Raw genomic sequence first — 230,686 nt, forward strand, 5'->3', positions numbered from 1 at the left:
AGTTCAAGTCGGCGGTCCGGGCGCTGCACGAGGCCGGCATCGAGGTCATCCTCGACGTCGTCTACAACCACACCGCCGAGGGCAACCACCTGGGGCCGACGCTGTCCTTCAGGGGCCTCGACAACACCTCGTACTACCGTCTGACGGACGACCCCCGCTACTACATGGACACCACGGGGACCGGCAACTCCCTGCTCATGCGCTCCCCGCACGTGCTCCAGCTCATCATGGACTCGTTGCGCTACTGGGTCACCGAGATGCACGTCGACGGGTTCCGCTTCGACCTCGCGGCCACGCTGGCGAGGCAGTTCCACGAGGTGGACCGGCTGTCGTCGTTCTTCGACCTGGTGCAGCAGGACCCGGTGGTCTCCCAGGTGAAGTTGATCGCCGAGCCCTGGGACGTCGGCGAGGGCGGCTACCAGGTGGGCAACTTCCCGCCCCTGTGGACCGAGTGGAACGGCAAGTACCGCGACACCGTACGGGACATGTGGCGGGGCGAGCCGCGCACGCTGGCGGAGTTCGCGTCCCGGCTCACCGGCTCGTCCGACCTCTACCAGGACGACGGCCGCCGTCCGCTGGCCTCGATCAACTTCGTGACCTGCCACGACGGTTTCACCCTGAACGACCTCGTCTCGTACAACAACAAGCACAACCACGCCAACGGCGAGGACAACCGCGACGGCGAGAGCCACAACCGCTCCTGGAACTGCGGGGTGGAGGGCGAGACGGACGACGAGGCCGTGCTGGCCCTGCGCGGACGCCAGAAACGCAACTTCATCGCCACGCTGATGCTCTCCCAGGGTGTCCCGATGCTCAGCCACGGCGACGAGTTCGCGCGCACCCAGGGCGGCAACAACAACGGCTACTGCCTGGACAGCGAGGTGTCCTGGGTGCCGTGGCCGGAGCAGGAGGGCGAACTGCTGGAGTTCACCCGCGCGATGGTGTGGCTGCGGCGCGACCACCCGGTCTTCAGGCGCCGCAGGTTCTTCCACGGGCGCCCCGTCCAGGGCACCCACGACGAACTGTCCGACATCGCATGGTTCACCCCGGAGGGCGGGGAGATGACCCAGCGCGACTGGGGCTCCGCGCAGACGCGTGCCCTGTCCGTCTTCCTCAACGGCAACGCGATCTCCGAACCGGGCCCGCGCGGGGAGCGCATCGCCGACGACTCCTTCCTGCTGATGTTCAACGCCTCGGCGCAGTCCCTGGAGTTCGTGGTGCCCGTCAACCACGGGCGCCAGTGGCAGGTGATCGTCGACACGGCACTTCCGGAGGGAGTCGCCCCGGGAACGGGCGCGAAGGTCGAGGCCGGGGACCGGCTGACCCTGGTCGACCGGAGCATGACGGTGCTCCAGCGGCCGGCCTAGCCGGGCGGTCGCGGCTCTTCGGGGCACGCGCGCGTGGCGGGCTTTTCCGGTCGTACGTCGTCGGCCGCGTCCCCGGTCCGGGGGCGCGGCCGACGGCGCAGGACCGAACGGCGTTCGACGAACGGGCACGCTCGCGCGTGCCCGTTCGCGTGTCCCGATGACACGAAACGCGCCGGGGCGGGTACGTAGGTTCCCATGACACCTGAGCGTCCAGAGCCGGTGCTCCCCGAGCCCGCGCCGACCGTCGTACCGACCGCCACCTACCGGTTGCAGCTCCAGCCGGAGTTCCCCTTCGGGGCCGCCGAGGCCGCGGTGCCGTACCTGGCCTCGCTCGGCGTCTCCCATCTGCACCTCTCCCCCGTCCTTGAGGCGGTCCCCGGCTCGACGCACGGCTACGACGTGGTGGACCACGCGCGCGTGCGGGAGGAACTCGGCGGGGAGGAGGGACTCCGCGCCCTGGCCCGCACCGCGCGGGAACACGGCCTCGGCCTGGTCATGGACATCGTGCCGAACCACATGGCGATGTCCCCGCGGCACAACCGCCCGCTGTGGGAGGTGCTGCGAGAAGGCCCCGAGTCGCCCTACGCGCGCTGGTTCGACATCGACTGGGACGCCAAGGGCGGACAACTGCTGCTGCCGGTGCTGGGAGGCCGGCTCGGCACCCAGACCGGTGACCTGAAGGTCGACGGCGACGTACTGCGCTACCACGACCACGTGTTCCCGCTGCGCGAGGGCACCGAGAACCTGCCGCTGGCGCGGCTGCTGGACGCCCAGTGGTACCGCCCGGTGTGGTGGCGGCTGGCCCGTACCGAGCTCAACTACCGGCGGTTCTTCAGCATCTCGGAGCTCATCGGGGTGCGCGTCGAGGATCCGGAGGTGTTCGCCGCGACCCACGCGAAGATCCTGGAGCTGCTCGACGACGGCGTGGTGGAGGGGCTGCGCATCGACCACCCGGACGGGCTGGCGGATCCGGACGCGTATCTGCGCCGGCTGCACGAGGCGACCGGCGGGCGCTGGACGGTGGTCGAGAAGATCCTCGCCGACGGCGAGCCGCTGCCCGCCGCCTGGCCCGTGGCGGGCACCACCGGCTACGACGGGCTGCGGCACGTCGACGGCCTCTTCTCGGACCCCGCGGGGGCGGGCGAACTCCTGGGCGCGTACCGGCGTTTCGCGGCCCCGCAGAGCGACCGCGGCGGCCACTGGGAGGCGACGGTGCGCCGGGCGGCGTACAAGGTGGTCACACACGAACTGGCCACCGAGGTCGAACGCCTCACGCGCGAGGCGAGCCGGCTGTGCGACGCCTCCCCTGACCCCGCGCTGCGCGACCACGCCCCCTGGGCGCTGCGCACCGCGCTGCGGGAACTCCTCGTACGCCTTGAGGTGTACCGGCCCTACCCCTCCTCGGACGCCGCCCTGGTGGTCACCGAGGAGGCCGCCGCCGAGGCCCGCGCGGCCTTCACGGTGCCCGAGGAAGCGCACGCCGTGGACGTCGTACGGGACCTGGTGCTGGGGCGGGCCGGTGACGGGCCGGGGCACGCGGAGTTCCGGGCCCGGTTCGCGCAGACCTCGTCCGCGCTGCGGGCCAAGTCCATGGAGGACACCGCGTTCTACCGCTATGTGCCCCAGCTCTCGGCGAACGAGGTGGGCGGGAACCCCGGGAGCCCGGCCGTGTCCCCGGAGGACTTCCACGCCTACTGCGCGCGCGTGCAGCGCGACTGGCCCACCACCGGGACCGCGCTCTCCACGCACGACACCAAGCGCAGCGCGGACGTGCGGGCCGCGCTCTCCGTGCTCACCGAGTGCCCCGGGCAGTGGGCAGGCGTGCTGGCCGAGGTGACCCGCGACGGTACGGGCGTGCCGGACCCGCAGGTGGCGTGGGCGGCGTGGCAGACGGTGTTCGGGCTCGGTCCCGCCGACCCGGAGCGGGTCCAGGGGGCCCTGTTGAAGCACATCCGGGAGGCCGGACTGCACACCGCCTGGACCGAGCAGGACCCCGCCTACGAGGAGGCGGTGGCGGCGTTCGTCACGGAGGGGCCCTGTGGGGCTCCCGGGCGGCGCGTGGCGGACTTCCGGGCCTCCCTGGCCCCGCATGTGCGGGCGAACGTCCTGGGGGCCGCTCTGGTCCATCTGACGATGCCGGGGGTGCCCGACGTGTACCAGGGCACCGAGGGCGAGTACCTGGCGCTGGTGGACCCGGACAACCGGCGGCCGTTCGTACCTCAGGAGCAGGCTTCGGACAAGGCGGCGCTGACCGAGGGGGCACTGCGGCTGCGTGCGCGGCGCCCCGCCGTCTTCGGGGACTCGGCGACGTACGCGCCGCTGGAGGCACGGGGCCCCGGCGCCGCGCACTGTGTGGCGTTCGAACGCTCCGGGGAGGTGGTCACCGCCGTCACCCGGCTGTCGCTGCGGCTCGCCGAGGCGGGCGGCTGGCGCGACACGGTTCTGGTGCTCCCGGAGGGGCGGTGGGCCGATGTGCTCACCCCTGGGCGGGAGTTCACAGGGCACGCGCGCGTGGCGGAGCTTTTCGAGCGGGTGCCGGTGGTGCTGCTCGAACGGGTCAGCGAGGACGCACCGGGAGAGTCCGCGGAGAGCGGCTGACCAGCCCCTCCGGGACGGGCCGGAAGCCCGGGACCCACCGGAGGTCCGGCAGCACGGTGAGCAGGGCGCGCAGACCGTGTTCGGCGGTGAGCCGGGCGAGCAGGACGCCGGCGCAGAAGTGCCGCCCGGAACCGTGGGCGAGCTGCCCCGGATCGGTGCGGAAGACGTCGTAGCGGTCCGGGTCGGCGAAGCGGGTGGCGTCGCGGCCCGCGGAGCCCAGCAGGCACGCCACGGTGGCGCCCACGGGTATCGCGCCGACGGGCTCGACGGCCCGCCGCAGCACGATGTGCAGCGGCGGGTCCCGGCGCAGCGACTCCGCCCACGCACCGGCCGCGAGCGCCGGCCGGGCGCGGACGATCCGCAACTGGCCCGGATGGTCCAGGAGGTTGGCGAGGAACGACGCCAGTCCCCGTGCGGTCGCCTCGCCGCCCGCCCCGAGGAGTGACCCCGCCAGACCGGCGACGGCCTCGTCCGACAGCGGGCGTCCGTCGACGTGGGCCGTGCACAGCGCGGACAGCAGATCGTCGCCCGGACGGGCGCGGCGGCGGGCGATGTACGGGCACAGGAAGCTGTCGAGTTCGGGGTGGTGGCCGCCGAGGTGGTCGAGGCCGGTGCGGCACCACTCGTGCACGCGCGCGGTGTCCTCGGACGGCAGCCCCAGCGCGGTGACGACCGCCGCCGTGGGCAGCCACTGGCAGAACTCGGCGACGAGGTCGGCCTCCCGGCGGGCTGCGAGACGCCGCGCGAGGACGTACGCCGTACGGGCGACACCGGCGGTCAGGGCGGCCAGCGCGGCCCCTCCCAACGCCGGGGAGACGACGGCCCGGTGCGCGCTGTGCGTGCCGCCCTCCAGATGAGTCAGGGTGCGCCCCGGCGGCAGCGCCACGAGCCGCGGATCCGCCAGCGCGGCCCGCACATCGGCATACCTGCTGACCAGCCACGCCCCGAACCGCTCGTCATACACCAGGGGGTGCCGCTCGCGCAGGACACGGTAGAGCGGGTACGGGTCACGCTCGGTGGCGGGGTCCAGGAGGCTGGGGGGCGGGGGGTTGGGAGTCGGGGGTGGGGGCGTGTTCGGGGGTGCGCCGAGGGTCTCTGTCCCGGGCGGGGTGACGGGTTTTGGGGGTACGGGGGTGGCTGGCGGGGGCCTTGTCGTCCGCGGGCCCGTCCCGGTCACCGGGCCGGGCCCGGTCACCGGGCCGGTCCCGGACGCTGGGCCGGTCCCGGACGCTGGGTTGAGCCCGGACGCTGGGTTGAGCCCGGCCGCTGGGCCGGTCCCGGCCGCTGGCCTCGTCCCGGTCGCTGGCCTCGTCCCGGTCGCTGGGCTGACCCCGGCCGCTGGCCCCGTCCCGTTCGCCGGCCTCGTCCCGATCGCTGGGCTGACCCCGGCCACTGGCCCCGTCCCGTTCGCCGGCCCCGTCCCGATCGCCGGGCTGACCCCGGCCGCCGGCCTTGACCCGGCCGCTGGGGCTGACCCCGGCCGCTGGCCCCGTCCCGTTCGCCGGCCCCGTCCCGATCGCCGGGCTGACCCCGGCCGCCGGCCTTGACCCGGCCGCTGGGGCTGTCCCGTTCGCCGGCCCCGTCCCGATCGCCGGCCCCGTCCCGGCCGCCGGGCTGACCCTGGCCGCTGGCCCCGTCCCCGCCGCCGGGCCGGTCCACGGCGGCGGGCTTGTCCACGGCGGCGGGCTCGACAAGGTGCACGCGCTTGCCGCCCAAGGGCTCGGCGGCGTTGCGGGGGCCGGGCGCCACGAGGTCCGGGCGGCGGGTCCTGCACCGGAAGCGGACCCGGCGGCGGAGGGAGGTCCGAGCGTCGACGGCGGTTCGAGCGCGGGCCCTGTCGCGGGGGCCGTTCCAGGCGCGGAGGTCAGCCCACTCGCGGAAACCGAGCCGGACTCGGAAGCCGAGCCACACGCAGGCCCCAGCCCACCCACAGCCGCCGCCCCAGCCACGGAAGCCGATCCACACGCAGGCCCCGGCCCACCCGCAGCCGCCGCCCCGGCCACGGAAGCCGATCCACACGCAGGCCCTGGCCCACCCGCAGCCGCCGCCCCAGCCACGGAAGCCGATCCGGACCCCTCCGACGGTCCCGGCCCCGCCCCGGCCAAGCCTGCCGCCCCAGCCGGGATGGGTATCGGGGCGTCGTCGCCGGGCAGGCCGTGGAGACACAGCACCGTCGGCCTCCCGACTCGGATGTGCGCGCCGATCCGCGCGCGACTGGTCTCAGCGGACCACCGCGGCGCCCGTACCGCAGGCCGCGCTCACCCGTACGGGTGAAGCCGGTCCCGCCGGTGGGGACCGGACGTTCGAGGCGGCAGCGGCGGGACGACGACGACCGTCGACGGGCGCAACCTGCATCAGGACCCTGTACGCCATCTGTCGGTGCACGTTCCCTGCCAGCGGTGAATACCCATTGGCGCCCCCGGGAGCCGCCCCTTGGTCTCCTTGACAGTTCATCCGGTAAGTGGAGTACTGCGAAGGGCGACGCAGGGCGGACAAGTCGGGGGTGAGTCTCCTGCCGGAGTTGCGCTACCCCACTGTGACCGAAACCGCCTCGTCCGCCCGGGCGTTGGCAGCTCACCGGCCCGGCCTGTGCCGGCTCAGACAGGTCGGCGTCTCGCGCGGGGGCAGACCCCTCCAGCTGCTGTCCATCGGCCACGCACCACGCGCGGTCCTCGTGGTGGCGGGCGCCCACGCGAACGAACCGACCGGCGGCTCGACCGTCCTCGCGGTGGCCGAACGGGTCCTCCACGAGCGGGAGTTGCGTGCCGACACCTCCTGGCACTTCCTCCTCTGCGCGGACCCGGACGGGGCGAGCCTCCACGTGACGCCCGCCCCGCGCACCCTGCTCGACTACCACCTCGGCTTCTTCCGCCCGGCGGGGCCCGAGCAGCCCGAGTGGGCCCCGTCCGTACTGCCGCCCGACCGGCTGCCCCCCGAGACCCACGTCCTCACCCGGGTGATCGACGAGCTGCGGCCCTATCTCCAGGTCAGCCTGCACGGGACCGATGTGGGCGGCAGCTGGGTGCAGTTGACCAGGGACGTCCCCGGCCTCGCCGAGCCGTTCGCGAAGTCCGCGGCGGAGCTCCACATCCCGGTGGAGACGGCCGCCTCGGACGCCGCGGGCTGGCCCGCCTCCGGGCCCGGGGTGCACGTGATGCCGGCGCCCGGCCTGAGAGCGGCGTACCCGAGCATGCCGGACGACGCGCGGCACAGCACCTGGTACCACGCCCACAGGTACGGCGGCCTCACCGCGGTCGTCGAGGTGCCGATGTGGGCCAGCGACCTGGTGGACGACCCGACACCGCACCCGGCGCCCGGGGCGGCGATGCGGCGGCTGGCGCGCAGGCTGCTGCGGGACACGCTCCAGGTCGAGGCGGTGCTCACCGAGGCGCTGCCCCGGCTCCAGGGCCCCGACGGACCGCTCCTACGGGCCTCCAGGTGGGCGCTGGAACTGGTGCCCGGCCTGGCCGACGACTGGGTCAGGACACCGCCGCCGAACACCACGATGGCGTACGTCGGAAGTGTCGACGCCTTCGGCCGCCGGCTTCCGCTGCGGGCCGCCGCGATGCTGCTGCGGGTCCTCGGGGAGGCCGGCGACCGCGACGCACCGCGTCTGGAACGGCTCGTCGCCGCCTGGAGCGACGCCTTCGCCGACCGCTTCCGCGCCCGCTGGGTCCCCCTGGACCACCAGGTCGAGCACCAGACCCGTACGGTGATCGCCGCGGCCCGTCACGCGCGCGACGCGTCGGCCTGAACCGATCCGGACGGCGAGAGTCAGTCCGCGAGGGCGAACACCGATCCCGTCTCGACGCCCATCAGGCAGGTGTTCGAGAAGGTGTGGGTGTACTCGGTGGGCCGGCCGTTCCACTCGCCGTGCGCGGAGGCGGTGACCGGCGCGTAGATCATGGGGCAGAGGACGTCGGCCCTGACCGGGATCCTGGTGATGTCGCCCTCGGCGGCGCGGAGTTCGGCGCAGGCCCGCGCGGCGTGCGTGTGCCCCTGCGGCGGATCGCAGAGCAGCAGGGTGCCGCGGGTGTCGCTGGATCGGGCGTCGCCGGTGGTGACCGTGACGTACAGCCAGTTGCCCGGCACGACGTGCCGCGGCGTCACCTGAGCCTGTGCCGGGGTCGCGGCCACCGCGAGAAGGGCCACCGTCGTGAGCAGGGCGCTCCGTACCGTTCGAGAGGTCTTCGTCATTCCCTGTGCATCGGCACGGCGGTCTGCGAGCCGCACCCCGTCTCACCCGAAAGAGGACCCACGCGCGCGTGCCGCCCGGCGAGTTCGAACACGGCGAGCACCACACGTGCCTGGTACTCGACCTGACGTGCGACGGGGATCCAGCGCGCCCCGCAGCCGTCGCGGTAGTCGGCGCACCACTCGTCGATCAGCAGGTCGAGCTCCGGCAGGACTCCCCGCGGGTCGGCTCCGGAGCCGGTGACCAGTTGGTGGAGCAGTCCGGCGGTGCGCAGGGCGACCCGGCGTCCGGCGAGGCGCAGGGCGGTGAGGCGGGCGGTGTCGAGCGACGGCAGGGGGCGCGCTCCGCCGTCGTACAGGTCGGGGTCCCACGAGTCGGCGAGGCCGGGGCCGACCAGTAAATAGTCGTCCACGGGGGCCAGCAGGCGCGCCACGTCCGGGGAGCCGCCGAGAACGGGCCGCACGCGCGCGAGGATCCCCTCCAGGAGGCGGGTGTCGCGGCGCAGGGTGTGGCTGACGGCGCGCAGCACCGCGTCGGCGTCGGCGGGCGGCGTGGCGTCCTCCACGGCGGCGACCCCCCACATGGGGGCCTCGACGACCGCGGTCACCGTGCCGTACGGGTGCGGGTGGAACCAGGTGGACTCGACCGCGGCCTCGGTTATGGCGGCAGCGAGGTCTCCCCGGCGCGGCGGCGGGATGCGGTAGACGGCGGGGCCGAGTGCCGGCCAGTACAGGGTGTCGTACGGGCCGAGTTCGCGCGGGATGCCCAGGCGGGTCGCGGAGTGTGCGACGCGCTGGGCGATTCCGGGCAGTTCGTGGGTGAGTTCCACGAAGGCGCCGCCCACGTCGACGCCGTGCAGGGAGCACTGGAGGAAGGGCCGCAGTTCGTCCTGGAGGTCCAGGAGCGCGCGGGTCTCGGGCAGGGTGGCGCCGTCCGCGCCGTCGGGCAGCCATTCGGGCTGCTCCAGGAAGCCGGGCCGGAAGAAGTGCCTGAAGTAGTTGCCGAGGGTGTACGGGCCCGACAGCCAGGCCTCGTTGCGGCGGGAGCCGTCGGGGTCCAGGCAGAGCAGCAGGTTCCAGGTGGCGTCCGCGCCCTCGCACAGCCGGGGGTCGGCGAGCGCCCGTTCGGCCAGCCGCAGGGCGGTGGCGCCGCCCACCGGTTCGTTGGCGTGCGGTCCCGCGACGACGAGGGCCTGCCGGCTGCCGTGCCCGACGGACAGGAGCCACAGGGGCGTGCCCGCCCTGGACGTGCCCACGCGGCGCAGCCGGGCGTCACGGGGACGGCGGGCGACGAGCGCGGCAGCACGGGCTCCCAGCTCGTCCACGGTCGGGTAGCGAGGGAGCGGCGGCAGGGCACACCTCCACCTACGTGGTGCCGTCGGTTCACCAGATGTGCATGGTGTCCGCACAGTCAGTCACGCCCATGGGGGTACGTCAACACTGTGGAAGGTAAGGAGAGTCGAGGAGAACGGTGTGCGAAACCCAGGCCAGAGGTCGGTCCGACGGCGGCACGGCGGTGCTGCGCCGCGTGAGTGCGAGAGCGGCCCGGGGCGAGCCCTCTCAGCCCGCCGAGAGCCTGAACGTCATCCGTCCGAAACCGATCTCGTCGCCCTCGCGCACGACGGCGGCGCCGATGACGCGCCGTCCGTTGACGGTCGTGCCGTTGGTCGAGCCGAGGTCGCGCAGTACCCAGAAGCCGCCCTGCCGGCTCAGTTCGGCGTGCACCCGGGACACCGTCTCGTGGCTGAGCCGCAGACCGCTGCCGGGGTCGCGGCCGATCCGCAGCGGGTACGGGCCCGTCGGGTGGGGCAGCAGCAGCTTCGGGAGCCGCTCGGCCCGCCATGCCCTGCGCAGCCGCGCGCTGAAGCCGGACACCGCCTCGACACCGCCGAACAGCGCCTTCGCCCAGCGGTTCTCGGTGGGCAGGTCGGCGGTGAGCACGGCCAGCTCGTCGGACCTGCGGGCGTTGAGCGCCAACTCCATACGGCGGATGAACGTGTCGTGCGAGAGGCGCCCCAGGGCGACGCCGTCACGGAGCACCTTCAGCGCCCGGTCGCGCTCCGCGTCGGACAACCGCGCGGGGTACGTGGGGAACTCGAATGACGACGTCACGCTGGTGATTGTCGGGCAGCACGGGCGAGGTGTCCAGAAAACGCGGAAACGGTGACTGCGTCCGGCCATACCGTTTCGGATGGCGAACACGCGGCGAAAGGGTGGATTGGAAAGCGAACCGATCTCGCGTCAAGCACCATGGACGGGCTACGTCACGGTGAGCAGACAACGGTTGAGCAGACAACCGTTGAGCAGAACACGGTTGAGCAGAACACGGTTGAGCGGACAAGGGGGAACCGTCTGTGCGGTTCGAGGTGTGGGCACCGCAGGCCGCCCGGATGACACTCCACTGCGAGGGTGCCACGCGCGCGTTGGAGCGCGATCCGGAGCGGGTGGGCTGGTGGACGGGTGACGCGGAGGCCCGGGACGGGACGCGGTACGGCTTCGCGGTGGACGACGGCCCCGTGCTGCCGGATCCCCGTTCCCGCCGCCAGCCGGACGGTCCCGACGGGCTGAGCGCGGTGGTGGATCCCGAGCTGTACGACTGGCGGGTCCCGTGGGCGGGCCGGCCGCTGCCGGGAGCGGTCCTGTACGAGCTGCACGTGGGGACGTACACCCGCGAGGGCACCCTCGACGCCGCCGCGGAGCGACTTGGTCATCTGCGGGAACTGGGCATCACCCACATCGAGTTGATGCCGCTGTGCCCGTTCCCCGGGCGGCACGGCTGGGGTTACGAGGGTGTGTCGCTGTGGGCCGTGCACGAGCCCTACGGCGGTCCCGAGGCGCTGAAGCGCTTTGTCGACCGGGCGCACGAGTTCGGGCTCGGTGTCGTCCTCGACGTGGTGCACAACCACCTCGGACCGTCCGGCAACTACCTGCCCGCGTTCGGGCCGTACTTCACGGACACCCACCAGACGCCCTGGGGCTCGGCGGTGAACCTGGACGCGCCGGGCTCGGACGAGGTGCGGGGGTATCTCGTCGGCAGCGCGCTGGCGTGGCTGCGCGACTACCGTCTCGACGGGCTGCGGCTGGACGCGGTGCACGCCCTGCGGGACACCCGCGCGCTGCACTTCCTGGAGGAACTGTCGACGGCGGTGGACGGCCTGGCCGCCGATCTGGGCAGGCCGCTCTTCCTGGTCGCCGAATCGGATCTGAACGACCCCCGGCTCTTCGCCTCCCGCGAGCAGGGCGGTCTCGGACTGCACGCCCAGTGGAACGACGACTTCCACCACACCCTGCACACCGCCCTGACGGGTGAGTCGCAGGGCTACTACGCGGACTTCGCGCGCGCCCCGCTCCCGGCTCTCGCCAAGACCCTGACGTCCGGCTTCTTCCACGACGGCACGTATTCGAGCTTCCGGGGGCGCGCCCACGGCCGCCCGCTCGACCGTACGCGCGTCTCGGCGCACCGGCTGTTCGGCTACACCCAGACCCACGACCAGATCGGCAACCGCGCCCAGGGCGACCGGCTGGCGGCCTCCCTCTCCCCCGGGCTGCTGGCCTGCGCCGCCGCGCTGATGCTCACGGGGCCCTTCACCCCGATGCTCTTCATGGGCGAGGAGTGGGCGGCGTCCACGCCCTGGCAGTTCTTCACCGACCACACCGATCCCGAGCTCGCCGAGGCCGTACGGCGGGGCAGGCGCCGGGAGTTCGCGGCGCACGGCTGGGCCGAGGAGGACGTACCGGACCCGCAGGACCCGGCCACCCGGGACCGTTCCTGTCTGGACTGGTCGGAGCCCGAAGTGGCCCTCCACGCGCGCGTGCTGGCCTGGTACCGCGACCTGATCGCCCTGCGCCGCGACCAGGCCGACCTCTCGGACCCCGATCTCGCCGCGGTGAAGGTCGCCTACGACGAGGAGGGCCGCTGGCTGGCCCTGCGGCGCGGTGACGTCCGGGTGGCCGTGAACCTCGCGAAGGAGACGGCGGCGATCCCGCTCGGCGTCCGCAACGCGCGCGTGCTGGCCGCCTGGGAACCGGTCGACGCGCCGGGCGAGGACGGGGTGCTGAACGTGCCGGGCGAGTCGTGCGTGGTGCTGCGGCAGGGGTGAGCCCGCGGCGGTTCAGTCGCCGTCGGTCAGCTCGGTGACCCGTTCCAGCAGGATCGCCTCCCAGGCGCGGCGCAAGCGGGTCCGCAGCAGGGCGACGGGGGTGTCGCCGCGGCCCCGGAGGCGGTCGGCGAGGCGGATCACGGTGTCGCAGCGGGAGAGCCACAGGCCGCGCAGGCAGGGGCGGGCGCCGTAGCCCGCGAGGGTCGCGGCGCGTACGGCCGCGGGCGCGCCGACGGCGGCGGCGAGTCCGGCGATGTCCTCGGTGGGGTCGCCGACCGTCGCGGCGGTCCAGTCCAGGACGCCGCGCACCCGGCCGTCGGCGCTGACGACCAGGTGCTCGCCGCTGAGGCCGTGGTGCACGAGCACGGCGGTCCCGGGCTGGACGCCGAGCTGGGCGGCGGCTGCCGCGGTGAGCTGGGCGAGCCGGGCGGGGTCGAACTCGTCGGCGGCGGCGAGCCGCGCGGCGGCCTGTTCGGCGGACGTCCGCAGCGCCTCCAGGGAGCGCGGCGCGACGCGTGGCACGCCGAGCGCCTCGGCCTGGCGTACGGGCACCTCGCGCAGCCCGGTGAGCAGCGCCGCGAGGTCGGCCTCGCCGAGCGCGGAGACGTCCTGCTCCTCACCGGTGACGCCGGCCAGTCTGGTGTCGAGGGTGTAGCACAGTCCCGCGGACCAGTCGCCGTGCGCGACGCTCGCCGGGACCGCGATCCCGATGTGCGGGCGGACCAGGTCGCGCAGCCGCAGTTCGCGGCGCCGTCGTGCGGAGGCCTCGCGGTCCGGGGCCAGCCGCAGCACATGGCGGCCGCCGACCCACCAGGTGGCGGGTTCGCCGCTCTCGGCGACGGGCCGGACGTCGGGTCCCGTGCCCGCCGCGCGGTCGTCGGCGAGCAGGGTACGGACCAGTCGGCGGACGGCGTCCGCGGTCGGTGTCGGTGCCTGGTTCATGGTCGCGCCACTGTCGTTCGGGGACGTGGGTGCCGGGCGGGAGGCAACTCCCGGCCGGGGAGGAAGCCGCCGGTCAGTCGACGATCACCAGCTCCCGGGAGGTGGTGTTGAGACGGCGTCCGCCGTCCTGGGTCACCGTCACGATGTCCTCGATGCGCACACCGAAACGGCCGGGCAGATAGACGCCGGGCTCCACGGAGAAGCACATTCCGGGTACGAGGGGCAGTTCCTCGCCCTCGATCATGTACGGCGGTTCGTGCGTGGTGACGCCGATGCCGTGTCCGGTGCGGTGGATGAAGTACTCGCCGTATCCGGCCTCGGTGATGACCGCGCGGGCCGCCCGGTCGACGTCCTGGCAGGCGGCGCCGGGCCGCACCGCGTGGAAACCGGCCTCCTGCGCCGCGCGCACGACGTCGTGCACCTCGCGCTCCTCGGCGTCCGGTTCGCCGACGTGCACGGTGCGGGAGGTGTCGGAGCCGTAGCCGTGCTTGAGGCCGCCGAAGTCGAGGACGACCATGTCGCCGTGCTCGATGACACGGTCGCCGGCCTCGTGGTGCGGGTTGGCTCCGTTCGGGCCCGAGGCGACGATGGTGAAGTCGACCTGGGAGTGCCCGAACTGCCGCAGCAGCGCGGCGACATCGGCCGCCACGTCCGTCTCCCTGCGGCCCGCGAAGGGAACCTTCCTGACCTCCTCGTACGTCGCGTCCGCGGCGGCGCCCGCCGCCGCGAGCCGGTCCAGTTCCGCCGGGTCCTTGACGGCCCGCAGCATCGGCAGGGCCTCGGTGAGGGCGATCTGGCCGACGGCCGGCAGCCGCCTCTGGAGGGCGAGCAGGTGCAGTGCCCAGGTGTTGTCGCTGACGCCGAGGCGGCCGGAGGCGGGAAGAAGGGCGGCGGTCGCCTCGTACGGGTCCTTGCCGTCGGTCCAGTCGCGCAGGGCCAGGGTGGGGGCCGCCGCTGCCGCGTCCGGGGCCTCCAGGGCGGGCACGACCAGGACGGGATCCTGACCGGCTCTGAGCACCAGCACGGTGAGCCGTTCGGTCTCCACGGGGCGGTAGCCGGTGAGCCACACCAGGTCGGGCCCCGGCGCGACCAGGACGCCGTCGAGCCCCGCGTCCGCGGCGGCCTCGGCCGCGCGCCGCATACGCGTCTCGTAGTCGTCCGTGGTGAAGGGCGCGGGCGTGCCGGTCATCCATGCCTCCGTCTGACCCGGATTCCCCAGGGGGCTACCGGCAGCATCCTGCCCCTCCGGCGGGACGGGCGCGAGCCGGTCGATGCCACCGTGTGGGCTTTGTCATGGTCGGCCACTGTCTGTCCATCAACTCTACGCCCGGCCCTCGCCCGCTCTCAGGTCACGAATCCCGGGGTCGCCGAGAGCTGCTGCCGGGTGCCGTCCGCGTGCCGCACGGTGAGGGTGGCCGCGGTGCCGGGCCTGGCGGCGGCGACCGCCCGTGCCAGGTCGGCGGCCCCGTCGACGCGGGTCTCCCCGTAGGCGAGCAGGATGTCGCCGCGGACCAGGCCCGCCGTGTGTCCCGGCCCGGGGACGTGGACACCGACGACGAGCGCGCCCTCGCCCTCGTCTCCGGGTACGTCGACGGCCTCGACGCCGAGCGTCGCGCGCACGGACTCCGTCTCCGGCCGCTGCTCCTCCCGGGACTCCCCCGCCTCCGACCCCTTCGCCTCCGACTCCCCCGCCTCCGACCCCTTCGCCTCGGGCTCCTTCGCCGGAATCGAGCTTCCGGTGCCCGGCGCGGACCTGGATCCGCTCGGCGGCGCGGCGTCGGCGGCCTGCTTCTGGAGGTCGGCCAGCTTGCTCATCCCGATCACGGTGGCGCCCACCGTGCCGAGGCCGACGCCCGACAGCACCAGGACGGCCCCGACGAACAGTCCGAAGAGGAGGGTCACCAGCCTTCGGCCGCGTCGCCGCGCGGCGTGCGGACGCCGGGTGCCGGCGGCCGGCCGGCCGCCGCCCGGCTCCTGACCGGGCATCGGCTTGGGACGCAACGCGGTCTGTTCCATGGATCGCCTCCGGCGGATGCTCTGTGGATCTCCCCCGGCTGTTGCTCTACCCGGCTCCCGGCCACGGGACGATTCACGAACGAGTGAGACTGCCACGGGCGTTCGAGAGCGAGCCGCCGCCGGGAGCCGGCCACACCGGCACACCCGCGCCGGCTCAGACCGACGCGGACACCTGGGCCCCCGACCAGTTGAACGGCAGCGCGGACGCCTGGTCCGGTACGAAGCCGTGGGCGCGGCGTGCCAGGTCCGCGGCGCCGTACCGGCGGCAGTCCTGGTGCCATTTCAGGATGCTGGCCATCCAGTTCTCCAGCTCCACGACATAGCCCCGCATGATGCCGCGCACCTCTTCCGAGAGCTTGAAGTCCTCGTACAGGATGGGCAGTTCATGGGCGGCGACATGCTGGAACTGCTGCATGCGCTGGGTCATCAGGTCGTGGATGATACTGAGCGCGGTCGGGTAGTCGCAGCCGAAGAAGTTCTGCACGACGAGGATGCCGTTGTGCACCTCACCCTCGTACTCGATCTCCTTCTGGTACGAGAAGACGTCGTTCAGGAGCATGGCGTAGTCCATCGCGGCGTTCTCCAGCGACCGGATGGGGCCGCTGCGGTAGACCTCCGGCGGCACCGTCCGGCCGTGGCCGATGCGGCACAGGCTCATGGTGAGCTGGGAGCCGAAGGTGGCGCGGCGCATCTCCAGGTAGTCGACGGGGTCGGGGATGCGGTGCTGGATCTGATTGGACAGCTCCCACAGCCAGCTCTCCGTCATCACGTCGACCGCGGACCGGAACTGGCGCCGCTCGTCGGTGTTCATGTCCGCGGCGGTGCGCTGCCAGAGGTCCATGAGGCCGCGCTCCATGCCGTTGGCCGGGACGGGGACCGGCTCGCCGTCGACGGGCATGCAGGCCGACAGCCGCTCGGTGACCAGTTTGGCGGTGACCAGGTCGCGGCGGTTGCCGAAGACCAGCGGGTAGTAGTCGTCGCCGTAGGTCCCCCAGGCCAGCCACTGGGAGCTGACGTCCAGGGCTTCCGGCGTCGCGTCCGCGTGGATGCCCGCGGCGCACAGCGGCAGGTCGTAGGCGAGGAGTTTGTCCTCGTCCCAGACGCCCTCCTGGAGCATGCCCATGGCTTCCATCCAGCCGGTGAGCCGGTCCCGGGCCCCCGCCAGATGCGGGCTCAGCGTCACCGCGAACGGCATCTGGAAGTCCGGGAGTTGCGAGGGCCCGACCTTCTGGAACGGGACGTGGGTGTACGAGCGCAGCCGCTCCGCGCCGGCCGCCGAGAGCAGCGCGCCGACGTCGACGGCGGACGTCCCGAGCCCGGCGGCGCCGAAGCGCTCACCCTGCTGGACGGCGCCCTTGTTCATGTAGCGGCTGGACCGCAGGTGCCATTCGTGGCCGCCGGACTGCCAGTCCTGAAGTCCCCGCGTGTACGCGGCGATCGCCGCGACCTCGTCCGGGGCGAGCCCCTTCTCCAGGGCCAGCGCGGGCACTTCGGTGAACGCCGTGTGCTCGAACTGGTGCAGCCGGGAGGTGAGTACGTCGTTGACGGTGTCGGCGGCCTCCTGGGTCGTGCAGTCGAAGAAGGTCTCCAGGACGAGGACGCCGTTGCTGAGCTCGCCCTCGTCCCCGACCTCGCGCTCGTACGAGAAGAGGTCGTTGCGCAGGTGCACCCCGTCGGAGAACGTCTCCATCAGCACCCGCAGCGGCCTCGACTCGGCGACGGCCGCGGGGACTTCACGCGTCGCGTACTCAACGAGCCCGGCCGACCAGGGGGCGCCGCCCACCTTGCGGCGCATCTCGATGTACTCGACGGGGTTGGCGACCCGGCCCTCGTTGATGTTGGAAAGCTCCCACAGCGACTCGTTCAGCAGGTGCTCGGTGGAGACCGCGAACCGCCTGCGCCACTCCAGGGACATCGAGGGCACCGTGCGCGCCCAGAGGTCGGCGAGCCCCGCCTCGACGGGGTTCTCCGGCTCCGGTACGGGAGTCGAGAGGTCGAGCGGCATGAAGAGCGGCAGCCGGTCGAGGTATGCCTTGCCGCCGTCGCGGTCCTGGCTGCGTTTGAAGATCTCCAGGAAGTGGTCGTCGAAGAAGAACACCCACACGTACCAGTCGGTGATGAGCGAGAGTGCCGGGCCGTCGCAGTCGGGGTGCGTGTACGCGCAGAGCAGCCCGTAGTCGTGCGCGTCGAGATCGGACTGTTCCCAGATGCCGGAGCCCTCCAGCATGCCCATGCCGCGGGCCCACTCGACCGTGTGGGCGCGCGCCTCGTCGAGGTGCGGGTTCAACCGCGCCTGGTACGGCATGTAGAAGTGCGGAAGTTCGAACGGCTGCGTCATGGCCGGGCACTACCCACGGCCCTCCGGGGGCATCCACCGGCCCGGACATGATCACACCATCGCGTGAATCCCCGGGAGAACGTACGGCACACCGGCGAACGTCGTGCCGTCGGGTGGGCGCGCCGGTTCGGACCACCGGCTCGCGTGGCAGGACGTGCGGGTCGGCTGGTCTCGGGCGGGGCGGGGCTCCCGGGGGCGCTGAGGCACCGGGAGGGCCGCCGCTTTTCACCGTCTGGCCTGGATCAGCGCGTGGGTGCCGCTGGTGCGCCAGCGGTGTTCCTCGGCGGCGTCGAGCGCGGCCTCGGTGCGGGCATCGAGACCCACGGTCACGTCGGACTTGAGGGTGCGCAGGGCCGCGACGGGGCCGGGGAAGTACGCGGTGGTGGCCGCGAACGGTGTCGTGGCGGGCCGGTGCCTGTCGCCGATGAGCCGGCGGTAGTTCAGGTCACCTTTCAAGATAGTCACGTCCGCCCCGGCGAACTCCTCGCGCAGGTCCCGCGGCATGTCGGCGTACGGCAGGGGTGCGCAGGAGAAGGGGTGGGCCCGGAGCGTGAGACGGCCCTCGGTCATGGCCGACCAGAGGCGGTGGCCCGCCTCGTGTGCGGCGCCCTTCGCGGCGACGAGGTGGCGCAGCGCGTCGACCACGTCCGCGGTCGTGGCGTCGGAGACGTAGTACGGGTACGGCTTTACATGCAGGACGGCCCGCCCGGCGCGCCCGTGCCGCAGGAGGTGGTCGATGAGGAGCAGGTCGGGGATGAGTTCGCGGCCCGCGTTGTCCGCGACCACACAGACGGTGCCTCCGGCGAACAGGGACCACAGCAACTCGCTTTCGTCGGAGACGAGTTGTGAGACCCCGGACGACTCACCGCCGGTGCCGGCCAGCCGGAATCCGAGGTCCGCGCGGTTGCCCCACAACGAGCCGTGCAGCAGCGCCTGTTCCTGCTCCTCGACCGGCCGGTGCGCGAGTTCGTCGAGGGCGGCGAGCTCCTCCGCCGCCTCCGGGGTGTCGAGCTCGGCGAGCTTGAACGGACGGAAGGGGTCGACGCCCTTCCACGGCCCGTCGGCGAAGTACCCGACGGCTTCGAGGAGTTGGCGGTAGAAGTAGCTCTCCGACCACAGGAAGGGCACCTCGAACCAGGACCGGCCGAAGTACTCCCGTCCCCACACCTCCCACCGCTCACGGTCCGCCGCCCCCGCCCCGAGCGGTTCGATGACGCCCTCGGCGCAGTTCTCCAGCAGGGCGTCGAGCGCGCGGCGCCGCTCGGGCCCGTACGGGAAGGCGTCCCGCACCTTCCGGATGAGCGCCGGATGCCGCTCGGCCAGCACGCTCCACGGGAACGAACCCGGCACGTCGCTGAGGATCACGGGGGCTGTCGCGGTCGCGCGACCTGAATCGGCGTCAGGCATGGCGGTGCTGTCCTCCGGTGCGGGGCAGGGCCTCGGCGGGCACGGTGGCCTCCCTGGCCTTGTCATCGGGGGCGAGCCGGTCCGCGTACCCCGCCGTGGTCCACATCAGCTTCTTGAACTGCTCGGGGGTCAGCGTCCCCTGCCACTCGGAACCGTCCGGGCACCAGACCGAGTCGCATGCGGAGCAGTGGTACGCCGCCCGCCGCATCCGCTCGGGGCGCGGTTCACCGACGTTCACGACGTCCCTCTCGCGCGCCTCGCCACGGATCACGACGATGGTGACGACGAACAGGATGACCGCCCACAGCACTCCGCCGACCGTGTAGAGCGGGTTGTCCTGCTGCGTACCGGTGTACGCGAGACCGACGCCCAGGCCGGCGATCACCGTGCCCTCGACGAAGTGCAGGAAGGAGTCGAAGGCGTCCGTCGATCCGGGCGACGCGGCCAGCCGGTCGGGCAGGCTGCCCCGCTCCGGTTCTCCCCCGCTCCGCCAGTCGTCCTTCTCGTCGGTCCTCTCCTCGGCGCAGGCCCGCTGGACCGTCCGCACCGATGATCCGCCGCACCCCGGACAGACCACGTCAACCGCCTCCTGGGCCGCCTCGTTCGCCATGCCGCCACACTATCCGGCGTGCGCGAAGGCCCTGCGGCAGCCGGGAACAGGGGCGCCGCGGGTCGCCGTACGAGAGAAGCCGGGACGCGGAACGACGGTCGATTCCCCGCGTCGTCGTGAACACGGGGCGCCTGGTTCCCGTACTTCACCGTGCGGGTGCGGCCGCTCAGGTGATGCGGTGCGGCCGCACCGGCTTTTCCCCACCCGCCCGCTGTCCCGCCGAGCCCGAACCGCGACCGCCCCCGACGCTTCCGACCCCGCTCGGCCCCGCGTTCCCGCTCGCCCAACCGCCCGTGACACCCGCATAACCCACTCACCCGTCTCACCCGTCTCACCCACCTCACCCGCATCACCCGCATCACCCGCATCACCCGCGTTCCCGACCCGCCGAGGAGATCCACCGGATGACCGCACACCGCACCGCCGCCGCGGCCGCCGTCGCCGTGGGGCTGCCCCTGGTGCTCACCGCGCTGGCCGCCGGGCCCGCCCAGGCACACGGCGCGCCGACCGATCCGGTCAGCAGGGTCGCGGCGTGTTCGCCCATGGGCGGCGGCAACACGGACACGGCGGCCTGCGCGGCCGCGATCGCCGCGAACGGCGGGCCCTTCACGGCCTGGGACAACCTCCGCGTCGCCGGTGTCAACGGCCGCGACCGCGAGGTGATCCCCGACGGGCAGCTCTGCAGCGGGGGCCTCGCCGAGTACAGGGGCCTCGACCTCGCCCGCGCCGACTGGCCCTCGACCCGCCTGACGCCCGGCGGGTCCTTCACCCTCAAGTACAGCTCGACGATCCCGCACACCGGGACCTTCAAGCTGTTCCTGACCAAGCCGGGCTACGACCCGAAGCGGCCCCTGAAGTGGTCCGACCTGCCGACTCAACCCTTCGCCACCGCCACCGACCCGGCTCTCGTGGACGGCGCCTACCGCGTCGACGCCACGCTGCCGTCCGACCGGAGCGGGCGTCATCTGCTCTACACGATCTGGCAGAACTCCAGTACGTCGGACACCTACTACTCCTGCTCGGACGTGGTCTTCCCGACGAGGAGCACGGCGGGGTCCGGGGACGGGGCCGCCGCACCGGCGACCTCCTCGCCCGCCGCCGTGCGGACACCTTCACCCACCCCGCCGAAGACCCGGGAACCTCGGAAGTCGACCACTCCGGCCGAGCGGACGCCCGCCCGCGCGACCCCTTCCACCGCCATGAAGACCGCCGCGGACAACCTCACCCCCGTCGCCGACAGCGACACCGGCGGCATCACGACGCTCCCCCTCGTCGCGGGCGGCGCGGCGGCGTTCCTCCTCACCGCGGGCGTCGCCCTCACCCTCTGGCGCCGCCGCTGATCCGGTGGGCCCACCGCAGCGTCAACTCCCCCGCGGGTTCAGGTGGGTTGAGGAGTCAGCCGGTGCAGGCCCCTGCGGTCGTAGTAGCGGGTCATCGCGAAGCCGAAGAGCAGCGCCAAGGCGGAGCCGATCAGGATCATGAGCCAGGCGCGGGTGAGGCCCGCGTCGGCGCGCGCGTCGAAGAAGAGGATGGCGCGGACGCCGTCGCTGAGCTGGCGCATGGGCTCGAAGACGGACAGGAAGCGGTAGAAGCCGGGTACGGCCTGGAGCGGGACGTTGGCTCCGGAGGACGGCAGGCCCAGGACGATGAACACGAACATGGCCACGAGCTGGCCGATCCCGCCGAACGCGGCGTTGATGGCCTGGACGCCCAGCCCGACGGCGAGACTCGCGCAGTAGGAGTAGATCCACAGCAGGGGCAGGTGGGAGGCGTCCATCCCGAGGATCGCCACGGTGGCCACCATGATCAGGGTGGTGGTGAGGACGGTGAGCCCGGCGGTCATCGCCATCTTCAACAGCAGTGTCTGGGTACGGCTGATGGGCACGGTCGGGCGGCGGGTGTGCCAGGGGCCGATCTCGGTGTCCGGGTAGCCGAGGCCGCTGTCGACGCCCGTACCGATGATGTTGGCGCCCATGAAGCCGGCCAGCACGAGCAGCAGGGTGTAGTAGAACGCGGCCAGGCCGAGGCCGGTGTTCTGGCCGATGGGGTGGCCGACCTTGGTGGTGACGGCGACCGGATCGGCCAGCAGCAGCCGCTCCGTCGAGCCGGCCCGCGCGGTGGCCGGAGCCGCCGCCAGCTCCTTCCCGATGTTCAACGAGGCCTGCTGGGCGGCCTGTTGGGTGATGCGGATCGCCAGCGATGATCCGAAGCTGCCCATGCCGGGGTTGGTCAGCACGGTGATCGTCGGGCGAGCCCTGGCGTCCTCGGTGGTGAGCGCGGCGACCGAGTCGGTGAAGCCGGCGGGAACGACCAGGGCTCCGTAGATCTTCCCGGAAGCCAGTTCGTCCCGGGCCCGCGCGTCGGTGAGCCGGTGCCAGTCGACCGTTCTGGAGGTGCCGTCGATGACGGACCTGGTGATCAGCGTCCCCAGGTTCTCCCGTTGACCGGGCAACGGCTCGTCCCGGTCCGCGTTGACGATGCCGATGGGTAGGTCGTGCAGGGCGCGGTTGGGATTGACGATGCCGCCCATGTAGAGCAGGGACAGCAACAGCGCGAGCAGCCCGGTCAGCACGGTGGGTACCAGCCACAGCTTGGGCAGGCGCAGCAGCCTGCTCGCCCGCGCCGGGGCAGGGGTCTCACGGAGCGGCTGTCCGCTGTCGTCGGCCATGGTTCTCCCTGGTACTGGGCGGCACGGGTGCGTCCCGCCAGGATGTGGGCCGACCCGACGACGCCTGCCCAGCGACTCGCCGCCGACGGCTGACACCACGCTTGCGCGCGACCGCACGGCGGATCCCGGGGCCGCCGTCGCCTCCTGGAGCGGTGGCGGCCCCTCCCTCGGTCCGGCGCCGCGCAGCCGTACGGAGTTGTCGCCGGGCTCCGGCCTCGCGCCGGGGGCGGCAGCCGGAGCCATACCTGAAGGCGGCAGGCGAGCGCCGGACCCGGCCTCGGGACGGTGGGCGGTGGGCGGTGACTGGTGACCGGTCGCTGGTGGCGGATCGCCGACGGACGGTAGCCGGGGAGCATGGTCGACGGGCGGCGAACAGTGGCCGACGAGGGTAACCGGAGTGACCAGTGACCGACGAGGGTAATGGGACCTAGGCGGCCGGTATGCGGTCGCCGGTGGTACGTGACGCGTGGCCGCGATCGACAGGTTGCGGCGGCCAAGTCGCCAAGGCTCCGACGTCGCGTCGGTTTCCGGTCACCCTGTGGTCACGCGGGCGGGGAACGCTCCCCGCGTCCCCTCTTGCCTCGCCTTGTATCCGTCCGACCCGTGACCCCGCGGGACGCGACGCGGAAGGACGACGTGCGCCGTGTCCCAGATCCGGATCGACGAGCTGTCAGGGCCGCTCACCCTGACGCTTGCACCCTCCCCCTGCCCAGTCCCCTCCCCCGCGACCCCTTCCCCCTCCCTCTCCCCTTCCCCTTCCGCCCCGCCCTCCCCCGTCACCTCTCCTTCCGCCTCTCCCTCTCCCTCCCCCGCGCGCCATCTCCGTCTCGCGCTCAGCCTCGTGCCGCTGCTGCTGATCGGCGCGTGGGCCGCGGTTGACTGGCGTGCGATGCACGACGGGACGGCGCGGCTGGCCTCCGCCGACCCGTGGTGGCTGCTGGCCGGGCTGGCGTTCACCTGCCTGTGCTGGGTGAGCGCCTCCGTCACGCGGCAGGGAGCCATCCCCGAACGGCTTCCGCCGGGCCCGCTGCTCGCCTCGCAGTTCGCCGCCGGCGCCGCGAACCACGTACTGCCTGCCGGGATCGGCGCGCACGCCGTCACCCTGCGCTTCCTCCAGGGCCGCGGCATATCCCTCGCCAGGGCCACCGCCTCGCTCGCCCTGTACTCGCTGGTGAGGCCCATCGCGAAGCTCGTGCTGATCCTCGTGTTCCTGCTCGCGTTCCCCGGCACCCTCCAGATCGGTCAAGTCGTCCCGGACCGGCAGACGTTGCTGCTCGTCGGCGCGGGCCTGCTCGGCGCCCTCGCCGCGACCGCCCTGCTGGTGACGTTCGTACGCCGGTTGCGGCGCCCCCTGCTGGACTTCGTGCGCACCGCCCTCACGGACGCGCGGATCCTGCACACCAGGCCCAGCCGGGTGATCGCCCTGTGGGGTGGTGCGGCCGCCTTCCCGCTGTTCCAGGCGGGCGTACTCGCCTCGGTCGGGGCCTCGCTCGGAATGCCGCTGCCCTGGCCGCACGTGGTCTTCGCCTACCTCGCGGCCAGCGCCGTGGGCGGAGCCGTGCCCGCTCCGGGCGGTATCGGGCCGGTGGACGCGGCGCTGGTGATCGCCCTGGTGGTGTTCGGCGCGCCGATGACGCTCGCCACCGCGAGCGTCATCGGGTTTCGCGTCCTGACGGTCTGGCTGCCGCTGCTGCCGGGCGCGATCGTGCTCTCCGCCCTCGTCCGACGCAAGGTGCTGTGAACGAACCCCGCGTGAATGCCCCGTCCGGTGCGGTGCGGCGCGAGGAACTGCGAAAAACGAGCCGCTGTGAAAAACGAGTCGCTGTGAAACGCCCGACGCGGCGCCGCCCTACGAGGGCACCGACGGTACCGAGGGCCCTCCCGGCCGCTCTCCCGCCCTCCCTGACGCCCTCACCACCAGTACCGACGGCCTTGACGGACGGTGGTGCGGAGCCCGGTGACACCACCGGCCCCCGCACCACCGTCCGTTACTCATTGCGCAACATCACCTTGCGTACCGCGAGGGGTGAGGTTCGGCCACCCGCCGGTACCGTCAGCCGCCGTCGCACGGCTTCCCCATCGCGTTACCGGACTGCAGGCGTCCGGGCTGCCGCGAATCGGGCCGCTTCCCGCCCGCCAGGAAAGGCGCCACATCCATGCCTCTGTCCCCCCGGCCACGAAGAGCACTGGCCGCGTCGGCCGTCGGCACCGCGCTGGTGCTGAGCGGCTGCGCACACAGCCGCAGCCCCGTATCAACTCCGGCCCCATCACCATCGGGTTCGTGAACGCGCCGACACGGCGTTCCACGCCTGTCTGCGCACGGCGATCGAGGAGGAGGCAACCGCCCAGCGCGTCGTGCTCCACACCGCCAACTCCCGGCAGGATCCGGCCACGGAGCTGTCCAACATCGAGGACATGATCGCCAAGGACGTCGACGCGGTCATCGTGCAGACCGTCAACGTCAACGCGCTCAAGGACGACATCGCCAAGGCCAGGAGCGCGAAGATACCCATCTTCCTGACGTCCTTCGTCCCCGACGACACGTAGGACCTCCTCGGGGCGGTCGTCGTCGACCTCAGGAAGGTCGGGTCACTGGACGCCGACTGGGTCGCCAGGGACGCCGCCGGACAGCAGGTCGAGGTCGGTGTCATCGCCGGGGCGCCAGGCGCCGCCTCCGATCTGCTCACCTCCGGCTTCACGGAGCAACTGCCCGCCAACGCCAAGGTGGTGGCGAACGAGCCGGGCATGTTCAATCCCGTCAAGGCACAGGCCGTCGCCGCGGACATGATCGAGGCCCATCCGAACCTGCGGTACGCGTTCGTCGCCAACGAGGAGATGGCCTTCGGCGCCCGCAAGGCGTTCGACGCGGCCGGCGCCGAGGACGTGAGGATCGCGACGGTCAACGGCACGGACGAGGGCCTGGCCGCGCTCAAGGACGGCCGCTTCTCCGCGACGGTCACCAACTCGGCCATGAAGATCGGTGAGTTGGCGCTGGAGAACACCGTCGACCTGCTCCACGAGTACAAGCAGGTCGAGAAGATCACGGACCTGCCCATCCGTCTCATCACCAAGGACAACACGGACCTGGCCCCGATGTACTGCGCGCCGGAGAACGACTGAGAGGCCCCGCACCATCAGAGACGGAGGTACGTGCCACCAGAGACAGAGGTACGTGCGACCCGGCCCCGCCGGTTCACCGACGACGCGGCGGCCTCGACCCCGGATCGTAGGCACGCGGCCGGTTGTCGTCCGGCGCCCCGAAGAAGGACCCGGACTGCGCGGACGCCGACCCGGCAGCAGCCGCACCCCCACCCCGGGCGGAGGCTCCCCGTCCACCCCGGGCGGCAGCCCCGTCTCCCCCCTGGTCGGCGCCCCCGCGCCGACCCTGGACAGGACGGCTCCAGTCCCCGTCGCCGAGAACCAGCAGCGGGTCGAACATCACCACCACCCCCGCCAGCAGCAGGAAGGTGACCGGTCCGATCAGCATGGGAAGCAGCAGCGAGTAGGCGGAGCCGCCCGACCACGACGCGCCGCCCGACCCGTTGTGCAGGTGCACGCTGACGGCCGCCATGCCCGTGTAGTGCATGCCGGTCACGGCGACGCCCATGACGAGGCTGGCCCCCAGGCTCGCCTTGAACCCGCGGATACTGACCGCGGCCCAGAGCGCGGCCGTCGCGGCGACGACGGCGATCGCCACCGACAGCCCGACCGTGACCGCGTCGTAGTGCAGACTGCCGTTCACCTGGATGGCCGCCATGCCCACGTAGTGCATGACCGCGACCCCGAGCCCGGTGAAGGTGCCCGCGACGAACAGGGCCGTCGGGCTCGACCCGAAATGGCCGACCGCGAAGACCCCGATGCCGACCACGGCTATCGCCACCGCGAGGCTGAGGATCGTCAGGCCGATGTCGTAGTGGATACGCGATTCCTGGACCTGGAAGCCGATCATGGCGATGAAGTGCATCGTCCAGATGCCGCACCCGATGGACGCGGCCCCGAGCGCGAGCCAGCCTGGCTGCCAGGCCCCCTCGGTGCGCAGTGACCGCGTGATGCACCGCAGCCCGAGCGCGGCCCCCAGACAGGCCATGACGTACGCGGCCACCGGTGTGACCATGCCGTAACTGAATCCGTCGACTGTCCCCTGCATACGCCAACATCCCCCCGGACAACGGCCGTTGTGGAGATCCTGTGTACTTGCCATGAGAGTGCGGGGCAAGACGTGCCGACTGGATTCGCTATTAACTTCTTGTCACGGCAGCCCCACGCGGAGCATGCACAGCAGGCCGCGCCGGTCACGGACTGCGTGAGCACAGTCCGGCCGGCGCGGCCGTGAGCGGTGTGGATCAGCCGGGCGTCGGGCGCCCGGCTGTCGGGCCTCAGCCCTCGTCGGGCGTCAGACGCAGCGAGATGGAGTTGATGCAGTACCGCTGATCGGTCGGCGTCGCATACCCCTCGCCATCGAACACGTGTCCGAGATGTGACCCGCATCGCGCACACCGCACCTCGGTCCGCACCATCCCGTGCGACCGGTCCGCGATCAGCTCGACCGCGTCGGTGTCCTTCGGGTCGAAGAAGGACGGCCAGCCGCAGTGCGACTCGAACTTCTCCTTGGAGGTGAAGAGTTCGGCGCCGCAGGCACGGCAGGAGTAGACCCCCGTCGTCTTGGTGTCGGTGTACTCACCGGTGAAGGCGGGCTCGGTGCCCGCCTTGCGCAGCACGGTGTACTCGGACGGGGTCAGCTCCGCGCGCCACTGCTCGTCCGGCTTCTCGATGTCGTACGACATGATGCTCAACCCCTCGCACAAACGGTTACGGCTGCTTCGTCAGGCGCGCCAGGATCTCGGGACCGAGATCCGTCACATCGCCCGCGCCCATGGTGAGAACGAGATCACCGGGCTTCGCCATTCCCGAGACCACCGACGGCACGTCCGCCCTGTCGTGCACCGGCGTCACGTCCGCGCCCGCGGCCCGCGCCGCCTCGATGATCAGCTCGCTCGTGACGCCCGGGATCGGGTCCTCGCGGGCCGGGTAGATGTCCAGGACGAGCGAGGCGTCCGCCAGTGCCAGGGCCTGGCCCATCTCCTTGCCCAGCTCCTGGGTCCGGGAGAAGAGGTGCGGCTGGAACACCACCAGGATGCGCCCGGAGGAGCCGGCGCGCATCGCCTCCAGGTCCGCCGTCATCTCGGTCGGGTGGTGGGCGTAGGAGTCGACGACCTGGACGCCGGCCTCCTCGCCCTTCAGCTGGAGGCGGCGCTTCACGCCGGTGTAGGAGGCGAGCGCGGGGGCCAGCTCGGCGGCCGGGACGCCGAGCGCGACGCCCGCGGCCAGCGCGGCGACCGCGTTGTGCGCGTAGTGGCGGCCGGGGACCGAGACGGCGAAGGTCAGCTCGGCGCCGTCCAGCAGGACCGTCACCTCGCTCTTCAGCCCGTGGGGGACGACGGAGAGCACCCGGACGTCCGCGTCCGCGGATTCGCCGTACGTCACCACCGCGACACCGCTCGCCCGCACCCGCCGGGTGAGCTCGCGCGCGCCCTCGTTGTCCGCCGAGATCACCAGCGTGCCGCCCTCGGTGACGCGGCCCACGAAAGTCTCGAAGGACTCGTAGATCTCTTCGAGCGACGCGTAGTTGGCGTGGTGGTCCAGCTCCGCGTTGAGGATGATCGCGACCTCGGGCGCGTACTTGTGGAAGCTGCGGTCCGACTCGTCGGCCTCGGCGACGAAGATGTCGCCCTCGCCGTGCAGGGCGTTCGAGCCGGGGGCGTCGAGGTCGCCGCCGATCGCGTACGACGGCCGCAGACCGAGCGTGGAGAGCGAGACGGCCAGCATCGAGGTCGTCGTCGTCTTGCCGTGGGTGCCCGCGACGGCGATCGGGCGCAGCCCGTCCATCAGGCGGGCGAGGGCGTCCGAGCGGTGGACCACCGGGATGCCGAGCTCCGCGGCGCGGGCCAGCTCGGGGTTGTCCGTGCGGATCGCGGAGGAGACGACGACGCAGCTGGCGTCGGCGGCGAGGTGGTCGGCCGCGTGCCCGATGTGCACCGTCGCACCCAGCGCGCGCAGGGCCTCGGCGGTCGCGGAGTCCTTCGCGTCACTGCCCGCGACGGTGGCCCCGCGCTGGGCGAGGATCTTCGCGATCCCCGACATTCCGGCGCCGCCGATGCCGATGAAGTGCGGTCGGTCCATGGCGGTAGGAAGGCCGGGTGCCATGCGTGTGTCTCCCCAAGATGCGGTACGAGGCTGAGCGCGCCCACGAGCGGAGCGCGTCCCCAGCCTATTCCGTACGGCGTCCGGCACCTCGCAAGGGGCGCCCACGGGGACGCCGGAAAGGGGTGCGGGGAACCGCGCGGCCGACCACGGCGCACCCGCGCCCGCACCCCGAAACGCACCCCGTCCCCACGGCCCGGCGCCCCCGGCCGGGCTCAGCGGCAGCGGACCGTCACGCCTTGCTGTGCGAGAACAGCTTCAGCACCGGTACGCCCACCTTGTGGCGAGCGCGGGAGGCCCAGTCGCGGTGGAAGAACTCCTCCACGTAGTGCGGGTCCGTCAGCACGATGACCTCGTCGGCGTCGATCTCCGCGACCAGCGCCTTCAGGGCGTCCAGCGGGTGGTCCTCGATGAGCCGTCCCTCGGCCTGGCTGCCGGTCGCGCGCAGCGCCACCAGCGACACGTCCAGGGCACGCCGGCCCTGTCCGACGGCCTCCTCGCCCTCGGGGGTCTCGTCCTCGTGGGCCGCCTCGTCCAGCTCGCCGAGCGCGACGTCGTCGATGGCCCTCAGCAGCCGGTCCGCCTGGTCGCCACGGGGCTGGAGCAGCACGTGGAAGGCGACCGTCTCCTCACCGTGCAAGGTGGTGACGAACTCCACGTCGGCGGTCGTCAGGGCCTTCTCGATCATCAATACGCTTGTGAACACGACAGGCGCCCTTCTCCTTCGTGGGCCGTTCCCAGGCCCCTGCGGAAACCATCCTGCCCCGTAACCGCACGGGGTCTGCGAGATTTAGTGTGCCCAGCCGAAGAAAAACGGAACGGAGTATTCCGCCGACCTGTCAGGACCGGTGGTATCGGCCGTACAGAAACCCGTCTTCCTCCAGCAAGGACGTCAGTTCGAACCTTTTCGGAACAGTGATCGTAGGCCCTCCGGCGATCCGCTGTGCGTCCCCCACCGAGAGCATCGGGGAGAGGGCCAGGCAGAGCTCGTCGAGCACCTCGGCCGCGACCAGCTGGCCCAGCAGGCGCGGGCCGCCCTCGGTCAGCAGCCGGGTCATACCGAGGTCGCCGAGCGCGCGTACCGCACGGGCCGGATCGACCCCCGTCCCCTCCCCCGCGATCAGGACCCGCACGCCCGCCTTCTCGGCGGCCGCGACCCGGTCGGGAGGGGCCCCGGCACCCGTGAGGACCAGCGTGGGCACCAGCGGCGAGACGAAAAGCGGAAGCGAGAAGTCCAGCTCCAGGCTCGCGGTCACGATCGCGATGGCGGGCGCCGGCCCCTGTCCGGCCGCGTCCCTCCGCTCCGCGAAGGCCTCACGCGCGCGTGCCGGGCGGTAACCCTCCTGGCGTACCGTTTCCGCACCCACCAGGACGACGTCCGCGAGCGCGCGGAGCACCCCGAAGATCCGCATGTCGGTGTCGCTGGAGATGGGCCGGGAGCGTCCGTCGTGCTGGGCGGCGCCGTCCAGCGTCGACACCATGTTGGCGCGCAGCCAGGGCTCGCGTACGTCGGGGTAGGCGTAGGCCTCCGCCAGCTCCGCCAGCTCCCACTCCCGGTCCGTCACCCCCGCGTCCGGCCCTCCGCCGGGGGCCTGGGCTGCTGTTTCGTAGGTCACAGGGAACAGGCGTCGCATGACGTGCAGTGTGGCACGGCCCGTAGAGTGGGGGACCGTGTCGACCTCCACCAGCTCCGCCGGGTTCGGTCCGATAGCCGGAGCTACCCCGCTGTCCCTGTGCGCCCGTGAGCCGCGCGTACCCGCGGACCGGCTCGTCGCCGAGATGGTGCCGCCGCCGCGCTTCGACTCGGTCCGCTTCGCGACGTACGTCCCGGACCCGAACCAGCCGAGCCAGCCCGAGGCCGTCCGCGTCCTCAGCGCCTTCGCGGCCGGTCTGGGCGCACCGCACGCCGCGAAGGCGGGCAGGCGCGGTCTGTTCGGCTTCGGGAAGGCCGCCAGGCAGGCCGCTCCCGCCGGGCCCCGCGGCGTCTACCTGGACGGCGGATACGGCGTCGGCAAGACCCATCTGCTGGCCTCCCTCTGGCACGCCACCCCGGCGGAGCCGGAGCTCAAGGCCTTCGGCACCTTCGTGGAGCTGACGAACCTGGTCGGCGCGCTGGGCTTCCAGCAGACGGTCCGGACGCTGAGCGGCCATCGGCTGCTGTGCATCGACGAGTTCGAGCTCGACGACCCCGGCGACACGGTCCTGGTGTCCACTCTGCTCGGAAAGCTGGTCGACGCGGGCGTGGCGCTCGCCGCCACCTCGAACACACTGCCGGGCAAGCTCGGTGAGGGCCGGTTCGCCGCCGCCGACTTCCTGCGCGAGATCCAGGGTCTGTCCGCGCACTTCCGCCCGCTGCGCATCGACGGCGAGGACTACCGCCACCGCGGTCTCCCCGAGGCCCCTTCGCCGTTCTCCGACGAACAGGTCACCAAGGCCGCGTACGCCACCGAGGGCGCGTCCCTCGACGACTTCCCGCACCTGCTCGACCACCTCGCGCGCGTCCACCCGAGCCGGTACGGCGCGCTGACCGACGACCTCAGGGCCGTCTGCCTCACCGACGTCAAGCCGATCCCGGACCAGTCGACGGCGCTGCGGCTGGTGGTGCTCGCGGACCGGCTCTACGACCGCGAGGTTCCGGTTCTCGCCTCCGGGCTGCCCTTCGACCGGTTGTTCAGCGAGGAGATGCTGAACGGCGGTTACCGCAAGAAGTACTTCCGAGCCATCTCCCGGCTCACCGCTCTCGCACGGGACGCCAAGGGGCTCGTAAAGGAGTAGAGGGGCTCGCGCTTGGGACTGGATCACGCCACGCGCCCCTCGCTTTTCAGCTCACTTCGGGGTGAAACACGAAGTTAACTCTGCAAACAACCGGTCGCGTTACCGTAGAACTTGACGCTGACTGTTGACGTGCGTGAGCAGCCGGGAGGGGGCCCATGCCACGAGGTAAGACGGCCCGGACCCTGTTCGTGGCGTTCGCCGCCATCCTGATGAGTCTTCAGTTCTTTGCTCCCACACAGGCGTTCGCATCCGTGCAGAAGAGTGAGGCCGTCGTCGCCTGCGGCGAGTCCGAGCAACCGCAGAAGCAGAAGGCGGCACCATCGCTCCGCTCCCGTGACCGGAGCCGTGACGACGACCTCGTACCCGACGCGCCCGCCCGCGCCCTGCTGGCGAGTGATCCGGCGGCGGTTCATCCCCCAGCACCGCCCGGCGACGCCTCCGTCCACCCTTCCAGATCCTCGACCGGCCGTTGCGCGGCCGTACTTCAGGTCTTCCGCTGCTGAGCCGAGTCCCTTCCCCCCACGCTTCGTTCTTGTAGGCCGACGCGCCCCAGAGGCGCGCCAGGAGGAACTGACACATGCAGCCCCTCATCGATCACGCCCGCGCGCACGGACAGCGCCCGGAGCGGTTCGCCCAGCTGGCCCAAGGCCAGTCCCCCCAGGTCCTGTTCATCACCTGCTCCGACTCCCGTGTCGTCCCCGCGCTGATCACCGGCGCCCGCCCCGGTGAGCTCTTCGAGCTGCGCACCGCGGGCAACATCGTCCCGCCCCACACCTCCGGACGCCCGACCGCCGAGGCCGCCACCGTCGAGTACGCGGTGGACGTGCTCGGTGTCACCGAGATCGTGGTCTGCGGCCACTCGCACTGCGGGGCCGTCGGCGCGCTGGTGCGCGGCGACGACCTGACCGCCGTACCCGCCGTGCGCGACTGGCTCGCGCAGGCCGAACCCCCGTCCGACGCACCGGACAACGACCCGGCGGTGGCCGAGCCGGTGCGCAACCACGTCCGCGCGCAACTGCTCAGGCTCCGCGCCTATCCATGCGTGGAACGAGCCCTGGCGGCGGGCCGACTGCGCCTGCACGGCTGGTACTACGAGGTCCACACCGGCGCCGTACAGGCGCACCGGACGGACACCGGCACCTTCGAGGCGCTGTGAGCCGCGCGATGAGCTTCCCGCATCTGCGGCAGGACTTCGCCGCGTCCGTCGTCGTGTTCCTCGTCGCCCTGCCGTTGTGCGTGGGCGTCGCCGTCGCCTCCGGAGTCCCGGCCGAACTCGGCCTGGTCACCGGCATCGTGGGCGGTCTCGTCACCGGGATGATGCGTGGCAGCAGCCTCCAGGTGTCGGGCCCGGCCGCCGGTATGACCGTGCTGGTCCTCGAGGCAGTGCGGGAGTACGGCCTCGCCGTCCTCGGAGTCGTCGTGCTCGCCACGGGTGTCCTCCAACTCCTCATGGGCGCACTGAAGTTGGGGCGCTATTTCCGGGCCATCTCGGTGGCCGTCGTCGAAGGCATGCTGGCCGGCATCGGTCTCGTGCTGATCGCGGGCCAGCTCTACTCGATGGCGGGCCTGAAGGCGCCGGCCTCCGGTGTCGGCAAGCTCGCGGGGCTGCCGGGCGCGCTCGTCGACGTCGTGCGCAGCCCCGAGGCGCTGGCGTCGGTCGCGGTCGGCGCCGGGACCGTACTGGTCCTCGTGCTGTGGAAGCTGCTGCCCCGGCCGGTGCGTACGGTCCCCGGGGCGCTCGCCGCGGTCGCGCTGGCCACTCTCGTCTCCTGGGCGTTCGCCCTGCCGGTGGCGAAGGTCGAGGTGCGGGGGCTGCTGGGCTCGATACACCTGCCGACCGCCGACGCGCTGGGCGGACTCGGCAGCGTCGGGGTGCTCGGCACCGTCCTCGCGTTCACCCTGATCGCGTCCGCCGAGTCACTGTTCAGCGCGGCGGCCGTGGACCGGCTGCACGACGGTCCGCGGACCAAGTACGACAAGGAGCTGATGGCGCAGGGCGCGGGCAACACCGTCTGCGGGCTGCTCGGCGCGCTGCCGATGACCGCGGTGATCGTCCGGAGTGCAGCGAACGTCCAGGCGGGCGCGCGGACGAAGGCGTCCCGGGTGCTGCACGGCGGCTGGCTGCTGCTCTTCGCGGCGCTGCTGCCGGCCGCGCTCGGCGTCATTCCGCTGCCCGCGCTGGCGGGCGTCCTGGTGCACGCGGGCTGGCGCCTGATCCCGCTGCGCGAGATCGTCTCGCTCTGGCGTGAGCACCGCGGCGAGGCGCTGATCCTGATCGTCACCGCGTTGTCGATCGTCGCGGTCAGCATGTTCGAGGGGGTCCTGATCGGGCTCGCGCTGGCCGTGGCCAAGACGGCGTGGGAGGCCTCGCACGTGCGCCTCGACGTGGTGGACAAGGGCGCCGGACCCGTCCAGGCACATCTGTCGGGCAACGCGACCTTCCTGCGGCTCCCGAAGATCCTCGACAGCCTGGAGGCGCTGCCGCAGGACCGGCCCGTCGAGCTGGACCTCTCCGGCCTGCACCATCTGGACCACGCCTGCCGGACCGCCCTGGAGAACTGGTCGGCCCGGCACAGCTCGGCCGGGACCGACCCCGTGAAGGTCACTTCGAGGTCCTGACCCCAGGGCGGAATCCCGCTCGGCAAGGGCCGGGCCCGCTTCACCGCGGGCCCGGCCCTCCGACGTACATCCCCCGCCGCACATCCTCCGACGTAGAGTAGACATACAAGTCATACCGGGCGACTCGAAGGGGGTCGTCATGCTCCAGGAACTACTGGTCGCCGGTGTCGCGGTCGGCTCCGCCGGCCTGGTGTACGCCGGGGTGGCGGCCCGGGTCGTCAAGCAGTACGAGCGGGGTGTGGTGCTGCGGCTCGGGCGGCTCCGGGGAGAGGTGCGTCCCCCGGGGTTCACGATGGTCGTCCCGGGCGTGGACAAGCTGCGCAAGGTCAACATGCAGATCGTGACGATGCCGGTGCCCGCGCAGGACGGCATCACCCGGGACAACGTGACGGTCCGGGTGGACGCGGTCATCTACTTCAAGGTGATCGACGCGGCCGACGCCGTCATCCAGGTCGAGGACTACCGCTTCGCGGTCTCGCAGATGGCGCAGACCTCGCTCCGCTCGATCATCGGCAAGAGCGACCTCGACGACCTGCTGTCCAACCGCGAAAAGCTCAACCAGGGGCTGGAGTTGATGATCGACAGCCCGGCGATGGGCTGGGGTGTGCAGATCGACCGGGTCGAGATCAAGGACGTGTCCCTGCCCGAGACGATGAAGCGGTCGATGGCCCGGCAGGCGGAGGCCGACCGCGAACGCCGGGCGCGGATCATCAACGCGGACGCGGAACTCCAGGCGTCCAGGAAGCTGGCCGAGGCCGCCGGGGTGATGTCCGAACAGCCCGCCGCGCTCCAACTCCGCCTGCTCCAGACCGTGGTGGCGGTCGCCGCCGAGAAGAACTCCACCCTCGTCCTGCCCTTCCCGGTGGAACTGCTGCGATTCCTGGAACGGGCGCAGGTCCAACAGGTGCCCACGCAACCGGAGTCGGCGCCCCGACAGCCGCACAAGCCGGAGCAGGAGCCGCGGCCGGGAACCGCGGCGGAACCCCAGCCCGAGGAGTGACGGAAGCTACGCGCGTGGTTCCGGTGGCGCCGACCCCGTGGTACACCGGGCAACTCACAGTCCTGTCCGCCAACAGGAAGGTTGCCCCATGTCCGCGACACGACGTCAGATGCTCGCCCGAACAGGCGTGCTGGGCGCTTCGATCGCCTTCGCCGGAAATCTCACCGAGCTCTTCGCGGGGAGCGCCGCCGCGCAGAGCCTCGGCCACACCGGTTACGGCCCCCTGGTCACCGACCCGGAGGGACTGCTCGACCTGCCGAAGGGATTCCGCTACCGGGTTCTGTCCCGCGAGGGTGACCCGCTTCGTTCCGGCGAGGGGGCGGTACCCAGCAACCACGACGGCATGTCCGCCTTCACCGGCAGGCACGGCCGCGTCCACCTGGTCCGCAACCACGAGAACCGTGTCGCATCGAGGATCCCGGTCCCGACGATCGCTGGCCTGACGTACGACCCGGTGGGCGAGGGCGGCTGTACGTCCCTCACCCTCGACAGCCGCGACCACGTACTGTCCGAACGCGTCGCTATCGCCGGAACCGCGGTCAACTGCGCGGGCGGGCCCACCCCTTGGGGCACCTGGCTGACCTGCGAGGAGACCGAGGACAAGGCGGGCACCAACGGCTACACCAAGGACCACGGCTTCATCTTCGAGGTCGACCCGGTCGACCCGCACCGCACCGGGGCCGTCCCCCTCACCGCGATGGGCCGCTTCCAGCACGAGGCCGTCGCCGTCGACCCGGAGCGAGGGATCGTCTACGAGACGGAGGACGCGTTCCTCCGGCCCTTCGGTCTCTTCTACCGCTTCCTGCCCAACAGGCCCAAGGGCGGGGTCGGTTCGCTGCGCGCGGGCGGAAGGCTCCAGGCGATGCGCGTCCCCGGCGTACCGGACCTCTCCTCCGTCCAGGAGATCGGGGCGGCCTTCGACGGCGTCCAGTGGGTGGACGTGCCGGATCCGCTCGCGGCCCAGACCCCCATCCGCCTCCAGGACTTCGGACCGAAGGGCGTCACCCACGCGCAGAAGCTGGAGGGCTGCTACTGGGGCGGCACCTCCGTCTACTTCGTCTCCTCCTTCGCGCACAGCGCGGAGGGCTCGGCCGGCGACCACTACGGCCAGATCTGGCGCTACGACCCCGCTCGGCGGCGTCTCACCCTCGTCATCGTCTTCGGCCCCGGCACCGACGTCCAGCTCCCCGGCGAGTCCCCCGACAACATCTGCCTCGCACCCAGCGGCGGCCTGATGGTCTGCGAGGACGGCAGCGGCGCGCAGCACGTGTACGGCGTGACCCGGCGCGGCGAGGTGTACGCGATGGCGCGCGGCGCGCAGAACATCGGCACGCCACAGGCCCCCGAGTGGGGTGAGTTCGCGGGCGTCACCTTCTCCCCGGACGGTGGGACGATGTACGTGAACTGCTACACACCGGGGACGACGTTCGCGGTGACGGGCCCCTGGCGCGGCTAGCTCGCCCCGCACAGCACCGATCCGATCGGCGTCATGAGGGCGGCCGGCATCGAGTAGCGGCTCCTGGTCCCCAGCCGCACCATCGAGGGACACGGCCGGAAGGGGTGCACGGTGGCCAAGAAGGACGCCAAGAAGGACGGCACGAAGGACGCCGAGAAGAACGGCAAGAGGCACGGCAAGAAGCACGGCGGGCGGCGAGGCAGGGACAAGCCGCCCGCCCCGCTCCGCGAGCTCCTGCGTGTCCCCGGCGGCGCCGGGGTCGACCTGTCCTCCTACCCGGCCGACGCCACGCCCGCGGCCCCGCCCGACAAGGCCGCAGCTCTCGCCCACACCGCCCTGATGGGCGTACGCCTCGCCGAACTGCAGGAACGCCTGTGGGCGGCGGGCACGGCGGGCGACCGGCGGCGCGTCCTCCTGGTCCTCCAGGGCATGGACACCAGCGGCAAGGGCGGGACGGTCAAGCACGTCATCGGTCAGTTCAACCCCTCCGGCTGCCGTATCCGGGCGTTCAAGACGCCCACACCGGAGGAACGGAAGCACTCCTTCCTGTGGCGGATCAGGCGGGCGCTCCCCGAGGCCGGCGAGATCGGCATCTTCGACCGCTCGCACTACGAGGACGTCCTGATCGCACGCGTCCGCGCACTGGCCCCGCACCGGGAGATCACCGACCGCTACGGCGAGATCAACCGCTTCGAGAAGTCGCTCGCGGACGACGGCGTCACCGTCGTGAAGGTCTTCCTGCACATCTCCTACGAGCAGCAGGCCCGCCGCCTGCTCGAACGGCTGGACAACCCCGACAAGCACTGGAAGTTCAACACCGGTGACATCGAGGAACGCGCGCTGTGGCCGGAGTACCAGAAGGCGTACGAGATCGCCCTCGACCGCTGCTCCACCCCGGAGGCGCCCTGGTACCTGGTCCCCGCCGACCGCAAGTGGTACCGGAACTGGGCCGTGAGCAAGCTCCTCCTGGAGCACCTCGAAGCCCTCGACCCGCAGTACCCGAAGGCGGACTTCGACGTGGAGGAGAGCCGGAAGCTGCTGCTCGCACAGACCGCTGAGGGCGGCTGACCGGCATCGGCAGGAGGCGCACGGCTCTGCGCGGGTGACTTCGGGGGCACACCCGCGCGGCACGGACAGATAAAGGTCAAATAGTCATATTTGCGTCGATATCTTTATCCGGTGATCATCTCAGCAGCACGATTCGCCGCGGTCTGCGCCCTGGGCGCGGTCCTCGCCGCCTGCGGAGCCCCTGCCACTCCGCCCGCCGCTAAGCCGGAACGCCCGGCACCCGCGGGCGCCACGCCCTCGAAGCCCCCGACGCTCGCCCCGGGACCAGCGGGCCTGACCCCGGTCTTCAGGAACGGCCCGCGGACGCGCGACAAGACCGTCGCGCTGACCTTCGACGCGGACATGACCGCCGACCAGGGGGCCAGGGCGGCGGCCGGGGAGCGCTTCGACAACCCGGGGCTCATCGCCGCCCTGCGGAGTTCCAAGGTCCCGGCCACCGTGTTCATGACCGGACGCTGGGCCGAGGAGTACCCGCGGGAGGCACGCTCCATCGGGCGGGACCCGCTGTTCGAGGTGGCCAACCACTCGTACAGCCACTACGCCTTCACCGACGACTGCTACGGCCTGCCGACCGTCCCCGCGGACGGGATGCGGGCGGACGTGGAGCGGGCGTACGCCGCCTTCAAGAAGGCGGGCGTGCCGCGCGCGATGCCCTACTTCCGCTTTCCGGGCGGGTGTTACGACCAGCGGGCCCTGCGGACGCTGAGCGCGGCCGGCGTCACCGCGGTGCAGTGGGACGTGGTCAGCGGGGACGCCTTCGCCACGGACGCGGAGGCCGTGGCCCGGCAGGTGCTGGACGGCGTGCGGCCCGGTTCCGTCGTCGTCATGCACTGCACGCGGAGCGCGGCTCCGGCGACCGAGCGCGCGCTGCGGACGATCGTGCCCGAGCTGCGCGAGCGCGGTTTCCGCTTCGTCAAGGTGTCCGAGCTCGTCGGGACGGCGACCCGCCACCGGTAGGAGGCCGGGCACGCGTCCTACGCTGGAACCATGAGCGACGACTACTGCGGCACCCGCGCGGACCCGGCCCCCGTCGAGGAGGGGCCGCCGTTCGCCGAGTGCGTGCTGTGCCAGAAGCCGACGGAGTACCCGGAGTCGCACAAGGGGATCACCCTGTGCCCCGTCTGCGCGTGGCAGGAGGCGCAGCGCACCGCCTGTTCGGGCTGACCAACGCACCCCCCCTCGGGCTGACGGGACCCGGTGTCGCCGTCCGCCCCGGACCTCGATGTCGTCCGCCGGGCCCCTCCGGGGACGTACGGGCGGCCCCGGAGGAACGGATCTTCGGCCTGGCAGACTGGAGGGCGTGAGCAGCGACCCGACCGCAGTCGATCCGGCCCCCGAGGGCGACAGCCCCTTCCGTTCCGAGCGCACCGTGCGCGACGAGGCACCGCAGTTCGTGCTGCCCCTCGTCGTACGGATCGAGAAGGCCGCTCCCCCGGCCCGTACCGACGCGCTGGAGACCGCGGCCCGCGCGGTGCTGACGATCCTCAGCGACGAGCGGTCGCTCGGGGAGGGCGAGAGCGCGGGCGAGTGGGCGCAGGCGATGCGGGACTGGCAGGACGCCCGGATCCGCAAGGTCGTACGGCGGGCTCGTGGCGCCGAGTGGCGGCGTGCCGAGGCGCTGCCGGGGATCACCGTGACCGGGAAGTCCGCCGAGGTGCGGGTCTTCCCGCCGGTGCCGCTGGACGGCTGGCCGAAGGAACTGGCCAGGCTCCAGGTGTCAGGCACCGACCTGGAAGACCCCGAGCCCCCGGTGGACGCCGATCCGACGGCGCCCGTGCTGTGGCTCAACCCCGACCTCGGCATGTCGGCGGGCAAGACGATGGCGCAGACCGGCCACGGCGCCCAACTCGCCTGGTGGGAACTGTCGGAGGCGGAGCGCACGGCCTGGCGCGAGGCGGGCTTCCCCCTCGCCGTCCGCACCGCCGAACCCTCGCACTGGCGTGAACTCGCCGTCTCCGCGATCCCGTTGGTCCGCGACGCGGGCTTCACGGAGATCGCACCCGGGCTGACGGTCGCGGTCGAGGGAGTGGACCGCGTCAGGTCGCTCGCGCGCTGACCGCGCCCGCGGGCGGGCCGTCAGGTGGTGATGGTGGCGAGCGGGTCGAAACCGTAGGTACGGGCGTAGCCGTTCTCGGATCCGACGAGGAGGTCGACGACCTCGAAGTAGCGGTCCCAGAACGGGGTTTCGCGCAGTGCGTCGATGAGCAGCTGGTAGGCGGCGTGGTCGTCGGCTTCCCAGACCCAGACGTCGGTGACGCGGGTGGAGTAGAACTCCGTGTCGTAGAAGCGTGACCTGACGCCGGTGGTTCTGGCCCTGATCGCGGGGACCACCTGGGTGGCGAAGGCGTCCATCCGTTCGTGCGGGGTCATGGCGAGCCACTCGGGCAGGGTCTTGATGAGCATGAACGCGGTGACGGGCGGGGCGGTTTCCTCAACGGGCATGACGGGGCTCCATAGTGGCTGGACTGTGGTCCGTGGTCCTGTGGTCCTGTGGTCCTGTGGTCCTCTGGTGGGACGGTGTGGTCCTCAGGAGAGGACGGCGGGCTTGAGGGTCTGGGCGCACCACTGTTCGAAGGTGGTGGGGGAGGCGGTTTCCGGCGTGCGGGTGACGCCCGCGTCGAGGCCCTCGTCCTTGGCCCGCTTCATGTCGACGACGCCCTGGGCGAACTCCTCGTTGAGGCCGTAGCCGACGAGAGCGGTACGGAGCTCGTCCAGCGGCTGCCGTTCGTAGCGGACGGGCCGGCCGAGCTGCTCGGTCATGACGCGGGCCAGGTCGGCGGGCGACAGATCCCGCGGCCCGAGGACGGGGACGCTGTCGGCGCCGGTCCACGAGCGGTCCAGGAGCAGACGGGCGGCGACGGCCGCGATGTCGGCGACGGCGACGAGGGGACTCCTGCGGTCGGCGTCGACGACGTCGGTGAAGACGCCCTTCTCACGGATCGAGTCGGCCTCCTCCAGGAGGTTCTCGAAGAAGGACGGGTTGGCCAGGGCCCGGTAGGCGACGCCGGTCGCGGCGATCAGGTCGTCCATGGCGAGGGAGGCCGTGACGAGGCCCGCGCGGTCGGCGACCGGAGTGCCGCGGCCGAGCGCGGAGACGCCGACGACGTGCCCGACGCCGTGCGCGGTGAACGCCTTGGCAGCGGGGCCGGTGAAGCCGCTGTAGGCGTCCCGCGGGGTCAGGGCGGCGTCCGGCGGGACGAGCCAGAACACGGCGTCCGCGCCCTCGAAGGCGCGGTCGAGAACGTCGGCGTCGCCGTGCGAGCCGGTGACGACCTCGACGCGTTCGCGTACCGCGTCGGGAAGCCGGCCGGGATCGCGCACGATCACGCGCAGTTCCTCGTCGTGGGCGGGGGCGGAGTCGAGGAGCAGGGCCAGCAGATGGCGGCCGATGTTCCCGGTGGGAACGGTGATGACGATCATGGAAACCTCGTGGCTCGTGCGGATCGGTACGTCCCACATCCTGCGGAGGACCGAGGTGTTGCCACAATGGGAACCTGAGCACGGAATACTTGCCCGAAATGGAATAACGCCTGTGAGCAGCAGACCAGAGCCCGCACTCGACGCCAATCTCGCCGTCGCCCTGAACGCCCTGCTGGCCGAGCAGAGCGTCACCCGCGCCGCCGCCCGGCTGCGCACGTCCCCCGCCGCCATGAGCCGCACCCTCGGCCGCCTCCGGCGCGTCCTCCAGGACCCCCTCCTGGTCCGGGCAGGACAGACCATGGTCCCCACCCCGCGCGCCGAGGCACTGCGCGAGGAGGCCGCGGCGGTGGTACGCGGTCTCGGCGCCCTGCTCAGTCCCGGGGCCGGGGTCGACCCCTCCGACCTGCGCAGGACCTTCACCCTCCAGGCTGCCGACCTGGTCGGCGCGGCGCTGGCCCCGGGACTGCTACGGCTGGCCCGGCAGGAGGCGCCCGGGGTCTCGCTGCGGTTCCGGGCCGAGGAACTGGAGGCCGGACCGGCCCTGCGCGAGGGCCGGATCGACCTGGAGGTCGGATCCATCGACCACGTCGACCCCGAGACCCGCGTCGAGGAACTGGTCACCCTGCGGATGGCGGCGGCCGTCAGGTCCGGCCACCCCCTGGCCGAAGGCCCCCTGACGCCGGAGGGGCTCGCCGCCGCCGACCACGTCGTGGTGAGCCGCCGCGGACGGTTCACCGGCCCCCTGGACACCGCCCTGGCCGAGCGGAACCTGCACCGGCGGGTCGCCGTCGTCCTTCCCAGTCATCTGGCCGCGATGACCCTCGCCGCCCACAGCGACGCGGTCTGCCTCATCCCGACCGCGCCCCCCGGCGCCGCCCGCTCCCCGCTGGCCGACTCCGCCGCCGTCCTCGGTCTGCGGCTCCTCGACATTCCGCTGCCCCTGCCGCCCCTGCGCATCGGCATGGCGTGGCACCCCCGCCACATGGCCGACGGAGGCCACCGCTGGCTCCGCGACGCCGTCCGCCGCGTTCTTCGCCCCGGTGCCGCCGAGCCCACGCTCTAGGCGCGCGGCAGGTACACGATGGGGCGGGACCCGCAGAGGTGGCGGCCCGCGGCTCCGGGAGGGCTGGACCGAAGAGGAAGTCGCAAAGAGGTTTGAGCGGAGCTGAACAACGCATCCGTCCCGCACGTACCTCCTGACGCTGGCCAAGTACAGACACTCAACGACCTGTTGGGTTCCCGGGAGGCTCATCATGCGGCGCATCAACGGTACTGCTCTCGTCCTGGCGGCACTTGTCGCCACCGTAGGCGCGCTGGCGTTCCCGGTGTGGTCCTACGCGGACCGTTCGGGGACCGGCCAGGCGAACCTGGCCGCGGGCACGGTGAACACCCGCTGGGGTCCGCTGACCGCCCAGGACCGCGACCTGATCGTGCGCGTACGCCTCGCCGGCCTGTGGGAACTGCCCGCGGGCCAGCAGGCGTTGGAGCGGGCACCCTCCGAGGCGATCAAGGAGGTGGCCGACCACCTCATCGTCGGACACACCGACCTCGACAAGCGCGTCCGGATCATCGCGGCCCAGCTCGGCGTCGAACTGCCCAACCAGCCGAACGAATTGCAGACCGGCTGGCTCAAGGAGATGACCGCGGCGAGCGGCGCGGACTACGAGTACAAGTTCGTGAACCTGCTGCGGGCCGCGCACGGAAGCATCTTCCCCGCCATCGGCACCGTCCGGAACACCACCCGCAACACCCTGGTACGCCAGCTCGCCTCGGACGCCAACCAGACCGTGCTCGACCACATCACGGTGCTGGAGAAGACCGGCAAGGTCGACTTCGACGCCATCGCGAACACGGCGGCGAACGGTTCCACCGCCAGCCCGACCGGTCCGCCGCCCCCGCTGCCCGGCCAGGTGGCGCCCTCGGCGCCGGCCGCCGAAGCGACCGGCGACGTCTCGACCACGTCCAAGCCCTCGCCCGGCGCGCCGGGCACCGTCACCACCGCCCGGCCGGACCCGGTGGACTCGGACGGCGTGCTCGGATAACCGGCCGCCGAGCCCGCCCGCACCCCGGATCCGAACCTCAAATGTTGCTCTGAACGTGCGGAGTACGAGGTTCGGAGCCGGCCGCGGGGGCCATACCTCCGTCACACCGGAGCAGCGGGCCGTCGAAGGGGACGCACAGCCGGCCCCGGTGTGGCCGTGCGGGTGAGGTGGAGGAGGGGACGATGCAGCGACTGGGGACGGGTATCGGATGGCGGCCGGAGATCGCGGACGCCGTGGAGCGCATGCCGGGCATCGACTGGGTCGAGGCCGTGGCCGAGAACCTCTGCACGGGCCATCTCCCCGAGTCACTGCTGCGGCTGCGCGAACGCGGCGTCACCGTGGTCCCGCACGGCGTCTCCCTCGGCCTCGGCGGCGCGGACCGTCCCGACGAGGCCCGCCTGAAGGCCCTGGCCGAGCGAGCCGAGGTACTGGCCGCACCGCTCGTCACCGAGCACATCGCCTTCGTCCGCGCGGGCGGGCCCCTGACGGCCTCCGCGCTCCTGGAGGCCGGGCACCTGCTGCCTGTCCCCCGCACCCGGGACGCACTCGACGTCCTGTGCGCGAACGTCCGTATCGCCCAGGACGCGCTGCCCGTCCCGCTCGCGGTGGAGAACATCGCCGCGCTGCTCTCCTGGCCCGGCGAGGAGATGACGGAGGGCCAGTTCCTCTACGACCTGGCCGACCGCACGGGCGTACGCCTGCTCATCGATGTCGCCAACCTCCACACGAACCATGTCAACCGCGGCGAGGATCCCGTGAAGGCCCTCGACGAACTCCCCGTCGAGGCCATCGCGTACGTCCACGTCGCCGGCGGCTTCGAACGGGACGGCGTCTGGCACGACAGCCACGCCCACCCCGTCCCGCGACCGGTCCTCGACATCCTGGCCGAGCTCGCCTCCCGGGTGACCCCGCCGGGAGTCCTTCTGGAGCGGGACGAGAACTTCCCCGAACCGAGCGAGCTGGAGCGGGAGTTGGGGGCGATCCGCGCGACGCTGGACAAGGCCGGGGCCCGGCCGGGCGCGCGGACGGGCGCGCCGGCTTCCGGCGCCGCCCTGCCGCCGTCCCCCGGCGAAGCCGAAACGGCAACCGGCACGGCGACCGGCACAGGGACCGGCACAACGACCGACACCGAGACCGGCGCAGCAACCGGCACACGGACCGGCGCAGGAACCGACACCGAGACCGAGACCGGCGCGGCGACGGAGCCGGCGACCAGGACCGGAGCCGGCGCGGACACCGGCCCCGCGCGCCAGCGCCTCGCCCTCTCGCAGACCGCGCTGCTCTCCGCCCTCGTCGCGGGGACCCCCGTGCCCGAGGGGTTCGACCGGGTACGGCTCGGGGTGCAGGCGCGGGCGCTGGCCGCCAAGCGGGCGGACGTCGTGGCGAAGGTGGCCGAGGAGCTGCCGGAGATCCTCGGGCGGGGCTACCGGCCCGCGTTCCTCGCGTACGCGCAGCGGCATCCGATGGCCGGCGGTTACCGGCGCGACGCGCTGGACTTCGCCGAGCACCTGCTCCTCGCGGGCCGCCCCGGGGACGCGGAGACCCGGCGGCGGCTGCGCGACTGGTGGCTGGAGCGCTCGGGCCCGGCCCCGCTGTCGGCGCACCCCGCGGCCCGCTTCGCCCGCGCCACCCGCCGGGTACTGCTGCGCCGCTGAGTGCGCACGGCGGCGCTCCGGACCGCCGTGGAGTGTGCGCGGGTTAACACGGCCTGCTGTGAAGGTGATGTGCGCGCCCCGTTTCCACGTCTTTGCGGCGGTCTGACGTACGCCCGAACCACCACATCCACCGCGTTCCACCCACCCCTCAACCCTGCTTTCGCGTACGGCAGTTGGCACCGCACCCGCAGTAGCATGCCAATTCGCACGCGGAACGCACTCAGGTGCGGTGCCGCAACAGGAGGCACCATGCGATCCATCAACCGCACCGGATTGGTCAGTGGGACAGGGCTCATCGTCACGGCCCTCACGGCCACCCTGGCGGCGCTGGCCTTCCCGATCTGGTCGTACGCGGACCGCTCGGGAACCGGCGTCGCGGCCCTGAACACGCAGACCGTGTCGACACAGTTCGGTCCGCTGTCGGCGCTGGACCGGGAGTTCGTCACCAAGGTCCGGCTGGCCGGGCTGTGGGAGCTGCCCGCGGGCCAGCAGGCCCAGGAGCGCGGCACCACCGAGGCCGTAAGGACCGCCGGCGAACACCTCATCGCGGGCCACGCCTTCCTGGACGCCCGGGTCCGCAACGTCGCCGCGCGGCTCGGCCTCGAACTGCCCAACCAGCCCAGCGACCAGCAGCGCCAGTGGCTCACCACGCTCTCCGCCGCGCACGGCGTGGACTACGACCGCGAGTTCGCGAACATCCTGCGCGCCGCGCACGGCAAGGTCTTCTCGCTCGTCGCCCAGGTCCGCGCGAACACCCGCAACTCCCTGGTCCGTGACCTCGCCGACGACGCGAACACCACCGTGCTCGACCACATCAAGGTCCTCGAAGCCACCGGATACGTCGACTTCGACGCCCTCGCCCAGGACGCGGCGAGCGCCGCCCCGCCGCCGGTGACCTACTCCCCCGCGCCGCCCGGCCCCACCCCGTCCCCGAACTCACCTGTTCCGGTGCTCCCGTCACCGGGCTACACCCTTCCCCCCGCCGCCTCACGCGACAACTCGTCCTCGATCCCGTAGGGGCCGTCGCGGCGAGCGGAGCATCACATACCGGCAACGCTCCGTCCATCATGTGAATAAGTCATGGCGCTCACCCGGTCCATCGCATAGAAAAACGCCATGTTCTGGGTACTTCTCCTGCTGCCGGCCTGGGCCGTGGCCGGCACCGCGTGCGTACGGCTGTGCCTGGCGGCCGTCCGTGCGGCGGCCGTCGACGCGACAGCGGCCCGCGATCACAGCCTCACGCTCTACGAGGCGGCGTTCCTGTCCGGCGGCCCCGCCCGGGTCGCCGAGCTGACCCTGGTGTCGATGGCCCGCCAGCGCCGCCTGCTGCTCGCGCACACGGGCTGGGCGACCGTCGTGGACCCGCGCGGTCACGACGAGATGGAACGCTCGGTCATCGGGGCGATCGGCCCGGAGGGGCAGTCCCGGATAGCGCCCGTGCGGGCGAGCGCGGCCACCGCGGAGTCCGTGCACCGCCTCGCCGACCGGCTCGTCGCCGCGGGCCTCGCGGTGCCCGACGGCGAACGCACCATCGCGGGCGCGGTCCGCCAGGTCCAGGCCGCCGCGGCGACCGTTCTCGTCCTGGGCGCGGTGGCCCTGCTGCTGCCCTCGCGGGCTCCCGACGCCGGGTACGAGGTGCCGGTCGCCGTCTGGTTCGCGCTGCCGCTCATCCTCACCCTGAGCTGCCTGGCGATCACCCGGATGGAGGTGCACCCGTACTCGCGCTGGGCGTCCCCGGCCGGCCAGCGGCTGCTCGGCACCCTGGCCAGGCATCCCGACGGCACGGGCGACGACCGTACGTACCTCACCTCCGTCGCCGTACGCGGTGTCCGCGCCGTCGGCGAGCCGGACCTGCGCGCGGCCTTCACCCACCGCGACCGCAGCGCGGGCCGAAGGGGCTGACGGGCGCGCCGGGGGGCGCATCGGGGTCATTGGAGCCGACACTGCGGCCCGGTGCTTTACTTCGCCGACGGCCGAACGAAACATCCCCTTTGTCGCTGCCGTACGCCGAAGGGATTACGCGATGAGAGCTGCCGTCCTCTACGGAACAGCGGGATCGTTGCTCCTGTCCGCCCTCGTCACCGTCCCCGCGGGCGGCGATCCCCGGTGGCCCGGGGAGCCGTTCGGGCCCGGCGCCGACACGCGCGGCACCGCCGTCGCCGCCCAGCGCGCCGCGGCCGCCGGGGTCCGCTTCGGCACCTGCGCCAAGGTGGAGGACCTCCCGGAGAACGTCCGGTGCGGCACGGTCACGGTGCCCCTCGACTACGCGCGCCCCGACGGCAGGCAGATCAAGCTGACCGTCAGCCGCGTGAAGGCCACCGGCAAGGACGGGAAGAACTCCAAGCGCAAGGTCCCGCGCCAGGGCGCCCTGGTCTACAACCCCGGCGGCCCGGGTGCGTCCAGCATGTACTTCCCGCTGGTCGGCTCCCTGCCCGAGTGGAAGCGGCTGTCGGCCGCGTACGACCTCGTCGGCTACGCCCCGCGCGGAGTGGGCCGCTCGGCCCCGATCTCCTGCGAGGACCCGAAGCAACGGGGAAAGGGGCCCACGCAGTCATCGACCCACCCCTCGGAGTCGTACAAGAAGGAGCGCATCGCGGAGGCGAAGGCCTACGCGCGCGGCTGCCTCAAGCGTTCCGGCACAGCCGTCCAGCACTACACCTCGCTCAACAACGCGCGCGACCTCGACGTGCTGCGCGCCGCGCTCGGCGAGCGGCGGCTGACCTTCATCGGCGCCTCGTACGGCACGTACTTCGGCGCCCTGTACGCGACGCTCTTCCCCTCCCACGTACGCCGGATGGTCTTCGACTCCGCGGTGAACCCGGACCCCGAGCAGATCTGGTACCGGAACAACCTCGACCAGTCCGCCGCGTTCGAGATCCGCTGGGCGGACTTCCGCGCCTGGGTCGCCCGGCACGACGACGTGTACGGGCTCGGCGCCACGCCAGACGAGGTGCTGCACAGCTACGAGACAGCGCGGGCGCGGCTCGCCGCCTCGCCCGCCGGCGGCAAGGTGGGGCCGGGGCAGTTGCAGGGCGCGTTCCTCCAGGCCGGGTACTACGACGACTACTGGCCGCACCGCGCCCAGGCCCTGTCGGCGTATCTGAAGGGCGACCCGAAGCTGCTGATCGAGCAGGCGGGCCCCTACCCGGAGGCGGCGGCCGAGCAGGAGAACGGCAACGCGGTCTACACCGCGGTCGAGTGCAACGACGCGCCGTGGCCCACCGACTGGCGCACCTGGGACCGCGACAACACGCGCCTGGCCCGCAAGGCGCCGTTCGAGACCTGGGACAACGTGTGGATGAACCTGCCCTGCGCGTACTGGCCCGTGCCCCGGCAGCAGCCGCTGGACGTACGGACGTTGCCCGGTGAGCTGCCGCCGACCCTGATCCTGGCGGCCGAACGGGACGCGGCGACGCCGTACGAGGGTGCCAAGGCGCTGCACCGGCGGCTGTTCGGCTCGGTCCTGGTGACCGAGAAGGACGCCGGGACGCACGGCATCGGCGGCGGCCCCAACAAGTGCGTCAACGGCCACCTGGACGCCTATCTCCTGGAGGGCAGGCTCCCGGTGCGGCACGCGGAGTGCGCGCCGCACGCGGAACCGAAGCCGGTGAGACCGGGCAGCCGTTCGAAGGATCTGGAGAAGGACGTGAAGAAGGCCTCCTGAGTCCGCCCGGCGCTCCGGGCCGGCTCAGGCGAGGCCGGCGACCAGCTCGGTGAGGTCCTTGCGGCGGCCCGTGTAGAACGGGACCTCCTCGCGGACGTGCATCCGGGCCTCGGAGGCGCGCAGCAGACGCATGAGGTCGACGATGCGGTACAGCTCGTCGGCCTCGAAGGCGAGGATCCACTCGTAGTCGCCGAGGGAGAACGAGGCGACGGTGTTGGCGCGCACGTCGGGGTAGCCGCGGGCCATCTTGCCGTGGTCGGCGAGCATGCGGCGGCGGTCCTCGTCGGGCAGCAGGTACCAGTCGTAGGAGCGCACGAACGGGTAGACGCTGATGTAGTCGCGCGGCGTCTCGTCGGCGAGGAACGCGGGGATGTGCGAGCGGTTGAACTCGGCGGGGCGGTGCAGCGCCATGTTCGACCAGACCGGCTCCAGGGCGCGGCCCAGCTTCGTGCGGCGGAAGAGGTTGTACGCCTCCTGGAGCTGGTCGGCGGTCTCGGCGTGCCACCAGATCATGAGGTCGGCGTCGGCGCGCAGCCCCGACACGTCGTACGTTCCGCGGATGGTGACATCCTTCGCGGCGAGCTGGTCGAAGAGCTCCTGGACCTCGTCGGCGTAGCCCGCACGGTCCTCGGGGAGCACGTCCTTCAGTTTGAAGACGGACCACAGGGTGTAGCGGATGACCTCGTTGAGGTCCTTGGCCTTCTTGCCTGCGTTCGGAATCTTGGCGGGGGCGTCGTCACTCATGGGCCTATTCTCCCGCGCCGCCGTGCAGGCTCCGCACCGGGTTCGTGATCAGCGCGTCCAGTCCGGCGCGGTCGCCGCCGAGCTGGTCCACCGCCGCGTACGCGCTCGCGACGCAGGCCGGGACTCCGACGCCGTCGTAGGCCGCTCCGCAGACCGCGAGCCCCGGGAGCGCGCCCACGTGTTCGCGGACGCGGGCCACGCGCGCGTGGTGCCCGACGGGGTACTGGGGCAGGCCCTCGTGCCAGCGCGTCACGCGGGTCGCGACGGGGACGGCGGCCAGGCCGGTGGCCTCGCGCAGGTCGTGCCGGGACACCTCCACCAGGTCGGCGTCCTCCTTGCCGAGCACCTCGGTCTCGCCGTGGCGGCCCACCGAGGTGCGCAGGACGAGCAGGCCGGGGTTCTCCTCGGCGATCCAGCCCCATTTCCGCGAGGCGAAGGTGGCGGCCTTGATGGTGTGCCCGTCGACCGGCGGCACGAGGAAACCGCTCCCTTCGGGGAGGGTGATCCCGGCGCTCCGGTAGGCGAGGGTGACCAGGGCCATGGACGCGTACTCCACGGTGGCCAGTTCGGCCGCGGCGGCGGGCGCCTCGGCGCGCAGCAGGGCGGCGGCGGCCGGGGCGGGCACGGCGAGGACCACGGCGTCGGCGTGCCGGACCCGGCCCGGGGTGACGACCCGCCAGCGCCCGGCCGGGGAGCCCGCGCCTGCCGCGCCGATGGCCCGGCGCAGCTCCGTGACCGCTGCCCCGGTGACGATCTCGGCGCCCCGCGCGCGGACCGACTCCGCCACCGCGAGGGGCAGCCGGCCGACGCCGCCCTCGATGCCCATGAAGACCGGGCCGGTCTGCCGCTGTCCGGCGGCCTTGGCCTGGATCTCGCGGACGGCCTCCGTCAGCGAGTCGTGGGTGCGGGCGGCCTCGAAGAGCTGGGGGACGGCGGAGCGCAGCGAGATGCGGTAGGCGTCGCCCGCGTACACCCCGCCGAGCAGGGGCTCGACCAGGCGGTCGACCACTTCGCGGCCGAGGCGGGCCGCCACGAACTCGCCCACCGCCACGTCGTCGCCGACCTCCGTCCGGGGCAGCTCGGCGTCCCGCTCGATACGGCGCAGACCCTCGTCGGACAGGACGCCGGTGAGCGCGGACGCGGTGCCGGGGACGCCCATGACGTGCCCCTTGGGCATGGGGCGCAGGGCCCCCCGGGTCCACAGCGAGGCCGTGGCGGTGGCGGGTGGCCGGAGCCGGTCCGCGAGCCCGACCTCGCGGGCCAGCCCGACGGCCTCGGGGCGACGCGCGAGCAGCGACTCGGCGCCCAGGTCCACGCGCGCGCCGGCGATCTCACCGGTCAGCAGCTTGCCGCCGAGGCGGTCCGACGCCTCGACGACGGTCACCCGCTCGCCCCGGTCCAGCAGCCGGTGGGCGGCGGCCAGACCCGCGATCCCGCCTCCGATGACCACGACGTGCCGGCCGCCCGTAGGAGTGTCCTGTTCGCGCATGCCACCACTTTCGCAGACGCCACTGACACCCCCGCGGCTCCCCCGGTGTCCTCCACGAGTCCTGACCGTGACCGCATCGGGACCGGATCCGTCCAACGTCGGGGCCCTGCCGGGCGTCGAAGGAGCGTCAGCCGTCGCGACACCCTCGGGGGGATGCCCACATGCGCACACGAAGCTCCGTACGACCCGTCCAGGCCCTGGCCGGGACCCTGCTCGCCGCCACCCTCGCACTGGCGGGCTGCAGCGGCGGTGCGAACGACACCGCCTCCAGTTCGGACGCGGGTGCCAAAGCGGCGGCTCCGGAGGCCGCTCAGGACGCGGCGGGTGCCGGGGACGCCGCGGGTGCCAGGGACAGCGGAAGGAACGGAAGCGAGTCCGCGCCGAAGGCCCCGGACCTCTCCGCGAACCGGATCATCCGCACCGCCTCGCTGACCGTGCAGGTCAAGAACGTGCCCGACGCCCTCGACGAGGCCCGCACGAGCACCGCGAACGCGGGCGGCTTCGTCGGCGACGAGACCACCACCCGGGACGAGGAGGGCCACGAGCGCACCCGGGTGATCCTGCGCGTGCCGACCGAGCGGTACGACGAAGTGCTCGCCGACATGGAGGGCGCCGGCAAACTCCTCGAACGCACGGCCAAGGCACAGGACGTCACGGAACAGGTCGTCGACGTCGAGAGCCGGGTCAAGACGCAGCGCGCCAGTGTGGCGCGGATCCGTGAGCTGATGGACCAGGCCACCGAGCTCGCCGATGTGGTCACCCTGGAGAGCGAGCTGAGCACCCGCCAGGCCGATCTGGAGTCCCTGCTCGCGCAGCAGGCGTCCCTGAAGGACCGCACCAGCCTGGCGACCATCACCCTGACCCTGTCGCAGACCCCGGTGAAGGAGGCGGCGGAGAAGGACGACGACCCGGGCTTCGCGGACGCGCTCGGGGGCGGCTGGGACGCCTTCGTCACGATGCTGCGCTGGATCGCCGTGGCGTTCGGCGCGGTCCTCCCGTTCGCGGCGGGCGCGGCACTGCTCCTGGCGCTGTGGGCGCTGGGGGTACGTCTCCTGCGCACCCGGATGCCGCACAGGCCGGCGCCGGCCGCGGCTTCCCCGGCCGGCACCCTCCCGGTCGCGCCGCCCGCCCGGGAGCGCGAGGAGGGACGCGAGCAGGACTGAAGTGCGCCGCCCCCGTAGCGTGTTCGCATGAGCATGCACGGGACGAGCGGTACCCCCGGTGGGGCGAAGGAACGACTGATCGTGATCGGCGGTGACGCGGCGGGCATGTCCGCCGCGTCACAGGCGCGCCGGCTGCGAGGGCCGGACGAGCTGGAGATCGTGGCGTTCGAACGGGGGCACTTCACCTCGTACTCGGCGTGCGGCATCCCGTACTGGGTGGGCGGTGAGGTCGCCGAGCGGGACGAGCTGATCGCGCGGACCCCCGAGGAGCACCGGGAGCGCGACATCGACCTGCGGATGCGCACGGAGGTCACGGAGATCGACGTCGCGGGCGCCCGGGTCCGCTCCCGGGACCTCGATTCCGGGACCGAGGGGTGGACCTCGTACGACAAACTCGTGCTCGGGACCGGCGCGCGCCCGATCCGGCCCGACCTGCCGGGCGTCGACGCGCCGGGCGTGCACGGCGTGCAGACCCTGGACGACGGGCAGGCCCTGCTGGACACGCTGGCCGCGACGGAGGGCCGTCGCGCGGTGGTCGTCGGCGCGGGCTACATCGGCGTGGAGATGGCCGAGGCGCTCATCAACCGCGGGTACGAGGTGACGGTCGTCAACCGCGGCAAGGAGCCGATGTCGACGCTCGACCCCGACATGGGCCGCCTGGTGCACACGGCCATGGAGGGCCTGGGCATCACGATGGTGAACGGCGCCGAGGTGTCCAAACTCCTCACCGGGGAGGACGGACGGGTACGCGCGGTCGTCACGCAGGACGCGGAGTACCCGGCGGACGTGGTCGTCCTCGGCATCGGCGTACGCCCCGAGACGACGCTCGCGAGGGCGGCCGGGCTGCCCGTGGGCGAGCACGGCGGGCTGCTCACCGACCTCGCGATGCGGGTGCGCGGGCACGAGAACATCTGGGCCGGCGGCGACTGCGTCGAGGTGCTCGACCTGGTGTCGGGCAGCCTGCGGCACATTGCCCTCGGCACCCACGCGAACAAGCACGGGCAGGTCATCGGCGCCAACGTGGGCGGCGGTTACGGTACCTTCCCCGGCGTCGTCGGCACCGCGGTGAGCAAGGTCTGCGACCTGGAGATCGCCCGCACCGGACTGCGCGAGAAGGACGCGCGCCGGGCGGGCCTCCAGTTCGAGTCCGTCACCATCGAGTCGACGAACCGGGCGGGCTACTACCCCGGTGCGGACCCCATGACCGTGAAGATGATCGCCGAGCGCCGCAGCGGACGGCTGCTCGGCGTGCAGATCGTCGGCCGGGAGGGCGCCGCGAAACGCGTCGACATCGCCGCCGTGGCCCTGACCGCGGGTATGACGGTGGAGCAGATGACCGCCCTGGACCTGGGTTACGCGCCGCCGTTCTCTCCGGTGTGGGACCCCGTCCTGGTGGCGGCGCGCAAGGCGGTCATGGCGGTACGCGCGCGTGGCGCGTGATCCGCGGCCCTGACTCCCGGGACGTGATCCGGCGGCTCCGGCCCGGAAGGCAGGTGCTACGCCGTCTCGTGGCCGGCGGCCGTCGACCCGTTGATGCGGTCTATGGCCTGCCGGGCCTGCTCGGCGGGCGGCCGGGCGGGGAACGAGGAGACGGAGGCCGAGGAGGTGACGGCGGCGGGCTGCGCGGCCGGGGGCTTCGCGTGCGCGGCGGGGCGACTGGAGCGCAGCCGGTGGCTGACGGCCTCGTCGAGTGTCACCGGCCGCTGCATCCGCGCCGCCAGCCGTCCCGCCTCCTGGCCGAGCGCGGCGACGTCTTCCCAGGGCAGGTGCAGTACCAGGGCGATCTCCGCCTCGCCGTCGGGCAGGGCATGGATCGGAGGATTGACTCGGTCGTTCATCGCCTGTGTCCTCACGTCTTCCTCGCGCCACGTCTTCTTCGCGGCTCGGGCGGTTGAGGAGACATACGCACGAGGGTGCGGAGACGTTCAGCGACACAGGAGACACATGAGGGGCGCACGGGGAGCGTGGCCAGGGCGTGCGGTGCGTGCGAGGGGTGTGCGGAGTGGGACGAGCGCCCGGCGCGAGCCGACGGCACCGGAGCGGGGGCAGGCGGGCCCACGCTCCTGGCGCCGCAGGCCGGCACCCGGATTCCACCGCCCCATCGCGGGCAGTACTTCCTTGTGGTCATCCCCGTCCATGACGTGAATCCGGTACGGCACACGCCCTATGTGACGTACGCGCTGATCGCCGTCAACGTGCTCGTCTTCCTCGCGACGCCCGGCGTCGCCGACTCCGTGGCGGGCGGGAGCGAACTGTCGCGGCTCTGCCACCTCCAGGCGTTCCTGGACCACTACGCGGCGGTGCCGCAGGAGTTGGTCCACCACCGCATGCCGGGCCTCGTGCCCACCGGCGAGGTCGGAGTGGGCCCGCGGGGAACGGGCTGCGTGGTGGCCGCGCCGGACTACGACAAGTCGCCGGCCCTGTCGGTGCTGACTGCGATGTTCCTGCACGGCAGTTGGCTGCACCTGCTGGGCAACATGCTCTTCCTGCTGATCTTCGGGAACAACATCGAGGACCGGCTGGGACACGTGCGGTTCACGCTGTTCTACGTGATCTGCGGCTACGCGGCCTCCTACGGCTTCGCGTACCTGAACAGCGACTCGGGCGACCCGCTGATCGGTGCCTCCGGAGCGATCGCCGGGGTGCTGGGCGCGTATCTGGTGCTCTATCCGAAGGCCAGGGTGTGGGTCCTCGTCCCGTTCCTGGTCTTCCTGCCGCTGCGCCTGCCCGCCTGGATGGTGCTGGGCTTCTGGTTCGCCCTCCAGGCGGTGTACTCCTCCGGCGAGGGTGTCGCCGACGCCGGGACGGTGGCGTACGCGGCCCATGTGGTCGGCTTCCTGGCCGGGATGCTGCTGGCCTGGCCGCTGCGCGCGGGCACCCCGCCGCCGCCGGAACCGCGCCGCCTGCTGTGGGGCAGGCAGGCGCGGCACACCTAGGAAGTGTCAGCGCGCGGTGTGCGTGTGTACGTAGTCCACGAGCCGGGTCAGCGCGTCCGGGTCGGTGGTCGGCGGGACGCCGTGGCCGAGGTTGAAGACGTGGCCCTCCAGGCCGGCGGCCGCGTCGAGCACCTCGCGGGTCTTGGTCTCCACGGCCTCGGTCGTGGAGAACAGGACGGCCGGGTCGAGGTTGCCCTGAAGGGCCTTGCCGGGGCCGACGCGGCCGGCGGCGACGTCGAGCGGCACACGCCAGTCGACACCGACCACGTCCGCGCCGGCCTCGCCCATGAGCCCGAGCAGCTCACCGGTGCCGACCCCGAAGTGGATGCGCGGCACGCCGTACGACGCCACCGACTCGAAGACCTTCGTGGACGCCGGCATCACCGAGCGCCGGTAGTCGGCCGGTGCCAGCGCGCCGACCCAGGAGTCGAAGAGCTGGACGGCACTGGCGCCCGCCTCGATCTGCACCCTCAGGAAGGCGGAGGTGATCTCGGCGAGACGGTCGAGCAGGTCGGCCCAGAGCTGCGGGTCGCCGTACATGAGCGCCTTGGTGTGCTCGTGGTTCTTGGACGGACCGCCCTCCACGAGGTAGCTCGCGAGGGTGAACGGCGCGCCCGCGAAGCCGATGAGGGGGGTCGGGCCGAGCTCGGCGGTGAGCAGACCGATCGCCTCGGTGACGTACCAGACGTCCTCGGGGGTCAGATCGCGCAGCTGTGCCAGGTCGGCGCGGGTGCGGATCGGCTTCGCGACGACCGGGCCGACGCCCGGCTTGATGTCGAGGTCGATCCCGATGGCCTTCAGCGGTACGACGATGTCGCTGAAGTAGATCGCCGCGTCCACGTCGTGCCGGCGGACCGGCTGCATCGTGATCTCGGCGACCAGCTCGGGCCGCATGCAGGAGTCGAGCATCGCGATGCCCTCGCGCACCTTGAGGTACTCCGGCAGCGAGCGGCCGGCCTGCCGCATGAACCACACCGGAGTGTGCGGCACGGGCTCACGCCTGCACGCCTTGAGGAAGGCGGACTCGTAGGTGGCTGGCGGCTGCTGCCCGTCGGGGCGGTCGTTGGCACTCACGACGGAAAGTCTCCCACGGCTCACCGGCCCCCAGGTCCCGGGCAGCCGGTGTCAGGGCGCCGCGGGCCCCGCGCGGCGGCGCTCGCGCGGGCGCGTGCAATCGGCACGATCCGGACAGTGGTCCCACGCACGGGTGTCTCTCCCTGCGCGAAGGCTCTGTTCCCCTTAACCTTCCCCGCATGGCTGCGGCTCAGGGACGACTGTCGGACGGCGCTGGCGGAACGGATGACGCGAAGGAGGGGAACCGAGATGCGATGGCGACGGCTCCGCCGCCCTTCCGGGCCGCCGTCGACGCGCTGAAGGGCGCGCGGCTGCGGCCGGAGATCGAGATCGACCCCACGCCCGCGCCCAAGCGCCTGGCCCCGTACGCGTACGCGCTGGAGGCGGCGGTCGTCGCGAACGACGAGGACCTGGCCGACGGCCGTCTCGTGCTGCTGCACGACCCGGCGGGCCACGACGCCTGGCAGGGCACCTTCCGGCTGGTGACCCTGGTCCGCACCGAGCTGGAACCGGAGATGGCGGCCGACCCGCTGCTTCCCGAGGTCTGCTGGTCGTGGCTGACCGGCGCGCTCCAGGCCCGCGGTCTGTCGTACGGCGAACCGAGCGGCACCGTGACGCGCGCCGGTTCGCACTACTTCGGCGGTCTCGCGGAGCGCCCCTCCGCCTCGCAGATCGAGATCCGGGCCTCCTGGACGCCGCGGGAGGGCATGGGCGGTGTGCCGGACTCGGCCACGCATCTCGCCGCCTGGTGCGATCTGCTGTGCCAGATCGCCGGGTTGCCGCCGGTGACGCCGGGCGAGGCCTCGGTGGTCAGCCTGCCGCAGCGCCGGGGGCCGCAGCAGTCCCGCTGAGTCCACGGTTCAGGGCACCGGTCCCGTCCCGGTCGGAGCCGTGGTCCCGTACCGGTCAGAGCCGTCCCGGTCAGAGCACAGTTCACGATGCTTCTTTGTCGATACGCCAACTTTCGGCCGCGTATTGACGCGGAATGACGCCGAGCGACTCGGTTCGATCTTCGGATGATCGATCGCGTGTCCGAATTGCACGGATTGTTACTCACCAAATCGTGATCATTCTCTAAAGGCGGACGGGTTTGATGCCGAAGACGTCTGTGACCTTGAAAGCACGGTTCGTCCCGGCTTCATCCCCAGAGCCGGTACCGTCCCGCACCCCAGGAGGCCTGGTGTCCGTTCTCCTCGAGCAGCCCGCAAGCCTGGTCGCCTACCGCCCGAACAAGCCGACTGCCATGGTGGTCGTGGCCGACCCCCGGGTCCGCTCGACCGTCACCCGCCACCTGTGGGCGCTCGGAGTGCGCGACGTCATCGAGGCGTCGTCCGTCGCGGAGGCACGTCCCAGAATCGGCAATCCACGCGACATCTGCGTCGCCGATGTCCATCTTCCCGACGGCAGCGGGCTCACCCTGCTGTCCGAGACCCGCGCCGCGGGCTGGCCCAACGGCCTCGCCCTCTCCGCCGCCGACGACATCGGCGCCGTACGCAACGCCCTCGCGGGTGGCGTCAAGGGCTACGTCGTCACCGGCACCCGCAACAACATCGGGCTCCCCACCCGGCCCGGCGTCGCGCCGATCGGTTCGGCCGCCGCCCGTATGCACCGCCGCCCCCCGGGTTCCCCGAGCCACCCGGGCGGCTACCGCGAGCTCTCCGGACGAGAGGTCGAGGTGCTCCGGCTGGTCGCGGAGGGCCAGTCGAACAAGGCCATCGGCGTCTCGATGGGCTTGTCCGCACTGACCGTCAAGAGCCACCTCGCCCGTATCGCCCGCAAGCTCGGCACGGGCGACCGCGCCGGGATGGTGGCGGTGGCCCTGCGCACGGGAATCATCCACTGACCCGCACCGCCCACCCCTGAACCCTCCGCTCGCCCGGCGGGTTCACGACCCCGGCGCCCGTCGACTGAACGTCAGTCGACGGGCGCTTTCCACAACTCGCGCAGCGGGATGCGGCGGAACTCGATCTCCTCGTACGCCGTTTCGGCTCCCGTCTCGTACAGGACCCCCAGCGTCCGGGCGTCGGGCTGCACCAGGTCCGAATAGGCGGCCTTGCTCTCGGAGAGGGTCAGCACCTTGCGGAAGGCCCGGCCTCCGTCCGCGCTCCCCCAGATCGCCATCGCCGCGCGGTCGGTGGGCACCGAGGGCGCCGAGAACACCAACTCCCCCTGATCACCCGTGAGTTGCAGCAGCGCGCCCTGCACCAGAGGTACGTCGTCGAGCGAGTGCTGTGCGTCGTAGTCCTGGTCGAGGGTGGCACCGCCGTCGCTGGAGTACGCGTCGAGACGGTTGCCGACGGCGGTGCCCTTCTGGTTCCGGGAGCTGAAGTACAGCCGCCCGTCGGGCAGTTGGGCGGCGGTGGACTCGTTCGCGTTGTGCACGCCCTCGTAGGAGTCGTCCACGAAACCGAGCTGCCAGGAGCGGCCTCCGTCGTCGCTGTAGATCGCGTGGGCGCCGAAGTACCTCGGTTCCTGTCCGGTGTCCGTGGAGCCTTCGGGCGGGGCCGCCGAGTGGTTGGCGGGCACGACCAGCCGGCCCGCGTGCTCACCGCGGGCCAGCGCGACGGCGTGGCCCGGCCCCGTCGCGTACCAGCGCCAGCCGGGCCGCTTCACCGTCGAGGTGATCTCGCTCGGCGCCGAGAAGGACAGCCCGTCGTCCCGGCTCCGCTGCACGAACACCCGCCTTCCCTGTTCCTCGGTGGCCTCGCCGCGCAGGATCTGCGCCTCGGTGACCGCGCCGCTGTTGTACGAGGTGACCAGCACGACGTGTCCCGTCCTGGGATCGACGACCGGCGCCGGGTTGCCCCGGGTGTCCCCCTTGCCTGCCGTGACGACCCGCAGCGGTCCCCAGGTGCAGCCGCCGTCTCGCGACCTCCTGAGCACGATGTCGATGTCGCCGCTGTCCGCCCTGCCGCCCAGCCGCCCTTCGGCGAAGGCCAGCAGGGTGCCCTCCCGGGTCCGGACGACGGCGGGTATGCGGTAGGTGGCATAACCACCGGTGCCCGATACGTAGGGGACCGACGAGGCGCAGCCGTGCTTCGCATCCGCACCGACGGCGTCGGCGTCGTCCGCCCAGGGCCGGGCGGCGACCACCAGAGCGGCGACGACGACCGCGGCGGTCCCGAGAGCGGCGACACGGCGGTTCAGGAACATATGGTTCACGGTCTTTCCCCGGGATGCGGAAGGGTCGGCGGTGGCCGACCTGGGACGATCCACGTGAACCTAGAGGTGCCCCCGGGGCACGGCAACTCCCTTGAGGCAAAAGCCGGGTGAAAGGACGACAGCGACCGCCGGGGTCCCGACCGGCGCTCTTCCGACGCTCGTCGGCCTCCGTTCAGGCAGGTGATGGGGTCCGTTCGGACGGCGCGAGGACGTGATCACGGCACCCACGGCGTGCGGTGCGGGAGACACCTGGCGGCCACGAGATCCACTTGAGCGGCGTTTTCGCAGGTGAACCGACCAATGACTGGAAGATGCAGGTCAGCCGCTCGAACATCCCGATACCCTTGACAGGTGACCGACGCCCAAGAGACCGCAGAAGACAGCTCACTGCGAACCACCGGAGGCGGCCCTCCGGACGACGTCGAATCGGCGCCGATCCCTTTGCTTGAGCCACGAGACGGAATTCCGCCCGTCGTCGTCGACGACGCCTCGCTCGCCGAGGTGATCGCCGCGTTCGCCGCCGGATCGGGCCCCGTCGCCGTCGACGCCGAACGCGCGTCCGGATACCGCTACGGCCAGCGCGCCTACCTGGTGCAACTGCGCCGCGAGGGCGCGGGCACCGCCCTGATCGACCCCGTGGCCTGTCCCGACCTCTCCGGGTTCGGTGCGGCGATCTCCGACGCGGAGTGGGTGCTGCACGCCGCCACGCAGGATCTGCCGTGTCTCCGCGAGATAGGCATGATCCCCTCCCGCCTCTTCGACACCGAGCTGGCCGGCCGGCTCGCCGGGTTCCCCCGGGTGGGCCTCGGCGCCATGGTCGAGGGCGTGCTCGGCTTCGTACTGGAGAAGGGGCACTCGGCGGTCGACTGGTCGACCCGCCCGCTGCCCGAGCCGTGGCTGCGGTACGCGGCGCTGGACGTGGAACTCCTGGTCGACCTGCGTGACGCGCTGGAGAAGGAGCTGGAGCGGCAGGGCAAGCTGGAGTGGGCCCGGCAGGAGTTCGACGCGATCGCGCAGGCCGATCCGGCGCCGCCGCGCAAGGACCCCTGGCGGCGTACGTCCGGGATGCACAAGGTGCGCCGGCGCAGGCAGATGGCGGTCGTACGGGAGCTGTGGGAGTCCCGCGACCGGATCGCGCAGCGCCGGGACATCTCGCCCGGCAAGGTGCTCGGGGACGCGGCGATCGTCGAGGCGGCGCTCGCCCTGCCCGTCAACGTGCACGCGCTGTCCGCGCTGAACGGCTTCGGACACCGCATGGGACGCCGCCAGCTGGAGCAGTGGCAGGCGGGCGTCGACCGCGCCAGGGCGCTGCCGGACGCCGAGCTGCCGCAGCCCGGACAGCCGGTGACCGGTCCCCCGCCGCCGCGCGCCTGGGCCGACAAGGACCCGGCCGCCGCGGCCCGGCTCTCCGCCGCGCGTGCCGCCGTCTCGGCGCTCGCCGAGGAGCTGAACATGCCCCAGGAGAACCTGATCACCCCGGACACCGTGCGGCGGGTGTGCTGGGAGCCGCCGACCGTGCCGGACACCGAGTCCGTGGCGGCGGCGCTCGCCGGCTACGGGGCGCGGCCCTGGCAGGTCGAACAGGTCACCCCGGTGCTCGTCTCGGCGCTCACCCCGGCCAAGGCCTGACGGCAGGGGCCGCCCCGGGCATGCCGGGGGCGAGTTCACGCCAAGATCACCGGACGCGGCGACGGGGAGGGACACACGGTCCGTGTGTCCCTCCCGGTTTCCGGGCACCGGTCCGGGTGTGACCTTCGCCGCTCCCGCCCGCGGGACTGGGCAGCATGGTTACCCGCAAGTAGCATGAAGGTGAGCGCGCGCTCAGGCGTGTGTGTCGCGCAGCAGTGCCATCCCGCATCTGGAGGAGAGCCATCGTGCCTCGTACCGTCAGGGACGTCGTCTTCGTCGACGGCGTCCGCACCCCGTTCGGCAAGGCGGGCCCGAAGGGCATCTACCACGAGACCCGTGCCGACGATCTCGTCGTGAAGGCCATCCGGGAGCTGCTGCGCCGCAATCCCGGTCTCGACCCCAAGAAGATCGACGAGGTCGCCATCGCGGCGACCACGCAGATCGGTGACCAGGGTCTGACCCTCGGCCGCACGGCCGGCATCCTCGCCGGTCTCCCCCAGTCGGTTCCCGGCTACTCCATCGACCGCATGTGCGCGGGCGCGCTGACCGCCGTCACCACGACGGCCGGTTCGATCGCGTTCGGCGCGTACGACGCCGTCATCGCCGGTGGTGTCGAGCACATGGGCCGCCACCCGATGGGCGAGGGCGTGGACCCGAACCCGCGGTTCGTCAGCGAGAAGCTGGTCGACGAGTCCGCCCTGTTCATGGGCATGACCGCGGAGAACCTGCACGACCGCTACCCGCACATCACCAAGCTGCGCGCCGACGAGTACGCCGTGCGCTCGCAGGAGAAGGCCGCCAAGGCGTACGCGAACGGCAAGATCCAGCAGGACCTGGTGCCGATCTCGGTGCGCAACACCAACGCGGAGGTCGGTGAGACGGGCTGGGGCCTGGTCACCGCCGACGAGCCGATGCGCCCGGGGACCACGCTGGAGAACCTGGCCGGTCTGAAGACGCCGTTCCGCGTGCACGGCCGCGTCACCGCCGGAAACGCCGCCGGTCTGAACGACGGCGCCACCGCGTCGATCATCGCGTCCGAGGAGTTCGCGCGCGAGCACGACCTGCCGGTGCGGATGCGCCTGGTCTCCTACGCCTTCGCGGGCGTCGAGCCCGAGGTGATGGGCTACGGCCCGATCCCGGCGACCGAGAAGGCCCTCGCCAAGGCCGGTCTGTCGATCGAGGACATCAACCTCTTCGAGATCAACGAGGCCTTCGCCATCCAGGTCCTCGCCTTCCTCGACCACTACGGCATCGCCGACGACGACGCGCGCGTCAACCAGTACGGCGGCGCCATCGCCTACGGCCACCCCCTCGCCTCTTCCGGCGTCCGTCTGATGACGCAGCTGGCCCGCCAGTTCGAGGAGCAGCCCGAGGTCCGTTACGGCCTCACCACCATGTGCGTCGGCTTCGGCATGGGCGCCACGGTGATCTGGGAGAACCCGCACCACAAGGACGCCGGAGGCGACAAGTGACCACCGCTGAACTCCTGAAGGGCGCGGCCGAGCTGTTCCCCGACGAGGTCGTGACGTCGGCGAACGTACGCCACCTCGACCTGCCCCTCGGCGCCGGGCGCTTCGCGCTCATCACGCTCGACAACGGCTTCGACCACACCCGGCCGACCACCTTCGGCCCGGCCTCGCTGGCGAAGCTCGACGCCGCCATCGACCAGGTGGAGGCGGAGGCCGCGGCCGGCGAGATCGTCGGTGTCGGTGTCACCGGCAAGCCGTTCATCTTCGCCGTCGGCGCGGACCTCAAGGGCGTCGAGCTCCTGAAGAACCACGAGGACGCGCTCGCCATCGGCAAGGGCGGCCACGAGGTCTTCAAGCGGCTCGCGGCCCTGGCTGTCCCGACCTTCGCGTACTACAACGGCGCCGCGATGGGCGGTGGCGTCGAGGTCGGTCTGCACTGCGCGTACCGGACCGTCTCCGCGTCCCTGCCCGCCTTCTCGCTGCCCGAGGTCTTCCTCGGTCTGGTCCCCGGCTGGGGCGGCTGCACGATCCTGCCGAACCTGATCGGCGCCGACAAGGCCGTCTCGGTGATCATCGAGAACTCGCTCAACCAGAACAAGCAGCTCAAGGGCGGCCAGGTCTACGACCTCGGGATCGCCGACGCGCTCTTCGAGGGCGCGGACTTCCTGGAGCAGTCGCTGGTGTGGACGGCCGCCGTCCTCAGGGGCGAGATCGTCGTCGAGCGCCCGGAGATCGACCGCGGCGAGGCCTGGGACCAGGCCGTCGACCGCGGCCGGTTCATCGCCGACAGCAAGGTGCACGGAGCCGCTCCGGCCGCCTACCGCGCGCTGGACATCATCGCCGGGGCCAAGGACGGCGACCTCCAGAAGGGGTACGACGCCGAGGACCTGGCGCTCGCCGACCTGATCATGGGCGGCGAGGTGCGTTCCGGCATCTACGCGTTCAACCTGATCCAGAAGCGCGGCAAGCGTCCGGCGGGCGCGCCGGACAAGTCCCTCGCGCGTCCGGTCACCAAGGTGGGCGTCGTCGGCGCGGGCCTGATGGCCTCGCAGCTCGCCCTGCTCTTCCTGCGCCGCCTGGAGGTGCCGGTCGTGCTGACCGACATCGACCAGGAGCGCGTCGACAAGGGGGTGGGCTACGTCCACGCCGAGATCGACAAGCTGCTGCTCAAGGGCCGCGTCAACCAGGACAAGGCCAACCGGCTCAAGGCCCTGGTCTCCGGTGTGCTCGACAAGGCCAAGGGCTTCTTCGACGCGGACTTCATCATCGAGGCCGTCTTCGAGGAGATCGGCGTCAAGCAGCAGGTGTTCGCGGAGGTCGAGGCGGTCGCCCCGGCGCACGCGATCCTCGCCACCAACACCTCCTCGCTGTCGGTGACGGAGATGGCGTCGAAGCTGAAGAACCCCGAGCGGGTCGTCGGCTTCCACTTCTTCAACCCCGTCGCGGTCCTCCCGCTCCTTGAGATCGTCCGCGGCGAGCAGACCGACGATGCCGCCCTGGCCACGGCCTTCGGTGTCGCCAAGCAGCTGAAGAAGACGGCGGTTCTGGTGAAGGACGCCCCGGCGTTCGTCGTCAACCGCATCCTCACCCGCTTCATGGGCGAGATCCAGAACGTCATCGACGAGGGCACGCCGGTCGAGGTCGCCGAGAAGGCGGTCGAGCCGCTGGGCCTGCCGATGTCGCCGCTGGTGCTCCTTGAGCTGGTCGGCCCGGCGATCGGTCTGCACGTCTCGGAGACCCTCAACCGGGCCTTCCCCGACCGCTTCACGGTCTCCCCGAACCTCGCGGCCGTCGTCAAGGCGGGCAAGCGCGGCTTCTACGTGTACGACAGCGGGAAGCCGGAGCTGGACCCCGAGGTCGCCGCGCTCCTGAAGCAGGGCGACGTCGTCCTCACCGAGGAGCAGACCCGTGACCGCGTCCTGGACGCCGTCGCCCAGGAGATCGGGCTCATGCTCGACGAGGGTGTCGTCGCCGAGGCGCAGGACATCGACCTCTGCCTGATCACCGGTGCGGGCTGGCCCTTCCACCTGGGCGGGATCACTCCCTACCTGGACCGTGAGGGCGTCTCCGAGCGGGTGAACGGGAAGCGGTTCCTGGCGCCCGGAGTGGCCTCCGTGCCCGCGTAACCTCTCCGCACGCGTCTGAGGGCCTCCGCTGCGGCGGGGGCCCTCTTCGTGCTTCAGTCGACCCAGGACACCTGGAGGTAACGCCGTGCCGACACTCGTGATCATCGACGCCGCCAACGTCATCGGCTCCGTCCCCGACGGCTGGTGGCGCGACCGCCGGGGGGCCGCGGAGCGGCTGCGGGACCGGCTCGCGGCGGACGGGGTCCCCGGGCAGGAAGGTCCCGTGGAGATCGTCCTCGTGGTCGAGGGGGCCGCCCGGGGTGTGGAGTCCGTGCCGGGTGTACAGGTGGAGTCGGCGTCCGGCAGCGGGGACGACCGGATCGCCGAGCTCGCCGCCGACGCTTCCGGCGCCGGGCAGCCGTGTCTCGTCGTGACGGCCGACCGGGAACTGCGGCGCAGGGTAGGTGCGTTCGGGGCGGAGGTGGCGGGGCCTCGGACGGTACGAGGGGACGCGTGAGGGTGGTTCTCGCCCCCTCCGCCCCTTCCCGTCCCGTTCCCGGGGGCTGCGCCCCTGGACCCCCCTTTCGCGCTTCGCGCTCGTCCTCAAACGCCGGACGGGCTGGAATTCTCAGCCTTGTTGTCTCTCGTACAGCACCGCCCCGTCCACCGTTCCCTTCTCCTCGTAGTCCGCTGCCAGCAGCCGCCGCAGGGACGGCACTCGCCGGGGGGCGTACGGCTTGTCGCGGGAGTCGTCGACCACCAGGGCCGGCGGGTGGGCCGCCATCTCCGCGCGGAAGGCCGACCAGGCTCCCGCCACGGCGTACTTCTCGCCGACCTGGGGGCCGTTGCGGCCGCCGCTGTAGTTGGTGAGCATGCCCGCGGTGAGGAAGCGGCTGGCGGGGGTGCGGTCGGACAGCCAGTAGACCTCGGGGTGTATGCCCCACACCAGCACCCGGTCACCGGGGGCCGTGCGCTGCGCCACGGCGGCTGCCAGGCGCTGGGCGTGGGTGAGGTCGGGGCGCGGGGCGAACAGGCCCCAGCCGAGGAACAGGGTGCAGCAGCAGGCGGAGGTGAGTACGGCTCTCGCCAGTCGTTCGCCGGGCAGGATCTGGAGGGCGGCCGTCGCCAACAGGGCGATGGGCGGGATGAGTTGAAGGTAGTAGTGGCCGAAGAAGTGGAAGCCCAGGAGTACCGCGGCGGCCGAGGAGGCCAGCCAGAGCCAGAGCTCCACCGCACCCGTACGGGCGACGCGCAGGACCCGTACCACCGGAGGGATCAGGCCCGCGCAGGCCACCGTCAGGATCGCGCAGTTGGCCAACCCCCTTCCGAGAACGTGGAGTTCGGATCCGGTGAAGGAGGCGTACGCGCCTGATCCGGTGACCGTCCAGAACAGGAACCCGGCCGGGTCGGTGAACAGCGCCGCGCAGAGGACGGGCAGGGCCGCTCCGACTGCCAGCCGTACCAGGTCCGTTCGCGGCGCGCCGTGCCGGTACAGCAGCCAGAGCACCGGCACCAGTACCGCGCCGCCCGTCTGCTTCGCCAGGAAGGCGCACGCGACGGCCGCCCCGGCCGCGCCCCAACGGCGCCGGTCCGCGCACCACATGGCCGCGGCCGTGCACGGCAGTACGAACACCTCGAAGGTGGCGGCCTGCGCGTCCTCGGGGTTGAGGCCGATGGAGACCAGCAGGTACAGCACGCCCGCCGTCCGGCCCGCCCGGTCGTCCCAGCGGCGCCGGGCCAGCGACGCGAGCAGGACGGCGGTCGACAGCTGGGCCACGACCGCGAGGACCCGGACCGAGGTCAGCGAGCCGGAGCCGGAGACGGCGAAGGCCGCCTCGTAGAGCCAGGGCACGAGCGGTGGCTTGCGGTCCACGACCGTCTCGTAGAGCTCTCCGCCGTTCGCGAGTATCCGGGCCTGTACGGCGAGATAGCCCTCGTCGGGGTTCCACAGCGGGTGCAGGAAGGAGGGGGCCCGGGTGACGCAGGCGAGCAGCGTCAGCACCGGCAGGAGCCGTCTCCAGTAGGCGCGGTCCGATCCTCGTGACCCGGCTGTGGAGCGTGGTGATTCCTGGAGCCCGGCGAGCATACGGTGCACGCTATCCGGCCCCGCGGTCTCCGCCGAAACGGGACATACGGGGCCGGATGACCAACGGGACGGCGGCGAGGACTACTTGGTGTCGCCGCTCTGGGGCTTCGGCACGGCTCCCGCCGCCGCCTCCTGCGACAGGCCGAGACGGCTGTGCGAGCGCCCGTAGAGGAAGTAGATGACGGCGCCGATCACCATCCAGATGCCGAACCGCAGCCAGGTCTCGGCGGGCAGGTTCAGCATCAGCCACAGCGAGGCGAGGACGGAGACGATGGGGAGGAAGGGCACCAGCGGGGTGTGGAAGGTGCGGGGCAGGTCGGGGCGGGTGCGGCGCAGGACGACCACGCCGATCGCGACGACCACGAAGGCGAACAGCGTGCCGATGTTCACCAGCTCGGCGAGTTCACTCAGGCTGGTGAATCCCGCGAGGATCGCGATGATCACACCGAGCAGGATGGTCGGCCGGTGGGGGGTCTTGAAGCGCGGGTGGACGCGGGAGAAGAAGCGGGGCAGCAGTCCGTCGCGGCTCATCGCGAAGAAGACCCGGGTCTGGCCGAGGAGCAGGATCATGCAGACCGTGGTCAGGCCGACGGCGGCGCCGAAGCTGATGAAGCCCGCGTACCAGGGATGTCCGGTGGCCTTGAAGGCGTCGGCGAGCGGGGCGTCCACCGACAGCTTGGTGTAGTGCTGCATGCCGGTCACGACGATCGACACGGCGACGTAGAGGGTGGTGCAGATGATCAGGGAGCCCAGGATGCCGCGGGGCATGTCGCGCTGCGGGTTCTTGGTCTCCTCGGCGGCCGTGGCCACCACGTCGAAGCCGATGAAGGCGAAGAAGACGACGGAGGCGGCGGTGAAGATGCCCATCACGCCGAAGTTGGAGGGCGCCCAGCCGAACATCAGCTGGATCAGGGGGGATTGGAGACCCGCGCCCGCTTCCACGGGCTGCGCCTTCGGGATGAACGGGTCGTAGTTCTCGCCCTTGATGAAGAAGGCGCCCGCGATGATCACGACGAGGACGACGGTCACCTTGATGGCGACGACGAGCGAGGTGATGCGCGCGGAGAGCTTCATGCCGAGCACGAGGATGCCGGTGAGCACCAGCACGAGTCCCGCGGCCAGGATGTCGAAGCCGAAGCCGTCGGCCCCTTCCCGCCCGCTGAGCGCCTCCGGCAGATGCCAGCCCGCGTTGTCGAGCAGCGAGGCCACGTACCCGGACCAGCCGACGGCGACCACCGCCGTGCCCAGCGCGAACTCCAGTACGAGGTCCCAGCCGATGATCCAGGCGGGCAGCTCGCCGAGCGAGGCGTAGGAGAAGGTGTAGGCCGAGCCGGCCACCGGAACCGTCGACGCGAACTCGGCGTAACAGATCGCGGCGAGCGCGCAGACGACCCCGGCCACCACGAAGGCGAGGGCGACGGCGGGCCCGGCGTTGTTCTTGGCGACCGTGCCGGTCAGCACGAAGATGCCGGTGCCGATGATGACTCCGACGCCGAAGACGGTGAGATCCAGAGCGGACAGCGACTTCTTGAGTGCGTGCTCCGGCTCCTCAGTGTCCAAGATCGACTGTTCGACCTTCTTCGTTCTGAAGAGGGTGCTGCTCACGGGTTTACCTCCACGCTTGACGTCCTCGACATGATCGAGGGGGCGTGTGCTGCGCATGCCCCGGCGCGGACAGGTTCACGCGAATGGGCCGGTTCCGCCACCCCTTCAGAGTGATGGAACCGGCCCGGTGGACCTGGGGGTGCGTCAGTCGCGCGCGGTCTCCACCGCGTCCACGGCCTCGGCCGTGGTGCGTTCGAACCGGCCGTCGAGGCGGGAGACCAGGCCGGTGACCTGGCGGGCGATGTCCGGCGCGGTCAGGCCGATCTCCGCCATGACCTCCTTGCGGGAGGCGTGGTCGAGGAAGCGCGGCGGGATGCCGAAGTCGCGCAGCGGTACGTCCACGCCCGCGTCCCGCAGTGCCTGCGCGATCGTGGAACCGACGCCACCGACACGGGAGTTGTCCTCGACGGTGACGACCACGCGGTGCCGCTCGGCGAGCGGGGCCATGGCCTCGTCGACGGGCTTGACCCAGCGCGGGTCGACGACGGTGGTGGAGATGCCCTGCTTGTCGAGGAGGCCGGCGATCTCCAGGCACATCGGCGCGAGGGCGCCGACCGAGACGAGCAGCACGTCGGGGGTGTCGGTGCCCGGCTCGCGCAGCACGTCCATGCCGCCGACCCGGCCCACGGCGGGTACGGCGGGGCCGACCGCGCCCTTGGAGAAGCGGACCACCGTCGGCGCGTCGGTGACCTCGACGGCCTCGCGCAGCTGGGCGCGGACCTGGTCGGCGTCGCGCGGGGCGGCCAGCCGCAGGCTCGGCACGACCTGGAGGATCGACATGTCCCACATGCCGTTGTGCGAGGCGCCGTCGGTGCCGGTGACGCCCGCGCGGTCGAGGACGAAGGTGACGCCGCACTTGTGCAGGGCCACGTCCATCAGGACCTGGTCGAAGGCGCGGTTGAGGAAGGTCGCGTAGACGGCGAAGACGGGGTGCACACCGCCGGTGGCGAGGCCGGCCGCGGAGACGGCGGCGTGCTGCTCGGCGATTCCGACGTCGTACACCCGTTTGGGGAAGGCCTTGGCGAACTTGTCGAGGCCGACGGGCTGGAGCATCGCGGCGGTGATGGCGACGATGTCCTCGCGCTCCTCGCCGAGCTTGACCATCTCCTCGCCGAAGACGGAGGTCCAGTCGGCGCCGGAGGAGGCGATCGGCAGGCCCGTGTCGGGATGGATCTTGCCGACGGCGTGGAAGCGGTCGGCCTCGTCCTGGAGGGCGGGCTGGTAGCCGCGGCCCTTCTCGGTGAGGCAGTGCACGATGACCGGGCCGCCGAAGCGCTTGGCGCGGACCAGCGCCGACTCCAGGGCCTCGATGTCGTGGCCGTCGATCGGGCCGACGTACTTGAGGCCGAGGTCCTCGAACATGCCCTGCGGGGCGATGAAGTCCTTGAGGCCCTTCTTGGCGCCGTGCAGGGTCTCGTAGAGGGGCCTGCCGACGACCGGGGTGCGCTCCAGGAGGTCCTTGCCGCGGGCCAGGAACCGTTCGTAGCCGTCGGTGGTGCGCAGGGTCGCCAGGTGGTTCGCGAGGCCGCCGATGGTGGGGGCGTAGGAGCGCTCGTTGTCGTTGACGACGATCACCAGGGGGCGGTCCTTGGCGTCGGCGATGTTGTTGAGCGCCTCCCAGGCCATGCCGCCGGTGAGGGCGCCGTCGCCGATGACCGCGACCACGTGGTCGTCGCGCTCCAGGACCTGGTTCGCCTTCGCGAGGCCGTCGGCCCAGCCGAGGACCGTGGAGGCGTGCGAGTTCTCGATGACGTCGTGCTCGGACTCGGCCTGCGAGGGGTAGCCGGAGAGGCCGCCCTTCATCTTGAGCCTGGAGAAGTCCTGGCGGCCGGTGAGCAGCTTGTGCACGTAGGACTGGTGGCCCGTGTCCCACAGCACCCTGTCCTTGGGCGACTCGAAGACGCGGTGCAGAGCGATGGTGAGCTCCACGACGCCGAGGTTCGGGCCGAGGTGGCCGCCGGTCTTGGAGACCGCGTCGACGAGGAAGGTCCTGATCTCGCCGGCCAGCTGGTCCAGCTGCTCCAGGGTGAGCCGGTCCAGATCGCGCGGTCCCGTGATGCGGGTCAGCAGCGGCACCCGTGCCTCCTTGCGATAGAGCTGTTCGAGCTTTGCCGGGTCTGTCGAGTCTAATGTTCCGTCTTTCGTGGCGGCGTTCGGGTTGTGCGTCGTACATCACGCGAACGGCTGTAAATGATCCGTACACGTGTTCTCGTTCCGGATCTGTCTCCTGGACATGGAAGTGCCCGGTACCGCCGTTGGTACCGGGCACTTCGTCCAATGGCCAGCAGGGGCCGGGTTCGCTAGGCGCGACCCGCCGTCTTCTGGGTCTTGCGGGTGACGGCGTCGATGACGACCGTCGCGAGCAGAACACCACCGGTGATCATGTACTGGATCGGCGAGGCGATGCCCTGAAGGGCGAGGCCGTACTGGATCGAGACGATGACCAGCACACCGAGCAGCGCGTTCCAGGTGCGGCCACGGCCACCGAAGAGGCTGGTGCCACCGATGACGGCCGCCGCGATGGCGTTCATCAGCAGGTCACCGGCGCCGGCGCCCTGGTTGGCGGAGGCGATCTTCGAGGCGATGAACAGACCGCCGATCGCGGCGAAGGTACCGGCGATCGCGAAGACCGAGATCCGGACCATCTCCACGTTGATACCGGCACGCCTGGAGGCCTCGACGCTGCCGCCGAGCGCGAAGATCTTCCGGCCGTAGGAGGTACGGCGCAGGATGAAGTCCGTGAGCAGCAGGACCGCGATGAAGATCACCACGGCCAGCGGCAGGCCCTTGTACTGGTTGTAGACGATCGCCACGGCGAAGGCGAGGATGCCCAGGAGCACCGTGCGCAGGATGGTCTCGCTCAGCGGCTGCGACGGGACACCGGCGGCCTCGCGCCGGCGGTTGCCGTAGAAGGAGCTGACGAAGAACCCGGCGGTCACGACGATCGCCAGCGCGTAGGCGGCGGCCACATCGGTGAAGTAGTAGCTGGTCAGCTTGGCGACGATGCCTTCGCTGTCCAGGTTGATGGTGCCGTTGTCACCCAGGATCTGGAGCATGAAGCCGTTCCAGAACAGCAGACCGGCCAGGGTGACGGCGAAGGCGGGCACGCCGATGCGCGCGAAGACGAAGCCGTGGATCGCGCCCGCGGCCGTGCCGGTGAGGATGGCCAGGATGAAGGCCAGCCACTCGTTCATGCCGTGCGTGACGTTCAGCACCGCGAAGGCGGCGCCGGCGACACCGGAGACCGAACCGACCGACAGGTCGATCTCACCGAGCAGCAGCACGAAGACGATGCCGACCGCGATCATGCCCGTGCCGACCATGGCGACGGAGATGTCGGAGAGGTTGCCCGCGGTGAGGAAGTTGGAGTTCAGGCTCTGGAAGATGATCCAGATGATGACGAGGCCGAGGACGACCGGGATGGAACCCAGGTCACCGGCCTTCATCTTGCGCTTGAACTCGGAGGCGTAACCCGCGATGCCCTGCTCGCGGACGAGGAGCCTGGGGTCGACCACGGTGCTCGCCGCGGCGGCGGCCTCGGGGTTCTCGACCGCGTGGTCCACGGGGGTCGCGGAGGTCTTGTCGATGCTCACTTCTGAGCCTCCCCATTGCTGCTGCGCGCCGCACGACGGGTCACGGCGTTCTCCGTGGCACCCGTGATGGCGGAGATGATCTCTTCCTGCGAGGTCGACTTGACCTCGAAGATGCCGTTGTTGCGCCCCAGGCGCAGGACGGCGACCTTGTCGGCGACGGCCTTGACGTCAGCCATGTTGTGGCTGATGAGGAGCACGGCGTGGCCGCGCTCGCGCAGCCGCTCGACCAGGTCGAGGACCTGTGCGGTCTGCTCGACACCGAGGGCCGCGGTGGGCTCGTCGAGGATGACGAGCTTGGGCTCGCCGAGCATCGAACGGGCGATCGCCACCGTCTGGCGCTGACCGCCGGAGAGCGAGGCGATCGGGATGCGGACGCTGGGGATGCGGATCGACAGCGTGTCCAGCAGCTCGCGGGAGCGGCGCTCCATCTCGACCTCGTCGAGGATGCCGCGCTTCTTCAGCTCGCGACCGAGGTAGAGGTTGCCCACCACGTCGATGTTGTCGCAGAGCGCGAGGTCCTGGTAGACGGTCGCGACACCGAGGGCCTGCGCGTCGTGCGGCTTGTTGATCTGGACGGACTTGCCGTCCCACTCGATGGCGCCCTCATCGATGGGGTGCACGCCGGCAATCGTCTTCACCAGCGTGGACTTGCCGGCGCCGTTGTCGCCCACCAGGGCGACCACTTCGCCGGCGTGGACCTCAAGCTCAACATCGGTGAGCGCCTGGACGGCACCGAATCGCTTGGAGACCCCGCGCAACGCCAGAACAGGCGTAGCGGACACGTGAATCATCTCCTTCGCCGCCTGACCCGGCGGGAGGTTGTGCAGAAAATCGGGAGGGGGGGGTTTCCTTCCGGCGCCCCGCCCTAGCTTGCGGGGCTGATGGATGCGGAGCGCCGGAGGAGCTTTGGTGTACGCAAGTCCGTACGGGAATTCAAGAATGAATTCCCGTACGTGGAAAGAGACTTGCGGAGACTACTTGAGACCGAGCGAGTCGCAGTCGGCCTTGTAGGCGCTCGTGCAGATGTCGGCCACGGTGTAGATGCCGTCCTTGAGGACGGTGTCGTTGATGTTGTCCTTGGTCAGCGAGACGACCGGGACGAGGACCGACGGAACACCCTTGGTGGTGGGGCTGTCGACCTTGGTCTTGGCGAGGGAGTCGAGCGACTTGCCCTGGGCGAGCGCGACGGCGATCTCGGCCGTCACGTTAGCCTCCTGCGGGTAGGGCTTGTAGACGCTCATGTACTGCTCACCGGCGACGATGCGCTGCACACCCGCGAGCTCCGCGTCCTGGCCGGTGACCGGGATGTTGTCGATGCCGGCGGCCTTGAGGGCGGTGATGATACCGCCGGCCATGCCGTCATTGGCGGAGTAGACGCCGACGATCTTGCTCTTGCCGAGGGCGGAGATGGCGCCCTCCATGTTGGCGTTGGCGTTCTCCGGCTTCCACTCCTTGGTGTCGTACTCCTTACCGACGGTCACCTTGCCGTCGAGGACGGAGTGCGCGCCCTTCTTGAAGAGTGCGGCGTTCGGGTCGGTGGAGGACCCGTTCATCATGACGATGTCGCCCTTGGAGGCCTTGTCGCCGAGGGCCTTGAGCAGCGCCTCGCCCTGAACCCGGCCGACCTCTTCGTTGTCGAAGGAGATGTAGGCGTCGATCGGGCCTTCCGCCAGTCGGTCGTAGGCCACGACCGGGATGCCGGCGTCCTTGGCCTTCTGCACCGAGCTCTTGATGGCCGCGGAGTCCACAGCGTCCACGATCAGCACGTCCACCTTGTTGGTGATCATCGTGTCGACCTGCTGGTTCTGCGTGCTGGCGTCCTGCTTGGCGTTGGCGTAGATGACCTCGCCCTTGTTGTTCGTGAGCTCCTTGACCTTCTTCTCGATCAAGGGCTTGTCGAAGTTCTCGTAACGCGCGGTCTGGTTCTCGGGGAGAAGCAGACCGACCTTGATGTCGTCACCCTTGGCAGCGGCCGAGCTCTCGTCGCTGTCCTTCGACTCCGCGGCGCTGCCACAGGCGGCCAGCGAAACGGCCATCGCACCAGCGGCAACGGCGAAAGCAGCACGACGCATACGCGTGTTCACTAAACAAACCTCCCTGACGAGGCCGCGTCGTTGCGGCCGAGGTGGCTCGAAGTCAACTCGGCCGTACGTGCGACGTCAAGAAGTAAATACTTAACGAGATGGCAACGGCGTCGTGCGTTCTCTAAGTGAAGGCGGGACTCGCAGCAGTCAGCGACCCGTCCAAAAGGGTCGAATCACCCATCTCGCTGAGCGCGAGAGCGAGTGCTCCGAGAACCTCCGCACGGCCGCCAAGAGCCCCTGGCAACACCGAGAGTTGACGCGCCGCGCTGGGGATCGCGTAACGGCCGACAGACTCCCTCATGGGCCCGAGGACGAGCTCTCCGGCCTCGGCGAGATCGCCGCCGAGGACCACCCGGCTCGGGTTGAGCAGATTGCAGAGATTCGCGACTCCACTGCCGATGTGTCGGCCGACGTCGGCGATCACCCGACGGCAGCCCGGATCACCGTCCCGCGCCAGCCTGACAACGCCCTCCATGGTCAGATCCGTACCGTGGCTGGACTGGAGGAGTGGCAGGACATAGCGCGCGGCCGTGAAGGTCTCCAGGCAGCCCCGGTTGCCACAGCGGCAGACGGGGCCGGATTCATCAAGAGTAATATGCCCGATTTCTCCCGCTGTGCCACCTGGGCCGCGGTAGATCTTGCCGTTGATCACCAGGCCGGCGCCGACACCGCTCGCGACCTTGATGTACGCCAGGTCCCTGGCCCCGCGCCCGCTCCCCCAGACCATCTCCCCGAGGGCGCCCAGATTGGCGTCGTTGTCCACCTGCACGGGCACCCCGAGCCGTCCGCCCAGCTCCTCGGCGGGCTTCGTGCCGGTCCAGCCGGGCAGGATCGCGGTCGAGCCGAGGCTTCCCGACTCGACGTCGATCGGCCCCGGCACCCCGAGACCCACGCCGGCGATCTTCGCCCGGTCCACGCCGGTGGCCGCGATCAAACGGCTGACCAGCTCTTCCGCCCGGTCGAAGCCCTGTGCCGCGGAGGCGTCCACGTCCAGCGGCTCGGACTCCTCGGCGAGCACCTGGTGGGCCAGGTTCCCGACGGCCACCCGCAGATGCGTGTGGCCGAAGTCGACACCGATGACGATGCCCGCGTCCCCGCTCAGACTGACGCTGCGGGCCCTGCGACCCCCCGCCGAAGTGGGTGTGACCTCGACCGTTCCGCCGTCCTTGAGTTCACGGACGATATTGGAAACGGTCGCGGCGGACAGGCCCGTCGTCCGCGCGATCTCCGCCTGCGTGAGCGAACCCGCGAGGCGCACCGCACGTACGACGCGCTCCAGATTGGCTCGGTGCAGCGACGACTGCGACCCCGGAGTCTCCATCGACTCATCCACTCCTGCCCTCAGCCGGGCGGCCCCGATGCCGCCCATGTGACCCGGGTCACAGCAGCGGAACCCGGGTCACTTACAAGTTGTGAACTCCAAGCTCCGCTGAACGGGTTACCGCAGTCAAGTCCTTGACGAAAAATCGGAGACTTCGGGCGCGTTCCGATTCCGTCACCCCGCGGACACGTGATCGCCACCCCGGATGCGGGATGGCGACCGTCGTGGGCGGGGTCGGGAGCTACTTGAGCGTGGCCGAGGTGAGGCCTCCCTGGACCTGGCGCTGGAAGGAGAGGTACACGACGAGCATGGGAATCATCGCGATGGTCACGCCCGCGAAGAGGACGGGGAGGTCGGTGGCGTAACCCTGCTGCTGCTGTAGCTGGATGAGGCCCTGGGTGAGGACGTACCGTTCCGGATCGCCGCCCTTCTGTGGCTGCATCAGGACGGACGGCAGGATGTACTGGTTCCACTGGCCGAGGACGTTGAAGATGCCGACGCTCAGCAGGCCGGGCTTCGCCATCGGCAGCATGACCTGGAAGAACGCCCGGGTGTGCGAGGCGCCGTCGAGCACCGCCGCCTCGAAGACCGCCGTCGGCAGCGTCCGGAAGAACGAGTGCATGAAGAACACGGTGAACGGCATCGAGTAGGCGACGTAGACCAGGATCAGCCCCTGGTACGTGTTCAACATCTCGAGACGCTTGACCATGAAGAACAGCGGCACGAGGGCGAGGAACACGGGGAACATCGCCCCGCCGACGAAGAAGTAGTAGATGAGGCGGTTGCCGGGGAACTCGTAGCGGGCCAGCACGTAGGCCGCCATCGAGCCCAGGAGCATGGTCAGCGGGACCGAGAAGACGAGCACGATGACCGTGTTCGTGAAGTAGTCGCCGATGCCCTTGTCCCAGGCCCTGCCGAAGACGTCGAGCTGCCAGTTCGACGGCCAGCTCAGGGCCGAACCGCCGATCTGCGCGTCGGTCTTGAAGGAGCTCAGGACCAGCCAGACCAGTGGCAGGACGATCAGCACGGCCCACACGACGAGGAACGCGTGCGAGAAGACGTTGAGGGTGACGCCCTCGCCGCGCCCGGCGCCGCTCTCACGGGGTGGGGCCTTGCCTGCCGACCGCTGGGCGGGGACGCCGTCGCCGGTCCGCGTCGGCTCCTTGATGGGTGCGCTCATTTTCTGTCTCCGCCTCAGAACTCGATGCGCTCGCGGCGGGTGGCGCGCAGCGTGACCACGGACAGGATCAGGGTGAGGAGCAGCATGATCACGCCCATCGCGCAGGCGTAGCCGCTCTTTCCGAAGTAGAGGAAGTTGCGCATCATCACGTTGGCCATGACGTCGCTGTGGTGGTCGGGGCCGCCGCCGTAGCCGGTGCCCGAGGTCATGGTGGAGACCAGGACGAACATGTCCATCGCGATGATGCCGAGATAGACCCAGGCGGTCTGCACGGTGTCCCACAGCAGCGGCAGGGTCACCCGGAAGAAGGTCTGCGAGCGGCCCGCGCCGTCGAGCAGCGCGGCCTCGTAGATGTCCTTGGGGACGGACTGCATCGCCGCCGAGAACAGCACCAGGTAGAAGCCGACGCCGTGCCAGACGACCACCGCCATCAGGCACCACAGGACGAGGTTGGGCTCGTTCATCCACTCGATGGGGCTGTTCGCGTCGACCAGGCCCAGTTTGACCAGGACCCCGTTGAGCAGACCGCCCTCGTCGCTGCGGTAGACCGCGCCGAAGAGCACCGCGAGGATCGCCAGCGAGAGCACCTGCGGGAAGAAGTAGACGATCTTGTAGAAGCCCGAGCCCGAGACGCCCTGCACACCGCCGGCGCCGCCCCGCCCGCCCGCGTTCACCATGAAGGCGAAGAACAGGGCGAGCAGGATGGTGATCACCGGGATGAACACCAGGAACAGGATGTTGTGCCAGATCGCACCCAGGAAGATGTCGTCCTGGAACAACTCCTTGTAGTTGTCCAGACCGACGAAACTGAATGACTGCGACTGCCCCTGCCAGTCGGTGAAGGAGTAGCCGATGGTCTGTATGTACGGCCAGATCACGAAGATCAGATACAGAGCCAATGGTGCGAGGAGAAACCCCGCGACAAACCGGTACTGCCCTTTTCGCATGGCATCCTGCCCCTGGTGTTCCGAAATGCTCGGTCAGTCGCGGTGGTTCTTCTTGGACGCCGGGTCCTTGGCCGCCTTGTCGACTGCCGCCTGGGCTCGCTTCAGCCATTCCGCGGGCTGAATTCGCTTCGCCATCAGCTCGTTCGAAGCGTTCTGGATCGAGACGTCCATCTCGCTGTACCAGTTGGGGTACAGGAAGTTGAAGGTGTTGTCGCCGGCGGCCTTGGAGGCCTCGACCGTGGACTGGGTGCCGGGCCGCAGTTCGACGCCGGAGTCGACGCCGTCCTTGAGGATGCTCAGCGAGTTCGCCTCCTGGGCGAAGCGCGTCGACCACTCCTTGGAGAGCATGGAGCGCAGGAACTCCTGGGCGCCCGCCAGGTTCTTGGCCTTCGCCGGGATGATGAAGGGCTCGCCGGAGCCGGCCCGGATCGCCTCGAAGGGCAGCTGGCTGTCCGGCAGGACCGGCATCGGCAGGAACTTCATGTCGAAGTCGTCCGGGGTCTGCTTGAGCTGCTCGTTCTCCAGCCACGAGCCGGAGGTGATGAAAGCGGCCTTGTACTGGTTCCAGCGGGTCTGCGACTCGGTGTGGGTCAGGCCGTTGGTGCCGGCCATCAGGTAACCCTTCTCGACGACCTCGTAGACCGCCTCGATGGCCGCCTGGGCGGCGTCGTTGCCGACGAACGCCTTCGGGTCGAGGTTGTCGATCGCCTTCATGGCGTCCAGACCGCCCTTCTTGGCGATCAGGTCCATGATGGCGACGTTGATGTAGTACGGGTACTTGCCCTGGTGGGCCAGTCCCCCGATCCCCTCGGCCTTCGCCGCCTTGCACACCGCCAGGAAGTCGTCCCAGGTCTTCGGCGCCTCCCAGCCCTTGTCCGCGAAGAGCTTGCCGGAGTACCACAGGCCCCACACCGTGTAGATGTAGTTGAGGGCCACGACCTTGCCGCCCTGCATGCCCGGGTCGAGCGTGCCGGCGATCAGGGTGTCGCGGACCTTCTTGCTCGGGTCGTCGATCGACGGGGCGTCGAGCACCGCGGCCAGGTCGAGGAGCTGGCCGTTCTTGTAGAGCACGTCCAGCTTGATCTGCTGGGCGCCCGAGTCGTCGACGACGTCCGGCGGGGTGTTGTTGTTGAAGCGCGGCTGGAGCTTGCCGGTGATCTCCTGGGTGCCCGTGTGGGCGCTCTTGGTGCCCCACTTCTTGTCGAAGGCGGCTTCCCACGCCTTGGCGTAGTCGTCGCCGTAGCCGCCCTTGAAGATGACGACGTCGAGCGCGCTGCCCTTCGCCACGCCGAAGGGGTTCTCGGCGGTGGTCTTGCCCTTGTTCGTCTCGTCGGAGCTGTCGTCGCCTCCGCCGCTGGCACAAGCCGACAAGAAGCTCATCGTCGGCACGGAAATCAGGGCAAGCGCTGCCGACCGCTTCATCAGATCGCGGCGTCCGACACCCTCGGTGTTGCTGTTCTCGGCGGAAGTGGATCCCATGCTCAAGTCCTCGCCTTCTACAGGACTCAGGCGGTGAACCGGATCCTCCCCGGCACCGCGGTTTGGGTCAAGCTGGGGTCGTACGTGAGGGATTAGTGGAACGACGCGATGGTCGGTGTATGTGACACGCGCCCGCCGCCTCCAGATTTCCCCCCGGGTCGCGCCTGCACACAGCCGTAGAACGGCTGTGCAGACGCCGACAGGTATAGTCCACTTCCCGCCAATGGAGCAAGATCGAATGCAGGTTTGGCAGTCGGTCTTTTCCGAGTTGAGACCTCGCGGAAATATGGTGCGACCACGCGTTACCCGGAAGAAGATCCACAAGGTGCCAACCTCCCACGATGGGAGTAATGCGCGACTTGTCGCGCGGCATTCGCCCCGGACGCCACATTCAACACCCTTGACATCGCTGACAACTTGACTCCCTACTGGTCTTTGCGCAGCGAATTTGACAACGTTGTCCGGACGCTGGGAGGGTGCTCGCGCATGCAGCACGGAGCTCGATACAGACGCAGTTCGACGGCTGGGTACAGCTGGGGTCGTGCCACCACGGTGGGGGTCTCCGCCCTCTGCCTGCTGGTCGCCGCACAGGGCGCCGCGGTGGCCCTGCCGGGCCAGGCGGCCGCCCCCGACAAGGAGTTCGCCTCCTCGTTCGAGTCGGGCGATCCCGCACCGACCTGGCTGAACACGGTTGATACGACACCTCAGGGGACGAAACGATCGTCCGGGGTGGACGGCGGCTACACCACAGGCATCCCCGGCAATGTGACCGACCATGTCTCGGATGTCCGGGCGAGCGGCGAGAACACCGGCGGGGGCGAGGTGAAGGAGAACCTCGTCGACGGCGAGTCGAGCACCAAGTGGCTGGTGTTCGAGCCCACCGCCTGGGCGGAGTTCGACCTGGACGCCCCGGTCAAGGTGGTGACGTACGCGCTCACTTCGGCCAACGACCACGACGAACGCGACCCGCAGGCCTGGACCCTTCAGGGCTCGACGGACGGCAAGGACTGGAAGACCCTCGACACCCGCTCCGGCGAGTCCTTCGGCGAGCGTTTCCAGACGAAGTCGTACGACATCACGAGTCCGGCTGAATACCAGCACTTCCGGCTCGACATCACCAAGAACAACAGCGGCGACATCCTTCAGCTCGCCGACGTTCAGTTCTCCACGGGCGCCGTCGACGAGCCGACGCCCCAGGACATGCTCTCGCTGGTGGACCGCGGCCCGAGCGGCTCCCCGACCGCCAAGGCGGGCGCGGGCTTCAGCGGCAAGCGTGCCCTGCGTTACGCCGGTACGCACAAGCCCGACGGGCGCGCGTACTCGTACAACAAGGTCTTCGACGTGAACGTGGCCGTCGGCCGCGACACGGAGCTGTCGTACAAGATCTTCCCGTCGATGGCCGACGGCGACCTGGACTACGACGCCACCAACGTCGCCGTGGACCTCGTCTTCACGGACGGCACCTATCTGAGCGGTCTCAAGGCCCTGGACCAGCACGGGTTCGCGCTGACACCGCAGGGGCAGGGCGCTTCCAAGATCCTCTACGTGAACCAGTGGAACAGCGTGGCCTCGCGGATCGGTTCGGTCGCCGCGGGCAAGACGGTGGACCGGATCCTGGTCGGGTACGACTCTCCCAAGGGGCCGGCGAAGTTCCGCGGCTGGCTCGACGACGTGACGCTGAAGTCCGTCAAGCCCGAGAAGCCGAAGGCGCACCTGTCCGACTACGCCTCGACGATTCGCGGCACCAACTCCAGCGGCGGTTTCTCGCGCGGCAACAACTTCCCCGCGACGGCCGTCCCGCACGGCTTCAACTTCTGGACGCCGGTCACCAACGCGGGGTCGCTCAGCTGGCTCTACGACTACGCACGTGCGAACAACGCGGACAACCTGCCCACCATCCAGGCGTTCAGCGCGAGCCACGAGCCGAGCCCGTGGATGGGTGACCGGCAGACCTTCCAGGTGATGCCCTCGGCGGCGTCCGGCACCCCCGACACCGGCCGTGACGCACGCGAGCTCGCCTTCAAGCACCAGAACGAGACCGCGCGGCCGTACTACTACGGCGTCACGTTCGAGAACGGCCTCAAGGCCGAGATGGCGCCCACCGACCACGCGGCGGCGCTGCGGTTCACCTATCCCGGCGACGACGCGAGCGTGGTCTTCGACAACGTCACCGACCAGGCCGGCCTGACGCTCGACAAGGAGAACGGGATCGTCACCGGATACTCGGACGTGAAGTCCGGGCTGTCCACGGGCGCGACGCGGCTCTTCGTGTACGGGACGTTCGACGCGCCGGTGACGGAGGGGTCCTCGGCCGGGGTCAAGGGCTACCTGAAGTTCGACGCCGGCGAGGACCGCTCCGTCACGCTGCGCCTCGCGACCTCGCTGATCAGCGTCGACCAGGCCAAGGACAACCTCCGCCAGGAGATCCCGGAGGGCACGTCCTTCGCGAAGGTCAAGTCCCGCGCCCAGCAGCAGTGGGACGACATCCTCGGCACGGTCGAGGTGCAGGGCGCCACGCCGGACCAGCTCACCACGCTGTACTCCAGCATGTACCGGCTGTACCTGTACCCCAACTCCGGCTTCGAGAAGGTCGGTTCGAAGTACCAGTACGCCTCGCCCTTCTCCCCGATGCCGAACCCGGACACCCCGACGCACACCGGCGCGAAGATCGTCGACGGCAAGGTGTACGTCAACAACGGCTTCTGGGACACCTACCGGACGACCTGGCCGGCCTACTCACTCCTGACGCCCGGTCAGGCCGGTGAGATGGTCGACGGGTTCGTGCAGCAGTACAAGGACGGCGGCTGGACCTCGCGCTGGTCCTCGCCCGGGTACGCGGACCTGATGACCGGCACCTCCTCGGACGTGGCGTTCGCGGACGCGTACGTCAAGGGTGTCGACTTCGACGCGAAGTCGGCGTACGACGCGGCGGTCAAGAACGCCACCGTCGTGCCACCCGCCTCCGGTGTCGGCCGCAAGGGCATGACCACCTCGCCCTTCCTCGGCTACACGAGCACCGACACGCACGAGGGCCTGTCGTGGGCACTTGAGGGCTACCTCAACGACTACGGCATCGCGAAGATGGGCGAGGCCCTCTACAAGAAGACCGGCGAGAAGCGCTACAAGGAGGAGTCCGCGTATTTCCTCAACCGGGCGCAGGACTACGTGAACCTGTTCGACTCGCAGGCCGGATTCTTCCAGGGCAAGGACGCGAGCGGCGACTGGCGGGTCGAGTCCTCCGAGTACGACCCCCGTGTCTGGGGTTACGACTACACCGAGACCAACGGCTGGGGCTACGCCTTCACCGCGCCGCAGGACTCGCGTGGTCTGGCCAACCTGTACGGCGGCCGGAGCGGACTCGCGGACAAGCTCGACACGTACTTCGCGACCCCCGAGACCGCCGGGCCCGAGTTCGTGGGTTCCTACGGCGGCGTCATCCACGAGATGACGGAGGCGCGTGACGTACGGATGGGCATGTACGGGCACTCCAACCAGGTGGCCCACCACGTGAACTACATGTACGACGCGGCCGGCCAGCCCTGGAAGACGCAGGCGAACGTGCGCCAGGTCCTCTCCCGCCTCTACACGGGCAGCGACATCGGGCAGGGCTACCACGGCGACGAGGACAACGGCGAGCAGTCGGCCTGGTACCTCTTCTCCTCGCTCGGCTTCTACCCGCTGGTCATGGGCAGCGGCGAATACGCCGTCGGCTCCCCGCTGTTCACCAAGGCGACGGTCCACCTGGAGAACGGCCGGGACCTCGTCGTCAAGGCCTCGAAGAACAGCACGAAGAACGTGTACGTGCAGGGGCTGAAGGTCAACGGCAAGAAGTGGACGTCGACCTCGCTCCCCCACTCGCTCCTCTCCAAGGGCGCGGTGCTGGAGTTCGACATGGGTCCCAAGCCCTCCAACTGGGGCACCGGCAAGAACGCGGCGCCCGTGTCGATCACCAAGGACGACAAGGTGGCGACGCCCCGTACGGACGCCCTGAAGGGTGCCGGGGCGCTGTTCGACAACACGTCGGCGACCGCGGCGAGCGTGGCCTCGGTCGAGCTGCCTACGGCCGCGGCCACCAAGGGAGTTCAGTACACGCTGACCTCGTCGGACCACACCACGGCGCCGACCGGCTGGGTCCTCCAGGGCTCGTCCGACGGCACGCGCTGGACCGACCTGGACAAGCGCTCCGGGGAGTCCTTCGCCTGGGACAAGCAGACCCGGGCGTTCTCCGTAGCGAAACCGGGCTCGTACGCGCACTACCGCCTGGTCCTCACCGGTGAGGCGACGCTGGCGGAGGTGGAGCTGCTGTCCTGACGGACACCCACCATGGGAAAGGGCGGGCGTGGAGTTCGACTCCACGCCCGCCCCTCGTGTTTCCCCTTCTCCCGGTCTCCCGTTCTCCCGTTCTCCTGGGGTCAGTTCACCGCGAGGGTGAAGACGTGCAGGTCGGTGTTGTCGGGCAGCTTCACGCTGGTGATGGTCCTGCCGGAGGGGGCCTCGAAGGGCTTGGTGGCGAAGACGTACGTCTTCACCGGATCCTTGTCGGCGCCCGCGACGTTGCGGTAGGCGGCCACGGCGACGGTCTCGTTGCCGTACTGGACGGTGCCGCCCCCGCCGCCGACGGTCCAGTCGGTGAAGGCGAGTTCGACGGAGTCGGTGCCGCCGTCGGCGTAGGTGACGGTCGCGGTGGTCTGCTGGTTGCCGTTGACCGCGCTGCCGATGAAGGACAACCGGCTCGCGGGCTCGGGGAGTTCGATGGTCTGGCCGGTCGCTGTGGCGTTGTCGGGGCGGCCGGACGGCGAGTCGGGCCAGGTGTAGGTGAGACCGCCGGACAGGGTGCCCTGGTGGCCGGAGGTCAGCCCCGCGGTGGCGAGGGCCTGGCGGGAGTAGCTCCAGCCGCCGCCGTCGTAGTCGGCCTCGTCGTGGTCACCCACGTCGTCCGAGACACCGGTGTTGTTGTACGCGGCGAGGAGGGACCCGGGAGCGGCGACGGTGAGGGACACCGGCTGCTGGTACGAGGTCTCGGCGGAGGTCACCGTGACCTTGGCGTCGTAGAAGCCCTGCCTGGCGTCCGCGGCGGCGGTCAGGGTGATCGTCTGGGCGCCGTCAACCACCGTTCCCTCGGCGGGCGTTGCCGTCACACCGTCCGGCACGTCCACGTGGAAGCGCACCTCGGGTCCCGACCCTCCGCTCAGGGCGAGGGCGCGGATGTCGAGCTTCGTGCTGCCGCCGGGCGCGAGCGTGGCCGTGGTCGGGCCGACGCCGATCTGGTAGGGCTGCTCGCCCTCGCGGAAGGAGGGCGGGGCGGACGCCTCGCTGCTGCCCCACTGCTTGTCGGGGGTGGCACCCAGCGTGTAGTCGAGGGTGCCGCCGTTGCGGACGAAGGACGCGGGCAGCCAGGCGCGGTCGCTCGCGCGGCCGTTGACCTTCAGCGACTGCACGTACGGGGTGTCGGCGGACGCGCCCGTCGCGCGGATCCTGATGTCGGCGCCGCCCGGCCGGTCGATCTCGACCCTCGGGAACAGCGGTGAGGACAGGGTGAGTTCGGCGCGGGAGGGGACCTGGGGGTACATGCCGAGGGCGGAGAAGACGTACCAGGACGACATGGCGCCGAGGTCGTCGTTGCCGGGGATGCCGCCCGGCTGTGTCGACCAGAGCTGGTTCATGGCCGCCCGGACCGTCTCCTGCGTCTTGTAGGGAGCGCCCGCGTAGGCGTACAGGTACGGCACGTTGGTCGACGGCTCGTTGTCGAGTTCCGACTTGTCACCGCCGCTGCCCGTGAACGCCCAGCTGCCGTCCGCGTTGTGGAAGAAGGTGTCGAGGCGGTCCAGTGCCTTGTCCTTGCCGCCCATGGCCGCGAAGAGGCCCGCCGGGTTGTGCTGCACCATCCAGGTGTACTGGGCCGCCGTACCCTCCACGAAGCCGTTGCCGGTCGACGGGGTGAAGCCGGTGACCCAACTGCCGTCCGCCTTGCGGTTGGCGATGTAGCCGCCGGTCGGGTCGGCGGCGATGTTGAAGTTGTTCTGCCACCACTGGGAGCGGGTGGCGAAGTCGGCCGCGGTCCCCTTCCGGCCTGCCGCAGAGGCGAGTTGGGAGATCGCGAAGTCGGCGCCGGACATCTCCAGGGTCTCGGCGGCGCCGCCCCAGGCGTTGGACACGGACGGCATGTAGTGCTGTTCCAGGTACTTGTCGAGGGACGGGCGCTGGCCCACCGACAGGACCGGCTTGCCCGCCGAGGAGAGATCCTGCTCGGTGGGGACGGTCGCCGCCCGGACCAGCGAGTCGAGGGCGCCCCGCAGGTCGAAGTCCGTGCCGCCGAAGGCACGGATGCCGGCGAGCGCGGCCGGAGAGGGATCGCCGTTCATGACGTGCGTGCCGCTCGCCCCGTGCAGCCAGCGGTCCCAGACCCCGCCGTTCTGCCGGGCCAGTTCGAGGAGCGACTGCGCGATGTCGGAGCCGGTGTCCGGGCTGAGCAGGGTCAGCAGCTGGACCTGGGAGCGGTAGACGTCCCAGCCGGAGAAGGTGCCGTACTGGGCCTGGTGGCCCCGGCTCACGGTGTGGACCTTGTCGTCGCTGCCCCGGTATCTGCGGTCGGCGTCGGAGATGACGTTCGGGTGCAGGAGGGCGTGGTAGAGCGCGGTGTAGAAGGTGGTGCGGTCGGTGTCCGAGCCACCGCCGACCCTGATCGCGTCGAGCCGGTCGCGCCAGGCGCGATGTGCGGCGTCCTGGACCGAGGCGAAGGTCCTGGACGGCGGGTTCTCGGCCGCGAGGTTGGCCTTGGCGCCCGCCTGACTGACGTAGGAGATACCGACCTTGACATTTACGGGACCGCTGCCGGGCTCGAACTCCACGTAGCCGCCGGCGCCCTTGCCCGCGACAGGACGGCCGCCGGTGGCGAATCCGCCGGTGCCGCCGCTCGCCTCCGTGGACCCGGGGCTCAGCCTGTCGTCCTGCCAGGTGCCGGTCGCCTTGAAGTCGCGGTCGAAGCTGGCGGTGAAGTGGAGCGTGTAGTAAGCGCGTTGACCCTCGGGGTCGAGGTATCCGCAGAAGTTCCCGGAGGTCACGGAGCCGGACACCGTGCGGGTCGCGGGGTCGATGCGGACGTCCGAAGTCGTCGAGCCGACCTCGGAGTTGGCGGTACGGATCAGCAGCGAGGCGGGCTTGTCGGCGGGGTAGGTGAAGCGGCCCGAGCCGGTGCGGGCGGTCGCGGTGAGGTCGGCGGTCACGCCGGAGGCGAGGCCCACCTTGTAGTGGCCGGGCTCCGCGCTCTCGTCGGCGTGCGCGAAGTCGGCGGCGTACACCGCGTCCTTGGTGTCGCTCGCCGGAGAGGAGGTGACCTCACCGGCGTACGGGAAGAACGGGATGTCGCCGCTGCCGCCGGCGCAGCCCGTGCCGGACATGTGGGTGAGGCTGAAGCCGCGGATACGGGTGGCGTCGTACTGGTAACCGCCGGGCGCGGCCGTGCTGGTGGCGTTGCCCCGGGTGTTCTCGGGGCTCCAGGAGAGCATGCCGAACGGCACGACGGCGCCGGGAAAGACGTTGCCGCCGTTCTTGGTGCCGATGAGCGGGTCGACGTAGGCGGTGGGGTCCCGGACGAGGTCCGGTGCGGCGGTGGTGGCTGCCACCGCTGGGGTGATCCCGCCGGCCGCCAGGGCGACGGCCAGCAGGATGGATGACGGACGGAAACGCATGACGCGGCCCCTCCTCCTTCGGACGGGTCGCACACCACAGGTCGCACAAGCCGCAGGGACAGTAACCTGCGCCACGGTTACCACGGAAGACCGCGTACCGGCCCCAGGATCGCCCTGCGCGCACCCCGACGGCCGAGCGTGCGGGGGCGGCGCGCGCACCGGTCGGCACGCGGCCTCGCGCGGGCGCGCGCACCACCGTGGTCACCCCGCCGCGCACCGGCCCGCGCGGAGCCGCACCGACCTGCACCGACCTACACGGACCTGCGCGGTCGCGCACACCGCCGCGCGCAACGCCACGCTCAGCGCCGTGGATGCCGCCGTGGATGCCGCCGTGGATGCCACCTGGATGCTGCCGTGGAGGGCACTCCGCACCGCTGTGCACCACTGCGCGCCAAGTGGCTTGACATCGTTGTCTGTTGACGCGGTAGAGTCGTGCGCAGACCATCAGACAACGTTGTCGCGCACCGCGATCAGTACAAGCCACGCACCAACCCGTGCCGGACATCCCCCGAATCCGGTCCGGGCTCGCGGACCGGGTGAGTCCCGAATGCCCACCCGGTCCGCCCTGAGCACGAAGAGTCAGAGGTCAGCCCACCTGACACGGAAGGGTTGTCGACGTATCACCGCCGGAGCCGGTGACGACGTACCCGAACGTCGCGCTCTCCCCTGGATCCAACTCCCCGTTCCAGCCGGCGTTGTGGACCATCACGTCCTGACCCTGGTAGGTCGCGTTGCCGTTCCAGAGGCTGTCGACCGACTGGCCGGCGGGTAGCGTCCAGTCGACCATCCAGCCGAGCATCGGCACGTCACCGGTGTTGGTGACGCTCACCTCGGACTGGTGGCCGCCCGACCAACTGCCCGTCGTACGGCGGGTCGCGGTGCAGGCGCCGGGCGGCGGTTCCGTCGGGTTGCCCGGGTCGTGGATGCCCGTCACCTCGCCGTTGCCACCGTCGAAGACGACGTCGGAGCAGGAGTAGAAGGTCTCCGCGCTGTCCGAGCGCTGCCAGACCACGTACACGATGTGGCGGCCCGACTTGCCCGAGGGAAGCGTGCCGGACCAGGAGTAGTTGGCCTCGACCGTGCCCGGACTGCCGTTGAGCGGCGGGTGGTCGACCGTCAGGAAGGGCGAGGCCTCCATGTCGTCCCAGGTCAGCGTCCGGGTCGGGTCGAAGCCGGCTTTGGTGATGTAGACGTAGAACCAACCGGGGTGCGCGGCCCACGCGTTGTACGAGAAGTCGACCGTCGCGCCCGAGGTCAGGTGGGTGAGCGGCCAGTCCTCGCGCGGCTGGTCGAAGCCGGTGAAGTTGGCGTTGCCGCCGCTGCACAACTGACCGTCCGGGACGAACCCGCGGGTGCGGCCCGCCCCGTCGGAGCGGAGCACCGAGAACCAGTTGTAGAACGGCGTGGTGCCGCTCACCTGCTGCGCCGCCTTGCAGGCCGGGTTCACGGGTTTGATCTCGCCGGTGTCGGTCAGCCCGTCCTGCCAGCACAGGAAGGTGCGGCTGGCCGGCTTCATGGGGGTGCCGTGGGCCTCGGCCTCGCCGCCCGCCGTGACGACCAGGCCGAGGGCCGGGACGGTGGCGAGAAGCGCGAGCAGGACCAGGAGCAGGGCTCTGTGGCGGGTGGACAGCGGTAATCGCGGCACGCGTGCGGGCGTGAGCATGACAAGAGCTCCTTTGCTCAGTGTCGTGCGGGATGCGGACGAAGGGGGGAGCGATCCCGCGGCGGGTTCCGGTCCGCTTTGGTGGGAGCGCTCCCACCCCATTCGGAAGTTAGCGCGCACGGGAACCGCTGTAAACGCTTTCCGCGCGAAGGCCTGTCCTTTCGGGTACGAAGGCCTGTCCCTTCGCGTACGGGGCTCTCGGCGTCTCGGGTACGGGGGCCTCGGCGTCCCGGGTACGGAGACCCTCCGCGTCCGTGCTAGAGCCGGCCGCGGCCGGACGGTTCCGGAGCGGCGGTCATGGCGGCTCGCGACGGCGACGGGGCGCCCGGGGCGGACGGCAGGGGGGAAGCCAACCTGATGATCGGATCCGAGCCGGGCGTTGCCAGGGCCGGTCGGCCCGAGGGCGGCAGGAAGACGGCGAACTCCGTGCGTCCCGGCTCGCTCCGGACCTCGATCAGGCCGCCGTGCGCCACCGTGATCGCCTCGACGATGGCGAGCCCGAGACCGGAGCCGCCGTCCGCCGGTCCGTTGCGGGCGCGGGAGACGTCGCCCCGGGTGAAACGCTCGAAGACGGACGGAAGCAGGTGGGGCGGGACACCGGGGCCGTCGTCGCCGACGCGGACGGCGCAGTACGCCTCCGTGGCCTCCACCGAGGCGACGACCATGGTGCCGACAGGCGTGTGCACCCGGGCGTTGGCCAACAGGTTGGCCACCACCTGACGGAGCCGGGCCTCGTCGCCGAGGACCAGGGCCGGTGCGTCCAGGAACAGCGCGAGCTGCCACTGGTGGCCGTCTCCCGCGGCGCGCGCGTCCCAGACCGACTCGGCCACGAGCGCGGCGAGGTCCACCTCGGCGGACTCCAAGGGCCGCCCCTCGTCGAGCCGGGCGAGCAGCAGCAGGTCCTCGACGAGCCCGGTCATCCGCGCCGACTCGGCGGAGACCCGCCGCCAGGCCAGGGTGGGTTCGATCCGCTCGGTGCCGCGGTTCATGAGCTCCGCGTATCCGGCGATCGACGCGAGCGGCGTACGGAGTTCGTGGCTGGCGTCGGCCAGGAAGCGGCGCATGCTTTCCTCGCTGCGCCGGCGTTCGCCGATCGAGGACTCGACGTGGTCGATCATCCGGTTGAGCGCGGCGCCGACCTGGCCGGCCTCGCTGCCGGGGTCGGTGTCGCGTTCCGGCACCCGGATCAGGCCGATGACCTCGCCGTGTCCGAGCGGTGAGCGGGAGACCTCGACCGCGGTGGCCGCGACCCGCCCCAGCGGGCGCAGTTGGCGCCGGACGACGACGGCGCAGACACAGCCCGCGACGGCGAGACCCGCCGCCGCCACGACGGCCTCGACCACCACCAGACGGCTGATCATGTCCTGGACGTCGTCCATGGGGAGCCCCGTGAGTACGGGGTTCCCGTCGGCCTGGAGGACGGTGACCCGGTAGGTGCCGAGCCCGGGGACGGTGCGGGTGTGCAGGGAACCGTCGGCCGTGATCCCGCCGAGAGCGGCACGCTGGGCGGCGGTGAGCGCCTTTCGCGTACCGTCGCCGGTGACGACCTCGGCCGCGACGACGTCTCCGTCGCCGTCGAGCCGGGCGCCGATCGTACCGACGGACTGCCCCTGCTCCCCGAGGAACGCGAGGTCCGTGCCGAGGCGGGGTCCGACCTGCACTCCACCCTGGCTGCGCTCGGCGCAGTCGGCCACCCGCTGGTCCAAGTGGTCGAGCAGACTGGCGCGTTGGGCGTAGACGGTGGTGAGCGCCATGGCCACGCCGACGGCGACGAGGGTGGCGCCGATGAAGACCAGGAGCCGGGTGCGCAGCGACCGTCCCCGCAGGGGCGACCACGGCGGGCGTCGCCGCGAACGGGGGCTCATCTCCCCTCCTCCGGCGGCCTGATGGCGTACCCCACCCCGCGAACGGTGTGGATCATCGGCGTCCGGCCCTTGTCGATCTTCCGGCGCAGGCAGGAGATGTACACCTCGACCAGGTTGCCGCCGCCGTCGAAGGAGCCGCTCCAGACGTGGTCGAGGATCTGTGCCTTGCTCAGCACCTGGCGCGGGTGGCTCAGCAGCAGGCCGAGCAGGTCGAACTCCTTGGCGGTGAGCCGGACTTGCGTACCGTCGCGGTGCACCTCGCGGGTGTCGGCGCTGAGTACCAGGTCGCCGAGGACGAGCGCGGACCCCTCCGGCCGGCTCTCCTCGGCACCGGAGCGGCGCAGCAGTCCGCGCAGCCGCAGGACGACCTCCTCCAGCGAGGAGGGTTTCGTGACGTAGTCGTCGGCGCCCGCCTCCAGGCCGTCCAGGCGGTGTTCCAGCGTGTCCCGCGCGGTGAGCATGAGGACGGGCAGTCCGGGCCGCTCGTTGCGCAGCCGTCGCAGCACCTGGATGCCGTCCAGGTCGGGCAGCATCCCGTCGAGTACGACGGCGTGCGGTGCGCAGCCGCGCGCGAGGCGCAGGGCGCTCTCTCCGTCGGCCGCCGGATAGGGCCGCCGGCCCGCTTCCGTGACGGCCACGGAGAGCAGTTCCGTGAGGCCGGGTTCGTCGTCGACGATCAGCACGCGCACACGGTCGCTTCGGATGCCAGACATGTGACGATCGTGTCCCGGTTCGCTGGGGGAACCCTGTGTTCCGCCTGAGATGACCCCATGTCCCGATGTCCCCATGTCCCCATGTCCCCATGTCCCCAAAGCGTGTTCCGCGTTCGGCGCGTAGGGCCCGGCGGCAGGGCAAGGCCGGCAACGACGAGGGGTGCGACGACAAGGCAACGCCGAAGGGCCGCACCCCCGTTGCCGGGGGTGCGGCCCTCAACCGCTCTGCCGGTCCGCCTACTTGCGGATCAGGCTGCGCAGCACGTACTGCAGGATTCCGCCGTTGCGGTAGTAGTCCGCCTCGCCGGGGGTGTCGATGCGGACGACCGCGTCGAACTCCACACCGGTGTCGGTGGTGACCTTGACCGTGCGGGGGGTGGTGCCGTCGTTCAGCTCGGTGATGCCGGCGAAGGAGAAGGTCTCCTCGCCGGTCAGGCCGAGGGTCTCGGCGGACTGGCCGGCCGGGTACTGGAGCGGGATGACGCCCATGCCGATGAGGTTCGAGCGGTGGATGCGCTCGTAGGACTCGGCGATGACGGCCTTGACGCCGAGCAGCGCGGTGCCCTTGGCGGCCCAGTCGCGGGACGAGCCCGAGCCGTACTCCTTGCCGGCCAGGATGACCAGCGGGGTGCCCTGCTCGATGTAGTTGCGCGAGGCGTCGTAGATGAACGACACCGGCGCGTCGGGCTGCGTGAAGTCGCGGGTGTAGCCGCCCTCGGTGCCCGGCGCGACCTGGTTGCGCAGCCGGATGTTGGCGAAGGTGCCGCGAATCATGACCTCGTGGTTGCCACGGCGCGAGCCGTAGGAGTTGAAGTCGCGCCGCTCGATGCCGTGCTCGGTGAGGTACTTGCCCGCCGGGGTGTCGGCCTTGATCGCGCCGGCCGGGGAGATGTGGTCGGTGGTGACCGAGTCGCCCAGCTTGGCGAGCACGCGGGCACCGCTGATGTCGGTGACCGGGGAGGGCTCGTGCGCCATGCCCTCGAAGTAGGGGGGCTTGCGGACGTACGTCGACTCCGCGTCCCACTCGAAGGTGTTGCCGGTCGGGATCGGCAGCGCCTGCCACTGCGCGTCGCCCGCGAAGACGTCGGCGTAGGACTTGTTGAACATGTCCTCGCCGATGGCGTTCGCCACGACGTCGTTGACCTCGGCCTCGGTCGGCCAGATGTCGTCCAGGTAGACCGGCTTGCCGTCCTGGTCGACGCCGAGCGCGTCCTTGGTGATGTCCACCTTCATGGACCCGGCGATGGCGTACGCGACGACCAGCGGCGGGGAGGCCAGGTAGTTCATCTTGACGTCGGGGTTGATCCGGCCCTCGAAGTTGCGGTTGCCGGAGAGCACCGAGGTCACGGCCAGGTCGTGCTCGTTGACCGCCTTGGAGACCTCCTCGGGCAGCGGGCCCGAGTTGCCGATGCAGGTGGTGCAGCCGTAGCCGACGAGGTTGAAGCCGACCTTGTCGAGGTAGGGGGTGAGGCCCGCCTTGTCGAAGTAGTCGGTGACGACCTTGGAACCCGGGGCGAGGGTGGTCTTGACCCACGGCTTGCGGGTCAGGCCCTTCTCCACGGCCTTCTTCGCGACGAGCGCGGCGGCGACCATGACGTACGGGTTCGAGGTGTTGGTGCAGGAGGTGATCGCGGCGACGGTGACGGCGCCGTGGTCGATCTCGTACGTCGAGCCGTCGGGGGCCGTGACGGTGGTCGGGCGGGTCGGTACGCCGTTGGTGGAGGCCGGGGCGTCGGAAGCCGGGAAGGACTCCTTGCCCGCCTCGTCGTCGTCCTCGACGTAGTTGCGGACGTCCTGCGCGAACTGCTGCGCGGCGTTGGCGAGCACGATCCGGTCCTGCGGACGCTTGGGACCGGCGATCGACGGCACGACCGTCGACAGATCGAGCTCCAGCTTCTCGGAGAAGTCGGGCTCGGCGGCCGGGTCGAGCCAGAGGCCCTGCTCCTTGGCGTACGCCTCGACGAGCGCGACCTGCTGGGCGTCGCGGCCGGTCAGGCGCAGGTACTTCAGGGTCTCGTCGTCGATCGGGAAGATCGCGGCGGTGGAGCCGAACTCCGGCGACATGTTGCCGATGGTGGCGCGGTTCGCGAGCGAGGTGGCGGCGACACCCTCGCCGTAGAACTCGACGAACTTGCCGACGACGCCGTGCTTGCGGAGCATCTCGGTGATGGTCAGCACGAGGTCCGTGGCGGTGGTGCCGGCCGGGAGCTCGCCGGTGAGCTTGAAGCCGACGACGCGCGGGATGAGCATCGAGACGGGCTGTCCGAGCATCGCGGCCTCGGCCTCGATGCCGCCGACGCCCCAGCCGAGGACGCCCAGGCCGTTGACCATCGTGGTGTGCGAGTCGGTGCCGACGAGCGTGTCGGGGTACGCCTGGCCCTTGCGGACCATGACCGTACGGGCCAGGTGCTCGATGTTGACCTGGTGGACGATGCCGGTGCCCGGCGGGACGACCTTGAACTCGTCGAACGCGGTCTGGCCCCAGCGCAGGAACTGGTAGCGCTCCTTGTTGCGGCCGTACTCCAGCTCGACGTTCTGCGCGAAGGCGTCGTGGGTGCCGAACTTGTCGGCGATCACGGAGTGGTCGATGACCAGCTCCGCCGGGGCGAGGGGGTTGATCTTCGCCGGGTCGCCGCCGAGCTCCTTGACGGCCTCACGCATGGTGGCGAGGTCCACGACACAGGGCACGCCGGTGAAGTCCTGCATGATCACGCGGGCGGGCGTGAACTGGATCTCCTGGCTGGGCTGCGCCTGGGAGTCCCAGCCGCCGAGCGCCCGGATGTGGTCGGCGGTGATGTTCGCGCCGTCCTCGGTGCGGAGGAGGTTCTCCAGCAGCACCTTCAGGCTGTACGGAAGGCGAGCCGAGCCTTCCACCTTGTCCAGCCGGAAGATCTCGTACGACTCGTCGCCCACCTGCAGCGTGCTGCGGGCGTCGAAGCTGTTCGCCGACACGACAGTCTCCTTCATGCATATATGTGCGCTTGCTACCGCATCCTGCCGCCACAGCGTCTCGACGATCCGCTAAGGTAAGGCTAAGTTAGGTTCGCCTTACTGGAGTGGCGGCTTTCGGTGCGCCTCGGCAGATATCTCGATGTCGAGATAACTCTAGTACATGGGCGCGGGCTGGTCATGCCCGGGCGCCTTGTGATGTCTCCGCGAGCGGGTTCACGCCGCTCCGCGGGCCGGTTCGTACTGCCTCCGCGGGGCCGATTGACACCGCCTGCGCGGGCCGATTCACACCGCCTGCGCACGCCCGGACGGTCGCACGCGGTGGGAGCCCAGGGCGGTGTCCCGGCCGGTTGCGGTGAGACCCCGCCCAACTCCAGGTACCCGGCGCTCCGTTGATCACTGTCGCGGATTCAGAACACACTTCCGGGGTATCCGGTGGCGACCGGGAGCCACCCGGCGCAGTCACCACAAGAGGGGGTACTCATGCCGCTGACATTCCGCAAGAGCTTCCGGATCTTCCCCGGGGTCCGGCTGAACATCAACAAGAAGTCGATGTCCATCACCACGGGCGAGGGCCGCGGCCCCCGGCACACGCGCAGCACGACCGGCCGCCGGACCACGTCGCAGAACCTGCCGGGCCCCTTCGGCTGGAAGCGCACCCGGACGAAGCGGGACAGCTGAGGTCCCGCTCGCGATGCCCTGTCCCCCGTGACCGGCCCCCGTCGGGGGCCGGTACCCGGATGGGCGCGTTCCGTTTCTTTTTATCTCACAGGAGATATACGGTCGCGCCATGGCAGACGACTACCTCGTACGTATCGGCAAGCTCATCCGTGACGCCCGGCAACACCGGGGCTGGACACAGTCGCAACTTGCCGAGGCGCTCGGCACCAGCCAGAGCGCCGTCAATCGCATCGAGCGCGGCAACCAAAACATCAGCCTTGAGATGATCGCTCGAATCGGTGAAGCCCTCGACAGTGAGATCGTCTCTCTGGGCTACGCCGGTCCGATGCATCTTCGCGTGGTCGGCGGACGTCGTCTGTCCGGTTCGATCGACGTCAAGACCAGTAAGAACGCGTGTGTCGCGCTGCTCTGCGCGACGCTGCTCAACAAGGGGCGCACGGTGCTGCGCCGGGTCGCCCGGATCGAAGAGGTGTACCGCCTTCTGGAGGTACTGGGCTCGATCGGCGTCCGCACCCGCTGGATCAACGACGGCGTCGACCTGGAGATCGTGCCCCCGAGCGAGCTGGACATGGAGGCCATCGACGCGGAGGCGGCCCGCCGTACCCGCTCGATCATCATGTTCCTCGGCCCGCTGCTGCACCGTATGGACGCCTTCAAACTGCCGTACGCCGGCGGCTGCGACCTCGGCACACGGACGATCGAGCCGCACATGATCGCGCTGCGCCGGTTCGGCCTCGACATCGCCGCGACCGAGGGGCTCTACCACGCGCGGGTGGACCGTTCGGTCACCCCCGGGCGCCCCATCGTGCTGACCGAGCGCGGCGACACGGTGACCGAGAACGCGCTGCTCGCCGCCGCCCGCCATGACGGCGCCACCGTCATCCGCAACGCCTCCTCCAACTACATGGTCCAGGACCTGTGCTTCTTCCTGGAGGCGCTGGGCGTACGGGTCGAGGGCATCGGCACCACGACGCTCACCGTGCACGGCGTGCCCAACATCGACGTGGACGTGGACTACTCGCCGTCCGAGGACCCGGTCGAGGCGATGAGCCTGCTGGCCGCCGCGGTGGTCACCGAGTCCGAGCTGACGGTGTGCCGGGTGCCGATCGAGTTCCTGGAGATCGAGCTCGCGGTCCTGGAGGAGATGGGCCTCGACCACGACCGTACGCCCGAGTACTTCGCGGACAACGGCCGTACGCGGCTGGTGGACCTGACCGTCCGGCCCTCCAAGCTGGAGGCGCCGATCGACAAGATCCACCCGATGCCGTTCCCGGGGCTGAACATCGACAACGTCCCGTTCTTCGCGGCTATCGCGGCCTCCGCGCAGGGCCAGACCCTTATCCACGACTGGGTCTACGACAACCGCGCGATCTATCTGACGGACCTGAACCGCCTCGGCGGCCGGCTCCAGCTCCTCGACCCGCACCGCGTGCTGGTCGAGGGCCCGACCCGCTGGCGCGCCGCCGAGATGATGTGCCCGCCCGCGCTGCGCCCCGCCGTCGTCGTCCTGCTGGCCATGATGGCCGCCGACGGCACCTCCGTCCTGCGGAACGTGTACGTCATCAACCGCGGCTACGAGGACCTGGCCGAGCGCCTCAACTCGATCGGCGCGCAGATCGAGATCTTCCGCGACATCTGATCGACTGACGCCGCCGTGCTCTGCCTGACCCGCCGCTCAACGGGCCAGGGAGGGGTACGGCGGCTTCTCGGGGACTCCTCTGGGACTTTGGAGCTGCGCGGCAGGCAGGCTTCGCGCACGCTCCACAGGCTCTGCCGACCGTCCGGAACTAAGCGAAGACCGCGTCGATGGCGGCGCTGCCTTGTACGCCGGCGCGGGGCAGGAAGTGGGAGTACTTCCGCGGCGTGAACCCCGGGTCGAAGTGCCGCAAGGCAGCAGGACCACCTACAGCTACAACGTCGGTGGCTGCCTGGCCGACACCGTGGAGCCGCGGGGCAATGCCACCGGCCGGCACGGCCGAGGCACCTTCGGTCCCGGGCCCGGACAGCTCAAAGCTGCCCGGGCCCGCCCCGCCGTCAGGTAGAGCTGTCAGCCGGTGATCTCGACCTTCCCGTTGGCCCCGCCTGGTGCCGTGGTCGCGGGCAGCGAACCGCTACCCCGCTGAGTGATGTTCTTCAGCAGTTCGGCGAGGTCGACTCCGGTGGTGGAGCTGAGGAGTTCGACGCCCTGGGCGACGTTGTCGGCGACGGTGCGCGACAACTGGCCGACGCCGTCCGTCGAGATGACCGTCATCTTGTCGATGGCGCTGAGCGGCTCGGACGCCTTGGCGACCACCTGCGGCAGCACCTCGACGAACATCTGCAGCACGGCCGCGTCGCCGTACTGGGCGAAGGCGTCGGCCTTCTTCCGCATCGCCTCGGCCTCGGCGGCGCCCCTGGCACCGATCGCCGCCGCCTCGGCCTCGCCCTCAAGGCGTACCGCGTCGGCGAGCGCGGCACGGTGTGCCTTCTCGCCCTCTCCGGTCAGCCGGGATCGCTGGGCGTCCGCCTCGGCCTGCTTGACCAGAGCGATCCGGCGGGCCTCGGCCTCCTGCTCGGCCTGGTAGCGCGCCGCGTCGGCGGGCTTGCGGACCTTCGTGTCCAACTCCCGGTCGGTCAGCGCGGCTTGGCGCTCGGCGACCTTCTCCTGCTCGCTCAGGACCTCCTGGCTGCGCGCGGCCTCGGCCAGCGGACCCGCGGCAGCGGCACGCGCGGCGGCCTCGTCGGTCTCGGCCTTGATCTCGGCCTGCTTGAGCGCGAACGTCCGCTGCGCGATCGCGATCTCCTCCTCGGCCTTCAGTCGCGCCTGCTCGGCGGTACGCCGGGCCTCGGCCTCGGCGATGTCTGCCTCCTGCTTGGCGCGAGCGGCCTCCGGCCGGCCGAGGTCCTCCAGATAGGAGCCCTCGGTGGTGATGTCCTGGATCTGAAAGGCGTCCAGGACGAGCCCCTGTCCGGACAGGCTGGCTTCGGCCTCCTCGGCGACCTGGCCCGCGAACGCGGCACGGTCGCGGATGATGTCCTCCACCGACATACGTCCGACGATGGCGCGTAGCGCGCCCGAGAGCACTTCCTGGGTGAAGCCGACGATGCCGTCCTGCTGCATCAGGAACCGCTGCGCGGCAGCCCGGATCGGGTCCTCCGTGCCGCCGACTTTCACGATGGCGACGCCTTCGAGGTGAGCCTTGACGCCCCTGAGGGTCACCGCGCCGCGCACAGCGACCGGGATGTGCCGCGAGGACAGATCGAGGTTGAACTTCTGCTGCACGAACGGCACGACGAACACGCCGCCGCCGACCACGACTTTCTGCCCGCTGTTGTCGGTGAAGATCCGGCCGGTGTCCGGGTCGGTCGACTTCTTGCCGCGCCGCCCGGTGACGATGAACGCCTCACTCGGACCCGCCACCTTGTACCGGGTGACGACAGCCAGGCCGAGCAGGACCACGAGTACGACGACTCCGATCACAGCGATGACCACTGAACTCATGACGGATTCCCCTCCAGCCCTCCCAGGGGACGGCAGATCGATACGAGTTGAAGTGAAAGCACGGCACGGACGCGTCCGTGCCGCGCCTGAGTAACGGCGCGGAGGGTCAGCGTTCCACCAGGCGTACTGAGACGGCTGTCTGCGACAGCGTCTCCTCCACCCAGACCTCGGCGCCGCGAGCCACCGGCGCGGGACTCTTCGCGGCGAGCTTCACCGGCTGCCCGCCTCGACGAACAAGCACCTCGCCGTAGCCCTCGGCCGGAATGGCGGTGACGACGGAACCCGAGGCGCCGATCAGGTCATCACCGCGGGGAGCGGCGCCCGAACCGTCGTTCAGCAACGCGCGGCTGAGGCGATACGTGACCAAGCCGGTGGCGACTCCGGCAGGCACCCCGACCACCGTGGCACCGACCGCGCCCACCCCGGTTGAGCCCATCGCGATGGCCCCGGCGAAACCGACCATGGAGACGAACCCGGCGACAACCGGGAGCGACAGCCACCCGTCGAACAGACCGTCCAGCGCGTCGACTCCCTCGAAGAGCCCCTCAAAAACACCATCAAAGACACCATCGACGACCAGGGACAGGACGAGGAGCAGGACCCCCGCAACCCCGAGACCGAGAAACCAGGTCACACGCCTTCACCGCCTCTCCCCGTCGCCCCCGTGCTGGTTGACGCATGCTTGCACGCGAATGTCGCCAGCTGCATTGCCGCGATCCGGCAGTCTCCACACGGGTTCGATGCCGTGCCACCACCCCGATCCGGCAGAACGCGGCGCGGCTTGCAACGCGGTCCGGCCAGACCGACGACAACACCTCACGCACCGTCCTGCGATGCACATCGTGCCTACTGCCTACGCGCCACGGCATCCGCATCCCGTCGGCGGGGATGACGCACCCCCGGCTTCCCAGTTCCTCGGCTCCCCGGCTCCCCGGCTCCCCGGCTCCCCGGCTCCTCAGTCGTCCGCGAGGTGTGCGAGCGCGGTGATGACGCGTTCGGTGATGTCCGGGGGCCAGGGGAACGAGGGGGCGACCACTCGCTGGTGGGCGAGGCCGTGCAGGCCGAGCCAGAGGGCTACCGCGTCGGAGGACACGTCGGTGCTGGTCGCGTGGCCGGCGGTGACGCAGTCCGCGAGGGCGTCGGCGAGCTGTCGCAGACTCGACTGACCGAGCGTGACCATGTCCTCCTCGGTCACGGAACTGTCGTTCAGGTCGGGGATCCAGACCCCGCCGAACATCGTCCGATAGCGCCCGGGGTGTGCCTGGGCGAACTCCAGGTAGCTCTGGCACAGGTCCATGAGTCGCTCACGGGGTGCGTCACCCGCGGCGTGCGCGGCGGTGCGCAACTGTTCGTCCAGCTCAGCGAAGGCGTTGCGCACCACGGCCAGCATGATGGCGGGCTGGTCGGGGAAGTGGCGGTAGATCGAAGGCGCGGCGATGCCGACCCGGCGGGCCACGGAGCGCAGGGTGACGGCACTCTCGTCACCGGTCTCGTCGAGCAGCTCGACCGCCGCCGCCACGATCTCCAGGCGCAGTCGGTCACCCTCTCCACGGCGGTTGCGGACGCGGACCCGGGTCGCTGCTGTGTCGTCTGCCATGCCATTACCTTACATCGCAAACCTTATGGCCGTAACCTTTGAGTGCGGCGCAGGTCGGCGGGGGCGCTCTCGTCGCGGCAGGCGATCCGCCGAGTACGGGCTGCTGACGCGGGCGCCCGGGTGCCCTCCCGACGCTCCCGACGCTCCCGACGCTCCCGACGCGAGGGCACCCTCGCCCGGACACCGGAACCCAGCTTCCTCCGCGGAACCGACCCCATCGCCTTACACCGTGAAGTTTATTGGCGCACCTTCTTGCCATGCTCGAACTAACACCTATAGCCTTACGACCGTAAGCACACGGACGAAACCTCTGGGAGTACGTCATGGACAGCACCGTCACCACCTCCGTCACCGAGATCGTGCTGCCCGGCATGGTCGAGCCGGAGGGTCTTGAACTGCGGACTCGCGATCTGGCGGCCCCGGGCAAGGGGCAGGTCGTCCTGCGGATGGAGGCGACAGGGGTGTCGTTCGCCGAGCAGCAGATGCGCCGCGGCAAGTACTACGACCAGCCGCCGTTCCCCTTCGTGCCCGGCTACGACGTGGTCGGCGTCGTCACGACGGTCGGCCCGGAGACGGACGCCGCGCTCGTCGGACGCCGGTTCGCCGCGGTGACCAAGACCGGCTCGTGGGCCAGCCACCTCGTCGTCGACGCCACGGACCTGATGCCCGTACCGGACGGGGTGGACGCGACCGCCGCGGAGACCGTGGTCGTCAACGGCATCACCGCCTGGCAGATGCTCCACCGCGTCGCCAAGGTCCGTGGCGGCGGCACGATCGTGGTGCTGGGCGCCAACGGCGGCGTCGGCTCCACGCTCGTACAACTGGCCCGCCACGCCGGAATCACCGTGATCGGCACCGCGTCCCCCCGCCACCACTCCACCGTGCGCGAACTGGGCGCGACCCCGGTCGACTACCGCGACCCGGACATGTACGACCGCATCCGCGAACTCGCGCCGGACGGTGTGGACGCGGTGTTCGACCACGTCGGCGGCGACGGGGTGGAGCAGTCGTGGCGGCTGCTGCGGCGGGGCGGGACCCTGGTCTCGTACGGCACCGCGGCCACCAAGGACGAGGAGGGCAGCTCCCAGCTGCCGGTGCTGAAACTGTTCGCGCGGCTCTCCGCGTGGAACTCCCTGCCCAACGGCAAGGGCGCCCACTTCTACAACTTCTGGGCCGGCAAGCGTCGTTGCCGTGCCTCCTGGCAGCGGCGGATGACCGAGGACCTCACCCAGGTGCTGCACCTCGTGGACGAGGGTGTCCTCACTCCGCAGATCGCCGCGACGTTCCCGTTGACCGCCGCCGCGTCGGCCCTGGAGCTCGCTGAATCCCGCACCGTCGCCGGCAAGGTCGTCATCGTTCCCGAGGCGTGACCGTGTGAGCGCCGGGGTTCGGGCCGCCGCGATCGACCGGCACGATCAGCTCGCGTTCGCCCCGCCGCTCTGCCCCGCCTCGCTGCACCCCGTCTCCCGGCCTCGCCCGCAAGCCTCTTCCACGGCTCTGCCCAGCCGTGCCCTCACAGACCGTGCCCTCACAGACCGACGTACCACCGGGCCATCTCGACATCTCGACATCTCGATCCCGGTCACCCACCACGAGAGGAACACCATGCCCAGCAACAGCCCCTCGGCCCTTCCCGTTCAGTCGCCCCGTCATCGGTCCCGGGCGCGCGTGCGCGTCAGTGCGATCACGGCCTCGCTCGCCGCCGTCGGCGTCCTCGCGGGCACCGGCTCCGCCCAGGCCGCTCCCGCCCGGACCGGAGCCGCCCACCACACCGGCCCGCTCCAGTGCCAGGGGAAGGGCGTCGACCCCACCGCCCTCATCCGCTACCGGTCCGACATCGTGATCAAGGCGCCACTGCGCACCGTCTTCGCGTTGCAGACCGACGTCGAACGATGGCCGTCGTGGCAGGCGCCGGTGCTCTCCGCGAAGCGCCTCGACTCCGGCCCTCTCCGGAAGGGTTCGCAGTTCCGGTGGACGACCCCGGCGCCCGCCACGCCCACCACCCCCGACACCACCCTGGAGATCACCTCCACGGTCCGGCAGCTCAGCCCCGGCGACTGCATCCGGTGGAGCGGACCCGCGATCGGGGACGGGCTGGGCATCGACGAGGGCGTCCACGTGTGGACCTTCACGAAGGTCGAGGGCGGAGTGCGCGTACAGACCGAGGAGACGTGGACCGGCGCCCAGGTCGAGGCGGACGTGCCGACCGCGACGGCGATCCTCGGCGGAGGGCTGGAGCAGTGGCTGCGCGAGCTGAAGGCCACGGCGGAGGCTCGCGGCGGCGGACCGTGCGCGTGAGCGGACCGTGCGCGTGAACGGACCGTGCGCGTGACCGGCCGGCCTACCGACGACGCCGATCTACGCAGTTCTCGCCGACGCGACGGTGGACGAGCACCGGGACGATCGACACCGGCACCACCAGCACCACCGGCACCACGAGACCCCGCAGAAAGAGACCGACTCGATGACATCACGTCAGAAGCTCGTACGAGAGCTCGTACGAGGCATCGCGCTCGCAGCGGTCGCCGCGGCGACGACTCTGTCCGTGCCCTCCGTGGCGGCGGCGCACACGACGCGGCCCGGTAATGGGGCGTACCAGGAATGCGGAGGGGTGACCGTCGACAAGAGCGCACCGGTCATCAGCCGCGCGGCCGTCCTCATCGAGGCGCCGCTGAGGACCGTCTGGAAACTGCACACCGACATCGACGCGTGGGCCACCTGGATCCCGGAGATCACGCCGGCGCGGAAGAAGACGCCGGGGCCGCTACGACCCGGCTCGGTCTTCGAATGGTCCCCGCAGAACATGAAGGTCACCTCGACGGTCACCACCGTCGAACCGACGCGGTGCGTCGCGTGGGAAGCGCCCGTGAACGGCATCGACGGCGTGCACCTGTGGACCTTCAAGCAGGTCAGGGGCGGTGTGCTCGCCACCACCGAGGAATCCTGGGCAGGCGCCCCCGTCGAGGCCGACATCCCCGGCAACCAGGCCTCCCTCGACGCCGGTCTGCACGACTGGGTGAACCGGCTCAAGAGCACGGCCGAGGCCAGGACCGGCTGCGCCGTCGGATCGTCATCCGCTCGTACTTCCAGCTGATCCGGGCGGGCGGGGAGGGCCGGAGGCCTGATGGCCCGCCGCGTCCCGGCGTCACGGCGTCACGGCATCGCGCGGTACACGGCCTCGTCGAAGTCGGCCGGGGTGCCGGCTCCGGAGAGGTCCCAGGACCAGAGGCCGACGAACGCGCCGGTGAATCCCATGGCCCGGATCCGGCCGCCCTCCATGTCAACGGCGTGTTCGTCGGACAGCACGGTGGCGTCGAGGGGCGGGCCGATGGGACGCCAGCCGGAGCCCGAGTCCGTGTCGTAGCGGAAGCGCAGGACGGGTCCGTCGATGTCGAGCCCCAGGCGGAGGCGGGTGACGTCGCCGAGGGGTTGTTGGCCGGACTCGTCCACGGCCGTCGTCCCCCGGTCGCAGCTCGCCACGGACAGGACCGAGCGGCCCTGGTCGTCGGCGGTGATGTTGAGGAAGTACCAGTTGCCCGTGTTGTAGTACGCGGTGATCCCGGCCAGGTGCTGGAAGTGCCGCGGGCGGTACTCCACTTGGGCCTCGAAGGAACAGCGCGGAGAGGTCACCCGGCGGGCCACCAGACTCGGGCCGGTCAGGCTCCGCGGCGAACGGCCACCGCGCAGGCGCAGGTGGGACGGGTGTTCGGTGAGGGAGAGCCACTCGGGGGCCGGCGGACGGCGCAGGGTGGACCAGTCGGGGCCAAGGGCCGGCTCGTCAAAACCGTCGAAGCCCCCGTCGAAGCCGCCAGAGCTCTCGGAGCCGCCGACGCCATCGGGATCGTAGGACTCGTCGACACGGCCGGAGTCGCCCAGGTCGCCGGGCTCGCCCAGGTCACCAGGTTCGCCCGGGGCGTCCGGGGCGCCCAGGACCCCGGTGCCCGCGGATTCATCGGTCGCGCCCGAGTACGCGGACGCGGTTCGCGTGGTGGTCGGAAGGCCGGGGAAGTCGGGGGCGGGTACCTCGATGGCGGGCAGGCCCGCGGGGGTCCGTGGCCAGCCGTCGGGGGTCCAGGTGATGGGCGCGAGCGCGGTCTCGCGGCCCAGGACGCAGGGTCCGTGCGGGCCGTGGGGCCTGGCCACGAGATAGGCGAGGTACGACTGCCCGTTGCCGGTGTCCACCAGGCTGCCGTGCCCGGCCTTCTGGAGCGGCAGGTCCGGGTGGTCGCGCGCGGTGATCAGCGGGCCGTCCGGGTCGCGCTGGTAGGGCCCGCTCAGGGTGGCGGAGCGGGCGACGGTGACCTGGTGGTCGTACCCCGTACCGCCGTCCGCGGTCAGCAGGTAGTACCAGGCGCCACGGCGGTAGAGGTTCGGGCCCTCGATCCAGCCGTCGCCCGGCGGCAGCCGGATCGGGATCGGTTCACCGGTGAGGCGGCGCGCGGCCCGGTCGTACCGGGTGGCTTCCAGGCCCGCGGATCCGCCGTGGCCCGGCCGCCAGTCGTGGACCAGGTTGACCAGCCAGCTGGTGAGCCTGTCGTGGAAGAGGGACGCGTCGAAGCCACGGGCGTGCAGCGGCACCGGATCCGACCAGGGGCCGAGGATCGACTCGGCGGTGGTCAGGTAGTTCGGGCTGTCGGTGAAGCCGCCCGTGTAGGTCGACACGTTGCTGTAGACGAGGTGGAACAGGCCGTCGACGTAGCTCAGGTTGGGCGCCCACACCCCGCCGGAGTCCGGGCAGCCGGTCAGGTCGAGCAGCCGCGCGCTGTCCAGCGCCCCGCCGAGGGCCCGCCAGTGCACCAGGTCCCGGGAGTGGTGCAGCCGTACGCCCGGACACCACTCGAACGTCGAGGTGGCCAGATAGAAGTCGGAGCCCACCCGCAGGACGGACGGATCGGGATGGGAGCCGGCCAGGACCGGGTTGCGTATGACCGGATTGCGTAGGACACGCGTGTTCTGCCGAGGCACGTGGTGTCTCGTCCTCTTCTCGGTGGGTGGCCCGGGTCCGGCGTCCGCCGGTGATCGGCCAGGACCGTAGCGTCGAACATGCTCGCAAGCAACGCCCTCGCGGCGGTTCGGACCTGCGACGGACCCGCTCCCACACCCCCTCGGAGGGGCGGCGCTCCCCCGCCCATGATCGATGAGGCCGAGGTCACAGACCTCGCGAGGGCAAGGTCACAGGCTCGGCCTCTGCTCCGGTTCCGGAGATCTGACCTAGCATCCGAGCATGACAGTCCTGCCCAACGACGGGCTATCCCTGGCCGCGGAGTTCCCACCTGCCTCCCATGAGGAATGGCAGGCTCTCGTGGAAGGCGTACTGCGCAAGTCGGGCAAGGACGTCTCGGGCACGGCGGCGGAAGCCGCGCTGTCCACCCCGCTGGAGGACGGTCTCACCACCCGGCCCCTCTACACGGCCCGCGACGAGGCTCCTGACCCCGGCTTTCCCGGTTTCGCGCCCTTCGTACGGGGCTCCCGGCCCCGGGGCAGCACCGCCGGCGGCTGGGACGTACGCCAGCAGCACTCGGCGACCGACAACGGGACGGTGCTCGCCGACCTGGAGAACGGCGTCACCTCGCTCTGGCTCCTCGTCGGCGAGCGCGGGATCCCGGTGTCGTCCCTCGGCCCGGTGCTCGACGGCGTCTTCCTCGACCTCGCGCCCGTCGCCCTCGACGCGGGGCGCGAATTCGACGGCGCCGCACGGGAGTTGCTGCGGCTGTACGAGGAGCGGGGCATCGCCGAGGACGCGGTGCGCGGCTCTCTCGGCGCGGACCCGCTGGGCCACGAGGCGCGTACGGGCGAGGCGTTGGACTTCGCGCCGGCCGCCGAACTCGCCCGGCTGTGCGCCGAGAAGTACCCGGGGCTGCGGGCGCTGACCGTGGACGCGCTTCCGTACCACGAGGCCGGCGGCTCAGCCGCTCAGGAGCTGGGCGCCTCGCTGGCGACGGGCGTCGCCTACCTGCGGGAGCTGACCGGGGCGGGCCTGCCCGCCGAACGGGCCTGTGCCCAGCTGGAGTTCCGGTACGCGGCCACCGCCGACCAGTTCCTGACGATCGCCAAACTCCGCGCGGCCCGCAGGCTGTGGGCGCGGGTCGCCGAGGTGTGCGGCGCGCCGGGAACGGCGGCGCAGGTGCAGCACGCGGTGACCTCGCCGGTGATGATGTCGCGCCGCGATCCGTGGGTGAACATGCTGCGCACGACCATCGCCACCCTCGCCGCCGGGGTCGGCGGCGCCGACGCCGTCACGGTGCTGCCCTTCGACCACGCACTGGGCCTGCCCGACGCGTTCGCGCGCCGCATCGCCCGCAACACCTCGACCGTCCTGGTGGAGGAGTCGCATCTGGCCCGGGTGATCGACCCGGCGGGCGGCTCCTGGTACGTGGAGCGGCTCACCGACGAACTCGCCCACGCGGGCTGGGAGTTCTTCCAGCGGATCGAGGGCATGGGCGGCCAGGCGGCCGCCCTGCGCTCGGGACGGCTGGCCGAGGACCTCGCGGGCACCTGGCAGGCGCGCAGCGCGAAGCTGGCCGCGCGGCGCGAACCCATCACCGGCGTCAGCGAGTTCCCGAACCTCACCGAGCCCCCCGTACGGCGCGAGCCCGCGCCCAAGCCGCCGGCCGGAGGGCTCCCGCGGGTGCGGCGCGACGAGGCGTTCGAGACGCTGCGCGCCCGCTCCGACGCGCACCTCGCCGCCACCGGAGCCCGGCCGCGTGTCTACCTGGCGACGATCGGGCCGGCCGCCGCGCACACCGCCCGGTCCTCGTTCGCCGCCAACCTCTTCCAGGCCGGCGGCATCGAGCCCGTCACCGAGGGCGCCTTCGAGGACAGCGGCGCCACCGAGGCCTGCCTGTGCTCCAGCGACGCGCTCTACGAGGAACGGGCCGAGGAGACGGCCCGGACGCTCAAGGCCGCGGGCGCCCGTCAGGTGTTCCTGGCCGGCCGTCCCGGACAGTACGGCGACGTCGACACGTACGTCTTCACGGGCTGCGACGCCGTCGCCGTGCTCTCCGCCACCCTCGACCGCATGGGAGTGTCCTGATGGGAATCCCCGACTTCTCCGGGATCGCGCTGGGGACACCCGAGGCCGACGGCGGCCCCGACGAGTGGCGCAAGGCGCTCGGCGGGGACGAGACGTTCTGGGAGACCCCGGAGGGCATCGCGGTCAAGCCCCTCTACACCGGGCGGGACCTGGAGGGCCTGGACTTCCTGGACACCTACCCGGGCATGGCCCCGTATCTGCGCGGCCCGTACCCGACGATGTACGTCAACCAGCCCTGGACGATCCGCCAGTACGCGGGGTTCTCGACGGCGGAGGAGTCCAACGCCTTCTACCGGCGCAACCTCGCGGCGGGCCAGAAGGGCCTGTCGGTCGCCTTCGACCTGCCCACCCACCGCGGCTACGACAGCGACCACCCGCGGGTGACCGGTGACGTCGGCATGGCGGGCGTGGCCATCGACTCCATCTACGACATGCGCCAGCTCTTCGACGGCATCCCGCTGGACCGGATGACGGTGTCGATGACGATGAACGGTGCCGTGCTGCCCGTCCTCGCGCTCTACATCGTGGCCGCGGAGGAACAGGGCGTGCCGCCCGAGAAGCTGGCCGGGACCATCCAGAACGACATCCTCAAGGAGTTCATGGTCCGCAACACCTACATCTATCCGCCGAAGCCGTCGATGCGGATCATCTCCGACATCTTCGCCTTCACCTCGCAGCGGATGCCGCGGTACAACTCCATCTCGATCTCCGGCTATCACATCCAGGAGGCGGGTGCGACGGCCGACCTGGAGCTGGCGTACACGCTCGCGGACGGTGTCGAGTACATCCGGGCGGGCCGTGAAGCCGGCCTGGACGTCGACGCGTTCGCGCCCCGGCTCTCCTTCTTCTGGGCGATCGGCATGAACTTCTTCATGGAGATCGCCAAGCTGCGCGCGGCGCGCCTGCTCTGGGCCAAGCTGGTGCGGCAGTTCGACCCGCAGAACGCCAAGTCCCTCTCCCTGCGCACCCATTCGCAGACCTCCGGCTGGTCGCTGACCGCGCAGGACGTGTTCAACAACGTCACGCGTACGTGCGTGGAGGCGATGGCGGCCACCCAGGGCCACACCCAGTCGCTGCACACCAACGCCCTGGACGAGGCGCTCGCGCTGCCCACCGACTTCTCCGCGCGCATCGCCCGCAACACGCAGCTGCTGATCCAGCAGGAGTCGGGCACGACGCGGGTGATCGACCCGTGGGGCGGCAGCGCGTACGTCGAGAAGCTGACGTACGACCTCGCGCGCCGGGCCTGGCAGCACATCGAGGAGGTCGAGGCGGCGGGCGGCATGGCGCAGGCCATCGACGCCGGCATCCCCAAGCTGCGGGTGGAGGAGGCGGCGGCCCGCACCCAGGCCCGCATCGACTCCGGGCGCCAGCCGGTGATCGGCGTGAACAAGTACCGCGTCGAGACCGACGAGAAGATCGACGTCCTCAAGGTCGACAACTCCTCCGTACGCACCCAGCAGATCGAGAAGCTGCGGCGGCTGCGCGCGGAGCGCGACGAACAGGCCTGCCAGGACGCGCTGCACGCCCTGACCCGGGCGGCGGGCGGTGAGGGCAACCTGCTGGAGCTGGCCGTGAACGCGGCGCGCGCGAAGGCCACCGTCGGCGAGATCTCCGACGCGCTGGAGAAGGTGTACGGGCGCCACGCGGGCCAGATCCGTACGATCTCCGGTGTGTACCGCAACGAAGCCGGCCAGTCGCCGTCCGTCGAACGCACGCGCACGCTGGTCGACTCCTTCGAGGAGGCCGAGGGCCGCCGCCCGCGCATCCTGGTCGCGAAGATGGGCCAGGACGGTCACGACCGCGGCCAGAAGGTGATCGCCACCGCCTTCGCCGACCTGGGCTTCGACGTGGACGTCGGCCCGCTGTTCCAGACTCCGGGCGAGGTGGCCAGGCAGGCCGTCGAGGCGGACGTGCACATCGTCGGGGTGTCCTCGCTGGCCGCAGGACATCTCACCCTCGTACCGGCGCTGCGGGAGGAACTGGCGGCGGAGGGCCGCGAGGACATCATGATCGTCGTCGGCGGGGTGATCCCCCCGCAGGACGTGCCCACGCTGCTGGAGATGGGCGCGGCAGCCGTGTTCCCGCCCGGGACGGTGATCCCGGACGCCGCCCGCGACCTCGTCCGGCGGCTCTCGGCCGGTCTCGGGCACGACCTGTGATCGCACTCGACACCTACGTCAAGGGCGTGCTCGACGGGAAGCGCGCGCTCGTCGCGCGCGCCATCACCCTCGTGGAGTCCACCCGGCCCCAACACCGGAAGCTCGCGCAGGAGTTGCTGACCGAGCTGCTCCCGCACAGCGGCCGGGCCCGGCGGATCGGGGTGAGCGGGGTGCCGGGCGTCGGCAAGTCCACATTCATCGACGCCTTCGGCACCATGCTGACCGCGCTCGGCCACCGGGTGGCGGTGCTGGCCGTGGACCCGTCGTCCAGCCGGACCGGCGGCTCGATCCTCGGCGACAAGACCCGTATGGAGCGACTGGCCGTGGACCCGGCCGCCTTCATCCGCCCCTCCCCCACCGCGGGCACGCTGGGCGGGGTCGCCAAGGCGACCCGCGAGTCCATCGTGGTGATGGAGGCCGCGGGTTACGACGTGGTGCTGGTGGAGACGGTCGGTGTCGGGCAGTCCGAGACGGCGGTCGCCAACATGGTGGACTCCTTCCTCCTGTTGACCCTCGCCCGCACCGGCGACCAGCTCCAGGGCATCAAGAAGGGCGTCCTGGAACTGGCCGACGTGATCGCCGTCAACAAGGCCGACGGGCCGCACCAGCGCGACGCGCAGGGAGCGGCAAGGGAGTTGGCGGGCGCCCTGCGGCTCATGCACGGCGCCGACGCGGCCTGGACGCCGCCCGTACTGAGTTGCAGCGCCCGTGAGTCGGCCGGCCTCGACACCGTCTGGGACCGCCTCGAACAGCACCGCACCCTCCTGGAGTCGACCGGCCGCCTCGCCGCCAAACGCCGTGACCAGCAGGTCGACTGGACCTGGGCGATGGTCCGCGACGAACTCCTCGGCCGCCTGTACGCCGATCCGGCCGTACGCGCCCTGACGCCCGAGCTCGAACAGCAGGTCAGGAACGGCGAGTTGACGGCCACGCTCGCCGCCGAACGTATTCTCCGGACGCTCGGCGGCGGAAGCGGCGAAGGCGGCTGAAGTGGGCCGAGGTCGGAGCGCGTGGCCTCGCCCGAGGCCACGCGCCGTCCCCGTCAGGGCCCGGCGGGCCGGGGCGACACGTTCTGGAGAGATGCCCCTTTCAGCCTAAGTGCCCCTAGAATGCCTGGAGTTACTGAAGCGAGAGATTCGCCCGACACGGGAGTGAACCGCGACGTGCTCGAATCCGTCGTGGCGGAACAGGAAATCGCCACTCATGTGTTCGCCCCTCTCGACGGGGTGCCCGCCGACGCAGGCCTGACCTCGCTGGCCGGGATGTGGGACCGCTTCCGTGCGCTCCAGAGAGCCGACCGGCAGGTGTTCGCCGAGGTCCCCGTCGCTCTGCCCGACGTCCTTCCCGACCCGGCGCCGCACAGGTCGGTCCCGCTGGCCGCCGTGCAGTCCAGGGGCAGACTCGACCAGGCGGTCCTGCGCCGCAACCAGGACGTGCTGAACCTGTCCGTGCTGCTCGGCGCGGCCCCGGACCGGAGCTGGCCGGACCTGGAGCGACGCGTGGCGGAGATCGTGGGCCCGCTGGGTCCGGCCCATCTCGGCGCGGTGACCCTGCTGCTGGGGAAGAGGACCGACGGCGACACGGACGCCCTGGAGTTGTCGCCGACGGGCCGGGCGGACGACAGTGATCCCCTGCGCCGGCTGCGGCTGGTCGTCCCGGCCGGGCAGGACGACCGGCTCGGCGCCTGGGCCTGGTCCGCGGGCGACGGGGCGGAGATGCCGCTGTTCGTCCGCTACCTGATGCACATGACCAGCATCCGCTACCAACTCGCCGTCCACAGTGGACTCCGCGGCGGCTGGGCGCTGACCGAGGGACCGCCGCCGCGCGCCAGGATCCGGGTGCCGTTCGCGACCGGCTCCGGGTACCGGGAGCTGGTGGATCCGGTCGAGCAACTGCGCGCCATGCAGCACTACGTGGAAGGCGCGTGGGACAACGCCTGTCAGGCGCTGGCCGCATGCGGAACCGCGCCCGACTCCGGACCGCCCGAGTCAGCCGTACTCGCCGACGACCGCATGCTCGTCGCCTGGTTCACCCACGCGCTGGAGGACGACGTGACCCACGCCGAACTGGGCAAGCGACAGCCGGAACCGGAGAGCGACGGCGGGTCCGGGACCCCGCGGACAGCCACCGCGAACCCGGCGGCATCGGCACTGCGGGTTCCCGGGGCTTCGCGCGGCCGTGCGGTGGCGGGGGCGGGGGAAAGCCCCGCGGCCGGAGCAGGGGAAAGCTCCGCGGCCGAGGCGGAGGAAAGTCCCACGGCCGGAGCAGGGGAAAGCCCCGCAGCCGGGGCAGAGGAAAACCCCGCGGCCGGAGCAGGGGAAAGCCCCGCAGCCGGGGCAGAGGAAAACCCCGCGGCCGGAGCGGAGGAAAGCCCCGCAGCCGGGGCGGGGGAAAGTCCGGTGCGGGTGCTCGCCGTCGCGGACGAGTGGTTTCCCGCGCACGGCGGTCTGAGCACGCTCAACCGGCGGTTGTGCACGGCGCTCGCCGAGGCGGAGGCCGACGTCGCGGTGTTGGTGGTGGCGTCCAGCGAGCAGGAGCGGGCGGACGCGCGCCGCCACGGGATCCGGCTGCTCGACAGCGGACAGCCCGGTCACACCGGGCGCGAGTCGTTGATGCGGCGTCCGCGGCTGCCCGAGGGATGGGTGCCCGACCTCATCATCGGGCACGGCCGGGTCACCGGTCCGGCGGCCCGCGCCCAGGCGGAGGACCACTTCCCGGGCGCGCGGCGGCTCCAGTTCCTGCACGTCGAGCCGGACCAGGCGGAATGGCACCGTACGCACCCCGAGGGGGACATCGGGGCCATCGCCGAGGAACGCACCGAACTCGAGTTCGCGCTGTGCCGCGGCGCTTTCCGCACGGTGGCCGTCGGGCCGCGGCTGGAGGCGGCGCTGAACAAACGGCGGCGCCTCCCCGGCTTCGAGGATCTGGCGCCACCGCTGCGCCTTGATCCCGGGTTCGACGTGGGGCCCACCTCGCAGGGTGCGCCGCCGCCGGACGAGGTGCCGCAGATCCTGGTCATGGGCAGGCTCGGTGAGGCGATCGGCAAGGGCCTTGACATCGCCTGCGGTGCGGTGGGGCGGGCGGCGCCGGAAGGGTCGCGGCCCGGGAAGTGGCAGCTCGTGATCCGGGGAGCGCGGGACGGCCACTCGCCCGACCTGTACGACCAGGCCGCCCAGTGGGTCGACCGGTCCGCGGTGGACCTGCACGTCCTGCCGTACAGCCCCGACCCGGCCCAGATCCAGCGGGATGTGGCGGGGGCCGCCCTCGTGCTGATGCCCTCTCGGGCGGAGGCGTTCGGGCTCGTGGGCCTCGAAGCGATCGTCGCGGGTGTGCCGGTGCTGGTCAGTGGCCGCAGCGGGCTCGGTGGGCTGCTGCGCGGCATACTCCCGGAGCACGAGGCGGAGCGCGTGGTGGTCGACGTCGAGGCGTTCAGGCAGCGGGTGGAGGACGACACCGCACGCTGGGCCGGCGCCGTCTCCCAGGTCATGTTCGACCTGCGCGGAGCCTTCGTCCGTGCCGAGGAGCTGCAGAAGGAGATGGCGTCCCGGCTGCCGTGGAGCGTGGCGGCGCACCAGGTGCTGGGGTGCGCTCGGGAAGCGGACCGGCGGGGGTGAGCCGTGGAGTACGAGGGTGCCGCACCGCGCGGGTCACACGGCCGGCCCCGTCTTCCGGACGGAACGACGGGGCCTGAGCCGTCCCTCACCGGGACCGGGAGCCCTCCTCACCGGAGCCGGTGGCCGTACGAGAACGCGAAGGTGAGGACGGAGGCGAAGGCGGACGCGGTCCCGGACGCGGGCACGGACTTGCACCCGCACCCGGTTTCTCGCCCTGCCACCAGCACCGGCACCGGCACCTCCACCTGGCACCCGCACTCAATAGGACCGATGGCCGAACTCAGTGGGTCTGCACGGCTGCTGACCTCCCGCGGGTCGGTCGGCGATGCGGGTTCCCGCCGACGGAGACACCTCAGCGGACCACGCGGTACGGCCCTGGCGGCCGGTCCTCTGGAACACACTGGAAAGGTCTGGGAGCCGCGGCGCGGAATGACGACCGGCGCATGGAGGAACGGTGTCGAACGAGGAATCCCGGCCCACCGGTGACCACCCCTCGGAGTTACGGCGGCGGCTGGCCGCCGAGCTGACCAGAGCCGTGCTCGGCGCGGAGAGGCGGCGCGGCCGTGCCCTGGACCGCGCCGAGCTCGCCCGCCGCCTCAACGTCTCGGCGAGCAGCCTGTACGCCTACCTCAACGGGACGACCCTGCCCGGCGCCGACGTCCTCGACGGACTGCTGGCCGCGCTCGGCGTCACGGGAGGGCAGGCCGGCCGGATCGGCACGCTGCGGGACAACGCGGAGACGGCCCGCCGCGTGCGCTCCCCCTCCGCCGACGCGTCCGCCGACGCATCCCCCACGGCGCCTCCACGTCGTCACGTGCCGCGGCAACTCCCAGCGGGACCACCGGAGTTCGTGGGCCGTGAAGCCGAACTGGCTGAGCTCGACGCCCTGCTGGGCCAGGGTTCGGCGCCGGTCGCGGGACCGACGGTGATCACCACCGTCGAAGGCACCGCCGGGGTCGGGAAGACCTCGCTGGCCCTGCACTGGGCCCACCGTGTCCGAGGCCGCTTCCCGGACGGCCAACTCCACGTGAACCTGCGGGGGTTCGGGGCCGAGGAACCGATGGACCCCAGCGAGGCCCTGCACGGTTTCCTCCAGGGCCTCGGTGTCGCCCCCGCGGCCGTCCCCGCCCACCGGGGCGCGGCCTCCGCCCTGTTGCGCACCGTGCTCGCCGACCGGCGGGTCCTGCTGGTGCTGGACAACGCCCGCTCCGCCGAGCAGGTACGGCCACTGCTCCCGAGCGGCCCGGGGTCCCTCGCGCTCGTCACCAGCCGGACCCGGCTCGACGGTCTTGTCGTAAGGGAGGGCGCGCGGCGGATCACGCTGGACGTGCTCACCCGGTCCGACGCCCACGCCCTCCTGGCCCGGCGGACCGGGGCCCAGCGGGCGGCCCGCGAACCGCGCGCGACAGCGGAACTCGTCGACCTGTGCGCCCGGCTGCCCCTGGCGCTGAGCGTCGCCGCGGCCCGGGTCGCGGCCGGCCCCGACGACGGCTTCGGTCCGCTGGTCGCCGAACTGCGTGAGGCACACGCCCGGTTGGACGTCCTCGGCCTCCAGGACGCCGACGTGGATCTGCGGACGGTCTTCGAGCGGTCGTACGCCCTGCTGCCCCCACCCGCGGCCCGGCTGTTCCGTCTGCTCGGCTGCCATCCCGGCCCGGACCTCGACGGCGCCGCCTGTGCCGCGCTGCTCGGCACCCCGGCCGTGCCGCGGGCCCTGCTCGACACCCTCACCTCGGCACACCTGGTACAGCAGCACGCGCCCGGCAGGTACGCCCTGCACGACCTGCTGCGGCTGTACGCGAGGGAACGGGCGGAGGCCGGACCGGAGGACGAACGCCGCGCGGCGACCGACCGGCTGCTGGCGCACTACGTCGACGCCGCCCGGTACGCCGACCGGTGGCTGGAGCCCTGGCGGCCAGGTCCCGCCGCCCCGGCGCCCGCGACGCTCACCGCCCTGGCGGACCACCGGGACGCCACGGACTGGTTCGAGCGCGAACTGGCCGTTCTCCAGGCCGTGATCGCGCAGGCAGCGGCGTCCGGCGGTCTCGAACACCACGCCTGGCGACTGGCCGAGGCCCTGGCGGTGCACCTGCGCCGGTCGGGGCGGCGGCACCAGCGTGCCGCCGTGCACGGTCTGGCCCGCACCGCAGCCGAGCGCGCGGGGAACCGGGCGGCCTGGGCGTCCGCCACCCGCCGGCACGCCGACGCGCTGTCGCGGCTGCACCGCGCCGAGGAGGCCCTCGAACTGCTCCGCACGGCCCTGCGCACCTGCCGGGCGCTGGAGGACTGTGAGGGGATGCGCGCGGTGCGGCTGTCGCTGGTGCGGGTGCAAGCCGCGCGCGGCGACCACCGGCGGGCACTGCCGCACGCCCGGCTCGCCCTCGCGATGGCGGAGCGGACCGGGGATCCGTGGGCCCTGGCGGACGGTCTCACGTCGGTGGCCCAGCAGTGGGAGGAACTCGGCGACCACACAGTGGCGTTGGAGCACGGGCGGCGGGCACTGGAGCTCTACACCCGGCTCGGGCATCTCGACGGCCGGGCGGGAATCCTGCTCTGTGTCGGGCGGGCCGAACAGGGGCTCGACCGGCACGACCGGGCCGTCGGGCACTACGAGGCGTCACTCGCCCTCGACCGCGCGCTGGGCGACCGCTACCGCGAGGCGCACGCCCTGGACCATCTCGCCGACGCCCACGCGGCACTGGGCCGGCACCGACAGGCCCGCCGGCTCCGTGAGGAGGCGCTCTCGGTGTTCGAGGGGCTGCACCATCCCGACGCCCGCGCCGTCCGCGCGAAACTCGGACCACTCGGCGGCGACGAACCCCCGGGACAGCGCACCGGTTCCCGGTCGGGCCCGGAGGCCGGAGCCCCGGCCGACGGCGGCGGACCTCAGGCGTCCTCCCAGCGCAGCCCGTAGCCGTAGCCGACCTTCATCCCGGTGAAGTCGGCGGCCACCGTGGCGTCCGGGGGCACGCTCAGCGCCGGGGTGCCGGGCACCCGCTGGTAGATCACGGCCGTGGGTACGCCGTCCAGCCGCCAGACGGCCCGTGGAGGGCGCGCCGGGTCGAAGCGGACGTACAGCCGGAACCGCTCGCTGCGGGTGAGCGGAATGTGGACGAAGTGCGGTGCCATGGGCTGCTCGGAGGGGATGCGCAGCCGCAGGACGTACGTGTGGCGGGCGCCGGCCGGGACGGGGGCGCCCAGGGCGAGTTCCTGGCGGAAGTAGCTCTCGTAGGGGTGCTCGGAGCCGCGCAGCCGTCCGCCCTGGAGGACGGAGACGTGCAGCCCGTGCTCGGCGCGCCCGTCGTCGGTGTGCCGGGGCACGCTGAACGCGAGCGGGATGCGGGCCAGTTGGTCGCAGGTGGAGACGACGACCCGGCGCTCGACCGCCTCCGGGGCCGGGGTGTCCAGCCGCAGCCGGGTCTCGACCGACTCGGTGTAGTAGCCGTGCGGCTCGACGCGTGCGCAGCCTGGCGGGCACACGGTGCCGCTGTCACCGGCCGACGGGACCGACGGACCGTCCCAGGGCGGCGGGGTGAGGTCGGCCGCCGTGCCGCCGTCGAGGGCCCGGCGGACCTGGCCCCAGAACTCGGCCCACCGCTTCAGGTCGCCCTCGCACGCCTCGACGACGGCGAGGGTGACCCGCCGGGAGGGGAAGGTGACGCCGCCCATCGCGTCGCTCACCGTGGTGCGGCCGTATCCGGTGCGGTGGGCCAGTTGCTGGAGTGTCAGGTCCGCCGTGCCGCGCAGGTCGCGCAGCCAGAAGGCGAACAACCGGACCGGTGAGCCGTCGAGTTCGATGTCCTTCACTGGACGACCCATGACACGACCCCCGTTCCGCTGCCCCGGCCCGTCGCTCCGAGTCTCCCACGGAGAAAGGGGGTGGCATCCGGATATCGGCAACGCGGGCCGGTGGGACGGAGGTCGGGGCCTTCCAGGTTTTCCGGGAATCGTCCGGATTCCCCGGGATCCGTTGTCCGGTCTCTTCGCGCGTTGCTAGACAAGAGCCCCACGATCGACGCACGGTCACCGGCACGTCCGGCTTGGCGCCAGGAGAATCCATGTCAGTCTTCCGCAAGCCCTCGAAATCCAGCGGCTTGCCCGCCGACATGGCTGCCAGGATGGAGCGGTTCGGCCGTTTCGAATTCGATCCGGCGAACAGCGGAATCGACGCTTCCTACGTGTGGAGCGAACTCCAGGCCCCGTTCGTGGACTTCGCCGGATCCGATCCGGAGGGGTTCGCCGACGAACTGGCCGAGGCCGTCGGACCGGCCGGTGGCTTCGCGCTGTTCGGGGCCGCTCGGACGATCTGGAGCCTGGTCGGTTCCGATTTCCGCAGCCCCTCCTACGACGGCGTGCGGATGGCCGCGCTGGAGTACTTCCGGTCCAACGGGGTGCCCAGCAGCCGGCTCTCCTCGGACGATCTGCGTTTCTGGCGCGAGCAGCGGGACGAACCATGGCTGGTCGGACGCCCCCGGCCCGCGCCTGACAGGGCCGGGATCACCCCGCTCGCGCCCGGCGAGGCCCGCCCGGTCGCCCGTCTCACCGCCGCGGACGACTCCAACATCGTCCTGGTGAAGGCCGGTCCCGACGGCGGCTACCGGGCCGTCGTCGAGGCGCGCAACAGCGACACCGACCCCTCCCGGGGCCACTTCGACTGGCTGGGGGCCGCCACGCTGCACGACCTCTACACCCAGATCGGCGAGGCGTTCCAGGTGCCCGTGCACTGGGCCGCCGCAGAACTCGAACCATTCATTCCGCTGCCCCCTTCCCGTCTATGAGTACAACCGCCGCAACCGGCGGACGCGTTCGAAACAGGAGTAGAGCAACATGGCGAAACAGACGGTGGACATAGTCACCGAGGTGTCGATGCAGGACGCCGCCGCGCATTTCCGGAGAGCCATGCGAGTGAGCTGGTTCAGCGAGAACATCACCGGCGCCGGAACGATTTTCGAAGAACCCCGGGGCTCCGTCTTCGACAACCTCAACCAGGATCCACCGGACTTCGCCGTGGTCGCCGTACTCGGCGGCCGGGGCGCGGAGATCCAGAAATCCGCCGTCCACATGTACGTGTGGGACAGAAGAGGCCGCCGCGAGATCACGCTCGGCGTCGCACGCAATCTCGGCGCGCTGGGATTCAAGGCGAAAAGCAAGATCCGGCGGTTCGTCGCCGCTCTGGAGGAGATCGATCCCTCCGTCAAGTACACGGGTCTCTGAGCGAACACGGGGAGGCCACCGCGCCGTTCGCCGGCCCGTCGGGTGAGCACCCGGTCCCTGACCGGGTGCTCATCCATGCCCGCGAGGCCCGCCCGTGCTCGCCCGCGCCCGCGGCTCCGTCCCGGTTCCCACTCGCCGCCGGCTCCGTCCCGGTTCATCCGTGGCCGAAGGCCGCCGCCGACACATCCCCTTCGAGGGAGGCCCGGTGGAACAGATACGTGCCGATGTGGCCGACCCGGATCAGCACGCAGAAGCGGTGCACGGACGCGACCGACGCGACCACCTGCGCGTAGTCGCGGCGCAGGAACCGTACGGCGGCCTGGTTGGCCACCGAGCTCTGCCCGCAGACCAGGATCACCGGCCGGGTGGACTCCACCGGGGTGAACCTGGCCACCAGGGCGTACTCCTGCACCCCGCGGTCGAAGTCGTACTGACGCCCGCCGACCGCGAAGGCCACCGCGTCGTCCCCGGACCCGAACGGCCGGATGGCCACCCCGGGCAGATGGGCGGCCAGATGACCGCCGGTGCGGGGGTTCGCGTCGCCGACCGGACCGCCGATGCAGAACTCCGTACGGTCTCCGTTGCCGCCGCGCAGGGTTCCCGGCTCGACCGTCACCGGGCAGCCGAACTCGGCCAGCAGCAAGGCGAGTTCGATGCCGGCACGGGCGTCGCGGTGGTGGGCGCTGCCCGGTGTGCCGTGCTTGCTGCCGAGGACGATGAGACAGTCCTCGCCCGGCCGCACTCCGAAGAAGACCGCCTTGCGGTACAGCCCCCGGCGGCGGCGCCCCCGCTCCCAGAGCCGTCCGAGCAGGGCGCCCAGCAGGCTGGTGACCAGGCCGATCCCGACGTTCACGAGCTCCGGGACCATCACCGACCCTCTCCGCCCGAACCGCCCTGTCCCGCCCGGGTGTTCACCGTACGACCGTGTCCCGCGGGTGCGTTCACCGTGCGGGCGGTGGACCGCCGGACGCGGCGGACCCGGTGTCGCCGCGTCCGGCGGTGGGCCGCGGGTCGACGGCGTGCAGCAGGGCGACCGCCCGCTCGCGCACCACGGGCGGCACGGGCACCTTGCCGTCGGGGGCCGGTGGGTCCTGCGGCGGGACACCCATCCGCCTGGCCCGCCGGCCGCAGGTCTCCAGTTCGGCGGTCAGCCGGTCCGCCTCCGTCGCCTTGCCCTCCTCGACGGCCGCGCCGAGCGCGGCCACCAGCCGGCCGGTCTCGTCCCATGCGTCGGGCGGCAGACGCCAGTCGAGCACGGCGTGCAGCACCTGCCGCACGTCCCACGCCAGCTCCGGTCCGATCGATGCGCCCATCCCTCGTCCTCTTCTCTGCTCGTGCTGTCGGTGCTGTGCTGTGTCGTGCTGTCGGTGCTTTCAGCGGCCGGTGTGGACGTACGGCGCCCAGACGGCCGGGCTCGTGGGGTAGCGCTCGCGCAGGCCGCGGACCACGGTGTGCAGGGCCCGGCCGGTGTCGGTGACGTCGAGGCCGGCGCCGTATCCGCGCAGCGACCGGTAGAGGCGTCCGGCGAGCCGTACCGACACCATGTCCGCCGCGTCCCAGAGCGCTCCGACCACCTGCGGGTATCCCGCGGTCTGGAACGCGGAGGCCAGGTGGATCGCCTCGTCCGGCAGACGGTCGGTGCGCGAGGTGTGGCAGGCGAGCAGCACCGCGAGCTGCGCCTCGGGCAGCCGCTGGCGGGCGACAGCGGTCACCTCCAGCGGACCGTCGGCCAGTTCCAGCCGGCTCCGCGACGGGTCGACGGGGTCGCTGACGCCGTGGCAGGCGAAGTGCACGACGACGGCGGACGGCAGCGCGGCCAGCACGCTGTCGACCCGGGCCGCGTCCCCGTCGAGGACGACCAGCCCCGTCAGGGCCCGGGTGACCTCCTCGACCTCGCGCGCCGAGCCACCGGGCGTGCCGTTCTCGCCGGTCGGCTGGCCGATCACCAGGTTCGGCCCGGTGACCTTGCGGGCCCGCGGTGCCTGCCTCGCGTGACGCAGGGCCCGGATGCCCGGGGTGTACGACGAGGCCACCCGGTCCAGCACCGACCGCCGGGCGGGCAGTTCCGCCTCTCGGTGGTACCCGGCGGCGTGCAGCGGCAGGTGGGCGAGCGGTCCGGAGGCCGACCACCACAGCCGGGGCACCGCGGACCGAGGGGTGTCGTCCGGGACCGGTTCGGTGAGTCCGGCGGCGCGGAGCACCGGTTCGGCTATGCGGTCCCACAGCAGTTCGAGGGTGCGGAACACCGTCTCGCGTGCCTCCTCCTGCCGGGCGGTGGACTCGTCACGGTCCACGGCCGCGGCGGCGAGGAAGTCCCGTGCGGTGTGCGCCAGCAGCCCTTCGGTGATGTCGAGCGGCACGCACCGGACGGCGTCGGTGGTGACCACGAGGGCGTCGCAGCGCAGCCGGTCGACGTTGATCAGCACGATGGGCCCCTCGGCGGCCTCGGCGCGCATCCGCTCGACGGCCGGGGCACGGAGAAACGTCTCGAAACCCGGTCGGCGCCTGATGTCGTCGATCAGCCCGCGCCACTGTCCGACGACCGCGTGCTGCTCCCGGGCCCGCTCCGGGGGGCCGTCCCGCGCGGTGTCCTGGTGGTCGAGCAGACGGTTCGACAGATCGGTGAAGGCGGCGGCGAGGTCGGGGTGGACGGCGGCCAGGTCCGACACGTCGCCGCGCGCCTCCAGGTCCTGGCTCATGAGCACGGCGCGGCCCAACTCCAGCAGTACCGCCGCCTCTTCGGTCCGTCCGGCGGCGAGGGCGACGGCGCATCCGGTGCGGCCCAGGCTGGTGCCGGTGAGCTGGTCGGGGACCTCACCGGCCGGGCCCGACGAGGACGCGCCGGGGTAGCGGTTGCCGAGCAGGGTTCTGCGCGCCACGGCCTGGCGGTCGTCGCGGTGCAGTGCCGGCGAGGTGAGCAGCGGGAGCATCTCCAGGGCGACGGCGGCGGCGTCCGTGGCGCGGTCCCAGTCGCGCAGCTCGATCGCCCGGCCCAGCGCGTTCCTGGCGTTCTCGAACCGGACCATCGGCGGCATCATCGCCTCGGCCTCCGGCCGCCACACGATGTCCTTCTCCTCGAGCGCGTGCGGATCGCCCTTGAGCTCGGCGTCGGCGATGTCGACGAGGTCGCTGATCTGACCGAGCCCGACGCGCACGCGTTTCATCTGCTCGGCCTGCGGTCCGCCCTCGTTCACCGCCACGTCGAGCCGGGCCGCGACGGTGTCCAGGAGCCGTCGGGCCTGCCGCACCTGGCCGATGTCCCGGCGCACCACGGCGACGTGCACCACGGACTGGACGTAGAAGATGGCGCAGCCGATCCGGCTCAGGGATTCCTCGGGGAGCCGGTCCAGTGCCCAGCGCAGGGCGTCACGGGCGCGGACCATGGTGGCTTCGTGCTGGTACAGGCCGCCGATGGTGCTGCGCCTGTCCTCCACGGAGCTGAGCAGTTCGACGTAGCGGGAGCTGGTCGGCGGCAGCGTCGCGAGTATCCCGTCGCCCTCACGGACGGCCGCCACCAGGACCGCGATGTCCTCGCTGAAGGTGTACTGGGCGACCAGGAGCGACATCAGCACGGTCCCCGTCCAGCCGCGGCGTCCGTCGTCCAGGGCGGGATCGGCCAGCCGGTCGCGGAGCTGGCGGACGGCCAGGGCCAGCCGTCGCGGGTCGAGGGCCGCGTCGGTCACCCCGGTGAGGCCGTGGAAGACCGCCTCGGCCTCGGCCGGCAGCCCTTCCAGGTCCGACGCCATGGGGAGATCTGGCGGCCCCACGTCGGCGGGCGGCCCCGGCGGCCAGTCGAACTCGACGCCGGACTCCGCCGGATCAAAGGCACCCGGCGACGACGCTCCGAAGGGGGTGCCTGGCCCCGCTGCCCCGTAGCCCCCGGGGCCACCGCGCGGGCCGCCCATGGTGGAACCGCCGGCGGTGCCCCGCCCGCCGGGCGGACGCGCCCCCGTGCGCAGGAACTCGGCGACCTCCTCGGGACCGGCCCCCGGAGACTCGTATCCGGCCGGGCCCATCGGCGCGCTCACCGTGATCGGCGGCAGGTCGGGGACGGGGAACAGCGGCCCCATCATGGGGATCAGCCGCTTGAGCAGGGCGGCGCTGTTGAAGGGCAGTAACCGCATGAGACGGGGCAGCTGCGCGCACGCCTCCCGCTTCTGCGCGAGGTGCGGCAGCATCGGGTGGCCGGGCGGCAGGTCCCGCTGGAGTCCCTCCCAGAGCGTGTCGGCGCGGGCGACGTCCTCGCGCGAGCCGCTGAGGAAGGCCCGGCCCACCAGCAGGGAGGCCATGTTCACGGCGTACACGCCCCGGTCGTCGGGTGGTCCCAGGGCGCGGAACTGCTCAAGGTGGTCCATCGCCTCCTCGACCGTCGCGAGGTCCAGCGTCCGGCCCAGCGAGGCCATCAGCGCCATGGCGAGCATCAGATGGACGGCGGCGACGTCGAGCGGGTTGTGCCGGAGCCCCTGGCTGTGTGCCCGCTCCACGGCGTCGAGCGCGGTCCGTCCGGCGGCCACGGCGAAGCCGACGGCGTCGCGGTCGTGTCCGTGGGCGCGGAACCAGGTGAGCGCGGCGTGGACCGCCGTACGCCCGACCAGTTCGGCCTCGACGTGGTCGGGCGTGACGGCGGCGTGCGCGGCCCGTGCCCAGTGCCAGAGTTCGGGAAGCGCGCCGGTGTCCCCGGACTCGTGGCGGAACGCGGCGGTCTGGGCGAGCCGGACGAGCAGGCTGCACCGCGCCAGGTCGCCCGGCGGCAGGCCGGCGGCCAGTTGGGCCACGTGCCGCTCGATCGGGTCGGCCGGCCGGCCGTGACGCGGCAACGGCCGGTCGGGATAGGCGGCGGCGACCGCGACCGGGTCGTCCGGGTGGCGTCCCTGAAGCTGCGCCGCGAGGTGGTGCCGCACGTCCCCGGAGAGCTGGTGGTCGGCGTGGTGGCGGGAGAGGGTGCGCTCGGCCAGCCACAGGTGCAGCACCCAGGACGGCCGCAGCGCGTGTTCCCGCGGGCCGACGTCCAGCGCGTACTCCATCACGGCCACGGCCGCGACGGCGGGCGCGCGTCCGCCCCCGTTCCAGGACAGGTGCAGCAGCCGGGCGGCTGTCGGCAGCCCGTCCGTGGGACCGCCGCCGGCCCTGGCGACGAGTCGTTCCATCTCGGGCGACCAACTGGCCGCGCAGCGCAGCAGTGCGCGGTCCACGACCGCTCGTACGTCAGACACCCGGCCAGTCTCTCCGCGAACCGGGCCCGGCAGATGCCTTCCGGAAATGTCCGTCAAACTACGGCAGTTGACGGTCGGATCCGGTGGCCGTCGAGCGGCGCGGCAGGGGCGACCCGGCCGCGCCGCCCGTCGGCCACGGCACCGGGACCCCGCTCAGCTCTCGGTGAGCGAGATGTCCTGCTCCCGCTGCGCGTGGAAGGCGGGCAGCGGCAGACCGCCCGCGGTGGGGCGCAGTTCCATCAGGGTGGCCTCGACGCGGGCGGCGCCCGGCGTGAGGGTGCCGGGTGTGCGCTTCTCCGAGTTGGTCCAGCGGTGCACCGCGCCGTCGCAGACCGCCGAGGTGCCGCCGATGCCCTGGCGGACCCGGGGGTCGCCCTGCGAGACCGAGGAGGAGACGAACACTGGGCCGCCTGCGCTCAGGCAGCGGTAGGTGCCGGAGAGGCTGATGGTTCCGTCAGCCCCGACGGTGCCGGTCGGGTCGATGGTCACCTGGTCGTACGGGCCCGACAGGGCGTCGGCCGACGGGGCGGCGAGCAGGAGCAGCGCGGCGGCGGTGGCCGCGCCGAGGGTCTGGCGCACGGGCATGGGAGTACCTCCTGGAGGGTGGCCTGCAAATGGGCGCTCCACAGGTACCGGTCCCGGGCCCCGGGGGCGCTGTCCGGCACCCCGATGGCGGTGGATCATCACCCCTTTGGTGGCGAGTCGGCACCGTCCGTCATGGGGACGTCCAAGTGTTGTCCGCGTGTTGTCACGCTTCACGGCCGGCTGTTCCGATGAGTTCGCCGCGCGAGCATGGTCTAGGTATGCGAGGACGGCGACGACGTCGCCGGCACTCATCGCATACGACGTGGAGGTGCGCCATGTGTTCCCACCAGTCTTCGTCCCCGTCCGTGGACGGCAACGCCCCGCACATCGTGGCGGCCCATCCCGAGCAGGGCTGGAACCTCCTGTGCGACGGCGCGATCGTCTTCGACGACTCCGGTGAACTGCACCCCGACGGCAGCGTGATCGCTCCGCGCCGGGCGTTCGCCGGACAGCTCGCCGTCGCCGCCTGAGCACGTCCCGGGGAGGTTCTGCGGAAGTCCTGGGCATCTCCCAGGGCTGTCCAGGCCTGTCCCCGGCCCCTCCCGGCCCGGCAGCGCACGGACAGCGGGCGGCACCGCAAGTCCGCGGGCGTGGACCAGGCCCACCTGCGGCGATCCCAAGTGATCTTCGCGGACTAGAGTGATCGACGTGTCAGAGCAGCACGCCCCCCGGTCCCTCATCGTCACGTTCTACGGCGCGTACGGCCGTTTCGCACCCGGCCCCGTGCCGGTGTCCGAGCTGATCCGCCTCCTCGCCGCGGTCGGCGTGGACGCACCGTCCGTACGGTCGTCGGTGTCGCGGCTCAAGCGCCGCGGTCTGCTGGAACCCGTGCGTACAGAGGCGGGCGCCGCCGGATACGCGCTGTCGCCGGACGCGCGACAACTGCTCGACGACGGCGACCGCCGGGTGTACGCGGCGACCGCGCCCAGGGACGACGGCTGGGTGGTCGCCGTCTTCTCCGTCCCCGAGTCCGAGCGGCAGAAGCGGCATGTGCTGCGCTCACGGCTGGCCGGCCTGGGCTTCGGCACCGCGGCCCCCGGGGTGTGGCTCGCCCCGGCGCGGCTGTACGACGAGGCCCGGCACACCCTGGAACGGCTGCGGCTCGACCCGTACGTGGAGCTGTTCCGAGGGGAACACCTGGGTTTCGCGGCGACGGCGGACGCGGTGGCGCGCTGGTGGGACCTCGCCTCCATCGCCAAGCGGCACGAGGAGTTCCTCGACGAGCACGCGCACGTCCTGCACGACTGGCAGCGGCGCGCGGACACCCCGCCCGAGGAGGCCTACCGCGACTACCTGCTCGCCCTGGACTCCTGGCGCCATCTCCCCTACACCGACCCGGGGTTGCCCGCCGCACTGCTCCCGCAGGACTGGCCCGGGGTCCGCTCGGCCACCGTCTTCCGGGCACTGCACGAGCGGCTGCGGAACGCGGGGGCGGCCTTCGCGGACGTACCCGAGCGGGCCGGGGAGCCGGACTTGGGCCGTCGGGATACGCCGGGAGACCCGCAAGATGTGTGACCTCGGTTACATCATCGGTCGCTAAGGGAACGCTCAGCCTCCTCCGTCCCTCCTCTCATCTTTCTTACCTAGCGTCGTGAGCCGCACGACGCCAGGACAGGAAGAGGACTGCACGTATGACCACCACGGCAAGGGCTCAGGGAGCCACCGTCTGGCTCACGGGTCTGCCGAGCGCGGGCAAGACGACCATCGCCGGCGTTCTGGGCGCCCGCCTGAGGGCCGAGGGGCACCGCGTGGAGGTCCTCGACGGCGACGAGATCAGACGTTTCCTCTCCGCGGGCCTCGGCTTCTCCCGCGCGGACCGCCACACGAACGTGCAGCGCATCGGGCTGGTCGCCGAGGTGCTCGCGCGCAACGGAGTCCTGGCGGTGGTCCCCGTCATCGCGCCGTACGCCGACAGCCGCGAGGCCGTCCGCAAACGGCACGAGGCGAGCGGGACGCCGTACGTCGAGGTGCATGTCGCCACCCCGGTCGAGGTGTGCAGCGAGCGCGATGTGAAGGGGCTGTACGCCCAGCAGGCCGCCGGTGAGATCAGCGGGCTGACCGGCGTCGACGATCCCTACGAGCCGCCGAGCGACCCGGCTCTCACGCTGGAGACACACACGCAGACCCCGGAGGAGTCCGCGGCCCGCGTGCACGCGGTGCTCGCGGCGAGGGGGCTCCTGTGATCTCCGCGACGGCCGAACGGTCCTACAGGATCTCGCACTTGGACGCGTTGGAGTCCGAGGCGGTGCACATCTTCCGCGAGGTCGCGGGCGAGTTCGAACGACCGGTGATCCTCTTCTCCGGCGGCAAGGACTCCATCGTCATGCTCCACCTCGCCCTCAAAGCCTTCGCACCCGCCGCGATCCCCTTCACCCTCCTCCACGTCGACACCGGCCACAACTTCCCCGAAGTCCTCACCTACCGCGACCGCACCGTGGAACAGCACGGACTGCGCCTCCACATCGCCTCCGTCCAGGACTACATCGACCGCGGCATCCTGCGCGAACGCCCCGACGGCACCCGCAACCCCCTCCAGACCCTCCCGCTGACGGAGAAGATCCAGACCGAACGCTTCGACGCCGTCTTCGGCGGCGGACGCCGCGACGAGGAAAAAGCCCGCGCCAAAGAACGCGTCTTCTCCCTGCGCGACGAATTCTCCCAATGGGACCCCCGCCGCCAACGCCCCGAACTCTGGCAGCTCTACAACGGCCGCCACGCACCCGGCGAACACGTCCGCGTCTTCCCCCTCTCCAACTGGACCGAACTCGACGTCTGGCAGTACATCGCCCGCGAACACATCGAACTCCCCGACATCTACTTCGCCCACGAACGCGAAGTCTTCCCACGCGCCAACATGTGGCTCACCGCCGGCGACTGGGGCGGCCCCAAGGACAGCGAGACCGTCGAGAAACGCCTCGTCCGCTACCGCACCGTCGGCGACATGTCCTGCACCGGCGCCGTCGACTCCACCGCCACCACCCTGGACGCCGTCATCGCCGAGATCGCCGCCTCCCGCCTCACCGAACGCGGCGCCACCCGCGCCGACGACAAAATGTCCGAGGCCGCGATGGAAGACCGCAAACGCGAGGGGTACTTCTAGACATGACCAGCACCACCACCGCCATGGTCGGCACGACCACCGCCATGGTCGGCACGACCACCGCCATCGACAGGGTCGGAGCGCCCACCGCCATCGACACGGCCGCAGCGCCCGCCACCGTCGACACGCTGCGGTTCGCGACGGCCGGTTCGGTCGACGACGGCAAGTCCACCCTCGTAGGACGGCTGCTGCACGACTCCAAGTCGATCCTCACCGACCAACTGGAAGCCGTCGAACGCGCCTCGCGGAACCGGGGCCAGGACACCCCGGACCTCGCCCTCCTCACCGACGGCCTGCGCGCCGAGCGGGAACAGGGCATCACGATCGACGTCGCCTACCGCTACTTCGCGACCGCGCGCCGCCGGTTCATCCTCGCCGACACCCCCGGCCACGTGCAGTACACCCGCAACATGGTCACCGGCGCCTCCACCGCCGACCTCGCCGTCGTCCTCGTAGACGCCCGCAACGGTGTCATCGAGCAGACCCGCAGGCACGCCGCCGTCGCCGCCCTGCTCCGCGTCCCGCACGTCGTCCTCGCCGTCAACAAGATGGACCTCGTGGGGTACGACGAGAAGGACTTCGACCGCATCGTCGAGGACTTCGCGGGCCACGCCGCCGAGTTGGGCCTGCCCGGCTTCACGCCCGTCCCGGTGTCCGCGCTGTGCGGCGACAACGTGGTGGAGCGTTCGGCGCACATGGGCTGGTACGAGGGGCCGGCGCTCCTGGAGTTCCTGGAGACCGTGCCGGTCGGCTCCGACGTCGCGTCCGCCCCGGCGCGCTTCCCGGTGCAGTACGTGATCCGGCACGGCGAAACCCGCCACTACGCGGGCCAGTTGGTGTCCGGCACCCTGCGGGTCGGCGACCGCGTGACCGTCCACCCGTCCGGCGAGAGCTCCGAGATCACCGGCATCGACGTACTCGGCACGGAGGCGGACCTCGCGTACGCGCCCCAGTCGCTGAGCCTGCGGCTGGTCGACCAGCGGGACATCTCGCGCGGCGACATGATCACGGCGGGACCGGCCGCGCCCGCCCTCACCCAGGACGTACGGGCGTCCGTCTGCCACCTGGCCGACCGGGCGCTGCGCGTCGGCGACCGGGTCCTCGTCCGGCACACGACACGGACCGTGAAGGCGATCGTCAGGGACCTGGGCGACGCTACCGAGCTCGCGGCGAACGACCTCGGCACGATCACCCTGCGTACCGCCGAGCCGCTCGCGCTCGACGACTACGCCGAGGTACGCCGCACCGGCGCGTTCCTTCTGATCGATCCGGCGGACGGCTCGACCCTGACGGCGGGAATGGCCGAGCTCTCCTCGTAGCAGACCGTCCGACGCCCCCGGGCACCCGGCACGAGCCGGCGTGCGCGGGGGCGTCCGCGCGTCCGGGCCCGTCGGAGGCGGACCGGCGCCACCTCGCGAACCTGTGCCCCACCTGTCACTCCCGTCACGGATGCGCCTTGGATGCACGACAGACCCGTCATGGAGTCACGGATCGTCTATAGCCCCGTAACGGCGGGAGCCACGCGGGGGGCGCCGGCCGTTCACCTGGGTACACAGCCTGAAGCCGGGTCGAAAGTCCCGGAATAAGCCCGCCGGGCGCCTCTGTCCGGTCAGGTCGTACCATCTCTAAAGTTGAAAGCAGGACATCCTGCTCCATGAACGGACCCGCCTTGCCCGACACTCCCGCTTTCGCCTCCGCCTCCTGGCGGATCGCGCTGCCGCACACCGCCGCGGCAGTGCCGGTCGCCCGTGCGCTGGTGCGCACCGCACTGGCCGAGCTGGAGCACGCGGCCGACTGTGACACCGCCGAGCTGCTCACGGCGGAGCTGGTGGCCAACGCCGTGGAGCACACCGCCGGGGACGGCCCCATAGAGCTGGTCGTGGAACTGGTCCCGACCGGCTGCAAGGTCGAGGTGCACGATCCGGACCCCGCGCCGCCCGGCGATCTCACGGTCCCCGACCCGGCCCGCGAGCCCGATCCCTGGCAGGAGCACGGACGCGGTCTCCTGCTGATCCGCACCCTCAGCTCGTCCTGCGGCCACCGCCCCACCGACTCCGGCAAGGCGGTCTGGTTCAGGCTGCCGGTCGTACCGCCCCAGCGACGACCCGCGTAGCGCCCGCGCGGCGACCGGCGCCGAGCCCGCCGTACGACGGCTCAGGCGAGGGTCGCGACGAGCACCGCCTTGATCGTGTGCAGCCGGTTCTCGGCCTCGTCGAAGACGACCGAGTGCGCCGACTCGAAGACCTCGTCGGTGACCTCCAGCGAGTCCAGGCCGTGCCGCTCGAAGATCTCCCGTCCGACCTTCGTGCCCAGGTCGTGGAAGGCCGGCAGGCAGTGCAGGAACTTCACCTCGGGGTTGCCGGTGGCGCGCAGTACGTCCATCGTCACGGCGTACGGCGACAGCGCGCCGATCCGTTCGTCCCAGACCTCCTTCGGCTCGCCCATAGAGACCCAGACGTCGGTGGCGACGAAGTCGGCGCCCCGGACGCCCTCGGTGACATTCTCGGTGAGCGTGACGCGGCCGCCGCTGTTCTCGGCGAGCTTGCGGGCCCGGTCGACGATCTCGTCGGTGGGCCAGTAGGCCCGCGGGGCGACGATCCGGACGTCCATGCCGAGCAGCGCGCCGGTGATCAGGTACGAGTTGCCCATGTTGAAGCGGGCGTCGCCGAGATAGGCGAAGGCGATTACGCCCAGCGGCTTGTCGCAGTGCTCCGTCATCGTGAGCACGTCGGCGAGCATCTGGGTGGGGTGCCAGTCGTCGGTCAGGCCGTTGTAGACGGGCACCCCGGCATGGGCGGCCAGTTCCTCGACGGCGTCCTGGCTGTCCCCCCGGTACTCGATCGCGTCGAACATCCGGCCGAGCACCCGCGCGGTGTCCTTCACCGACTCCTTGTGCCCCATCTGCGAACCGGACGGATCGAGATACGTCGTCGAGGCGCCCTGGTCCGCCGCCGCGACCTCGAACGCGCAGCGCGTGCGCGTCGAGGTCTTCTCGAAGATCAGCGCGATGTTCCTGCCCTTCAGGTGCCGCGTCTCGGTCCCGGCCTTCTTGGCCGCCTTCAGCTCGGCGGACAGTTCGAGCAGCCCGCGGAACTCCTCCTCCGTGAAGTCCAGCTCCTTGAGGAAGTGGCGGCCGGTGAGGGCGGTCGGGACTGTCGCCATGGAAGCGCTCCAGGATCACGGGGGTCGAAGACGGAGAGACATTGGAATTCTATACGATGATTAGAATTTCTATACGGCCTCTCGTTCCACCGGGCAGCTCATACAGCGCGGCCCGCCCCTGCCGCGCCCGAGCTCACTCCCCGGAATCTCGATCACCTCGATGCCCTGCTTACGCAGATGGGTGTTGGTGGTCGCGTTCCGCTCGTAGGCGACCACGATCCCCGGTTCGACGGCGAGCACGTTGCAGCCGTCGTCCCACTGCTCGCGCTCGGCCGCGTGCACGTCCTGGGTGGGGGTGAGGACACGGATCCGGCTCAGGCCCAGCGCCCCGGCGATCGCGCGGTGCATGTGCTCCGGAGGGTGGTCGGTGACCTTCAACTCCTTGTCCCCCACGCCCGGTTCGATGGTGTACGAGCGGAGCATGCCGAGGCCGGCGTACTGCGTGAAGGTGTCGCCGTCGACCATCGTCATCACCGTGTCGAGGTGCATGAAGGCCCGCCGCTTGGGCATGTCGAGCGCCACGATGGTGCTCGCGGACCCGGCCTCGAACAGCTTGTGCGCGAGCATCTCGACGGCCTGCGGCGTGGTCCGCTCGCTCATGCCGATGAGCACCGCGCCGTTGCCGATGACCAGCACGTCTCCGCCCTCGATGGTGGAAGGGTAGTCCGCCTGCCCCTGCGACCAGAGGCTGAAGGTCTCGTCGCGGAAGAGCGGGTGGTGCCGGTAGATCGCCTCGAAGTGCACGGTCTCGCGCTGCCGGGCCGGCCAGCGCATGGCGTTGATGGAGACCCCGTCGTAGATCCAGGCGGAGGTGTCCCGGGTGAAGAGGTGGTTGGGGAGCGGGCCGAGCAGGAAGTCGTCCAGGTCCATGACGTGGAAGCGCACGGAGGTCGGCTCCAGATGGGCGTCCAGATACTCCCTCTTGGTCATGCCGCCGACCAGCGCCGCGGCCAGTTCGGGAGCGGGCAGGGCCTCGAAGGAGGCTCTGAGATGGTCGGTGGCCAGCGGCCCGTACTCCTTCTCGTCGAAGACGCGGTCCAGGACGAGCGACCGGGCCGCCGGGATCTCCAGGGCCTCGGTCAGCAGGTCGCCGAAGAGATGGACGGTGACCCCGCGGTCACGCAGCACGTCCGCGAACCCGTCGTGCTCGGCGCGCGCTCGGCGCACCCACAGCACGTCGTCGAAGAGCAGGGCGTCCTTGTTACTGGGGGTGAGCCTTTTGAGCTCTAGATCCGGCCGGTGCAGGATGACGCGGCGGAGCCGCCCGGCCTCGGAGTCGACTTGGAATCCCATGCCTCCATCCTGACCAACCGGACGCGTGTTCACCCCCCGATCGGGCTGAGCAGCCCACTTCCTTTGATTTCGTCCCCTTGACGATAATCCCGCTTCCGTATTATCGTCGTGCTGACGAGAACGACTGGCGAAGGTCGTGTCGGCCACCGGGCCGCCACGACGAGGGGGTTACCCATGGCCGACATCACCCGCCGTCTCGGCTGGCGCCATCTGCGCGGAGCGCCGACCGCCCATGTCCGGCACCACCGGTCCGGCCAACTGGTGCACGACGGCCCCGGGCTCAGCTTCTGGTACCGGTCCCTGACCGCGGCGCTCTCCGAAGTCCCGGTCGACGACCGGGAGTTGGCGATGACCTTCCACGCCCGTACGTCCGACTTCCAGGACGTCGCGGTGCAGGCGACCGTCACCTACCGGGTCAGCGACCCCGCGATCGCCGCCGCGCGCCTGGACTTCTCCATCGACCCCGACACGGGCACCTGGCGCGGCGCGCCCCTCGAACAGCTCGGCTCGCTGCTGACGGAGACGGCCCAGCAGCACGCGCTGGACGTACTGGCCCGCACGTCGCTGGCCGCCGCCCTGATGGACGGGGTCGCGGCGGTACGGGAACGGATCGCGGGCGGGCTCGACGCGGAACCCCGGCTGCCGGCGACGGGGATCGAGGTCGTCGCCGTACGGGTCGTCGCGCTGCGCCCCGAGCCCGAGGTGGAGCGGGCCCTGCGCACCCCCGCCCGCGAGCAGATCCAGCAGGACGCGGACAAGGCGACTTACGAACGCCGTGCCGTCGCGGTCGAGCGGGAGCGCGCCATCGCCGAGAACGAACTCGCCAGCCAGATCGAACTCGCGCGGCGCGAGGAGCAGTTGGTCGACCAGCGCGGTACGAACGCCCGGCGCGAGGCGGAGGAGCACGCGGCGGCGGACGCGGTGCGCGCCACGGCGGAGGCGGCGCGGACGGTCCGCCTCGCGGACGCCGAGGCCACCCGGGCCGTGCGGCTCGCCAAGGCCGAGGCGGAGGCCGCGCGCGGTCTCGGCCAGGCACGGGCCGAGGCACAGGCGGCCTGGCTGCGGGTCCACGCGGACGTCGACGTCGCCACGCTGCACGCCCTGACGGGGACGCGGCTCGCCGAGAACCTGCCGCGGATCGACAGCGTCACCGTCTCGCCGGACGTCCTGACGGGACTGCTCTCCCGGCTGGGCGGGACCTCGGAGGGTCCGGCGTGAGTCTCGCGCCACGGATCGTGCTGGTCCACCGCACCACGGAGTACGAGGAGTTGGTGGCCCGGCACGGCACGCACGGACAGGCGGCGTTCTTCCTCGCCTCCCGGGGACGGGACATCGAGGAGGTGGCTGAGCGGAGCCGCCGGACGCGGCGGGCGCTGGACGAGATCGCCGCCGGGATTCCGCTGACGTGGCGTCAGGCCCGGGTGGAGCGCGCCGACCTGGACCGGTTCCTGTTCGCGCCCGAGGACGTCGTGGTCGTCGTCGGACAGGACGGGCTGGTCGCCAACGTCGCCAAGTACCTGGCGGGGCAGCCCGTTGTCGGCATCGACACCGATCCCGGGCGCAATCCCGGCGTGCTGGTACGCCACCGGGCCGCCGATGCGGGCGCGTTGATCGCCTCGGCGGTGTCCCGGGCCGGGGCGGTCGACGAACTCACCATGGTCGAGGCCGTGGCCGACGACACGCAGCGGCTGCTGGCGCTCAACGAGATCTACCTCGGGGCGGCCGGACACCAGACCGTCCGGTACCGCCTGGGGCTCGACGACGACAGGGGTGCCGTCGAGCCCCAGGCCTCGTCCGGCGTGCTCGTCGGCACGGGGACCGGGGCGAGCGGGTGGCTGCGGTCCGTGTGGCAGGAGCGGGGTGGGGGGCTGGTGCTGCCCGGGGCCACGGAGGAGCGGCTGTTGTGGTTCGTGCGGGAGGCGTGGCCGTCGCCGGTCACCGGGACCTCGCTGGTCGCGGGGCATCTCTCCGTGGGGGCGCGGCTTCAGCTCACCGTGGAGTCGGATCGGCTCATCGCCTTCGGGGACGGGATGGAGGGGGACGCGGTGGAACTGGTCTGGGGGCAGACCGTGCGGGTGGGGGTGGCGGGTGTGCGGCTGCGGTTGGTGGGGTGAGGTTTTTTCGCCCCCTCCGCCCCTACCCGTCCCGTCTCTCGGGGGCTCCGCCCCCGAACCCCCGCTCCTCAAACGCCGGAGGGCTGAAATCCTTTTCAGCCCGTCCGGCGTTTGAGGACGAGCGCGTCAGCGCGAAGCGGGGGTCTGGGGGCGGCAGCCCCCAGGAACGGGACGGGAAGGGGCGGAGGGGGCGAGAAACCCTACAGTCGTGGATCCACCGGTTCCGACTCCAGGGCCAGTACCCCGAACACCGCCTCGTGGACCCGCCACAGCGGCTCGCCCTCCGCGAGCCGGTCAAGGGCTTCAAGACCGAGCGCGTACTCCCGGATGGCGAGAGACCGCTTGTGGTTGAGGAACCGCCCCCGCAGCCGGGCGAGGTTCTCGGGCCGGGTGTACTCCGGACCGTAGATGATCCGCAGATACTCCCGCCCCCGGCACTTGATACCGGGCTGCACCAGCCGCCCCTTCTCATCCCGCACCAACGCCCCGAGCGGCTTGACGACCATGCCCTCACCCCCACGCCCGGTCATCTCCAGCCACCAGTCGACCCCCGCCCGCACGGACTCGGGATCCGCCGTGTCGACGTACAGCCGCCGGGTCGTCCGCAGCAGCCCGCCCGCGTCGTTCTCCACGAGGCGGTCGATGAGGCCGAGCTGCTGGTCGTGCGGGAGCGCGGCCAGGCTGCGCCCGTGCACCGCGAGGATCTGGAAGGGCGCGAGGCGAACGCCCTCCAGCCCGTCGGTGGTCCAGCAGTAGCGCCGGTAGGCGTCGGTGAACGCCGCCGCGTCGGCGGCCCGTTCGCGCTGCCGGCCCAGCAGGTCCCGTACGTCGACACCACGCGCCGCCGCCCCTTCGAGCGCGGCCAGCGCCCCGGGGAACACCGCCCCGGAGGCGGCGCCGACAGCGGCGTACTGCGTCCGCAGCAGCCCGGACGCCTTCAGCGACCACGGCATCAACTCGGCGTCGAGCAGCACCCAGTCGGTCTCCAGCTCATCCCACAGTCCGGCCGCGTCCACGGCGGCGCGCACCTGCCCGAGGACCTCCTCCGTCACCTCGGCGGAGCCGAAGAAGGGGCGCCCGGTACGCGTGTACAGCGCGCCGGTGGGCCCGTCCGCCCCGAACCGCTCCCGCGCGGCTTCGGCGTCCCGGCACACCAGGACCACCGCCCGCGACCCCATGTGCTTCTCCTCGCACACGACCCGCGCGACCCCGTCCCGCTCGTACTGCGCGAAGGCCTCGGCGGGGTGCTCCAGGTAGCCCTCGACGTGCGAGGTCGCGGTCGGTACCATCGTCGGCGGCAGGTACGGCAGCAGCCGCGGGTCCACGGCGAAGCGGCTCATGACCTCCAGGGCCGCCGCCGCGTTCTCCTCCCGGACCGACACCCGGCCCGCGTGCCGTGTCTCGACGACCCGCCGTCCGTGCACGTCCGCGAGGTCGAGCGGCCGCCCCTCGTGGCCGCCGGGCGCCTCGGTGGCCAGCGGCCTGGCCGGCTCGTACCAGACCCGCTCCGCCGGTACGTCGACGAGTTCGCGCTCCGGCCAGCGCAGCGCGGTGAGCTTGCCGCCGAAGACGGCACCGGTGTCCAGGCAGATCGTGTTGTTCAGCCAGGTCGCCGTGGGCACGGGGGTGTGGCCGTACACGACGGCCGCCCGGCCCCGGTAGTCCTCCGCCCACGGGTAGCGCACCGGCAGCCCGAACTCGTCCGTCTCGCCGGTGGTGTCCCCGTACAGCGCGTGCGAACGGACCCGGCCCGACGTACGGCCGTGGTACTTCTCGGGCAGCCCCGCGTGGCAGACGACGAGCCGTCCGCCGTCCAGGACGTAGTGACTGACCAGCCCGTCGACGAACTCCCTTACCTGAGCGCGGAACTCGTCGCTCTCCGCCGTCAACTGCTCGATGGTCTCGGCGAGTCCGTGGGTGTGCTGGACCTGGCGGCCCTTGAGGTGGCGGCCGAGCTTGTTCTCATGGTTGCCGGGCACGCAGAGGGCGTTGCCGGATCCGACCATGGACATCACGCGGCGCAGCACGCCGGGAGTGTCCGGGCCGCGGTCGACGAGGTCGCCGACGAAGACGGCCGTACGTCCTTCCGCGTGCACCCCGTCGACGTAGCCGAGCCTGCCGAGCAGGGTCTCCAACTCGGAGGCGCAGCCGTGGATGTCGCCGATGACGTCGAAGGGTCCGGTGAGGTGGGTGAGGTCGTTGTACCGCTTCTCGGTGCGGATCTCGGCGCTCTCGGCCTCCTCCACGCCCCGCAGGACGTGCACCTTGCGGAACCCCTCGCGCTCCAAGTGGCGCAGGGAACGGCGGAGTTCGCGGGTGTGGCGCTGGATGACGCGGCGCGGCATGTCGGCGCGGTCGACGCGTGCGGCGTTGCGCGCGGCGCAGACCTCCTCGGGCACGTCGAGCACGATGGCGATGGGCAGCACGTCGTACTGCCTGGCGAGTTCGATGAGCTGCTTGCGGCCCTCCTGCTGCACGTTCGTCGCGTCGACGACCGTGCGCCGGCCGGCCGCGAGCCGCTTGCCCGCGATGTAGTGCAGCACGTCGAAGGCGTCGCCGCTGGCGCTCTGGTCGTTCTCGTCGTCGGCGACGAGACCGCGGCAGAAGTCGCTGGAGATGACCTCGGTCGGCTTGAAGTGCCTGCGGGCGAAGGTGGACTTGCCCGATCCCGACGCCCCGACGAGGACCACGAGGGAGAGGTCGGTGACGGGCAGGACGCGCCCCTTGGTGTCGGTCATGCCGCCTTCTCCTCCTTCGTGGTCATCTCGAACACCGCCATCTGGGTGGGCGGTCCCACCTCCGGGTCGTCGGGCCCGACCGGCACGAACCCCACGTCGTAGCCGTGCCTTGCGGCGACCCGCGCCGCCCAGGTCCGGAACTCCGCGCGCGTCCACTCGAAGCGGTGGTCGCCGTGCCGGGAGTGACCTGCCGGGAGGGTCTCCCAGCGCACGTTGTACTCGACGTTCGGTGTGGTCACGAGCACGGTCCTCGGACGCGCGGAGCCGAACACCGCGTACTCCAGGGCGGGCAGCCGCGGCAGGTCGAGGTGCTCGACGACCTCGCTGAGCACGGCGGCGTCGTATCCCCTGAGCCTCTTGTCGGTGTACGCGAGCGAGCCCTGGATGAGCTTCACGCGCGCGGCCTGCCGCTCCCCCATGCGGTCCAGCCTGAGCCGCCGCGAGGCGACGGTGAGCGCCCGCATCGACACGTCGACACCGACGATCTCGTCGAACCGCGTGTCCTTGAGCAATGCCTGCACCAACTGGCCCTGCCCGCAGCCGAGATCGAGCACCCGTGCCGCGCCGGACGCGTGCAGCGCCGCGAGGATGGCGTCCCGCCGCTGGACGGCGAGCGACACGGTCTTGTCGGCCGGGTCCGGGGTGTCGCCGGTGCTCCGGGTGTCCCCAGTGCCCGGGGTGTCCCCCGTGGCCTGGGAGCCAGCCGTGTCCGTCGTGGCCGCCGCGTCATCCGCGTCAGCGGCGTCCTGGGAGTCCGCCTCCGTCTCCCCGGCCACCGCGTTGTCGATCTCCTCGACCGCGCTGTCGTCGGCCTCGGCGAGCCGGACCAGTTCCAGCCGCTCCGTCGCCGCGCGCGTCAGGGACCAGCGCCGCGAGAGGTACCGGCTGGTGATCAACTGCTGCTCGGGGTGGTCCGGCAGCCAGCCCTCGCCCGCGCGCAGCAGCTTGTCGACCTCGTCGGAGGAGACCCAGTAGTGCTTGGCGTCGTCCAGCACCGGCAGGAGGACGTACAGGTGCCGCAGGGCCTCGGACAGGGTCAGTCGTGCCGACTCCAGTACGAGGCTGACGTATCGCGAGTCGCCCCACTCGGGGAACTCCGTGTCCAGCGGCACGGCCTCGACCGTCGCCGTCCAGCCCAGCGGCTCGAACAGGCCTCGTACGAGGTCCACGCCACCGCGGGCGGGCAGCGCGGGCACCTCGACGCGGAGCGGCAGGGGCCGGGCGGGCAGCTCGGGCCTGGCGTTGCACTGGCCCTTCATGGCGCTGGAGAACACCGCGCTCAGCGCGACCGCGAGCAGCGAGGAGGCCGCGTACGGGCGGTCGTTGACGTACTGCGCGAGCGCGGCGTCGGGGGCGCCGCCGCGGCCCTTGCCCTTGCCGCGCCGGACCATCGCGACCGCGTCGAGTTCGAGGATCAGCGCGGCGGTGCACCGCTCGTCGGACGCCTCGGGGTAGACGACGTGCGCCGTTCCGTAGGACGTCGAGAACGCCTGCGCGTTGTCGGGATGCTTGTGCAGCAGGTAGCCGAGGTCGGTGGCGGGGCGCTCCGGGGAGCCGGTCGCGGTGATCGTCAGGAACACGGTGGGTAGCCTCGAAACATCTGCTGAGCTGCGGAAACCGGGAGTGCGGAGCATCGCCGCACCGGTCGTCCGCTCAACGTACAGCGAACGTCCCGGGCGGACCCGGGAATTTTCCGGCGGCCGGACCGGCGTGGAATAGCCCCGGAGGGCCGCCGGTTGCCGACACTGCCTTGCACAGGCATGAAACCGCACCCCACCGGAGGGACCGGAAGCGATGAACGAGGTCAGGGCCGTGGACGACGCGGGCTCCTTGAAGGAGGCCGTCGGACCGTACGGCGTCTGGAGTGTCGGGCTGCGTTCCGAGGATCCCACCAGGCGCGGGGAGCTCGCCGAGGCGGCGGCCGAACTGGAGGAACTCGGTTTCGGCGCCGTCTGGTTGGGCGGCAACAGCGAGGTGCGCAATGCCGTGCCGCTCATCGAGGCGACCTCGCGGCTGATTGTCGCGACCGGCATCCAGAGCATCTGGCAGCACGAGGCGGCCGAGACCGCGGCCCGGTTCGCCGAGGTGGAGGCGGCGCATCCCGGCCGCTTCCTGCTCGGACTCGGGGTGAGCCACGCCAAGTTGGCGGAGCGGTACCGCCGCCCCTACTCGGCCATGGTCGGCCATCTCGACGCCCTGGACGCGGCGGGTGTGCCCGCCGAGCGCCGGGTGCTGGCGGCGCTCGGCCCTCGGATGCTGGAGCTGTCGCGCGACCGGGCCGCCGGCTCGCACCCGTATCTGGTCACTCCCGAGCACGCCGCGGTCGCCCGCGAGATCCTCGGCGACGCTCCGCTGCTGGCGCCCGAGACGAAGGTGGTCCTGGAGACGGACCCGGAGCGGGCCCGCTCGACGGCCCGCGGCAGCCTCGCCCCCTACCTCGGCCTGCCGAACTACACGAACGCGCTGCTCAAGTTCGGCTTCACCGAGGACGACTTCGCGGACGGCGGCAGCGACCGGCTGGTCGACGCGCTCTTCGCCTGGGGTGACGACGACCGGATCCGCGCGCGGATCGAGGCATTCCGCACGGCCGGAGCGGACCATGTGGCCCTGCAACTGGTCGACGGCCGGAGCCGCGACGCGCTCCCGCGGGAAGCCTGGCGGCGGCTGGCCGAACTGCTGACCTGACCGTGGTCCGCGCGGGGCACGGTGGCCCGGGGCGCGGACCACTCGGGTCGCGCTAGCCGAGCTGGGGCATGACCTCGGCCGCGATCAGTTCCAGGTGGTCCAGGTCGTCGAGGTCCAGCATCTGGAGATACATACGCTGCGATCCGACGGCCTGGTACTGGGCGATCCGTTCGACGACCTCGGCGGGAGACCCCGCCAGGCCGTTCGCCTTCAGCTCGTCCACGTCACGCCCGATGGCGTCGGCTCGGCGCTTCACCTCGCTGTCGTCCTTGCCGACGCAGGCCACCAGGGCGTTGGAGTAGACGAGGTCGTCGGCGCCTCGGCCGTGCTCCCTCGCCGCCTCCGCGACCCGCTGGAACTGCCGCTCGGAGTCCTCGATCGAGGCGAACGGAATGTTGAACTCGTCGGCGAAGCGCGCCGCGAGAGCGGGCGTCCGCTTCGCGCCGTGGCCGCCGATGAGGACGGGGACCTGCTGCTGGGCCGGCTTGGGCAGCGCGGGGGAGTCCTTCAGCTGGTAGTACTTGCCGTCGAAGTCGAAGCGTTCGCCCACGGGGGTCTTCCAGAGGCCCGTGACAATGGCGAGCTGTTCCTCCAGCCGGCCGAACTTCTCCTTGGGGAACGGGATCCCGTAGGCCTCGTGTTCGGTCTCGTACCAACCGGAGCCGAGGCCCAACTCCACCCGGCCGGCCGACATCTGGTCGACCTGGGCGACCTGGATGGCGAGGACGCCGGGCAGCCGGAAGGTGCCCGCGGTCATCAGGGTGCCGAGCCGGATCGTGCTGGTCTCGCGGGCCAGACCGGCGAGGGTGATCCAGGCGTCGGTGGGGCCGGGAAGACCGTCGGCCGAGCCCATGTGCAAGTAGTGGTCGGAGCGGAAGAACGCTCCGTAGCCGAGGCCTTCGGCGGCCTTGGCGACGCGGAGCAGCGTCTCGTAGGTCGCTCCCTGCTGCGGTTCTGTGAACACTCGAAGATCCATGCATCCATCATGCACGCACCGGTCACTCGGCTCGCCTGTACTGAACCGCTGTCCCCGCGCTGTACCGAACCGCCTCCCCTTCGCGCTCCGAGGTCGTCAACCGCACCTGGGCGCCCGGCCCCTGCCGCTCCCTGGGGGGTGAAATCCGTCAACCCCACGTGTGGCGCCGGTCCGTGCCAGTGACCGGGGTCGGTGGTGATCGTTGGCTCGGGCGGAGCCGGACCGCCCGGCCCCCGTCGCCGGCGGTCGCCGGGGCGTCACTCTCGTCAGTGGCCCTCCCGCGCGGGGGCCGAGGAGGTCGTCGTGTCCCAGGAAGTCGTGCCCCAGGCGGGCGCGTCCGCACAGCCGAAGGGGCTGCTCCAGCAGATGGAGGAGCTGATGGCGGCGCTCAACGCCGATCTGTCCCAGCTGGACGCGGATCTCTCGGGGCCCCGGGGCGGCGCGGCCGGGGGCGGGGGCGGGGCCGATAGGGCCGAAGTCGAGGCCGACGCCAACGCCGACCGCGGCTGACGCCGGGAGGACGGGCGCGGGCGGGGCGAGGCGCGGCGCGGGCGGGGGTGGAGGCGGGACGGGGGCGGAGGCGCCGCGAGGGCGCGGGCGAAGGTAGAGGCGGGGCGAGGGTAGAGGCGGGGCAAAGGCGTGGGCGGGGCGCGGCGAAGGCGGAGGCTCGGCGAAGGCGGAGGCTCAGCGAAGGCGCGAGCGGAGACGCGGCGAAGGCGAAGACACCGCGAAGGCCCGGGCGGAGACACGGCGAAGGCGGAGGCTCAGCGAAGGCGCGTTCGGAGACGCGGAGCGAGCGTCACCAGGCCGCCGCATCCCGCTCCACCACCCGCTGATCCCGCACCGTCAGCCGCCTCAGCATCTCCAGCACCCGGTCCCGGGACTCGTCGGCCGCGTCGATGGCCTCCATGCACTGCCAGTACGTCCCCTGCTCATCCACCGCGCAGGCGACCCCGACGAGGGCTATGCCGACCTCGGCGAGGAGGCACCCGAGGCAGAGCAACGCCTCGCGGGCGTCGCCCAACTCGGTGAGCTGGGCGGCCCGCAGAGCGCCCAGGTCGAGAACGGGCGCGCCCAGGACGCCGCAGCCCCGGCCCGCCAGCTCGGTCAGTCCGAGGGCCTCGCCCCGCAGTTCGGGTGGTCCGGAGACGGCGAGACGACTGCCGATCGCCTGGGCCAGGGCGTGTGCCTGCCACGCCTCCGTCATCACCTCCGGGGTCTCGCCCGCCCCCGCCAGGGCACGCCTGCTCGCCACGATGAGCCGCACCGCCTCCATGCGCTGTCCCCGTCTGTCCCGACGCGCTCACCACACGCGTCCGCCCGAACTCCGCCGTCCACTACTAAGAGTGAGGGCAGTCAGGCCGAAAAGCCAGAGGTAGCCTGAAATCTGTGGACACGGAGTTGAGAGTGGACAACCCGACAACTCCGGAGAGTGACATTGTTCGGGTTCCCCCGGCCGTCACGCACTCTCAGAGGGCGGAAACCTCCGCTCGTTCCGGTCGATCTTCGCGTCAAGGGCCGCCAGCGGGTCGATGCCGAGCACCTCGCACAGCTGGAGCAGATAGGCCAGGACGTCCGCGACCTCATCGGTGACACGGTGGGCGGTGTCCGCGTCGTCCATCACCCGGGCCGACTGCTCCGGCGTCAACCACTGGAAGATCTCGACCAGTTCGGATGCCTCCACGCTCAACGCCGCGACGAGGTTCTTGGGGGTGTGGTACGGCTGCCAGTTCCGCGCCGCCGCGAACTCCACAAGGCGGTGCTGCAGCTTCGCTACGTCCAGTTCTGCCACTGCTTCCACGTCCCGCTTCCGTCAGGTTCCACGGGCCCGCGTCAGGCCCCTGTCCACGCCCAAGGATCTACCCCCGTGGTCCCGACCGACGGTCCGTGCCGGGCGGGGCCCCACCACCATCACGGGCGCCGACCCCCAACCCACCCCAACGGGTTGATGAACCCCACAGGGGCACCCCCCGCCCACTCAAAGCTCCACCACACTCACCCCAGGCACCCCCAGAGCCCAGGACGCGTCGCTCAGCGTGCCGACCAGCCGGATGTGTCCACGCTCGCACATACGCGCCGCCAGCCGCACCAGCTCGCCCGTCTGTCGGGCGTCGAGGCAGCGGTCGAGGCCGTCGGCCAGGACGGTCAGGGTCTGGAGCGCGGCGGGCACCTCGCCGGCCTGGTCGACCGCGAGCACGCCCGGTCCTGTGAGCAGCACCAGGGCCAGCGCCAGATACCGCAACTCGCCGTCCCCGAGCAGCCCCAGCTCCGTACGAGCGCCGTCGCCGCGGTCGAGGAACGCCCGGATCGTGCCGTCGCCCAGGAACTCGCTCAGGACGTCGTTGACCGAGCCCGCGCATCCGGCGCCCACCGCGGCGACCAGTTGCGCGTGCCGTCGGCCGCACTCCGCGCGGGTCCGCCACAGCACTTCGGCGAGGTTGTCGCAGCCTCGCAGCAGCAGGCCGGAGCCGACCGGGGCGGCGGCGCGCATCAGCCGGGGGCTCGGGTCGCAGGCGTAGACGGACCGCAGCGCGAGCACCATCTGCTCGGCGGCGGCGAGTACCTGGCATTCACCGGCCGTCCGGCCCGAGACGCGCAGCGGCAGGAGCGCGGTGCCGAGGCGGTCGTCGGGAAGCGGGCCACGGGTCACCGCGGACGAGCCCCCGGTGTGCCAGGCGGCCTGGACCACCGGGCGCCCCGGGTCCCGTAGCGCCGTCTCCAGGAGGGTCAGGCCGCCCATCGTCAACCGCTCGCCCACGATGCGCAGTTCGGGCTCGGCCTGGACGGCGATGTCCAGGCGGACGGGACCCTCGGGGCCGTCGACGGTGCAGCCGATGCGGAAGCCGCGCCGCTGCTGCGCGTCGGGCCGGGCACGCTCGGGCACACAGGTGGCAGGGGCCGTGAAGACCTCTCCCAGCTCGGCGCCGCTGCCGAGGCGGGCCAGCGCCTCGTACGCCCGCAGCGCGCTGGTCTTACCGCTGCCGCTCGGCCCGGCGACGAGGGTGAGCGGTCCGAGCGGGAACCGGACGCGGCGATGGGTGGCGAACGCGGCGAGCCGCAGCTCGGTGACGCCCGGGCGGTCGGGGCGCGCCGACGCCACCGCGGGGGCCTCCAGGGATGACAGGGTCATATCCGGACGGTAGGCCTCCGCCGCCAGGCGAACCGTTACGCCTGGGGGATCTTCCTACGATCGAGGGACGTCGACAGACAGGCCGTGGACCGGCCGTGAACCGCCCGTGGACCGGCCACCCGGGAACGGCCGAAGAGCCACCCCGCGTACCCCGCCGCACTCCGCGCACCCCGCCGCACCCCGGCGACCGCCGCACGCCGAATGTCCCGTCTCCCGCCCCGTCTCCCGCCCTGCCTCACGCCCCGGGCACCCCCGCGCCCTCCATCAGCCCGCGCACCTCGGTCCCCGGCGGCGTCAGCAGGAACACATTCCGGTCGACGCGGTGCATGCCGCTCGACAGTCCGAAGACCACCCCCGTACTGAAGTCCAGTACTCGCTTGGCGACGTCCGTCTCAGCCCCGGTCAGGTCGAGGAGGACGGGTATTCCCGCCATCAGTGTCTCGGCGACCTCGCGCGCGTCGCCGAACACGTTTATCCGCAGGACCACGAAGCGGCGGCGCGCTTCTGTCGGGGCCTCGGGTATCGACCGGTGGTCGACCGCCGAGGGCCAGGCGTCCCGGCCTCGCAACGGGACAACCTGGGCGAGCCCCTCCCACTGTTCATCGGTGGCGTCGTGGCCGTTCACAGGTCCACCCCGTCCTGGCTCGCACTCGTTGTCTGCACCGGGCAATTCTTACGCATGGTCACCCGTTCGGCTCAACTGCGACACGGTCCGCGACCCGTCAGCCCGCCCGGCACCCCTCACAGTGCGGACATAATTGCTCAAACCTCCAGCCCCTCCCAGTGATCGAGGCGTTCCTGATGAGTCTGAGCATCCGCAACCAGCTTCCCGGCACCGTCGCGTCCGTCACCCCCGGTGAGGTGATGGCGACGGTGAAGGTCCGTCTCGACGGCGGCCAGGAACTCACCGCGGCCGTCACCCTGGAAGCCGTCGAGGAACTCGGACTTGCCACGGGCTCCTCGGTCCGCGCGCTGATCAAGTCGACGGAGGTGTCGCTGGCCACCGGCCCGGTGAGCGGGGTCAGCATCCGCAACCAGCTCCCCGGCACGGTCACCGACGTCGCCACCGGCGGTGCCATGGCCCGCGTCAAGGTCGACGTGGCGGGCGGCGAGTTGACCTCCGCGATCACCAGGGACGCGGTCACGGAACTCGGCCTCGCCGCCGGTTCCCCGGTCGTGGCGCTCGTCAAGGCCACCGAGGTGTCACTCTCCAACGCGTGAGCCGTGAGCGGGCGGAGCCGGCCGACCGCACTCCCGTCTCCGCCAACCGCCCAACGCCCACGGCTGTTCGTCGGGGGCGTGCGCGTGTTGGAATGCTGTGGTGTCCGACTTCGCCGACAGCACGGGGGCCGCGTTCGTCGCCGGCGGCACGGGTGGCATCGGCGCGGCGGTCGTGCGGTTGCTGGCCGAGCGGGGCAGCGACGTGGCGTTCACGTATCGCGCCAACCGGGCCGCGGCCGACGCCCTCGCCGGTGAGGTGCGGGCGTACGGGCGCCAAGTGCTGGCGCTGCGGCTCGACTTGGGCGACGAGTCGGCCACGGCGCGGCTGGTGACGGAGGCCGCCTCGACGTTCGGCGGCGTCCACACCCTCGTGTACGCGGCGGGCCCGCACGTCCCGATGGTGCATCTGAGCGAGGTCCCGCCGAGCCGATACCGGGCCCAACTCGACGCGGACGCGGGGGGTTTCTTCAACCTCGCGCACGCCGCGCTGCCGAGACTGCGGGAGAGCCGGGGCAGCATCGTCGCCGTCACCACCGTCGCCACCCGCCGCTATCCGGTCCGCGACGGGCTCTCCTCGGGCACGAAGGGCGCGGTCGAGGCGGTCGCGCGGGCGCTGGCCGCCGAGGAGGGGCGGTACGGGGTACGCGTGAACTGCGTCGGCCCCGGCATGCTGACCGACGGCAACGCCGCGCGTCTGATCAGTTCGGGCGAACTCGACGCCGCGGCACTGGAGATCGCCCGGCGCAACATCCCGCTGCGCAGGTTCGGCGACGCGGGGGACATCGCCGAGGCGGTGGCGTTCCTGGCGTCCGCCCGCGCCGGTTTCATCACCGGGCAGGCGCTGGGCGTGGACGGCGGCTACAGCGTGTAGGAGCGGCGGATCAGGCGGATCAGCTCGGAAGGGCCAAGGGATACCCCGTGGCCGTGGCCGCCGCGGAGGCCGTGAAAGCCGTGGCGGTCGTGGCGGCCGTAAAAGCCGTGACCGCCGTGGCCGCCGTGGCGATGCCGCCCGTGCTGCCAAGGCCCCCGTCGTTCCCGAGGACCACACGCGGGCCCGGCGTACTGCGTTCTCAGTGCACCGCGCGATGACGAAGCTGAACGCCCGCGACCGGGCCCAACTGGTCGTGATCGCCTACCAGTCGGGCCTGGTGCGGCCGGCGCCGCCGCAGGGCTGAGCGGTCGCGCCGAGCGGTCGTGGTCCTTCGCCGGTCAGGAGGGGGCGGCCGCCGACACGGCCTCGGCGACGGTCGGATGGAGTCCCCCTCGCCCCAGGCCCGCGGCGAGGGGGTGCCGTGCCAGGTCCTGCCCCGCGCGGGCGCGCACGCCGGCCAGGTGCAACGCGATCCCGTCGCGGGCGAGTTCCGCACGCAGCTCGTCCAGGGTGTCGAGGACGGGTACGCCCAGGTGGTAGCTGGAGCCGATGTCCAGCACGACGGCGTGCGGAGCGGGCCGGGCGCTCTTGATCAGCTCCAGGAGGCCGAGTCTGGTCCGGTTGACGCTGCCGAAGAAGAGGGCGCCGTCCGGACGCGCCACCAGGACGCCCGGGATGGTGACGGCGTCGGGATGCTCGTCCGTGTCCCCGAACCGGTGGGTGCCGGGAAGTCGGCCCAGTACGGCGAGGCGGGGTTTGCTCGCCGCGGAGACGAACAGGGCGAGCGACAACGCGACGGCTAGCAGCAGGCCCGGCAGCAGGTCGAGCACGAGGACGCCGGCCACCGCCGTGAGCGCGACCCACAGGCTGGGCCGGTCGAGCCGTGCGTACCGGCGCAGTTCGCCGACCCGCAGGAAGCCGCGTACGGCGACGATCACGATGGCGCCGAGCACCGCTTCGGGCAGATCGGTGAACAGCGGGGTCAGGAAGGCGCCGGTGACCAGGACCAGGACGGCGGCGATCAGCGACACCATCGGCGTACGGCCGCCCGCGCCCACCGCGGCGGCGCTGCGCGAGGCGCTGCCGGAGACGGTGAATCCGCGCACGAGGCCGACGGCGATGTTGCTCGCGCCGAGCGCGATCATCTCCCGGTCGGCGTCGACCTCGTCGCCGTGTTCGCGGGCGAACCTGCCGGCGATGCTGAAGGCCTCGGCGAACACCACGAGGGCGACACCGAACGCGCCGCCGGCGAGCAGCACCCAGTCGTGGGCCGCGATCCCCGGCAGGTGCGGTACGGGCACCGCCGAGGGATCTCGCCGACCACCTCCACGCCGTGGTTCTTCAGGCCCGCCGCGGCCGACACCACCAGGCCCAGTACGAGGACGATCAGGGAGGCCGGCAGCCGCGGCATGAACCGCTCCAGGCCGAGGAGGAGTGCCAGCGCGACGGCTCCGACGGCGAGGGTGCCGAGCGACCAGTCGGGGGCCTTGCTCAGCACGGTCCACAGCCGTTCGAAGAAGTCGCCGTCACCGCTGGAGACGCCGACCAGCTTCGCGACCTGCCGGATCATGATCGTCAACGCCATGCCGAACAGGAAGCCCACCAGGGCCGGTTCGGCGAGGAAGTTGGTGAGGAACCCGAGGCGGGCGAGACCGGCCACCACCAGGACGGCGCCCGCGAGGATCGCCAGCGCGGCCGAGAGACCGACCGCCGCGTCGGGGTCGTTGCTGACGTCGGCGATGGTGGCGGCGGAGAGCACCGCGCCCGCCGAGGTGGCCCCGACGATCAGGAAGCGGGACCTGCCGAGCAACGCGTACACGAGCAGCGCGACGGGGGCGGCGTAGAAGGCGTTCTGGGGCGGGACCCCGGCGATCTGCGCGTACGCGACGCTCTCGGGGACGATCAGCGCCCAGGCGGTGAGTGCGCCCAGGGCGTCGCCCCGCAGCCGTTTCCTGGGGTAGCCGCGCAGCCATCCGGCGATCGGCGGGGCGGTCATGGACCGGCGCCGGCGGTGAGCGCCGGTTCACGGTCGTCCAGGAACTCGACGAGGGCCAGTGCCAGCAGCGCTCCCAGGGCGATCCAGGCGGTGACGGCGGCCGTCGAGTGGTTCCAGGCGAGCAGTGTGGCCGCGGCCACCGCGACCACCGTCCAGTTCAGCCAGGTCTTGGCCCGGTGCACCCATTCCCCGATCGGCCCGGCCTCGAACCCGGTGGCGTCGCGCACGGCGCCGATGCCACCGGTCCAGGCGGCGCGGACCCGGGCGGCGGCCCGGCCCTCACCGGTCAGCCAGGCGCTCAGCGCGACGATCAGACCGAGGGTGATCACCATGCGCACCGTCGTGCGCAGGAAGCGGACCAGGGTGTCGAAGACGGCGCCCGCCGCGGGCTGGGAGACCCCGTCCGGCAGTCCGTCGAGGTAGAGGGCCCTGAACACCCAGAGCGCGAGCCCGAGGACTGCCGCGCCCGCCGCCACTGCGAGGGCGGTGGTGACGAGGGCACGGCGACGGCGTACGGCGGTGAGCACGGCCCCCGCCGCGAGCAGCAGTGTCAGTACGGGGAGCCAGAATCCCGCGAGTTGCAGCAGCCTGAAGCCCTTCTGGGCCTTGCCGATGGACTCGGAGGTCATGACCGTGAAGTCGGTGTGCACCTCGGGGATCTTCGCCGCCACGGCGAGTCCGTTGTCGACGAGCGCCTGCTTGACCTGGTCGATGACGGGGGCGAGGTCGATGGTGACGGCGTCGTCGGTGAGTTTCACCGCGCCGCCTCCGCTGCCGGTCAGCGCCTTCTCCACGGCGGCGTGGGCTCGTGTGTTGAGCTGGGTCCACAGGGTGGCGAACGCGTCGCTGCTCACGAACTTGAGCGAGACGCCGTGCACGAAGTCGGTGATGCCGGTGGTGACCGGGCCGCTCAGCGCGTCCAGGGCCTTGCCTGCCAGCGGCCGGTCGGCGGGCTCGACGGAGGCGAGGAGCGTCTCCACGTCGAGTCTCCGCATGACGGCGTCGGTCACCCTGTTGGCGACGGCGGCCCGCAGATCGGGGTCGGCGGCGAGGGGTTCCATGGTCTTCACGTACCGGTCGGTGTCCCCGACCGTGTCACTCGCCCAGGACGCGACGGCGCTCAACGGGGTGAACACGGCCGCGAGGAGGATCAGCAGAGCGGCGAACAGCGCCCGCGGTCGGTGCCGGGACGCCTTGGGACCACGCGTCTCCAGCTCCGCGACCCTGGCCCGCAGATCGGCCAGCTCCTGCTGCGCGTCGGTGGCCATCACACGGCCTCGGCGTACGGGAGCCGGCCCTCGCGCGGGCGGGGCCGGGCGCTGTCGACGGGGACGGGGACGGACGGGCAGCCGTGGCCGCAGGCCTCCGCGGCGACCTCCTCGATGCCGGGCATGGTCAGCTCCTGGGGGTGAGCGCCGGAATGGTCCAGCCGCCGTCAAGCACCGAGGGGTCGGGGCCGTAGACGCGGATGGTGACGGTGAAGGGCCCCGCGGGAGCGGGCAGCCAGTTGGCGGCCTCGGCCGGGTCCTCCGGCCGGGTCGCGCTCACGTGGAGGGTGAGTCCGCCGTCGGCGTCGCGGACGAGTCCGGGTGTCCGGTCGCCGATCGAGTACCGGTCGAGTTCGTTGTCGACGAGCAGTCGTTCGGGCAGCCGGTACATGGTCGCCGACCAGAAGAAGCGGGCCGGCGGGAGAGCGCCGGGCGGGAAGCGGATGACGTAGTCGCGCCGCGCTCCGTCGGGCGGCCGGTTGCCCTCGCTGTCCTCGGCCCAGCCGGCGTACCAGGCCTCGGCGGCGGGCAGCCCGTAGAGACCCTTCTCGACGCCGACCGCGCGGGTCAGATAGTCACCGCCGTGCTCTTCGCGGGTGCCGAACAGGTGGGTGGACTCGACGGCGTTCTCGCCGGCCTCGGCCAGCCGCGCGCGGGCGTCGGCGATGCCCGCTTCGAGCGCCTCCCGGGTCTCCGGTTTCAGCGCGGCGGGCTCGAACTCGCCGCGGCCGTCCACCCCCAGGGCTCCAAGCCTGCCGCGCAGGTCCGCCTCCGCGGGCAGTACGGGGAAGAAGCCGAGCAGGAAGTCGAGCACGGCGAAGAACTCGACCGAGCCGAGGGTCTCCTCCCGCCACACGGGCCAGACGGGCTCGGGCGCGGGATGCGGGGCCGCGCTGTCGAGGTACTCCGACAGCGGGCGCAGGCGGTACCGCTCCTGGACGGCACGGAGCGCGTCGACGTCCTGGGGCCCCGCGAGATACGTACGGCCGAGGATGCCCACCAGGCGGGTGTCGGCGCGCAGCACACCCGCCGTGCCGGGCGGCACCTCACCGGTCCATCCGGGGCCCGCCACCAGGTAGTCGCCCGCCTCGTTCCCGGTGGTACGGGCGCCGATGAACCCGACGTAACTGGTGTCCGGGTCGTGCAGCGGCAGCACGTAGTAGCGGTCCGTGGCCGGTACGGACACCACCCACGGCTCGGCACGCAGATCGAGCCAGGCCCAGGAGTACGGCGTGTCGTTGTTCGGCGTGACGACGTCCGTGTTGGCCGGCGTGAAGGGCCGTGAGTAGTGGCGGAAGCGGCCGAACCCGCCGACCGAGCGGGGGTCGTCGGCGTCGATGGCCTGCGGGTACATCGTGCGGTAGTTCTCCAGCAGCGGATATCCCCAGATCCAGGCCTCGGCCGCGGTCTCGCGAACCGCCCGCTCCGCCGGCTGCCGCGCCCCGCCGCCGGGCCGATCCGCATTCTCCGCCATGGATGGCTCCTCGCTAGAGATCACGTCCAGCGTCGGTGGCGGCGGCGGACGGGACCCTCTGAGCGGGGCCGTTCGAGTGAGCGGGCGCGGCTGCGCCACGGGGTTCGAGTGAGGCTCAGAGCCTGATGTGAGCGGCTATCGGCAGATGGTCGCTCCCCGTCGCGGGCAGGGTCCGGACGTCGCCGACCGTCGCCGCGCGGGTCATGATCTGGTCGATGCGCGCGACGGGCAGCCCCGCGGGCCAGCTGAACGCGAACCCCGACTCCGGCTCCCTCATCCGCGAGGTGACCGGAGCCAGACCGCGGTCGTCCACGGTGCTGTTGAGGTCCCCGAGCAGGATCACCCGGTCCAGCCGCTCGGCGGCGATCGCCGCACCGAGGAGCACGGCGCTCTCGTCCCGCGCCGGAGAGCCGAATCCCTTCGTCGGACTCATCCGTACGGACGGCAGGTGAGCCACGTACACCGCGACTTCGCCCCGTGCCGTACGGGCGGTCGCGCGCAGCCCGCGGTTCCAGCCCTCCTCGATCCCCTCCGGCCTGATGTCCACCAGCCGTACGTCGGAGAGCGGGTACTTCGACCAGAGCCCGACCGTGCCCCTGACGGCGTGGTGGGGATAGTCCGGCGCCAGGACCGCCACGAAGGCCGGCAGCGCGGAGGGGGTCAGTTCCTCCAGGGCGATGAGATCGGCCCGGGACCCGGCCAGCGACCTGGCGGTGCCCGCCGGGTCGGGGTTCTCGTCGCTGACGTTGTGCTGGACAGCGGTGATCCCTCCCGCCGGTTCGTGGCCGGGCAGCAGCAGACCGCCGAAGAGAGCGATCCAGGCGGCGACGGGCACCAGCGACGCCACCAGCGCGACGTACGAGCGGCGCAGGACCGCCACGGCCAGCAGTACCGGGACGGTGAGCCCGAGCCAGGGAAGGAAGGTCTCCAGCAGGCTGCCGAGCCGGCCGGGCGTGTTGGGGACCACGGCAGGAAAGACCAGCAGAAGGGCCACCAGTACGGCGAGCGATGCGATCACGCGCCCTCGCCTCCATTCGATCGACGTCACACGTTACGTCGACGCGGGGCACGTCGACCCGGTTGCGGACCGGCCGGACGGATACCGCTCACGCCGCCGCTCGCCATCGCCGCCACTGGTCGATTTTGCCCTTCTCACGCCCCTGTACCGGTATTTCTGGACCTGGTGTGCTCAAGCTTGACCACTCCAGACACAATTCGTGTGTCGAAGTCGCCTCACGGAGGGGTTCACGAATGATCACACTCACCAAGGAAGACGGTCCGGCGGATCTGGATGGGGTGACCCACCTGACCATCGGCGCGTCCTGGGACCCGACCGTCGGCAGCAGCGGCGGCCTGATGGGGAAGATCCGGCAGAAGGTCGGTACCGACCTCGACCTGATCGCCATCGCCATGCAGGGGGCGGACCCGGTACGGCTGGCCGGCCTCGACTCCCCCGACCCGCTGGGCAACGGCTCGCTGCTGCACAGCGGCGACAACCAGACCGGCCAGGGGGACGGCGACGACGAGACGGTGACCGTCCAGTTCGACCGCGTGCCGGCCAACATCACGGCCATCGTGTTCGTCGCCGCGGCGTACAAGAAGGGCAGCAGCTTCCAGAAGGCACGGAACATCAGCTTCAAGGTGTACGACGCCACCGGCGGCAGCTCCCAGCAGGTCGCCGACATCTGGCCGAGCCTGCTCAGCGCCGACAACGGCTGCGCCGTGGCCAAGGCCATGCGGGCCGGCGCGACCTGGAAGCTCCAGGTGATCAACGAGACCGGGAAGATCAAGCAGGGCGACGAGAAGGCCCTGATGCGCTTCGCCGTGAGCAAGTAGCACGGTTCGGGCCGGCGCCGTTTCCGGCGCCGGCCCGCAGGCGCCGGTCGGGGCGTCTCACTCGCCCCGCGCACTCACGGGTGGCGCTACCGGGACACGCCTCCGCCGGAGTTCGCCTCGCTGACGGGACGTTCGGGCGCAGCCTTGTCGTGGGCGCTCATCCCCTTGGCCGCCGCCTGGGTGATGTTGCGCGCCATGCCGCCGAACACCACGGCGTGGAACGGCGAGACGCTCCACCAGTAGGCGTGGCCGAACAGACCGCGAGGGTGGAACAACGCGCGCTGCCGGTAGCGCGTCCGGCCGTCGTCCCGCTCGACACGCATCTCCAGCCACGCGAGGCCGGGCAGTCGCATCTCCGCGCGCAGCCGCAGCAGCCGGCCGGGCTCGATCTCCTCCACCCGCCAGAAGTCCAGCGAGTCACCGACCTGCAGGCGCTCGGCGTCACGGCGGCCGCGCCGCAGTCCCACACCGCCGACGAAGCGGTCCAGCCAGCCGCGCACCGCCCAGGCGAGCGGGAAGGAGTACCAGCCGTTGTCGCCGCCGATGCCCTCGATCACCTTCCACAGTGCCTCGGGGGACGTCTCGACCGTCAGCTGCCGCTCGTCCTCGTACAGGCTGCCGCCGGCCCAGTCGGGGTCGGTGGGCAGGGGGTCGCTCGGCGCGCCGGGCAGGTCCGCCGACGACCAGCGGGTGACGACCTGCGCCTCGCGCACCCGCCGCAGCGCCAGGGAGAGAGCCTCGTCGAACGGCAGGGGCCGGCCCGGCAGGTCGGGAACGTAGCGGGCGATCTCGTGCTCCTGGCAGACGACCTCGTGGCGCAGCGACTCCGTCAGCGGCCGTGCGATGGACGCGGGCACCGGCGTGACGAGTCCGACCCAGTGGCTGGACAGCCGCGGAGTGAGTACCGGCACGGGCACGATCAGCCGTCGCCGCAGTCCGGCGACATCGGCGTACCGGAGCATCATGTCCCGGTAGGTCAGCACGTCCGGGCCGCCGACGTCGAAGGCCCGGTCGACGTCGTCCGGCATGGTCGCCGAGCCGACGAGGTACCGCAGCACGTCACGCACCCCGATGGGCTGGACGCGGGTGTGCACCCAGCTGGGGGTGACCATGACCGGCAGCCGTTCGGTGAGGTAGCGCAGCATCTCGAAGGAGGCCGAGCCGGAGCCGATGACCACGGCGGCGCGCAGGACCGTGGCGGGGACCAGGGAGTCGAGGAAGATCTTGCCCACCTCCGCGCGTGAGCGCAGATGCGGGGAGAGTTCCCGTTCGGGCACGCCGCGGGGGGTGAGTCCGCCGAGGTAGACGATCCGCCGTACCCCGGCGGAGTGCGCCTGCTCGGCGAAGGTCCTGGCCGCGCGGCGGTCGGTCTCCTCGAAGTCGGAGCCGCTGCCGAGCGCGTGCACCAGGTAGTAGGCGACGTCGATGCCGCGCAGGGCCTGGGCGATCGAGCCGGCGTCCGTGACGTCGCCCTTGACCACCTCGACGTCGCCCGCCCAGGGATAGTCACGCAGCTTGCCGGGGGTGCGGGCCACGCAACGCACCTGGTGGCCGGCCTCCAGCAGCTCGGGCACCAGCCGCCCGCCGACGTATCCGGAAGCACCGGTCACCAGGCACCGCAGTCCGCCCGAGTCCGGGGTTCGGTCAGCGTCCACGTCCAGCTCCTCCACCACTCGCGGGTTTCTGCGCCTTTCTTCCGATCATCGCCGCAGCGGGCCACCCCTGCCCGTCGCTACGCCGCTCGGCCCCCCGCCGAGTCTCCCTCTCAGGAGCGAAGAAACCACAGCTCAGATGTCTTTACCCGCGGACCGGAGAATCGCCGCACTCGCCGATCGCCGGACTCAGGCGGGGCGCACCGTGCGGGTGCCGTCGAGCCCCGGGTACAGACGCCGGGCCGTCCCGGCGAAGATCTCCCGCTGGTCCCGCTCCGGCAGCCCCGCGAGGACCTCCCGGGCGAGGCCGAGGAGTTCCGGCAGTGACTGCTCGGCCGCCGGCAGATCAAGCCACCGTGGGGCGGCCGATCGACGCCGAACCGGTCGAAATCGTCCCCGGCACGGCAGTGTCCGCCGCCACCGCCCACCCGGACGGCCCCATCGAACTGCGCTGCCGGCACACCGACTCCCAAACCGAAACCGTGATCAGCACCGAAGCGGTGGTGCTCGCAACCGGCTACCGCGCGGTCCGCCCCCCAGTCCTCGACCCCATCGCCCACCTGATCGACTGGGACGACCAGGGCCGCTACCAGGTCGACCTCGACCACCGGGTCGCCACCCTGCCCGCCCTCACCGGCGGCCTGTATGTGCAGAACGCCGAACTGAATACTCACGGCGTCGGCACACCCGACCTGGGCCTCGGTGCCCGCCGGGCCGCCGTGATCCTCAACTCGGTCGCAGGCGGCACCGTCCATCCCCTGCCCACCCGCTCGGCCTGGACCAACTTCGCGCCGTCCACCCCGGCCGGCTCTCGACCACAGGAGATCGACACTGCGCCCGCACACGCCGCCCGTTGACCCACAGCCACGGGACCTCACCCGAGGTTCATGACGCACTGCGGGAACGAGCGTCGAACGTCAGAAAACAGGGAACCAGGCCGCCAGGCGCTTGGCGATGGCCGGTACATCGATGTGGTCCTGCGCGACGTCCTCGACGAACGGGCCGGCAATGGAGACGGGCGGTGGGACGATACTGGCACTGACGCCGTTGAACCGCAGGAAGACGCGCATGGCGAGCCAGGCGGTGCGCTTGTTGCCGTCGATCAATGCGTGATTGCGTGCGACGGAGTGCAGCAGTGCCGCAGCCTTCTCGTGCAGGGTGGGATACAGCTCGGCTCCGAACATGTTCGTCCGGGGTCGCTCGATGGCTGACACCAGCAAGCCCACGTCACGCGCGCTGTGCTCGGTACGGTTCACCGTGCGGGCGATGGCCAGGATCTCGTCGAGCTGCATGTAGCGCACGTCGGTCACTTCAGGTAGTCCAGGATCTCCGCATCGCTGTCCAGGAGCTCGGTCAGGACGTCAGCGACCTTCAGCTCGGCCCGGTTCTGGGCGTCACGGATAGCCTCGATGGCGAGTTCCTGCTTGCTGCGGCCCTCCCGACGAGCCCGCTCAGTCAGCTTCGCGTCAAGGTCGTCGGGGAGTCGAAGTGTCATCGCCATACACCGATGATACCAGCCCGGTATCACCGGTGTGTTCAGTCGCCCCGCCGCAGCGCACCCCTCACGAAGTCGCAGGTCAGAGAGATCTCAAAGATCGATCCGCCCAATCGAACCGCCGCACGGAGGGAAACAGGTCGAGCAACCCGCCAGAGCAACAAAACCGCAGCTCAGACGCCCTTCTCAGCCGGCTCCAGAATCGCCACGCACTCCACATGGTGAGTCATCGGGAACAGGTCGAACGCCCGCAGGGTCCGTACCTTGTATCCGCCGTCCCGGAAGTACCCCAGATCGCGGGCGAGGGCCGCGGGATCGCAGGCGACGTACGCGATGCGGCGGGCGCCCAGGGACGCGAGGTGTTCGACGGTCTTCTTGCCGGCGCCGGAGCGGGGCGGGTCGAGGACGATCAGGTCGACCTCGGTGATGCCGGTGCGCGGGAGGACGGACTCGACCTTGCCCTGTTCGATGCGGACGCGGTCGAAGGCGGCGAGGTTGTGCCGGGCGTCCTCGACCGCGCGCTTGCCGGACTCGATGCCGAGGACCACGCCCTTGTCGCCGAGGCGGTCCGCGAGGGCGCCGGCGAACAGGCCGACGCCGCAGTACAGGTCGAGTGCCATCTCGCCCTTGCGCGGCAGCAGGCCCTGCATGACGGCCTTGACCAGAATGTCCGGGGCCTGCGGGTGGACCTGCCAGAAGCCGCCGCTGCCCACCCGGTGGGTACGCCCGTCGGCACGCTCGCGGACGAAGGCGCGGCCGTGCACGCGGTGGATGCCGCCGTCGTGCTCCTCGACGCGCATGACGGAGGCGGGCTTGTCGAGCTCGACGAGGGGCAGCCGGGCGCCGGGCCGGGGTTCCAGGATCACCATGCGGTCCTGGGAACCGGAGGCGGCGATCGCGTCGACGGAGACCATGCCCGACCAGTCGCGCTGCTCGACGCCGAGCTCACTGACGCCCTCCGCGGCGATCATGCAGTGCTCGATCGGCTCGACCTCGTGCGAACGGTGCCGGCGCAGTCCGGCGTTGCCGTCCGGGTCGACGGCGTACTGCACGCGCGTGCGCCAGGCGGGAACCTCACCGGCGGGCAGCTTGTCGCCCTCGGCGGGCATCACGGTGCCGTCCCAGCCGGCCTCCTCCGGGGTGAGACCCGCGAGCCGCTGCAACTGCTCGGCGATGACCTCGCCCTTCAGCCGCCGCTGGGCGCCCGGCTTGGCGTGCTGCCAGTCGCAGCCACCACAGCGGCCGGGACCGGCGTACGGGCACGGGGCCTCGACCCGGTCCTTGGAGGGTTCGAGGACGGTGACGGCGTCGGCGCGCAGGAACCGCGCGCCCTCCTCGCCGTCCGTCACCCGCGCGAGGACCCGCTCGCCGGGCAGGGTGTGCCGGACGAAGAGGACCTGTCCCTCGGTGGTACGGGCGATGCAGTGCCCGCCGTGGGCGACAGGGCCGACCTCGACCTCGTACTCCTCCCCCACCAGCATTTTCTTCGGTTCTGCCTGCATGGCGGGGTGACTCCAGATGCGAAAAGGGTGCGGGAGGACGGGAGGCCGCGGAAGGACACGGCAGGGCGCGGAACAGCGCCGGAAGCGTGTCGAAGGACGCCGCGGGACGGGACGGTCGGACAACAGCCGACCAGTCTACGTGGCCACCGCCCGTCCGCTCACCACAACGCCGCCGGGCCTCTCGACACATCGCCACCAGGCCGCTCACCACAACGCCACCGGGCCTCTCAACACAACACGGCCCGGCCGCTCACCGCCCCTCCGCCCGGCCGCGTCAGCCCTTCGCGGATCCCGAGGACCCCGCCGGGCCGGATGACCCCGACGGCTCCTTGGGCCGGTCATGGGCCGGACCCCGCCGCACCGCACCCGGCGCGCTCCACTCCTGGCGCTTACGGGCCCGCTTCCTGGCCAGCTCGGACGACTCCAGCTGGTAGGGCACCGACGTCACCATCACGCCCGGCGTGAACAGCAGCCGGCCCTTCAGCCGGAGCGCGCTCTGGTTGTGCAGCAGGTGCTCGTACCAGTGCCCGACCACGTACTCGGGGATGATCACGGAGACCACGTCGCGCGGCGAGTCCCGGCGCAGCCCCTTGACGTACTCGATGACGGGGCGGGTGATCTCGCGGTACGGCGAGTCGAGGACCTTCAGCGGTACGTCGATACCGCGCCGTTCCCACTCGTCGCGCAGGGCCTTCGTCTCGACCGGGTCGACGTTGACGCTGAGCGCCTCCAGGCTGTCGGAGCGCATCAGCTTGGCGTAGGCGAGGGCGCGCAGCGTGGGGCGGTGGATCTTGGAGATCAGGACGATGGAGCGGACCCGGGAGGGGCGGACGCTGTCGTCGGAGGGCCCCTCGGGCGCGACCAGTTCCTCGGCGACCCGGTCGTAGTGCTTACGGATCGCGCTCATCGTCGCGTAGAAGATCACCATGCCGAGCAGCGCGACCCAGGCGCCGTGCGTGAACTTCGTGACGAGTACGACGACCAGCACGAGACCGGTGAAGAAGGCGCCGAAGGTGTTGATCGCGCGGGAGCGGACCATGTGGCGGCGCTTGGCCAGGTCCTTCTCGGTGCGCAGGTGCCGGTTCCAGTGCCGGACCATGCCGGTCTGGCTGAGGGTGAAGGAGACGAAGACACCGACGATGTAGAGCTGGATGAGCTTCGTCGAGTCCGCTCCGTAGACCCAGACGAGCATGGCGGCGGCGAGCGCCAGCAGCACGATGCCGTTGGAGAAGGTGAGGCGGTCGCCGCGGGTGTGCAGCTGGCGCGGGAGATAGCGGTCCTGGGCGAGGATCGAGCCGAGCAGCGGGAAGCCGTTGTAGGCGGTGTTGGCGGCGAGGAAGAGCACCAGCGCGGTGGCGGCGGCCAGCACGATGAACAGGAAGCTGCCCTTGCCGAAGACCGCCTCGGCGACCTGCGAGATCACCGGGTTCTGGACGTAGTCGGCGCCGACCGCGACGCCGTTGTGGATCAGGTCGACGGCCGGGTTCTCCGCCATCCGGACCTTGGTCGCCATGGCCAGGCCGATGATCCCGCAGAACATGGTGACGGCGAGCAGGCCCATCATCGCGAGGGTGGTCGCGGCGTTCTTCGACTTGGGCTTGCGGAAGGCCGGCACGCCGTTGGAGATGGCCTCGACGCCGGTGAGCGCGGCGCAGCCGGAGGAGAAGGCGCGCAGCAGCAGGAAGACGAGGGCGAAGCCGGCGAGGCCCTGGTGCTCGGCCTCGATGTGGAAGTCGGCGGTCGGGGCCTTCATGGTGTCGTCGAGGACGAGCCCGCGGAAGGAGCCCCAGGCGATCATGATGAAGACGCCGGCCACGAAGACGTACGTCGGAATCGCGAAGAGCTTTCCGGACTCCTTCACTCCGCGCAGGTTCATCAGCGTGAGCAGCACGATGACGCCGACCGCGCAGAGCACCTTGTGCTCGATCACGAACGGGATCGCCGAACCGAGGTTCTCGATGCCGGACGCGATCGACACGGCGACGGTCAGGACGTAGTCGACGAGCAGCGCGCTGGCGACGGTGAGGCCGGCCCGGGGGCCGAGGTTGGTGTTCGCGACCTCGTAGTCGCCGCCGCCGCTCGGGTAGGCGTGCACGTTCTGCCGGTAGGAGGCGACCACGGTGAACATCAGCACGACGACCGCGAGGGCGATCCAGGGGCTGAAGTGGTAGGCCGACACGCCCGCGATGGAGAGGACCAGGAGCACTTCTCCGGGTGCGTACGCCACGGAGGAGAGCGGGTCGGATGCGAAGACGGGGAGTGCGATGCGCTTCGGCAGGAGCGTTTCCCCGAGCCGATCACTGCGCAGTGCGCGCCCGATCAGAATCCGTTTGGGCACGTCGGTCAGTTTGGACACGGAGAGGATCGTAAGCGTTCGAACGGGGGGCCGCCCACCTGCCGCCCTACATCTGCCCCACATCTGCCCTACGAGTGAAAACGGGCACATTCCCCGCTGCGGATTCCGTTGCCGTCCAGATCCGCGTGCCTATATGAAAAACATCCACATTCGCCCGCTTCTGGAGGTCCCATGCACGCCACCGCGGAGCTCATCGGCGCGGCCGCCGGCCTTGTCGGCCTCGGAATCCTCACCCTTCTGAGCGTCCGCAGCATCAACCGCCGCTGACCCACGCCTCAAGGATTCGTCGAGGCCTCCTCCCCGCGGCCTCCGCGCAGCCTCCCCACGGCCTCCCGTCGGCCCTCGCGGCTTTGCCGATACGGTGGAGGCGGGCAAGCGGGGCCGACGGCTCACACCTGCGCGGTATCACTATCGGGATTCACCGGCATGATGTTGCCCGGCAGGCCGAAAACTGGCCGCAGCGTATTGCCCGGCGAGCCGAGAGAGAGACATGAGCAGGACATCTACGCAGGTCAGAGGCCTAGCGGGGAGTGCGGGGTAAGGCCGTGCATATTGTCATCATGGGCTGCGGAAGAGTCGGTTCCGCTCTTGCCCAGACCCTGGAGCAACAGGGGCACACGGTCGCCGTGATCGACCAGGACCCCACCGCCTTCCGACGCCTCGGCTCCGGGTTCGGCGGCCGTCGCGTCACCGGAGTCGGCTTCGACCAGGACACCCTGCGCGAGGCGGGCATCGAGGAGGCCGGGGCGTTCGCCGCGGTCTCCAGCGGCGACAACTCCAACATCATCGCGGCCCGGGTGGCCCGCGAGATGTTCGGCATCGAGAACGTCGCGGCGCGCATCTACGACCCCCGCCGCGCCGAGGTCTACCAGCGCCTGGGCATCCCCACCGTCGCCACCGTCCGCTGGACGGCCGACCAGATGCTGCGCAGGCTGCTGCCCTCGGGCGCCGAGCCGCTGTGGCGCGACCCCACCGGCGGGGTGCAGCTCGCCGAGGTGCACGCCTCCACCGCCTGGGTCGGCCACAAGATCAGCCGGCTCCAGGACGAGACCGGCGTACGCGTGGCCTTCCTCACCCGGCTGGGCGAGGCGGTCCTGCCCACCTCGCAGACGGTGCTGCAAGAAGGCGACCTGGTGCACGTGATGATGCGCACCTTCGACGTGGACAAGGTCGAGGCGTCCTTCGCCAAGGGCCCCGAAGAGGAAGCCGGTCACTGATGAGAGTCGCCATTGCCGGTGCCGGCGCCGTGGGCCGCTCGATCGCGGGCGAGCTCCTGGAGAACGGCCACGAGATCCTGCTGATCGACAAGGCGCCGACCGCCATCTCGGTCGAGCGCGTCCCGCAGGCGGAGTGGCTGCTCGCCGACGCCTGCGAGATCACCTCCCTCGACGAGGCCGCGCTCCAGCGCTGCAATGTGGTCATCGCGGCCACCGGGGACGACAAGGTCAACCTCGTCGTCTCCCTGCTCGCGAAGACCGAGTACGGCGTCCCGAGGGTCGTCGCCCGGGTCAACAACCCGAAGAACGAGTGGCTGTTCAACGAGTCCTGGGGCGTCGACGTCGCCGTCTCCACCCCGCGCCTGATGTCGGCCCTGGTCGAGGAGGCCGTCAGCGTCGGCGACCTGGTCCGCCTGCTCCGCTTCAGCCACGGCGACGCCAACCTCGTCGAACTGACCCTGCCGCCGGAGTCCGCCCTGGCCGGCACGACCGTCGGCGACGTCGAGTGGCCCGAGGACACGTCCCTGGTCACCATCATCCGCGGCACCCGTGTCCTGACGCCCTCCCGGGAGGACTCCCTGGAGGCCGGCGACGAACTGCTGTTCGTGGCCGCACAGGCCCGCGAGGAACAGCTGGAGGACCTGCTGTCGGTGCGCCGCGAGGACGCGGCCGGCTAGCCGTTTCCGATACGACGATGGGGGCGCCCGGAGATCTCCGGGCGCCCCCATCGTCGTACGGGCACAGGTGTACGGCACTGAGTGCGGCACCGAGGGGTACGGGCTGGGACGCTCACGCCTCGCGGCGATGGCTGGTCGGCGTGGTGTCGCCGCGCTCCTCGGCGAGGGCGGCCTTGCGCTCCTTCTCGGCCTTCTCCTCCGCCTCCATCTCCGCGAAGACGTCGATCGGCGGCGGCGCCTTCGCGAGGAAGACCCAGGTGAGCCAGACGGCGAGCAGGAAGGGCGGGATCTTCAGGGCGATCAGGACCCAGCCGAACTGGGTGGTGTCGCCCCACCAGTAGAGCGGGAAGAGGACCGCGCACTTGGCGAGCAGGATCAGGCCCCAGGCCCAGCTGGCCTTCGCGTACGCCTTCTTGCGGCCGGGGTTGCGGGTGCGCCAGGAGAGGTTCTCCTTGAAGACCGGGCCGAGCATCAGGCCGATCAGCGGCACGCCCGCGAGGGTCGTGGCGATGTAGGCGACGGCCAGGCCGAGCGTGTAGAGCATGCCCGGCAGGTAGAAGTCCTTCGCGTTGCCCGTCATCATCGCGAAGACGACACCGAAGGCGACGCCGAATACGCCGCTGAAGGCGTGCTTGACGGTGTCCTTCATGATCAGGCGGACCACGACGAGCAGCACGGACACCGCGAGGGCGGCGATGGCCGCCGAGTGCAGGTCCTTGTTGATCGTGAAGATGGTGACGAAGAGGAGGCCGGGCACGACCGTCTCGACCATGCCCCGCACACCGCCGAACGCCTCGAAGAGCGCGGCCTCCGTCACCGCCCTCGTGTCCTGCTGGGGGTCTTCGGTCGGCTTGTCGAGCGACGTCACCGGCTACTCCCGTCCGAGCGGTCTGAGTTCGTACTTCGGGTTGAACAGCACCCTACGGCCCCGGCTCATGGAAATGCGGCCCGATGCGATGAGCTTGCGCCCCGGCTCTATGCCCACGATGGAGCGTCTGCCCAGCCACACGACATCAAGCGCCGCCGAGCCGTCGAACAACTCGGCCTCCAGCGCGGGGACTCCGGCACGCGGGCGCAGAGTGACCGTGCGCAACGTACCAGTAACGGTCACGACCTGTCGGTCGTGGCAGTCACCGATCCGTGTGCAGCCGGCGGTCTCGGCGTCCTCGCGCAGCTCCTCGGACTCCAGGTCCTCCTGGGACGAGGAGAGCCTGTCCAGCATGCGCCGGAACCGGCCCGCCGGTTTTTCGGAACGCGGAACAGCACTCATACCGAAAGCGTACCGGGGGCGCCGACAGCCTCGTACCCACGCGGGTCAGCGTTCGAACCGGTAACCCATGCCCGGCTCGGTGACGAAGTGCCTGGGGTGCGAGGGGTCCGTCTCCAGCTTGCGGCGCAGCTGGGCCATGTAGACCCGCAGGTAGTTCGTCTCCGTGCCGTACGACGGCCCCCAGACCTCCTGGAGCAGCTGCTTCTGGCTGACCAGGCGGCCGGTGTTGCGCACCAGCACCTCCAGGAGGTGCCACTCCGTGGGGGTCAGGCGGACGTCGCGTCCACCGCGGTTGACCTTCTTCGCGGCGAGGTCGACGGTGAAGTCGTCCGTCTCGACGATCACGTCGTCCTCGCCGGCCCCCGTGGGCTCGGCGCGGCGGACGGCGGCGCGCAGCCGGGCCAGCAGTTCGTCCATGCCGAAGGGTTTGGTGACGTAGTCGTCGGCGCCCGCGTCGAGAGCCTCGACCTTCTCGTCCGAGGAGTGCCGGGCCGAGAGCACCAGGATGGGCACCCGGGTCCAGCCGCGCAGGCCCCTGATCACCTCGACGCCGTCCATGTCGGGGAGACCGAGGTCGAGCACGACGACGTCGGGGTGCCGGGCGGCGGCGAGCTGGAGCGCGGTGGCTCCGTCCGGGGCCGCGTCGACCTCGTACTTGCGTGCCCTCAGGTTGATGACGAGGGCTCGCGTGATCTGGGGCTCGTCGTCGACCACGAGGACCCGGGTCATGAGGCCTGCCTTTCCGCTGCTGATGGTGCTGGTGACACTGATGATGCCGGTGACTCTGATGGTGCCGGTGCTGATGGTCCCGACTCGGGGACGGAAGCGTCGGTGGCCGCTTCGGGGCCGCGTTGCACCGCCCTGAGCGTGAGCACCATGGTGAGTCCGCCCCCGGGGGTGTCCTCGGCGGTCAGGGTGCCGCCCATGGCCTCGGCGAAGCCGCGGGCGACCGCGAGGCCGAGGCCCACCCCGGCGCCGCGCGGAGCGTCACCGTAGCGCTGGAAGGGGGCGAAGATGCGCTCCTTGGCCTCGTCGGGGACGCCGGGCCCGCGGTCCACCACCCGCATCTCCACCCGGTCGGCCATGGCGCTCGCCGACACCAGTACCCGTTCGTCGGCGGGGCTGTACTTGACGGCGTTCTCCACGAGGTTGGCGACCGCCCGCTCCAGCAGCCCGGCGTCCACCGCGATCATCGGCAGGCTCTCCGGGATGTCCAGTTCGACGCTGTCCTCCGGTACGCCGCCGAGCGCCATCGGCACCACCTCGTCGAGGTCGATGTCCCTGATGAGCGGCGTGACCGTGCCGGTCTGGAGGCGGGACATGTCCAGCAGGTTGCCCACCAGGTGGTCGAGCCGGTCGGCGCCGTCCTCGATGCCTTCGAGCAGCTCGGCCTGGTCCTCCTCCGACCAGGCCACGTCGTCCGAGCGCAGGGAGGAGACGGCGGCCTTGATACCGGCCAGCGGGGTGCGCAGGTCGTGGCTGACGGCGGCCAGCAGAGCCGTGCGGATGCGATTGCCCTCCGCCAGCTCCTTCGCCCGGTCCGCCTCGTACTGGAGGCGCTGCCGGTCCAGGACCACCGCGGCCTGCGCGGCGAAGGCGGCCAGCACCCGCCGGTCGGAGGCAGGCAGCACCCGCCCCGACAGCGCGAGCGCCAGGTGGTCGCCCACCGGGATGTCCACGTCCGCGTCCTCGGGCCGCTCCACCAGTGGACGGGGGCCGACGCTCCCCGCGCACTTCCACGGATCGACGTCGCTCTCCCGTTCGAGGAGTGCCACCGACTCCATGCCGAAGGTCTCCCGGACCCGCTCCAGGAGCGCCTCCAGGCTGTTCTCGCCGCGCAGCACGCTCCCCGCGAGGAAGGAGAGGATCTCCGACTCGGCGCGCAGCCGTGCCGCCTGGTGGGTGCGCCGGGCCGCGAGGTCCACCACGGACGCCACGGAGACGGCGACACCGAAGAAGATCGCGATGGCGACGATGTTCTTGGGGTCGGAGACCGTCAGGCGGTGCAGCGGCGGCGTGTAGTAGTAGTTCAGGAGGAGCGACCCGAAGGCCGCCGAGGCGAGCGCCGGGTACAGGCCACCCAGCAGGGCCGCCGCCACCGTCAGCGCCAGGAACAGCAGCATGTCGTTGGCGAGACCGAGCTCCACCGTGTTCAGGAGGAACGCGAGAAGCACCGGTCCGAGCACACCGACGAACCAGCCCCAGATGATCCGGGACCGCCCCAGCCGCGCGCCCCGCGCCACCGGCAGCCCACGGCCCTTGGCGACCTCGTCGTGCGTGACGATGTGCACGTCCAGGTCGGACGCCGACTCCCGGGCGACCGTGGCCCCGACGCCGGGCCCGAACATGTACTGCCAGGTCTTGCGGCGCGAGGAGCCGAGCACGATCTGCGTGGCGTTGACGCCCCGCGCGAAGTCCAGCAGCGCGGCCGGGATGTCGTCCCCGACGACGTGGTGGAAGGTGCCGCCGAGGTCCTCGACCAGGGTGCGCTGGACGGCCAGTTCCTTGGGCGAGGCCGAGGTCAGCCCGTCGCTGCGGGCGATGTAGACGGCCATCACCTCGCCGCCCGCGCCCTTCTCCGCGAGCCGCGCGGCACGCCGGATCAGCGTCCGGCCCTCCGGACCGCCCGTCAGGCCCACCACGATCCGCTCCCGCGAACCCCAGATCTTCGAGACCCGGTGATCGGTGCGGTACTCCGTCAGGTACTCGTCGACCCGGTCCGCCACCCACAACAGCGCCAGCTCCCGCAGGGCGGTGAGGTTGCCGGGCCGGAAGTAGTTCGACAGCGCCGCGTCGACCTTGTCGGACTTGTACACGTTGCCGTGTGCCATCCGCCGCCGCAGCGCCTGCGGCGACATGTCGACCAGCTCGATCTGGTCCGCCCGTCGGACCACCTCGTCCGGAACGGTCTCCCGCTGCCGTACGCCGGTGATCGACTCGACCACGTCGCCCAGCGACTCCAGGTGCTGGATGTTGACCGTCGAGACGACGTCAATGCCGGCCGCCAGGAGTTCCTGCACGTCCTGCCACCGCTTGTCGTTGCGCGAACCGGGAACGTTCGTGTGCGCGAGCTCGTCCACCAGGGCGACGGCCGGGGCGCGCTCCAGTACGGCGTCCACGTCCATCTCGCCGAAGAGGGAGCCGCGGTACTCCAGCTCCCTGCGCGGCACCTGCTCCAGGCCGTGCAGCATCACCTCGGTACGCGGGCGCCCGTGGTGCTCGACGAACGCGACGACGCAGTCCGTGCCGCGCTCGACACGCCTGTGCGCCTCGGAGAGCATCGCGTACGTCTTGCCGACGCCCGGTGCCGCGCCCAGGTAGATCCGAAGCTTGCCGCGTCCCATGGCCCCTATTGTCTTCCCGTCACCGTTGTGTACGCAGCGTCGACCTTACGGCCAATAATCCCGGCAAAAGGGGCGGTGGGCCGGGAGGCGGGCGTTTTGACGGAACCCTGATGGCCGGGCGCCCGTATCGCTACGGTCACCCGGCCACCGGAAGGAAGGCGCGGGGCTCGTCCCCGCACGTCACGTCAGCTCAGGTTGTCCCCCTGCGTGAGGGTCTCCCAGGCCACGAAGAGGTTGTTCGTGCCGGACGGGCGGTTCCGCATGGTCAGGTTCTCGGTGTTCGTCATGCCGTAGCCGAGGCGGTTGTGCATGGCGTTGTAGCCGACCTCGGTGATCGGGCCGAGCCCGAGCGTCAGGGACCCGCCGCACAGCGAACTCGGCACCGCCTCACCCAGCTGGTACTTGGCCTGGAAACCGAGCGCCTGGCGCAGCCGCTCGCCCACGTCGGTGGTGTAGAGGTCGATGCCCTGGATCCGGCTGGTCTCCGCGACGTGCGAGATGGAGGAGATGCCGTACCCGGTGTGCACGAAGTCGCGGCAGGTCTCCTGGGTGAGCCCGGTGGTGAAGGTGGACTGCCCCTGCCAGTAGGAGACGATCTTGGCCGTGGTGTTGAGGTTCTGGCTCGGCACGGTCTTCGGCAGCGCGCCGTCGGAGGAGAGGTAGACGTACGCGGCCGTGCGGGTACGGAACTTCGCCATGGCCGAGTCCCATGCCCCCCTGTCCTCAAGGAAGACGGAGATGCCGATGGCGGCCTCCATCATCGTCAGCTCCCAGTTCCCGTTGGAGTTGGAGCCGTTGATGATCTCGGGCAGGTAGACGTTGCGCAGCATGGTCCCGAACCGTGCGGAGTTGGCCCAGGTACCGGTGTACGTGTACTTGATGATCTCGGCGGCCTTGGGCCACGAGGAGCCCGCCCAGCCGGTCTGGAGCGGGGCGTTGCTGTTGGTGTGGTCGGTGATCGTGGCCGACCAGGCGTCCATCAGCTGGATGGACTTCTGCGCGTAGCGGGCGTCCCGGGTGATGTACCAGGCCAGAGCCGTGGTGTACGCGGCTATCGCGTCCTCGCGCTCGTTGGTACAGCCGTTGTTGGGGTTCGAGTACGAGCCGCACTCGACGACCGCGCGCGGGGTGGGCGTACGTGTCAGCGAGGCGTACTTGCTCGCCAGCATCTGGTCGTAGGCACCCTTCCAGGGCTGGGCGCCGGCCAGCACCTGGGTGCGGGCGAAGTCCAACTGGCCTCGGGAGACGCCGACTCCGGGGTGCACGAAGGTGGCCGGCGCGGCCTCGGCCCGCTGCTGGCCGCCGGGCAGGGCGAGGAAGCCGGCGACCAGGGCGGCGGTCGTGGCGATGGTGACGAGGAAGGCCGGGAGCCGTCTGCGGCGGTGAACTGTGGGGGTCTCGGGCATGTGAGGGGATCCGTTCTTGTATGTGAACGACACACGGGGGACTGAACACACGCGCTGGCCGGGACCATAGGTCCAGACCAAATCCCCGTCAACCCCCGAGGGCGGAACCACACCTCGACCGCCCTCCCTGGAGAAAGGTTCAGGTATACGAAAAGGGCCGCACCCCGGTGAAGGAGTGCGGCCCTGATGTGCTTTCGGCCGAGGCGCGGCGGCGATACGTCAGCGAACCTCGGTGGTCTCCGGTCCGCGCTGCAACTGCCCCATGCCACCGGAGAAGCGGGAACCACTCTGCTCCTCCTGCTGGACACCCTCGGGCACCATCTGCGCGTCGTTCGGCAGCTTCAGGACGATCGGGTCGCGGGGGGCCATCGGACCCTCACCGCGCACGACCACCGTGTCCCGGAAGATCTGTTCGAGGAGTCCCGCGGCCTGCGGCTGTACCGCGCCCTGACCGGAGATGACTCCGCGCAGGAACCACCGGGGACCGTCCACACCGACGAACCGCACGACCTGGAAACCGCCCGTGCCGTCCGGCAGTTGCACCGGGACCTGCGCCCGCAGCTCCCAGCCCAGCGGGCCCTCGACCTCGTCGATGACACCGCCCTGCTGGGTGATGCCGGAGGCGATCTCCTCGCGGACCTCGCCCCAGATGCCTTCGCGCTTGGGAGCGGCGAAGGCCTGGAGCTGGACGGCGCTGTCCTTCAGGACGACGGTGGCCGCGACGATCGCGTCGCCCGCGACCTCGACCCGCAGCTCCATGCCGTCGACTCCGGGCACCAGGATGCCGCCCAGGTCCACACGGCCCTCGGCGGGGTCGCGCACCTCCGAGTCGTCCCAGGGTCCGTCGGGCCGCGGCTCCGGTTCGAGCCTCACGCGCTCCCGCTCCGTCCCGTCCGCCTCAGTGTCGACGTCGTCGACGACCTGCTCGGCCTCGCCCGCCGCGTCCTCGGCGGCACTGCCCTTCTTGCGACGTCCGAACACGTCACTGTCCTTCCCGGTCGGATACGACCGAAGCGTATCGATTCCCACCCGCCCCGCCGCCCACGGCGGCATGACCGCCGGTGGACCCGAAGCCCCCTGCGGCCCGCGCCGAGTCGGGAAGCTCCGCGACCTCCTGGAAGCGGACCTTCTCGACCTGCTGGACGACCAGTTGGGCAATCCGGTCGAAGCGCTCGAAGCGCACGGACTCGTGCGGGTCGAGATTCACCACGATCACCTTGATCTCCCCACGGTACCCGGCATCCACCGTCCCCGGGGCATTCACGAGAGCGACACCGCAGCGGGCGGCCAGCCCGGAACGGGGGTGTACGAAGGCCGCGTACCCCTCCGGCAGCGCGACAGACACTCCCGTGGGCAGAACGGCCCGTTCACCCGGCTTCAGTTCACATCCCTCGGTGGTGCGCAGATCCGCTCCCGCGTCACCGGGGTGCGCGTACTCGGGGAGCGGGACTTCCGGGTCGACGCGCTTGATCAGCACGTCGAGAGGATCACGGGTCACGGGTTCACCTCGAAGGCGCGTACGCGCCTGACCTGGTCGGGGTCGTCCATGGCCGCCCGGATCTCCTCCGCGCGGCCGTTGTCGATGAAGTGGTCGACCTTCACCTCGATGAAGAGGGCGTCGGCACGGACGGCGACGGGCCCCTCGGGGCCGCCGATCCGCCCGGTGGCGGTCGAGTAGATCTTGCGCCCCGCCACCGCCGTGACCTCGGCCTCCAGGTACAGCACGGTGTCCACGGGCACGGGCCGTACGAAGTCCGTCTCCAGCCGTCCGGTCACCGCGATGGTCCGCAGCAGCCAGTTCAGCGAGCCGAGCGCCTCGTCCAGCGCGGTGGCGAGAACGCCGCCGTGCGCGAGACCGGGGGCCCCCTGGTGGGCGGCCCGCACGGTGAACTCCGCGGAGATCCGAACCCCCTCCCCCGCGCGGGCTTCGAGGTGCAGACCATGGACCTGGCCCTCGCCGCACCCGAAACACTGTCCGTAGTGCGCGCCGAGGAGTTCACCCGGTGGGGGTGCGTCGGGGTGCCGCACCGGCGTGACGGCGTCGGCCGGAGGCTTCAGAGCTGCGGAAGTACCACTCACAGCCGCAGACCTTACCCGCGCGTCAGGGCAACGTACGCCCCGTGCCAAGCTTGACCGCATGCAGCCCTCAGCCTCGCCGTACGAAGAACGCCTCAACGCGCCCCGAACGTGGTGGCTGGTCTGCTTCCTGGTGGGGGTCTCGATGGCCCTGATCTTCCTCCCGTTCGGCGCGCTGCCGCTGCTGGGGGGCCTGGTCGGGGGCACCGCCGTGGCGGCGGTCGTGACGAGTTCGTACGGCTCCGTCCGCATCCGGATCGTCGGCGACTCCCTGATCGCGGGCGACGCGAAGATCCCGGTCGCGGCGCTCGGCGACGCCGAGATCCTCGACCGGGAGGAGGCGCGCGCCTGGCGCACGTTCAAGGCCGACACCCGCGCCTTCATGCTCCTGCGCGCCTACATCCCCACCGCCCTGCGCGTCGAGGTCACCGACCCGCAGGACCCGACGCCGTACCTGTACCTGTCGACCCGGGAGCCGGAGCGCCTGGCGGCGGCGCTGGTGGCCGCCCGCGCGGCGGCGTAGGAACCGGATCCCCGGGCCCCGGGGACGGGTTCAGCTCCCGAGCTCCTTGGGAAGGTCTCCCATCGGCAGGGGGTCGGCGGGCCGGTCCAGCGGGGGCAGCTCCGGCAGCGCCTCCCACGGCACCTGGGACTTCCGCAGGTCCTTGCGGATGTGCTCCGCGAGGCGTCTGGTGTCTCGGCGGTTCATGACCGCTCCGACCGCCGCACCGACCATGAACGGCATCAGGTTGGGCAGGTCCCGGACCATGCGCTTCATGATCTGCTGGCGCAGCTGGCGCTTCATCGGGCCGCCCAGCGCGGCGTTGAGCGTCGCCACCTTCGTGACGTCGATACCGCGCTCGGTGGACCAGGAGTTCAGATAGCCGGTGCTGCGCTGCGTCAGGTTGCCGGGCGGCCGGGCGCCGTAGACCTCGTGGAGTTCGGCGATCAGCTTCAGCTCGATCGCGGCGACGCCGGTGATCTCGGCGGCGATCTCGGTCGGCATCGCGGGCGGCACGGGAAGCATCGCAGCCGCGCCGATGCCGGCGCCCACCGCGGACGTCGCGTTGGCCGCGCCCGTGACGAGTTTGTCGGCGAGCTCCTCCGGAGTGAGACCGGGGAACTGCCGACGGAGGGTCGCGAGGTCCCGTACGGGGATACGCGGAGCTATGTCGATGATGCGGTCGGCGAGGTAGGACAGACCTGCCCTGGCCCTGCTGCCGCCCTTGCGGACGCCCTCCCTGACTCCGTCACGGACGGCGGCCGCACGGCGTTTGCCCGCGGGCGCCTCGGTGCCCGCGGGCACCAGTTCGCCGGCGGGCGCGGAAGCCCCTGCCGGCGTCGTGGCGGGCGCCGGGTCGAGCGAGGCTGATCCTGGTCCGGAAGAGCCCCGCTCGTCGTCACGCACGCCTTCAGAGCCGTCTGACGGCCCTTCGTCCGCTCCCCGTCCGGGGAAGCGGCGCTTCCAGGGAGGGGTCGAGCCAGTCACGGCCGACCCCGCCTCAGTCGCAGTCGCGGCAGATCGGCTGGCCGTTCTTCTCCCGGGCCAGCTGACTGCGGTGGTGCACCAGGAAGCAGCTCATGCAAGTGAACTCGTCCTGCTGCTTGGGAAGGACCCGGACGGCCAGCTCTTCGTTCGAGAGGTCCGCGCCGGGCAGTTCGAGGCCTTCTGCCGCTTCGAACTCATCCACGTCTACAGACGACGTCGACTTGTCGTTCCGACGGGCCTTCAGTTCTTCAAGGCTGTCGGAATCGACGTCGTCGTCGGTCTTGCGTGGGGTGTCGTAATCCGTTGCCATGTCGCTCTCCCCCTCTGGGTGTCTGCGGTGTCTCAGCGCACGTAACGCGTGAGAGGCCGGACTTGTGCCCGACCCGAGGCGGAGATTTTGCCTCACATCAAGGTCTGTTACTCAATCGACACCCAACCGGACTCTTCAAGAGTGATCGGCTTGGATGGCGATGCGGACCGTACACGGTCCGAAGGCCGCACTTCAAAGGCGTCCCACCGTGTACTTCCCGTGATCTCGACCCCCGAAAACCCGGATTTTCCCGGCTTTCCGACAGTCTTCTTGATCACGGAGAGTGGATGGCCGGAATTTCGCCCTTGTGATCGATCACACACGAGCCTCCCGGACGTATGCCCAGGAAATTCCGCGCAAAGCGAACATCCTCGCGTGTCGGCGACATGGTCTCAGATCGAAAGGGTGACTCGCATCACGAGCCCACCTCCTTCCCGCGGCTGAGCGACGATATGCCCCCCGTGCGCGCGGGCGACCGACCGGGCGATGGACAGGCCGAGGCCCACGCCCTTGTCGCTGCCCGTGCGCTCCGTACGCAGCCGCCGGAAGGGTTCGAAAAGATTGTCGACCTCGTACGCGGGAACGACCGGCCCGGTGTTCGACACGACCAGGACCGCCTGACCGTGCTGGACCTCCGTCGTGACCTCGACCCAGCCGTCCTCCGGCACGTTGTACCTCACGGCGTTCTGGACGAGGTTCAGGGCGATCCGCTCAAGGAGCACGCCGTTGCCCTGGACGACCGCCGGGGCGCGCTCACCGCGCATCCGCACGCCCTTGGCGTCCGCCTCGGCGCGCACCTGGTCGACGGCCTGTGAGGCGACCTCGGCGAGGTCCACGGGCTTGCGCTCGACGATCTGGTTGTCGCTGCGGGCGAGCAGCAGCAGGCCTTCGACGAGCTGCTCGCTGCGCTCGTTGGTGGCGAGCAGGGTCTTTCCGAGCTGTTGCAGTTCCGTCGGCGCCCCGGGGTCGGAGAGGTGCACCTCGAGGAGCGTGCGGTTGATCGCCAGCGGCGTCCGCAGCTCGTGCGAGGCGTTGCCCACGAAGCGCTGCTGCGCGGTGAAGGCCCGCTGGAGCCGCTCCAGCATGTCGTCGAAGGTGTCGGCCAGCTCCTTCAACTCGTCGTCCGGGCCGTCCAGTTCGATCCGGCGCGAGAGGTCCGAGCCCGCCACCGCGCGCGCGGTGCGGGTGATCCGGCCGAGCGGCGCGAGCACCCGGCCCGCCATCGCGTAGCCGAAGGCGAAGGCGATGATCGCGAGGCCGAGCAGGGCGAGCAGCGAGCGGCTGAGCAGGTCGTCCAGGGCGTGCTGGCGCTGTTCGTTGACGCAGGCGTTCATCGCGCTGTTGAGCTCGGTCGCCGTGGGCTGCGAGGGGAAGTTGCAGGACTGGCTGCTCACTCCTCCGGAGACGATCCTGAAGGGCAGGTCGCTGCCCACGTTCAGCGCCTGCGCGGCGAGCAGGTAGATGATCGACAGCAGCAGGATGCCGGCGATCAGGAACATGCCGCCGTACAGGAGCGTCAGCCGTATCCGGATGGTGGGCCGCAGCCACGGGAACGGCGGTTCCACCCTTCTCGGGTCCCACGTGGGCTTCGGAGGCGCCGTGGGGGGCGCGGGGGGCGCGGGGGTCGACGGCACGGTGGATCAGATCCGGTAGCCGGAGCCGGGCACGGTGACGATCACGGGGGGTTCGCCGAGCTTGCGGCGCAGGGTCATGACCGTGACCCGCACGACGTTGGTGAACGGGTCCGTGTTCTCGTCCCAGGCCTTCTCCAGGAGCTGCTCCGCGGAGACCACGGCGCCCTCGCTGCGCAGCAGCACCTCCAGGACGGCGAACTCCTTGGGCGCGAGCTGGACTTCCTTGCCGTCGCGGAAGACCTCGCGGCGGTTGGGGTCGAGCTTGATGCCGGCCCGCTCCAGGACGGGCGGCAGCGGCAGGCTCGTACGGCGTCCGAGGGCACGCACGCGTGCCGTCAGCTCGCTGAAGGCGAACGGCTTGGGCAGGTAGTCGTCGGCGCCGATCTCCAGGCCCTCGACGCGGTCGCTGACGTCGCCGGACGCGGTGAGCATCAGCACGCGTGTGGGCATGCCGAGCTCGACGACCCTGCGGCAGACGTCGTCGCCGTGCACGAGGGGGAGGTCCCGGTCCAGGACGACCACGTCGTAGTCGTTGACCCCGATGCGCTCCAGGGCGGCCGCGCCGTCGTACACGACGTCGACGGCCATGGCCTCCCGGCGCAGCCCGGTGGCCACCGCATCGGCGAGCAGCTGCTCGTCCTCGACGACGAGTACGCGCACGTCGCTTGTCCTTCCGCTGTCCGCTCGCGCGGCGCCTGGTCGGCGCGCGCGGGCAGGGTCCTGTCGTGGGGTAAGACCTCCATCCTGCCCTTTTCGGCCATAAGTCGGCTGTAAGGCGGGTGAGAGCCCCCGGGAATGCCAGATTTTCTCGTGCGGTTGAGGTTTCCACGGAAGGGAGCGGGGGGACGACAGCTTTACACCCCGCGATCACGCTCTGCTTGTGGCAAGCCACCTTGTGGTACGTCAATCCGCTTTCCGCAGAGTGGGCGTGGGTGTCCGGCACCGTCGCCGCCCAGCCGGGCAGCGCTGGGCACCCCTTGGAGACGTGATCGCCCCTTCCGAACGGCACACCCCCGTGCCACCGACCCACGACCCAGGACGAGGGGGCGCAGCATGGACGCTTTCACCGCAGGACTTCTGCAGCGCATAAGGGCTACCGAAACGGACCTGACGCGGGCTCGCGAGACAGGCGACGACTTCCTCGCGGAGGTCGAGCAGGCCGAGCTCGACGACCTGCACCGCCTCGCCGCCGAGCACGGCGTGGAGGTCGGCGCGGCCCGCGTCTGACCGGCTTCTCCAGCTTTTCCAGGCTCTTCGAATCTTCAGTTCTTCGTCAGATCTTCCCGATCCGCCAGATCCGCCAGATCTGGCGTCCCGATCTTTTCGTCTCGCGCTTCTTTTTCATCCAGGTTCTTCATTCGTACGAGAGCGGGCCCCGGCATCGATCCAGTGCCGGGGCCCCGCTTCGTTCCCGCCCGCCGGGCGCGTGCTGTCGTCCGCGCCGTCAGTCGTGCCAGGCGCCGAACTCCTCCAGGAGCCGCTGGAGGGGCTCGAAGACGCCCGGTGAGGCCGCCACCGCCAGATCGCCTCCGGGGCGCTCTCCGGGGCGCCCACCGGTCAGGGCGCCCGCCTCACGGGCGATCAGGTCACCCGCGGCGAGGTCCCAGGGGTGCAGTCCGCGCTCGTAGTAGCCGTCGAGGCGGCCCGCGGCGACGTCGCACAGGTCGACGGCCGCCGAGCCGGAGCGCCGGATGTCGCGGAGCAGCGGGATCAGCCGCTGGGCGACGTCGGCCTGGTGGATCTTGACCTCGGTCACGTAGTTGAAGCCGGTGGAGACCAGTGCCTGGTCCAGGTCCGGCGAGGGGCGGCAGGTCAGCCGGCGCTCCCCCACCCAGGCTCCGGTGGCCCGGGCGCCACGGCCGCGTACCGCGTGGTAGGTCTCGCCGCGCATCGGCGCCGCGACGACTCCTACGACGGTCTCGCCGTTCTGCTCGGCGGCGATGGACACGGCCCAGGTCGGCAGGCCGTACAGGTAGTTGACCGTGCCGTCGAGCGGGTCGATGATCCAGCGGATCCCGCTGGTGCCCTCCGTGGAGGCGCCCTCCTCGCCCAGGAAACCGTCGGCGGGGCGGTGCTGGGTGATCAGGTCGGTGATCAGCTTCTCGGCGGCGATGTCCATCTCGGTGACGACGTCGATCGGGCTGGACTTGGTCGCGGCGACCGTGAGGTCCGCCGGTCGTCCGTCCCGCAGCAGCTCACCGGCGCTTCGGGCGGCCTGGTGGGCGAGCTGGAGCAGTTCGGTGTGCAGGGGCTCGATCACGGGGCTCCTCAGGCGTACGGACTGTCGGCGCCCGCGGCGGCGGGCTTGGGGGCGCGGGCCGGGCAGCAGCCCACCGGGCACAGGTCGTGACTCGCGCCGAGAACACCCAGGGCGCAGGGTGTCACCTGCCGGCCGCTCTCGGTCGCGGCGCGCTCCAGAACGAGCTCACGGATCGCCGCGGCGAACCGAGGGTCGGCGCCCACCGTGGCCGAGCGGCGCACCGGCAGACCGAACTCGGCCGCCTTGGCCGTGGCCTCGGTGTCGAGGTCGTACAGGACCTCCATGTGGTCCGAGACGAACCCGATGGGCGCCATCACGACGGCCGGGACGCCGGCGCCGTGCAGCTCCTCCAGGTGGTCGCAGATGTCGGGCTCCAGCCACGGGATGTGCGGGGCTCCCGAGCGCGACTGGTAGACGAGCTGCCAGGGGTGCTCGATGCCGGTCTCCTCGCGGACGGCGTCGACGATCAGCCGGGCGACGTCCAGGTGCTGCCTGACGTACGCGCCGCCGTCGCCGTGGCCCTCGACCGGTCCCGAGGTGTCGGCCGCGGTGTCCGGGATGGAGTGCGTGGTGAAGGCGAGGTGCGCGCCCTCGCGGACGTCCTCGGGGAGGTCGGCCAGGGACTTCAGGACGCTCTCGGTCATGGGACCCACGAAACCGGGGTGGTTGAAGTAGTGCCGCAGCTTGTCGATCTTCGGCGGTTCCAGCCCCTCGGCCTCCAGGGTCGCCAGCGCCCCGGCGAGGTCCTCGCGGTACTGGCGGCAGCCCGAGTACGAGGCGTACGCGCTGGTGGCGAGGACGAGGACACGGCGCCGGCCCTCGGCGACCAGCTCGCGCAGGGTGTCGGTCAGGTACGGCGCCCAGTTGCGGTTGCCCCAGTGGACGGGCAGGTCCAGGCCGTGCTCGGCGAAGTCCTTGCGGAGTGCGTCGAGCAGGGCGCGGTTCTGGTCGTTGATGGGGCTGACCCCGTCGAACAGGAAGTAGTGCTGACCCACCTCTTTGAGCCGCTCCTTGGGGATGCCGCGTCCCCTGGTCACGTTCTCCAGGAACGGAACCACGTCGTCCGGGCCTTCCGGGCCGCCGAACGAGAGCAGGAGCAGGGCGTCGTAGGGGCGGGCATCGAGCTCATCTGGCATGCCTTCGATCCTGCCATCCGTCACTGACATGCGGACAACGGCCACGTGACGAGTGGTACGGGGCGTGCGTTGGTGTCACCTCACCCGTAAGCTGTATCGGCCAGATTCACGCCTTACCGGAATCCAGGCCCCCGCGGTGACCGGGCGGCCGAGCCGAGCCGACCGGAGTTCCCCCTTGCCCAGCCCGTACCGCGCCCTGTTCGCCGCCCCAGGCTCCAAGGGCTTCGCCGCCGCGGGCTTCCTGGGCCGGATGCCCCTGTCGATGATGGGCATCGGTGTGGTGACGATGATCTCCCAGCTCACCGGGCGGTACGGGCTCGCGGGGGCGCTCTCCGCGACGATGGCGCTGGCCGCCGCGGCGATGGGGCCGCAGGTGTCCCGGCTGGTGGACCGGCACGGACAACGGCGGGTGCTGCGTCCGGTGACCCTGTTCGCGCTGGCGGCGGCCGCCGGGCTGCTCCTCGCGGCGAAGTTCGAGTGGCCGGACTGGGTGCTCTTCGTCTGCTCCGCCGGCATCGGCTGCGTGCCGAGCATGGGCGCGATGGTCAGGGCCCGCTGGGCGGCCCTCTACGCCGGTACCCCGCAGCTGCACACCGCGTACTCCTTCGAGTCCGTGGTGGACGAGATCTGCTTCATCTTCGGACCGATCATCTCCATCGGCCTGTCCACGGTGTGGTTCCCGGAGGCCGGGCCGCTGCTCGCCGCGTGCTTCCTCGCCGTCGGCGTCTTCTGGCTGACGGCCCAGCGCGGCACCGAGCCCGCGCCGCATCCGCGCGCGCACCACACCGGCGGTTCGGCGATGGCCGCTGTCGGACTCCAGGTCCTGGTGGCCACTTTCGTGGCGACCGGAGCGATCTTCGGGGCGGTGGACGTGGTGACGGTGGCCTTCGCGGAGGAGCAGGGTCACAAGGCCGCCGCGAGTATCGTCCTGGCGATCTACGCGGCCGGTTCCTGCGCGGCGGGTGCCGTCTTCGGACTGCTGCACTTCAAGGGGGCACCGGAACGTCGGTGGCTGCTGGGCATATGTGCGATGGCCGTGAGTATGATCCCCCTCCTACTGGTCGGAAACCTGCCGTTTCTGGCCGTGACGCTGTTCGTCGCGGGCCTCTCCATCGCTCCCACGATGATCACCACGATGTCCCTCATCGAACAGCACGTACCACGCGCGAAGCTGACCGAGGGCATGACCTGGGTCAGCACCGGACTGGCGGTCGGGGTCGCGCTCGGTTCCTCCGTGGCCGGCTGGGTGATCGATGCCGCCGGCGCGAAAGCCGGGTACTGGGTTCCGGCGGTTTCCGGGGCCGTCGCGGTCGCGGTCGGTTTCCTCGGGTATCGCCGGCTGAACAGGCCGGTTCCGCATCGGGGAGGGACCCATGAGCAGCACAGCGAACGGGAAGAGCGGAACGTGGCGTAACTGGGCGGGCACGGTCACCGCGCGCCCGGCACGAGAGGTCACTCCCGCCTCCGTGGAGGAGCTCTCCGCGGCCGTGCGCAGCGCCGCCGAGGACGGTCTGAGGGTGAAGGCCGTCGGCACCGGGCACTCCTTCACGGCGGTCGCCGCGACGGACGGTGTGTTGATCCGCCCTCAACTGTTGACCGGGATCCGCCGGATCGACCGCGATGCCGGCACCGTCACCGTGGAGGCGGGCACCCCGCTCAAGCGTCTCAACCTCGCCCTCGCCCGCGAGGGACTGTCGCTCACCAACATGGGCGACATCATGGAGCAGACGGTTTCCGGCGCGACCAGTACCGGAACGCACGGCACCGGGCGGGACTCCGCCTCGATCGCCGCCCAGATCAAGGGCCTTGAGCTGGTCACCGCCGACGGCTCGGTCCTCAGCTGCTCCGAGACGGAGAACCCGGAGGTCTTCGCCGCCGCCCGGATCGGCATCGGCGCCCTGGGGATCATCACCGCGATCACCTTCTCCGTGGAGCCCGTCTTTCTGCTCACGGCCCGCGAGGAGCCGATGACCTTCGACAAGGTCACCGCGGACTTCGACGAACTCTTCACCGAGAACGAGCACTTCGAGTTCTACTGGTTCCCGCACACCGGCAACTGCAACACCAAGCGGAACAACCGCAGCGCGGGACCCGAGAAGCCCGTCGGGCGGATCAGCGGCTGGATCGAGGACGAGTTCCTCTCCAACGGCGCCTTCCAGGCGGCCAATCTGCTCGGCCGTGCCGTGCCCGCCACCATCCCGGCGATCGCGAAGTTCTCCAGCCGCGCGCTGTCCGCTCGGACCTACACCGACATCCCGTACAAGGTCTTCACCTCTCCGCGCCGGGTGCGTTTCGTGGAGATGGAGTACGCCGTTCCGCGCGAGGCGCTCGTCGAGACGCTGCGTGAGCTGAAGACGATGGTCGACCGGTCGGCCCTGCGGGTCAGCTTCCCCGTGGAGGTGCGCACGGCGCCCGCCGACGACATCACGCTCTCCACGGCGTCGGAACGGGAGACCGCGTACATCGCCGTCCACCTGTTCAAGGGCACTCCCTACCAGGCGTACTTCACAGCCGCCGAGCGGATCCTCACCGCGCACGAGGGCCGGCCGCACTGGGGCAAGGTGCACACGCGCGACGCGGACTACTTCGCCGAGGTCTATCCGCGCTTCGGCGAGTTCACGGCGCTGAGGGATCGGCTGGACCCGGATCGGCGCTTTGGGAACGACTACTTGCGGAGGGTGCTGGGCTCGTAGCGGTCCCGCTGGGAGTGGGGGTGGGGTTCCCGCCCTCATCCTCGCCGCTCTCCGCGGCCTCCGACGTGGCGCTGGAACTCGGCGTCGGGGTGGGCGTCGTGGCGCTCTCACCGTCCTGGGCGGCGCCGCTGCCGTCGTCTCCGGACGGCTCGGCGGACGAGGGGTCCTGCGACGGCGTCGCACCGGAAGACGACGGCGCATCGGGCTCAGGCGTCGAGTCGGAGCCGCTCCCCTTGAGGGCGTCGCCCACCGTCGTGGCCTTCCCGTCGCCGCTGAAGCTGCGGCCCGACACGAGTTCGTACGTGGTGATGCCCGCCATGGTGACCCCGAAGACGAGCGCCGCCGCGACCAGCGGGCGCTTCCAGCTCCTGACCCGCGCGCGGTAGACGGTCCCCTCCGTGAACTCCCCGACGGCCGCCACCTGCTGGGACTTCGGCCTGGCCTGCACCTTGACGTCGCGGACGTCGCGTATCTGCTCGCCGGTGCGCTTGAAGAAGTGCTGGAAGACCGTGCCGCCGCAGGTGGCGACCACACTGACCAGTCCCGCGCCCAGCATCGTTCCGTAGACCCCGAAGTAGGAAGCGAGTTTGGCGGCCACCACCGCGGCCACCGCGCTGCCCGCCACTTGCGGGACGCTCAGATCCAGACGTTTCCCGCCGACCTCCTCCTGGACACCCGACTCCGCACCGATATCCGGCTTTTCACGCATTTCCGGACCTTGCCTGCCTTTCCCGTACTTGATCGGCTTGACCCGATGGATCGTCTGACCGCACAAGAGGGGGACGTACCGGCGAAGTGATTAGTTCCGTTTGCGGTGATTACGTGAAGTGCGCCACTTTCCATGGTCACGGAAACCGTCCGGAAGTCGGCCAACTACCACCCCCCACCGGAAGTTGGGTGGCGTGCCGATCCACGCAAGTGGCCCGAATGGAGTACTGTTGCCAGCCCTGGGTCCGGACTCCCGCCAGGGTGTCCGGGGCCTTGCAGGACCGCCGGGAGGGGGCTCGTTGCACAGGGTGATGGAGTTCGTCACTTAGCGTTGCGAATAGGTAACCGTGCCATAACGGCGATCCCGGGCCTGTGCCCGACACGCCGGGCAACTGGGCAAGGTTGTGGCAGGCTGCACCCGGGCAGGCCACACTCGACTAGCGGAAGCAGCGACGCACGTGACGTCGGCAGGCACCACCCGGGAGGTCCCCATGCCGGAACTGCGTGTCGTGGCCGTCTCTAACGACGGCACACGGCTGGTGCTGAAGGCTGCGGACAGCACGGAGTACACGCTTCCGATTGACGAGCGTCTGCGCGCCGCTGTACGCGGCGACCGTCCCCGCCTCGGCCAGATCGAGATCGAGGTGGAGAGTCATCTCCGCCCCCGAGACATCCAGGCACGTATACGTGCCGGCGCCTCCGCCGAAGAGGTCGCCTCGCTCGCCGGGATCCCCGTCGACCGGGTGCGCCGCTTCGAGGGGCCCGTCCTCGCCGAGCGCGCCTTCATGGCCGAGCGCGCCAGGAAGACCCCCGTCCGCCGCCCCGGTGAGAACGCCGGACCCCAGCTCGGCGAAGCCGTGCAGGAGCGGCTGACGCTGCGCGGCGCCGAGAAGGAAACCGCCCAGTGGGACTCGTGGCGTCGTGACGACGGCACCTGGGAAGTACTGCTGGTCTACCGGGTCGCGGGTGAGCCGCACTCGGCGAGCTGGACGTACGACCCGCCGCGGCGGCTCGTCCAGGCCGTCGACGACGAGGCGCGCTCGCTGATCGGCGAGTCCGACGACCTCTCGGCGGCCGCGGAACCGAGCTTCCCGTTCGTGCCGCGCATCGCGCGGCTCCCCCGGGACCGGCCGCTGGACCGCGCCCTGGACCGGCAGATGGAGCGGCCGGGCCTGCCCGCGCCCTCCGCCGAACCGGTCGAGGAGTCCGAGCGGGACTCGCTCACCAGCCTCCTGGAGGCGGTGCCGAGCTTCCGGGGCGACATGGTGGTCCCCGAGCGGCCCTCCGCCACGGAGCGGCCCGATCCGGAGGAGCCCGTCCTCGAACCGGAGCCCGAGGAGGAGGAGCCCCCGGCTCCCGCGGCCTCCGCCGGTGCCGGTTCCGCCTACGCGGACGTCCTCATGCCCCGCTCGGTCGGCAGCCACCGCGACCGGCTCGTCGGCTCGACCGACCGCCAGGCCGAGGCCGACGGCGTCCGCCCGGGGCGCCGCGCGGCGGTCCCGAGCTGGGACGAGATCGTGTTCGGCACGCGGCGGAAGAAGCAGGACTGATCAGTCGTACGACGACGGGGCCCGCGCCGACCTGGCGCGGGCCCCTCGCCGTCACTGGGGGTCGGCTCCCACCGCGACCGGCCTGCTCCCGCCCCTGGTCCACTCCGACCAGGAACCCGCGTACAGGGCCGCCGGAATGCCCGCGACGGCGAGCGCCAGAACCTCGTGGGCTCCGGACACGCCCGAACCGCAGTAGACGCCGACCTCGGAAGTACCGGTCGCGCCAAGGGACTTGAAGCGGTCGGCGAGTTCGGCGGCGGGCAGGAACCGTCCGTCCTCCGTGACGTTCTCGGTGGTCGGGGCGGAGAGGGCGCCGGGGATGTGCCCGGCCACCGGGTCGATCGGTTCGACCTCGCCGCGGTAGCGCTCGCCGGCCCGGGCGTCGAGCAGTACACCGGTACGGGCGAGCGCCGCGGCTCCGTCCGCGTCGAGCAGGGGCCGGGCACCGGGCGCCGGCACGAAGGTTCCGGCGGCGGGTGCCGGGAGCTCCGAGGACACCGGGCCGCTCCATGCGGCGAGGCCGCCGTCAAGCACGCGTACCGAGGGATGACCCGAATAGCCCAACAGCCACCACGCGCGCGCGGCGCCCCAGCCGAGGCCGCCGTCGTACACGACGACATCGCGGGCCGCCGAGACCCCGGCGGCCCGCATCGCGGCGCCGAAGACCTCGGGGTCGGGCAGCGGGTGACGGCCGCCGTCCCCCGCCGGACCAGCGAGTTCGGAATCGAGATCGACGAAAACGGCACCGGGGATGTGTGCCTTCTCGTAGTCGGAGCGCAGGCTCGGACCGCCCAACTGCCAGCGGACATCGAGGACGACGGGAGGGTTCGGTCCGGCCAGATCGCTCGCGAGCTCGGAGGCCGAGATGATGGCGTTCATGGCCACCATCCTTGCGCACGGGGTGGCCGCTTCGTCCATGTCGGGCTACTGTGCCCGCCGGGCAGGTCCGGTCACCAGGCGTACGGGACCGGGCACATGCTGTACAGCCGATGGACACCAAGTGGCAATGGTGCGGAAACGGACGGGAAACTGCACATCGGGCATCCTCCGGCCGTAGGCCGCCGAACGACGGCGCGGCCGGGACGCACGGTGCTACCGGTGGTGCGAACATCGGCACGGGGCTTACGGGTACACGACTGCGGTACGCCTGCGGGCAGGCGGAAGGTGACCGGCCACCGCGAGGGGCCGAGAAGAGAGTGACGATGACCGAGGCACGGGGGTCGGCCGGCCAGAACGGTGCGACGCACGCTCGGCACACACCCGGTACACCCTGCTGGGTGAGCCTGATGGTGCACGGGATGGCCACGACCCAGGACTTCTACGGATCGCTGTTCGGCTGGGAGTTCGAGCCGGGCCCGCATCAGCTCGGCCAGTACGTACGCGCCCTGCTCGACGGGCACGAGGTGGCGGGGATCGGGCAGTTGCCGCCCGACCGTCATCTGCCGATCGCCTGGACGCCGTACCTCGCGTCGGACGACGTGGACCTGACCGCCGAGACGGTCCGGCTCAGCGGCGGCACGGTGGGCGTCGGCCCGCTGGACGCCGCCGAGGCGGGCCGCATGGCGATCGCCTCGGACCCGACGGGCGCCGTCTTCGGCATCTGGCAGGCGTCCGCCCATCTGGGCATCGGCATCACCGGCGTGCCGGGGACGCCCGCGTGGAACGAACTGGTGACGCGCGACACCGAGAGCGTCGTCAAGTTCTACCAGGGGGTCTTCGGCTACGCACTGGAGCCGGCCGCCGCGTCCGACTTCGACTACGTCACCCTGCACCTGGACACCCGCCCGGTGGCCGGCATCCACGGCGTCGGCCACGACCTGCCCCGCGACCGCGGCCCGCACTGGATGACGTACTTCGAGACCGCGGACGTGGACGACACCGTCGCCCGGGTCACGGACCTCGGGGGACATCTCCTCAAGGCGCCCCACGACTCACCGTACGGACGCGTGGCGAAGGTGGCGGATCCGGAGGGCGCGCTGTTCTCCGTGATCCACAGCGTCAGGTGAACGCGCGGCGGACCACGGACGGATGACGGGTCCCGGCGGCCGGGCAGCCTCGGCCCCACGTCGTCGTGGTGGTCAGGGCCGCGCGCTCAGCAGCCGTCGGATGCGCGCGTACTCGGCGGCCATCGGCGGGGTGGCGAGGAAGTCGTCGAGGTCGGCGGAGACCTCGTGGTCGACCTCCTCGATCGAGCGGACGGCCAGCTCGTAGAGCTCACCGCGGAGGTTCTTCTCCAGGTAGCCCTGCCAGTGCGCGAGCGCCTGGATGGCGGTCAGGACCCCGCTGTCCAGATCGTCCTCGACCAGGATGCCGTCGTAGACGGTCGAGAGCAGACGGCCGAGTTCGGCGGCGCCGATCGTCAGGACGTTCTCGCGGGCGGTCGTGAGCGCCGCCCAGGCGTCCCCGGAGAGCTCGTCCTGATCGGCGTACCGGAGCAGCTCAGGACGCACGAGACGGATGACCGTCTCCTCACCGAAGACGCGAGCGCTCTTTTCGTCGGCCGCGACGACCAACTCGAGTATGTCCGCCTCAAGTTCGCTGTAGTTCACGACAGCAGCCTAGAGGCCGGGGCGCCGCCGTCCGCGAGGGGTGCCATATGGGTGGCCCGCTCGGATCCCGCGCCCCGGGACCGGACGGGCACCGGTACCGGTCCCCGGCGCATCGGGATACTGCACGTACCGCACCGCATTGTGGGAAGGGACTCATCATGATCAGCATTCCCGAGCACACGCTCAACGACGGTTCGAAGATCCCAGCCCTCGGCCTGGGCACCTATCCGATGGACGACGCGCAGGCGGAGCAGGCCGTGGGCAAGGCCCTGGAGATCGGCTACCGCCTCGTCGACACGGCCACCAACTACGGCAACGAGACCGGCACCGGGCGCGGCGTCGCCCGCGCCGGCATCCCCCGCGAGGAGATCGTCGTCACGACGAAGCTGCCGGGCCGGCATCACGGGTACGAGGAGACCCTCGCCTCCTTCGAGGAGTCCCGTCGGCGTCTCGGTCTGGCGTACGTGGATCTCTATCTGATCCACTGGCCGCTCCCCCGCGTCGGCAAATACGTGGAGTCCTGGAAGGCCATGGTCAAGCTCCGCGCGGAGGGCCTCGTCCGCTCGATCGGTGTCTCGAACTTCACCCCGGCGCACATCACCCGGCTGGAGGAGGAAACCGGCGTCCTGCCCTCCGTGAACCAGGTCGAGCTGCATCCCTTCTTCCCCCAGGAGGAGCTGCGGGCCTTCCACGCCGAGAAGGGCGTTCTCACCGAGAGCTGGAGCCCGCTGGGCCGTGGCAGCGAGCTGCTGGAGACCCCCGCCGTCGTGAAGGTCGCCGAGGCGCACGGGGTGACCCCGGGGCAGGTCGTGCTCCGGTGGCACACGCAGCTCGGAGCGGTCCCCATTCCCAAGTCCGCGGACCCCGGCCGCCAGCGCCAGAACCTCGACATCTTCGGATTCGAGCTGACGCCCGCCGAGATGGCCGCCGTCGCCGACCACCCCTCGCGGCGTATCGGCGGAGACCCCGAGGTGCACGAGGAGTTCTGATCGCGGGCCGTCCGGGAGGTGAGCGGCTACCCCGTGACCTCGCGGAGGTGCGGCACGACGCGGGTCAGCCGCACCACGCCCCACACGATGACCGCGGCTCCGACCGCCTCGGGGAGCAGCCACCACCCGGTACGGACCGTCTCCCCGAAGAGGGTGATGCCCAGCAGCAGGCTGACTGTCGCGTCGCCGATGGTCAGCGCGGGCTGCGAGGCCGCCAGCGCGCCGGCCTGCAACGCGTTCTCAAGCAGCAGGACGGCGGTGACGCCGGTCAGCGCGAATCCGTAGGTCTGCCATGTGCTGAGGAAGGCGGTGAAGCCGTCGTCGGCGAGTGTGCCCGTGGCCGACTTCAGCAGCGCGGCGGTCAGCGCGTTGCCGACGGCGGAGGCCGATCCCAGCATCGCGGCCCGGAACAGCGGCGGTCGCCCCGGCCGGGCCACGGCGACGAGTACGCCCATCGCTCCCAGGCACAGCACCAGCGCCGGGATCCACCTCGCCATGGAGGCCTGGTCGCGTGCCCCCGAGGGAGCGGCCGAGCCGAGGACCAGGGCGAGGCCGAGGACCACACCCGCGACCGCCCACCAGCCCGCGCTCGGCAGCCGCCTGTGCAGCAGCGGAATGGCGATCAGCAGGGCCAGCGGGAGTTCCAGGATGAACAGGGGCTGCACCAGTGCCATCGGCCCGTTCACCAGGGCCAGGGCCTGGAAGACCGCGGCGGCGGCGACCCCGGCGATCCCGATCAGCCATGCCGGGCGCCGGGCCAGCTCCAGCATCAGGCGCAGTCCGCCGCCGCGCGTCACGGTGGACGCGGCCTTCCGCTGAAAGGCGGTACCGGCCGCGTTGCTGGCGGCTCCCAGGACAGCGAACAGCACGGCCAGGACGATCACTCCTCCACCATGCCCGCAAAACGGACACCCGGCCTTCCGGGACGTGCCGCCCGGCGCTCACACGCGCCCGCTTCCGGTCCGCCGTGGAGGATCCGGGCTCTCAGGCCGACGTCATCGGCAGTACGTCCGGGGAGAGGGCGCCCGCGTGGGAGGTGGCGGCCGTCATCCGGCGGCGGTGGTGGCGACGGCACAGCACCTCGTAGCCGATGTCGTCCGCCTGGTTGACGTCGCCGACGACCACCTGGGCGCCCTCGACGACCATCTCGCCGCCTATGGTGCGGGCGTTGTGCGTGGCGCGCGCGCCGCACCAGCACAGGGCCTCGACCTGGAGGACCTCGACCCGGTCCGCCAGCTCGACCAGTCGCTGGGAGCCGGGGAAGAGCTTGGAGCGGAAGTCGGTCGTGATGCCGAAGGCGAAGACGTCGACGTCCAGGTCGTCCACCACCCGCGCCAGTTGGTCGATCTGCTCGGGGGCCAGGAACTGTGCCTCGTCGGCGATCACATAGTCCGCCCGGCCGCCCTGGGAGAGGTGATCGACGAGATACGCGTACAGATCCTGCTCGTCGGCCACCTCCACCGCGTCCGTGACCAGGCCCAGGCGTGAGGAGAGCTTGCCCTCGCCCGCGCGGTCGTCACGCGTGAAGATCATGCCCTGGAGGCCCCGCGCCGAACGGTTGTGCTCGATCTGGAGGGCCAGCGTCGACTTCCCGCAGTCCATCGTTCCGGAGAAGAACACCAGCTCGGGCATGGGGAGTCGAGCACCTTTCGGGCAACGGGACAGAGGGGGTCAGGAACGTACTTGGAGGAGCGGGACGTGCTGCTCCGCCGGGGTCATCGAGCCGTGGTTGCCGACCATGGCCGACTCCTTCGGCTCCCGCTCGGACGCGATGATCAGGACGTCGTCGCGGGCCGCGGCGACGACGTCGCCGATCCGGGCGTACACCCGTTCGTCGATGTGCGGGCCGAACCAGCCGGCCGCGATCGCCTCGTCCCGGGAGGCCACCCAGAACTGCTCGCCGAGCACCTCGCGCCAGCAGGTCAGGACGTCCGCCTCGGCGCCCTTGACGGCGTAGACGTGCCGGGCGCGGCCCTCGCCGCCGAGCAGGGCGACTCCGGCGCGCAGCTCCCAGTCCTCGTCGAAGTCGACGCGGTGCTGTTCGCCGAAGGGGATGTCGACCATGCCGTGGTCGGCGGTGACGTACAGGGCGGCGCGCGGCGGGAGTTGCTCCGCGAGGCGCTGGACCAGGCGGTCGACGTACATCAGCTGGCCGCGCCAGGGGTCCGAGTCGACGCCGAAGCGGTGGCCCTTGCCGTCCACCTCCGCGTAGTACGTGTAGACCAGGGAGCGGTCGCCCGCCGCGAGTTGGGCGGCGGCGAGGTCCACCCGGTCCTCGCCGGTCAGCCGTCCGTGGAAGGTGCCGCCGCTGAGCGCGATCTTCGTCAGCGGGGTGTTCTGGAAAGCGGGCGCCGAGACCTGGGCGGTGTGCACGCCGGCCGCGTCGGCCAGCTGGAAGACCGTGGGGTACGGCTGCCAGGCGCGCGGGTCCGTCCACGGCTGCCAGCGCAGCTGGTTCATCAGCTCGCCGGTCCTGGGGTCGCGCACGGTGTAGCCGGGCAGGCCGTGCGCGCCGGGCGGCAGGCCGGTGCCGACGGAGGCGAGCGAGGTCGCGGTGGTCGCCGGATAGCCCGCGGTGATCGGGCGGCCGGTGCCTCCGCGCGAGGACGCCAGGAGCGACGTCATGAACGGGGCCTCGTCGGGGTGCGCCTTCAGCTGCTCCCAGCCGAGACCGTCGATCAGGAAGACGCAGTTCCGGTCGGCCGCGGTCAGCTCCGGTATGGCGGCGGTCATGCCGGGTACGGCCATGCCCGCGGCGAGGGTGGGGAGCAGATCGGCGAGCGACCCGACGCCGTACTCGGGGACGGGCGCGGAGTCGAGGGCCAGGGGCTCCGGATGGTCCCAGGCGGAACCCGGTGTCGCGGGCACGGGGTGCCCCCGGTCATGAGCGGCGGAGGGGGAGGGGTGGGACATCAGCGCGCGACGTCCGCGGTCGCCTCGGAGAGGGCCTGCGCGAAGGCCAGGGCCTGGCGCACCGTCTCCGGGCCGTCCCCGGCCTCGCTGACCCGCAGGCTCAGGTCGTCCGCCGTCGAGTTGCCCGTGTAGCCGTGGTCCGCCTCGCAGTTGGGGTCGCCGCAGGCGGCGGGCTCCAGGTCGATGCGGGAGACGGCGCCCCAGCCGATGGTGAGGACGACCTCGCGGGGGAGCGTGCCCGGCGCGTACGACTCGGGGTTGGCGACGACCCGGCTGAGGACCACGGACGAGATACGGCCGAGCTTCACGGACTCCGTCGACGTCGTGGCGTACGGCGTCGGTGAGGTGGTGTCCTCGGCCTGCTCGTCGGTGTGGCTCACGATGAACCGGTTGCCCGTGAGAACGAGCACCGTGACGTGCCGACGCACCTCGTTGGTGTCGAACGTCGTCTCCTGATGAACCAGGTACGACCGGATGGTGTCGCCGCCGATCGCGGCCTCCACCGCCTCGGCCACGAGGGCCGGGTAGTAGCCGCTGCGCTCGATCGCCGCTCGCAGCCCCTGGGTCGTCGTACTGGTCTTGGCCATGATGTCCATCTTACGGGGGCCCACTGACTGCGAGGCACCGCTCGCGCGGGGTGCGCCGGGTGGAGATCCGGATCCGCGTACCGGGGGCCGGTGGCGGAGGTCAGTAGACGGGAAGCGTCCGCGGGCCGAGGTCGTCCCGGACGGGCGCGCGGTCCAGGCGGACGGTGGCGCCGAGCGCGCTCAGCCCGTGCGGGGCGACGACCACGGGTTCCAGGGAGACGGCGACGACCTCCGGGTGGTCGTCGACCAGTCGCGACAGGCGCAGCATCAGCTCTTCGAGGGCCGCCGTGTCGACCGGGGCTGAGCCGCGCCAGCCGAAGAGGAGCGGTGCGGTCCGGATCGACCGGACCAGCGAGCCCGCGTCCCGGTCGGTGACCGGGATCAGCCGGTGCGCGGTGTCTCCGAGCAGCTCCGAGGCGGCCCCGGCGAGCCCGAAGGAGAGCACTGCTCCGGCCGCCGGGTCGATGACGGCCCGTACGACCGTGTCGACCCCGCGCGGAGCCATCGCCTGGACGACCGGGCGCAGTTCCACCGGCTTCCCGAACAGCTCGGTCAACTCCCCGTACGCCCGCCGCAGTTGCTCCTCGTCCGCCAGGTCGAGCCGGACGCCGCCCAGGTCGGCGCGGTGGCGCAGGTGTGGGGCGGTGGTCTTGAGGGCCACCGGATAGCCGAGGTCGCTCGCGGCTCGCGCCGCCTCGTCAGGTGTCGGCGCGGGCAGGGCGGGGCGTACGTCGATGCCGTACCGCCCGAGCAGTTCCCGGGCGTCCTCGGCGGTGAGGGTCAGCCCCTCGGCGCCCTCCACGCGCGCGAGGAGGGCGTCGATCTGCTCGGCGGCGCCCTTCTCGTCCACGTCCTCGTACTCGGGCACCCTGCCCGGTTCGGACGCGTCCCGCCGCCACTGGGCGTACTTCACGGCTTCGGCGAGGGCCCGGACGGCGCGCTCGGCGGCGGGGTAGGCGGGGATGAGGCGGGAGTCGGAGCCGTCCGTGTCGGTGGTGGGCGGGCGTTCCGCGGGGCTGAGGGGCTCGGCGCCGTCGGCGGCGCCGGGTGCCGGGGCGGCTGCCCGGGGTGCGGTGCTCGCGGCGGCGGACAGCGCCTCGGCGAGGCCGCCGAGTTCGACGTGCACCACCAGCACCGGCTTGGCCGGGGCCGAGGCGGTGGCCGCGCGCAGCGCCTCCGCCAGGGCCGCGTCCTCGACGGAGGTCTCGCCCACCGCGGGGATGGCGGTCACGACGACGGCGTCGCAGCCGTCGTCGGCGAGGGCGCCCGTCAGCGCGCGGCGGAAGTCGTCCGCCGACGCGCTGGTCGTGAGGTCAGCCGGCGGCGACGGCTGAAGGCCTTCGGCCAGGCACGCGTCGTAGGTGAGCAGGCCCAGCGACTCCGAGTTCCCGAGGATCGCCACCCGGGGTCCGGCCGGGAGTGGCTGACGTGCCAGCAGCAGCCCGGCGTCCACCAGTTCGGTGATCGTGTCCACCCGGATCACCCCGGCCTGCCGCAGCAGCGCGGACACCGTGGCGTGCGGCAGCCGGGTGGCCCGTACGGCATGGCCCTGGGGAGCGGCGGCGTGCCGGGCCCCCTGCACCACCACCAGCGGTTTCGCCGCCGCCGTCCGGCGGGCGAGCCGGGTGAACTTGCGCGGGTTGCCGATGGATTCGAGGTACATCAGGGCGACGTCGGTGTCCGGATCGTCGTACCAGTACTGAAGGACGTCGTTGCCCGACACGTCCGCGCGGTTCCCGGAGGAGACGAAGGTCGACACGCCGGTCACACCGGTGACTCCGCCGCCGCGCCTGTGCAGCCGGGAGAGCAGGGCGATACCGATCGCGCCCGACTGGGCGAACAGGCCTATCCGTCCGGGCCGCGGCATCTCGGGCGCGAGCGAGGCGTTGAGCCGCACCTCGGAGGAGGTGTTGATGACCCCGAAGGCGTTGGGGCCGATGATGCGCATGCCGTACGTACGGGCCTGGCGGACGAGTTCGCGCTGACGCTCGCGCCCGTCGGGGCCGCTTTCAGCGTACCCCGCGGTCACGACCACGAGTCCCTGCACGCCGTGCTCACCGCATTCGGCGACGACCTCGGGGACGTGGGGCGCGGGGACGGCGACGACCGCGAGGTCGACCGGCTCGTCGATGTCGCCGATGGAGCGGTAGGCGGGGACGCCGTCGAGCTCGCTCTCCTGGGCCGCCCTGTTCACGGCGTACAGGCGGCCCGTGAAACCGGCGTCCCGGAGGTTGGTGAGGACGCTGCGGCCCACGCCGCCCGGGGCGCGGCCCGCGCCGATGACGGCGACCGAGCCGGGCGCGAGCAGCCGGTGGACGGACCGGGCCTCCGCGCGCTGTTCACGCGCGCGCTGCACGGCGAGCGAACGGTCGGTGGGTTCGAGGTCGAACTCCAGGCGTACGACGCCGTCCTCGAAGTGCCTCGTCTGCTGGTAGCCGGCGTCCGTGAAAACCTTGATCATCTTGCTGTTGGCCGGGAGCACCTCGGCGGCGAACCGGCGGATGTCCCGCTCCCGGGCCACGGCCGCGATGTGTTCGAGGAGCGCGGAGGCGACGCCCCGGCCCTGGTGGGCGTCCTGGACGAGGAACGCGACCTCGGCCTCGTCGGCGGGGGCGGAGGCGGGCCTGCCGTCGGCGTTGATCCGGTCGTACCGCACGGTGGCGATGAACTCGCCGCCCACCGTGGCCGCGAGCCCCACCCGGTCAACGAAGTCGTGGTGGGTGAAGCGGTGGACGTCCTTGGCGGACAGGCGCGGGTAGGGCGCGAAGAAGCGGTAGTACTTCGACTCGTCGGAGACCTGTTCGTAGAAGCTGACCAGGCGCTCTGCGTCGTCCACGGTGATGGGCCTGACGCGTGCGGTGCCGCCGTCGCGCAGCACCACGTCCGCCTCCCAGTGGGAGGGGTACTCGTGCCGGTCCGGCGAGGTCTGCATGGGCCCCAGAGTACGGCTCGCGTACGACAACGGCGCGAGGCAGTCTTAGGGGAACCGAAGCCGGATCCGGGCTGGGTTCGGGGTCGGTGCAGGGCCGAGTTCGGAGTCGGGTCCGGGATCCGGGGTCGGGTCCGGGACGGGAGCAAAGAGTCGGCAGCCGGAGCGGGAGCAAGGGTTTTGTCACCCTCTGGCCCGCTCCGGGCACGCTTGACGATATGGGACACTGGTCTAGACAACCTGCGACACCTGAAGGGCAGCATCACATGGCTGAGCGCCGCGTCAACGTCGGCTGGGCGGAGGGCCTTCACGCCCGCCCCGCCTCCATCTTCGTCCGGGCGGCCACGGCCTCCGGCGTCCCCGTGACGATCGCCAAGGCAGACGGGAACCCCGTGAACGCGGCCTCCATGCTCGCGGTCCTCGGCCTCGGCGCCCAGGGCGGCGAGGAGATCGTCCTCGCGTCCGACGCCGAGGGCGCGGACGTCGCCCTCGACCGTCTGGCGAAGCTGGTCTCCGAAGGGCTCGACGAGCTTCCCGAGACCGTCTGAGGTTCGCCGGTTTTCTCACCGTTCGAAAACACCGGCAAGGGCCCGCCCGAATTATCGGGTGGGCCCTTCGCATTTCCATTGTGCGGGCAGCATGAATTGTCTCCCGCGAATTACCCCTCTTTGTATACGGCGCTCGTGTTAATGCCGCAGGCCCGTCATGTTTACGGGATGTTGCGAAGTCCTCACACGGTCCTGCCGGTCCCCCGCTCCGGGAAACCGGAGCCGGTGCGCCGTCGTCGCGCGTTCGGAGTGCAGAGCGGTGATCGCCCGCGCCCGCTCACTGTCGCCGCGTGCGACGGCGTCCACGATCCCGCCGTGCTCCGCCCAGGAGTCCGCGGGATTGGCGGGCGCCTCGACCGTGTACATCCAGGCGATCTTGTGCCGCAGCTGAGCGAGTGTGGAGGTCAGCGCGGGGCTGCCGGAGGCCTGTGCGAGTGTCTCGTGGAACCAGCCGCCGAGCGAGCGCAGATCCTCGCTGTTGCCCCTCCTGGCCCGCTCCTGCCCCAGCCTGACCAGGCCTCGGAGTACCTTGAGGTGGGCCTCGGTGCGGCGCTGCGCGGCCCGCGCGGCGCCCAGCGGCTCCAGGAGCATGCGCATCTCCAGGAGGTCCGCGGCCTCCTGCTCGGACGGCTCCGCGACGCACGCGCCCGCGTGCCGCCGGGTGAGGACGAAGCCCTCGGCCTCCAGCGTGCGCAGCGCCTCGCGCACGGGGACGCGCGAGACGCCGTAGCGACGCGCGAGCAGTTCCTCGGTGAGCCGGCTGCCGCGCTCGTAGACACCCGCGACGATGTCGTCACGGATCGCCGTGCATACCGAGTGCGCAGGAACACGCATACCGGACCTCCGCTTTAATCCCCGTGAAACGCCGTCGATTGGCGCTTGTCCAGTGACTCTATTGCAGAGACTCGGAATTTCCGATGGCGGGCCGGAATCCAGGGATATTTTTTGGACAGGCGGACGTTCGAAACGACAAGGTCCCGGCTCGTTCGAACCGGGACACTTGTGAACTACGTACGCGAGGGCTCAGAGGTTCATTCGGCGCCGGTGATCAGACCCTCGTACCCTGCCGGTGATCAGACGCTCACGCCGTGCGAGCGGAGGTAGGCGACCGGGTCGATGTCCGAGCCGTACTCGGCGGTCGTGCGGGCCTCGAAGTGGAGGTGCGGCCCGGTGGTGTTGCCGGTGGCACCGGAGAGGGCTATCTGCTGTCCCGGGGTGACCGTCTGGCCCACGGCGACACCGATGGACGACAGGTGGCCGTACATCGTGTAGGTGCCGTCGTTCATCCTCAGGACGACCTCGTTGCCGTAGGCGCCGCCCCAGCCCGCGGTGACGACCGTGCCGGAACCGACCGCGTGGACCGGGGTGCCGGACGCCGCGTGGAAGTCGACGCCGGTGTGGCTGCCCGAGGACCAGAGGCTGCCGCCGGTCTTGTAGCCGGTGGAGACGTACGAGCCGCTGACCGGCGTGACGAAGGTGTTGAGGCGCTTGCGCTCGGCCGCGCGGGCGGCGCGCGTCTTGGCCTCGCGCTCCTCCTCGGCCCTCGCCGCGGCCTTCTTCTTCGCGGCCGCCTCGGCCTTGCGCAGCGCCTCGGCCTCGTCGGCGGCGTGCTGCTGGGCGGCGGCCTGCGCGTCGATCTGGTCGGCGATCGAGTCACCGATCGCGATGGCCTGCGTCAGGCCGGTCTGCTCGACGGAGTTGTCCGCGGCGAGCGCCGGGGCGGCCAGGGTGCCGAGGACACCGGTGGTGGTGAGCGCCGCGACGCCGAGGGCGTTCGTGGTCGTGCGCTTCACGCGGCTCGGGCGACGGTGCTTCCCTGTGCCACAGGTGAACGCCATGTAGGGGTTGATCCTTTCCTTCCCTCTCGCCTACCGGGTTAGCTGACGGGTTCGGAGCAGGAAGGTCTCCTACGGACCACCTCCGAAGAGGGCGTCCGATTCACCCCAGGGACTGCGTGTGGGTCCCCGGCTCCCCTGGCTCGCGCCACAGGGGGATTAGGCGATGGCTGTCCGGTGCCGCGGGCGCGGCGCACTGCCTGACGAACAGCCGGACCGACGCTAAACGGGACATCTTTCAATCAACAAACGGATCAACGGTTTTGTAGCGCACGCCACAGGGCAGACAGGCAACCTCCCTATCAATACGGACAAACGGGGGCCCAGGAGGCTCAACAGCCTCCTGGGCCCCCACGGGAGCGTGCCTCTCCGGTCCGCGCGGCCCGGCCCCGCTCCGCTCGGCTCGGTCCTGCTACTCCGCCGCCACCACGGTCACTTCACCGATTCCGAGAGCCTTGACCGGCTCCTCGATCGTCGCGGCGTCGCCCACCAGGACGGTCACCAGGCGGTCCACCGGGAAGGCGTTCACGGCGGCGGCGGTGGCCTCCACGGTGCCGGTCTCGGCGAGCTGCCGGTACAGCGTCGCCTGGTAGTCGTCGGGCAGGTGCTGCTCGACCTGGTCGGCCAGCGTCCCCGCGACGGCCGCCGCCGTCTCGAACTTGAGCGGCGCCACACCCACCAGGTTCTGCACGGCGACATCACGCTCGGCGTCGGTCAGACCCTCCGCGGCGAGGGTGCGCAGCACCTTCCAGAGGTCGTCGAGCGCGGGGCCGGTGTTCGGGGTGTCCACCGAGCCGCTGATGGCGAGCATCGCGGCGCCCGTACCGTCCGGCGCCGAACGCAGCACCTGGCCGAACGCCCGCACCCCGTAGGTGTAACCCTTCTCCTCGCGCAGGACACGGTCCAGGCGCGAGGTGAGGGTGCCGCCGAGGCAGTACGTGCCGAGCACCTGCGCCGGCCACACACGGTCGTGCCGGTCGGCGCCGATCCGGCCGATGAGCAACTGCGTCTGGACCGCGCCGGGGCGGTCCACGATGACGACCCGGCCGGTGTCGTCCGCGGTCACCGGCGGCACCGGGCGCGGCTCGGCGGACGAGCCCGTCCACGCGCCGAGCGTGTCGGCGAGCAGCGCGTCGAGGTCGACTCCGGTGAGGTCGCCGACGATCACGGCGGTGGCCGTGGCGGGGCGAACGTGCTTCTCGTAGAAGGCGCGTACAGCCGCCGCGTCGATCGCGGAGACCGTCTCCTCGGTGCCCTGGCGCGGACGTGACATGCGCGAGGTGGCCGGGAACAGCTCCTTGGAGAGCTCCTTCGCGGCCCGGCGCCCCGGGTTGGCGCTCTCGTGCGGGATCTCGTCCAGCCGGTTGCGCACCAGCCGCTCGATCTCGCTGTCCGCGAACGCCGGTGCGCGCAGGGCGTCGGCGAGCAGGTCGAGCGCCTTCGGAAGGCGGGAGACGGGGACTTCGAGCGACACTCGTACGCCGGGGTGGTCGGCGTAGGAGTCGAGCGTGGCGCCGCAGCGCTCCAGCTCGGCGGCGAACTCCTCGGCGGAGAGCTTGTCGGTGCCCTCGGAGAAGGCACGCGCCGTGATCGTGGCGACACCGTCGAGGCCCGCGGGCTCGGCCTCCAGGGGCGCGGCGAGCAGCACCTCCACGGCGACGACCTGCTGGCCGGGGCGGTGGCAGCGCAGCACGGTCAGGCCGTTGCCGAGGGTGGCCCGTTCGGGGGCGGGAAAGGCCCACGGCCTGGCCTCGCCGGCCTGCGGCTGGGGGTGGAACTCCATGGTGGCGAGCTCGGTCACTTCGCCGCCTCCTCGTCCTCGTCGGCGGTGTCCGCCGCGCTCTGGGTGCCTTCGGCGCCCTCGGTGCCTTCGGCGCTTTCGGTGGGCTCGTAGACCAGCACGGCGCGGTTGTCGGGGCGCAGGCGGGACTTGGCGACCTCCTGGACCTCCTCCGGGGTGATGTCCAGGACGCGCTGCACGGCGGTCAGGGCGAGCTGCGGGTCGCCGAACAGGACGGCGTACCGGCACAGTTCGTCGGCGCGGCCGGCGACGGTACCGAGCCGGTCGAGCCACTCGCGCTCCAACTGGGCCTGGGCGCGCTCCATTTCCTCGGCCGTGGGACCCTCCTCGGCGAACCGGGCGAGCTCCTCGTCCACGGCGGCCTCGATGACCGGGATCCGGACGTCACCGGAGGTCTTCACGTCGAGCCATCCCAGGGAGGGTGCTCCGGCGAGCCGCAGCAGGCCGAACCCGGCCGCGACGGCGCTGCGGTCACGGCGTACGAGCCGGTTGTAGAGCCGGGAGGACTCGCCGCCGCCGAGGACGGTCAGGGCCAGGTCGGCAGCGTCGCTCGCGCGCGTGCCGTCCTCCGGGAGGCGGTAGGCGGCCATCAGCGCGCGCGAGGGGACGTCTTCCTCGATGACCTCGCGCAGTTCCCCGCCCATGGTGTCGGGCAGGGCGCCGTCGCGCGGCGCGGGCTTGCCGTCGTGGCCGGCGACGGAGCCGAAGTACTTCTCGACCCAGGCGAGCGTCTGCTCCGGGTCGATGTCCCCGACGACCGACAGCACCGCGTTGTTGGGCGCGTAGTAGGTGCGGAAGAACGCGCGGGCGTCCTCCAGGGTGGCCGCGTCCAGGTCGGCCATCGACCCGATCGGCGTGTGGTGGTAGGGGTGGCCCTCGGGGTAGGCGAGCGCGGTCAGCCGCTCGAACGCGGTCCCGTAGGGGACGTTGTCGTAGCGCTGGCGCCGCTCGTTCTTGACGACGTCCCGCTGGTTCTCCATGGACTCGTCGTCGAGCGCGGCGAGCAGCGAGCCCATGCGGTCGGCCTCCAGCCAGAGGGCGAGCTCCAGCTGATGGGTGGGCATGGTCTCGAAGTAGTTGGTCCGCTCGAAGCTGGTCGTTCCGTTCAGCGAGCCGCCCGCTCCCTGCACCAGCTCGAAGTGGCCGTTGCCCTTCACCTGGCCCGAGCCCTGGAACATCAGGTGCTCGAAGAGGTGGGCGAGGCCGGTACGCCCCTTGACCTCGTGGCGCGAGCCGACGTCGTACCAGAGGCACACCGCGGCGACCGGGGTCAGGTGGTCCTCGGAGAGCACCACGCGCAGGCCGTTGGCCAGGCGGTGCTCGGTCGCTGTCAGCCCGCCGGAGCCTGCCTCAGCTGTGGCCGTGTGACCCATGGGCATGTACGTCCCTTCGATCGCGGAAAACTACGGATTTCCTGTCGGTCCTGCCACTGTATGCAAGCGCGCGGACCGCTGGCGAAGTTCCCGCACCTCGTACGCCGAGAGCGAGAATCGCGTACGGATTCCGTGAGGCGGGAGCGGTGAACTCCCGGCCGCCCCCGTACACCCGGAGCGCGTCCCGGAGTGTGTCCCGAGCACCGCGCGAGACCCTCCGAACCGCCCGCCGGGCGCCTCGACGGACGGGTCGTGGTCCACGTTGTCAGTACGGCGGTCCACAATGGTGCGCGTCAGAACCCGTTCATGCCCCGGCAGAGACTGTGAAGGAGCCGCAGCAGCGATGGCCCGCCGCAGCACGAAGACCCCGCGACCCGATGACAACGCCGACTTCGAGGAGCGCATCCTCGACATCGACGTCGTCGACGAGATGCAGGGCTCCTTCCTCGAGTACGCGTACTCGGTCATCTACTCCCGAGCCCTGCCGGACGCCCGCGACGGCCTCAAGCCCGTGCACCGCCGCATCGTCTACCAGATGAACGAGATGGGCCTGCGCCCCGACCGCGGCTATGTGAAGTGCGCCCGCGTCGTCGGCGAGGTGATGGGTAAGCTCCACCCGCACGGCGACGCGTCGATCTACGACGCGCTGGTACGCCTGGCGCAGCCCTTCTCGATGCGGCTGCCACTGGTCGACGGCCACGGCAACTTCGGCTCGCTCGGCAACGACGACCCGCCCGCCGCCATGCGTTACACCGAGTGCCGGATGGCCGACGCCACGTCGCTCATGACCGAGTCCATCGAAGAAGACACGGTCGACTTCGCGCCGAACTACGACGGCCAGGAGCAGGAACCGGGCGTCCTCCCGGCGGCGTACCCGAACCTGCTGGTCAACGGCGCGTCGGGCATCGCGGTGGGCATGGCCACGAACATGCCGCCGCACAACCTCGGCGAGGTCATCGCGGCCGCCCGCCACCTGATCCGCCACCCGGGCGCCGACCTGGACACTCTGATGAAGCACGTCCCGGGACCCGACCTGCCCACCGGCGGACGGATCGTCGGCCTCTCCGGGATCAGGGACGCGTACGAGAACGGCCGCGGCACCTTCAAGATCCGTGCCACGGTGTCGGTGGAGGACGTGACGGCCCGCCGCAAGGGCCTCGTCGTCACCGAACTGCCCTTCACCGTCGGCCCGGAGAAGGTGATCGCCAAGATCAAGGACCTGGTCGGCGCCAAGAAGCTCCAGGGCATCGCCGACGTGAAGGACCTCACGGACCGCATGCACGGCCTGCGGCTGGTCATCGAGATCAAGAACGGCTTCGTGCCGGAGGCGGTCCTGGAGCAGCTCTACAAACTGACGCCGATGGAGGAGTCCTTCGGCATCAACAACGTGGCGCTGGTCGACGGCCAGCCCCTCACCCTCGGCCTCAAGGAGCTTCTGGAGGTCTACCTCGACCACCGCTTCGAGGTCGTACGCCGCCGCAGCGAGTTCCGCCGCACCAAGAAGCGCGACCGGCTGCACCTGGTCGAGGGCCTCCTCGTCGCCCTGATCGACATCGACGAGGTCATCCGCCTCATCCGCTCCAGCGACAACTCGGCACAGGCCAAGGAACGCCTGATCGAGCACTTCTCGCTCAGCGACATCCAGACGCAGTACATCCTGGACACGCCGCTTCGCCGACTGACCAGGTTCGACCGCATCGAGCTGGAGTCGGAGCGCGACCGGCTCAACGGCGAGATCGACGAGCTGACCGGCATCCTGGACTCGGACACCGAGCTGCGCAAGCTGGTCTCCACCGAACTGGCCGCGGTGGCCAAGAAGTTCGGCACCGACAGGCGCACGGTGCTGCTGGAGTCCGCGGGCTCCACCACCGCGACAGTCCCGCTCCAGGTGGCGGACGACCCGTGCCGGGTCCTGCTGTCCTCCACGGGCCTGCTCGCCCGCACGGCCAACGGCGATCCCTTCGGAGAGGCCGAGGAGGACAAGCGCACCAAGCACGACCTGATCGTCTCCGCGGTGCCCGCCACGGCCCGCGGCGAGATCGGCGCGGTCATCTCCTCCGGCCGCCTGCTGCGGCTGAACGTGATCGACCTCCCGCGGCTGCCGGAGACCGCGTCGGCGCCCAACCTCTCCGGGGGCGCGCCGATCACGGAGTTCCTGTCCTCCCTGGAACCGGACGAGACGGTGATCTGCCTGACGACGCTCGACGAGTCGTCGCCGGGCCTGGCGATCGGCACGGAACAGGGCGTCGTGAAACGCGTGGTCCCCGACTACCCCTCGAACAAGGAGGAGTTGGAGGTCATCACGCTCAAGGACGGCGACCGGATCGTCGGCGCGGCCGAGCTGCGTACGGGCGAGGAGGACCTGGTCTTCATCGCGGACGACGCCCAGTTGCTGCGTTACCAGGCGTCCCAGGTCCGCCCGCAGGGCCGGGCGGCAGGCGGCATGGCCGGCATCAAGCTCACCGAGGGCGCGAAGGTGATCTCCTTCACCGCGGTCGACCCGGCGGTGGACGCGGTGGTCTTCACGGTCGCAGGCTCGCGCGGCACCCTGGACGACTCGGTCCAGACGACGGCCAAGCTGACCCCCTTCGACCAGTACCCACGCAAGGGCCGCGCCACGGGTGGCGTGCGCTGCCAGCGGTTCCTGAAGGGCGAGGACTGCCTCTCAATCGCCTGGGCGGGCCCGGCACCGGCACGCGCCTCGCAGAAGAACGGCACCCCGGCAGAGCTCCCGGAGATGGACCCGCGCCGTGACGGCTCGGGCGTGTCCCTGGCGAAGACGGTGGGAGTGGTGGCGGGCCCGGTGTAAGTCAGAAAACCGTTTCGGACCATTCCTGCTCTACGGGGATGTCCTGTACGTAGCGTAGGACGCCCCACATGCTGTGCTCGTCGGCGTGTGAGGCGTCCTCTTCGCATGCCTCCAGTTCCTTGGCCAGAGCGGGCGTGTCGATGCCGGAGCCGATGAGGACGAGCTGGGTGCGCCGTTCACCGGTACCGGCCGCGCGGGCCCAGGGCTCCGGGTAGAAGCGCAGAAACCTTCCGACGGCGTGCACGGCGTACCGGTTGCCGCGGTCGTGGGCGCCGAAATCGACGTACCCCTTGATGCGGTAGAGCCCTTCGGGCCTGCTGTCGAGGAACTCCATCAACCGCCGTGGGCTGAGCGGGACTTCGGAGGTGAAGGAGAGGGATTCGTAGGCGGAGTGCAGGTGGCCGGCGTGGTCACGCCGCCCGGCGTCTTCATGGTCCTTGTCATGCTGGTCGTGCTCGTGGAGATCGTCGAAGGACAGCTGGCCGACGCGTTCCTCATCCGGTCGGCGGTCGAAGAGGAACTCGGGGTCGACCCGGCCGTAGGTGGCGGGTACGACGGCGGCGCGGCCGGCGAGTTCCCGGACGACCCGGAACACTCGCTCGCCGTCCGGCGCCCGGTCGGTCTTGTTGACGACGACGAGATCCGCGAGGGCGAGATGCCGGTCGATCTCGGGGTGTTTCTCGCGGGTGCCGTCGAACTCGGCGGCGTCGACGACCTCGACGAGTCCCCCGTAGACGATCCGCGGATGCTCACTCGCGAGCACCATCCGCACGAGCTCCTCGGGCTCGGCGAGCCCGCTCGCCTCGATCACGATGACGTCGATACCTGCCGAGGGCCGGGCGAGCCGCTCCAGGTAGACGTCGAGCTCACTCGCGTCGACAGCGCAGCACAGGCATCCGTTCCCCAGCGAGACGGTGGAGTCGCCGAGCGCCCCCGCCACCGCCATGGCGTCGATCTCGATCGCCCCGAAGTCGTTGACGATCGCCCCGATCCGGCTGCCTCCGCCACGGTGCAGCAGGTGGTTGAGCAGCGTGGTCTTACCGGAACCGAGGAAGCCGGCGAGGACGATGACCGGGATCTGCGGCGGCGTGGTCGCGTCGGCGGTAGGGGGTGTGTCGGGGGTAGGGGGTGTGTCGGGGGCGGGCTGTACGGCAGAGGTCTGCTGGGTGCCGGGGGTCTGCTCCGGAACCGGGGCTTGTCCCGTGACCGGGGCCTGCTTCGTGCCGGAGGTCGGGGGCTTGCCCGGGGCGGGCTGTACGCCGGAGGTCAGGGGGGTGCCCGGGGCCGGCCGCGTCTCCGGGGCCGGTTGCCGGGTGCCGGGGAACGCCTGCGGGCTGGGGAACGCCTGCGTGCCGGGCGTCAACTGCGGGCCGGGGGACGGCTGCGGAGTGGGCAGACTCAACGTGCGACCTCTTTCGCACCGGCGCGTACACCGGCTCGGGAGCGGCTCCCGTACGAGGGCGGCTCACGCACCGGCACTCGTACGAGGAATGAATGCCGACCCAGGATACGAGTGGGAGGAATCGCCCCGAAGTGAACGATTGTTAGCGGCGCTCGCGGGGCACACGTTGGACATGGCGCCGGTGAACGCCACCCGCACATCCCTCCGTGCGCCTCTTCTCCGCCTCCCTGCCGATCAGAGCCACTCGGCACCCTGGGAGACGGCAAGCGCCGCCCATCGCTCGCCGGTCCCCTTCAGTCGACCCAATACCCGACGACCGGCGGAACGGTCGCTAACTCGGGGGTTGACATGACCACACAGAGGACTGGCATACGGGGGCTGCGCGCCGTCGCCGCGGCGGGGATGGGCCTGGTGACAGGAGCCCTCGCCACGTGGACCGCGCAGCGGCACGCGCTCGACTCAATGCACACGCGCATCGATTCCCTGGAGCAGGACGCACAGGCACAGCGCCAGACCAATCTCGCCCATCAGCAGCGCCTTCACTGGGAGCTGTTGAGCAAAGCAATGGACGACCCCGAACTGGCCGAGGTACTGGATACCTACGACGGCACCGTCCCGCCCAGGAAGCAGCGTCAGTTCCTCTTCGCGAACGCGCTCTACACGAACGCGTTCTGCTACTACCGCATGGGCAACATCAGCCGCGAGGAGTTCTTCGGCTTCGCCCGGGGCATCCTCCAGAACCGTGTCTTCCGCGAGTACTGGTACGCCACACGGCCGCACCGGGCAACGCTCATCGACACCTCCGAGGAGGCCGAGATGGGCCGCATGGTCGACGATCTGCTGCGTCAGCTCGAAGAGACGGACATCGACGAGTGGTGGGTGGTGGGGGAACCTCCGGCCGAATAGAGGCGACCGTGACGCGCGCCGCACTCACCGCGTTGGACGGGAAGTTCGCACCGCTGCGCTCTGGGATCACACGGTCGGGCGATAACGAACTCATAAATCGAGCCGTTGCCCCTGTTGCCAACAGGGTTGACTGCACGCGACCGCGTAAAGGTCATCCGCCACCGAAAAGTCGCTCCATGCCGCCGGTCGTCGAGGTAGCAGCCCCACAGGGTCGCATCGCACCGCCACAGCGCGCAGGCCATGAGACCAAGGGGAACTAGTGAGTCAGATCATCCGTCGGCTGGGCACGCCTCCAAGCCTTCGAGGGAGTGCGTCCGGGCAGAACTGCCCGGACATCTTCGAATTGACCGACGGGAACTTCGCGCTGATCGGCATGGACGCCACGGAGACACTGAAAACCGGGCTCCCCTCCGACGCGAACCGCGGCGCGAACGGGCGCGTCGTGCTGCTCACCCGCGAAACCCTGATTCACGCCAAAGGCGACATCCCGGCGGTCTCGCCGGTTTCCGACGCGTCGCTCGTGCCCCTGGGCACAGCTCCGTCAGGAGCCGTCGGCGCCAGGCTCGCGCCACAACCCGCAGCAAGGGAAGGTCGACATCAGGTGAAAATCGAACGACGCCTAGGGCCGCCGCCCGCCAAGCGAGGCAGCCTCAGCGGAGAAACCTGTCCTGACATTTTCGAGCTGAGCGACGGACGCTTCGCGATCATCGGCAGCGAGGCCACGGAGGCACTCGACGCGGAGTTGCCCCCCGACGCCTCCCGCGGCGAGGACGAGCGCATCGTCGTCATCAGCCGGGAAACACTGATTCGCGCCAAGGCCGACATCCCGGACGCCTGACGGCACCGACCGCAGACGAGTGGATGTGAGATCCCGGGCTCGGCAGCGAACCGGCCTGTCGAGCCCGCCCCGGCTTGTGATTCGAGGTCTGCACAGCCGGGGCCGGCGCCCGCACCCCTGGCGGAGCGGCCCCGCCCTCTGCGAGGGCGGCCGGATGCCGGATGCCCGGTTCACACCGCCTGCGGCACCCCCACCGGCGCCACCGGCCCCACATACCGGGCCGCCGGTCGGATGATCTTCGAGTCCTGCGCCTGTTCCAGGATGTTGGCGCTCCAGCCGACGACCCGGGCCGCGGCGAAGGTGGGGGTGAACATCTCGCGGGGGAGGTCGCAGAGTTCCATGACGACGCCGGCGTAGAACTCCACGTTGGTGTGCAGTTCGCGGCCGGGCTTGAGTTCGGCCAGGATCGCTTCCACCTGGTGCTCGACCTCGACGGCGAGGTCAACCAGTGGGCCGCCGAACTGCTGGGCGATCTCACGGAGCATGCGCGATCGGGGGTCTTCCGTGCGGTAGACGGGGTGCCCGAAGCCCATGATGCGATCGCCGGCGAGGACGCGTTCGCGGATCCACGGGTCGATCCGGGCGGGAGTGCCGATCGCGTCGAGGGTGTCCAGCGCGCGACTCGGGGCACCACCGTGGAGCGGGCCGGAGAGAGCCCCCACGGCACCGACCAGGCAGGCCGCCACGTCCGCCCCTGTAGACGCGATCACCCGCGCGGTGAACGTTGACGCATTGAATCCGTGGTCAATGGTTGAGATGAGGTATTGCTCGACGGCCCTCGCGCGCGTGGCGTCCGGCTCCGAACCGGTCAGCATGTAGAGGTAGTTGGCGGCATACCCGAGATCCTCGCGCGGCTCCACCGGTTCCAGCCCCTGCCCCAGCCGGTACAGCGCGGTGAGCAGCGTGGGTACGGCCGCACAGGCGGCGAGGGTGTCCGCGCGACGCCGGTAAGCGTCGATGTCGTACACCGGCCGGAACCCGAGCGAGGCCCCCAGCAGGGACAGCGCGGTGCGCAGTCCGGCGAGCGGCCCGGAGTGCCCGGTCGCCTCGGCGACGGCCGGCAGGGCGGCGCGCACGGCGTCCGGCAGTCGGCGCAGACCGGCGGTCCGCCTCGTGAAGTCGGCGCGCTCGGCCGCATCCGGCAGTTCCCCGTGGACGAGCAGATGCCAGACGTCCTCGAAGCCGCGGGTCCGCGCGAGTTCGACGGCCGAGTACTGGCGGTAGTGGTAGAAGCCCTCCAGCCCCCGGACGTCGCCCACTTCGGTGTCGGTGACGACGACGCCCGCGAGTCCTCGCGGTACGTCGACAGAGGTGTTCGCGGCCCGGTTGCTCGACATGTTTCCTCCCTGGACACCTGTACTTGATCCGACTGTCCATGCTTGACTAGATCTCTGTCAATATTGATCCAATCAATACAACGATCCATGGATACGGTGGCGCACATGAGGGATCAAGAAGTGACAGGACCGACGGGACCGACAGGACCAGGTGACGAAGGCCGGCGGCTCAGCACCAAGGAGGCCGCGGAGCTCCTCGGCGTGAAGCCGGAGACCGTGTACGCGTACGTGAGCCGCGGCCAGCTCGGCAGCCGGCGCGAACCCGGCGGCCGCGGGAGCACCTTCGACGCCGAGGAGGTCACCGCGCTCGCGCGGCGCAACAGGCGGGACACCGGCGGGAGTCCGAGCACCGGGGGCGAGCTGTCCGTCCGTACCGGCATCACCCTGATCAAGGACGATCGGTACTACTACCGCGGCGTCGACGCGACGGAACTGGCGGCACGGCACTCCTACGAGGAGATCGCCGAGTGGTTGTGGACCGGAGAACTGCGCCCCGGCGTCCTGTTCAGCGCCCCTGAGACAGCCGTCACCGCGGCCCGCCAGGCGGTCGACGCACTGCCCGAGCACAGCGGCCCGACGGACCGACTGCGGGTCGCCGCGATCGCCGCCTCCGCCAACGACCCCCTGCGCTTCGACCTCTCCGAGAACGCCGTCCTCGGCACCGCGCGCACCCTCATCCCCACCCTCGTCGCCGCCCTCCCGCCGATGCGGTACGACCCGGTGGACGACGGCCCGCTGGCCCGCCGACTCTGGACACGACTCAGCGGCCGTATCCCTGACGAGGTGTCACTGCGTGCACTGGACGCGGCACTTGGGCTGCTGGTCGACCACGACCTGGCCGCCTCGACGCTCGCGGTCCGGGTCGCCGCGTCGGCCCGGGCGCACGCCTACGCGGCCGTGTCGGCGGGCCTGGGCGTCCTGGAGGGCCCCCTGCACGGTGCGGCCAGCGGACTCGCGCACCGGCTGCTCCTCGACGTCCTGGAACAGGGCAACGCGGCCCCCGTGGTCGCCGACGAACTGCGCGCCGGGCGTCGCGTCCCGGGGCTCGGTCACCGGCTCTATCCCCGTGAGGATCCACGCGCGCGTGCCCTCTTCGCTCTCCTGAAGGCCGTCCCCGGCGCGGGGCCCGCCCTGGCGGCTGCCGACGACATCGTGACCACCACGGCCCGCCACAGGCCGCTGCACGCCAACATCGACCTGGCGCTCGCCGTCCTGACGGTCGCCTCAGGCATGCCCGCCTCCGCCGGCGAGACCATCTTCGCCATCGCCCGTTCGGCGGGCTGGATCGCCCACATCCTGGAGGAGTACGGAGAGCGCCCCCTGCGCATGCGTCCCAGTGGTCGGTACGTGGGCGCGCGGCCTCCGCAGCCACTCCCCGGGTGAACGCCCCCGCACGCCGAAGCGCGCCGTAAGCGCCCGACACACGCCCCTGATCGCGCGGCCGGAAGTCGCCCCGGCGCAAGTCAGGTTAGGCTCACCTCTGTGAGTACGTGCACGACCGCGTCCCGGCACCTCGACGAGCCCCTCGCGGGGACCGCGGCCACCGCGAGGACCTGGCTGCTGCTCGAACAGCCCGGTCCCTGGGGTGCCAAGGCGCTCACTTCGAGCCACCTGGACCCCGCGCTCGGGCGTGCCCTCGAAGCCGCCGCGGCTGACAACGGCGTACGGATCGCCCTCATCCGGCGGCCCGGGCCGCACGCCGACTTCGGTCCGCCCGCCGAGCGCCGGGTGTACGCGGCACACACCGCTCCGGGAAACGTGTGGCTGCACGGCGCCACGATCTGCGACCCCGAACAACTGCTCGACCTCGATTTCACCGCGCTCGGCAAGGGCGACCCCCACACCTTCGACGCGTCTCTCGGCGGCGGCCCCCATACGGGCGACCCGCTCGCCCTCGTCTGCACCAACGGCAAGCGCGACCGCTGCTGCGCCCTGCTCGGCCGCCCCCTCGCCGCCGAGCTCGCCGCCTCCGGTGTGGACGGCGCCTGGGAGGTCACCCACCTCGGCGGCCACCGCTTCTCGCCCACCCTGCTGGTCCTGCCGTACGGATACGCCTACGGGCGGGCGGAGGCCCACGCCGTCAAGGAGATCCTCCAGGGTGTCCGGGAGGGCCGTGTCGTCACCGAGGGCTGCCGCGGGAACTCCGCCTGGGAGCGGCCCGGACAGGCGGCGGAGCTGGCCGTTCGTACGGCTGCCCGGGAGCACACCGCGGACGTCCTGAGCGTCGTGCGCACCGACGGTTCGGCCCCACGCTGGGAGGTGACCGTCGCCCACGCCGACGGGCGGGTCTGGCGTGTCGTCGTCGCCCAGGGCACCTCGCTCCCGCCACGCCCGGAGAGCTGCGGCTCGCCCCTGGGTTCACCGGCCCGGATGGATGTGGTGGCGGTACGGGAACTGGTCCCGGCGGCCGTTCCCATGCCCTGCTGATCCGCCCCGCCCTGCTGATCCACTGTGCCCTGCTGAGGGATTCCAGGCTTCGGCGGGTCGACGTACGGCCTGCTCACCGACGTACGCACCTCCGTGGCACGTCGCCAGGTACGCCGCCAGCCAGGTCGCGCGGATCCACTCCCGTGCCGTGAGCCTCGCGGAGCGCAGCTCAAGGCCTCGCCCCGGCGCTCGAACCGGAATCAAGAGATCCATGCCACACCCCTACGGCGGACCTCACTCATCGCCGTACCGTCATAGGCATGAGCCCCACTCCCCCCGCGCGACGACTGCGCCTCGGTCTGCCGCGGCGGGTGTTCTCGCAGGTGCTGCTGATGCAGGTGGCGATCGCCGCCGGGGTCGCCGTGCTCGCGACCGGGCTGTTCCTCGCTCCGCTCAGCGCACAGCTGGACGACCAGGCGATGCGCCGCGCGCTCGCGATCGCGCAGACCACGGCGGTCCAGCCGCAGATCGTCGAGGACCTCCGGACGACCCGGCCGTCCGTGGGCGGGCCCGTACAGGCAGAAGCGGAGCGGATACGGCGGGCCAGCGGGGCCGAGTACGTCGTGGTGATGAACATGGCCGGCGTGCGCTGGTCGCACACCGACACCGCGCAGATCGGCAAGGTCGTCTCCACCGACCCCAGCCAGGCCCTGGCCGGCGCGGACGTCATGGAGATCGACGACGGCACCCTGGGCCGCTCCGCCCGAGGCAAGGTGCCGATGCGGGATGCGGACGGCGACATCGTCGGGGCGGTCTCGGTGGGCATCGAGTACGACAGTGTGCGGGCCCGGCTGATCCACGCGATCCCCGGGCTGCTGGCGTACGCGGGCGGAGCACTGGCCGTCGGCGCGCTGGCCGCGTACCTGATCTCCCGGCGGGTCCAACGGCAGACCCGTGACCTGGCCTTCTCCGACATCTCGGCGCTGCTCGCGGAGCGCGAGGCAATGCTGCACGGCATCCGGGAAGGCGTCGTCGCGCTGGACCGCGGCGGGCGCGTACGCCTCCTGAACGACGAGGCGCAGCGCCTGTTGGGGCTCGACGCGGAGGCCATCGGCAGGCCGCTCGACGACGCGCTCGGACCGGGGCGGACGACCGACGTGCTGGCCGGCCGCGTGACCGGCACCGACCTGCTCACCGTCCGCGGCGAACGCGTCCTGGTCGCCAACCGCATGCCCACGGACGACGGCGGCGCCGTGGCCACGCTGCGCGACCGCACGGAGGTGGAGCAGCTCGGCCGGGAACTCGACTCCACCCGCGGCCTGATCGACGCCCTCCGCGCCCAGGACCACGAGCACGCCAACCGGATGCACACACTCCTGGGCCTGCTCGAACTGGAGATGTACGACGACGCCAAGGAGTTCGCCGGCGAGGTCGTCGGTGACCACCGGGTCACTGCCGAACAGGTGACCGAGAAGGTCCACGATCCGCTGCTCGCCGCCCTGCTGGTCGGCAAGTCCTCCGTCGCCGCCGAACGCGGCGTGGCCCTCTGGATCTCCGACACGACCCACCTGCCGGACCGGCTGGTGGACCCGGGGGGTCTGGTCACCGTCGTCGGCAACCTGGTCGACAACGCCCTCGACGCCGTCGCGGGCACGCTCCACGCGCGCGTGGAGGTCGAACTGCGCGCCCAGGGCCGTACCGCCGTACTTCGCGTACGGGACACGGGACCTGGAATCCCGCACGACCGGTGGGAACTGATCTTCACGGACGGTTGGTCCACCAAGAAGCCTCCCGCCCATGGCAGGCGGGGAATCGGCCTCCCCCTGGTACGCCGTCTCGCCGAACGGCAAGGCGGCAGCGCGCGGGTCGCCGAGGCGGACGGCGGAGGCGCGGAGTTCACCGTCGTACTGCCGGAAGCGCTCAGGGAACCGGTGCCCGCGATGGGGGCGGACCTGGGGCCGGCGTCGGGTTCCGCGCTGGAATCCGGCCCGGAACCGGAATCCGGCCCAGGAGCGGAGTCGAACCTCGCGTCGGAGTCGGGTCAAGCATCCGCGGCGGCCGATGCGCCAACCGCAGGCCGGGCGGCCGGTGCCGGGCAGACGCCCGCCGCGGGAGACCTGCCCGGTCCAGGTCACCCGCCCGTCGCTGGGCACACACCGGGCAACGGTCACGCGCGAGCCGAAGAGGCTCCGGACCCCCCGGAAGTCACGGTCGACGGCACTCCGGACCCGGCTCTCACCCCGGAGGCTGGCCTCGCACCGGCGACGGACCCGCGACCCTTTCCCGAGCCGCACTCGTCTCCGCAATCTGCGGCCGTCAACATCACCACCGTGGAGACCACGACCGTGGAGACCATCGCCACGGACGCCACCGCCATAGACGCCAGGGAAGGGTCGTGATGATCGAGGTCCTGGTCGTGGACGACGACATCCGGGTCGCGCGGGTCAACGCCGCGTACGTGGCGAAGGTGCCGGGCTTCCATGTGGCGGGCGAGGCCCACAGTGCGGCCGAGGCGCTGAGCCTGATGGAGGGGCTTCCCCATCTGGACCTGGTCCTGATGGACCACTATCTGCCGGACGACACGGGCTTGGCGGTCGTCCAGGAGATGCGCCGACGCGGTCACCAGACCGACGTCATCATGGTGACCGCCGCCCGTGACATCTCGACGGTCCAGGCGGCGATGCGGCAGGGCGCCCTCCAGTACCTGGTCAAGCCGTTCGCCTTCGCGGGCCTGCGCGCGAAGCTGGAGGCGTACGCGGATCTGCGCCGCACCCTCGACGGCGGCGGCGAGGCCGAACAGGCGGAGGTGGACCGGATCTTCGGCGCCCTGTCGGCGACTACGGAGACGGACCTGCCCAAGGGCCACTCCCCCACGACCGCGGAGCTCGTACGCCGCGCGCTGGTGAACTCCGAGGGCCCACTGTCGGCTCAGGAGATCGCGGAGCAGACCGGGTTGAGCCGACAGACCGCCCAGCGCTATCTGAAGCTCCTGGAGCGCACGGGGCGGGCCAGGCTGACCCTGAAGTACGGCGACGCGGGCCGCCCGGAGCATCGCTACATCTGGGCGAGCCATACCTGAGGACACGACCTCGGGGCAGGTCCCGCCTGAGGACGAGGCCGCCCGAGAGGGAATCTCCCTCCAGGTGGCGTCTGCACCCTCAGACCGCCCCCGCGCCCGTCAAGGACCGCACCTCCGTCTCCGCGTGCTTGGCCTCGTCCGGTGGATCCGCCGAAGTGACCGTGCCCAGCCAGCCCGCGAGGAAGCCCAGAGGGATGGACACGAGGCCCGGGTTCTGAAGCGGGAAGTACTGGAAGTCGGCGTCCGGGAACAGCGATTCGGGGCTCCCCGACACCACGGGTGACAGCAGTACGAGCAGCAGCGCGGGCACCAGGCCCCCGTATACGGCCCACACCGCGCCGCGGGTCGTGAAGTTCCGCCAGAACAGCGAGTACAGCAGCACCGGCAGGTTCGCGGACGCGGCCACCGCGAAGGCGAGGCCCACCAGGAAGGCCACGTTGAGATCGCGGGCGAGCAGGCCGAGCGCGATGGCGACCACGCCGATGCCGACCGCCGCGGTGCGTGCCACGGCGACCTCGCTGCGCGGCTTGGCACGCTTTCGTCTCAGTGACGCGTACAGGTCGTGGGCCACGGACGCCGAGGACGCGAGGGTGATTCCCGCGACGACCGCGAGGATCGTGGCGAAGGCGATGGCGGCGACGATCGCGAACAGAACCGTTCCTCCGGTGGAGTTCGCGCCGCCGCCCAGATCGAGGGCCAGCAGCGGAACCGCCGTGTTCCCCGCCGCGTTCGCACCCCGCACCGCCTCCGGACCGACGATCGCGGCCGCGCCGAACCCCAGCACGAACGTCATCAGGTAGAAGCTGCCGATGAGGCCGATCGCCCAGACCACCGAACGTCGGGCGGCCCGCGCCGTCGGAACGGTGTAGAAGCGCGACAGGATGTGCGGCAGCCCGGCCGTGCCCAGCACCAGCGCGAGCCCCAAACTGATGAAGTCGAACCGTGCTGTCCAGTCCCCGCCGTACCTCAGCCCAGGCGCCAGGAACGCGTCACCGTGTCCGCTCCGGTCCGCCGCCGAACGCAGCAACTGGTTGAAGTCCCCGTGGAATCGGACCATGACCAGCACGGTCAACGCGATGGCCCCGGCCATCAGCAGGACCGCCTTCACGATCTGGATCCACGTGGTGGCCCGCATCCCTCCCATCGACACATAGATCACCATCAGCGCGCCCACGCCGATCACTGTCCAGTTCCGCGCAGCCTCGCTCGTGCCTCCGAGCAGCAGCGCGACCAGGCTGCCGGCGCCCACCATCTGCGCCACCAGGTACAGAACGGACACGGTCACCGACGAAGTTCCCGCCGCGATCCGCACCGGCCGCTCGTCCATTCGGGCCGCGACCACGTCGGCGAGCGTGAACCGCCCGCAGTTGCGCACCAGTTCGGCGACCAGGAAGAGGACCACGAGCCAGGCCACCAGAAAGCCCACCACGTACAGGAGGCCGTCGTAGCCGAAGAGCGCGATCAGACCCGTGACGCCCAGGAAGGACGCCGCCGACATGTAATCCCCGGAGATGGCAAAACCATTCTCCATGGGCGAGAACAATCGGCCGCCGGCATAGAACTCCTCCGCCGAACCGTGCCGGTTACGGCTCACCCACGTCGTGATCGCCAGCGTCACCGCGATGAACACGCTGAACAGCAGCAGCGCCAGCGTCTGATGGTTACCGCTCATCGCTCACCACCCCTGGCGCTCCTCGTCAGCTCCTGGGTGTCCCAGCGCAGATCGAGCGCGGCCCGGTCCCTGCGCAGCCGCGCATGCCGCGCGTACGCCCAGGTGAACAGGAAGGTGGTGAGGAACTGTCCGAGCCCCGCGACCATCGCGACGTTCACCGCGCCGGCGACGGGCCGGGCCATGAAGCCGGGCGCCGTCGTCGCGGTCACCACGTAACCCACGTACCAGGTGAAGAAGACAGCGACGCCCGGGATCACGAACCTTCGGTACCGGCTGCGCACCTCCTGGAAGGCCGCGCTGCGCTGCACCTCCAGATAGACGTCGCCCGCCCCGCCCGTCCGACGCTCCTGCTCCGGGCGCGCGGGCGGCACGGTGGGAGCGGGCGCGCCCGTGCCGTCCAACTCACCCCAGCCGGAGGCAAGCGCGTCGTACCAGGGGTCGTCGAACCGGACCTTCCCGGTTTCACGACCGTCGTGCTTCTCCACCGAACTCTCCTTGTCCGCGGCCCGTTTCGGCCGCGTGCTCAAGGATGTGCAGATCGGGAAGATCCCGGACTCTTCTCCCCGCGCTCTTCACTCCATCAGGTGACTCACCTTGCCGGTGGCCGTACGAGACCCTTGCCATAGGCGTAACGGACCGCCTGAGCTCGGTCCTTGACCCCCGTCTTGGCGAAGAGGTTGTTGATGTGGGTCTTCACCGTCGCGGTGGAGACGTGCAACTCGCGGGCGATCTCCTGGTTGGTCAGTCCCTCGGCGATCAGCAGCAGCACTTCGGTCTCGCGCGCCGTGAGCCCGTCCGGGGCTTCCGCGGGCGCGAACGGCTCCGGCTCCGACAGCCGCTCCAGCAGTCGGCGTTGGACACTCGGCGAAAGCCCCGCCTCCCCGGAGAGCACACTCCGCACGGCACGGACGATCTCCTCACCCCCGGCGTCCTTCGTCAGGTAGCCCCGGGCTCCCGCTCTGAGCGCGGGAAACAGCGACTCGTCGTCCTCGTACGTGGTGAGCACGACGACCTGCGTCCCCGGATACTCGGCGCGGATGCGCCGGGTCGCCTCGACACCGTCGCAGCGGGGCATGCGCAGATCCATCAGCACGGCGTCCGGAGCGAGTTCGGCGACAAGCGCCACGGCCTCGTTCCCGTCCCCTGCCGAACCGACGACCTCGATCCCTGGCAACAACCCCAGCAGCATCACGATGCCCTCGCGCACCACGGTCTGGTCGTCCACCACCAGGACCCGGGCCGGCTTCCTCTCCCCCTCCTGCGCCTCCGTCATACGGGCACCTTCAGCGTCACCACGAACCCCTCCTCGTCCGGCCCGGCATCGAGCGAGCCGCCCAGCAGCTCGGCCCGCTCCCGCATGCCCAGCAGACCGTACCCGGCACCGGAGCCGCTGAGATCTCCCGGCGACCCGCCGGAGTCCCGTACGTCCAGGGTCACTTCGTGCTCGCCGTAGTCCAGTCGCACCTGGACCTTGGCGCCCGGAGCGTGCTTTCGGACGTTCGTCAGGGCTTCCTGCGCGACCCGGCGCACCGCCTGCGAGGCCTCGGCACGCAACAGCTGCCGTTCACCCGTCACGGTGACATCGGCACCGTCGGTCGTCGCGACGAGCTCGCTCAGGAAGTCCTCCACGGGGGACATCTCGCCACGCAGGGCGGACAGCGCCTGCCGGGTCTCGGCGAGTCCTTCGCGTGCCATCCCCCTTGCCGCCACGACCCGTTCGAGGATCGTGTCCCGGTCGCCACCCCGCTCGATGAGCAGACGGGCCGCCTCCAGGTGCACCATTTGCGCCGAGAGGCTGTGCGCCAGCACGTCGTGGATCTCCCGGGCGATTCTGGCCCGCTCCGCGAGCGCCGCGGAATCCGCCTTCGCCGCGAGCGCAGCACGCTCCTGCGCCAGCAGTCGTTGCGCACTTCCCCGCGCCTCCGCGTCGAGGCGCAGCACGTACCCGACCAGAGCGAGCCCCGCTGTCGTGGCGGCGGTGGTGAGCCAGACATCGTCGTTGACCGCCGCGTAAGCCCCGAGCGCCACGGACGTGGCGGGCAGCGCCGCCACGAGAGGCAGTCGTTCGATGGCGCTGACGGCGCATCCGCACCACAGAACGAGGGCCGGTATCCGGAATCCGACACTCTGGCCAGCCGTCGCCAACCCCAGCAGCAGGGTGAGCAGCCCCAACGAGGGCAGCAGGCGGTGCTCGAGCGTGGTCCGCCAGAAAGCCCAGGCCGCGACTCCGCAGGCGATGACTCCCAGCACACCCGCCGCGATGCCCCAGCCGTGCAGATCACTGTCGGTGAAGGTCGTCCCCAGCAGGATGGCGAGGGCACCGGCACGCGTGGCCCAGCCGAGCATCCGCCGGGGGCGGGCCACTTCCGCCCGGGAGAGTGCCTCGCGGGAGGGCCAGCGTGTCCAGACGTTCTCCGTCATGCACGCTCCTTCCACGGGGCTCCGGGCACGCCGTCACCGTACGCCGCACTCTGGAGGCTCGCCGGGTGCAGGGTTCGCGACCTCCAGGCCAGAACTCCGGAGCGGACCAGGAGCGTGGCGGCGAGTGCCACCAGCACCATGGCGGTGGTGTCCTGGTGCACTCCGAGCAAGGACCCGATGCCGAACAGGCCCACGCGGAGACCTATGCCGACGACCCATACGGCGACGCTCGCCCTGGTGCCCTTGCCCCACACGGAGCCGTCCGGCGCCGCCCATATCCGGGTGGTCCACGCCCAGCCGGCACCGGTCGCCAGACCGATCAGCAACTCCGTACCCAGCAGGAGAACGGCCTCGGCCTGATGGTGCGCGTCGATCACCCCGGGCTCTCGGAGAGCTATGAACCCCAGCACGGCAGGCAGGACCCACCAGCGTTTGTCCGCGCTGATCTGTTGCGCGCGGAACTGGCGCACGATCACCAGAGCGACAACGGCGAGGATCGCCAAGGCATTGACCAGCCCAGACATCACGGCCTCCGTGAGCGAGAAGAACGGGTACCGGCAGCGGGAGCTGTCGACGCCTTCGACGCTACGGAAATTGGCTGGTCAGCAGGTCGGCGCCAGGGTGGATCACGGGTGGATCTCCAACCGGAGCGGGCCTCCACCCGTGGGTGGAGCGCGCAGCCCTGGCTTGATCAGCAGTACGCGACCGCCCTCGGACAGAGGCTCGTGAGCCCCGGACCGTGGAGTCCCCGACCGTTGAGCCCCGGACCATTGAGCCCCGCCAGGCCGGTCGCTCGCACTCCCCTCAGCGGAACCGGACAATCCACGCAGACCCGCTCCGGCACGCCTTGACTCCTCGCCCCGAACGCAAGCTCCGCCCGAACGCAACGGTGACGCACCTGTCTGGGGCCGAGAAGGCCAAGCCCAGCAGCAGCGCTTACGCATGGATCTCCAGTACTTACACCTCGACCCCCGCCTGCGCCCCCGCCTACGCGTCGATACGGGACCGATCCAACGTCGCCGCCGAGCTGGAGATGAACTCCTTGCGCGGAGCCACGTCGTTCCCCATCAGCAGGTCAAACACCTGCTCGGACGCGTCCAGGTCGGAGATGTTGATCCGTCGCAGGGTCCGGTGACGGGGATCCATCGTGGTCTCGGCCAGCTGGTCGGCATCCATCTCGCCGAGGCCCTTGTACCGCTGGATCGAGTCCTTGTACCGGACGTTCTTGCGCTGGAGCTCGAGCAGCGTCTCCCGCAGCTCCCGGTCCGAGTACGTGTAGATGTACTTGTCCTGCCCCTTCTTGGGCTGGCTGAGCTCGATGCGGTGGAGCGGCGGCACCGCCGCGAACACGCGCCCCGCCTCGACCATCGGCCGCATGTAGCGCTGGAACAGCGTCAGCAGCAGGCAGCGGATGTGCGCACCGTCGACATCGGCGTCGACAAGAAGAATGATCTTGCCGTAGCGCGCCGCGTCGATGTCGAAGGTCCGGCCGGACCCGGCTCCTATGACCTGGATGATCGCCCCGCACTCGACGTTCTTCAGCATGTCCGTCACAGACGACTTCTGAACGTTGAGGATCTTTCCGCGGATCGGCAGCAGCGCTTGGAACTCGGAGTTCCGGGCGAGCTTGGCCGTACCGAGCGCCGAGTCGCCCTCGACGATGAACAACTCGCTGCGCTCCACGTCGTCGCTGCGGCAGTCGGCGAGCTTGGCCGGCAGCGAGGAGGACTCCAGGGCCGTCTTCCGACGCTGGGCGTCCTTGTGCTGACGGGCCGCGATCCTCGTACGGGCCGCGGCGACGGCCTTCTCCATGACGACCCGAGCCTGTGCGGCCGCGTCACGCTTCGCCGAGGTCAGGAAGGCCTTCAGCTCCTTGGACACCACGTTCGTCACGATGCGACGCGCGGCGGAGGTGCCGAGGATCTCCTTGGTCTGGCCCTCGAACTGCGGCTCGGCGAGACGCACCGTCACGACGACGGTCAGACCCTCCAGGGCATCGTCCTTGACGATGTCGTCCTCGGCGACGCGCAGCAGCTTCTTGGCGCGCAGCACCTCGTTCATCGTCTTGGCGACAGCCTGCTCGAATCCGGCGACGTGCGTGCCGCCCTTGGGCGTGGCGATGATGTTCACGAAGGACCGCAGGGTCGTGTCGTACCCGGTGCCCCAGCGCATCGCCACGTCGACACCCAGTTCCCGGGTGACCTCGGTCGGCGTCATCTGCCCGTGGTCGTCGAGGACCGGGACGGTCTCCTTGAAGCTGCCCTGTCCGGAGAAGCGGAGGACGTCGCAGACCGGCTTGTCGCTCGCCAGGTACTCGCAGAACTCGCTGATCCCGCCGTCGAAGCGGAAGGACTCCTCGCCCTTGCTGCCGCCCTCACCGAGGCCGTACTCGTCGCGCACGACGATGGTCAGCCCCGGCACCAGGAAAGCGGTCTGCCGAGCGCGCTGGTGCAGGTTGTCCAGGGAGAGCTTGGCGTCCTTGAGGAAGATCTGGCGGTCGGCCCAGTAGCGCACGCGCGTGCCGGTGCGGTTCTTGTTGATCCGCTTGAGCTTGCGCAGCCCGCTCGCGGCGTCGAAGGGGGCGTCGGGGCCGACGCCCTTGAACTCTCCCGGGGTGCCCCGCCGGAAGCTCACCGCGTGGGTGTTGCCACTGCGGTCCACCTCGATGTCCAGGCGCGCGGAGAGTGCGTTCACCACGGAGGCACCTACGCCGTGCAGGCCTCCGGAGGCCGCGTACGAGCCGCCTCCGAACTTTCCGCCGGCGTGCAGCTTGGTCATCACGACCTCGACACCGGAAAGGCCGGTTTTGGGCTCCACATCCACCGGAATGCCGCGCCCGTTGTCCCGCACCTCGACCGAGGCGTCGTCGTGCAGGATCACCTCGATGTGGTCGCAGTAGCCGCCCAGGGCCTCGTCGACGGAGTTGTCGATGATCTCCCAGAGGCAGTGCATCAGACCGCGGCTGTCGGTGGACCCGATGTACATGCCAGGGCGCTTGCGTACGGCCTCGAGCCCCTCAAGGACGAGCAGGTGCCGCGCGGTGTAGTTGGAACCGTCCCGGTCTGCTCCGGTCAGCAACGCTGTGGACGGCACGGACGTCTCGGCGGTCACGCAGTTCGCTCCTCGCTGAATTTCAGATGGGGCCCTTTTGGGTAAGGCCGGGCTTCGGTCGCCGCTCAGAGGGTACCGAGGCCTGGTAGAGCCGTTGTAACGCCACCCTCGCATGAAACTCACACTAGTCCAGGGTCGCATGGGTGTTCGATCCCTCGATGGAGTGAAGTACATATCACGTTCCCTTCGGGGCATGAACCATTTAGGCTCCGGGCACGTCCTCAAGAACAACCGGCAAGCCAGCCGGGAGGACCGGCCCCCCTGACAGACAGCGCGAACCCGTAAGACACGAAGACACGTAATACGGCCCATTCGCCGCCACCTGGCAGCAGCCAGCCGCCCTGGAGAGAAATTTTCGAGGAAAGGCCACGAGCGGGAACGTTTTCGGCCTGGTTGGATGTTGACCCTGGTACGACAGCTCGTCGAGCTAGAGAAGAGGCGACGTGACTACTGTTCTGACCCCCGCGAGCCCGCTGACGGCCGCAGACCGCTGCGACCGTTGCGGCGCCCAGGCATATCTGCGCGTCGTCCTCCTGAGCGGCGGAGAACTGCTCTTCTGCGCCCACCACGGTCGCAAGTTCGAGCCGGAACTCAAGAAGATCGCCGCTGAGATACAGGACGAGACGGAGCGACTGACGTCCGTTCCGGAAAGCGTCAACGACGAAGAACGCTGACACTTCGCATCAACGACGAGCGGGTGCCGGCATCAGGCCGGTGTGCGGGCGGCCACTCCCTGGACACAGGGAGTGGCCGCCCGCACTCGTACCGCTTCACGACTCGCGCTCAGCGCCTCCGCCAGGCATCCGTCAGCGCCCTCAGCGGGTGGCGTCGGGGACGTCGGCGGGCGCGGTGCCGTCGAGTGCCTTGGCGACCCCGGAGACGCGCGTATAGACACCGGGGCTGCCCGCCCGCCCACAGCCGCTTCCCCACGACACCAGCCCGATGAGCCGCCCCTGGGCGACCAGCGGTCCGCCGCTGTCCCCCTGGCAGGCGTCCCGGCCGCCCGCGACCTCCCCGGCACAGAGCATGGTCGCCGCCTCGTAGGTGCCGACCGTGCTGCCCGGATAGGCCCGCTCACAGGCCGCGTCGGCGAGCACGCTCACCCGCGCGGCCCGCAGACTGCGGGCGTAGTCGCCGCCGCCCGTGGTGTCGCCCCAGCCGTAGACGGTGGCGGCCGTACCCGGCTCGTACGCGGCGTCTCCCGCGGGTGCCATCGGGATGACCGAGCTCTGCGGAAGCGGCGTCGAGAGGGTGAGCACGCCGAAGTCCCCGGCGTTCGTATCACTGTCGTACTCCGGATTGACCCAGATGTCGGTCACCGGGATCTCCTTGCCGTCGTTGGACAGCAGATCTCCCCGGCCTGCGATGACCTTCAGGTCGCGGACCTGTTGTGACGACGTTCCCAGCACGTCCGGGCCCAGGCAGTGGGCCGCGGTCAGGACCGAGGACGGGCCGATCACGACCCCTCCGCAGAACTGCCCGGCGCGGGTACCTCCGAACCGGTCACGGCTGGACAGCGCCACCGTCCACGGACTCTCCGAGATCTCGACCGGAAAACCGCCGATGATGATGCTGTCGGCCGCCGCCGGGGCGGGTGACACCAGTGGTATCGCGGCCGCGGCGGCCCCCAGGGCCAGCACCGAGGCAAAGGGACGGCGCATGCGCGCTCCTCACTCTGGGATGGTCATCGAAAACCCAGAGTGATCCAGGACGCAGGCGCCCGCACCCCGCGCACACACGAAGGGCCCGGCTCCCCCGTGGGAGCCGGGCCCTTCGTGACGTACGGCGAAGGCCTAGTCGAGGTAGTCGCGCAGCACCTGCGAGCGCGACGGGTGACGCAGCTTCGACATCGTCTTGGACTCGATCTGGCGGATCCGCTCGCGCGTCACGCCGTACACCTTGCCGATCTCGTCGAGGGTCTTCGGCTGACCGTCGGTGAGACCGAAGCGCATCGAGACGACGCCCGCCTCGCGCTCGGACAGGGTGTCGAGAACGGAGTGCAGCTGCTCCTGGAGGAGCGTGAAGCTGACCGCGTCGGCCGGGACGACGGCCTCGGAGTCCTCGATGAGGTCACCGAACTCGCTGTCGCCGTCCTCACCCAGGGGGGTGTGCAGCGAGATGGGCTCGCGGCCGTACTTCTGGACCTCGATGACCTTCTCGGGGGTCATGTCGAGTTCCTTGGCCAGCTCCTCCGGGGTGGGCTCACGGCCCAGGTCCTGGAGCATCTGGCGCTGTACGCGCGCGAGCTTGTTGATGACCTCGACCATGTGCACCGGGATACGGATGGTGCGGGCCTGGTCGGCCATGGCGCGGGTGATCGCCTGACGGATCCACCAGGTGGCGTACGTGGAGAACTTGTAGCCCTTGGTGTAGTCGAACTTCTCGACCGCGCGGATCAGACCGAGGTTGCCCTCCTGGATGAGGTCCAGGAAGAGCATGCCGCGGCCGGTGTAACGCTTGGCCAGGGAGACCACCAGACGGAGGTTTGCCTCCAGGAGGTGGTTCTTGGCGCGGCGGCCGTCCTCGGCGATGATCTCCAGCTCGCGCTTGAGCTTCGGCGCGAGCTTGTCGGCGTTGGCCAGCTTGTCCTCGGCGAACAGACCGGCCTCGATGCGCTTGGCGAGCTCGACCTCCTGCTCGGCGTTGAGCAGCGGGACCTTGCCGATCTGCTTGAGGTAGTCCTTGACCGGGTCGGCGGTGGCACCGGCGACGGCGACCTGCTGGGCAGGCGCGTCGTCCTCGTCGTCGTCGGAGAGGACGAAGCCCTTGTTCTCGGCTCCCTCCTCTTCCTCCTCACCCGGCTTGGCACCCGGGGTCTCCTCGGCCGCCTCGTCGTCGACCAGCTCCGCGTCGTCCTTCTTGGCGGTGGTCTTCTTCGCGACAGCCTTCTTGGCGACCGTCTTCTTCGCGACGGCCTTCTTCGCGACCGTCTTCTTGGCAGCGGTCTTTTGGGCGGTCGCGTCCTCAGCCGAGTCGTCGTCGGCGGGCGCCGCCGGGGCAGCGGTGGCGGTGGCCTTCTTGGTGGTCACCGTCTTCGCCGCGACCGTCTTGGTGGCGGTGCGCTTGGCCGGACTCTTCGCTGCGACGCTCTTTCGGGGGCGCTTTGGCTCCGCGGCACTGACCATCAGCGTCACACCCTCTTCCTCGAGGATCTGGTTGAGGCTGCGCAGTACGTTCTTCCACTGAGTGGCCGGAATCTGGTCAGCTTCGAAGGCCCGACGCACGTCATCGCCGGCGATCTGCCCCTCAGCCTTTCCCCGCTCGATGAGCGCCATGACAGAGACGGACTCGGCGATCTCCGGCGGGAGCGTACGGGATGTGCTGGCCGACACGAACAACCTCTCGGAACGTTGGAAAACGGCTTCCGGCCCCGTCCGGTACGGACAGGAACCGACGACCGCCGACTTGGGGATGGGCCGACGGCGCGGGCGGGGGCCGGGAAGATGCACAGCGCCATGAACGGCGTCTGTATTCCTTCCTCGGCTGCCACCTCTTAGGTCATCGCGCTGCCTCGAAGAGCGTTACGCCCAATCTGCGTGGCCCGAGTCACACCCCGTAAGCGCGCAAAAGCGGCCAGATACGGTCAGAAGAGGTCAGTCGATGGACCCACCGAACCACCACGGCACCGGACCCCGCCAGGTCCGGAAAGGATCCGACGGGGTCCCACTGGGGATGGTTCGCCGACCGCGCGATGCCACGTGAGGGCATACGCCCCCGCCGCGTCGCCCTCGGTGCGCGGTCAGTGCTCGCGCGGCGCGGGCACCACGCGCTCCACCTCGGGATGGACGGTCAGCAGTTGGCGCATGGCGACCTCGGCCGCCGTACCGTCGGCCGAGGCGAGGGCGTCGACGATCCGGGCGTGGTGTCCCAGGGAGGCGTCGTTCGGCCGGTCGCAGCCGGTGATGGGGTTGCCGGAGACCTGGAGCGCGGCCGACACGATCCCGGAGAGGTGCTCCAGCATCCGGTTCCCGGCCAGCTGGATGAGCAGCGCGTGGAATTCGGCGTCGGCACGCGAGAAGGTGAGCGAATCACCCTGCGCCATGGCATGGCCCATGATCTCGACCATGTCGCCGAGCCGCTGCTGGACGTCCTCGCGCCCGTGACCGGCGGCGAGACGCGCGGCGAGCGGCTCGATCGTCCAGCGCAGCTCGCTCAGCTCGCGTCGCTGGTCGTCGCGCTGCGGTCCGAAGGCCCGCCATTCGATGATGTCCGGGTCGAGGAGGTTCCAGTCGCTGACGGGGCGCACCCGCGTACCGACGTTGGGGCGGGCGCTGACCAGCCCCTTCGCCTCCAGGACACGCAGCGATTCACGAACGACGGTACGGGAGACCTCGAATCGCTGCCCGATCTCCTCGGGAACGAGCGGGCGGTCCGCGCCCAGGTCTCCGGAGACGATCATCTGGCCAAGCTGCTGGACGAGTTGACCGTGCAGCCCGCGTCCGCGGCTGCCGGCGGCACGACGCCCCACGCGGCCCAGCTCGGGGTCCACGCCCTCCCACGCGGAGGGACCCACGCGGCCGGCACCAGGAGCCTCGGCATAGGGGTAACGGTTGAGTTCGCCCGGGCCGGCCAGGCCGGAGTCTGCGGAACGGGCGGCGGTCATCATGGTCTGCGCAAGGGTACTCACGGAACCTTTGTCGGCGCTGTTTCCAACTCCCTTGAGGTCTTTGGTGAAAAGCACACGAAAGGGTGATCGCTCACCCCGTCGCAATTGACGCCTTATCGGAAAGAAATGGGCGTTCTCCGGGGAGTTGTGCGCACCGCGGAACCGGAAGGGCGCCGTCGGTCGTCATCGGACCCGGGTTCGCAGGGTCGTGAGCAGATATGCACAGAGCAGAGCGGTCAGCGACAACATCAGAGCGCCACCGACAGGTTGGGCGACCATCCGCACCCCGGCCTCCAGATAGCGCTCTCCGCCGAAGGGCCACTGCATCAGCACCAGCTCGCGCAGCCGTCCGGAGAACCCGGCCGCGGTCCGCACAGACGGCCCCTCCAAGACCTTTTGTACGAGCGGTACGACGACGATCGGCACGGCGAGCACTGCCGCGAGCCCGGCGGCTGTGGACCGGAAGATGCCCGCGGCGAGTACCCCCGCCCAGGCGCAGCCCACCACGAGGCCGGTCCAACTAGCGCCCAACGACAACCAGTCGGCGGGAACTCCGGTGAGCTCCCCTCCGTATACGAGGTAGAGCGCTTCGAGGTCGCAGCCCACGGTGAGAATGGCCAGCAGCAGCGCGGTGGCCGAGGCCACGAGGAGCTTGGCGGTGAGCAGTCCCAGGCGGCGCGGGACGGTGCCGCGGTCCGCGGCCAGGGCGGGGTGGCGGAACTCGTCGCCGAAGGCGATCGCGCCGAGCAGTCCCGCGCCGAGTGCGGCGGGCGGCAGCGGAAGTTCCTGTGGCCACGCGGCCAGCAGGCGTGGCTGGGGCGTGTGGCCGATCCGGGCGAGCAGGACGGACAGGAGGGCCGAGACGACGAGAACGGCGACGGCGGTGAGGTAGCCGGTGCCGATTCCCGCCGCGCGACGCAGTTCGTAGCGCAGCGGGCGCAGCGGACTCGGCGCGTGACGTACGGCGATGGGCGGCGGGAGCGGGGAGTGCACGTCCGCGGTCGGCGTTCCCGCCGTGTTCGGCTTGTCGCCTGTTCGCGCCTCCCCCTCGGCGGGCGGCGCGGCCGGTGGCCCCATGTCTCCGATCTCGTCCGCGAGTTGGTGTACGAGGATGCCGTGCCGGTGGGCGGTCTCGCCGACGTCGGCACAGGTGCTGCCGTACACGGAGAGCCGGTTGCCGTCCTCACGCACGATCTCGACGGAACGCCGCGCGGTACGGGCCTCCTTCGTCAGCAGGGCGCCGAGCCGGGTGGCGTGCGGGCTGAGGACGGCCACGCGTGGGCGCAGCCGGGTGCGGGCGAAGTCCGCGGCCTCCTGGTCGGCGACGAGGCGGCCACCTTCCAGCGTGACGACCCGGTCGGCGGTGTGCGCGGCTTCCTTGGGGTCGTCCGTGGTGAAGAGCACCGTGCCGCCCTGATTGGCGTGCGCGCGCAGAATCCCGTGCAGCCAGCGGCTTTCGCGGGTGGACAGCCCGTCGGCCGGGCCGTCCAGGACGAGGGTGTGCGGGTCGGACAGCAGGGCGCAGGCGAGACCGAGGCGGCGGTCCATGCCGCGCGACAGGGTGCCCAGGCGCTCCTCGCGCAGGCTGACGAGCCCGACCACTTCGAGGACTTCATCGGCACGCCGTACGGGCACTCCTGCGGCTGCGCACAGCATCCGGAGCTGCCCGCGGACGGTGCGCGCCGGGTGGCCGGGCACCTCGCCGAGGAGGACGCCGACCTCGCGCGATGGGTGCGCGATCCGGTGCAGCGGGCGGCCTCTGAAGTAGGTTATTCCGCGGCCCTGTTGGAGTTCGAGCATGAGCCTCAGTGCCGTCGTCTTGCCCGCTCCCGGGGCTCCGACGATCGCGGTGACCCTGCCTCCGCGCGCATCGAAGGACACGTCGTCGACGGCGGGCGGAAGCTCCTTGCGAGGGTTGCTTGTCAGTCCGATGGCCTGGATCACCCAAAGCAAGATAGCGCTATATGTCCGTTTTCTCGGGCACCTTGGCCCTCTTCTCGAACTGGACTCGGGGTGACAGTGACCCCACTTGATCCCCGAGCCCGTACCTGTGTTCGTCCCTCTTCGTCAGACCTCGGGGCGCAGCATGGGCGGGTTGAGCAGCGTGGCGCCACCCGCGCGGAAAAGCTGGGCCGGGCGACCGCCCTGGCGTGTGGTCGTACCTCCGGTGGGGACCAGGAAGCCCGGCGTGCCTGTCACCTTGCGGTGGAAGTTGCGCGGGTCGAGCGCCACACCCCACACGGCCTCGTACACCCGGCGCAACTCGCCGACGGTGAACTCGGTCGGGCAGAAGGCGGTGGCCAGCGAGGAGTACTCGATCTTGGAACGGGCCCGCTCCACACCGTCCGAGAGGATCTGCGCGTGGTCGAAGGCGAGGGGTGCCGCCTGCTCGCCGTCACGGCCGTACCCACCCTGTTGCAGCAACTCCTCGACGGGCGCCCAGCGCGCGCTCTTGGCGTCGCCGCCTGCCCTGGGCGCGGGCAGGTCAGGGGCGAGGGCGAGATGGGCGACGCTGACCACCCGCATCCGCGGGTCACGCTTGGGGTCGCCGTACGTCGCGAGCTGCTCCAGGTGCGCGCCGTTGTCCTGTGCGGGAGCGGCTGGGTCATGGGCGCACAAGCCGGTTTCCTCGACCAGTTCGCGCGCCGCCGCCTGCGCCAGATCCTCGTCGGTCCGCACGAAGCCACCGGGGAGCGCCCACCGCCCCTGGAACGGCAGCTCGCCCCTCCGGACCGCCAGCGCGCACAGGGCGTGACGGCGCACGGTCAGCACAACCAGGTCCACGGTCACGGCGAAGGGCGGAAAGGCCGACGGGTCGTAGGGCATGCCGCGATCATAGTCGTCTGCCTGACGATAAACACGCCCTTCGTCGGCCGCTTCCACGGCTGGCCCCCTTCCTCCCGGTCAGCGTCTCTCGGCTTGTGGCCGACTACCGGGCAGGGCCCGTCGCACAAGATCACATTCCCAACTGAAGCCCTTCGCCCGCCTCCTCGACCATGGCCAGGCCCAACCTGCTGACCCGTACGGAGAAGGGGGCGCCCGCGACGCGCAGTCCCGTGAGGCCGATCTCGCCCAGCGGGGCGCCGCGGACCGGCCGCAGGGTCACCGTGCCGGCGGGGGCGTCGGGGCGGATCCCCGCGAGGCAGGTGAGGAGCAGCACTCCCGCCGCAGCGGCGGTCGCCGCCGGTCGACAGGCCGCGGGGTGGGGCAGCGGGACAGCGCCCTGGGAGCGCGGCTCCCCCGCGTACATCTCGGGCAGCCGGTGCCCGAACGCCTCGGCCGCCGCCAGCACACCGTGCAACAGGGAGCTCGCCTCCTTCTCGTAGCCGGCCGACGCCAGCCCCGCGACAGCCACCGCGCTCTCGTGCACGCGTACGGCGCCCGCGCGGTGACCGAACGGGTTGTACGCGGCCTCCTTCGCCCCGAGGCTGCGCAGCCCCCAGCCCGAGTCCATCGCGGGGCCTCCGAGCAGCCGCGCGAGCTGCTCGGTCTGCACCTTGTCGAGCAGGCCGGGGGCTGTCGTGCCGGAGCCGAGCAGACCGGTGTCGAGGAGGTGGACGGCACCCGCGGCGAGGTGGGACAGGAGGCATCCATCGGGGGCGCGGGCAACCGCCGGTCTGCCGCCGCCCCGGTCCTCGACCCAGAAGTCCTCGCGGAACGCGGTCCGCAACTCCTGAGCCCACTGCCGCAGCCACGCACCACCCGGCCGGCCATGAGCGTCGAGCAGATCGGCGCCCAGAATCGCGGCCCGATGGGCATGCGCCTGAGTCTCGCAGCGGAGCGGCCCTCCGGGGTACGAGTCGGGTAGGTAGGTGCCGTCACCGACAGCCGTGCGCAGCCAGTCGAGGCAACGCTCGGCCGTGGGCAGAAGCAACTCGGCCTCCGACGCTCCGAGCCCCCAGCGCCGGGCCTCCGCGAGCAGCACGGGGAACAGCAGGGTCGCCTCGGTGGCCGTGCAATGGGGCGGCAGGTGCGGTCCCGCGTCCCTGCGCGGTCCGGGAATAAGGCCGGCCCGCGGGCCCGCGAGTTGGGTACGCGCGAGAGTCCGCAGGGTGCCCAGGGCGAGCCGGGTGCCGAGTGGCAGCGTCATCCGCGCGGCTGCGAGCGCTTCAGCCGGTGCCAGGCCGCACCGCCAGGGCGCCCCGGCCGCGAGGTGCGTGTCGGAGGGGTGCCTCGGGTCTCGCAACGACAGAGCCCGGAGATCCTCGACACAGCTGTGCAGCAAGGGCTGGACCCTCGGGTCGTCGCCCGCTGCCTGAGCCTGGGCGAGCGGATTTACCGCGCCGCGACTCACCGTTCTGTTGGCCCCCGAACCGTCCGGCCGTACACGCAGTTCCAGGCTTCGAGTGCCGCCGGGAGGCAGTTCGAACTCCCAGCGCAGCAGACCCGCTGAGGCCAGCGCGTCCGAGGGCGGAGGGTCGGCGGTGACGGTCGAGTGGCCCCTGACGCAGGACCAGCGCAGGCCGGAACCGTGGACGCTGGCGGGCAGTTCGGGCCCGGCCCTGCCCGCGGCGACCGAACTCAGTTCCGCGAGATCCGTGCCGAGCGCCACTTCGACGGGCAGCCGCAAGGTACGGGTGGCGGCGCTTCGCAGGGTGATCCGCTCCGTGCCGTCCGCGTGGCGGGTCCGTTCGACGATGACGTCCGGATCGGGGCTTCCGTCGGCGGACGCACGCAGCGTCCCCACGAAACGGGCACGGTCGGCCGTGAGCATTCGGGCCTGAACCGCGAGCGGTTCGCGCCCGCCGACCCGGACCTGGCAGCGGGAGAGCACCCGCCGTCCCGCGCGGTAGAAACCCTCCAGCCCTCGGCCGGTCAACTGCCCCTGATCCGTGGAGATCGCCATTCCGGGCAGGGCGACACAGATCAGGAACGTGTGGGCGGGTGGTAGTTCCCTGGTCCGGGGCGCCAGGGACAACGGCGGCCCGGGATCCGAAGAGCGCCTGCGATCCGGAGGGCCGCTGGAATCCGGAGGGCCGCCCACCCCGGCGGCGAGGGCGGACCAGGCGCTGCCCCTTGCGGTGCGCGGATCCGAAGGCCCACCACGACTCGTGAAGGGCAGCGGAACCTTGCGAACGGGCGGACGATCGCCGTCGGGAGCCGAGGGCGGAGGGGGCAGGGACATGGGGCGGTTTCCTCCGCGCTCGGCGCGCCTGGGGCGCACTCGGCGCCAGGTGGGGGGCTCCGGAGGGGCGGGGCGGTGCGGCGGCGCGGCCCGGCCACGGTTCCGCTACACAGGTGAACGGAACGGCCCCACTCAGGGTCACGCTCTGCGCTGGGGAAGGCGACCGAATGGCGGCGGGGTGGCGGCGGGCAGGGGGTTGAACGGCATGTGGGGTGGGGTGGTGGCGGGCAGGAGGTTGAACGGCACGTGGGGTGGGGTGGTGGCGGGCAAGGGGTTGAACGGCTCGTAGGTGCGATGGCGGCGCGACCGGCGTGCGAGGCATATCTGGCGGGGGCGACGTGTCGGGCTCGGCCGATTCGGCGCGGGAAGCCGACGCGGCGCGCGAAGCTGACATGGCGGGAGCGGACGCGACGGCGGGCGCAGAGACGGCGGGCGCAGGCAACACCGTCAGCTCCACTGGCCCCATCCGGTGGGCTGACACCGTCGATGTGACTGGCACCGTCGGCTGGGCGGGCTGGGCGGACGCGGCGGCAGCACCTGGCACCCTGAGCGTCGCTGGCGCCACCCGAGTGCCCCGCACCACCGAGACGACTGACACCGTCGACAAGGCAGGCTCGGCCGGCACGGCAACCGCAACTGACACCGTCAGCGTGCCTGGCGCCACCCAGCTGCCCCGCACCCTCGATACGACCGGCACCGTCGACACAGCGGCCTGGGCCGACACGACAAGCGCGACTCACGCCCTCAGCCCCACCGACGCCACCCACCCCACCCGGATGACCCGCAGCCTCGCCATGACTGGCACCGTCCACAGGCCCGGAACCGCCCGCAGGCTCAGCACCGCCCGCAGGCCCGGCACCGTCGACATGACCGGCACCATCAGCATCGCCACTCCGACAGCCACGACCAGGAAGCCTGACGCGGTACACACCGTCGCAACTCCCCTCGGGCCACGCGCAGTCGTTGGTGTCACCTCGCCGCAGGTGCCGTGCCCCGCCGATTCGGTAGGAGCCGGCCCTCACGAATCTCCCTCCGCACCGTTCTGCCCAGCTTCACGGCGGGTCCGTGACCGACGGCTCGCGCCTTCGCCCGCACGCTCGGATCCCTCCCCGACGGGCGCGGCCCTGTCCACGGGCCGTCGGCGTCCGGCGCTCCCCGCCCCGGATCCCCCCGGGCTCCGCCGACCTGGACGCGCCTGGCCGCTCCCCGCCGATCGCACCCGGCGTGGACGCCGGGACGCGGATCCCAGGGGCGGGGCCGCGACTACGGACGCCCCGGAGCCGTCCGCATCTGAGCCGACGGCCACGGACACCACACTGTCGGGCGACTGTGCCCGGGACGTGGGGCTTGAGAGTCCGAAGGCCAGCCCCGGATCAGCTGCCGGGATGGGCGCCGCGTCGAAGTCCCTCGCCTGCTCCGTGGTCCCCGGGACACGGCCGCTGCGCTCCCCGCGCAGACAGCGGCGGACCGACTCCGGGTCCAGTCCCTCGTTGCACGCCTGGTGGAGGAGGCGGGCGAAGAGGTAGTCCGGATCGGCACCGAGAGCCATGGCCAAGGCCTCCCGCGCCTCCAACTCGTCGCCGGTCGACCAGGCGACCCACCCGGCGAGCGTGAGGGGAGCCGCGGCGTGCTCGCGGTAGGAACCGACGCAGCGTCGTGCCAACGCCCGCCACAGCCGCAGAGCAGGAGCCGCCTCGTCGCCCTCCATCCACTCCGCGGCGCGGTCACGGGTCGTGCGGTCCTGAAGGCCGAGAATCAGCGTGGCGGCCTCCCCGTACTCCAGCAGTCCGTCGTCACGCAGGTCCGCCGGACGCGTGCCGGACACCGGTGGAGCGTCGGCGAACCGGACCATGACCTGCTTGGCGAGGCCGAGGGTCTCCTCGGCGACAGCGGCACGGTTCTCGTCGTCCAGAATCCTGGGAACCAGCGCCACGCTCGCCGTGTCCAGCGCGACCTCCTGGTCCAACGCGGCCCCGGTCTCCCACGGAATGAGCCTGGCCGTCAGTTCCCGCAGGCTGCCCCGCACTTGGAGTCCCGCGTAGGTCGCTGCGGCAGCCAGAACCGAGGTGCCCGGCAGGCCCATGGACTCCCCCTCGGGGGAGCAGCATCCCTGACCCGGACAGCAGTACGACCAGAAACGACCGTCGGAGATACAGAGTGCCTCGATCACCGGCACGTCGAGTCGGCCGCAGGCGGTTCGCAGCAACTGTGCCAGTGCACGCAGGCGCTCCATGACCTCCCGTCCCGACTCGCCGATCCCCGGCTCCTGGCACAGGTAGGCGACCATGCTCTCGGGCCGGGCACCCCGGCGTTCGCTTCCCTTCACCAGGCCCTGCGCCAACTGTTCGGCCACGGAAGGCCAGTCGTCCGTGTTGGCGGGGATGCCCAGCCGCGCACGCCCACCGAAGCGACCGCGCCGCTCCCCGTCGTGCAGGGCGACCAGCACGATGCTGTCCTCGGGCCGATACCCGAGCAGGTAGGGCAGAGCGTCCGCCAGCTCCGCCGGAGTGCGCAAGGTCACCTGGTGCTCGCCCCGCGGGCCGCCGAGGATGCCATGGCCCGCCCGCTGCCCGGCGACATGGGGTCCCGAGTCAGACTCGGGGGCGCCGCGCTGTGATCCCTGCCCGACGAGACCGTGACCCTCGCGCCCGCTGGTCCCGCCGGCATCCGCACGACCGCCATCACCCGCACACCCGCCGGTCCCACCGTCCCCCGCGCGCCCGCCAGTCCCGCCATCGCCCCAGCGACCGCCGGTCCCGCCATCGCCCGCACGTCCGGCGACCGCGTCGAGCCCCGCCCGCCCTGTGAACTCGCCCCGCTCCTCCCCGCCCGCGGGCTCATTCCCTCCGGCGTACGCGGAGTACGCGTCGTTTCGGGGCTCGCCGGTCAGGTCCTGCCCGCCGCGCCCGAGACGGCCGATACGCCTGCTCTGCTCACCGCGCCCGACCGACCCGCCTGTGTCTTCGCCATCGAAACCGTTGTCGGACATGTCGCCGGACCAGCCGGTCGCTTCGTCGTGATTCGTCATGCCGTGACCATCCCGCGGATCTCAACATTCCGCTTTGCCCTGTGGATAACCACGACCATGATCACGACAAGAGTTGTCCACAGTCCGCCGGCCTCGTTCGCGCTATGTCCGACCCATCGGGTTGCATGGGGCCATGACCAACGAAGACCCGCGACCCACAGCCGACGAAGACCTGCGTATCTCCGCCGATGCCGTGCTGGCCCGCCTTGTCGGCGCCCGGCCGGGCGAGGCCCGGCTGCGCGAGGATCAGTGGCGCGCCATCGAGGCTCTGGTGGCCGACAAGCGCAGAGCGCTGGTCGTACAGCGCACCGGCTGGGGCAAGTCCGCGGTGTACTTCGTCGCGACTGCCCTGCTGCGCGAGCGGGGCGCCGGCCCCACCGTCATCGTCTCGCCGCTCCTGGCGCTCATGCGCAACCAGGTGGAGGCGGCGGCTCGCGCGGGAATCCGCGCGAGGACCATCAACTCCTCCAACACGGAGGAGTGGGAGACCATCCAGGCCGAGGTGGCGGCGAGCGAGGTCGACGTTCTCCTGGTGAGCCCCGAGCGGCTCAACAACCCCGACTTCCGGGACCAGGTACTGCCAAAGCTGGCGGCGGCGACCGGGCTGCTCGTGGTCGACGAGGCGCACTGCATCTCCGACTGGGGCCACGACTTCCGGCCCGACTACCGGCGGCTGCGCACCATGCTCGCCGACCTTCCGCCCGGCGTTCCGGTCCTGGCCACCACCGCGACGGCGAACGCGCGCGTGACGGCCGATGTGGCCGAGCAACTGGGCACGGGAGCCAGCACGGACGCTCTCGTTCTGCGTGGGCCCTTGGACCGGGAGAGCCTGAGCCTCGGCGTCCTGAGGCTCCCGGACGCCGCCCACCGGATGGCCTGGCTCGCCGAGCACATCAGCGACCTGCCGGGCTCCGGCATCATCTACACCCTCACCGTGGCCGCCGCCGAGGAAGTCACCGCGTTCCTGCGCCAGTGCGGACACACAGTGGCGTCGTACACCGGAAAGACGGAGAACGCGGACCGCCAGCAGGCGGAGGAGGACCTGCTCGCCAACCGCGTCAAAGCCTTGGTCGCCACCTCCGCGCTCGGCATGGGTTTCGACAAGCCCGACCTCGGATTCGTGGTGCACCTGGGGTCGCCCTCCTCCCCCATCGCGTACTACCAACAGGTGGGGCGTGCGGGGCGCGGGGTGGAGCACGCGGAGGTGCTGCTTCTGCCGGGCAAGGAGGACCAGGCGATCTGGCAGTACTTCGCTTCGATCGCCTTTCCTCCGGAGGAGCAGGTGCGCCGCACGCTCGACGTCCTGGCACAGGCCGGCAGGCCGCTCTCCCTGCCCGCCCTCGAACCGCTGGTGGAGCTGCGCCGGTCCCGGCTGGAGACGATGCTCAAGGTTCTCGACGTGGACGGAGCGGTGCGACGCGTCCAGGGCGGGTGGATCTCCACGGGCAACCCATGGACGTACGACACCGAGCGCTACGCCTGGGTGGCCAAGCAGCGGGCCTCCGAGCAGCAGGCGATGCGCGACTACATCACGACGACCGAGTGCCGAATGGAGTTCCTGCGGCGACAGTTGGACGACGAGGGAGCGGCGCCGTGCGGGCGCTGCGACAACTGCGCCGGGGCCCGGTTCGAGGCATCCGTGTCCCCTGCGGCACTGGACACGGCCAATGGCGAGCTCGGCCGCGCGGGTGTCGAGGTCGAGCCCCGGAAGATGTGGCCGACGGGCCTGCCCGCCGTCGGCGTCGAACTGAAGGGACGTATCCCGGCTGGCGAACAGGCCGGGACGGGGCGCGCCTTGGGGCGACTCTCGGACATCGGCTGGGGCAACCGGCTGCGGCCGATCCTCGCACCTCAAGCCTCGGACGGGCCCGTCCCTGACGATGTCGCCGAGGCCGTGATCGGTGTGCTGACCGACTGGGCGAAGGGACCCGGCGGCTGGGCGTCGGGACAGCCCGACGCGGGGCCTCGCCCTGCCGGCGTCGTCACCGTGGCCTCGCGGACGCGTCCGCAGTTGATCCAGTCGCTGGGGGCGCGGATCGCGGAGATCGGCCGCCTGCCCCTGCTGGGTTCCGTGGAGTACGTCGGTGAGGCCTCCCAGACCTCCCAGATTCCCCGGAGCAACAGCGCTCAGCGACTCAAGGCGCTCGATGGGGCACTGACCGTGCCGCCCGAGTTGGTTGCCGCTCTCAGAGAGGCGGGAGGCCTCGTGCTGCTGGTGGACGACACGACGGAGACCGGCTGGACACTCGCCGTTGCCGCGCGCATGCTTCGACGAGCCGGTGCGCAGGGGGTGTTGCCGCTGGTCCTCGCCGTGCAAGCGTGACTCTTGTGTCACCGTCAAGAACAGTGGGCATGGATATACACGACGTATCGTCGGAATACGGTCGGTGGCCCCAATTGCTCGTTGCCGCATCCAAGTTCGGCAGGAAGAATTGGAAGCGCTCCCCGCATGCCTCATCGGTGGTCCGGTAGGGCTGTGCCGCGGCGCGCTCCCCCAAGTCCGACCCCCGCCCGCAGTCTGGGCGCGTAGCCGAAGGGAGGAACGTGACCTTCGGATTCTCTCCGTCCTCGGCGGCATCCATGTCGACGTCTGCCGATCTGTCCGCCGCTTCCGCCGACCCACTGGCCCGGATGCTCGAACCCGCCGAATGGGCTTCCGCCGGCATTCCGTTGTTGCGCAACCCCCGTGAGGTGGTCAGCGGGCTGCACGCGCGACATCGGCCGCGGCCCGCGACCGCGGTCGTGGCGGTCCTGGATCCGGACGAGCGGCTGAGCGCGAGCGCTTCGTTCATCCGGCGTTCGGCGCCGGCCGACGGCTGGATGTTCCGCAACGCGCTGCTGGCGCAGTTGCGGCGGGTCATCCCGCACGACCTGCGACGCCGCACGCCGGTGCGTACGGCCGTGCTGCTCTACTGCCGTGACGGCGACGCGCGTTGGACGGAGGAGGACGGGGCGTGGATGTGGGGGCTGCGGGACGCCTGCACGCTTCATGGGCTGCGATGCGGGGCGTACATCACGTTGACGCGTGACGGCTGGCAGGTCCTCGGCGAGGGCCGCGGCGGTCGCCGCCCGAACACCGACTCGCCTCCGGAGTACTTCACCGCGGGAGAGGCGCTGCCACCGATGCCGCGCACCGGCGGCAGTGCCTCAGAGGTGCTGCGTCGGGCAGCCGCGCGCTGAGCGCGCCGCGCCGGGGA

186 protein-coding genes, 3 pseudogenes and 1 riboswitch (1 of these 190 only partly in view) are annotated in these 230,686 nt (G+C 71.2%); of the genes and pseudogenes, 80 read left to right on the plus strand and 109 right to left on the minus strand.

Annotation, left to right across the window (positions count from 1 at the left end):
• Positions 1–1,367, plus strand: the 3' portion of a protein-coding gene (gene glgX, locus ACIP79_RS21865; RefSeq protein WP_383684343.1) for a glycogen debranching protein GlgX. Its footprint begins 742 nt before the window's first position; the window shows 1,367 of its 2,109 coding nt (coding positions 743–2,109); the start codon falls outside the window, past its left edge; the stop codon is at positions 1,365–1,367.
• Positions 1,368–1,562: 195 nt separating this feature from the next.
• The gene (treY, locus tag ACIP79_RS21870) at positions 1,563–3,965 is read left to right on the plus strand and encodes a malto-oligosyltrehalose synthase (RefSeq protein ID WP_401225769.1); all 2,403 of its coding nucleotides are present in this window, start codon (positions 1,563–1,565) and stop codon (positions 3,963–3,965) included.
• On the opposite strand, the gene ACIP79_RS21875 is transcribed toward treY, so the two are convergent.
• Positions 3,925–4,929, minus strand: a complete 1,005-nt coding sequence (locus tag ACIP79_RS21875; RefSeq protein WP_401225772.1) for a cytochrome P450 — start codon at positions 4,927–4,929, stop codon at positions 3,925–3,927. The two genes, treY and ACIP79_RS21875, sit on opposite strands and share 41 nt — an antisense overlap.
• A 1,539-nt stretch (positions 4,930–6,468) precedes the next feature.
• On the opposite strand from ACIP79_RS21875, the gene ACIP79_RS21880 reads away from it, so the two are divergent.
• A complete protein-coding gene (locus tag ACIP79_RS21880; protein ID WP_401225774.1) occupies positions 6,469–7,719 on the plus strand; it encodes a M14 family zinc carboxypeptidase in 1,251 nt (416 codons plus the stop codon).
• Positions 7,720–7,739: 20 nt separating this feature from the next.
• On the opposite strand, the gene ACIP79_RS21885 is transcribed toward ACIP79_RS21880, so the two are convergent.
• From ACIP79_RS21885 to ACIP79_RS21895, 3 genes are all read right to left on the minus strand, one after another.
• Positions 7,740–8,162 carry an SSI family serine proteinase inhibitor gene (locus tag ACIP79_RS21885; RefSeq protein WP_383688128.1) on the minus strand — a complete coding sequence of 141 codons (423 nt, stop codon included), beginning with the start codon at positions 8,160–8,162 and terminating at the stop codon, positions 7,740–7,742.
• Positions 8,159–9,484 (minus strand): M14 family zinc carboxypeptidase, encoded by a 1,326-nt coding sequence (locus ACIP79_RS21890; RefSeq protein ID WP_401225777.1) that lies wholly within the window; start codon positions 9,482–9,484, stop codon positions 8,159–8,161. The genes ACIP79_RS21885 and ACIP79_RS21890 overlap by 4 nt, the downstream gene beginning before the upstream one ends.
• Before the next feature lie 235 nt (positions 9,485–9,719).
• Positions 9,720–10,271, minus strand: a complete 552-nt coding sequence (locus tag ACIP79_RS21895; protein WP_383684988.1) for an FHA domain-containing protein — start codon at positions 10,269–10,271, stop codon at positions 9,720–9,722.
• A gap of 242 nt (positions 10,272–10,513) precedes the next feature.
• On the opposite strand from ACIP79_RS21895, the gene treZ reads away from it, so the two are divergent.
• Positions 10,514–12,259 carry a malto-oligosyltrehalose trehalohydrolase gene (gene treZ / locus ACIP79_RS21900; protein WP_401225780.1) on the plus strand — a complete coding sequence of 582 codons (1,746 nt, stop codon included), beginning with the start codon at positions 10,514–10,516 and terminating at the stop codon, positions 12,257–12,259.
• 12 nt (positions 12,260–12,271) lie between these two features.
• On the opposite strand, the gene ACIP79_RS21905 is transcribed toward treZ, so the two are convergent.
• The 6 genes from ACIP79_RS21905 to ACIP79_RS21930 all read right to left on the minus strand — a co-directional run bounded on the left by ACIP79_RS21905 (position 12,272) and on the right by ACIP79_RS21930 (position 19,572).
• Positions 12,272–13,201, minus strand: coding sequence for an aminoglycoside phosphotransferase family protein (locus ACIP79_RS21905; RefSeq protein WP_401225782.1), 930 nt, complete (start codon positions 13,199–13,201; stop codon positions 12,272–12,274).
• 73 nt (positions 13,202–13,274) lie between these two features.
• Entirely contained in the window at positions 13,275–14,390 is a 1,116-nt protein-coding gene (locus ACIP79_RS21910) for a M24 family metallopeptidase (RefSeq protein WP_401225784.1), read from the minus strand.
• A gap of 155 nt (positions 14,391–14,545) precedes the next feature.
• Positions 14,546–15,217: a PDZ domain-containing protein gene (locus ACIP79_RS21915; protein ID WP_401225786.1), complete on the minus strand. Its 672-nt coding sequence runs from the start codon at positions 15,215–15,217 to the stop codon at positions 14,546–14,548.
• A 154-nt stretch (positions 15,218–15,371) separates the two neighbouring features.
• Positions 15,372–17,555: a germacradienol/geosmin synthase Cyc2 gene (cyc2, locus tag ACIP79_RS21920; protein WP_401225789.1), complete on the minus strand. Its 2,184-nt coding sequence runs from the start codon at positions 17,553–17,555 to the stop codon at positions 15,372–15,374.
• Between the two features lie 225 nt (positions 17,556–17,780).
• Positions 17,781–18,962 (minus strand): damage-control phosphatase ARMT1 family protein, encoded by a 1,182-nt coding sequence (locus ACIP79_RS21925; protein ID WP_401225790.1) that lies wholly within the window; start codon positions 18,960–18,962, stop codon positions 17,781–17,783.
• Entirely contained in the window at positions 18,955–19,572 is a 618-nt protein-coding gene (locus tag ACIP79_RS21930; protein ID WP_401225792.1) for a hypothetical protein, read from the minus strand. Before ACIP79_RS21930 ends, ACIP79_RS21925 begins: the two co-directional genes overlap by 8 nt.
• 404 nt (positions 19,573–19,976) lie before the next feature.
• Here ACIP79_RS21930 and ACIP79_RS21935 point away from each other — a divergent pair, with 404 nt between their 5' ends.
• Positions 19,977–20,912: a lytic polysaccharide monooxygenase gene (locus ACIP79_RS21935; protein WP_401225794.1), complete on the plus strand. Its 936-nt coding sequence runs from the start codon at positions 19,977–19,979 to the stop codon at positions 20,910–20,912.
• A gap of 38 nt (positions 20,913–20,950) precedes the next feature.
• Here ACIP79_RS21935 and ACIP79_RS21940 read toward each other — a convergent pair whose 3' ends face one another.
• Complete coding sequence (locus ACIP79_RS21940) at positions 20,951–22,240, minus strand: YhgE/Pip domain-containing protein (protein ID WP_401225796.1); 1,290 nt, start codon at positions 22,238–22,240, stop codon at positions 20,951–20,953.
• A 685-nt stretch (positions 22,241–22,925) separates the two neighbouring features.
• On the opposite strand from ACIP79_RS21940, the gene ACIP79_RS21945 reads away from it, so the two are divergent.
• Complete coding sequence (locus ACIP79_RS21945; RefSeq protein WP_401226259.1) at positions 22,926–23,981, plus strand: YbhN family protein; 1,056 nt, start codon at positions 22,926–22,928, stop codon at positions 23,979–23,981.
• Positions 23,982–24,565: 584 nt separating this feature from the next.
• Positions 24,566–25,360 (plus strand): annotated as a pseudogene (locus ACIP79_RS21950) (sugar ABC transporter substrate-binding protein).
• A gap of 73 nt (positions 25,361–25,433) precedes the next feature.
• On the opposite strand, the gene ACIP79_RS21955 reads toward ACIP79_RS21950, so the two are convergent.
• From ACIP79_RS21955 to ACIP79_RS21975, 5 genes are all read right to left on the minus strand, one after another.
• On the minus strand, positions 25,434–26,387 hold the full coding sequence (locus tag ACIP79_RS21955) for an MHYT domain-containing protein (protein WP_401225798.1): 954 nt from the start codon (positions 26,385–26,387) through the stop codon (positions 25,434–25,436).
• Between the two features lie 229 nt (positions 26,388–26,616).
• The gene (msrB, locus tag ACIP79_RS21960) at positions 26,617–27,024 is read right to left on the minus strand and encodes a peptide-methionine (R)-S-oxide reductase MsrB (RefSeq protein WP_401225800.1); all 408 of its coding nucleotides are present in this window, start codon (positions 27,022–27,024) and stop codon (positions 26,617–26,619) included.
• Positions 27,025–27,049: 25 nt separating this feature from the next.
• A complete protein-coding gene (gene murC, locus ACIP79_RS21965) occupies positions 27,050–28,444 on the minus strand; it encodes a UDP-N-acetylmuramate--L-alanine ligase (RefSeq protein WP_401225802.1) in 1,395 nt (464 codons plus the stop codon).
• 229 nt (positions 28,445–28,673) lie between these two features.
• Entirely contained in the window at positions 28,674–29,147 is a 474-nt protein-coding gene (locus ACIP79_RS21970) for an indole-3-glycerol phosphate synthase (RefSeq protein WP_383686553.1), read from the minus strand.
• A 133-nt stretch (positions 29,148–29,280) separates the two neighbouring features.
• A complete protein-coding gene (locus tag ACIP79_RS21975; RefSeq protein ID WP_401225804.1) occupies positions 29,281–30,075 on the minus strand; it encodes a pyrimidine reductase family protein in 795 nt (264 codons plus the stop codon).
• A 37-nt stretch (positions 30,076–30,112) separates the two neighbouring features.
• On the opposite strand from ACIP79_RS21975, the gene zapE reads away from it, so the two are divergent.
• From zapE to ACIP79_RS22025, 10 genes are all read left to right on the plus strand, one after another.
• Positions 30,113–31,216: a cell division protein ZapE gene (zapE, locus tag ACIP79_RS21980; RefSeq protein WP_401225806.1), complete on the plus strand. Its 1,104-nt coding sequence runs from the start codon at positions 30,113–30,115 to the stop codon at positions 31,214–31,216.
• Positions 31,217–31,371: 155 nt separating this feature from the next.
• Positions 31,372–31,719 carry a hypothetical protein gene (locus tag ACIP79_RS21985; RefSeq protein WP_401225809.1) on the plus strand — a complete coding sequence of 116 codons (348 nt, stop codon included), beginning with the start codon at positions 31,372–31,374 and terminating at the stop codon, positions 31,717–31,719.
• Positions 31,720–31,793: 74 nt separating this feature from the next.
• A complete protein-coding gene (locus ACIP79_RS21990) occupies positions 31,794–32,372 on the plus strand; it encodes a carbonic anhydrase (RefSeq protein ID WP_401225812.1) in 579 nt (192 codons plus the stop codon).
• An 8-nt stretch (positions 32,373–32,380) separates the two neighbouring features.
• Complete coding sequence (locus tag ACIP79_RS21995; protein ID WP_401225815.1) at positions 32,381–33,835, plus strand: SulP family inorganic anion transporter; 1,455 nt, start codon at positions 32,381–32,383, stop codon at positions 33,833–33,835.
• A 139-nt stretch (positions 33,836–33,974) separates the two neighbouring features.
• Entirely contained in the window at positions 33,975–34,835 is an 861-nt protein-coding gene (locus tag ACIP79_RS22000) for a slipin family protein (RefSeq protein ID WP_401225818.1), read from the plus strand.
• Positions 34,836–34,923: 88 nt separating this feature from the next.
• Entirely contained in the window at positions 34,924–36,291 is a 1,368-nt protein-coding gene (locus ACIP79_RS22005) for a PhoX family protein (protein WP_401225821.1), read from the plus strand.
• 234 nt (positions 36,292–36,525) lie between these two features.
• On the plus strand, positions 36,526–37,359 hold the full coding sequence (locus ACIP79_RS22010; RefSeq protein WP_401226262.1) for a PPK2 family polyphosphate kinase: 834 nt from the start codon (positions 36,526–36,528) through the stop codon (positions 37,357–37,359).
• A 111-nt stretch (positions 37,360–37,470) separates the two neighbouring features.
• Positions 37,471–38,316: a polysaccharide deacetylase family protein gene (locus ACIP79_RS22015; RefSeq protein WP_401225825.1), complete on the plus strand. Its 846-nt coding sequence runs from the start codon at positions 37,471–37,473 to the stop codon at positions 38,314–38,316.
• Positions 38,317–38,346: 30 nt separating this feature from the next.
• Positions 38,347–38,523: a hypothetical protein gene (locus ACIP79_RS22020; protein WP_401225828.1), complete on the plus strand. Its 177-nt coding sequence runs from the start codon at positions 38,347–38,349 to the stop codon at positions 38,521–38,523.
• Between the two features lie 136 nt (positions 38,524–38,659).
• A complete protein-coding gene (locus ACIP79_RS22025) occupies positions 38,660–39,415 on the plus strand; it encodes a peptidyl-tRNA hydrolase (RefSeq protein ID WP_401225830.1) in 756 nt (251 codons plus the stop codon).
• Positions 39,416–39,435: 20 nt separating this feature from the next.
• Here ACIP79_RS22025 and ACIP79_RS22030 read toward each other — a convergent pair whose 3' ends face one another.
• Entirely contained in the window at positions 39,436–39,801 is a 366-nt protein-coding gene (locus ACIP79_RS22030; protein WP_401225832.1) for a darcynin family protein, read from the minus strand.
• 84 nt (positions 39,802–39,885) lie between these two features.
• The gene (locus tag ACIP79_RS22035; RefSeq protein WP_401225834.1) at positions 39,886–40,779 is read right to left on the minus strand and encodes an NAD(P)H-binding protein; all 894 of its coding nucleotides are present in this window, start codon (positions 40,777–40,779) and stop codon (positions 39,886–39,888) included.
• A 103-nt stretch (positions 40,780–40,882) separates the two neighbouring features.
• On the opposite strand from ACIP79_RS22035, the gene ACIP79_RS22040 reads away from it, so the two are divergent.
• From ACIP79_RS22040 to ACIP79_RS22065, 6 genes are all read left to right on the plus strand, one after another.
• A complete protein-coding gene (locus tag ACIP79_RS22040) occupies positions 40,883–41,842 on the plus strand; it encodes a LysR family transcriptional regulator (protein WP_387178173.1) in 960 nt (319 codons plus the stop codon).
• Positions 41,843–42,032: 190 nt separating this feature from the next.
• Complete coding sequence (locus tag ACIP79_RS22045) at positions 42,033–42,821, plus strand: DUF4142 domain-containing protein (protein WP_383689213.1); 789 nt, start codon at positions 42,033–42,035, stop codon at positions 42,819–42,821.
• A gap of 182 nt (positions 42,822–43,003) precedes the next feature.
• Complete coding sequence (locus tag ACIP79_RS22050; protein WP_401225837.1) at positions 43,004–44,476, plus strand: DUF692 domain-containing protein; 1,473 nt, start codon at positions 43,004–43,006, stop codon at positions 44,474–44,476.
• Positions 44,477–44,725: 249 nt separating this feature from the next.
• Positions 44,726–45,493 carry a DUF4142 domain-containing protein gene (locus tag ACIP79_RS22055; protein ID WP_401225839.1) on the plus strand — a complete coding sequence of 256 codons (768 nt, stop codon included), beginning with the start codon at positions 44,726–44,728 and terminating at the stop codon, positions 45,491–45,493.
• 99 nt (positions 45,494–45,592) lie between these two features.
• On the plus strand, positions 45,593–46,378 hold the full coding sequence (locus ACIP79_RS22060) for a TIGR04222 domain-containing membrane protein (RefSeq protein ID WP_401225840.1): 786 nt from the start codon (positions 45,593–45,595) through the stop codon (positions 46,376–46,378).
• A gap of 121 nt (positions 46,379–46,499) precedes the next feature.
• Positions 46,500–48,140, plus strand: coding sequence for an alpha/beta hydrolase (locus tag ACIP79_RS22065; protein ID WP_401225842.1), 1,641 nt, complete (start codon positions 46,500–46,502; stop codon positions 48,138–48,140).
• A gap of 24 nt (positions 48,141–48,164) precedes the next feature.
• Here the strand turns inward: ACIP79_RS22065 and hemQ are convergent, their stop codons facing one another.
• Both hemQ and hemG read right to left on the minus strand, forming a co-directional pair.
• A complete protein-coding gene (hemQ, locus tag ACIP79_RS22070) occupies positions 48,165–48,884 on the minus strand; it encodes a hydrogen peroxide-dependent heme synthase (RefSeq protein WP_383681505.1) in 720 nt (239 codons plus the stop codon).
• A 4-nt stretch (positions 48,885–48,888) separates the two neighbouring features.
• Positions 48,889–50,373: a protoporphyrinogen oxidase gene (hemG, locus tag ACIP79_RS22075; protein ID WP_401225844.1), complete on the minus strand. Its 1,485-nt coding sequence runs from the start codon at positions 50,371–50,373 to the stop codon at positions 48,889–48,891.
• Positions 50,374–50,534: 161 nt separating this feature from the next.
• Here hemG and ACIP79_RS22080 point away from each other — a divergent pair, with 161 nt between their 5' ends.
• Together ACIP79_RS22080 and ACIP79_RS22085 are read left to right on the plus strand one after the other, a co-directional pair.
• The gene (locus ACIP79_RS22080) at positions 50,535–51,536 is read left to right on the plus strand and encodes a DUF4349 domain-containing protein (RefSeq protein WP_401225847.1); all 1,002 of its coding nucleotides are present in this window, start codon (positions 50,535–50,537) and stop codon (positions 51,534–51,536) included.
• Positions 51,537–51,563: 27 nt separating this feature from the next.
• Positions 51,564–52,976: an FAD-dependent oxidoreductase gene (locus ACIP79_RS22085; RefSeq protein ID WP_401225849.1), complete on the plus strand. Its 1,413-nt coding sequence runs from the start codon at positions 51,564–51,566 to the stop codon at positions 52,974–52,976.
• 56 nt (positions 52,977–53,032) lie between these two features.
• On the opposite strand, the gene ACIP79_RS22090 is transcribed toward ACIP79_RS22085, so the two are convergent.
• A complete protein-coding gene (locus tag ACIP79_RS22090) occupies positions 53,033–53,374 on the minus strand; it encodes a hypothetical protein (RefSeq protein ID WP_383681500.1) in 342 nt (113 codons plus the stop codon).
• Positions 53,375–53,656: 282 nt separating this feature from the next.
• On the opposite strand from ACIP79_RS22090, the gene ACIP79_RS22095 reads away from it, so the two are divergent.
• Positions 53,657–54,472: a rhomboid family intramembrane serine protease gene (locus ACIP79_RS22095; protein WP_401225852.1), complete on the plus strand. Its 816-nt coding sequence runs from the start codon at positions 53,657–53,659 to the stop codon at positions 54,470–54,472.
• Positions 54,473–54,478: 6 nt separating this feature from the next.
• Here the strand turns inward: ACIP79_RS22095 and hemE are convergent, their stop codons facing one another.
• A complete protein-coding gene (gene hemE / locus ACIP79_RS22100; RefSeq protein WP_401225855.1) occupies positions 54,479–55,546 on the minus strand; it encodes a uroporphyrinogen decarboxylase in 1,068 nt (355 codons plus the stop codon).
• A gap of 179 nt (positions 55,547–55,725) precedes the next feature.
• Here hemE and ACIP79_RS22105 point away from each other — a divergent pair, with 179 nt between their 5' ends.
• Positions 55,726–56,397 (plus strand): DUF3000 domain-containing protein, encoded by a 672-nt coding sequence (locus ACIP79_RS22105; RefSeq protein WP_401225858.1) that lies wholly within the window; start codon positions 55,726–55,728, stop codon positions 56,395–56,397.
• A gap of 329 nt (positions 56,398–56,726) precedes the next feature.
• Positions 56,727–57,389, plus strand: a complete 663-nt coding sequence (locus ACIP79_RS22110; protein WP_383681496.1) for a LuxR C-terminal-related transcriptional regulator — start codon at positions 56,727–56,729, stop codon at positions 57,387–57,389.
• A 71-nt stretch (positions 57,390–57,460) separates the two neighbouring features.
• On the opposite strand, the gene ACIP79_RS22115 is transcribed toward ACIP79_RS22110, so the two are convergent.
• Positions 57,461–58,699, minus strand: coding sequence for an exo-alpha-sialidase (locus ACIP79_RS22115; RefSeq protein WP_401226265.1), 1,239 nt, complete (start codon positions 58,697–58,699; stop codon positions 57,461–57,463).
• Positions 58,700–59,059: 360 nt separating this feature from the next.
• On the opposite strand from ACIP79_RS22115, the gene ACIP79_RS22120 reads away from it, so the two are divergent.
• The 4 genes from ACIP79_RS22120 to ACIP79_RS22135 all read left to right on the plus strand — a co-directional run bounded on the left by ACIP79_RS22120 (position 59,060) and on the right by ACIP79_RS22135 (position 64,389).
• Positions 59,060–60,337 (plus strand): HRDC domain-containing protein, encoded by a 1,278-nt coding sequence (locus tag ACIP79_RS22120; RefSeq protein ID WP_401225861.1) that lies wholly within the window; start codon positions 59,060–59,062, stop codon positions 60,335–60,337.
• Between the two features lie 245 nt (positions 60,338–60,582).
• Complete coding sequence (locus tag ACIP79_RS22125) at positions 60,583–61,809, plus strand: thiolase family protein (protein ID WP_401225863.1); 1,227 nt, start codon at positions 60,583–60,585, stop codon at positions 61,807–61,809.
• Positions 61,806–63,932: a 3-hydroxyacyl-CoA dehydrogenase NAD-binding domain-containing protein gene (locus ACIP79_RS22130; protein WP_401225866.1), complete on the plus strand. Its 2,127-nt coding sequence runs from the start codon at positions 61,806–61,808 to the stop codon at positions 63,930–63,932. Before ACIP79_RS22125 ends, ACIP79_RS22130 begins: the two co-directional genes overlap by 4 nt.
• An 85-nt stretch (positions 63,933–64,017) precedes the next feature.
• Entirely contained in the window at positions 64,018–64,389 is a 372-nt protein-coding gene (locus ACIP79_RS22135) for an NTP pyrophosphohydrolase (RefSeq protein WP_401225869.1), read from the plus strand.
• A 111-nt stretch (positions 64,390–64,500) separates the two neighbouring features.
• Here the strand turns inward: ACIP79_RS22135 and ACIP79_RS22140 are convergent, their stop codons facing one another.
• From ACIP79_RS22140 to ngcE, 10 genes are all read right to left on the minus strand, one after another.
• Positions 64,501–65,958: an ArnT family glycosyltransferase gene (locus ACIP79_RS22140; RefSeq protein ID WP_401225872.1), complete on the minus strand. Its 1,458-nt coding sequence runs from the start codon at positions 65,956–65,958 to the stop codon at positions 64,501–64,503.
• 81 nt (positions 65,959–66,039) lie between these two features.
• Positions 66,040–67,563: an amino acid permease gene (locus ACIP79_RS22145; protein ID WP_401225875.1), complete on the minus strand. Its 1,524-nt coding sequence runs from the start codon at positions 67,561–67,563 to the stop codon at positions 66,040–66,042.
• Between the two features lie 144 nt (positions 67,564–67,707).
• Positions 67,708–69,639 (minus strand): 1-deoxy-D-xylulose-5-phosphate synthase, encoded by a 1,932-nt coding sequence (dxs, locus tag ACIP79_RS22150; protein ID WP_401225877.1) that lies wholly within the window; start codon positions 69,637–69,639, stop codon positions 67,708–67,710.
• Between the two features lie 224 nt (positions 69,640–69,863).
• Entirely contained in the window at positions 69,864–71,156 is a 1,293-nt protein-coding gene (locus ACIP79_RS22155) for a sugar ABC transporter permease (protein WP_383681484.1), read from the minus strand.
• A complete protein-coding gene (locus tag ACIP79_RS22160) occupies positions 71,153–71,947 on the minus strand; it encodes an ATP-binding cassette domain-containing protein (protein WP_383681482.1) in 795 nt (264 codons plus the stop codon). Before ACIP79_RS22160 ends, ACIP79_RS22155 begins: the two co-directional genes overlap by 4 nt.
• A gap of 183 nt (positions 71,948–72,130) precedes the next feature.
• Positions 72,131–73,228, minus strand: coding sequence for a sugar ABC transporter substrate-binding protein (locus ACIP79_RS22165; RefSeq protein ID WP_383681513.1), 1,098 nt, complete (start codon positions 73,226–73,228; stop codon positions 72,131–72,133).
• A gap of 133 nt (positions 73,229–73,361) precedes the next feature.
• Positions 73,362–74,561, minus strand: a complete 1,200-nt coding sequence (locus ACIP79_RS22170; protein WP_401225880.1) for an ROK family protein — start codon at positions 74,559–74,561, stop codon at positions 73,362–73,364.
• A gap of 241 nt (positions 74,562–74,802) precedes the next feature.
• Positions 74,803–75,741 carry a carbohydrate ABC transporter permease gene (locus ACIP79_RS22175; protein ID WP_383681479.1) on the minus strand — a complete coding sequence of 313 codons (939 nt, stop codon included), beginning with the start codon at positions 75,739–75,741 and terminating at the stop codon, positions 74,803–74,805.
• A gap of 14 nt (positions 75,742–75,755) precedes the next feature.
• A complete protein-coding gene (locus ACIP79_RS22180; protein WP_383681477.1) occupies positions 75,756–76,688 on the minus strand; it encodes a carbohydrate ABC transporter permease in 933 nt (310 codons plus the stop codon).
• A 33-nt stretch (positions 76,689–76,721) separates the two neighbouring features.
• Positions 76,722–78,167: an N-acetylglucosamine/diacetylchitobiose ABC transporter substrate-binding protein gene (ngcE, locus tag ACIP79_RS22185; protein WP_383681476.1), complete on the minus strand. Its 1,446-nt coding sequence runs from the start codon at positions 78,165–78,167 to the stop codon at positions 76,722–76,724.
• A 486-nt stretch (positions 78,168–78,653) separates the two neighbouring features.
• Here ngcE and ACIP79_RS22190 point away from each other — a divergent pair, with 486 nt between their 5' ends.
• The gene (locus ACIP79_RS22190; protein ID WP_401225884.1) at positions 78,654–82,478 is read left to right on the plus strand and encodes a GH92 family glycosyl hydrolase; all 3,825 of its coding nucleotides are present in this window, start codon (positions 78,654–78,656) and stop codon (positions 82,476–82,478) included.
• A 101-nt stretch (positions 82,479–82,579) separates the two neighbouring features.
• Here ACIP79_RS22190 and ACIP79_RS22195 read toward each other — a convergent pair whose 3' ends face one another.
• The 5 genes from ACIP79_RS22195 to acnA form a co-directional block, all read right to left on the minus strand.
• Positions 82,580–85,855, minus strand: a complete 3,276-nt coding sequence (locus ACIP79_RS22195) for a GH92 family glycosyl hydrolase (protein ID WP_401225885.1) — start codon at positions 85,853–85,855, stop codon at positions 82,580–82,582.
• 586 nt (positions 85,856–86,441) lie between these two features.
• On the minus strand, positions 86,442–87,518 hold the full coding sequence (locus ACIP79_RS22200; RefSeq protein WP_401225888.1) for a lytic polysaccharide monooxygenase: 1,077 nt from the start codon (positions 87,516–87,518) through the stop codon (positions 86,442–86,444).
• Positions 87,519–87,775: 257 nt separating this feature from the next.
• Entirely contained in the window at positions 87,776–89,383 is a 1,608-nt protein-coding gene (locus ACIP79_RS22205) for an ATP-binding protein (RefSeq protein WP_401225890.1), read from the minus strand.
• Positions 89,380–90,096 carry a response regulator transcription factor gene (locus tag ACIP79_RS22210; protein WP_401225892.1) on the minus strand — a complete coding sequence of 239 codons (717 nt, stop codon included), beginning with the start codon at positions 90,094–90,096 and terminating at the stop codon, positions 89,380–89,382. The genes ACIP79_RS22205 and ACIP79_RS22210 overlap by 4 nt, the downstream gene beginning before the upstream one ends.
• Positions 90,097–90,333: 237 nt before the next feature.
• Positions 90,334–93,048: an aconitate hydratase AcnA gene (acnA, locus tag ACIP79_RS22215; protein WP_401225895.1), complete on the minus strand. Its 2,715-nt coding sequence runs from the start codon at positions 93,046–93,048 to the stop codon at positions 90,334–90,336.
• 480 nt (positions 93,049–93,528) lie between these two features.
• Between acnA and ACIP79_RS22220 the strand changes: the two genes are divergently transcribed.
• The gene (locus ACIP79_RS22220; RefSeq protein ID WP_383681464.1) at positions 93,529–93,726 is read left to right on the plus strand and encodes a DUF4236 domain-containing protein; all 198 of its coding nucleotides are present in this window, start codon (positions 93,529–93,531) and stop codon (positions 93,724–93,726) included.
• 109 nt (positions 93,727–93,835) lie between these two features.
• Positions 93,836–95,365 (plus strand): helix-turn-helix domain-containing protein, encoded by a 1,530-nt coding sequence (locus tag ACIP79_RS22225; protein ID WP_383681462.1) that lies wholly within the window; start codon positions 93,836–93,838, stop codon positions 95,363–95,365.
• Positions 95,366–95,773: 408 nt separating this feature from the next.
• Here ACIP79_RS22225 and ACIP79_RS22230 read toward each other — a convergent pair whose 3' ends face one another.
• The 3 genes from ACIP79_RS22230 to ACIP79_RS22240 form a co-directional block, all read right to left on the minus strand.
• The gene (locus ACIP79_RS22230) at positions 95,774–97,207 is read right to left on the minus strand and encodes a flotillin family protein (RefSeq protein WP_401225898.1); all 1,434 of its coding nucleotides are present in this window, start codon (positions 97,205–97,207) and stop codon (positions 95,774–95,776) included.
• 106 nt (positions 97,208–97,313) lie between these two features.
• Positions 97,314–97,841, minus strand: coding sequence for a hypothetical protein (locus ACIP79_RS22235; RefSeq protein WP_401225901.1), 528 nt, complete (start codon positions 97,839–97,841; stop codon positions 97,314–97,316).
• Between the two features lie 321 nt (positions 97,842–98,162).
• Entirely contained in the window at positions 98,163–98,804 is a 642-nt protein-coding gene (locus ACIP79_RS22240; protein ID WP_401225904.1) for a TetR/AcrR family transcriptional regulator, read from the minus strand.
• 323 nt (positions 98,805–99,127) lie between these two features.
• Between ACIP79_RS22240 and ACIP79_RS22245 the strand changes: the two genes are divergently transcribed.
• From ACIP79_RS22245 to ACIP79_RS22255, 3 genes are all read left to right on the plus strand, one after another.
• Positions 99,128–100,174 carry a medium chain dehydrogenase/reductase family protein gene (locus ACIP79_RS22245; protein WP_401225907.1) on the plus strand — a complete coding sequence of 349 codons (1,047 nt, stop codon included), beginning with the start codon at positions 99,128–99,130 and terminating at the stop codon, positions 100,172–100,174.
• Between the two features lie 235 nt (positions 100,175–100,409).
• Complete coding sequence (locus ACIP79_RS22250) at positions 100,410–101,102, plus strand: SRPBCC family protein (RefSeq protein ID WP_401225910.1); 693 nt, start codon at positions 100,410–100,412, stop codon at positions 101,100–101,102.
• 166 nt (positions 101,103–101,268) lie between these two features.
• Positions 101,269–101,898, plus strand: coding sequence for an SRPBCC family protein (locus tag ACIP79_RS22255; protein ID WP_401225912.1), 630 nt, complete (start codon positions 101,269–101,271; stop codon positions 101,896–101,898).
• A gap of 59 nt (positions 101,899–101,957) precedes the next feature.
• Here the strand turns inward: ACIP79_RS22255 and ACIP79_RS22260 are convergent, their stop codons facing one another.
• Positions 101,958–103,769 carry a family 43 glycosylhydrolase gene (locus ACIP79_RS22260; protein WP_401225914.1) on the minus strand — a complete coding sequence of 604 codons (1,812 nt, stop codon included), beginning with the start codon at positions 103,767–103,769 and terminating at the stop codon, positions 101,958–101,960.
• 259 nt (positions 103,770–104,028) lie between these two features.
• Between ACIP79_RS22260 and ACIP79_RS22265 the strand changes: the two genes are divergently transcribed.
• The 5 genes from ACIP79_RS22265 (at position 104,029) to ACIP79_RS22285 (ending at position 114,527) form a co-directional block, all read left to right on the plus strand.
• A complete protein-coding gene (locus ACIP79_RS22265; RefSeq protein WP_401225917.1) occupies positions 104,029–105,837 on the plus strand; it encodes a methylmalonyl-CoA mutase family protein in 1,809 nt (602 codons plus the stop codon).
• Positions 105,837–107,999: a methylmalonyl-CoA mutase gene (gene scpA, locus ACIP79_RS22270; RefSeq protein WP_401225919.1), complete on the plus strand. Its 2,163-nt coding sequence runs from the start codon at positions 105,837–105,839 to the stop codon at positions 107,997–107,999. Before ACIP79_RS22265 ends, scpA begins: the two co-directional genes overlap by 1 nt.
• Entirely contained in the window at positions 107,996–108,988 is a 993-nt protein-coding gene (gene meaB, locus ACIP79_RS22275) for a methylmalonyl Co-A mutase-associated GTPase MeaB (RefSeq protein WP_401225922.1), read from the plus strand. The genes scpA and meaB overlap by 4 nt, the downstream gene beginning before the upstream one ends.
• A gap of 174 nt (positions 108,989–109,162) precedes the next feature.
• Positions 109,163–111,613, plus strand: coding sequence for a CATRA conflict system CASPASE/TPR repeat-associated protein (locus tag ACIP79_RS22280; protein ID WP_401225925.1), 2,451 nt, complete (start codon positions 109,163–109,165; stop codon positions 111,611–111,613).
• Between the two features lie 454 nt (positions 111,614–112,067).
• Positions 112,068–114,527 (plus strand): ATP-binding protein, encoded by a 2,460-nt coding sequence (locus ACIP79_RS22285; protein ID WP_401225928.1) that lies wholly within the window; start codon positions 112,068–112,070, stop codon positions 114,525–114,527.
• Here the strand turns inward: ACIP79_RS22285 and ACIP79_RS22290 are convergent.
• A complete protein-coding gene (locus ACIP79_RS22290; RefSeq protein WP_401225930.1) occupies positions 114,500–115,432 on the minus strand; it encodes a helix-turn-helix domain-containing protein in 933 nt (310 codons plus the stop codon). The genes ACIP79_RS22285 and ACIP79_RS22290 overlap by 28 nt on opposite strands.
• A 239-nt stretch (positions 115,433–115,671) precedes the next feature.
• On the opposite strand from ACIP79_RS22290, the gene ACIP79_RS22295 reads away from it, so the two are divergent.
• Both ACIP79_RS22295 and ACIP79_RS22300 read left to right on the plus strand, forming a co-directional pair.
• On the plus strand, positions 115,672–116,391 hold the full coding sequence (locus ACIP79_RS22295; RefSeq protein WP_401225933.1) for a hypothetical protein: 720 nt from the start codon (positions 115,672–115,674) through the stop codon (positions 116,389–116,391).
• A 49-nt stretch (positions 116,392–116,440) separates the two neighbouring features.
• Positions 116,441–116,827: a hypothetical protein gene (locus ACIP79_RS22300; protein ID WP_401225936.1), complete on the plus strand. Its 387-nt coding sequence runs from the start codon at positions 116,441–116,443 to the stop codon at positions 116,825–116,827.
• Between the two features lie 154 nt (positions 116,828–116,981).
• Here the strand turns inward: ACIP79_RS22300 and ACIP79_RS22305 are convergent, their stop codons facing one another.
• From ACIP79_RS22305 to ACIP79_RS22320, 4 genes are all read right to left on the minus strand, one after another.
• Positions 116,982–117,695 (minus strand): hypothetical protein, encoded by a 714-nt coding sequence (locus tag ACIP79_RS22305; protein ID WP_401226267.1) that lies wholly within the window; start codon positions 117,693–117,695, stop codon positions 116,982–116,984.
• Positions 117,696–117,768: 73 nt separating this feature from the next.
• Positions 117,769–118,140, minus strand: coding sequence for a CATRA system-associated protein (locus ACIP79_RS22310; protein WP_401225938.1), 372 nt, complete (start codon positions 118,138–118,140; stop codon positions 117,769–117,771).
• A gap of 60 nt (positions 118,141–118,200) precedes the next feature.
• Positions 118,201–122,040, minus strand: a complete 3,840-nt coding sequence (locus ACIP79_RS22315) for a CHAT domain-containing protein (RefSeq protein ID WP_401225942.1) — start codon at positions 122,038–122,040, stop codon at positions 118,201–118,203.
• 153 nt (positions 122,041–122,193) lie between these two features.
• Positions 122,194–122,625 (minus strand): DUF6299 family protein, encoded by a 432-nt coding sequence (locus ACIP79_RS22320; RefSeq protein ID WP_401225944.1) that lies wholly within the window; start codon positions 122,623–122,625, stop codon positions 122,194–122,196.
• Between the two features lie 275 nt (positions 122,626–122,900).
• Between ACIP79_RS22320 and ACIP79_RS22325 the strand changes: the two genes are divergently transcribed.
• The 6 genes from ACIP79_RS22325 (at position 122,901) to ACIP79_RS22350 (ending at position 127,838) form a co-directional block, all read left to right on the plus strand.
• On the plus strand, positions 122,901–123,095 hold the full coding sequence (locus ACIP79_RS22325) for a DUF5999 family protein (protein WP_401225947.1): 195 nt from the start codon (positions 122,901–122,903) through the stop codon (positions 123,093–123,095).
• Positions 123,096–123,264: 169 nt separating this feature from the next.
• Positions 123,265–124,140, plus strand: a complete 876-nt coding sequence (locus ACIP79_RS22330; RefSeq protein WP_401225949.1) for a PaaX family transcriptional regulator C-terminal domain-containing protein — start codon at positions 123,265–123,267, stop codon at positions 124,138–124,140.
• 116 nt (positions 124,141–124,256) lie between these two features.
• Entirely contained in the window at positions 124,257–124,808 is a 552-nt protein-coding gene (gene cysC / locus ACIP79_RS22335; protein WP_401225952.1) for an adenylyl-sulfate kinase, read from the plus strand.
• Entirely contained in the window at positions 124,805–125,725 is a 921-nt protein-coding gene (cysD, locus tag ACIP79_RS22340) for a sulfate adenylyltransferase subunit CysD (protein ID WP_401225955.1), read from the plus strand. Before cysC ends, cysD begins: the two co-directional genes overlap by 4 nt.
• Positions 125,726–125,727: 2 nt before the next feature.
• Positions 125,728–127,044: a sulfate adenylyltransferase subunit 1 gene (locus ACIP79_RS22345; RefSeq protein WP_401225958.1), complete on the plus strand. Its 1,317-nt coding sequence runs from the start codon at positions 125,728–125,730 to the stop codon at positions 127,042–127,044.
• A gap of 335 nt (positions 127,045–127,379) precedes the next feature.
• Positions 127,380–127,838: an ATP-binding protein gene (locus tag ACIP79_RS22350; RefSeq protein ID WP_401225960.1), complete on the plus strand. Its 459-nt coding sequence runs from the start codon at positions 127,380–127,382 to the stop codon at positions 127,836–127,838.
• A gap of 41 nt (positions 127,839–127,879) precedes the next feature.
• Here ACIP79_RS22350 and argF read toward each other — a convergent pair whose 3' ends face one another.
• Positions 127,880–128,887: an ornithine carbamoyltransferase gene (argF, locus tag ACIP79_RS22355; protein ID WP_401225963.1), complete on the minus strand. Its 1,008-nt coding sequence runs from the start codon at positions 128,885–128,887 to the stop codon at positions 127,880–127,882.
• Positions 128,888–128,956: 69 nt separating this feature from the next.
• On the minus strand, positions 128,957–130,180 hold the full coding sequence (locus ACIP79_RS22360; protein ID WP_383684961.1) for an arginine deiminase: 1,224 nt from the start codon (positions 130,178–130,180) through the stop codon (positions 128,957–128,959).
• A 174-nt stretch (positions 130,181–130,354) separates the two neighbouring features.
• Between ACIP79_RS22360 and ACIP79_RS22365 the strand changes: the two genes are divergently transcribed.
• Together ACIP79_RS22365 and ACIP79_RS22370 are read left to right on the plus strand one after the other, a co-directional pair.
• On the plus strand, positions 130,355–131,398 hold the full coding sequence (locus ACIP79_RS22365) for an SPFH domain-containing protein (RefSeq protein WP_401225966.1): 1,044 nt from the start codon (positions 130,355–130,357) through the stop codon (positions 131,396–131,398).
• On the plus strand, positions 131,395–132,294 hold the full coding sequence (locus ACIP79_RS22370) for a hypothetical protein (protein ID WP_383684964.1): 900 nt from the start codon (positions 131,395–131,397) through the stop codon (positions 132,292–132,294). Before ACIP79_RS22365 ends, ACIP79_RS22370 begins: the two co-directional genes overlap by 4 nt.
• A 200-nt stretch (positions 132,295–132,494) precedes the next feature.
• Here ACIP79_RS22370 and ACIP79_RS22375 read toward each other — a convergent pair whose 3' ends face one another.
• A complete protein-coding gene (locus ACIP79_RS22375; RefSeq protein ID WP_401225968.1) occupies positions 132,495–135,032 on the minus strand; it encodes a polynucleotide kinase-phosphatase in 2,538 nt (845 codons plus the stop codon).
• Entirely contained in the window at positions 135,029–136,612 is a 1,584-nt protein-coding gene (locus ACIP79_RS22380) for a 3' terminal RNA ribose 2'-O-methyltransferase Hen1 (protein WP_401225971.1), read from the minus strand. The genes ACIP79_RS22375 and ACIP79_RS22380 overlap by 4 nt, the downstream gene beginning before the upstream one ends.
• Before the next feature lie 214 nt (positions 136,613–136,826).
• Here ACIP79_RS22380 and ACIP79_RS22385 point away from each other — a divergent pair, with 214 nt between their 5' ends.
• Complete coding sequence (locus ACIP79_RS22385; protein WP_401225974.1) at positions 136,827–137,717, plus strand: LLM class F420-dependent oxidoreductase; 891 nt, start codon at positions 136,827–136,829, stop codon at positions 137,715–137,717.
• Positions 137,718–137,769: 52 nt separating this feature from the next.
• Here the strand turns inward: ACIP79_RS22385 and ACIP79_RS22390 are convergent, their stop codons facing one another.
• Complete coding sequence (locus ACIP79_RS22390; protein WP_401225977.1) at positions 137,770–138,693, minus strand: LLM class F420-dependent oxidoreductase; 924 nt, start codon at positions 138,691–138,693, stop codon at positions 137,770–137,772.
• A 303-nt stretch (positions 138,694–138,996) separates the two neighbouring features.
• On the opposite strand from ACIP79_RS22390, the gene ACIP79_RS22395 reads away from it, so the two are divergent.
• Positions 138,997–139,203 carry a hypothetical protein gene (locus tag ACIP79_RS22395; protein WP_401225980.1) on the plus strand — a complete coding sequence of 69 codons (207 nt, stop codon included), beginning with the start codon at positions 138,997–138,999 and terminating at the stop codon, positions 139,201–139,203.
• Positions 139,204–139,492: 289 nt separating this feature from the next.
• Here ACIP79_RS22395 and ACIP79_RS22400 read toward each other — a convergent pair whose 3' ends face one another.
• The 4 genes from ACIP79_RS22400 to ACIP79_RS22415 form a co-directional block, all read right to left on the minus strand.
• Positions 139,493–139,969: a DUF6099 family protein gene (locus ACIP79_RS22400; protein WP_401225982.1), complete on the minus strand. Its 477-nt coding sequence runs from the start codon at positions 139,967–139,969 to the stop codon at positions 139,493–139,495.
• A 183-nt stretch (positions 139,970–140,152) separates the two neighbouring features.
• Positions 140,153–140,494 (minus strand): nucleotide pyrophosphohydrolase, encoded by a 342-nt coding sequence (locus ACIP79_RS22405; RefSeq protein WP_387184339.1) that lies wholly within the window; start codon positions 140,492–140,494, stop codon positions 140,153–140,155.
• Between the two features lie 177 nt (positions 140,495–140,671).
• Positions 140,672–141,823, minus strand: coding sequence for an AAA family ATPase (locus tag ACIP79_RS22410; protein ID WP_401225985.1), 1,152 nt, complete (start codon positions 141,821–141,823; stop codon positions 140,672–140,674).
• Positions 141,824–142,058: 235 nt separating this feature from the next.
• The gene (locus ACIP79_RS22415; protein ID WP_399208409.1) at positions 142,059–142,448 is read right to left on the minus strand and encodes a cell division protein SepF; all 390 of its coding nucleotides are present in this window, start codon (positions 142,446–142,448) and stop codon (positions 142,059–142,061) included.
• Between the two features lie 176 nt (positions 142,449–142,624).
• Between ACIP79_RS22415 and ACIP79_RS22420 the strand changes: the two genes are divergently transcribed.
• From ACIP79_RS22420 to ACIP79_RS22430, 3 genes and pseudogenes are all read left to right on the plus strand, one after another.
• The gene (locus tag ACIP79_RS22420; protein ID WP_401225987.1) at positions 142,625–143,044 is read left to right on the plus strand and encodes a molybdopterin-binding protein; all 420 of its coding nucleotides are present in this window, start codon (positions 142,625–142,627) and stop codon (positions 143,042–143,044) included.
• 97 nt (positions 143,045–143,141) lie between these two features.
• Positions 143,142–143,915, plus strand: a complete 774-nt coding sequence (locus ACIP79_RS22425) for an SDR family NAD(P)-dependent oxidoreductase (protein ID WP_401225990.1) — start codon at positions 143,142–143,144, stop codon at positions 143,913–143,915.
• Between the two features lie 202 nt (positions 143,916–144,117).
• Positions 144,118–144,219, plus strand: a pseudogene (locus tag ACIP79_RS22430) (DNA-binding response regulator); the annotation flags it as partial.
• A gap of 34 nt (positions 144,220–144,253) precedes the next feature.
• Here ACIP79_RS22430 and ACIP79_RS22435 read toward each other — a convergent pair.
• The 6 genes from ACIP79_RS22435 to ACIP79_RS22460 all read right to left on the minus strand — a co-directional run bounded on the left by ACIP79_RS22435 (position 144,254) and on the right by ACIP79_RS22460 (position 149,701).
• On the minus strand, positions 144,254–145,174 hold the full coding sequence (locus ACIP79_RS22435) for a SulP family inorganic anion transporter (protein ID WP_401226270.1): 921 nt from the start codon (positions 145,172–145,174) through the stop codon (positions 144,254–144,256).
• Positions 145,057–145,911 (minus strand): SulP family inorganic anion transporter, encoded by an 855-nt coding sequence (locus tag ACIP79_RS22440; protein WP_401225992.1) that lies wholly within the window; start codon positions 145,909–145,911, stop codon positions 145,057–145,059. Before ACIP79_RS22440 ends, ACIP79_RS22435 begins: the two co-directional genes overlap by 118 nt.
• Positions 145,908–147,179 (minus strand): hypothetical protein, encoded by a 1,272-nt coding sequence (locus tag ACIP79_RS22445; RefSeq protein WP_401225994.1) that lies wholly within the window; start codon positions 147,177–147,179, stop codon positions 145,908–145,910. Before ACIP79_RS22445 ends, ACIP79_RS22440 begins: the two co-directional genes overlap by 4 nt.
• The gene (locus ACIP79_RS22450; RefSeq protein ID WP_401225995.1) at positions 147,179–147,304 is read right to left on the minus strand and encodes a hypothetical protein; all 126 of its coding nucleotides are present in this window, start codon (positions 147,302–147,304) and stop codon (positions 147,179–147,181) included. The genes ACIP79_RS22445 and ACIP79_RS22450 overlap by 1 nt, the downstream gene beginning before the upstream one ends.
• 2 nt (positions 147,305–147,306) lie before the next feature.
• Positions 147,307–148,653 (minus strand): DUF1254 domain-containing protein, encoded by a 1,347-nt coding sequence (locus ACIP79_RS22455; protein ID WP_401225998.1) that lies wholly within the window; start codon positions 148,651–148,653, stop codon positions 147,307–147,309.
• 115 nt (positions 148,654–148,768) lie between these two features.
• Entirely contained in the window at positions 148,769–149,701 is a 933-nt protein-coding gene (locus tag ACIP79_RS22460; RefSeq protein ID WP_401226000.1) for an endonuclease/exonuclease/phosphatase family protein, read from the minus strand.
• Between the two features lie 203 nt (positions 149,702–149,904).
• Here ACIP79_RS22460 and ACIP79_RS22465 point away from each other — a divergent pair, with 203 nt between their 5' ends.
• On the plus strand, positions 149,905–150,489 hold the full coding sequence (locus ACIP79_RS22465) for a TerD family protein (RefSeq protein ID WP_387184312.1): 585 nt from the start codon (positions 149,905–149,907) through the stop codon (positions 150,487–150,489).
• A gap of 86 nt (positions 150,490–150,575) precedes the next feature.
• Here ACIP79_RS22465 and ACIP79_RS22470 read toward each other — a convergent pair whose 3' ends face one another.
• The gene (locus ACIP79_RS22470; RefSeq protein ID WP_401226004.1) at positions 150,576–152,144 is read right to left on the minus strand and encodes an SDR family oxidoreductase; all 1,569 of its coding nucleotides are present in this window, start codon (positions 152,142–152,144) and stop codon (positions 150,576–150,578) included.
• A gap of 353 nt (positions 152,145–152,497) precedes the next feature.
• Between ACIP79_RS22470 and ACIP79_RS22475 the strand changes: the two genes are divergently transcribed.
• Positions 152,498–152,998 (plus strand): SidA/IucD/PvdA family monooxygenase, encoded by a 501-nt coding sequence (locus ACIP79_RS22475; RefSeq protein WP_401226007.1) that lies wholly within the window; start codon positions 152,498–152,500, stop codon positions 152,996–152,998.
• Between the two features lie 60 nt (positions 152,999–153,058).
• On the opposite strand, the gene ACIP79_RS22480 is transcribed toward ACIP79_RS22475, so the two are convergent.
• The 4 genes from ACIP79_RS22480 to ACIP79_RS22495 all read right to left on the minus strand — a co-directional run bounded on the left by ACIP79_RS22480 (position 153,059) and on the right by ACIP79_RS22495 (position 157,494).
• Positions 153,059–153,451 carry a type II toxin-antitoxin system death-on-curing family toxin gene (locus ACIP79_RS22480; protein ID WP_401226009.1) on the minus strand — a complete coding sequence of 131 codons (393 nt, stop codon included), beginning with the start codon at positions 153,449–153,451 and terminating at the stop codon, positions 153,059–153,061.
• Entirely contained in the window at positions 153,448–153,642 is a 195-nt protein-coding gene (locus ACIP79_RS22485) for a ribbon-helix-helix protein, CopG family (protein ID WP_401226012.1), read from the minus strand. Before ACIP79_RS22485 ends, ACIP79_RS22480 begins: the two co-directional genes overlap by 4 nt.
• 167 nt (positions 153,643–153,809) lie before the next feature.
• Positions 153,810–155,138 carry a class I SAM-dependent RNA methyltransferase gene (locus ACIP79_RS22490; RefSeq protein WP_401226015.1) on the minus strand — a complete coding sequence of 443 codons (1,329 nt, stop codon included), beginning with the start codon at positions 155,136–155,138 and terminating at the stop codon, positions 153,810–153,812.
• A 274-nt stretch (positions 155,139–155,412) separates the two neighbouring features.
• Positions 155,413–157,494, minus strand: a complete 2,082-nt coding sequence (locus ACIP79_RS22495; protein WP_401226018.1) for an APC family permease — start codon at positions 157,492–157,494, stop codon at positions 155,413–155,415.
• Positions 157,495–158,039: 545 nt separating this feature from the next.
• Here ACIP79_RS22495 and ACIP79_RS22500 point away from each other — a divergent pair.
• Together ACIP79_RS22500 and ACIP79_RS22505 are read left to right on the plus strand one after the other, a co-directional pair.
• Positions 158,040–158,711 carry a TrkA family potassium uptake protein gene (locus ACIP79_RS22500; protein ID WP_365426248.1) on the plus strand — a complete coding sequence of 224 codons (672 nt, stop codon included), beginning with the start codon at positions 158,040–158,042 and terminating at the stop codon, positions 158,709–158,711.
• A complete protein-coding gene (locus ACIP79_RS22505; protein ID WP_401226021.1) occupies positions 158,711–159,388 on the plus strand; it encodes a potassium channel family protein in 678 nt (225 codons plus the stop codon). Before ACIP79_RS22500 ends, ACIP79_RS22505 begins: the two co-directional genes overlap by 1 nt.
• A 112-nt stretch (positions 159,389–159,500) precedes the next feature.
• Here the strand turns inward: ACIP79_RS22505 and ACIP79_RS22510 are convergent, their stop codons facing one another.
• The 8 genes from ACIP79_RS22510 to ACIP79_RS22545 form a co-directional block, all read right to left on the minus strand.
• On the minus strand, positions 159,501–160,256 hold the full coding sequence (locus ACIP79_RS22510) for a DUF3159 domain-containing protein (protein ID WP_401226024.1): 756 nt from the start codon (positions 160,254–160,256) through the stop codon (positions 159,501–159,503).
• A gap of 3 nt (positions 160,257–160,259) precedes the next feature.
• Entirely contained in the window at positions 160,260–160,658 is a 399-nt protein-coding gene (locus tag ACIP79_RS22515) for an OB-fold nucleic acid binding domain-containing protein (protein ID WP_383681041.1), read from the minus strand.
• Between the two features lie 45 nt (positions 160,659–160,703).
• Positions 160,704–161,387: a response regulator gene (locus ACIP79_RS22520; protein ID WP_383681040.1), complete on the minus strand. Its 684-nt coding sequence runs from the start codon at positions 161,385–161,387 to the stop codon at positions 160,704–160,706.
• On the minus strand, positions 161,384–164,002 hold the full coding sequence (locus ACIP79_RS22525; protein ID WP_401226028.1) for an ATP-binding protein: 2,619 nt from the start codon (positions 164,000–164,002) through the stop codon (positions 161,384–161,386). Before ACIP79_RS22525 ends, ACIP79_RS22520 begins: the two co-directional genes overlap by 4 nt.
• Positions 164,003–164,187: 185 nt before the next feature.
• Positions 164,188–165,408 (minus strand): alginate lyase family protein, encoded by a 1,221-nt coding sequence (locus tag ACIP79_RS22530; protein ID WP_401226029.1) that lies wholly within the window; start codon positions 165,406–165,408, stop codon positions 164,188–164,190.
• A 219-nt stretch (positions 165,409–165,627) separates the two neighbouring features.
• Entirely contained in the window at positions 165,628–166,389 is a 762-nt protein-coding gene (locus ACIP79_RS22535) for a DUF3710 domain-containing protein (protein WP_383681035.1), read from the minus strand.
• Position 166,390: 1 nt separating this feature from the next.
• The gene (gene dut / locus ACIP79_RS22540; protein ID WP_383681033.1) at positions 166,391–166,906 is read right to left on the minus strand and encodes a dUTP diphosphatase; all 516 of its coding nucleotides are present in this window, start codon (positions 166,904–166,906) and stop codon (positions 166,391–166,393) included.
• Positions 166,903–167,487, minus strand: a complete 585-nt coding sequence (locus ACIP79_RS22545; RefSeq protein WP_401226034.1) for a PaaI family thioesterase — start codon at positions 167,485–167,487, stop codon at positions 166,903–166,905. Before ACIP79_RS22545 ends, dut begins: the two co-directional genes overlap by 4 nt.
• 58 nt (positions 167,488–167,545) lie before the next feature.
• Here ACIP79_RS22545 and ACIP79_RS22550 point away from each other — a divergent pair, with 58 nt between their 5' ends.
• The gene (locus tag ACIP79_RS22550) at positions 167,546–168,007 is read left to right on the plus strand and encodes a DUF3093 domain-containing protein (protein ID WP_401226036.1); all 462 of its coding nucleotides are present in this window, start codon (positions 167,546–167,548) and stop codon (positions 168,005–168,007) included.
• Between the two features lie 30 nt (positions 168,008–168,037).
• Here ACIP79_RS22550 and ACIP79_RS22555 read toward each other — a convergent pair whose 3' ends face one another.
• The 4 genes from ACIP79_RS22555 to ACIP79_RS22570 form a co-directional block, all read right to left on the minus strand.
• Positions 168,038–168,973, minus strand: a complete 936-nt coding sequence (locus ACIP79_RS22555) for a hypothetical protein (RefSeq protein ID WP_401226038.1) — start codon at positions 168,971–168,973, stop codon at positions 168,038–168,040.
• A 13-nt stretch (positions 168,974–168,986) separates the two neighbouring features.
• A complete protein-coding gene (locus ACIP79_RS22560) occupies positions 168,987–169,283 on the minus strand; it encodes a DUF4193 domain-containing protein (RefSeq protein WP_003997302.1) in 297 nt (98 codons plus the stop codon).
• Between the two features lie 392 nt (positions 169,284–169,675).
• Positions 169,676–170,917, minus strand: coding sequence for a sensor histidine kinase (locus ACIP79_RS22565; protein WP_401226041.1), 1,242 nt, complete (start codon positions 170,915–170,917; stop codon positions 169,676–169,678).
• A gap of 6 nt (positions 170,918–170,923) precedes the next feature.
• Entirely contained in the window at positions 170,924–171,577 is a 654-nt protein-coding gene (locus ACIP79_RS22570; protein ID WP_383682063.1) for a response regulator transcription factor, read from the minus strand.
• Between the two features lie 393 nt (positions 171,578–171,970).
• On the opposite strand from ACIP79_RS22570, the gene ACIP79_RS22575 reads away from it, so the two are divergent.
• Entirely contained in the window at positions 171,971–172,144 is a 174-nt protein-coding gene (locus ACIP79_RS22575; RefSeq protein WP_401226043.1) for a hypothetical protein, read from the plus strand.
• 217 nt (positions 172,145–172,361) lie between these two features.
• Here the strand turns inward: ACIP79_RS22575 and ACIP79_RS22580 are convergent, their stop codons facing one another.
• Together ACIP79_RS22580 and ACIP79_RS22585 are read right to left on the minus strand one after the other, a co-directional pair.
• Positions 172,362–173,177, minus strand: a complete 816-nt coding sequence (locus ACIP79_RS22580; protein WP_383682065.1) for an inositol monophosphatase family protein — start codon at positions 173,175–173,177, stop codon at positions 172,362–172,364.
• Positions 173,178–173,185: 8 nt separating this feature from the next.
• Positions 173,186–174,313, minus strand: coding sequence for a ferrochelatase (locus ACIP79_RS22585; protein WP_401226045.1), 1,128 nt, complete (start codon positions 174,311–174,313; stop codon positions 173,186–173,188).
• 175 nt (positions 174,314–174,488) lie between these two features.
• On the opposite strand from ACIP79_RS22585, the gene ACIP79_RS22590 reads away from it, so the two are divergent.
• Positions 174,489–175,727 carry an MFS transporter gene (locus tag ACIP79_RS22590; RefSeq protein WP_401226047.1) on the plus strand — a complete coding sequence of 413 codons (1,239 nt, stop codon included), beginning with the start codon at positions 174,489–174,491 and terminating at the stop codon, positions 175,725–175,727.
• Positions 175,687–177,006 carry a D-arabinono-1,4-lactone oxidase gene (locus ACIP79_RS22595; RefSeq protein WP_401226049.1) on the plus strand — a complete coding sequence of 440 codons (1,320 nt, stop codon included), beginning with the start codon at positions 175,687–175,689 and terminating at the stop codon, positions 177,004–177,006. Before ACIP79_RS22590 ends, ACIP79_RS22595 begins: the two co-directional genes overlap by 41 nt.
• Here ACIP79_RS22595 and ACIP79_RS22600 read toward each other — a convergent pair.
• Entirely contained in the window at positions 176,930–177,715 is a 786-nt protein-coding gene (locus ACIP79_RS22600) for a hypothetical protein (protein ID WP_401226052.1), read from the minus strand. The two genes, ACIP79_RS22595 and ACIP79_RS22600, sit on opposite strands and share 77 nt — an antisense overlap.
• A gap of 490 nt (positions 177,716–178,205) precedes the next feature.
• On the opposite strand from ACIP79_RS22600, the gene sepH reads away from it, so the two are divergent.
• Positions 178,206–179,264: a septation protein SepH gene (sepH, locus tag ACIP79_RS22605; protein WP_401226053.1), complete on the plus strand. Its 1,059-nt coding sequence runs from the start codon at positions 178,206–178,208 to the stop codon at positions 179,262–179,264.
• 51 nt (positions 179,265–179,315) lie between these two features.
• Here the strand turns inward: sepH and ACIP79_RS22610 are convergent, their stop codons facing one another.
• Complete coding sequence (locus ACIP79_RS22610; protein ID WP_401226056.1) at positions 179,316–180,143, minus strand: sulfurtransferase; 828 nt, start codon at positions 180,141–180,143, stop codon at positions 179,316–179,318.
• Positions 180,144–180,466: 323 nt separating this feature from the next.
• Here ACIP79_RS22610 and ACIP79_RS22615 point away from each other — a divergent pair, with 323 nt between their 5' ends.
• Positions 180,467–181,270, plus strand: coding sequence for a VOC family protein (locus ACIP79_RS22615; RefSeq protein ID WP_401226058.1), 804 nt, complete (start codon positions 180,467–180,469; stop codon positions 181,268–181,270).
• 72 nt (positions 181,271–181,342) lie between these two features.
• Here the strand turns inward: ACIP79_RS22615 and ACIP79_RS22620 are convergent, their stop codons facing one another.
• On the minus strand, positions 181,343–181,813 hold the full coding sequence (locus tag ACIP79_RS22620) for a hypothetical protein (protein ID WP_401226061.1): 471 nt from the start codon (positions 181,811–181,813) through the stop codon (positions 181,343–181,345).
• 158 nt (positions 181,814–181,971) lie between these two features.
• Between ACIP79_RS22620 and ACIP79_RS22625 the strand changes: the two genes are divergently transcribed.
• Positions 181,972–182,802, plus strand: coding sequence for an aldo/keto reductase (locus tag ACIP79_RS22625; RefSeq protein ID WP_401226063.1), 831 nt, complete (start codon positions 181,972–181,974; stop codon positions 182,800–182,802).
• 26 nt (positions 182,803–182,828) lie between these two features.
• Here ACIP79_RS22625 and ACIP79_RS22630 read toward each other — a convergent pair whose 3' ends face one another.
• The 5 genes from ACIP79_RS22630 to ACIP79_RS22650 form a co-directional block, all read right to left on the minus strand.
• On the minus strand, positions 182,829–183,686 hold the full coding sequence (locus ACIP79_RS22630; RefSeq protein WP_401226065.1) for a DMT family transporter: 858 nt from the start codon (positions 183,684–183,686) through the stop codon (positions 182,829–182,831).
• A 100-nt stretch (positions 183,687–183,786) separates the two neighbouring features.
• Positions 183,787–184,434 carry a thymidine kinase gene (locus tag ACIP79_RS22635; RefSeq protein WP_401226068.1) on the minus strand — a complete coding sequence of 216 codons (648 nt, stop codon included), beginning with the start codon at positions 184,432–184,434 and terminating at the stop codon, positions 183,787–183,789.
• Between the two features lie 39 nt (positions 184,435–184,473).
• On the minus strand, positions 184,474–185,715 hold the full coding sequence (locus tag ACIP79_RS22640) for an alkaline phosphatase family protein (RefSeq protein ID WP_401226070.1): 1,242 nt from the start codon (positions 185,713–185,715) through the stop codon (positions 184,474–184,476).
• On the minus strand, positions 185,715–186,302 hold the full coding sequence (locus tag ACIP79_RS22645) for a DUF5998 family protein (RefSeq protein WP_383682083.1): 588 nt from the start codon (positions 186,300–186,302) through the stop codon (positions 185,715–185,717). Before ACIP79_RS22645 ends, ACIP79_RS22640 begins: the two co-directional genes overlap by 1 nt.
• 100 nt (positions 186,303–186,402) lie before the next feature.
• The gene (locus ACIP79_RS22650) at positions 186,403–189,234 is read right to left on the minus strand and encodes a GNAT family N-acetyltransferase (protein WP_401226073.1); all 2,832 of its coding nucleotides are present in this window, start codon (positions 189,232–189,234) and stop codon (positions 186,403–186,405) included.
• A gap of 263 nt (positions 189,235–189,497) precedes the next feature.
• On the opposite strand from ACIP79_RS22650, the gene ACIP79_RS22655 reads away from it, so the two are divergent.
• Positions 189,498–189,779 (plus strand): HPr family phosphocarrier protein, encoded by a 282-nt coding sequence (locus ACIP79_RS22655; protein ID WP_401226075.1) that lies wholly within the window; start codon positions 189,498–189,500, stop codon positions 189,777–189,779.
• A 138-nt stretch (positions 189,780–189,917) separates the two neighbouring features.
• Here ACIP79_RS22655 and ACIP79_RS22660 read toward each other — a convergent pair whose 3' ends face one another.
• From ACIP79_RS22660 to ACIP79_RS22675, 4 genes are all read right to left on the minus strand, one after another.
• Positions 189,918–190,613, minus strand: a complete 696-nt coding sequence (locus ACIP79_RS22660; RefSeq protein WP_401226078.1) for a GntR family transcriptional regulator — start codon at positions 190,611–190,613, stop codon at positions 189,918–189,920.
• A 239-nt stretch (positions 190,614–190,852) separates the two neighbouring features.
• Positions 190,853–191,617: a M23 family metallopeptidase gene (locus tag ACIP79_RS22665; protein WP_401226080.1), complete on the minus strand. Its 765-nt coding sequence runs from the start codon at positions 191,615–191,617 to the stop codon at positions 190,853–190,855.
• A 12-nt stretch (positions 191,618–191,629) separates the two neighbouring features.
• Positions 191,630–191,790, minus strand: a riboswitch (cyclic di-AMP (ydaO/yuaA leader).
• Between the two features lie 236 nt (positions 191,791–192,026).
• A complete protein-coding gene (locus ACIP79_RS22670) occupies positions 192,027–193,415 on the minus strand; it encodes a M16 family metallopeptidase (protein WP_383682091.1) in 1,389 nt (462 codons plus the stop codon).
• Positions 193,412–194,794, minus strand: a complete 1,383-nt coding sequence (locus ACIP79_RS22675) for a M16 family metallopeptidase (protein ID WP_401226083.1) — start codon at positions 194,792–194,794, stop codon at positions 193,412–193,414. Before ACIP79_RS22675 ends, ACIP79_RS22670 begins: the two co-directional genes overlap by 4 nt.
• 337 nt (positions 194,795–195,131) lie before the next feature.
• On the opposite strand from ACIP79_RS22675, the gene ACIP79_RS22680 reads away from it, so the two are divergent.
• Positions 195,132–197,597, plus strand: a complete 2,466-nt coding sequence (locus ACIP79_RS22680; protein WP_401226086.1) for a DNA topoisomerase (ATP-hydrolyzing) subunit A — start codon at positions 195,132–195,134, stop codon at positions 197,595–197,597.
• A 1-nt stretch (position 197,598) separates the two neighbouring features.
• On the opposite strand, the gene ACIP79_RS22685 is transcribed toward ACIP79_RS22680, so the two are convergent.
• Positions 197,599–198,675, minus strand: a complete 1,077-nt coding sequence (locus ACIP79_RS22685) for a CobW family GTP-binding protein (RefSeq protein WP_401226273.1) — start codon at positions 198,673–198,675, stop codon at positions 197,599–197,601.
• A gap of 672 nt (positions 198,676–199,347) precedes the next feature.
• On the opposite strand from ACIP79_RS22685, the gene ACIP79_RS22690 reads away from it, so the two are divergent.
• On the plus strand, positions 199,348–199,905 hold the full coding sequence (locus ACIP79_RS22690) for a DUF6082 family protein (RefSeq protein WP_401226088.1): 558 nt from the start codon (positions 199,348–199,350) through the stop codon (positions 199,903–199,905).
• A gap of 601 nt (positions 199,906–200,506) precedes the next feature.
• Positions 200,507–200,743 carry a hypothetical protein gene (locus tag ACIP79_RS22695; protein ID WP_401226275.1) on the plus strand — a complete coding sequence of 79 codons (237 nt, stop codon included), beginning with the start codon at positions 200,507–200,509 and terminating at the stop codon, positions 200,741–200,743.
• Between the two features lie 170 nt (positions 200,744–200,913).
• Here the strand turns inward: ACIP79_RS22695 and ACIP79_RS22700 are convergent, their stop codons facing one another.
• A complete protein-coding gene (locus tag ACIP79_RS22700; protein WP_401226091.1) occupies positions 200,914–202,080 on the minus strand; it encodes a citrate synthase in 1,167 nt (388 codons plus the stop codon).
• 105 nt (positions 202,081–202,185) lie between these two features.
• Here ACIP79_RS22700 and ACIP79_RS22705 point away from each other — a divergent pair, with 105 nt between their 5' ends.
• The 4 genes and pseudogenes from ACIP79_RS22705 to ACIP79_RS22720 all read left to right on the plus strand — a co-directional run bounded on the left by ACIP79_RS22705 (position 202,186) and on the right by ACIP79_RS22720 (position 207,526).
• On the plus strand, positions 202,186–203,463 hold the full coding sequence (locus ACIP79_RS22705; RefSeq protein ID WP_401226093.1) for a citrate synthase: 1,278 nt from the start codon (positions 202,186–202,188) through the stop codon (positions 203,461–203,463).
• Between the two features lie 99 nt (positions 203,464–203,562).
• The gene (locus tag ACIP79_RS22710; protein WP_401226095.1) at positions 203,563–204,507 is read left to right on the plus strand and encodes a sucrase ferredoxin; all 945 of its coding nucleotides are present in this window, start codon (positions 203,563–203,565) and stop codon (positions 204,505–204,507) included.
• Between the two features lie 260 nt (positions 204,508–204,767).
• A pseudogene (locus ACIP79_RS22715) lies at positions 204,768–206,384 on the plus strand (ATP-binding protein); the annotation flags it as partial.
• Positions 206,385–206,845: 461 nt separating this feature from the next.
• Complete coding sequence (locus tag ACIP79_RS22720; protein WP_401226278.1) at positions 206,846–207,526, plus strand: response regulator; 681 nt, start codon at positions 206,846–206,848, stop codon at positions 207,524–207,526.
• A gap of 79 nt (positions 207,527–207,605) precedes the next feature.
• Here ACIP79_RS22720 and ACIP79_RS22725 read toward each other — a convergent pair whose 3' ends face one another.
• From ACIP79_RS22725 to ACIP79_RS22750, 6 genes are all read right to left on the minus strand, one after another.
• Positions 207,606–209,198: a cation acetate symporter gene (locus ACIP79_RS22725; protein WP_401226098.1), complete on the minus strand. Its 1,593-nt coding sequence runs from the start codon at positions 209,196–209,198 to the stop codon at positions 207,606–207,608.
• Positions 209,195–209,683 (minus strand): DUF485 domain-containing protein, encoded by a 489-nt coding sequence (locus ACIP79_RS22730; protein ID WP_387184211.1) that lies wholly within the window; start codon positions 209,681–209,683, stop codon positions 209,195–209,197. The genes ACIP79_RS22725 and ACIP79_RS22730 overlap by 4 nt, the downstream gene beginning before the upstream one ends.
• A 104-nt stretch (positions 209,684–209,787) precedes the next feature.
• On the minus strand, positions 209,788–210,471 hold the full coding sequence (locus ACIP79_RS22735; RefSeq protein ID WP_401226100.1) for a response regulator: 684 nt from the start codon (positions 210,469–210,471) through the stop codon (positions 209,788–209,790).
• The gene (locus ACIP79_RS22740; protein ID WP_401226102.1) at positions 210,468–211,619 is read right to left on the minus strand and encodes a sensor histidine kinase; all 1,152 of its coding nucleotides are present in this window, start codon (positions 211,617–211,619) and stop codon (positions 210,468–210,470) included. Before ACIP79_RS22740 ends, ACIP79_RS22735 begins: the two co-directional genes overlap by 4 nt.
• Positions 211,616–212,143, minus strand: a complete 528-nt coding sequence (locus tag ACIP79_RS22745) for a DUF1453 domain-containing protein (RefSeq protein WP_401226104.1) — start codon at positions 212,141–212,143, stop codon at positions 211,616–211,618. Before ACIP79_RS22745 ends, ACIP79_RS22740 begins: the two co-directional genes overlap by 4 nt.
• 463 nt (positions 212,144–212,606) lie before the next feature.
• Entirely contained in the window at positions 212,607–214,730 is a 2,124-nt protein-coding gene (locus ACIP79_RS22750; RefSeq protein ID WP_401226106.1) for a type IIA DNA topoisomerase subunit B, read from the minus strand.
• A gap of 443 nt (positions 214,731–215,173) precedes the next feature.
• On the opposite strand from ACIP79_RS22750, the gene ACIP79_RS22755 reads away from it, so the two are divergent.
• The gene (locus ACIP79_RS22755; protein WP_121406526.1) at positions 215,174–215,404 is read left to right on the plus strand and encodes a hypothetical protein; all 231 of its coding nucleotides are present in this window, start codon (positions 215,174–215,176) and stop codon (positions 215,402–215,404) included.
• A 141-nt stretch (positions 215,405–215,545) separates the two neighbouring features.
• Here the strand turns inward: ACIP79_RS22755 and ACIP79_RS22760 are convergent, their stop codons facing one another.
• From ACIP79_RS22760 to ACIP79_RS22795, 8 genes are all read right to left on the minus strand, one after another.
• Positions 215,546–216,391: a S1 family peptidase gene (locus tag ACIP79_RS22760; RefSeq protein ID WP_401226109.1), complete on the minus strand. Its 846-nt coding sequence runs from the start codon at positions 216,389–216,391 to the stop codon at positions 215,546–215,548.
• A gap of 132 nt (positions 216,392–216,523) precedes the next feature.
• The gene (locus ACIP79_RS22765; RefSeq protein WP_383679426.1) at positions 216,524–218,062 is read right to left on the minus strand and encodes an RNA polymerase sigma factor; all 1,539 of its coding nucleotides are present in this window, start codon (positions 218,060–218,062) and stop codon (positions 216,524–216,526) included.
• Between the two features lie 407 nt (positions 218,063–218,469).
• Positions 218,470–219,357: a FadR/GntR family transcriptional regulator gene (locus ACIP79_RS22770; protein ID WP_401226111.1), complete on the minus strand. Its 888-nt coding sequence runs from the start codon at positions 219,355–219,357 to the stop codon at positions 218,470–218,472.
• A gap of 162 nt (positions 219,358–219,519) precedes the next feature.
• Positions 219,520–221,280, minus strand: coding sequence for an ATP-binding cassette domain-containing protein (locus ACIP79_RS22775; RefSeq protein ID WP_401226114.1), 1,761 nt, complete (start codon positions 221,278–221,280; stop codon positions 219,520–219,522).
• Between the two features lie 123 nt (positions 221,281–221,403).
• Complete coding sequence (locus ACIP79_RS22780; protein WP_383679419.1) at positions 221,404–222,162, minus strand: NUDIX domain-containing protein; 759 nt, start codon at positions 222,160–222,162, stop codon at positions 221,404–221,406.
• Between the two features lie 130 nt (positions 222,163–222,292).
• Positions 222,293–224,182 carry a glycogen debranching N-terminal domain-containing protein gene (locus ACIP79_RS22785; protein ID WP_401226117.1) on the minus strand — a complete coding sequence of 630 codons (1,890 nt, stop codon included), beginning with the start codon at positions 224,180–224,182 and terminating at the stop codon, positions 222,293–222,295.
• Positions 224,183–225,197: 1,015 nt separating this feature from the next.
• Positions 225,198–225,365 carry a hypothetical protein gene (locus ACIP79_RS22790; protein WP_401226120.1) on the minus strand — a complete coding sequence of 56 codons (168 nt, stop codon included), beginning with the start codon at positions 225,363–225,365 and terminating at the stop codon, positions 225,198–225,200.
• 114 nt (positions 225,366–225,479) lie between these two features.
• Positions 225,480–226,982 (minus strand): DUF4192 domain-containing protein, encoded by a 1,503-nt coding sequence (locus ACIP79_RS22795; protein ID WP_401226122.1) that lies wholly within the window; start codon positions 226,980–226,982, stop codon positions 225,480–225,482.
• Between the two features lie 640 nt (positions 226,983–227,622).
• Between ACIP79_RS22795 and ACIP79_RS22800 the strand changes: the two genes are divergently transcribed.
• Positions 227,623–229,812 (plus strand): RecQ family ATP-dependent DNA helicase, encoded by a 2,190-nt coding sequence (locus ACIP79_RS22800; RefSeq protein ID WP_401226125.1) that lies wholly within the window; start codon positions 227,623–227,625, stop codon positions 229,810–229,812.
• Positions 229,813–230,033: 221 nt separating this feature from the next.
• Positions 230,034–230,669 carry a hypothetical protein gene (locus ACIP79_RS22805; protein ID WP_383679412.1) on the plus strand — a complete coding sequence of 212 codons (636 nt, stop codon included), beginning with the start codon at positions 230,034–230,036 and terminating at the stop codon, positions 230,667–230,669.
• Positions 230,670–230,686 lie beyond the last annotated feature (17 nt).

It is taken from the genome of Streptomyces sp. NPDC088747, from assembly GCF_044751025.1.
Lineage (GTDB): Bacteria > Actinomycetota > Actinomycetes > Streptomycetales > Streptomycetaceae > Streptomyces.

Coding starts and splice junctions, on each gene's coding strand:
- ACIP79_RS22090 (WP_383681500.1), bottom strand. CDS start 53,374: ATGAACGACCGAGTCAATCCTCCGATCCATGCCCTGCCCGACGGCGAG.
- cyc2 (WP_401225789.1), bottom strand. CDS start 17,555: ATGACGCAGCCGTTCGAACTTCCGCACTTCTACATGCCGTACCAGGCG.
- ACIP79_RS22465 (WP_387184312.1), top strand. CDS start 149,905: ATGATCACACTCACCAAGGAAGACGGTCCGGCGGATCTGGATGGGGTG.
- ACIP79_RS22655 (WP_401226075.1), top strand. CDS start 189,498: ATGGCTGAGCGCCGCGTCAACGTCGGCTGGGCGGAGGGCCTTCACGCC.
- ACIP79_RS22035 (WP_401225834.1), bottom strand. CDS start 40,779: ATGATCGTCATCACCGTTCCCACCGGGAACATCGGCCGCCATCTGCTG.
- ACIP79_RS22350 (WP_401225960.1), top strand. CDS start 127,380: ATGAACGGACCCGCCTTGCCCGACACTCCCGCTTTCGCCTCCGCCTCC.
- ACIP79_RS22050 (WP_401225837.1), top strand. CDS start 43,004: ATGCAGCGACTGGGGACGGGTATCGGATGGCGGCCGGAGATCGCGGAC.
- ACIP79_RS22690 (WP_401226088.1), top strand. CDS start 199,348: ATGACCACACAGAGGACTGGCATACGGGGGCTGCGCGCCGTCGCCGCG.
- ACIP79_RS22490 (WP_401226015.1), bottom strand. CDS start 155,138: ATGCAGGCAGAACCGAAGAAAATGCTGGTGGGGGAGGAGTACGAGGTC.
- ACIP79_RS21935 (WP_401225794.1), top strand. CDS start 19,977: ATGACCGCACACCGCACCGCCGCCGCGGCCGCCGTCGCCGTGGGGCTG.
- ACIP79_RS22785 (WP_401226117.1), bottom strand. CDS start 224,182: ATGGCGATCTCCACGGATCAGGGGCAGTTGACCGGCCGAGGGCTGGAG.
- ACIP79_RS22220 (WP_383681464.1), top strand. CDS start 93,529: ATGCCGCTGACATTCCGCAAGAGCTTCCGGATCTTCCCCGGGGTCCGG.
- ACIP79_RS22365 (WP_401225966.1), top strand. CDS start 130,355: ATGGCCGACATCACCCGCCGTCTCGGCTGGCGCCATCTGCGCGGAGCG.
- ACIP79_RS22385 (WP_401225974.1), top strand. CDS start 136,827: ATGAACGAGGTCAGGGCCGTGGACGACGCGGGCTCCTTGAAGGAGGCC.
- ACIP79_RS21990 (WP_401225812.1), top strand. CDS start 31,794: ATGCAGCCCCTCATCGATCACGCCCGCGCGCACGGACAGCGCCCGGAG.
- ACIP79_RS22625 (WP_401226063.1), top strand. CDS start 181,972: ATGATCAGCATTCCCGAGCACACGCTCAACGACGGTTCGAAGATCCCA.
- ACIP79_RS22175 (WP_383681479.1), bottom strand. CDS start 75,741: ATGAGCGCACCCATCAAGGAGCCGACGCGGACCGGCGACGGCGTCCCC.
- ACIP79_RS21940 (WP_401225796.1), bottom strand. CDS start 22,240: ATGGCCGACGACAGCGGACAGCCGCTCCGTGAGACCCCTGCCCCGGCG.
- ACIP79_RS22645 (WP_383682083.1), bottom strand. CDS start 186,302: ATGGCCAAGACCAGTACGACGACCCAGGGGCTGCGAGCGGCGATCGAG.
- cysC (WP_401225952.1), top strand. CDS start 124,257: ATGACCACCACGGCAAGGGCTCAGGGAGCCACCGTCTGGCTCACGGGT.
- ACIP79_RS22660 (WP_401226078.1), bottom strand. CDS start 190,613: ATGCGTGTTCCTGCGCACTCGGTATGCACGGCGATCCGTGACGACATC.
- ngcE (WP_383681476.1), bottom strand. CDS start 78,167: ATGGGATCCACTTCCGCCGAGAACAGCAACACCGAGGGTGTCGGACGC.
- ACIP79_RS22440 (WP_401225992.1), bottom strand. CDS start 145,911: ATGACCGCCCCGCCGATCGCCGGATGGCTGCGCGGCTACCCCAGGAAA.
- ACIP79_RS22250 (WP_401225910.1), top strand. CDS start 100,410: ATGCCCAGCAACAGCCCCTCGGCCCTTCCCGTTCAGTCGCCCCGTCAT.
- ACIP79_RS22515 (WP_383681041.1), bottom strand. CDS start 160,658: ATGAGTGCTGTTCCGCGTTCCGAAAAACCGGCGGGCCGGTTCCGGCGC.
- ACIP79_RS22045 (WP_383689213.1), top strand. CDS start 42,033: ATGCGGCGCATCAACGGTACTGCTCTCGTCCTGGCGGCACTTGTCGCC.
- ACIP79_RS22055 (WP_401225839.1), top strand. CDS start 44,726: ATGCGATCCATCAACCGCACCGGATTGGTCAGTGGGACAGGGCTCATC.
- ACIP79_RS22000 (WP_401225818.1), top strand. CDS start 33,975: ATGCTCCAGGAACTACTGGTCGCCGGTGTCGCGGTCGGCTCCGCCGGC.
- ACIP79_RS22255 (WP_401225912.1), top strand. CDS start 101,269: ATGACATCACGTCAGAAGCTCGTACGAGAGCTCGTACGAGGCATCGCG.
- ACIP79_RS22265 (WP_401225917.1), top strand. CDS start 104,029: ATGACAGTCCTGCCCAACGACGGGCTATCCCTGGCCGCGGAGTTCCCA.
- ACIP79_RS22105 (WP_401225858.1), top strand. CDS start 55,726: ATGGCTGCGGCTCAGGGACGACTGTCGGACGGCGCTGGCGGAACGGAT.
- ACIP79_RS22170 (WP_401225880.1), bottom strand. CDS start 74,561: ATGGAGACTCCGGGGTCGCAGTCGTCGCTGCACCGAGCCAATCTGGAG.
- ACIP79_RS22520 (WP_383681040.1), bottom strand. CDS start 161,387: ATGACCCGGGTCCTCGTGGTCGACGACGAGCCCCAGATCACGCGAGCC.
- treY (WP_401225769.1), top strand. CDS start 1,563: ATGACACCTGAGCGTCCAGAGCCGGTGCTCCCCGAGCCCGCGCCGACC.
- ACIP79_RS22060 (WP_401225840.1), top strand. CDS start 45,593: ATGTTCTGGGTACTTCTCCTGCTGCCGGCCTGGGCCGTGGCCGGCACC.
- ACIP79_RS22650 (WP_401226073.1), bottom strand. CDS start 189,234: ATGCAGACCTCGCCGGACCGGCACGAGTACCCCTCCCACTGGGAGGCG.
- ACIP79_RS21985 (WP_401225809.1), top strand. CDS start 31,372: ATGCCACGAGGTAAGACGGCCCGGACCCTGTTCGTGGCGTTCGCCGCC.
- ACIP79_RS22305 (WP_401226267.1), bottom strand. CDS start 117,695: ATGGTCCCGGAGCTCGTGAACGTCGGGATCGGCCTGGTCACCAGCCTG.
- ACIP79_RS22705 (WP_401226093.1), top strand. CDS start 202,186: ATGAGGGATCAAGAAGTGACAGGACCGACGGGACCGACAGGACCAGGT.
- ACIP79_RS22740 (WP_401226102.1), bottom strand. CDS start 211,619: ATGACGGAGAACGTCTGGACACGCTGGCCCTCCCGCGAGGCACTCTCC.
- ACIP79_RS22700 (WP_401226091.1), bottom strand. CDS start 202,080: ATGTCGAGCAACCGGGCCGCGAACACCTCTGTCGACGTACCGCGAGGA.
- ACIP79_RS21925 (WP_401225790.1), bottom strand. CDS start 18,962: ATGCCTGACGCCGATTCAGGTCGCGCGACCGCGACAGCCCCCGTGATC.
- ACIP79_RS22030 (WP_401225832.1), bottom strand. CDS start 39,801: ATGCCCGTTGAGGAAACCGCCCCGCCCGTCACCGCGTTCATGCTCATC.
- ACIP79_RS22295 (WP_401225933.1), top strand. CDS start 115,672: ATGTCAGTCTTCCGCAAGCCCTCGAAATCCAGCGGCTTGCCCGCCGAC.
- ACIP79_RS22300 (WP_401225936.1), top strand. CDS start 116,441: ATGGCGAAACAGACGGTGGACATAGTCACCGAGGTGTCGATGCAGGAC.
- ACIP79_RS22230 (WP_401225898.1), bottom strand. CDS start 97,207: ATGAGTTCAGTGGTCATCGCTGTGATCGGAGTCGTCGTACTCGTGGTC.
- hemQ (WP_383681505.1), bottom strand. CDS start 48,884: ATGAGTGACGACGCCCCCGCCAAGATTCCGAACGCAGGCAAGAAGGCC.
- ACIP79_RS22400 (WP_401225982.1), bottom strand. CDS start 139,969: ATGGAGGCGGTGCGGCTCATCGTGGCGAGCAGGCGTGCCCTGGCGGGG.
- ACIP79_RS22360 (WP_383684961.1), bottom strand. CDS start 130,180: ATGGGATTCCAAGTCGACTCCGAGGCCGGGCGGCTCCGCCGCGTCATC.
- msrB (WP_401225800.1), bottom strand. CDS start 27,024: ATGTCGTACGACATCGAGAAGCCGGACGAGCAGTGGCGCGCGGAGCTG.
- ACIP79_RS22115 (WP_401226265.1), bottom strand. CDS start 58,699: ATGTTCCTGAACCGCCGTGTCGCCGCTCTCGGGACCGCCGCGGTCGTC.
- ACIP79_RS22320 (WP_401225944.1), bottom strand. CDS start 122,625: ATGCCCGTGCGCCAGACCCTCGGCGCGGCCACCGCCGCCGCGCTGCTC.
- ACIP79_RS22610 (WP_401226056.1), bottom strand. CDS start 180,143: ATGAACGCCATCATCTCGGCCTCCGAGCTCGCGAGCGATCTGGCCGGA.
- argF (WP_401225963.1), bottom strand. CDS start 128,887: ATGGCGACAGTCCCGACCGCCCTCACCGGCCGCCACTTCCTCAAGGAG.
- ACIP79_RS21975 (WP_401225804.1), bottom strand. CDS start 30,075: ATGCGACGCCTGTTCCCTGTGACCTACGAAACAGCAGCCCAGGCCCCC.
- ACIP79_RS22020 (WP_401225828.1), top strand. CDS start 38,347: ATGAGCGACGACTACTGCGGCACCCGCGCGGACCCGGCCCCCGTCGAG.
- ACIP79_RS22325 (WP_401225947.1), top strand. CDS start 122,901: ATGTGTTCCCACCAGTCTTCGTCCCCGTCCGTGGACGGCAACGCCCCG.
- ACIP79_RS22080 (WP_401225847.1), top strand. CDS start 50,535: ATGCGCACACGAAGCTCCGTACGACCCGTCCAGGCCCTGGCCGGGACC.
- ACIP79_RS22200 (WP_401225888.1), bottom strand. CDS start 87,518: ATGCTCACGCCCGCACGCGTGCCGCGATTACCGCTGTCCACCCGCCAC.
- murC (WP_401225802.1), bottom strand. CDS start 28,444: ATGGCACCCGGCCTTCCTACCGCCATGGACCGACCGCACTTCATCGGC.
- ACIP79_RS22195 (WP_401225885.1), bottom strand. CDS start 85,855: ATGCGTTTCCGTCCGTCATCCATCCTGCTGGCCGTCGCCCTGGCGGCC.
- ACIP79_RS21910 (WP_401225784.1), bottom strand. CDS start 14,390: ATGACCGGCACGCCCGCGCCCTTCACCACGGACGACTACGAGACGCGT.
- ACIP79_RS22420 (WP_401225987.1), top strand. CDS start 142,625: ATGAGTCTGAGCATCCGCAACCAGCTTCCCGGCACCGTCGCGTCCGTC.
- ACIP79_RS22745 (WP_401226104.1), bottom strand. CDS start 212,143: ATGTCTGGGCTGGTCAATGCCTTGGCGATCCTCGCCGTTGTCGCTCTG.
- ACIP79_RS22290 (WP_401225930.1), bottom strand. CDS start 115,432: ATGGGTCGTCCAGTGAAGGACATCGAACTCGACGGCTCACCGGTCCGG.
- ACIP79_RS22165 (WP_383681513.1), bottom strand. CDS start 73,228: ATGCGTCGTGCTGCTTTCGCCGTTGCCGCTGGTGCGATGGCCGTTTCG.
- ACIP79_RS22410 (WP_401225985.1), bottom strand. CDS start 141,823: ATGACCCTGTCATCCCTGGAGGCCCCCGCGGTGGCGTCGGCGCGCCCC.
- ACIP79_RS22205 (WP_401225890.1), bottom strand. CDS start 89,383: ATGAGCCCCCGTTCGCGGCGACGCCCGCCGTGGTCGCCCCTGCGGGGA.
- ACIP79_RS22180 (WP_383681477.1), bottom strand. CDS start 76,688: ATGCGAAAAGGGCAGTACCGGTTTGTCGCGGGGTTTCTCCTCGCACCA.
- ACIP79_RS22065 (WP_401225842.1), top strand. CDS start 46,500: ATGAGAGCTGCCGTCCTCTACGGAACAGCGGGATCGTTGCTCCTGTCC.
- ACIP79_RS22635 (WP_401226068.1), bottom strand. CDS start 184,434: ATGCCCGAGCTGGTGTTCTTCTCCGGAACGATGGACTGCGGGAAGTCG.
- ACIP79_RS22640 (WP_401226070.1), bottom strand. CDS start 185,715: ATGTCCCACCCCTCCCCCTCCGCCGCTCATGACCGGGGGCACCCCGTG.
- ACIP79_RS21885 (WP_383688128.1), bottom strand. CDS start 8,162: ATGACGAAGACCTCTCGAACGGTACGGAGCGCCCTGCTCACGACGGTG.
- ACIP79_RS22780 (WP_383679419.1), bottom strand. CDS start 222,162: ATGCCCTACGACCCGTCGGCCTTTCCGCCCTTCGCCGTGACCGTGGAC.
- scpA (WP_401225919.1), top strand. CDS start 105,837: ATGGGAATCCCCGACTTCTCCGGGATCGCGCTGGGGACACCCGAGGCC.
- ACIP79_RS22530 (WP_401226029.1), bottom strand. CDS start 165,408: ATGCCCGAGACCCCCACAGTTCACCGCCGCAGACGGCTCCCGGCCTTC.
- ACIP79_RS22005 (WP_401225821.1), top strand. CDS start 34,924: ATGTCCGCGACACGACGTCAGATGCTCGCCCGAACAGGCGTGCTGGGC.
- ACIP79_RS21930 (WP_401225792.1), bottom strand. CDS start 19,572: ATGGCGAACGAGGCGGCCCAGGAGGCGGTTGACGTGGTCTGTCCGGGG.
- ACIP79_RS22575 (WP_401226043.1), top strand. CDS start 171,971: ATGGACGCTTTCACCGCAGGACTTCTGCAGCGCATAAGGGCTACCGAA.
- ACIP79_RS22445 (WP_401225994.1), bottom strand. CDS start 147,179: ATGGCCACCGACGCGCAGCAGGAGCTGGCCGATCTGCGGGCCAGGGTC.
- ACIP79_RS21955 (WP_401225798.1), bottom strand. CDS start 26,387: ATGCAGGGGACAGTCGACGGATTCAGTTACGGCATGGTCACACCGGTG.
- ACIP79_RS22600 (WP_401226052.1), bottom strand. CDS start 177,715: ATGCGTGAAAAGCCGGATATCGGTGCGGAGTCGGGTGTCCAGGAGGAG.
- ACIP79_RS22585 (WP_401226045.1), bottom strand. CDS start 174,313: ATGCCAGATGAGCTCGATGCCCGCCCCTACGACGCCCTGCTCCTGCTC.
- ACIP79_RS22450 (WP_401225995.1), bottom strand. CDS start 147,304: ATGCCCGGCATCGAGGAGGTCGCCGCGGAGGCCTGCGGCCACGGCTGC.
- ACIP79_RS22240 (WP_401225904.1), bottom strand. CDS start 98,804: ATGGCAGACGACACAGCAGCGACCCGGGTCCGCGTCCGCAACCGCCGT.
- ACIP79_RS22140 (WP_401225872.1), bottom strand. CDS start 65,958: ATGCTCGCCGGGCTCCAGGAATCACCACGCTCCACAGCCGGGTCACGA.
- ACIP79_RS21995 (WP_401225815.1), top strand. CDS start 32,381: ATGAGCTTCCCGCATCTGCGGCAGGACTTCGCCGCGTCCGTCGTCGTG.
- ACIP79_RS22505 (WP_401226021.1), top strand. CDS start 158,711: ATGAGAGTCGCCATTGCCGGTGCCGGCGCCGTGGGCCGCTCGATCGCG.
- ACIP79_RS22210 (WP_401225892.1), bottom strand. CDS start 90,096: ATGTCTGGCATCCGAAGCGACCGTGTGCGCGTGCTGATCGTCGACGAC.
- ACIP79_RS22615 (WP_401226058.1), top strand. CDS start 180,467: ATGACCGAGGCACGGGGGTCGGCCGGCCAGAACGGTGCGACGCACGCT.
- ACIP79_RS22595 (WP_401226049.1), top strand. CDS start 175,687: ATGAGCAGCACAGCGAACGGGAAGAGCGGAACGTGGCGTAACTGGGCG.
- ACIP79_RS22160 (WP_383681482.1), bottom strand. CDS start 71,947: ATGATTCACGTGTCCGCTACGCCTGTTCTGGCGTTGCGCGGGGTCTCC.
- ACIP79_RS22190 (WP_401225884.1), top strand. CDS start 78,654: ATGCAGCACGGAGCTCGATACAGACGCAGTTCGACGGCTGGGTACAGC.
- ACIP79_RS22485 (WP_401226012.1), bottom strand. CDS start 153,642: ATGGCGATGACACTTCGACTCCCCGACGACCTTGACGCGAAGCTGACT.
- ACIP79_RS22225 (WP_383681462.1), top strand. CDS start 93,836: ATGGCAGACGACTACCTCGTACGTATCGGCAAGCTCATCCGTGACGCC.
- ACIP79_RS22525 (WP_401226028.1), bottom strand. CDS start 164,002: ATGGGACGCGGCAAGCTTCGGATCTACCTGGGCGCGGCACCGGGCGTC.
- hemG (WP_401225844.1), bottom strand. CDS start 50,373: ATGCGCGAACAGGACACTCCTACGGGCGGCCGGCACGTCGTGGTCATC.
- ACIP79_RS22725 (WP_401226098.1), bottom strand. CDS start 209,198: ATGAGCGGTAACCATCAGACGCTGGCGCTGCTGCTGTTCAGCGTGTTC.
- ACIP79_RS21915 (WP_401225786.1), bottom strand. CDS start 15,217: ATGGAACAGACCGCGTTGCGTCCCAAGCCGATGCCCGGTCAGGAGCCG.
- ACIP79_RS22085 (WP_401225849.1), top strand. CDS start 51,564: ATGAGCATGCACGGGACGAGCGGTACCCCCGGTGGGGCGAAGGAACGA.
- ACIP79_RS22390 (WP_401225977.1), bottom strand. CDS start 138,693: ATGGATCTTCGAGTGTTCACAGAACCGCAGCAGGGAGCGACCTACGAG.
- sepH (WP_401226053.1), top strand. CDS start 178,206: ATGCCGGAACTGCGTGTCGTGGCCGTCTCTAACGACGGCACACGGCTG.
- ACIP79_RS22665 (WP_401226080.1), bottom strand. CDS start 191,617: ATGGCGTTCACCTGTGGCACAGGGAAGCACCGTCGCCCGAGCCGCGTG.
- ACIP79_RS22735 (WP_401226100.1), bottom strand. CDS start 210,471: ATGACGGAGGCGCAGGAGGGGGAGAGGAAGCCGGCCCGGGTCCTGGTG.
- ACIP79_RS22310 (WP_401225938.1), bottom strand. CDS start 118,140: ATGGGCGCATCGATCGGACCGGAGCTGGCGTGGGACGTGCGGCAGGTG.
- ACIP79_RS22675 (WP_401226083.1), bottom strand. CDS start 194,794: ATGCCCATGGGTCACACGGCCACAGCTGAGGCAGGCTCCGGCGGGCTG.
- ACIP79_RS22375 (WP_401225968.1), bottom strand. CDS start 135,032: ATGACCGACACCAAGGGGCGCGTCCTGCCCGTCACCGACCTCTCCCTC.
- ACIP79_RS22560 (WP_003997302.1), bottom strand. CDS start 169,283: ATGGCAACGGATTACGACACCCCACGCAAGACCGACGACGACGTCGAT.
- ACIP79_RS22245 (WP_401225907.1), top strand. CDS start 99,128: ATGGACAGCACCGTCACCACCTCCGTCACCGAGATCGTGCTGCCCGGC.
- ACIP79_RS22680 (WP_401226086.1), top strand. CDS start 195,132: ATGGCCCGCCGCAGCACGAAGACCCCGCGACCCGATGACAACGCCGAC.
- ACIP79_RS22720 (WP_401226278.1), top strand. CDS start 206,846: ATGATCGAGGTCCTGGTCGTGGACGACGACATCCGGGTCGCGCGGGTC.
- ACIP79_RS22760 (WP_401226109.1), bottom strand. CDS start 216,391: ATGCGCCGTCCCTTTGCCTCGGTGCTGGCCCTGGGGGCCGCCGCGGCC.
- ACIP79_RS22345 (WP_401225958.1), top strand. CDS start 125,728: ATGACCAGCACCACCACCGCCATGGTCGGCACGACCACCGCCATGGTC.
- ACIP79_RS22800 (WP_401226125.1), top strand. CDS start 227,623: ATGACCAACGAAGACCCGCGACCCACAGCCGACGAAGACCTGCGTATC.
- ACIP79_RS21905 (WP_401225782.1), bottom strand. CDS start 13,201: ATGAACCAGGCACCGACACCGACCGCGGACGCCGTCCGCCGACTGGTC.
- ACIP79_RS22550 (WP_401226036.1), top strand. CDS start 167,546: ATGCAGCCCTCAGCCTCGCCGTACGAAGAACGCCTCAACGCGCCCCGA.
- ACIP79_RS22455 (WP_401225998.1), bottom strand. CDS start 148,653: ATGGCGGAGAATGCGGATCGGCCCGGCGGCGGGGCGCGGCAGCCGGCG.